The following is a 199,039-nucleotide window of genomic DNA, read 5'->3' on the forward strand; positions in this document are numbered from 1 at the left end:
GGGCGCGGCGCGGACGCCCCGGGCGGCCGCGGGTGCCGGCGCTGCGGCTGGGGCTGGGGCTGGGGCCGAGGGCGGGCCCGCGGTGCGGGCCGACCGGCCGCGGCGGACCAGGACGGTCGGCGACGGTTCGGTCAGCCAGGCGGCGGAGCCCGCCGCGGGTGCCGACGGTACGGCGGAGAGCACGGCGCCGCCGGTGCGGGCCGACCGGCCGCGGCGGACCAGGTCGGTGTCGGAGGGCTCGGCGAGCCAGCCGCCGGTGAGTGCCGCGGCTAGTGCCGCTGAGGGCGCCGCTGCGGGCGTCGCCGACGGTGCCGCGGCGAGTGCCACCGGGAGTGCCGCCGAGGGAGCCGCCCCGGTGCAGCCCGAGCGGCCGGCCCGGACGCGGTCCGCGGACGCGCCCTGGCACAACCCCGTACCCGCGCACGACGAGCCCGGGCAGAACAACGTGAAGGACGCGGACGACGCGAAGGGCGCGACCGATGCGCCGAGCGTGAAGGACGCGGACGACGCGAAGGGCGCGACCGATGCGCCGAGCGTGAAGGACGCGAGCGACGCGAAGGGCGCGAACGACGCGCAGGGCGAGACGTCGGCCGATCCGGCCGGCCAGGACGGAGACAGTGCGTGAACCTGCTCGACACGTTGCTGCGCTGCGTCGGCGCGCTCGTCGTCTTCCTCAGCTTCCCCCTGGTCATCGGCCAGACCGAGCACAAGGTGATGGCGCACATGCAGGGCCGGCTCGGCCCGATGTACGCCGGTGGCTTCCACGGCTGGGCGCAGCTGGTCGCCGACGGTGTGAAGTTCGCGCAGAAGGAGGACATCGTCCCGGCCGGCGCCGACCGGCGGATCTTCCAGCTGGCACCCGCCGTCTCGCTGCTGCCGTACCTGTTCGTGCTGCTCGCGATCCCGGTCGGCCCGGACGGCCTCGTCGGCCAGGCGATCGACGCCGGCCTGTTCTTCGTGCTCGCCGTGATGGGCATCGGCGTGATCGGCAAGCTGATGGCCGGCTGGGCCTCGGCGAACAAGTTCTCGCTGCTCGGCGGTCTGCGGACGGCTGCGCAGCTGATGTCGTACGAGCTGCCGATGGTGCTCGCCGCCGCCTCGGTGGCGATGGCCGCCGGGACGCTCTCGCTGCCCGGGATCGTGGACGCCTGGCAGTGGTACTGGATCCCGTGGCAGATCATCGGCGCGTTCGTCTTCTTCACGGCCGGGCTGGCCGAGCTGCAGCGTCCGCCGTTCGACATGCCGGTGGCCGACTCCGAGATCATCTTCGGTGCGTACACCGAGTACACCGGCCTGCGCTTCGCGTTCTTCCTGCTCTCCGAGTACGCGGGCATCCTGGTGGTGTCCGGACTGACCGCGGTGCTCTTCCTGGGCGGCTGGCACGGACCGCTGCCGGACCAGCTCGGCTGGCTCTGGACCGTCCTGAAGACCTTCGCGCTGGCCTTCGTGGTGATCTGGCTGCGGGTCACCTACCCGCGGCTGCGCGAGGACCAGCTGATGCGCTTCGCGTGGACCGTGCTGATCCCGCTCGCCCTCGTCCAGCTCGCCCTCACCGGCATCATCAAGGTGGCGATCTCATGAGTTTTCCAGGTGCCGGCCTGGCCAAGGGCCTGGCCGTGACGCTGCGGACGATGACGAGGAAGAGCATCACCGCGCAGTACCCCGACGTGCAGCCGGTGCTGCCGCCGCGTTCGCGCGGGGTCATCGCGCTGCTGGAGGAGAACTGCACGGTCTGCATGCTCTGCGCCCGTGAGTGCCCGGACTGGTGCATCTACATCGACTCCCACAAGGAGACGCTGCCGGCCGCCGACCCGAACGCCCGCGCCCGCACCCGCAACGTGCTGGACCGGTTCGCCATCGACTTCTCGCTCTGCATGTACTGCGGGATCTGCATCGAGGTGTGCCCGTTCGACGCGCTGTTCTGGTCGCCGGAGTTCGAGTACGCGGAGACGGACATCCTGGAGCTGACCCACGAGCGGGAGAAGCTCCGCGAGTGGATGTGGACCGTCCCGGCGCCGCCGGCGCTGGACCCGGCGGCCGAGGAGCCCAAGGAGATCGCCACCGCGCGCAAGGCGGCGGACAAGCTGGCGGCCGCCGCGGCCGCCGCCCTGGAGACGCCCGAGGGGGGTGAGCCGGAGTGAGTTCCGCGACCCTGCTGGCCGCGACCGGTTCCCTGGAGCCGGCCGCGCGCTCCTTCCTCTCCCCGACCGGGGTCGAGATCGTCTTCCTGCTGGTCGGCATCGTCGTGCTCGGCTCGGCCGTCGTCGCCGTGACGACGAAGCAGCTGGTGCACGCCGCGCTCTGGCTGGTGGCCGCGCTCGGCGGGCTGGCGGTGGAGTTCCTGCTGCTCACCGCCGAGTTCATCGCCTGGGTGCAGGTGCTGATCTACCTGGGCTCGGTGGTCGTGCTGGTGCTGTTCGGGCTGATGCTCACCAAGGCGCCGATCGGGCGCTCGCCGGACGCCGACTCGAAGAACCGCTGGGTCGCCCTGGCGGTGGCGCTGGCCTCGGCCGGCACGCTGGTGACGCTGGTCGTGGACGCCTTCCGGACCTCCTGGATCGACCTCGGCGCGGGTGGCGGCTCGGCGGCCGTGACCGGCGCCAGCCTGTTCCGCACCTGGGTGCTGCCCTTCGAGGCGCTCTCGGTGCTGCTGCTGGCCGCGCTGGTCGGCGCGATCGTGCTGTCGCGCGGGTCCGGGCGGCGGGTGCCGACGCCCCGGGCCGGGCGGATCCGGGCCGGCAAGCCGGTCGGCTCCAACGGCACGGTCGCCGCGACGGTGCCGAAGCCGTCGGCCGCCGCCTCGCCGGACCAGGCGGCCCCGACGACCTCGCCGGAGGAGAGCTGATGCACCTCGCCTACCCCGTCGTGCTCGCCTCGCTGCTGTTCAGCGTGGGCGTCTACGGCGTGCTCGCCCGGCGCAACATCATCCTGGTGCTGATGTCCGTCGAGCTGATGCTCAACGCCGTCAACCTCAACCTCGTCGCCTTCGACGCCTGGCTGCGGGACTCCCTGCACGCCGGCCAGGCGCTCACCCTGTTCACCATCACCATCGCCGCCGCCGAGATCGGTCTCGGGCTCGCGATCGTCCTGCTGCTGTTCCGGGCCCGGGGCACCGCGGACGTGGACCGGGTCACCGCGCTCGGTGACCCGTCCGAGTCCGTCGCCGAGGAGGCGCCGGCCGGAGCCGAGGCGCTGAAGGGCCAGGCCGCCGCATGAACCTCGCCCTGCCCGTCCTCGTCCCCGTGCTGCCCGCGCTCGGTGCGGCCGCCACCCTGGCCACCGGCCGGAAGGTGCCCGGCCTGGCCCGGCCGCTGGCGATCGTGCCGGTCGCCGTCTCGGCCGTGCTCGCCCTGGTCGTCGCGCTCCAGCTGGGCACCGGCCAGACGCTGGAGGCCGCCACCCGGCTCGCCCCGACCGGCGGCCCCGGCATCTCGATCTCGATCTACCTGGACGGCTACAGCTCGCTGATCTCCGTGCTGGTCGGCCTGGTCGCCACCTGCGTGCAGGTCTACTCGACCGCCTACCTCAAGGACGACCCGCGCTACCCGTCCTACGCGGCGCTGGTCTCGCTGTTCACGGCGGCGATGTTCCTGGTCGTCTACTCGGGCGACCTGATCGTGCTGCTGGTCGGCTGGGAGGTCATGGGCATCTGCTCGTACTTCCTGATCGGCCACCACTGGGAGACCGCCGACGCCCGCTCGGCCTCGCTGAAGGCCTTCCTGGTCACCAAGCTCGGCGACGTGCCGTTCCTGTTCGGCATCTTCCTGCTCGGCGCCGACGCCGGCAGCTTCCGGATCACGGACGTGCTGGCGGCCGCGGCCGACGGGCGCCTCACGCACCCGACGCTGACCGCGCTGCTGCTGCTCGGCGGCGTGGCCGGCAAGAGCGCGCAGTTCCCGCTGCACACCTGGCTCCCGGACGCGATGGCCGGCCCGACGCCGGTCTCCGCGCTGATCCACGCCGCCACCATGGTCGCGGCCGGCATCTACCTGGTCGCCCGGCTGCTGCCGGTCTTCCTGCTCTCCGGCGCGGCTCTGGTGGTGCTGGCGGTGATGGCCGCCGTGACGATGATCGGCTCGGCGCTCTGCGCGCTCGCCCAGGACGACCTGAAACGGGTCCTCGCCTACTCGACCGTCGGCCAGCTCGGCTACATGGCCGGCGCGCTGGCCAGCGGCGACCGCGAGGCCTCGGTCTTCCACCTGGTCAGCCATGGTGCGTTCAAGGCGCTGCTGTTCCTCGCCGCCGGTGTGGTGATCCACGCCGCCCACACCAACTCGATCTCCGCGATGTCCCGGATGCCCGGGCTGCGGGGGCGCGTCCCGGACGCCTACTGGACGATGGGCATCGCGCTCGTCGCCCTGATCGGGCTGCCGCCGTTCTCGGGCTTCTTCAGCAAGGAGGCGGTGCTGACCGCCGCCGAGCACGCGGCCCACGGCGAGGCGCTGACCAACGGTGTCGGCCCGGCCTCGGCCGTCCCGCAGGCGGCCGGCTGGATCGTGCTGATCTCGGCCGGGCTGACCGCACTGCTCACGGCGGCGTACGCGACCCGGCTGTTCCTCGTCGCGTTCCACAGCCCCGCCGTCGCCCCGGCCGCGGGTGCCGCCCCGGCCGCCGGCGCCGCCGTCGCCGCGGAGCCGCTGGACCACGAGGCCGACGCGCCGTACTCGCCCGAGGTGGACGAGGCCGACCCGGCCACCGCCGAGCCGCCCGCGATGCGCTGGCCGCTCTGGGTGCTGGCGATCCCGACCATGGGCTTCGGCGTCGCGAGCCTGCGCACCGACTGGCTCCCCGAGCTGCTGGACGGCGGCTCGCTGCGGCCCTCGGCCGTGACCGCCGTGATCGGCTCCGGCCTCGCCCTGATCGGCATGCTGCTCGCCTACGGCGCCTGGCGCTCCGCCACCGCGCGGCTCGCCTCCGGCCGGCCCGCCGCCGCGCCGGAGGGCCGGGTCCCCGAGCAGGCCGGAGCCCCGGCCGCCGAGGTGATCGTCGCCGACCCCGGGCGCACCCTGCTCGGCCCGCTGTTCGGCCCGGCCCGGCACGGCTTCGGCGTCGACCGGCTCTACAGCGCGCTTTTCGTCCGCCCGGTGGCCGCCGCCGCGCAACTGGTGCGCTTCCTCGACCGCGAGGTCGTGGAGACGTACGTGCGCGGCAGCGGGGTCGGCGCCAACCTGCTCGGCCGGGCCGTCCGGCTCGCGCAGACCGGCAACGCGCAGACCTACCTCAGCGCGCTGCTGGCCGGCGTCGTCCTGCTGGCCGTCCTGGTGGCGGTGTAGCCGGATGCCGCACCCCGTTCCCCCGTTCCAGCCGGTGACCCGGGCCGTGTCCCGGGCAGCGGCCCAACCGGTGACCCGGCCGGTGACCCTGACCGCGACCGAGCCGACCGCAGTCCGTAGGAGCCCCCGATGAACGCAGTCCTCATCGCCCTCCTGGTGCTGCCGCTGGCCGGCGCCGCCCTGACCCTGGCGCCGGTGTTCGGCACCGACCCGGCCGCCGCCGACCGGCGCGCGCTGCGGCTGAACAGCGTCGTCACCGGCGTCGTGCTCCTGCTGACCGTCGTCCTGGCGGCCGGCTTCGACCACGACGAACCCGGCCGGATGCAGGCCACCACGGACGTGTCCTGGATCCCGGCCATCGGCGTGCGGTTCCACCTCGGCGTGGACGGGATCTCGCTCCCGCTGATCGTGCTGACCTCGCTGCTCACCTTCCTCTGCGCGCTGTACTCGGAGAAGCGGCTGCCGACCGGGGAGGCCCGCGGCGGAGCAGGGGACGGGAACCGCCCGTCGGCCCGGGCGTTCACCGGGCTGTTCCTCCTCCTCGAAGTCGGCATGCTCGCCACCTTCGCGGTGCTGGACCTCCTGCTCTTCTTCCTGGCCTTCGAGATCGTGCTGATCCCGATGTACTTCCTGATCGCCCGATGGGGCAGCGGGGCGAAGGTGCCGGCCGCCAACCGGTTCATCCTGTACACGCTGCTCGGCTCGGCCGTGATGCTGCTCGGCTTCCTGCTGGTGGGCGGCAAGACCGGCACCTTCGACATGCAGGCCCTGGCCGCCGCGCACGGCAACGGCCTGAGCCACGGCACGCAGGTGACCGCCGCCCTGGCGATCATGGTCGGGCTCGCGGTCAAGGCCCCCGCCTGGCCGCTGCACAGCTGGCTCCCGGACGCGCACACGGCGGCCCCGACGGTCGGCTCCGTGCTGCTCGCCGGCGTGCTGCTGAAGATGGGCACGTACGGTCTGGTCCGCGTCCTCCTCCCGGTCGTCCCCGACGGCACCGCGACGCTCGCCCCCTACCTGGGGGCGTTCGCCGCCGTCGGCATCGTCTACGGCTCGCTGGCCTGTCTCGCACTGGCCCGGCCGGGGGCGAAGGGCGACCTCAAGCGCCTGATCGCGTACTCGTCCGTCGGCCACATGGGCTTCGTCCTGCTGGGCATCGCCTCCCTCACCCAGGTGGGCGTGAACGGCGCGCTGTTCGCCAACATCGCGCACGGTCTGATCACCGGCCTGCTGTTCTTCGTCGTGGGCGCGCTCAAGGACCGTTACGGCACGGCGGACCTCGACACCCTCGCGGGCACCACCGGCGCGGCCCTCTACGGACGGGCACCGCGGATCGGCGCGCTGCTCGCCTTCGCCGCCGTCGCCAGCCTCGGGCTGCCGGGGCTGGCCGGATTCTGGGGCGAGCTGCTCGCGATGTTCGGCGCGTTCGACCCGGCCGAGGGCCTCTCGCGCCCCGCGTTCGTCACCTACATGGTCCTGGCCGGCCTGGGCACCCTCCTCACCGCCGCGTACCTGCTGATCGTGGTCAAGCGCGTCTGCATGGGCGACCCGAAGCAGCCCGCCCTGGTGGAAGGGCCGGCCGACCTGCGCCCGTACGAGGCCGTCAGCTGGACGCCGCTGGCCGCCCTCACCCTGCTCGCCGGCCTCTGGCCCGCGCTCCTGCTCGGTCTCTCCGACCCCGCCGTCAAGCACCTCCTCGGGGGTGGCTGATCATGACCGGCACCACGCTCGGCGCCCAGCTCCTCAGCACGCGGCCCGGCACCGGCACCCTGCTCGGCGCCGCGACCGGCACCGCACTCGGACCTCACTCCACGGGGCAGCCCACTGTGACCTCCCTCGCCGTAGCCAACCCGGGCAGCCTGATCCAGTCCGTGGACTGGGTGGCGATCGCGCCCCCGCTGATCGCCGCCCTGGCCGCCCTCGCCGTGCTGGTCGCCGACCTCTTCCTGCCCGCGCGCCACAAGAAGCTGCTCGGCGGCATCACCGCGGCCGGACTCGCCCTCGCGCTCATCGCACTCCTCCCGCTCACCGGGGGATCACCCCGGGCGACCTTCTGTGCGCAGAACGTAACAGGGGTCACTGACAACGCGGGCTGCTCGTACGTCGCCGACCACTTCGCCCTGGTCTTCCAGCTGCTCGCGCTCGGCGGCGCGCTGATCGCCGCGCTGCTCTCGGTGCACACCGTGGACGAGGAGCGGCTCCCCGGTGGCGAGTACTGGTTCCTGCTGCTCTCCAGCGCCACCGGCGCCGCCCTGCTGCCCGCCTCCCGCGACCTCGCCACCCTGGTGATCGCCCTGGAGGTGGCCTCGCTGCCGGCCTTCGCGCTCGTCGCGCTGCGCCGGGACGGCCGCGGCGCCGAGGCCGCGCTGAAGTTCTTCCTCACCTCCGTCACCGCGACCGCCGTCATGCTGCTCGGCGTCGGCTTCGTCTACGCCGCGAGCGGCAGCCTGCACCTGGGCGCCGTCGCAGGCGGGCTGGAGCACGCCCCCGCGCAGCTGAAGCCGCTGGCCGAGGCCGGCGCGGTGCTGACCATGGTCGGTTTCGCCTTCAAGGTCGCCGCCGTCCCGTTCCACTTCTGGGTGCCAGACACCTACACCGGCGCCCCGCTGCCGGTGGCCGGCTACCTGTCGGTGGTCGGGAAGGCGGCGGGCCTGTCCGGCCTGGCACTGGTCACCACGATCGCCTTCCGCCCGTACGCGCACACCTGGGGCCTGGTGCTCGCGGTGCTGGCCGCGGTCACCATGACGGCCGGCAACGTCGGCGCGCTGCGGCAGCGGTTCGACACCCGGTACAGCGCGGTGCGGCTGCTCGCCTGGTCCTCCGTCGGCCAGGCCGGCTACCTGCTGGTGCCGCTCGCCGCCGCCGGGTACGCGCCGACCGGCACCGACCCGCTCGGCGCCACCGCCGCGTACGCGCTGATCTACGGCGTGGTGAACCTCGGCGCGTTCGGCGTGGTCGCGGCGGTCGGCCGCCGGGCCGGGGCCAGCGTGGACGACTTCCGCGGCCTGTTCGCCCGGCGTCGCTGGACCGCCCTGGCGCTGGCGTTCTTCCTGCTCTGCCTGGCCGGGCTGCCGCCCGGCGTGATCGGCCTGTTCGGCAAGGTGGTGGTGTTCCGCGCCGCCGTCGACTCCGGACTGGGCTGGCTGGCCGTCGTCATGGCCGTCAACGTGGTCGTCGCGCTGTACTACTACCTGCTCTGGACGGCGCGGCTCTTCGCCCCGGCGGAGCCGGCGGGGACGGCCGGCGCCGTGACCGAGCGCCGGCTGCCCGCCTCGCTCGCCGCCACCCTGGGCCTCACCGCCTCGGCCGCCGTGGTGCTCTCGGTGGCCCCGCAGCTGGTCCTCCAGGTGGTGGGCGGCACCCTCTTCTGAGGCCGGCCGGGCCCCGCGGGCCGGGGCCGGACGGGCGCGCGGCCGCGCCCGACCCGGGCCGGGCGGGGACGCCGCACGGGTGTCACGGTGCTCACAAGGGAACAAGGCCGACGGCCCCGCCCGTTGTCGGGGCAGAGGGACGAGGCAGCGAGGGCTTCCCCACCGCACCATTGGAGGGCCTGCCGTGCACCGCCGGCACAACGGACTGAGGACCGCCGCACTGCTCGGCGGTCTCTCGGCGCTGATCCTGGTGATCGGCGGCTTCTTCGGCCGCACCGGGTTCGTGGTGGCCCTGGTGGTCGCCCTCGGGACCAACGCCTACGCGTACTGGAACAGCGACAAGCTGGCCCTGCGCGCCATGCGGGCCAGGCCGGTCAGCGAGATCGAGGCGCCGCGGCTGTACCGGATCGTCCGGGAGCTCTCCACCTCCGCCCGCCAGCCGATGCCCCGCCTCTACATCTCGCCCACCCCGGCCCCGAACGCCTTCGCCACCGGCCGCAACCCGCGCAACGCGGCGGTCTGCTGCACCGACGGCATCCTGCAACTGCTGGACGAGCGGGAGCTGCGGGGTGTGCTCGGGCACGAGCTGAGCCACGTCTACAACCGCGACATCCTGATCTCCTCGGTCGCCGGGGCGCTGGCCTCGGTGGTGATGTTCCTGGTGAACTTCGCCTGGCTGATCCCGTTCGGCCGCAGTGAGGACGACGACGGGCCGGGGCTGTTCGGGATGCTCGCGATCATGATCCTCGGGCCGCTGGCCGCCTCGCTGATCCAGCTGGCCGTCAGCCGCTCCCGCGAGTACGAGGCCGACGCCGACGGCGCCCGGATCACCGGTGACCCGCTCGCCCTGGCGAGCGCCCTGCGCAAGCTGGACGCCGGGACGCGCCGGCTGCCGCTGCCGCCGGAGCCGCAGCTCCAGACGGCCAGCCACATGATGATCGCCAGCCCGTTCCGGCCGGGCGAGGCGGGGGCGAAGCTGTTCTCGACCCACCCGCCGATGGCGGAGCGGATCGCCCGCCTGGAGCGGATGGCCGGCTACCGCGTCTGAGGCCGGGCCGACCCGCCCCGGGGTCAGCCGGTCAGCTCCTCGTACGCCCGCCGCAGCCGGTGGACGCCCTCGACGGCGTGCGCGGCGCTGTCCACGGCGGCGTAGCTCAGCCGGAGGTTCGCGGCCGGCGGCTCGGCGGCGTAGTAGGGCTGGCCCGCGGTGACCAGGACGCCGGCGCGCAGGGCGGCGGCGGTGAGCACCCGGTCGTCGGTGCCGTCGGGCAGCCGCAGCCAGAGGTGGTAGCCGCCGGGCCGGTGCGGTCCGAGCAGGCCGGGGAGCTCGCGGCGCAGCGCGGCCACGGTGGCGATGCGGCGGTCCCGGAGTTCGGCGCCGAGGGTGCGCAGGTGACGGGCCCAGCCCGGGTCGGCGACCAGCTCCAGGGCGGCCTCCTGGAGCGGCCGGGGGACGAAGAAGCTGTCGACCACCTGGGTGGCCCGCAGCCGGTGCAGCGCCGGGCCGCGCGCGGTGAGCGCGCCGACCCGCAGGTTTGGCGAGGTGGCCTTGGTCAGCGAGCGCAGGTGCACCACCACCCCGTCCGGGTCGTCGGCGGCGAGCGGGCGGGGCAGCGCGGGGGAGTCGGCGTGCACCAGGCGGCGGGCGAAGTCGTCCTCGACGACGAAGGCGCCGGCGGTCCTGGCGATCCGCAGCACCTCGGTGCGGCGCTCGGGGGAGAGCACCGCGCCGGTCGGGTTCTGGAACACCGGCTGGCAGACGAAGAGCCGGGCCCGGGTGGCGTCGAGGGCCGCGGCCAGCAGGTCGGTGCGGACGCCGTCCTCGTCCACCGGGACCGGGACGACCCGCAGCCCGGCCGCGCGGGCGACGGCGAGGATGCCGGGGTAGGTCGGGGACTCCACCAGGACGGGGGCGCCCGGGGCGGCCAGGGAGCGCAGGGCGATGGTGAGGGCGCTCTGGCCGCCCGCGGTGACCAGGACGTCGCCCGCGCCGAGCGGCCCGCCGTTGCCGCCGATGTCGCGGGCGAACCAGCCGCGCAACTCGGTCAGGCCGTCCACCGGCGGCCGGTCCCAGGCGCCCGGGCGCCGTCCGGCCCGGGCGAGGGCGGCGGCCAGCAGCCGTTCGGGCAGCAGCGAGGCGTGCGGGTAGCCGCCGTTGAGGTCGACCACGTCGGGCGGCGGCACGTTCAGGGTGGCGAGCAGCGGTCCGGCGCCGACGTCGCGCTGGCCGGCGTCGGCGCTCAGCGCGACCTCCTGCCAGGAGAGGTCACCGGGTCGGGCCGGGGGCGGTGCGGCGGCCGGCGCGGCGCCGGTGCCCGCGAAGGCGGCGGCGCGGAAGACCCCGGCGCCCGGCCGCGAGACCACCAGGCCCTCGGCCGCCAGGACGGCGATCGCACGGGAGACCGTCACGGGACTCACCTGGTGACGCTCCACCAACGCCCGGCTCGACGGCAGCTTCCGTCCCTCTGGATAGCGCTCTACCTCACGGCGCAGTCTTTCGGCGAGATCGGCCACACTGCTACGCTCGTTCATGACGGATCAAGATAGCGCTATCCAGTCCACGGCGGTAGCACCGCAGCCGACCACGGCCCCCGGGGCTCCCGCGGCCGCCAGTTCCGCCAGTGCTCCCGGTGCCCCCGCGGCCGCCAGTGCCCCCGGTGTCTCCGGCACCGCCCTGGCCGCGCTCGGTGTCCTCTCCTTCTCGGTCAGCTTCCCCGCCACCGCCTGGGCCCTGACCGGCTTCGGCCCGTGGACGGCGACCGGGTTGCGCGGTGCGCTGGCCGGGGTGATCGCCGCGGTCTGCCTGGCGGCCGCCCGCGTCCCGCTGCCCGCGCGGCGGCACTGGCCCGGGTTGCTGGTGGTCGCGGCGGGCTGCGTGCTCGGGTTCCCGCTGCTCACCACGCTCGCGCTGCGGACCTCCTCGACGGCGCACTCCGCGGTCGTGATCGGCGTGCTGCCGCTGGCCACCGCCGCGTTCTCGGCGCTGCGCACCGGCCGCCGCCCGTCCCGCACCTTCTGGGGCGCGGCGCTCGCCGGGGCGGTGGCGGTTCTGGCCTTCACCCTGCTGCAGAGCCACGGGCGGCCGACCCTCGCCGACCTCTACCTGTTCGCGGCGCTGCTGGTCTGCGCGGCCGGGTACGCGGAGGGCGGGCGGATCTCGCGGGAGCTGCCGGGGTGGCAGGTGATCGCCTGGGCGGTGGTCGCGGCGCTCCCGGTCACCGTGCTCACCGTCGCGCTGGCGCTGCCGGCCGAGCCGGTCCAGCTGGGCGCGAAGGCGCTGGCCGGTCTGGCGTACACGGCGGCGGTCTCGCAGTTCGGCGGGTTCGTGCTCTGGTACCGGGGGATGGCGGCGATCGGGGTGCCGCGGGCGAGCCAGCTCCAGTTGGCGCAGCCGTTGCTGACGCTGGTCTGGTCGGTGCTGCTGCTGGGGGAGGACCTGCCGGCGGCCGCGCCGGTCACGGCGGTGGCGGTGCTCGTCTGCATCGTGGTCACCCAGCGCGCGCGTGACTGAGCCGGCCGGCGGATCGGCGGCCGGCTGCCGCTCGTGCTGCGCAACGGCGCGTGCCCGCCCCCCGGTCGGGGTGCGGGCACGGGCGGGGCGGCCGGCCGGTGGCGCCGGGGCCGTGGGGGGCTACCCGGTGGTGTCGGGGCGGTAGACGCAGAGCGCCCAGATGATGAGTACGTCCGCCGCGATCACCATGATCGACCAGAACGGGTAGTACGGCAGGTCGAGGAGGTTCTCCAGGGCGCTCAGCGCGGTGATGGCGATACCGGCCCAGCGGGCCCAGGCGGCCCCCTTGAGGAGGAACGCGCCGATCAGCGCGACGATCGCGCCGATGACCACGTGGGTCCAGCCCCACCCGGTGAGGTCGAAGCGGAAGACGTAGCGCGGCGTGCTGAGGAAGACGTCGTCGTCGGCGATCGCCATGACGCCGCGGAGGACCTCGAAGCATCCGTTGATCAGCATCAGGACACCGGCGAAGATCACCAGCCCGGGGGCCCAGTCGCTGAACTGGTTGACCGAGCTCGGCGGAGGTGGCGCGCCGGTGCCGGAACGCCAGGGCGGGGGCTGGTCGGGAGAGGGCGACGCGGTGCTCATGGACTCCTCCTAGGCCGCACGCCGGGCGGGCGGGGCGACCGCACCCGGGGATGCGACCGCACCGGAAGCCGAACGGGCGTACGGAAAGGCGTACGGAACTCGACCGTCCGCCCAAACCGCGGGGCGGGCAATCCGGCCGCACCTGTTCGGGTGACAGGCCCCGCGCGGCCGCCGGGGAGCGCGGCCGGTGCCTGGTAGTGGTGGGGCGACCACTGTCCGGGCCGGGGTCCGTCCGCCTCGGCGGGGCGCGCCGCAGCCCGGCCCGAACACGGAAGGCGCGCTGCGTGACTCTTCTGCCGAAGGACGTCGTGGAGCAGGCCCCGCACCCGTCGCGCACGCCCCGGTTGGCCCGCTGGCGTGCGGCCGCCCGCCGTCGGCGGGGACGAGCCCTGGTCGGCTGGCTCACCACCACCGACCACAAGCGGATCGGCACCCTCTACATCACCACCGCGTTCCTGTTCTTCCTGGTCGGCGGCCTGATGGCGATGGTCATGCGGGCCGAGCTGGCCCGGCCGGGGCTGCAACTGGTCAGCAACGAGGTGTTCAACCAGCTCTTCACCATGCACGGCACGATCATGCTGCTGATGTTCGCGACCCCGTTGTTCGCCGGCTTCGCCAACTGGATCATGCCGTTGCAGATCGGCGCGCCCGACGTGGCCTTCCCCCGGCTCAACGCGCTCGCCTACTGGCTCTACCTGTTCGGCTCGCTGATCGCCGTGTACGGCTTCCTCACCCCCGACGGCGCGGCCGACTTCGGCTGGTTCGCCTACGCGCCGCTGAACAGCGCCGAGCGGAGCCCCGGCCTCGGCGCCGACCTGTGGATCATGGGCCTGGCCTTCTCCGGCTTCGGCACCATCCTCGGCTCGGTCAACTTCATCACCACGATCATCTGCTTCCGCGCGCCCGGGATGACGCTGTTCCGGATGCCGATCTTCGTCTGGAACGTCCTGCTCACCGCGGTGCTGGTGCTGTTCGCGTTCCCGGTGCTGGCGGCCGCGCTGCTCTGCCTGGAGTCGGACCGCAAGTTCGGCTCGCACGTCTTCGACGCGGCCAACGGCGGTGCGATGCTCTGGCAGCACCTGTTCTGGTTCTTCGGGCACCCCGAGGTGTACATCATCGCGCTGCCGTTCTTCGGCATCGTCACCGAGATCATCCCGGTGTTCAGCCGGAAACCGGTCTTCGGCTACTCCGGCCTGATCGCCGCGACGGTCGCCATCACCGGTCTGTCGATCACGGTCTGGGCGCACCACATGTTCGTCACCGGGCAGGTGCTGCTGCCGTTCTTCTCGATCATGACGATGCTGATCGCGGTGCCGACCGGGGTGAAGTTCTTCAACTGGATCGGCACCATGTGGCAGGGCTCGCTGAGCTTCGAGACACCGATGCTGTGGACGGTCGGCTTCCTGGTCACCTTCCTGTTCGGCGGGTTGACGGGCGTTCTGCTGGCCGCGCCGCCGATCGACTTCCACGTCTCCGACTCGTACTTCGTCGTCGCGCACTTCCACTACGTGGTGTTCGGGACGGTGGTGTTCGCGATGTTCGCCGGATTCCACTTCTGGTGGCCCAAGTTCACCGGGCGGATGCTCGACGAGCGGCTCGGGCGGATCCACTTCTGGACGCTGTTCACCGGCTTCCACGCCACGTTCCTGGTGCAGCACTGGCTCGGCGCCGAGGGGATGCCGCGCCGGTACGCCGACTACCTGGCCTCGGACGGGTTCACCACGCTCAACACCGTCTCCACCATCGGCTCCTTCCTGCTGGGGATCTCCACGCTGCCGTTCCTCTACAACGTCTGGCGCACCGCCCGGTACGGCGAGAAGGTGACGGCGGACGACCCGTGGGGGTACGGCCGTTCGCTGGAGTGGGCCACCTCCTGCCCGCCGCCGCGGCACAACTTCGTCACCCTGCCGCGGATCCGGTCCGAATCCCCCGCCTTCGACCTGCACCACCCCGGGATCGCCGAGCTGGACCGGCAGCAGAACGCGCGCGAGCCGCTGGGCTGAGCGGGTGCTTCCGCCGCGGGCCGCACGCGGGCCCCGCCCGGGGCCCGCGGCGGGGCGGGGCCAGGCCCGCGCGTCGGGCCGCTCGTTAGGATGAGTGCGCGCCCCGCCGGCTGCGGGGCGCGGCATCCGGAGGGAGTGGCCGTCATGGCAGAGGAGAGGCACGCCCCGGCGGCCGGGGATCCGCGGGCCCGGCGGCGCGGCCAGGGCGAGCTGGAGGCGCAGGTGCTGGCCGTGCTCCAGCGGGCGCCGGGCCCGGCCACCGCGGGGTGGGTGCAGGAACGCCTGGACGGCGGCCTGGCGTACACCACGGTGATGACCATCCTGTCCCGGCTGCACGCCAAGAAGGCCGTCTCGCGGACCCGTTCGGGCCGCTCGTACCTGTGGCAGGCGGCCTCCGACGCGGCCGGGCTGGCCGCGCTGCGGATGCGCCGGATGCTCGACGGCGAGCCGGACCGGGACGCGGTGCTGGCCAGCTTCGTCACCGCGCTGCTGCCGCACGACGAGGAGCTGCTGCGGACGCTGCTGGACAGTGCGGCGCTGGACGGCCCCCTGGACGGCACTGCGGGCGGCGGCTCCCTGGACGGCGCGTCCGCGGTGGCCTTCACGCCCGCCGATCCGGCAGCGGCCGACCGTGAGAGCTGAGCCGTGGGCGTCTTCGTCTTCCTCCCGCTCGTCCTGCCGCTGACCGCGGTACCGATCGCCCGCCTCGCCGAGCAGCACCTGCACCCGCGCGGCGCGGCCAGGCTGCTGACCGTGATCGGCGCGGTGATGGCGGTGTGCAGTGCGGTCTGCCTGGGCCTGATCGGCGTGGTGGGCACCGCCCAGATCCCGGGCAACCCGCTGCCGGACAGCTGGTCCGACCCCGAGGTGCGGGCGGCGCTGCCGTACGACGAGACGGTCGGGACGGCGGCGATCTGCCTGCTGGCGGTGGTCGCGCTGGCCCTCCTGCGAACCGTCGTCCGCCACCTGCGGATCCGGGCCCGGGCCCGGCGGGCACTCGGCCGGGAGCTGCCCGCCACCGACCTCCCCGTCGTGGGTCTCCCCGGCACGGGCCTGTCCGGCTCCGGCCTGTCCGACGTCGCCCTGCTCCCCGACTCCGCCCCGTACGCCTACGCGCTGCCCGGGTCCGCCCGGCTGCCCGGGCGCGTCGTCGTCTCCACCGGCATGCTGGCCGGACTGCCCGAGGACGAACGTGCCGCCCTGCTCGCCCACGAGCGGGCCCATCTCGCGCACCGGCACCACCGCTATCTGCTGACCACTCAACTCGCGGGCTGCGTCAACCCGTTCCTGCGACCGTTGCAGCACGCGGTGGCCTACAGCGCCGAGCGCTGGGCCGACGAGGAGTCCGCCCAGGCCGTCGGCGACCGGCGGGTCACCGCCCGCGCCGTCGCCCGTGCCGCCCTCGCCTCCCACCGGGCGCCGGGCCCCGGATTCGCCGCCTTCGCGGCGCCCGGCCCCGTTCCCCGCCGTGTCGCCGCCCTGCTCGGCCCGGTCCCGGCCGCCCGGAGCTGGCCCCCGGCGCACTCCCCGGCGGGCCTGGCCGCCATGGTCGCCGCCGTCGGCACCGCGGCGTCGGCGCTCTGCGCGCTCAATGCGGCGGTGGCGCTGCTGCTGGTGCTGAAGGCGGTCACCCCGCTGTAGCGCGGGCCCCGGCGTCGGGGTGGGCTCCGCCGCGTAGACACGCCCGCCTACGGGGATGATCGGTCATAGGTGCCGACCGCGCGCCGTGAGAGGGTGCCCATCATGAGGGTGATCGACTTCGTCCTGAACGTCATCTGGCTGATTTTCTGCGGCATCTGGATGGCGATCGGCTATGCCATCGCAGGAATCATCTGTTTCATTCTGATCGTCACAATTCCCTTTGGCATCGCCTCGTTCCGCATTGCCGGCTTCGTCATCTGGCCGTTCGGGCGGACGACGGTGGAGAACCCGGATGCCGGGGCGCCGTCGTGCGTGGGGAACGTGATCTGGCTGGTGTTCGCCGGCTGGTGGCTGGCGCTGATGCACCTGCTGACCAGCATCCCGCTGTTCATCTCGATCATCGGGATCCCGTTCGGGTGGGCCAACCTGAAGATGATCCCGATCTCGCTGATGCCGCTCGGGCGTGAGGTCGTGTCGACGGACGAGAAGTTCGGCGGGCGCTGAGGGCGACGAGGGCCACGGGGCCGTGGGGGCGCGAGGGCGGCGGGCGCCGGCGGGGCGCCGAGGTCGCTGAGCCGTCAGGGGGCGTCGGTGAGCTGGACGATCATCTTGCCGGTGTTGGCGCCACCGAGCACGCCGAGGAAGGCGTCCACCACGTTCTCGAAGCCGCGGACGACGGTCTCGTCGGGGACGACGGCGCCCGAGCGCAGGTGCGGGACGAGGAAGTCGTAGAGCTCGGGGCGGGCGTCCAGGTGGTTGCGGACCAGGAAGCCCTCCAGGCGCAGGCTCTTGCCGACGACGTCGTACAGGTTGCGCGGCGCGGCGGGCGGGTCCTGGAGGTGGTCGTACTGGGCGACGGCGCCGCACCAGGCGATCCGGCCGTGGTCGCGCAGGGCGGTGATCGCGCCTTCGAGGTGGTCGCCGCCGACGTTGTCGAAGTAGACGTCGAGGCCGCCGGGCGCGGCCTCGCGGAGCCGGTCGGCGATCGGGCCGTCGCGGTAGTCGAAGGCGGCGTCGAAGCCGAGCTCCTCGGTGAGGTGCTTCACCTTGGCGGCGGAACCGGCGCTGCCGACGATCCGGCCGGCGCCGAGCAGCCGGGCGAGCCGGCCCGCGGCGGTGCCGACGCCGCCGGCGGCCGCCGAGACGAAGACCGTCTCGCCGGGCTGGAGGCGGGCGACCCTGGTCAGGCCGACCCAGGCGGAGAGGCCGGTGCCGCCGAGGATGCCCAGGTGGGCGCTGAGCGGGACGCCGGCGAAGTCGGGCACGATCCAGGCGTCGGCGGCGCCGACCACCGAGTGGGTGCGCCAGGCCCGGCGGTGGTGGACGAGCGAGCCGACCGGCAGCGCCGGGGTGCGGGACTCGACGACGCGGCCGAGCGTCCGGCCCTCCAGCGGGGCGTTGAGCTCCCAGCCGCCCTCGTTCATCTCCTCGCGCATGTACGGGTCGACGGACTGGTAGATGTTCTCGACCAGCGCCTGACCCTCGGTGAGCGCGGGGACGGTCTCTTCGACGAAGGCGAAGTCGGCGGCGGTGGCGGGGCCGGACGGACGGGAGACCTGGTGGACGGCGAGGGCGGTGGGGCGGGACATGGGCGGGCTCCAGTGTGCGGTGTGACCGTGCGGTGCTGCGTCCGGTGTGACCTGCGGAGTGCGGGCCGGGACGTGATCACCGTAGGGAGGGCGGGGGAGGGCCGGGCAGGGGTCCGCGTCGATGGAACGGCCGGTTCCATGAGCAGGATCGATGGATGCCGGTAGATTCGGCCCATGAACCACGTGCCGGGCCACACCCCCGACCTCGCCCCGCAGGAGCTGCGCATCCTGGTCGCCGTCGAGGGGGAGGGCAGCTTCACGGCGGCCGCGGCACGCCTCGGCACGACCCAGTCCGCCGTCTCGCACGCCGTGCGCACCTGCGAACGGAAGCTCGGCGCGGTGCTCTTCGACCGCGGCCGCAACGGCGCGCGCCCCACGGAGGCCGGCGCGCGGGCCGTCGCCTACGCCCGGCGGATCCTGCGGCTGCTGGAGGCGATGGGCCCCGAGGTGCGGGGCGCCGGCGCCGGGGACGCGGCGGGAGCGGTGGCCGGGCCGCTGCGGATCGCCGCCTTCCGCAGCGTCGCCGCCCACCTGCTGCCGCCCGTCCTCGCCCGGCTGACCGCCCGCCACCCCGGGCTGACCCCGCAGGTCCGGATCGTCCGCGAGATCGGCCGGGGCACGGCCGGCGAGGTCGCCGACGGCCACGCGGACCTCGGGCTCGCCACCCTGAACACCGACGGTCCGCCGCCCGTCCCCGGGCTGGTCGCGGTGCGCCTCTTCGAGGAGGAGTACGCGCTCGCGCACCCGGCCGGCCACCCGGCGCCGCGCGGGCTCCCGCTGGTCGACTGGGACGAGAACTGCGGTTCCTACACCCGCAGTTGGTGGGACGGGCAGGACTGGATCCCGCCCGCGACCATCAACGTCGAGGACGACACGGTCGCCGTGTCGCTCGTCTCGCAGGGGCTGGGGATGGCGATCATGCCCCGGAGCGCCCTGCTGGGCGCCCCGCCCGGCCTGGCCGTCACCGGCCTCGGCCCGCAGCCGCCCCGCCGCTCCGTCGGCTACGTGACCACGCCGGAGCTGGCGGGGACGGCGCCGGTGCGGGCGTTGATCCGTGAACTTCGGTCGCTGGCCCTGCCGGAGGGGCTGGCGGCGGCCTGAGGGAAGCGGAGGAGCGGGGCCCGGACGCGCGGCGGCCGGCCGGCCGGCGGGAGGCTACTCCACCGCCGCCCGCAGCCGCCCGAACTCCTCCGCCAGCCCGTCCAGCGTGTAGTGCGCGTTGAGACCGCTCGGGTTGGGCAGCACCCAGACCTCGGTCTCCCCGATGCCCTCCTCCTGCCGCCCCACGGCCGCCGTCCGCCGCCCGAAGGCCGTCCGGTACGCGCCGATGCCCAGCACGGCCAGGACGCGCGGGCGCAGCCGCAGGACCCGCCCGGTGAGCGCGGCGCCGCCCTCGCGCAGTTCGTCGGCGGTGAGTTCGTCCGCCTTGGCCGTGGCGCGCGGGGCGACGTTGGTGATGCCGAGGCCCAGGCCGAGCAACTCCTCCTGCTCGTCCGGGCGGAGCAGCCGCGGGGTGAAGCCGGAGCGGTGCAGGGCCGGCCAGAAGCGGTTCCCGGGCCGGGCGAAGTGGTGGCCGGTGGCGCCGGACCAGAGCCCCGGGTTGATCCCGCAGAAGAGCACCCGCAGCCCGGGGGCGGCGACATCGGGGATGGTGGTGTCGCGGGCGGCGAGCAGCTGTTCGGCGGTGGGCTTCAGCGGAGTGGGCACCGCCCCAGTCTGGCCCACCGCCCGCCGGCGCTACGGACGCCCCCGCAGTCCGGCCCGCGGCTGCGCCCGCAGGCCTGCCCTCAGCCGCGCCTGCCGCCGCTCCCGCAGCCACCGCGCACCGAAGACCACGGCGGCCGCGTACGCCCAGCCCGCGAAGATGTCGACGATGAAGTGCTCCGCGCCGTACACCAGGGTGAACGCCATCGCGAGCGGGTACGCGACGAGCAGGGCCCGCAGCCACCGGGTGGACGTCGGCCAGAAGAAGAAGAGCAGCATCGCCGGGTAGGCGGAGTGCAGCGAGGGCATCGCGGCGACGTCGTTGGCGAACCGGCTGCCGTTCTCGAAGATCGACCCGGCCCGCTGGAGCCCGCTCTCGTTGAGGACGTCCGACACCACCCGGGTGAGCGCCGGCATGTGGCCCTCCTGGGAGGTGAGCCACGGCGGGTCGGCGGGGAAGAGGAGGTACGTCGCGAAGCCGGCGAAGGTCAGCACGAGGTAGCAGGTGAGCAGCTGCCGGAACCGGTCGTGGCGGCGCCGCCAGAGCACGGCCAGCACCACGAAGACCATGAAGAAGTGCGACATGTAGACGGTGACCGCCGCGTAGTCGTACCAGTGCGGCGAGCCGGGGGTGTAGAGCCCGTACTGGAGGCGGACCGTCCAGGTCTCACCGAGGCCGAGCAGCTCGTCGGCGCGCAGCTGCGGCCGCCAGTGCGGGGCCCACGGGGTGTGCGCGCCGTAGCCCCGCAGTAGCGAGTACGCCCAGACGGCGGCCATCACCGGGACCCAGTCGCGCAGCACCAGCAGGAAGCCGCGCCGCCCGTGGCCGCTGTGCACGGCGGCGGCCAGCAGCGCGCCGATCAGCCAGCAGAACACCACGTCGTTGGAGTACGGCAGTCCGTTGACCCGCACGTACCAGACCAGCGCGAGGAGGTAGAGCGGCCACGCCAGCAGCCTGAGCCGGGCCGGCACGCTGGCGCGCGAACCGGTCAGTGGCCGGGACACCGGGCGCAGCCGCCCGGCGCTCGGGGGCGGGGTCGGCGCCGGGCGGAGCAGTTTGGTCATGCCGGTCGAAGCTAGCAAGGCATTCTTGGAGGACTCTTTATGCGCGCCGTCCGACCGTTCAGAAAAGACTCAGGGACGGCGGGCGTCAGGAGACGATGCCGAGTTCGTGCGGCGTGTTGTTGAACCGCCGCCCGCCCTGCTCGGTCACCGTCACGATGTCCTCGATCCGCACCCCGAACCGGCCGGGCAGGTAGACGCCGGGCTCGATCGAGAAGCACATGCCGGGGACGAGCGGCTGCTCCTCGCCCTCGACCAGGTACGGCGGCTCGTGCGTGGTGATGCCGATGCCGTGGCCGGTGCGGTGGATGAAGTACTCGCCGTAGCCGGCGTCGGTGATCACGCGGCGGGCGATCCGGTCGATCTCCTGGCAGGTCACCCCGGGCCGGACGGCCTCGAACGCGGTCTGCTGCGCCCGCCGGACGATGTCGTGCACCTTCTGCACCTCGTCCGGGACGTCCGCGCCGACGTGCACGGTGCGGGTGGTGTCCGAGCCGTAGCCGTCCTTGAGGCCGCCGAAGTCGAGCACCACGGTGTCGCCGGGCCGGATGACCCGGTCGCCGGCCTCGTGGTGCGGGTTGGCGCCGTTGGGGCCGGAGCCGACCACGGTGAAGTCGACCTGGCTGTGCCCGTACTGGATGAGCAGTGCGCTGAGGTCGGCCGCCACGTCGGTCTCCCGTCGGCCGGCGAAGCCGACCTCCAGGATGCCCCGGTAGGCGGCGTCGGCCGCGCCGCCGGCCGCGGCCAGGCGCTCCAGCTCGTCGGTGCCCTTGACCGCCCGCAGCATCGGCAGCGCCTCGGTGAGCGAGGTCCAGCCGGTGCCGGGCAGGGCGGCCTGGAGGCCCAGCAGGTGCATCGCCCAGGCGTTGTCGGAGATGCCGTACCGGCCCGCGGGGTCGAGCAGCGGGGCGGTGACGGCGTACGGGTCCTCGCCGTCGGTCCAGTCGACCAGGTCCAGGGCGGGGGCGCCGGCCGCCTTCTCGGCGTCCGGACGCTCCAGCCTGGGGACGACCAGGGCGGGTGCGCGGCCGGCGGAGAGGACGAGGGCGGTCAGCCGCTCGGTGATCGCGGTGGGCTGGTAGCCGCAGAGGTAGACCAGGTCGGGGCCGGGGGCGACGACCAGGCCGGTGAGCCCGGCGGTGGAGGCGTCGGCGGTGGCCCGGGCGAGCCGGGCGGTGTAGTCGTCGGTGGTGAACGGTCGTGGCACGGGGATCTCCCGCCTTCCTGTGTCGACGGCGCTCGGCCGGATGGATGTGGGTGCACCCGGTCCTGACGCCCTATCACGTCCCTGTTCGGTTGGCGTAGTGCCGGAGGAAGAGCGCCTCGACGTTGGCCATGTGCTCGATCTCGCCCGGGTCGACGCTCTCGTTGGGGGCGTGGATGAGGCAGCGCGGCTCCTCGACGCCCATCAGGATGATCTCCGCCTCGGGGAAGGTCCGGGCGAGGACGTTGCAGAGCGGGATCGAGCCGCCCTGTCCGAGGAAGGACATCGGCCTGCCGTAGACCTCCTGCATGGCCCTGTCGAGCGCGGTGTACGCCGGCCCGCCGGTGGCGGCCCGGAACGGGGAGCCGACGCTCTCCGGTTCGACGCCGACCCGCGCGCCCCACGGCACGGCCGCCTCCAGGTGCGCGGCGAGCGCGTTCTGCGCGGCGTGCGGGTCGGTGCCCGGTGGCACCCGCAGGCTCACCCGGGCGCGGGCGGTGGCGGGGATGGCGGCGGCCGAGCCGACCACCGGCGGGCAGTCGATGCCGAGCACGGTGACGGCGGGGCGGGCCCAGAGCCGGTCGGCGACGGTGCCGGAGCCGGTGAGCCGGACGCCGTCGAGCACGCCCGCGTCGGTGCGGAACTGCTGCTCGTCGTAGCCGACGCCGCTCCAGGCGCCCTCGCAGTCGAGCCCGTCGATCCGGGTGCCGCCGTCGGTGTCGCGCAGTGAGTCGAGGGCGCGGATCAGGGCCGCCAGCGCGTCCGGGGCCGGGCCGCCGAACATGCCGGAGTGCATGTCGCCGTGCAGCGTGGACACGGTGACGACGAGGTTGGCGAGGCCGCGCAGCGAGGTGGTGGCGGTGGGCACGCCGACGGCCGCGTTGCCGGTGTCGCAGATCAGCAGGGCGTCGGCGTGGAGTTCGCCGGCGTGTGGGGACACGTACTCCTCCAGGCCGCCGGTGCCCTGCTCCTCCGAGCCCTCGGCGACGAACTTGATGCCGACCGGGACGTCGTCACCGAGCGCCCGCAGCGCGGTGAGGTGCATGACGATGTTGCCCTTGCAGTCGGCGGTGCCGCGCCCGTACCAGCGGCCGTCGCGTTCGGTGAGCTCGAACGGCGGGGACGTCCAGGCGGAGTCGTCGAGGGGCGGCTGGACGTCGTAGTGGCAGTAGAGCAGGACGGTCGGCGCGCCGGGCGGGGGCGGGCGGTGGCCGATCACGGCGTGGCTGCCGTCCGGGGTCTCCTCCAGGTGGACGTCGCGCAGGCCGGCCTCGGCGAAGGCGGCGGCGACCCACTCGGCGGCCTCGCGGCACTTCTCCGGCGGGTACTGGCGGGGGTCGGCAACGGACGGGATGGCGACCAGTTCGGCCAGGTCGGCCTTGGCCCGGGGCATCAGGCCGGCGATCCGGCGGGCGATTTCGTCGGTCATGTCGGTCATGGGGGCGGCTCCTGGTCGGAAGGGCGGCGCTGGGTCGGTTGCGGACGGTGTTGCCGAGCTTGAGGTCGTCGAGCCTCTCCTTGAGGTCGGCGAGCTTCTCCGGGCAGTGGACGGAGAGCACGACCGCCTCGGCGAACACCACCTCGCGGTCGGAGAGCACCGGCCGCCGGCCGGGGCCGCCGACGCCGTTGGACATGCCGTACTTCCACTGCGCCTGGGTCAGCGCGTGGGAGGGGTTCTCGCAGACGGCGCCGCCGTCCTCGCCCAGGATGTGGACGATCTGGCTCTGGCCGGGCACCGGGTAGCCGGCCGCCCGCAGCGCGTCGGAGAGCTGGGCGGCCTTCCGGTCGGCCTCGTTGGTCGAGTGCCGGGCGGCCCCGCCCCGGCCCCCGCCCCGGCCGTCGTGCCGGCCCCCGCCCTGGCCGTCGTGCCGGCCGTCGTGCCGGCCGATCCGGAGCCGCCCGGACTGCCCCGGCCGGACGCGGGCAGATCCGCAGAACTCATGAGTCCTCCTCGGGTGCGGCCCCGCGCGCCCGCCCCGGGAGATCCCGGGGCGGGCTGTACACGGCCAGTTCACCCGGTTGCCCGTGGCGTCGCATGCGGCGTGCACCCGCACGGGTGAGCGGGTGTCAGGGGCGCGTGTCGGAGGTTTGGCTCCCGCGTGAGCGGGGGCCGGGTTGTGCGGGAGCCAGGCTGCGCGGTGCTGGGCAGTGCGGTGCTGGGCAGTGCGGTGCCGGGTTGCCCGGGACCGGTTTGTTCGGGGCCGGGTTGTTCGGGGTTGCCCGGGACCGGTTCCGGGGTTCGCGGCCGTCGGCGGGGGTGGCCCCGGGCGGGGTCCCGGGCGGGGTCCCGGGGGCGGGCGGCCCCGGGCGGTTGCACCCGGGCGGGTCAACTCTCGGCCGGCCAGGTCGCGCGGCGCAGCGTACGGCCGGCCGTCGCGGGCAGCAGGCAGGCGGCGAGCAACCCGGCGACCGTGGTCAGCGCGGCGGTGGGGGAGAAGTGGTCGAGGAGCAGTCCGCTGCCGAGCATTCCGGCCGGCATGCCGACGGTGAGCAGCGTCATGGTCGCGGCGACCACCCGCCCGCGGAGCTCGTCCGAGACCCGGCGGAACACCAGGAGGTCGATCATCACCCGCAGCGTCGGCGTCCCCAGCCCCACCAGGAACAGCGCGGCGAAGACGGTGGCGGCCCCGCCCGGCAGCAGCGGTGCCAGCGTCACCGGGACGCAGGTCCAGGCCACCGCCAGCAGCAGCACGCCCGGTCCGGCCAGCCGGTGCAGCCGGCCGACGAGGAACGCCCCCGCCAGCGCCCCCGCCGCCTCGCCCGCCAGGGCCAGGCCGATCCCGCCGCTGGAGGCGCCGTGGCCGCGCAGCTGGACGATCACCGGCAGCAGCATCGCGGCGCCGGCCAGGTTGGTCACGAAGATGACGGCGAGGGCGGGGCGCAGCACCGGGTCGGCGGCCAGGTGGCGGAAGCCGGCCAGGGCGCCGCCCCTGCTCCGCGGCTGCTGCTCCGCGGCCTTCGGCGGGCTCGGGAAGCGCACCGCCAGGGCGGCGGAGAGCGAGAGCAGCGTCGCCACCACGGTGCCGAGAAAGGGCACCGCCCGGCCGGCCCCGAACAGGTACCCCGCCAGTGGCGGCCCGATGAGCCCGGCGCCGCTCATCCGCGCCTCGTCCTGGGCGAGCGCCTGCCGCAGCTGCTCGGGCGGGACCACCGACCGCACCGCCAGCAGTCGGACCGGCCCGCTGTAAGCGATGGTGGCGCCGATGGCGACGGCGACCAGCAGGGTGTGCACGACGGTGAGCCGGTCCAGGGCCATCGCCAGCGGGACGCTCCCGGCGGCGAGCAGGCGGACGGAGTCCGCGGTGATCAGTACCCGGCGGCGGTCGTGCCGGTCGGCGACCGACCCGCCGTGCAGGCCGAACAGCACGGTGGCGCAGATCTGCAGCGCCCCGAACGCCCCGGCGAGCGTGGACGAGCCGGTGAGTGCGAGCAGCAGCAGCGGGTACGCGGTGTCGGCGACCTGCAGGCCGAGGGTGGCGGAGGCCTGGCCGGCCCAGAGCGCCTGGAACCGCCAGTTGCGGTACAGCGGGACGAGGGCGGGCGCCCGGCCCGCTTCCTCGTCCGTCGTCCCCGTTGCCGTCTCCCTTGCCGGCCCCGTTGTCGTCGCCGGTGCGGTCCCTGCTGTCGTTGCGTCCATGTCCACCCCTTGCGCTCGCGCAACCATTCACGTTCTCGTAAATGATTACCGAAGGGAGATTGGTCACGCAAGGGTGATTGCGAGGACGGGCGGCGGTCTGCCAGGGTGGGGCCGTGGCCGAGAACGTTGAACAGCAGGCCGGCGGGGCCGGCGAGCACACCGGCGAGCGTGCGGGTGGGTACGAGGGCGAGCGCGCGGGTGGGCGTCCGGGCGGGTACGCGGGTGACCAGGTGGGCGATCAGGCACGCGATCAGGGGGAGGGTCGCGCGGCCGACCGTGCCAGGGAGCGCCGGGTGGGCGACGCCGCCACCCTCAAGGCGTTGGCCGACCCGCTGCGCCTGGGCATCCTGGGCGCCCTGATGGGGGCCGACGGCGGTTCGCTCACCGCCAAGGAGATCGCGTCCGCCCTCGGCGAGCCGCAGACCAAGCTCTACCGTCACATCAAGCAGCTGGAGACCGTCGGACTGATCCGGGTCGCCGGCACCCGGCTCGTCTCCGGCATCGTCGAGAGCCGCTACGCCGCCGCGCAGGAGTCGCTCCGGCTCTCCTCGGAGATCTTCTCCGCGGACTCCCCGGACCGCTCCGAGGCGTACGGCGCGGTGCTCGCCGGGGTGGACCGGGTCCGCGGCGACTTCCAGGCCCAGGCGCAGGCGGGCCGGGTCGACTTCAGTGCCCCCAAGGACGGATCGGCCGGCCCGCCCAGCATGTTCGCCGACTTCTCGCTCCGGCTCAGCCCGGCCCGGCTGGTCCGCCTCCGTAGCCAGCTCGGAGAAATCTTCGACGAGTTGATGGCAGAGGGGCGGAGCGAGGCGAAGGACGCGGTGGACGTGACCGTCCTCACCCTGCTCTACGGCCTCCAGCCGGAGCATTCCTCCCGGGCCGATTCCCCTACAGGCACGGAATCATAAATGCCGGGCGCAGTGTCAGTGCCGTGGTTCAGGATGACTGAATGCCATACGAACTTCAGGCGCTGATCGGTCCGGCGGAGCTGCTCGCGGTGGCCGTGGCCGAGGTCCCGGCCGCCCACCTCAGCCCGCTGGCCCAGGGGCTGGCCCTGATCCCGGCTACCCCCGCCTTCCTGTCCGCGCTCCAACTCCGCGGCGGGGTGGGGGCTTCGGGCGGAAATGCCGGCTTCACGTGGTTCCCGGACGGGCTCGGGCTCCGGGTAGCCGCCTGGTCCAAGGCCGGCCCGATCGCCTGCGTCGAGGCCGACTACTTCGGCGGCGCCGGCACCCAGCGCGCCGCCGTCTGGTCCGACGGCCGGCTCGACCTCGGCCCGCTCACCAGTGGCGAGTTCGAGCCCTTCCCGCCCGAGGGCAGCCCGATATCCCGCGCCCTGCGCCGGATCGGCGCGCGCGTGCAGGGCGGCTGCGCCGACGAGTTCGAGTCCGTCGGCCTGCCCGCCCACTCCAGCACCGTCCGCTGGGTGACGCCCGGCTGAGCCCGTTCCGGGTCGCACCCGGCGTGTCGCCCGGGTGCTGTCCGGGTGTTGTCCGCGTGCTGTCCGGGTGTCGCCCGCCGCCCGGCCCGTTCGGCGTAGCCGCGGCGGCCGGGCCGACGGGGCGGCGGACGGCGTCTGCCGACGGAGCCTCAGGCCTGGCCGGTGAAGGACGCGCAGGCGGAGCAGCGGCGGACGGCGGCGCGGCCGGTGTTCCCCTCGGTGGCCTGTACGGGCCGGGCGCCGTCGATCAGCGTCCACAGGTCCGACGGAGGGCGGGGGATCCAGCCCCACCGCGGAGCGGCGACGTCCTGCTCGGCGACGTGGCCGCAGGCGCCGGGGCGATGGGCGTACCCGGTCGGGGAGATCAGGATGGCGTCCGGTCGGAAGCCCGTCCACGCCGTGCCGCCGGCCGAGGACGCCCCGGGGGCGCAGGCCGCGATCCGGTCCGCGAGGCCCTCGTAGCCGACGGGCTCGCCGCAGAGCCCCTGAACGGCGGTCATGCCCAGACTGGCCCGCCCGGTGGCCTCCACGGGGGTGCGGGAGGTGACGTAGAAGCGCCACTGGCCGACGTCGAGCGGGTCGTAGTCGGCGTGTGTCCGCGCGGTGTGGAGGGCGAAGACGTAGACGTCGGCGTTGTAGGACTGCTCCTCGGCGCCACCGTCCTCGGGGGACCAGGTGCGCCCGCGCAGCCGGGAGAAACGGATGTCCGACAGCCGGGCCTGTCCCCAGGCCTGGAGGTGGGCGCTGGTCTTGACCTCGATCCTGAGCCCGTCCGGCGTCAGGACGTCGAAGCTCTCCCACTCCGCGTTGCGCTCCACGGCGCCCACAGCCCGGTGGACCAGGAACTCGGCGAGCAGGCCGCGGGTGGTGTTGGTCCGCAGGTCGGGCATCGCGTAGCGCCAGAACTCCAGCACCGTCCCGGCGTCGGCGCCGCGGAAGACCTCGCCGCCCTCAAGCGGCGTCAGTTCGGCCGGGGTGTGCCGGCCGTCGGGGGTGGAGGGTGAGGACACCGCCCCAGCCTGTCACGGACCGCCCGGCGGCCGGGGGCACATCGGGGGCGGCACATCGGGGCGGCACATCGGGGAAGGGGCACATCGGGGGCGGCGGCCGAGGACTCCGGCGCCGCACCCCCGATGTGCCCCGTCATGCCATCGCGGGCCCGGCCTGCGCCCGCGCAGGCCGGGCCGCGTGACTAGCGGTAGTTCACGAACTGGAGCGCGAAGTCGAGGTCCTTGCCCTTGAGCAGGGCCTGAACGGTCTGCAGGTCGTCACGGCTCTTCGAGCTGACCCGCAGCTCGTCGCCCTGCACCTGGGCCTTCACGCCCTTGGGGCCCTCGTCACGGATGATCTTCGCGACCTTCTTGGCATCGTCCTGGGAGATGCCCTCCTTCACGTCCGCGAAGATCTTGTACTCCTTGCCGGACAGCTGCGGGTCCTTGGCGTCCAGGGCCTTCAGCGACAGACCGCGCTTGATGAACTTGCTCTGCAGCACGTCCAGCACGGCCTTCACGCGCTCCTCGCCGTTGGCCTTCATCTCGATCGTCTCGCCGGAGCGGCTGATCTCGGCGCCGACGTTCTTGAAGTCGAAGCGGGTGGCGATCTCACGGGAGGTCTGGTTGATCGCGTTGTCGACCTCCTGCCACTCGACCTTCGAGACGATGTCGAAACTGGAGTCGGCCATGGGTGTTGGTCTCCTTGATGCTCTGGCTTCACTGGCTCGGTCCGCCCCACGGGGCGTCCGCCGTCCCAGCCTATCCAGCCCCACCCCGCCCCCGCCCCCGACAGCCACGCCACAACCCTTGATCATCACGTGACCAATCGAGTGGCGAACCACCCCCCGGAATCAGGTATCGTTTACGGAGTCGAACGGGTCAAGCACCCGGGAGACACCAATCCTGGCTGGTTGCCCGAGCGGCCAAAGGGAGCAGACTGTAAATCTGTCGCGCAAGCTACGCAGGTTCGAACCCTGCACCAGCCACTGGATAGAAAACAGGCCCTGATCTGCGGAAACGCAGATCAGGGCCTGTTTTGTTGTGCTCGAACACCGGTCACGCCGGATGGCCGTTTTGCGCGGTTTGTCTCACCTCGCTTCGCTCGGATCCCAGTCCTGACCAGCGGTTCCGGACCAGTCGCGGACCAGGATCAGGAGCCGTCGGGCGCCGGCTGGGGAGCGGGCCGCCGCTGGAGCCGCTCGGTGATCAGCCGGTTGGCGTGGTCCTCGTCACCGTGGATGCACTTGGCGTAGACGCGGAGCAGGACGGCGATGCTGTGCCCCGCGCGTCGGGCGCACTCGGCCACCGGCACCCCGGAGGCCAGCCAGAGCGAGATCCCGGCGTGCCGGGCGTCGTACGGGCGCTTGGCGAGCGGGGTGGCCCGCTCCTCCTCGCTGAACACCTCGGCCCGCGCGGCGGCCCAGACGACGCCGTACCCGCTCTCCTGCACAATGCCGTTCCGGAAGGTCCGGAACAGGCGGCCGTCGGGCGCGGTGCCGTGCAGCTCGATGTGCTCCCGCAGCAGCTTCACCAGCTCGGGCGGGATCGGAACCGGCCGGGTGGCTTTCTCCGGCCGATGCTTCAGGCTGCGGGGATCGTGGGACGCGCCGCTGTCGGTCCAGGACGACCCGACGCGGGGGCTGTTCCCGTTGAGGTTGAGCCTCCCCCAGCCCTCCGCCGGCAGGACACACCGGTCCTTGCGCAGGTGCACCACCTCGCCTGGGCGCATGCCCGCGTAGTACATGCACCCGAAGAACGCCACCAGCCGCGGCCCGCGCCGCCCCTGCCGGCCGATGGCCTCCAGCATCGCGGCGGCCTGCTCGGGGCTCATGACGTACTCGGGATCGACCTCCTCCTCGGTCCGGGGCGGCTGCCACTGCACGGACGGCAGGGGGTTGGTGGTCAGCAGGCCGTCCTCGACGGCGCGGCCCAGGACGTGGTTCAGGATCCGGCGCTTCCGGAGCGTGGTGGAGGCCGCGGCCTTGGTGCCGTCCAGCCTCACCGAGAGGGCGGCGAGCAGGCGGCGGACCATCTTCGGGTCCGCCAGCTCGGACACGTCCACGGAGTTCCGCGCCACCCACACCAAGGCCTTGGCGACGTCGGCCGGCGGCTCCTCGGTCCACCGGTTCACGTTGAAGGCCCAGCCGTACAGCGCGCGCCGCACGAGCAGCTTGTCCGGCATCCCGGTCTTGCTCTTGACCAGCTCGAACGTGACGCTGGCCAGGGCGTCGGCCCACGTCGTTCGCGTCTTGGCCGGGGCGCCGTCCCATCGGGCCTCGACGTAGTTCCGTCCGTGCTGGTACCAGGTGACGGAGTTCTGCTCCTCCTGGCGCTTGCGAAGCTCCGCGAGCGGGAGACCCGTCTCGGTGTCGAAGGGTTGGTGAGAGGCCGCTGCGATGAGCAGTTCGGCCTTCCGGCCGTCCGCCTGGGTCTTCGTGAGGTAGGACTCGGAGAACTCCCGGCTGTTCACCGTCCACCGGACCATCCACGGCTTGCGGCGGTCAGGGCGGTGGCGGTGGTCCCAGAACGTGACCTTGTAGGAGGTGGGCATCAGGCGGCCACCTCGCAGGAGTCGAGCCACGCGTTCAGGTCGGCGCGGTCGACCCGGACCTGTCCGTTGGGGAGCTTGATGAGGCGCGGGCCCTTGCCCCGGGCGCGCATCCGGTAGAAGGCGGCACGGGACATGCCGAGTTCGGCGAGCACGACGGGGAGCTTGAGCAGTTCGCGCTTGGGCATGGCGAAGTCTCCTACTGTGGGTGCGGATGGTGGTTGCGGAGTGTTGCGAGCCCTCTCGCAGGCGGATTCGGAGGGCGGAAAGCGTCAGGGCTGTCAGGGGAACTCGCTGACCTGCCGATATGGCCCCTGTTGGGGCGTCAGGGATTGTCAGGGCTGTCAGGAGATCTCGGTTATCCCTGGCAGCCCTGACGTTCCCTGACAGGCCGTCCGGTGGCGCTTTGGGCTGGTCAGGGTTTTGTCCTGACATCCCTGACGGTTACCTGGTCGCGTCCGTGCCGGTGGGGGTGCTCACGACCGGGTGAACGCGGTAGGTGACGGCCTGGGGGCGCCCACGCTGGCCACTGGCGGGGGGTTGGTCGGAGCGGAGCCAGCCGTGCTGTTCGAGCAGCTGCAGGGCAGGCTCGACGTCGGCGACCTTCTTGAACCGGCGGCTGCTGGCGACGGCGTCGTGGGCCTTGATGTGGGTGCGGTGGGTGCCGTCCTTCTTCGGGCGCTGGAGCCACTGGAGGAGGGCGTGGGCGTCGTCGGTGGCGGGGTCGGCGGCGATGAGGTCGAAGACGGCGAGGGTATGGGCGGTGTAGTACTCGGCGATCTCGGCCGCGCGGTCGACGGTGGCCGGCTCGACGGGAGCGCGCCAGTCGCCGGCGACGCGGTCGGCGAGGTGGAGCAGGGTGGCGATGCGGGCGATGTGGCCGACGAGCTTGCCGGCCCAGTCCTTGATGTGGGCGAGCGGCTCGTCCGGGCGGAGCTGGACCTCGTACCGCTCCTGGAGCTTCTCGACGGCGAGATCGGCGGCCTCGGCCATCGTCACGGTGACCGGCTCGTCCAGGGACGTCAGGGCGCGCAACAGAGCGGACAGGCGGACGTCGTAGGTGGTTGCGACGGTGTCGGGGATGGGGGTGGTGCGGATCTTGCGGTAGCCGAGGTTGGAGGGCGGGAGGGAGTAGAGGAAGCGGGCGAGCAGGCCGCGGTCGCGGGCGCCGGGGGCGGCGCCGAGTTCCTGGAGGACGGCGGGCTGGGGGGTGACGCCGATGGTGAGGGCGGGCTTGTCGACGGTGGGCTGTTCGCGGGTGATGCGGTCGGTCTGGAGGCGCTCGCCCTTGTGGGCCTGGAGGAACACGCCCAGGTTGGGCTTGCTGCTGTAGCGGCCGGCGATGCTGTCGAACAGGTCGCCCTCCGGGCTCAGCGCGGCCAGGCAGCGGTGGACGCCGAGGTGGTGGGTGACGGTCTCGGGGGTGAGGTCCCCGGACATCGTCAGGCGCGGAGTGGGCGGGACGGTGATGTCGTCGGCGACCATCCGGGCGGCGGTGATCTCGGCGACCAGGTGCGTGCGGTCGAGGTCGGGGTTCTTGCGGGCCTTGTTCATGAGGGCCTCGACCTCGGCCAGGGCGGTCTCCTTGGCGGTCTGGGCCTCGATGATGGCCATCTTGGCGCCGGCCTGGAGCTCGTCCTCGACCCGGTAGACGGGTCCGGTCATGAACGCGAACACGTCGGACTTGCGGCTGGCCGGGGGCATCGCGCAGACCAGGTAGAGGTTGGACTGTTCGCGCCAGCCGGGCCGGATCTCGATGTTCACCCGGCCGCCGGCGGCGGTCGAGAGAGCGGCCAGGGCCATGGTGGCAGCCATGTCGGGCGGGGTCTGGGTGAACTCCGCGACCGCCTCCACGTACCCGCCCACCCAGGCCGGGAGGGCGTGGACGGGGAAGGTCGGCAGGGCGCCGTGTGAGCCGAGCGGGACGGGGTCGAGCCAGGTCTCCCCGGAGGCGAGGTCCGCGAGCGCGGCCAGGGCGGCGGTGCGGACATCGGCGAGGTCGGCGTGCTGGTCGCCGGCGAGGTGGGCGAGGCGGCTGGTGGCGGTGTTGATGCGGCGGCGCTCGGCACCGGCCCGGACGAGGTCGGCGTAGTACTCGCCGTTCGCGGCGGTGGGCGTGGCGGCGATGCACGTGTGCAGGTAGCCGGGCCCGCCGACCTTGTTCAGGTCGCCCTGGGCGTGCAGGACATCCGTCAGCAGCAGCGGGTCGACGGGACGCCCGGCCGCGCTCATGCGGGTGATGGTGCGCCAGATCGTCTCGTGCGCCGGGCGGTAGAACACACCGGGATCGCCGAGGAGTTCGGCGAGGTCGGGGATGCGGGTGGGGTCGAGCAGAGCGGCGCCGATGACGGCCTGCTCGGCGGTGAGGACCTCGGCGGGCTCCGGCCGGAACGGGATCACGTTGAGGGAGTTCTCGGTCACCGCTCGTCCTCGTTGGGGAGTTGGTGGTGGTCGAGCCAGGCGAACGCGGAGGTGGTCTGGGCGCGGTAGTAGACGTCGGTGGCGGCGCCGGGGACGCTGCCGGGGTGGACCCGGGGGTCGATGAGGCTGGCGTACAGGCGCGTGCCGTGGTGCACGCAGGCCTTGGCGGCGTCGCCGTGGCGGTCGAAGACGATCACGGCGTCATCCGGGCCCTCGCAGGGGCTGGCGTCGCCGAGGTGGGCGGCCTCGCAGCGGGGCTGCGGCGTGGTGATGTTTCCGGGCATGCTGGAGTCCTCTGGTCTCTGAGAGGGATCGGATTGGCCCCGCAGCAACCGCCCGTCACCCGGCAAGGTCGACGGTTGCTGCGGGGCTTCGTGCTGTGTCCAGGGGGTCATGCGGCGTCGGCGGTGTGGACGACGATCGTGCGGGCGGGGTTGTCAGGGTCGGCCTGTAGGACGAACCCCTCTCGGCCGGCGGGCTCGTCGGTGTTGTTGGCGTTGGCGTTGGCGCTGCGACCTGGGCCAACGTTGGCAACAACGCTGGGAGCGAGGGCCGGGGCGGAGGGGGAGGGGAGAGCGGGCACGTCCTGGTGGTGGACGCCGGGGCCGTTGCCGTCCGGGGTGCGCACTCCCTCGCGGACTGGGATGCCGGCCTCGGCGAGAAGGGCCCGGACAGCCTTGGTGGAGGGCTCCCAGCCGGGGTGATAGGGAGCCAGTTCGGCGGTGATGCGGGTGAGGAGGAGGGAGGTGCCACCGACGGTCCGGGAGGCAACCAGGCGGTGCACGTCGGCAGGAGTCGGACCGGTCGGCGCGGTGTCCTCGGGCTCGTCCTGGTCCTCCTCGGCGCCGCCATCAGGGGCGACGTCCGGGGCGCCGGCGGGGGGCTGCTCCGCCTGTTCCGGCGTGGTCTGACCGAGGGCCAGGGCGACGAGTACCCACAGGGTGAGCCCGCCGGCGACGACGACGGTGTGGCGGCCGTGGAGCATCGGCCAGGCGACGACGGCCGCGACCACGGTGCATCCGGCGGCGACCAGGACGGGGTGGGTGGGCCGCTCCCCCTTGAGCTCTTCGAGGGCCGCCGCGCGCTTCTCGGGTTCCTTGATCTCCCGGGCCTTGGCGCGGCGCTCCTGCCACGCGGCCAGGGCCTCGACGTGCTCGGCCTTGGCGTCCTGGTGCCGGGCCTTGAGCGGGGCCAGCATGCGCCGGTTGCCCCGGGAGAGCGCGGCCAGCGAGACGCCTTCGAGGTAGCGCTTCATCAGGCACCGACCATGGACTTGATCACCGAGCCGACCACGGTGAGGGGGAGCGCCCACAGTCCGCCGGCGGCGGCGTACACGCTCGGCACGGTGGCGCCGAGGATGCTGTCCAGGATCGGGCGGGGCTTGGTGCCGAACAGGATGAGCGTCAGGATCGCGGCGACGGCGCCGACGCCGACCGAGCCGAACGCGGCGGACTGGGAGGTGAAGGCGTGGGTGAATGCCTCCCCTACCTGGCCCGGGGCACTGAACGCCTGCCCGGCCCCGGCGGCGAAGATCCCGAAGAGGATCATCCACCACGCGGTGTGGCTGTCCTCGTGCTTCTCGGCCAGCTTGCCCTTGCCCCGATGGCCGATGATCACCCATACCGCGATGGCCAGGCACACGCCGCCGGACCCGAACGCGCCGAAGAGCTCGGTCATGGTGATGGACTCCCTTGTGTGTCAGTGGTGGTGGAAGAGGTGGCCGGTGTCGGCGGGCAAGCCATCGAGGTGGAGCAGGGAGGCGAGGACGGAGGAGACCGGCACGCGGGCCAGGACGACGGCGGAGATCGGGCGGGCGCCGCGCAGGCCGGACAGGCGCACGGCGTCGCGGACGCCGCCGCGCATGCGCAGGTCCAGCCAGTACGCGGCGGGCAGTGCGAACAGCCCGGTGACCAGGGGCGGCAGGGTGCTGACCCACTGGACCAGGCCGACCGAGTAGCCAGCGGATGCGGACAGGGCGGTGAGGACGCACCAGCGGCGGAAGCGGCGGGCGCGCTCCCCGGGGTCGGCCTTCCACAGCCGCGAGGCGGCGCGCTGGGCCCGGCGGTCCTCGATGCGGTGGCGGGCGGCACGCTGCCCGGGCTTCTCCCCCGCCGCGGCGCGGATCGCGTCGTTCTCGGCGCGCTCGCGCCGGCGCCGCTCCTCGGGGGTCTCGGTGATTCTGCGGCTCAGTTCGTCCATGGATGCGGCCAGCCGGGCCTGGGCGGCCTCGGCCGTGGTGATGCGCTCGGGTGTCCACACGGCGGCGGAGGTCTGGGACCACCAGGTGGTGGGCAGCCCGGTTGTGGGCGCGTAGTTCGGTGGCGGTGGCGGGGGCGTGGTCACCGGTTCTCCTCCCGGCGAAGGAGCCACACGGCGACACCAGCACCGACCGCGAGGATCGGGTAGAGCAGGCTCAGGAGCCAGTCCATGGCGAGTTCTCCAGGTAGGGGCCCGGCCGGGGAGGCCGGGCCCGGGGAGGGTCAGGAAGATCGCCGCGAGGCGTCCGGGGTATGCCGCCAGTTCGTGATGCTGCGGCTGGTGGGGAGCGCGTCGATCGCGGCGTTCCCGGCGCGGTCGGCCTTGCGGACGGCCTTCGCCCTGCGCTGCTGGCGGGACTGGGGCTGGGCGGACTGCTTCTTGCCGATGCCGAACATCAGGTGCCCTCCCCGATCCGGCCGACGAGGACGAACGGCTCTCCGTCCAGCTCGCAGAGCGCGCGGAACTCGGCGGGGCGCTCGCCGTCGGCGGAGGCGTCGGAGACCGTCAGGCGGCGGCACCAGGTCTCGCGGAGCAGGCCGGCGACCTCATCGATCGTCAGCGGCTCGGCGAGGCGGTAGGCGAGGCAGCCGTGGTCGAGGCGGGCGGTGCCCAGGCCGGGCACCTGCTTGAGCGTGTTCACCGGGCACCGCCCTTCGCGCCGACGAGACGGGTGAGCAGGCGAGCGGCGGCGCCGGCGGCGTGGGCGCGGTCCGCTTCGGTGATGGGCGGGATGGGGGATGCGATTCTGGTCAGGGTCATGACAGTTCCCTCAATGTGCGCGTGGTGGGGCGAATCTGGGGGAGGGGGGGTAGGTGTCCTCGCCGCGGACGCTCAGGCGGCGGTCGGCGGGTTGTTGCGCTCGGTGTCGACGTGGCGGCGCAGGCGCACGGCGTAGTCGTTGCGGCAGCCGAGGGCGTCGCGGACCTTCTTGGTGGTGAGCTCCTGGCCGCGCGAGGCGAGGTCGTCGGCCAGGACGCGAATCCTGGTGAGGTCGACCGGGTCGAGGAGGCGTTCCCCGGCGACGCCGGAAGCGTTCCCGACAGCCTCGTCCGTGCGGCCTGCCCTGGGCGCCTCGGAATCGGGTGCGGGTACGTATGACCCCGTTCCGTAAAGGGCTTCCAGGCTTTCGACCATGATCGGGGAAGCGTTCCGCAAGTCGTCGGGAACGGTGTCGAGGTAGACGCCGTCGGACGGCCCGGAGGGCAGCGGGAGGGTGAGGGCGGGGAACGGGTCGTCGGGCATTCCCGGCCACAGATCGGCGGGCGCCGGGAGCGTGCTCAGCTCCGCCACCCGGGCGCGGGCATTGAGCCGCTGGGCCAGCAGGTCGGCCGTCAGGCCGGGGACGGTGACGCCGTGGACGTACTCCCACGCGATCCGCCACGCTTCGTCGGCCAGCAGCTCGCCGAACGGGGCGGCGGACAGCAGGCGGTCGGCGACTTCCCGGACTTCGGGGTGGTGCTCGGAGCGGCGGCGGGCGTGCTCGGCCCGTTCCCTCGCCTGCTTCTTCTCGGCGGTGGTCGGGCCGCGGCCGCCGTGGGTCTGGAGGTCGGTCAGCCAGACGGCGCCGATGCTGGACAGGGCCAGCACGAACGCGACCCAGTGGTGCGCGGGGTACTGCTGCCAGCCGTGGGCGAAGTTGATGCCCCCGGCGACCGCGCCGGCCGCCCATGCGCCGAGTCGGTAGGTGCGGGTGGAGCGCTCGCCCTCGGCCTGGGCGCCCATAGCGACCAGCGCCCACGCGCCGCCCTCCAGCATCGCGGCCAGCAGCACCGCGAGCAGCAGGTACACCTCGGCGTGGTCGAGCGCGGCGACCTGAGACGCCACGGCCGGCACGATCGAGCAGGCCTGCACGAACCGGACGAACGCTCGCGAAGGGTTGGCCGTCACCCACCCGGTCGCCCGGCCGAGGCGCGCGGCTCGCGCCGCCCGTCGCCGGTCCCGGGCCTCCTCGGCGGCTCGCCGGTCGGATTCCCGCCGCTTGCGGGCCGCCTCGGCGTCCAGCCGGCTCTGCTCGCGCTCGTCCCGGCGGTCCGCTCGGGCGTCGGCGCGGTCGGCCTGACGGTCGGCCCGCCGCTCGGCGCGGTAGTCGCCCAGGCCGCTCACGCCGCCACCCGCTCGACGCTGGCGGTGCAACGGGCGACTACCGGACGCCGCAACGGCAGCACCGGCGCCATCCTCATCTGTTGCTCGGCGTAGGCAGCCAGCTCCGGGTCCTCCCGGCGCAGGTCCGCCAGCACCGCGTACGCCACGTCCAACCGGGCCTGGCGCTCGATCGCCGACTCGCCGACCACGCCGGCGAACAGCTCCTCGTCCACACCCAACGCCAGCTCCCCGAACTCCTCGGTGCCCAAGGCGTGTTGACCTGCAACAATCGACTTCACGGGTCTACCTCTTCCAGTGGGAGGTGGGCCCCAGGGGCTGCCGCGCGCCCGGCCAAGGAAAGCGCGGCGGCCCCGAATCCGGGGCCAGCTACTCGTCACGTCACGAGCAGCCATGACCCCCGACCCGCCGCAGGCGGCACGGATCAGGGACCAAAGACACTCGTTCGCTGAGACCGCGCCGGTCCGGGGCCGAGGAGCTCGGCGGTGAACTGGCGGGGGGCGTCTTTCAAGGCAGACGCGGACCTCTCGGTCCATGCCATCCGCATGCCAAGGCGCGGTCGACCTCGGCCCGATCTGCCCCGGGCCCCTTCGCCTATCCCCATAGGCGCATTCGTGCAGCTCAGAGCAGCCCAAAGAAGGCCCCTCTGTGTCGCCCCTGTCTCACTTGGTGCGGCACTCACAACATAGACAACCTGCTTAGGCAGGTCAAGAGAGTTGGGTTTCTCGCGCCTGTTGGGCACCTGCCCTAGCATTGGTCCATGGCCCTAGACCCGGATGACTCGCGCCCCCCGTATCAGCAGGTCAGCAGCACTCTGCGGGCCTCGATCCTCACGAAGAAGCCGGGCTTCGAGACCGGCGACAAGCTTCCTTCCGGCCCTGAGCTGGCGAAGCACTTCGGCGTGGCGCGCGGCACGGTGGACAAGGCGCTCGACCTGCTCCGCATCGAGGGGCTGATCGTGACCCGCCAGGGGAGCGGGTCCTTCGTCCGGGAGAGGACCTCTCGGCCGGTCGGGCTTCGGCCCCACCTTGAGGCGGCCTTCGAGCAGCAGCAGGTGACCCTCGACTTCGCTGGGTTCTCCAGCGAGACGCTGCACAACGCGCTCCAGGAGCCGCTCGACAAGGTTCGCTCCGGCCGCCTGGCGCCGGAGTCCATCACGATCCGGCTACTGCTGCCGGACACCACGGCGCCGATGGCCGTGCCGGTCCTGGTCGACGGGCTCCAGGACGAGGAAGCCCTCCGGCAGCGTGCGCGCAATATCGCGCTGACGAACGCCGGCGGGATCGCGCACTCGGTGGAGATGCTGGCTGAGCTGGGCTTGGTCCAGAAGGCGAGCGTGCAGGTCAAGGTGCACCGGGCGTCCAGCCTCTTCAAGCTGTACATCCTGAACCGCGCGGAGGCGTTCTTCGGCTTCTACCCGCTCCGCGAGCGCACGGTGACGATCGCGGACGCGGCCCACACCTTCTACGACGTGACCGGCAAGGACACCACCCTGTTCCACCACGCCGCCGGCCCGGATGACGCCTCGCTCGGGTCGCAGTACGTCCAGCAGGCCCAGATGTGGTTCGACAGCGTGTGGAGCACGATCGCCTACGAGCGGCAGTCATGATCGCGACGCCTCGGCAACTTGCTGACGTGCTGCGGCAGGTGAAGCACGTGCTGCTCGACTTCGACGGCCCTGTGTGCTCGGTCTTTGCCGGCCTCCCTGCTCCGGAGGTCGCTCGGCAACTCCGCGAGGGCCTGCTCACCGCTGGCGAGCAGGCCCCGGCTGGCGCGGAGGAGGAGACCGACCCGCTCGCCTTGCTCCGGCTGATCTCAGAAGCCCGACCCGAGCTCACGGAGAGCACGGACGCTGAGCTGGCTGCGCTGGAGACCGAAGCCGTTCGGGTAGCCCGCCCGACCCCGGGCGGAGAATCGGTCCTGCGTGCTGCTGCCCGCTCCGGTCGCCTCGTCTCCGTGGTCAGCAACAACGGGGGCGCGGCCATCACGGTCTACCTCGCCGAGCACGGCCTCAGCGGCTACGTGGCTGGTGTCTTCGGACGCGCCCCGGGCGACCCCTCCTCCATGAAGCCGAACCCACGCCTCCTGCTCGAAGCCATGGAGGCTGCGGGCACCAGGCCAGAGCAGTGCATCTTCATCGGCGACGCGGCCCGTGATGTTGAGGCTGGGAAAGCGGCCGGAATTCCTACGGTCGGCTATGCCAATAAACCTGGCAAGGAGGAAAAGCTGGCGGCGGCCGGTGCTATTGTGATAGTTGACTCAATGCAGGCATTGGCGAATGTTCTTATTTGACGTTAAAAGTTCTTGCATGCGAGTTGTGAGAGTGGCACCACTCGCGCCCAAGTGATATTTTTACGTCCACTTGTTGTTGAGGCGACTCTCCCTTGCTTCTTGAAGTGAGGCAAGGAAGCTCAAGTGAAATTCGCTTGACGGCATCGTCGCAGGATCCCAATGGATCCACTGGGGCTTTTGGCGGCGGTGTCCGCGCCATTCCGTGATGATTGCTGCGGCCTGAGCAGTGAGAGGAACATTGCTAATTACGATCGGCAATGCATGGAGGTTTGGCGGCAGGCTGTTGATCGTGCGCATGACGGTTGCTGCGCTCGCGACATGGCTTTGATATTTGATCACAATGGCAAAAGTCGTCGAATCAGCCGTCACAATTAGGTCAATCCCATTGTCCGTGTCAAGTCGCTGCACCATCGGCGCAAGGCCCTGCTCGTGGAGGCTGAGGATTTCACTCACCACGATGCTTTCGTAGTGCATTGTGGCCGCACGCGCGCTGTGGTGCTTTGTCTGCTTGATGGTCTCTTCCGAGACAGGCTTGGACAGGGCTTTCCCGGCGCGCCTCAGAAATCCGGAGAGAGGCTGTTGGTAGTAGGCCACCTCGGCAGTCGAGCGCATTTCTCGAACGAGCTCGGTTCGAGGGCCGATAGTCTGGCCGCTTTGGCGCCTGTACCAGTCTTCCTTGATATCGTCAGTCACTAGGAGAACTGGCCGTTGGGCCTCTTGCGCATGCTCAATTAGCTGGAGCCAGAGAATGGCATCGCCGTTTGCATTGACTCCCTTGTCCGCATCCTTGCCGCCCGGGGGGAGGCCGGACTTAATTCGCTCCTCGGCCAATGCATTGAGCTCTGCATGGCGGGTGGCATCTGGGCGCTCCCCGATCCTTCCGGAAAGGAGATATTCCCATCGATTGAGGACTGGGTCGATGCGAAGGGCTTCTTCGAGCTTTGAATCTCGCTGATTACTTAGTGATTTTACTTCTTCGATCAGATCATCCAGTCCGCGTGTGATCTTTTGTTGCTTTTCGGTGGTGACGATTGAGTGACCCTGGAGGGTCTTGATGTGGTCTTCCAGTGACTTCTTTGCCGCTATTAGTGGCGCTTCGAGTTTCTGGTAGACCTTATCCTCTCCTGCGAGTACGTTTGGCCGATTATTGAAGAACTCCCATGCGGCCTGATGGGGAATCCAGATTTGCTCAGCCAGGAACTCTAGGATTGAAAAGAGCTGCCCCCGGGCTTGGCTGTCCATTCTGTAGGGGGAGAGTAGGACGTTGGTGTCTAGCGATACCACTCCGTTGGATAGATATTCCAGATACTCCTCGTCGGACGGTGAGTAGTATTCGCTAAACTGTTCGCGCATCGTCATTCGGTCCCCTCCTGGATGCGGTATGCGCGGGATTCTACCGATAGTTGGGGCGGAAGTTGGCCTGTTGGGCCATGTTGATCGCGGGCCGCGCTCGACGGCGTTGACGCTTGGGCGCCAAGGTGGAGCGACCCAAGATGGCGAAGCGCAAGGAGCGGTGGCCGTGCTCTCAGTTGCGCTGCAATCGAATGGCTGCGCGGAGTGGTCATGAGTCGGGTTGGTGGGGGCTGCCGGACCATGATCCGGACCAGGCGCGGACCAGATCCGGTCCGTGATCAAGAGTCCGCAGGTCAGAACGCCCCTCGTCAGCGGCCTGTAAATCTGTCGCGCAAGCTACGCAGGTTCGAACCCTGCACCAGCCACTGGATTACCAGACCGGCCCGAACAGCGGAAACGCTGTTCGGGCCGGTTCTGTTTTCCGGGCTGACGGGGGTCAGCGGGTGGCGAGGAGGAGGGTGGCGGCGGCGGGTGTGTCGGGGGCGGTGTGCGTGGGGACGGGGTGCGACGGGGGGAGCGGCGGGGGCGGGGCGGGGGTGATCCAGATGGACCGGAGGCCGGTGGCGTGGGCGCCGCAGATGTCGGTGGCGGGGTTGTTGCCGACCATCCAGTCGGCGGGGGTGAGGGTACGGCCGAGGCGGGCGGCGGCGAGGTGGAAGATCTCGGGGGCGGGTTTGCGGGCGCCGGCCTCCTCGGAGACGCAGACGGCGTCGACGGCGGGGAGCAGGCCGGTGCGGGCGAGTTTCGCGCGCTGGATGTCGGTGTGGCCGTTGGTGACGACGCCGATGGTCCAGCCGGCCTCGCGGAGGGTGGCGAGGGCGTCGGGGACGCCGGGCAGCAGGTGGGTGCGGGCGGCCTCGTGGGCGACGTGGGCGTTCCAGAGGGCCCGGCCGGTGTGGGTGAGGCCGTAGTGCGCGGCGATCCGGGTGAAGCCGGCGGGCGAGGGGTCGGCGCGGAACAGGGCGAAGACGGTGGGGGCCGCGTCGGCCGGTAGTCCGTGGGTGGTGCAGAAGGCGGGGGTCCAGGCGTCCGCACCGCCGTCGCGCTCGACGAGGGTGTGGTCGAGGTCGATGAGAAGGAGGGGCTCAGGGTGACGGTTCATGTGCGGAGAGTAGTGCAGGGGTGGCCCGCGCGTTATTGCACATAGCTTGCAATTACCTCGATGAGGCAGCAAAGTGTTCCCCAGGGGGCGGGCGCGGCCTTTCAGCCTCCCCGCTGAGCAGTCCCGGACGTGTCAGCATGCGCCGGGAGTCCTCCGTACGAGCTGATCGTCTTCCCAACCGGCGCCCGCCGGGACAACGGTCCGCCCGCCCCCGTCCACCTCCCCCCTCAAAACGGCGTCAAGGGCCGCCGTCGCGGCGTCAAGAACGCGTAGGGGAGCGGAGCGCGGGGGTGCACGGCCCGCAGGATCGGGAGCAGTAGCCCGACCGCGGAGGTTCCGTTCGATGTCCAGCCCCGTCGCCGCCCAGGCCGTCACCGCCGAGCCCGAGCCGCCCGGTGCCGCCCGGCCCTCCGATCCGGACGAGCGTCACCGCCTCACCGCGTGGGGCGGGTTGGCCGCGTTGTCGCTGGACGCGATGGCGTCGGTGGCGTACGGGCCGGAGTCGATCGTGCTGGTGCTGGCGGCGGCCGGGGCGTACGGGTTGGGCTTCACCCTGCCGGTGACGGCGGCGATCGCGGTGCTGCTGGCGGTGCTGGTGGCCTCGTACCGGCAGGTGATCGCGGCGTTCCCGGACGGCGGCGGCTCGTACGCGGTGGCGAAGGCGCACCTGGGGCGGCGGACGGCGCTGACCGCGGCGGCCTCGCTGGTGATCGACTACGTGCTGAACGTGGCGGTGTCGGTGACGGCCGGCGTGGCGGCGCTGACCTCCGCGGTGCCGGGCCTGTACGACGACCGGGTCTGGCTCTGCCTGGGCGTGCTCGCGCTGGTCACGGCGGTGAACCTGCGGGGGATCGCCGAGTCGGCGCGCTGGTTCATGGCGCCCACCGCCGTCTTCGTGCTCTCGATCCTGGCGATCATCGTGGCGGGCCTGTTCCGGGACGCGCCGGCGAGCACCGAGGCCGCCGCCGGACACGCCTCCGCGCTGGCCGGCAACGCCACCACCGTGGGCGCGCTGCTGCTGCTCAAGGCCTTCGCGGCCGGCTGCTCGGCGCTGACCGGCGTGGAAGCGGTGGCCAACGCCGTCCCCTCCTTCCGCACGCCCGGCGTCAAGCGCGCCCAGCACACCGAGGTCGCGCTCGGCGCGCTGCTGGGCGTGATGCTGATCGGACTGGCGGTGCTGATCGGCCGCTTCCACCTCCAGCCGGTGGAGGGCGTCACCGTCCTCGCCCAGCTCGCCGACGCCTCGCTCGGCCACGGCGCCGGCTTCTACCTCGTACAGTTCGCCACCGTCGTCCTGCTCGGCCTGGCCGCCAACACCTCCTTCGGCGGGCTGCCCGTCCTGCTCCACCTCCTGGCCCGCGACAACCACCTGCCGCACGTCTTCGCCCTGCGCGCCGACCGGCAGGTCCACCGCCACGGCGTCCTCTTCCTCGCCGCCGTCTCCGCCGTGCTGCTGGCCGGATCCGGCGGGGACGTCAACCGCCTCGTCCCGCTGTTCGCCATCGGGGTGTTCGTCGGCTTCACCGTCTGCCAGGTCGGCATGGTCCGCCACTGGTGGCTGCAGCGGCCCGCCCACTGGCACGCCAAGGCCGCCCTCAACGGCTTCGGCGCCCTCCTCACCGGCATCGCCGCCCTCGTCGTCACCGGCACCAGGTTCACCGAGGGCGCCTGGGGCATCTGCCTCGCCCTGCCCCTGCTCGTCCTCCTCTTCGAGGCGATCCACCGCAGCTACGCCCGGATCGGCGAACACCTCGAACTGGGCCACGTCCCCGGCCCCCTCACCCCGCAGCGCAGCCTCGTCCTCGTCCTCGTCCCCGTCACCGCCATCACCCGCCTCACCCGCGACGCCCTCTCCGCCGCCCTCTCCCTCGGCGACGAGGTCCTCGCCGTCACCGTCGTCCACGACCCCGCCGAGGCCGAGGCGCTGCGCCGGGACTGGGAGCTCTGGCAGCCGGGCGTGCCACTGGTGGAGATCCCCGACGGCCACCGCCGCCTCGGCCCGCCGATCGCCGCCTTCGTCAACGACCTCGCCGCCGACGGCGAGCACACCTACGACCGCCTGACCGTGCTGATCCCCGAGGTCGAGCCGGTCCGCTTCTGGCAGCGGGCGCTGCAGAACCGGCGCGGCGCCGTCATCGACCGGGCCCTGCGCCGCCACACCGACGCGGTGGTCTGCCGGCTCCGGATGCGGATGTGACGGGGCGGGCGGGGAGCGGCGAGGCGACGTGGTGCGGTGCGGGGCGAGGAGCGGCGACGTGGTGCGGTGCGGGGCGAGGAGCGGCGACGTGGTGCGGTGCGGGGAGCGGCGGTGCGGGGAGCGGCACGGCGGGGCAGGGGCCGAGGGGGAGATATGAACGGAAATGTCCAAATCATCCCATCCGATCGTCATATCTTGACGATGTCTTAACGGGGGGGCTTAACGCCCTCGAAACGCCCCCGCCCGCCCCGAAAGGTCCCGCACATAGCGGCTGCGACCTGCGGGAACACTCCGCCCAATGGGCGTGCAGGGCCCGCCCGGTACTCCGTCGAGGCTTATTGCCACCCCGATAAACGCCCTTACGCTCGCCCATGTGTTCAACGTGCCCCAGGCGCTCAAGCGCCTAGTGATCGGCAAGGCCATGCGCAGCGAAGAGCTGGGCGAGACGCTGCTCCCCAAGCGGCTGGCGCTGCCGATCTTCGCTTCCGACCCGCTCTCCTCGGTCGCCTACGCGACCCAGGAGATCCTGCTGGTGCTCACCGTCGGTGGCACCGCCTTCCTGTACCTGACCCCGTGGGTCGCGGCCGGTGTGGTCGCGCTGATGGCGGTCGTCGTGATGTCGTACCGCCAGGTCGTGCACGCCTACCCGAGCGGGGGCGGCTCGTACGAGGTGGTGTCCCGCAACCTGGGCGCCAACTCAGGCCTGGTGGTGGCGGCGTCGCTGCTGGTCGACTACGTGATGACGGTCGCGGTGTCGGTGGCCTCCGGCGTCGACAACATCATCTCGGCGCTGCCCTCGCTGGCCGACTACCGGGTCGAGCTGGCGGTCGGCTTCGTCGTCCTGCTGGCGGCGATGAACCTGCGCGGGGTCCGGGAGTCCGGCAAGGCCTTCGCGGCGCCGACGTACCTGTTCATCGGCGGCATCGTGCTGATGGTGGTCACCGGCCTGGTCAAGGCGGCCTTCGGGCACACCCCGGTGGCGGCCAGCGCCTCGTACGGGGTCCTGCCGGTGGACGGGAAGGACACCCTGGCCGGCCTCGGCCTGCTGATGCTGGGCCTGCGGGCGTTCGCCTCCGGCTGTACGGCGCTGACCGGCGTCGAGGCGATCTCCAACGGCGTGCCGGCCTTCCGCGCGCCCAAGTCGAAGAACGCCGCCGCCACGATGGCCGTGATGGGCACCACGGCCGTGGTCATGTTCGTCGGCATCACCGCGCTGGCCCTGATGTCCAAGGTGCACATCACCGACGACGCCTGCCAGTTGACCGGCTTCCCCGGGGACTGCCACACCGCGCCGCAGCAGACCGTGATCGCCCAGCTGGCGGCCGCGATCTTCGGCGGGGACCAGAGCTTCCTCTTCTACTTCATCCAGGCCGTCACCGCGCTGGTGCTCATCCTGGCGGCCAACACCGCGTTCAACGGCTTCCCGCTGCTGGCCTCGATCCTGGCCGAGCACCGCTACCTGCCCCGGCAGATGCACACCCGCGGCGACCGCCTCGCCTTCTCCAACGGCATCATCGCGCTCGCGGTGGTGGCCGGCGGGCTGCTCTGGCTGTACGACGCGGACGTCACCAGCCTGATCCACCTCTACATCCTGGGCGTCTTCACCTCGTTCACGCTCTCCCAGATCGGGATGGTGAAGCACTGGAACCGGGTGCTGGGCACCGAGACCGACCCGGCCGTCCGCGGCTCGGCGCAGCGCTCCCGGGTGATCAACGCCTTCGGTGCGGTCACCACGGCGCTGGTGCTGGTCATCGTGCTGCTGACCAAGTTCACGCAGGGCGCCTGGCTGGCCGTGGTCGCTGCGGCGGTGCTCTGGGTGATGATGCGCGGCATCCGCCGGCACTACGACAGCGTGGCCGAGGAACTGGCGGTGGACGACCCGAACGCCGAGTCGGTGCGGCCGTCCAACGTCCACGGGATCGTGCTGGTCTCCAAGCTGCACAAGCCCACCCTGCGGGCGCTCGGCTACGCGCAGGCGTTCCGGCCGGACTCGCTGGAGGCGCTGACGGTCGCGGTCGAGAACGACGCCACCCAGGAGCTGGAGCGGCAGTGGGAGGAACTGGACGTCCAGGTGCCGCTCAAGGTTCTGGCCTCGCCGTACCGGGAGATCACCAAGCCGGTCGTCCAGTACGTCCGCGAGTACCGCCGCAGCAGCCCGCGCGACGCGGTGGCGGTGTTCATCCCCGAGTACGTGGTCGGGCACTGGTGGGAGCACCTGCTGCACAACCAGTCGGCGCTCTGGCTGAAGAGCCGGCTGCTGTTCACCTCGGGCGTGATGGTGATCAGCGTGCCGTGGCAGCTCACCTCCTCCAGCAAGGCGTACCACCCGTCCCGCCGGGCCCCCGGCGCGGTCCGGCGCGGTGAGCCGGCTGCGCGGTCGGAGTACGAGAAGCTGCCGGCGCCCGAGAACGCCTGACACCTCGCACCAGGGCCCCGGACAGCACCGCGCTGTCCGGGGCCCTTCGGCGTGTTCCCCGGCGCGGCCGGCCCGGGAGCGGTCCCGTATGGACCTCGTCAACAAGCGAACGGGATCCGTATGGAGGGCGTCAAGAACCGCGGTGACGCCCCGTGCAGGCGCTTGGCTGGCTCTGCCGGCCCTCCGCCGGCGCCGCACGGGCCCCGCAGAGGGCGCTCGCGGCCACCCCCGAACCACTGTGGTGGAGCCCATGTCCGATCTCATCTACGTCGGTGTCACGGTCGCCGTGTTCGCCGTCATCGCCCTGATCGCGCGGGGGGTGGAGAAGCTGTGAGTGAGTGCAGCGAACGAACCATCAGTGGCGGCGTGTGGCGCGAAGCGCCCGCCGAGCGGAGCGAGGTGGGCGCATGAGCGTCGAGAACATCGTGGGTCTGCTCGTGGCCGTCGCCCTCGTCGGCTACCTCGTCGTGGCGCTGATCTACCCGGAGAAGTTCTGACATGAGCTCCACTCTCACGGGCTGGCTGCAGGTCCTCGCGCTGGTCGGCGCCCTGGCCCTGTGCTACCGCCCCCTGGGCGACTACATCGCCCGCATCCTCACCACCTCCAAGCACCTCAGAGTCGAGCGCGGCCTGTACAAGGTGATCGGCGTGGACGGTGACGCCGACCAGCGCTGGCCGGTGTACCTGCGTTCGGTGCTGGCGTTCTCGGCCGTCTCGGTGCTCTTCCTCTACGGCCTGATCCGCCTGCAGGGCCACCTGCTGCTGAGCCTGGGCGTTCCGCAGATGGAGGGCCACCAGGCCTGGAACACCGCGATCTCGTTCGTCGCCAACACCAACTGGCAGTCCTACGGCGGCGAGGCCGCGATGGGGCACCTGGTGCAGATGGCCGGTCTGGCGGTGCAGAACTTCGTGTCCGCCGCCGTGGGTATCGCGGTGGTGGCGGCGTTCGTCCGCGGGTTCACCCGCAACCGGACGGACCGCCTGGGCAACTTCTGGGTGGACCTGACCCGGATCTGCCTGCGGCTGCTGCTGCCGCTGTCGGTCGTGTTCGCCCTCGCCCTGGTCGCGACCGGGGTGGTGCAGAACCTCCACGGCTTCCACGAGGTCGCGACCCTGGTGGGTGACCCGCAGGCGGTCCCGGGCGGGCCGGTGGCCTCGCAGGAGGTCATCAAGGAGCTGGGCACCAACGGCGGCGGCTTCTACAACGCCAACTCGGCGCACCCGTTCGAGAACCCGACCGGGCTGAGCAACTTCCTGGAGATCTTCCTCATCCTGCTGATCCCGTTCGCGCTGCCGCGCGCCTTCGGCAGGATGGTCGGCGACCACCGCCAGGGCTACGCGATCGTCGCGGTGATGGGCCTGTTCTGGGCGGCCTCGGTCGCGCTGATCACCTTCTTCGAGGCGCAGCACTCCGGCGCGGCGATGCAGGCGGCCGGTGCGGCGATGGAGGGCAAGGAGCAGCGGTTCGGCATCGCGGCGTCCAGCCTGTTCGCGGCGTCGACGACGCTGACGTCGACGGGTGCGGTGAACTCCTTCCACGACTCGTACTCGCCGTTCGGCGGCGGGATCGCCATGTTCAACATGATGCTGGGCGAGATCGCGCCCGGCGGGGTGGGCTCGGGCCTGTACGGGATGCTGGTCCTGGCGATCGTGGCGGTGTTCGTGGCCGGTCTGATGGTCGGGCGCACCCCGGAGTACCTGGGCAAGAAGCTCGGCGGGCGGGAGATGAAGTTCGCCTCCCTGTACATCCTGACCACGCCGACGATCGTGCTGATCGGCACGGGGGTGGCGATGGCGCTGCCGGGCGAGCGGGCCGGGATGCTGAACTCCGGTGCCCACGGCTTCTCCGAGGTGCTGTACGCGTTCACCTCGGGGGCGAACAACAACGGTTCGGCGTTCGGCGGGATCACCGTCAACACCGACTGGTACGACACCGCGATCGGCCTGGCGATGGTGTTCGGCCGGTTCCTGCCGATGGTCTTCGTCCTGGCGCTGGCCGGCTCGCTCGCGCAGCAGCAGCCCGTCCCCGCCACCCCGGGCACCCTGCCCACCCACAAGCCGCTGTTCGTGGGCCTGCTGTCGGGCGTCGTCCTGATCGTCGTCGGCCTCACCTACTTCCCGGCCCTGGCCCTCGGGCCGATCGCGGAAGGTCTCTCCTGATGTCGTCCACCCTTACCGACAAGCCGGCCGCACAGCCGGAGGCGCCCGCCGCGGCGGCGCCGCACAGAGTCTCCGGCGGCCTGCTGGACCCGAAGCTGATCGTGTCCTCCCTTCCCGACGCGGTGAAGAAGCTCGACCCCCGGGTGATGGTGAAGAACCCGGTGATGTTCGTGGTCGAGGTCGGCTCGGTGGTCACCACCGTGGCGGCGATAGCCGACCCGAGCGTGTTCGCCTGGTCGATCACCGTCTGGCTCTGGCTCACCACGGTCTTCGCCAACCTGGCCGAGGCCGTCGCCGAGGGCCGCGGCAAGGCGCAGGCCGACACGCTGCGCAAGACCAAGACCGACACCATGGCGCGCCGGCTGCTGGACTGGCCGAAGAGCCAGGGCGAGGAGGAGGTCCCCGGCACCGCGCTGCGCCTCGGCGACCACGTGGTGGTCGAGGCCGGGCAGATCATCCCCGGCGACGGTGACGTCGTCGAGGGCGTCGCCTCCGTCGACGAGTCGGCGATCACCGGCGAGTCCGCGCCCGTCATCCGCGAGTCCGGCGGCGACCGCTCCGCCGTCACCGGCGGCACCAAGGTGCTGTCGGACCGGATCGTGGTGAGGATCGCCTCGGAGCCGGGCAAGTCGTTCATCGACCGGATGATCGCGCTGGTCGAGGGCGCGGCCCGGCAGAAGACGCCGAACGAGATCGCGCTGAACATCCTGCTGGCCTCGCTGACCATCGTCTTCCTGGTCGCGGTCGTCACCCTCCAGCCGATGGCCACCTACGCGGGCGCCCCGCAGTCGATGATCGTGCTGGTCGCCCTGATCGTGGCGCTCATCCCGACCACGATCGGCGCGCTGCTCTCCGCGATCGGCATCGCCGGCATGGACCGGCTGGTGCAGCGCAACGTGCTGGCGATGTCCGGCCGCGCGGTCGAGGCCGCCGGTGACGTCAACACGCTGCTGCTCGACAAGACCGGCACCATCACCCTCGGCAACCGCCAGGCCGCCGAGTTCCTCTCCGCCGCCGGCGTCTCCACCGAGGAGCTGGCGGACGCAGCCCAGCTCTCCTCGCTGGCCGACGAGACCCCGGAGGGCCGCTCGATCGTCGTCCTCGCCAAGACCGGGTACGGCCTGCGGGCCCGCGCCCAGGGCGAGCTGGCGCACGCCACCTGGGTGCCGTTCACCGCGCAGACCCGGATGTCCGGCGTCGACCTCGACGAGGCCGACGGCCTGCACCAGGTCCGCAAGGGCGCGGCCGCCGCCGTCACCACCTGGGTGACCGGCAACGGCGGGACCGTCACCGACGAGGTCTCCACCCTGGTGGACGGCATCTCCGCGGCCGGCGGCACCCCGCTGGTGGTCGCCGCCAGGGCGGGCACCGCCCCGGCCAGGGTCCTGGGGGTCATCCACCTCAAGGACGTGGTCAAGGAGGGCATGCGGGAGCGGTTCGACGAGCTGCGCCGGATGGGCATCAAGACCATCATGATCACGGGCGACAACCCGCTGACCGCCAGGGCGATCGCGGAGGAGGCCGGCGTGGACGACTTCCTCGCCGAGGCCACCCCCGAGGACAAGATGGCCCTGATCAAGAAGGAGCAGGCCGGCGGCAAGCTGGTCGCGATGACGGGCGACGGCACCAACGACGCCCCCGCCCTCGCCCAGGCCGACGTCGGCGTCGCGATGAACACCGGGACCATGGCGGCCAAGGAGGCCGGCAACATGGTCGACCTGGACTCCAACCCGACCAAGCTGATCGAGATCGTCGAGATCGGCAAGCAGCTCCTGATCACCCGCGGCGCGCTGACCACCTTCTCGATCGCCAACGACGTCGCCAAGTACTTCGCGATCATCCCGGCGATGTTCGCCGCGGTCTACCCGGGCCTGGACAAGCTCAACGTCATGGGCCTGCACAGCCCCCAGTCCGCGATCACCTCGGCCATCGTGTTCAACGCCCTGGTCATCGTCGGCCTCATCCCGCTCGCCCTGCGCGGCGTCAAGTACCGCCCCTCGGACGCCAGTTCCCTGCTGCGCCGCAACCTCGGGCTGTACGGGTTCGGCGGGCTGGTCGTCCCCTTCGTCGGGATCAAGCTGATCGACCTCGTCGTCCAGTTCATCCCCGGCCTGAGCTGAGAGAGGAGAACCCCAGATGTCCAAGCCCCTGCCCACCACCGTGCGCACGCACTTCACCGCGCTGCGGATGCTGCTGGTGATGACGGTGATCCTCGGCCTCGCCTACCCGCTGCTGGTCACCGGCATCGGCCAGGCCGTGTTCGGCGACAAGGCCAACGGCTCGATCGTGAGGACCGCCGACGGCAAGGAGATCGGTTCCAGCCTGCTGGGCCAGAGCTACGACCTGCCGAAGAAGAACCCGGACGACGCCGACGAGGAGGCCGTCCCGGACCCGAAGTGGTTCCAGCCGAGGCCGTCGGCCAACAAGTACGACGGGAAGGTCTCCGGCGCCTCCAACCTGGGCCCGAACAGCGAGGACCTCACCAAGACGGTCGAGGACCGCCGCAAGGCCGTCGCCGAGTTCGACGGCGTCGACCCGGCGAGCGTGCCCGCCGACGCCGTCACCGCCTCCGGCTCCGCCCTCGACCCGCACATCTCCGTGGCCTACGCCAAGGAGCAGGTCGACCGGGTCGCCAGGATCCGTGGCAACGTCTCGCCCGAGACGCTGAACAAGCTGATCGAGAAGTACACCGAGGGCCCCTCGCTCGGCTTCCTCGGACAGCAGGGCGTCAACGTCGTCCTGCTCAACACCGCACTGGCACAGCAGAAGTGAGGCCGGCGAAAGTGACGGCCGACCGGCTGGACCGGTGAGACGGGCCGACCCGGGCCGGGGAACCACCCCGCGCCCGGGTCGGCCGACGTACGCCCTGACCCTCGTGCGAAGAAGACGACCCTCGTACGAAGAAGACGAAAGAGCAGCGCCCATGGCCCGCGACCTCACCCCCGGCACCGGCCCCCGCCGCGGCCGGCTGAGGGTGTACCTCGGTTCCGCCCCCGGTGTCGGCAAGACCTACCGGATGCTGGACGAGGCCCGGCGCAGACGGGAACGCGGCGCCGACGTCGTGGTCGGCTTCATCGAGTGCCACGGGCGGCGGCACACCGAGTCCATGCTCACCGGCCTGGAGACCGTCCCCCGGCTCACCCGCTCCTACCGCGACGCCGAGTTCGAGGAGATGGACCTCGACGCGGTGCTGAAGCGGCGCCCGGCGGTGGTGCTGGTGGACGAGCTGGCGCACACCAACATCCCCGGCGGACGGCACGCCAAGCGCTGGCAGGACGTCGGGGAGCTGCTGGACGCCGGGATCGACGTCATCACCACCGTCAACGTCCAGCACCTGGAATCGCTGAACGACGTCGTCCAGAAGATCACCGGCATCCCCCAGCGCGAGACCGTCCCGGACGAGGTGGTCCGCCGGGCCGACCAGATCGAACTCGTCGACATGGCCCCCCAGGCGCTGCGCCGCCGGATGGCCCACGGCAACGTCTACAGGGCGGAGAAGGTGGACGCCGCGCTCTCCAACTACTTCCGGGTCGGCAACCTGACGGCCCTGCGCGAGCTCGCGCTGCTCTGGGTGGCCGGGCGGGTCGACGAGGGGCTGCGCGACTACCGGGCCAGCCACAACATCGACCGCGTCTGGGAGACCCGCGAACGCGTCGTGGTCGCCCTCACCGGCGGCCCCGAGGGCGAGACGCTGATCCGCCGCGCCGCCCGGATCTCCGACCGCACCGCCGGCGGTGACCTCCTCGCCGTCCACGTCACCCGCAGCGACGGCCTGGCCGGCGCCTCCTCCGGCGCGCTCGCCCAGCAGCGGCAACTGGTCGAGACCCTCGGCGGCACCTACCACGTGGTGGTCGGCGACGACATCCCCACCGCGCTGCTCGCCTTCGCCCGCGCCCACGACGCCACCCAGCTGGTCCTCGGCACCAGCCGCCGCGGCCGGATCACCCGCTTCCTCACCGGCCCCGGCATCGGCGAGACCACCGTGGACGCCTCCGAGGACATCGACGTCCACATGGTCACCCACGAGTTCACCGGCCGCGGCCGGCTGCCCTCGCTCGGACGCCGACACTCCAGGCGCCGCACCGTCGCCGGGTACGTCGCCGGGCTGGTCCTGCCCTGGCTGCTCACCGCGGTGCTCTCGCAGGCGCACCACACCGTCAACCTCACCACCGACGCCCTGATCTTCCAGCTCGGCGTGGTGATCGTCGCCCTGCTCGGCGGCGCCACCTCGGCGCTGCTGGCCTCCGTCGTCGCCTCGGTGCTGCTGAACTACTTCTTCATCCCGCCCGTCCACACCCTGACCATCGGCGAGACCAACAACATCGTCGCGCTGGTCGTCTTCGCCGCCGTCGCGCTGGCCGTCTCCACCGTGGTCGACCACGCGAGCCGGCTCACCACCCGGGCCGCCCGGGCCACCGCCGAGGCGGAAACCCTCTCCACCCTCGCCGGCAGCGTGCTGCGCGGCGCCGACGCGCTGCCCGCACTGCTGGAGAAGTCCCGGACGGCCTTCGGCATGGACTCCGTCGCCCTGCTGGAACGCACCGGCGGCGAGGTGCTGGCCCGCTGCGACGGGGAGGGCGAGGCAGGCCCGGGGCCCGCGCAGCCGGGGGAGACCACCGAGATCCCGGTCGGCCCCGACGCCGTGCTCGTCCTCACCGGCCGCCGGCTGCCCGCCGCCGACCAGCGCGTGCTCACCGCCTTCGCCGCGCACGTCGCCGCCGCCCTGGAACGTGACCGGCTCGCCGTGGTCGCGGCCGAGGTCGAGCCGATCAAGGCCGCCGACCGGATGCGCACCGCCCTGCTCGCCGCCGTCAGCCACGACCTTCGCACCCCGCTGGCCGCCGCCCTCGCCTCGGTCGGCTCGCTGCGCAGCCCGGACGTCGAGTTCTCGCCCGAGGACCAGGCCGAGCTGCTCGCCACCGCCGACGAGTCCCTGGTCAAGCTCACCCGGCTGGTGGACAACCTGCTCGACATGAGCCGCCTCCAGGCCGGCGCCCTCACCCTCCACCTCGCCGAGACGCACCTCGACGAGATCCTGCCCAGGGCCTTGGACTCGTTGGCGGACCCGTACGCGCCCGTCCAGCCGCTCGACCTCGACACCGTGCCGGCGGTGCTGGCCGACCCGCCGCTGCTGGAGCGCGTCCTCGCCAACGTCGTCACCAACGCACTGCGGCACAACGCCCCCGGTGCGCCCGTGCTGGTCGCCGCCAGCCACCACGCCGAACGGGTCGAGGTCCGGGTGATCGACCGCGGCCCCGGCATCGCCCCAGAGGACCGCGACCGCGTCTTCCTGCCCTTCCAGCGCCTCGGCGACACCGACAACACCACCGGCGTCGGCCTGGGGCTCGCGCTCTCCCGCGGCCTCGCCGAGGCCATGGGCGGCAGCCTGGAGGTCGAGGACACCCCCGGCGGCGGCACCACGATGCTGCTCACCCTGCCCGCCGCGCAGACCGTTCACGACAACCGCCCGGACGACCGGGCAGGAGGGGTGGGCGCATGAGCGAGCGGAGCGAGCGAGTCGTCCGGTGGTGCGCGTCTCGCGAAGCGACCGTCGAGCGGAGCGAGGTGGGCGCATGAGCGAGATCCTGATCGTCGACGACGAACCGGCGCTGCTGCGCACCCTGCGGATCAACCTCAGCGCCCGCCGGTACGCCGTCCGGACGGCCGCCAGCGGCGGCGAGGCCCTGGACCGCGCCGCGCAGACCACGCCCGACGCCGTCCTGCTCGACCTCGGCCTGCCCGACCTGGACGGCATGGAGGTGATCCGGGGCCTGCGCCGCCGCAGCGCCGTGCCGATCATCGTGCTCTCCGGCCGCTCCGGCGCCGCCGACAAGGTCGACGCGCTCGACGCCGGTGCGGACGACTACCTCACCAAGCCGTTCCTGATGGAAGAGCTGCTGGCCCGGCTGCGCGCCGTGCTGCGCCGGCCGCCGGGCGGCCCCGCCCCGGCCGCGGCGGTGATCGGCGACCACACCGTGGACCTCGCCGCCACCACCGTGACCGGCCCCGACGGCCCGGTCCGGCTGACCCCCACCGAATGGCGGATCCTCGCCCTGTTACTCGCCGCCCCGGGCCGGCTGGTGCCCGGGCGGCAGATCCTGCGCGAGGTCTGGGGTCCGGCGCAGGAGGGGCACGGCAACTACCTGCGGGTCTACCTGGCCGGGCTGCGCCGCAAGCTGGAACGCGACCCGGGCCGGCCGCGCCACCTGATCACCGAGCCCGGGATCGGCTACCGCTACGAGCCCTGAGGCCGCTCCGGCCGGCCCGGAGAAGCGTCAAAGGAGCGTCAGGGGGAGGCCGGCGGACGACAGGAGGGCGTCAAGACCGGCCGGGACGGCCCGTTGGCGGGCGTAGCGTCAGCGGTGAGGGAGCGGCCCCGCTCCGTGTGGGGGATGCCTGGGGCCGCTCCGCCGCCCCGGCGGCGGCCAGCAGGTGGGGAGGGGCGCGCGGACAACACCGCGCGCCCCGTCACCTGCTCAGCCCCCACTCCGTCAGCCCACCCCGTCAGCCCCCGCCCGTGCTCCCCGACTGCCGGGGCAGCGCCAGCACCACCGTGTCGGCGAACTCCCGCACCGCGCTGGTCCGGCTGACCACCCGTCCGCTGTGCACCACCAGGCGGCTGTGCCCGCCCGCGAGCGCCCCCGCCAGGCTGTCCCCGCGCACCGCCAGCAGCTCCGCGGGGAACCCGGCGTCCACCCGGACCGGCGGCAGTCCGAGCGCAGCCCGCGCCTGGTTGGCCACCGCGTCGTACGCCGCCTCCGGCGCCATCAGCCCGCCCGCCGCCAGCAGGTACGCGGCCTCCAGCGGATCGGCCCGCCCCACCGGGTTGGCCGGGTCGCGCAGCGAGCCGCTGCCCGCCGCGAACGGCACCCGGGCCTCCAGCAGCTCGCGCAGCAGCCCCGGTCGCTGCTCGGCGGCCCGGCCCTCCAGCCCGCTGCAGCGGCCGTTCTGCGGCAGGCAGACCACCCGGACGCCGCTGGTGGCCAGCACCGTCGCGGCGCCCGGCGCCGGCGATCCGCACGGGCCGAGCACCACCCGCGGCCGCAGCGGTGCCAGCGCGCTCGCCAGCCGGGCCAGCTGGACCGGGTCGGCGCCCGTGGTGTGCAGGTCGACCGGGCAGTCCGCCTCCCGGGCGGCCTCCAGCAGTACCTGGACGTACCCCGCCGGGTCCGGGTCCAGCTCCGGGCAGCCGCCGGCCGCCGTCGCACCCAGCTTGAGGGCGTCGCGCAACTGGGCCCGGCTGTCCGCCCCGGCCCGGCCGGTGAGCAGCCGGGGCATGGCGACGGCCTGCAGTTCGGCGAGCCCGCGCAGCGCCTGCCGGGCGGTGAGCACGGCCTCCAGCCGGCGCAGCCCATGCACGTCGCCGATCCGGACGTGGGTGCGCTGGGCGGTGGCGCCGTAGCCGAGCGAGGTGAGCGCGGCCTCGGTGACCCGCCGGGTGAGGTCGGCGGGGGTCTCCGGCGGCGGGCTGGGCAGGGCGGCGGAGAAGGCGACGTCGTAGTGGGCGTGCGCCTCGGCCGGGGCCGGCAGCAGCAGGTAGCCCTTGAGGTCGATCCGGGCGCCGGTGGTGGCGGTGGGGGTGCCGGGCAGGGCGGGCAGCGGGCCGAGGCTGCCGGCGGTGCCGACGGCCTGGATCCGGTCGCCGCTGATCCGCACGTCCACCACCCGGCCGTCGGCGAGCCGGGCGTCGGTGAGCAGCAGGACGGGGCCGTGCCCGAGCGGGTTGGCCGCCGGGCCGGGTCCGGAGTGCCCGTCGGCGGCTGCGCTGTCCATCGCCCGGCTCCTTCTCGCGCTGGCCCGTCCGACTGCCCGGTCCGTCCCGATCAATGAGCGTCGAGCCTATGGGGCGCGGGCGCGGGGCGCCGGGAGGCGGGCATTAGTCGTATCGGGTCGGGCCGCGCCGCCGGAGGCCGGTCGAACACCCGGCCTTCGATCGCTCGCCCGTGCACGCCGCCGACCTGCGGTCTTCGCCACGGGATACGGATTTCACCTCTGGGCGCGGAACGTGTAATCTCTTCCTCGTTCGCCCCTATAGCTCAGTCGGTAGAGCGTCTCCATGGTAAGGAGAAGGTCTGCGGTTCGATTCCGCATGGGGGCTCTGGTGAAAAGGAGTCAGCTTCGGCTGTGCTCCGGATCACTGTGGCGGTGTAGCTCAGTTGGTAGAGCAAGCGGCTCATAATCGCTGTGTCACCGGTTCAAGTCCGGTCACCGCTACCCCGCGTAGTCGGTCGGGAGATCGCACTCCCGGTCGGCTACTCTTGTTGTGTTCTTATTCATTGTCCAAGGAAGGCACTCCCGTGGCTGCCACCGACGTCCGCCCGAAGATCACGCTGGCCTGCGTGGAGTGCAAGGAGCGGAACTACATCACCAAGAAGAACCGGCGTAACGACCCGGACCGTCTTGAGATGAAGAAGCACTGCCCCCGCTGCAACTCGCACACCGCGCACCGCGAGACCCGCTGACCCTGTTGCAGGGCGCCGGGCCTGTGTGATTCAGGTCTTCGACTCCGGGCCGCACCCTCACTGGGTGCGGCCCGGAGTCTTTTTTGCCATCCACCGGACTTACGAGGAGTTTGCCCGTGGCACTCGACCCCTCCTTCATCGGGCGGACCTACCCGCCCACCGAGCCGTACGAGGTCGGCCGGGAGAAGATCCGCGAGTTCGCGGTGGCCGTGGGTGACGCCAACCCGGCGTACACCGATCCGGAGGCCGCCAAGGCGCTCGGGCACCAGGACGTCATCGCCCCGCCGACCTTCCCGTTCGTGCTGACCTTCCGGGCCGCCGCCCAGGTGGTCCAGGACCCGGAGCTGGGCCTGGACTACAGCCGGGTGGTGCACGGCGATCAGAAGTTCGCGTACACCCGCCCGGTGCGGGCCGGCGACCGCCTCTCGGTCGCGGTGACCATCGACAACATCAAGTCGCTCGCGGGCAACGACGTGCTCACCGTGCGCGGCGAGGTGTCGGACGCGAGCGGCGAGCACGTGGTGACGTCGGTCATGACCCTGGTGGCCCGTGCCGCCGACGAGGCGGGGGAGTAGCACCATGGCGATCAGCTTCGACGAGGTCGCGGCCGGCACCGAGCTGCCCGCGCAGTCCTTCCCCGTGACGCGCGCCACACTGGTGCAGTACGCGGGCGCCTCCGGCGACTTCAACCCGATCCACTGGAACGAGAAGTTCGCCAGGGAGGTCGGCCTGCCGGACGTCATCGCGCACGGCATGTTCACCATGGCCGAGGCGATCCGGGTGGTCACCGACTGGGTCGGCGACCCGGGTGCGGTGGTCGAGTACGGCGTGCGGTTCACCCGCCCGGTGCCGGTGCCCAACGACGGGGTCGGCTCCGTGATCGAGGTCACCGGCAAGGTGGCCAAGCTGCTCGACGACCGCAAGGTCCAGGTCGACCTGGTGGCGACCTACGGCGGCCAGAAGGTGCTGGGCATGTCCCGCGCCGTCGTCCGGCTGGCCTGAGACGCCCGGCGGGGGAGGGGCGGCCCGGCCCCTCCCCGTACGCTGGTGGGCGTGCTGGTAGAACTCGACGCCCCCCTCGCCCCGCTGACCACGCTCCGGCTCGGTGGTCCGGCCCGCCGCCTGGTGACCGCGACCACCGACGACGAGGTGGTCGCCGCCGTCCGCGAGGCCGACGCCGCCGGTGAGCCGCTGCTGGTCCTCGGCGGCGGCTCCAACCTGGTGATCGGCGACGCCGGCTTCCCCGGGACGGTCCTGCGGATCGCCACCACCGGCTTCGCGCTGGACGGCACCACCCTGGAGCTGGCCGCCGGCGAGGTGTGGGCCGAGGCGGTGGCCCGTACGGTGGAGCACGGCCTGGCCGGCATCGAGTTCCTGGCCGGCATCCCCGGCTCGGCCGGTGCCACGCCCGTCCAGAACGTCGGCGCGTACGGCCAGGAGGTGGCGCAGTCCGTCACCGAGGTGGTCGCCTACGACCGCCGGGCCGGCGAGACCGTGACGCTCTCCAACGCCGAGTGCGCCTTCTCCTACCGGCACAGCCGCTTCAAGGCCGACCCGGACCGCTACGTGGTGCTGCGGGTCCGGTTCGGGCTGGCCGACCACGGCGGGCTCTCCACCCCGGTCGCCTACGCCGAGACGGCCCGGCACCTGGGCGTCGAGCAGGGCGAGCCGGTCGGGCTGCGCGAGGCCCACGACGCCGTGCTGCGGCTGCGCTCGGGCAAGGGCATGGTGCTCGACCCGGCCGACCACGACACCTGGTCGGCGGGTTCCTTCTTCACCAACCCGGTGCTGACCGCCGAGCAGTACGACGCCTTCCTGGCCCTGGCCGCCGAGCGCGAGCTCACCGCCCCCGCCTACCCGGCGCCGGACGGCTGCACCAAGACCTCGGCCGCCTGGCTCATCGACAAGGCGGGCTTCGGCAAGGGCTACGGCAGCGGCCCGGCCACCCTCTCCACCAAGCACACGCTGGCCCTGACCAACCGGGGCGCGGCCACCGCCGAGGACCTTCTGGCGCTGGCCCGGGAGATCCGCGACGGCGTCCGGGCGGCGTTCGGCGTCGAGCTGGTCAACGAGCCGGTCATGGTGGGCGTCAAGCTCTAGGCCCCGCCGCGGAGGACGGCCCCGCCCCGGAGGGCGGACCCCAGGGGCGGGACCCGTCCAGCAGCCAGGTGTCGATGTCCGCCAGCAGCTCCTTGCGGGTGGTCTCCGGCGCGCACGAGCCGCGCACCGACTGGCGGGCCAGCTCGGCGAGTTCCGCGTCGTTGAAGCCGAGCACGTCGCGGGCCAGGTCGTACTGGGCGGCCAGCCGGGTGCCGAACAGCAGCGGGTCGTCGGCGCCCAGCGCCAGCTGCACGCCCGCGTCGAACAGCCGGCGCAGCGGGACGTCCTCGGCCCGCTCGTAGACGCCCAGCGAGACGTTGGACGAGGGGCAGACCTCGCAGGTGACCTGACGGTCGGCCAGCCGCTGCATCAGCCGCGGGTCCTCGGCGGCCCGGACGCCGTGGCCGATCCGCCCCGCGCCGAGGTCGTCCAGGCAGTCCCGGACGGACTCCGGGCCGGCCAGCTCGCCGCCGTGCGGGGCGGCCAGCAGCCCGCCCCTGCGGGCGATGTCGAAGGCCCGGTCGAAGTCCCGGGCGAGGCCGCGCCGCTCGTCGTTGGAGAGGCCGAAGCCGACCACGCCCTGGTCGGCGTACCGGACGGCGAGCCGGGCCAGGGTCCGGGCGTCCATCGGGGACTTCATCCGGTTGGCCGCGACCAGGACCCGGATGCCGACGCCGGTGGCCTCGGAGGCGTGCCGGACGGCGTCCAGGATCAGCTCCAGCGCGGGGATCAGACCGCCGAGCCGGGGCGCGTATGAGGTCGGGTCGACCTGGATCTCCAGCCAGCGGGAGCCGTCCCGGCGCTCGTCCTCGGCGGTCTCCATGACCAGCCGGCGGATGTCGGACTCGTCCCGCAGGACGGACCGGGCGGTGTCGTAGAGGCGCTGGAACCGGAACCAGCCGCGTTCGTCGGTGGCCCGCAGGCTGGGCGGCTCGCCGGAGCTGAGTGCCTCCGGCAGGCGGACGCCGTGCTTGTCGGCCAGTTCCAGCAGGGTGGCGGGGCGCATCGAGCCGGTGAAGTGCAGGTGCAGGTGGGCCTTGGGGAGGTCCCTGACGTCTCGCGGATTCAGCAGGCGTTCCATTCGCCGATACTGCCGCATCGGACCCGGATACGGGAACCGCCCCCTTCACGTCCCCCGAAGGGGTGAAGGGGGCGGTCCGGGCCGGGCGGGTGCCGTCAGGCGGTCGCCTCGGCGAGCAGCTTCTGGATCCGGCCGACGCCCTCGACCAGGTCGGCGTCGCCGAGCGCGTACGACAGGCGCAGGTAGCCCGGGGTGCCGAAGGCCTCACCGGGGACGACCGCGACCTCGGCCTCGTCCAGGATCAGGGTGGCCAGCTCGGCCGAGGTCTGCGGGCGCTTGCCGCGGATCTCCTTGCCGAGCAGGCCCTTGACGGACGGGTAGACGTAGAACGCGCCCTCGGGCTCGGGGCAGAGGACGCCCTCGATCTCGTTGAGCATCTTCACGATGGTCCTGCGGCGCCGGTCGAAGGCGGTGCGCATCTCGTGCACGGCGGAGAGGTCGCCGCTGACGGCGGCGATCGCGGCGCGCTGCGCGACGTTGGAGACGTTCGAGGTGGCGTGCGACTGCAGGTTGGTCGCGGCCTTGACGACGTCCTTCGGGCCGATCACCCAGCCCACCCGCCAGCCGGTCATCGCGTACGTCTTGGCGACACCGTTGACCACGATGGTCTTGTCGGCCAGCGCGGGCAGCAGGGCCGGCAGCGAGGTGAACTTCGCGTCGCCGTAGACCAGGTGCTCGTAGATCTCGTCGGTCAGCACCCAGAGGCCGTGCTCCAGCGCCCACTCGCCGATGGCCCGGGCCTCGGCCTCGGTGTACACCGCGCCGGTCGGGTTGGACGGCGAGACGAAGAGCACCACCTTGGTGTTCTCGGTGCGGGCGGCCTCCAGCTGCTCGACCGAGACCTTGTAGCCGGTGGTCTCGTCGGACACGACCTCGACCGGGACGCCGCCGGCCAGCTGGATCGACTCCGGGTAGGTGGTCCAGTACGGGGCCGGGACGATGACCTCGTCGCCCGGGTCGAGGATCGCGGCGAACGCCTCGTAGATCGCCTGCTTGCCGCCGTTGGTCACCAGGACCTGGGAGGCGTCCACCGAGTAGCCGGAGTCGCGCAGCGTCTTGGCGGCGATCGCGGCCTTCAGCTCGGGCAGGCCGCCCGCCGGGGTGTACCGGTGGTTCTTCGGGTCGCGGCAGGCCTCGACGGCCGCCTCGACGATGTAGTCCGGGGTGGGGAAGTCCGGCTCGCCGGCGCCGAAGCCGATCACCGGCCGGCCGGCCGCCTTGAGGGCCTTGGCCTTGGCGTCCACGGCGAGGGTCGCGGACTCGGCGATGGCGCCGATCCGGGCGGAGACCCGTCGGTCGGCGGGGCGGACGGAACTGTCGGGCTGCGGGGTGGAAGCGCTCATGCCTGCATGGTCGCAGAATCGGGACGGACCGGGCATGGGGGTTTCACCATATGTACGGGGGTGTCCGCATGGCGACCGCGCCGACGTGGGCCGTTGAAGAAGAGGTTCGACCAAACCCCCCTCGACCACGTACACTCACTGCTCGACGGCCACCGAGAAAGCCGAAGCTTTCACCGCTTGTGCATACAGCGGCGGGAGATGCGGTAGGTTGGTGGTCGCTACAGGAGCCGCGAGGCACCGTAGGGCAATAGCTCAATTGGTAGAGCACCGGTCTCCAAAACCGGCGGTTGGGGGTTCAAGTCCCTCTTGCCCTGCTGCTTGATCCGTATTCAGCCCGTTCGCTCCACAGAGCGAGCGGGCTTGATGCGGAGAGGGCACCGAACAGCACCGCTTTAGCCGGCCGCTCGTGCCCGATCGGGTACGCAGGTGATGCTCGGCAGGACCCGGATTCAGGTGAGGACGAGTGACGGAGACCACGGGCTCCACCGCAACGCCTGAGAGCGGCAACCCCGAGGGTGCCGACGGCGCGGACGAGACCACGCCCGCCGAGGGCGAGTCGCGTCGCGACCGCAAGCGGGCCGGCCGCTCCGGCGACAAGAAGTCCGGCAAGCGGGCCAAGAAGGGCGTCTTCGCCCGGCTCGCCCTGTTCTACCGGCAGATCATCGCCGAGCTGCGCAAGGTCGTCTGGCCCACCCGCAGCGAGCTGGTCAACTACACCACCGTGGTGGTCGTGTTCGTCGTGGTCGTGATGGCCTTCGTGGCCGGTCTCGACTACGGGTTCTCGAAGCTCAGCCTCTGGATCTTCGGCTGACCGAGCCGCCCCACCTTCGAAACAGCTTCCCGACCCGGGCCGATTCATCGGCCCGGGTCGAGCTGTCGGCGCCGGACGTACGCGGCCGCTACCGTTGACTCGGTACTGTTGAAGTCTCCGAGACAGTTGCCGGCGCCCGCGTGAGCGGAGCGGCGCCGGAGCGGCCTTGGAGCGCGCCACCTTCACCATCTCCAGGAAAGAAGCAGCCACCGTGTCTGAGTCCCCCCTGTACGACGCCGACGAGACCGTCCGCGAGGCGGATGTCGCCGCCGAGCTGGACGCGGCCGAGCTGGCTGACGACGTCGAGGCCGCCGAGCAGATCGTGGACGCCGCGGACAGCGACGAGGACGAGGCCGAGGCGTACGACGAGGCCGAGGCCGGCGAGCCGGCCGAGGAGGCCGCGCTGCACGTGGAGTCCGACGAGGAGCCCGCCGTCGAGGAGGCCGAGGAGGCCGCCGACGAGGTCGAGGTCGAGGCCGAGGTCGAGGCCGAGCCCGCCGTCGAGGTCGACCCGGTCGCCAAGTTCCGCGAGGACCTGCGCTTCATGCCGGGCGAGTGGTACGTGATCCACACCTACGCGGGCTACGAGAACCGGGTCAAGCAGAACCTGGAGCAGCGCGCGGTCTCGCTGAACGTCGAGGAGTACATCTTCCAGGCCGAGGTGCCGCAGGAGGAGGTCGTCCAGATCAAGAACGGCGACCGCAAGACCATCCGCCAGAACAAGCTCCCCGGCTACGTCCTGGTGCGCATGGACCTCACGCCGGAGTCCTGGGGCGTCGTGCGCAACACCCCCGGTGTCACCGGCTTCGTCGGCAACGCCTACGACCCGTACCCGCTGACCCTGGACGAGGTCGTCAAGATGCTGGCGCCCGACGTCGAGCGCCAGGCGGCCAAGGAGGCCGGCAAGCCCTCGCCGGTCAAGCCGAGCGAGATCCAGGTCCTCGACTTCGAGGTCGGCGACTCGGTCACCGTCACCGACGGCCCGTTCGCCACCCTGCAGGCGACCATCAACGAGATCAACCCGGACTCGAAGAAGGTCAAGGGCCTGGTCGAGATCTTCGGCCGGGAGACCCCGGTCGAGCTCTCCTTCGACCAGATCCAGAAGAACTAGCACTGAGCTTCGGCTTCGGGGCGGGGCTGCGGCTCCGCCCCGAAGTCGTTTTGGTCCAGCGGCGCATCCGCGTTAGCCTGGTCCGATGTGTGTGCTGGCGGCCGGGTGTCGCCCCGGTTCGGCACGCACCAGCAATCACCTCTCGGAAGGACCCGGAGAGAAATGCCTCCCAAGAAGAAGAAGGTCACGGGGCTTATCAAGCTCCAGATCAACGCCGGTGCGGCCAACCCGGCGCCGCCGGTCGGCCCCGCGCTGGGTCAGCACGGCGTCAACATCATGGAGTTCTGCAAGGCCTACAACGCTGCGACCGAGTCGCAGCGCGGCATGATCGTGCCGGTGGAGATCACGGTCTACGAGGACCGCACCTTCACCTTCATCACGAAGACGCCGCCGGCCGCGCGCCTCATCCTGAAGGCCGCGGGCGTGGAGAAGGGCTCCGCCGAGCCGCACAAGACCAAGGTCGCCAAGCTCACGGCCGCCCAGGTCCGCGAGATCGCCACGGTCAAGCTCCCCGACCTGAACGCCAACGACCTGGACGCCGCGTCCAAGATCATCGCCGGCACCGCCCGGTCGATGGGCATCACGGTCGAGGGCTGATCACCCTTCTCGTCCATGTGGTAGGGCCCGCGCGGCCCGTCGATACCACGACTCCATTCCCCACTCAGGAGCAGCAGTGAAGCGCAGCAAGGCTCTGAAGGCCGCGGACGCTCAGGTCGACCGCGACCGCCTCTACGCCCCCCTCGAGGCCATCCGCCTCGCCAAGGCGACCAGCACCACCAAGTTCGACGGCACCGTCGAGGTCGCCATGCGTCTGGGCGTCGACCCGCGCAAGGCCGACCAGATGGTCCGCAGCACCGTGATCCTCCCGCACGGCACCGGTAAGACCGCTCGGGTCCTGGTCTTCGCGACCGGCGAGCGTGCCGAGGCCGCGCGTGCTGCGGGCGCCGACATCGTCGGTGCCGACGAGCTCATCGACGAGGTCGCCAAGGGCAAGCTGGACTTCGACGCCGTCGTCGCCACCCCGGACCTCATGGGCAAGGTCGGCCGCCTCGGCCGCGTGCTCGGTCCCCGTGGTCTGATGCCGAACCCGAAGACCGGCACCGTCACCCCCGATGTCGCCAAGGCTGTCAACGACATCAAGGGCGGCAAGATCGAGTTCCGCGTCGACAAGCACTCGAACCTGCACTTCATCATCGGTAAGGTCTCCTTCACCGACGAGCAGCTGGTCGAGAACTACGCCGCCGCGCTGGACGAGGTGCTCCGCGCCAAGCCGTCCGCCGCCAAGGGCCGCTACATCAAGAAGACCGCGGTCTCCACCACCATCGGCCCCGGCATCCCGGTGGACCCGAACCGCACCCGCAACCTCCTGGTCGAGGAGGACCCGGCTTCCGTCTGAGCCCCGAGCTCACACCGGTAGCCGCGTCCTGGGCGCAGCAGTAGTCCGTACGACGGGCCCGTACCCCTTCACCGGGGTGCGGGCCCGTCGTCGTGTCCGGATCGAGACCGGGGCGGGGGGAAAGAGGGGTGTGGCGCGTCGTACGCTCAGCCGGTCGGATCATGTGACTTTCTTGTGTGACTGCCGGAGTGTGCCGTGCTGCCCGCCCTTCGCCCCGCCGTCTGGGGGGCAGCCCTGCTGCTGCTCGCCGGCTGTCTCACCGCATGCAGCCTGATGGCCGTCTCGGGGGAGCGCACCCCGGGTGACGGGGCCGCGACCGTCCGGCCGCCCAAGCAGGTGCTGCTCTCGGCCGCGCAGGCCCTGGACGACGTCGGCGGCGCGCAGGTCCAGACCGTCGAGGAGGGTCCCGCCGGGCGGCGGACCGCCTCCGGAACCGTCATCTGGGGCGCCAAGGACGCCGTCGACCTGACCGTCACCGACGAGTCGGGCACCGGCCGGCTCCAGGCCCGGGACGGCGCGCTCGACCTCGCGTACGGCGGGGCGCCGGCGAAGCGGGCCGAGCGGGCCGACGCCGAGTCGCTGGACCCGCGGGCGCCCGGTGCGGCGTACGCGGGCGGCTGGCTGAGCGGGCTGGTCGCCAATCCGGGCGGCCCGGCGCACGCGATGGCGCTGGCCGGGAAGCTCACCTCGCTCGGCGGCGAGCAGCTGGCCGGCGGCACGGTGGCGCACTACCGGGCCACGGCGCCGGTGGCCGAGTACTTCGGCGCCGACGAGGGGCTCGGCCCCGACCGGCTCGCCGTGGTGCTCGCCTACCAGCGGCAGCAGGGGGTCACGACGATCGGCTACGACTTCTGGGTGGCGCCCGGGAACCGGCTGGTCCGGCTCCGCGCCACGGTCCAGGGCAGCGCCGGAACGGTGGTCACCACGACCGACGTCTCCGAGGCCGTGGCGGCCACGGAGACCCCGGCGGCGACCGGCTGAGCCGTTCCGGGGGTGGCCGTTGTCAGGCGGACTTTGACGATCCGTTAGAGTCCGCTGAGTATTACCTGACAATCGGGCCTCATTGGGGGTTTCTTCATGCGTGCTCTGCGCCTCGCTTCCGTCGCCGTCACAGCCGCCGTGCTGGTCGGAGGACTGGCGGCCTGCGGTGACGGCAAGGCGGACACCAAGTCCTCCGAGGACCCGGCCGCCGGCAAGGCCTCCGGCTTCGAACCGAAGGCCGCGCTGGCCGCCTCGGCCGTGGTGATGGAGAAGGCCGCCAACGGCAACGTCGAGCTGGCCCTGCCGGACAACACCATGACCGGCACCGCCCAGTGGAAGCAGAGAACCGACATCGACGTGGCCGGCAAGGGCAAGGCGTCCACCAAGACCCGGGTGGTCGGCGACGACATCTTCCTCGGCGGCGGCCCCGACGTGACGGCCGCCCTGGCCGGGAAGCACTGGGCGAAGGTCACCCCGCAGGACCCGGGCGTGGGCCCGATGGCCGGCATGTTCCTGACCGTGACCCAGCTGAGCAACCCGGTGCTCCAGCTCACCGTGGCGGCCCAGGCCGGCAAGCCGACCAAGGTCGGGGCGGAGGCCGTCGGCGGGGTCCAGACCACGCACTACCGTGCGGTGGAGGACGTCGCCAAGCTGACCGAGGCTATGACCGCGCTCGGCAGCGACCAGCGCGCCGCCGTCCAGCAGACCCTCGCGGCGGGCGGCAACACGATGACCGTCGACTTCTGGATCAACGGCACCCAGGAGCTGGTCCAGCTCAAGGGCTACAGCAACAAGAACGGCGAGCAGCAGGCCGTCACCGTCAAGTACTCGGGCCTCGGCACCGCGGCCAAGATCGAGGCGCCGGCCTTCGGCGACGTCGGCAAGAGCTCCGACTTCTCCAGGCTCTTCGGGGGCTGAGCCCGCCCCGCCCCCGGTCCGGTCCGGGCCGGTCGGCCGCTCACCCGGTCGGAGGAGGGGGCGCCGCCCGTCGGCCGGGGTCCTGGTGGCAAGGTGGCTCGGAACAGGCGCGTCAGGGACGGAAGGGGAGCGGGCATGGCGGTGCGGCGGCAGCTGGCGGCGGTGGTGGCCGCGACGCTGCTGGCGGGCGGCCTGACGGCGTGCGGCGGGGGTGACGGCTCACCGCCGGCGCCCTCCGGCACGCCGACGCCGACCAGCGCCTCCCCGACGGGCCCGGCCAAGCCGACCGACCGGTCGCCGCACGGCGTCCTGCTCTCCGCCCAGCTGGCCATGCAGACCGCCCGCCGGGCCAAGGTCAGCTACCGGCTCGGCCCGGACGCCGGCTCCGGCCCGATGTTCTGGCTGCCCAAGACCGCCCTCCAGGTCAAACGTTCCACCCCGGCCGAGGCCGAGCAGCTGATCGTCGTGGACACCGTGGCGTACCAGGGCGGCGACGCCGCGACCGCGGCCCGGCTCGGCGGCCGGCACTGGGAGCGGTTCACCGGCACGCCGGGCCCGGACGGCCACCGGGAGGTCCCGTACGCCGGGCTGATCGACCTGCTCAACCCGGTCGAGGCGCTGGCCGCCGCGACCGCGGACGGGGTGGAGGCGCAGTTCCTCGGCGAGGAGAAGTTCGAGGACTCGGCGGTCGTGCACTACCGGGTCACCACCGACGCCGAGCGGTACGCGGCCGCGCAGACCCAGCTGAGCCCGGCCCGCCGGGAGGGCCTGCGCGCCGCGCTCGCCCCCGGGGGTTCGGCCTCGCTGACCCTGGACCTCTGGCTCAACGACAAGGACCAGCTGGTCAAGCTCCAGCGGACCGGCACCGGGGAGGGCGGCCGGGCGGACGACTCGGTGCTCTACTCCGAGTTCGCCGGCAGCCTCTCGGCCCAGGCCCCGGCCGAGGCGGACACCGTGGACGCGGGCGTCCGCAACGTCTCCCCGCTGGCCCGCTGACCGTCCCGGCCTCCCGTCCCGGCCTCCCGTCGCGCCCCGGCCGTCCCGTCGGTGGGCGGTGATCCTGGGCGATTTGCCCCGGACGGCGGGCTCCGGCTACTGTTGCCGAAGCCAAAGACCGCTGGTTGTCGCCATGCGCCCGCAGGGGAGTGTGTGACCGAAGGATCTGCGCTTTCAGCGCAGGCAGCCCGCGCAGGATTGTTTGGAGCTTGGACTTCCGGGTCCCCCGTGTTCGCACGTGGGCCTGTCGAGGTCGTACTGAGCCCCGTGCGCCTGCGCACCGGGGCTCATCTGCTTTTCTGCAGGAGCTTTCCTTCCGTCCGGCGGTCCGAGGTGAGAATGGTCGACTTTTGCGGTCGGCCGGACTTCGACATCACGGAAGGAGGCGTAAGCCTATGGCTAGGCCCGACAAGGCTGCTGCCGTCGCCGAGATCGCGGACAAGTTCCGCGCCTCGAACGCGGCCGTACTGACCGAGTACCGCGGTCTGACGGTGAAGCAGGTCAAGACCCTGCGTCGCTCGCTGGGTGACAACGCCCAGTACGCCGTGGTGAAGAACACGCTGACCAAGATCGCTGCCAACGAGGCCGGGATCACGGAGCTCGACGACCAGTTCAACGGTCCGACGGCTGTCGCCTTCGTCACCGGTGACCCGGTGGAGTCGGCGAAGGCTCTGCGTGACTTCGCCAAGGAGAACCCCGCTCTCGTCATCAAGGGCGGTGTCCTTGACGGCAAGGCGCTGTCCGCCGATGACATCAAGAAGCTCGCGGACCTCGAGTCCCGCGAGGTGCTGCTCGCCAAGCTGGCCGGCGCCATGAAGGCCAAGCAGTCCCAGGCTGCTGCGCTCTTCCAGGCCCTGCCGTCGAAGCTCGTCCGCACTGTGGACGCGCTGCGCGACAAGGTCGAGCAGGGCGGTGCCGGTACGCCGGCTCCCGCCGCCGAGGACGAGGCCGCCGAGTAATTCGGCAGGCTCACGCCTCGCTGCGGGCCCGTACGCCCGCCAACCCGTACATACGGCACCACCTGCCGAATTAGTGGAAGGACGCCAATCATGGCGAAGCTGACCCAGGACGAGCTGCTCGCGCAGTTCGAGGAGCTCACCCTCATCGAGCTCGCTGCCTTCGTGAAGGCCTTCGAGGAGAAGTTCGACGTCACCGCTGCCGCTCCGGTCGCCGTTGCCGCCGCCGGCGTTGCCGGCCCGACGGCCGAGGCCGCTGAGGAGCAGGACGAGTTCGACGTCATCCTCGACGGTGCCGGCGACAAGAAGATCCAGGTCATCAAGGAGGTGCGCACCCTGACCTCCCTCGGCCTGAAGGAGGCCAAGGACCTCGTTGACACCGCTGGTGCCAAGGTCCTGGAGAAGGTTGCCAAGGACGTTGCCGAGAAGGCCAAGGCTGCCCTCGAGGCCGCCGGCGCCAAGGTCACCGTCAAGTGACTTTCCCCCGGCCCTAGCGGCCGGGAGGTGCCCCCCAGCCCCCTTGCGGGCTGAGGACGCCTGGGCCGGGCCGATCACCCTCGCGGGTGGTCGGCCCGGCCTTTTCGCGTTCCCGGCCCCCGGCGGGCCCGGCGGCGGGGAACCACCGGTGTGGCCGAGAGCGCACTCGGCAGTGTCGGTGCGGGCGGGTATGGTGATCGCTGTCATCGAGAGTGGCCCTCACCACGGCTTCTGTAACGCCGGGCGGGTTCGCAGCGATGGACGGGTCGAGGTCCGCGCCGGAGGCGGGCCCTTGACGAACCAGGCGCGGCGCGCGATTCTCAAGGCGCGAGTCCGCCCGGTTGGTTCACTGCTGGATGCATAACCAGCACCTCCGGCGGGAAGTGACTCCAGGTGAGTCGTGAAGGCCCGGGAGTGCCCGGGCCGGTGCAGTACCCGGGGGGCGTTCGCGCCCGCCGGCTACCGGGAGGAGTCTCCGATTCGGTTTCCGAATCAGAGCTGGACAGCAGTGTGCCGTTTGGCTACACTGTCCCTTTGCGCTGCCTGTTAGCTGCTCCGTGACTCGTCGCCCGGAGTTTGCGTTGCCCTGAAGGGGTCTGGCACCGCCTCCGCAAAACGGCTCTGACCTCGGGTTTTCACCCCCGGCAGAGGCCAGTGGCGAGGGAGGTGGGACCAAGCCTTTCCAGGCCCGGCCGGTACGCGCGTAGTGAGCTCCGAGCCCTCGGAAGGACCCCCCTCTTGGCCGCGCCGCGCAACGCCTCGAACAATTCCGCCGCATCCACCGCCCCGCTCCGCGTCTCCTTCGCGAAGATCAAGGAGCCCCTCGAGGTCCCGAACCTCCTGGCCCTGCAGACCGAGAGCTTTGACTGGCTGCTCGGTAACGCGGCCTGGAAGTCCCGGGTCGAGGCGGCCCTGGAGAGTGGTCAGGACGTCCCCACGAAGTCCGGTCTGGAGGAGATCTTCGAAGAGATCTCCCCGATCGAGGACTTCAGCGGGTCGATGTCGCTGACCTTCCGCGACCACCGTTTCGAGCCGCCGAAGAACTCCATTGACGAGTGCAAGGACCGCGACTTCACGTTCGCGGCTCCGCTCTTCGTCACGGCCGAGTTCACCAACAACGAGACCGGTGAGATCAAGTCTCAGACGGTCTTCATGGGCGACTTCCCGCTCATGACCCACAAGGGCACGTTCGTGATCAACGGCACCGAGCGTGTCGTCGTCTCGCAGCTCGTCCGCTCCCCGGGTGTGTACTTCGACTCCACCCTGGACAAGGTGTCCGACAAGGACATCTACTCCTGCAAGGTCATCCCCTCGCGTGGTGCCTGGCTGGAGATGGAGATCGACAAGCGCGACATGGTCGGCGTCCGCATCGACCGCAAGCGCAAGCAGTCCGTCACCGTGCTGCTCAAGGCGCTCGGCTGGACCAACGAGATGATTCTCGAGGAGTTCGGCGAGTACGAGTCGATGCGCGCCACCCTGGAGAAGGACCACACCCAGGGCCAGGACGACGCGCTGCTGGACATCTACCGCAAGCTGCGCCCGGGCGAGCCGCCCACGCGCGAGGCCGCGCAGACGCTTCTGGAGAACCTCTACTTCAACCCGAAGCGCTACGACCTCGCGAAGGTCGGCCGTTACAAGGTCAACCGCAAGCTGGGCAACGCCGAGTCGCTGGACTCCGGCGTGCTCACCGAGCCCGACATCATCGGTGCGATCAAGTACCTGGTGAAGCTGCACGCGGGCGAGACCGAGTGGCGTGACGACGAGGGCCGCGACATCGTGGTCGAGGTCGACGACATCGACCACTTCGGCAACCGCCGCCTGCGCAACGTCGGCGAGCTCATCCAGAACCAGGTCCGTACGGGTCTCGCCCGTATGGAGCGGGTCGTGCGCGAGCGCATGACCACCCAGGACGTCGAGGCGATCACGCCGCAGACCCTGATCAACATCCGGCCGGTCGTCGCCTCCATCAAGGAGTTCTTCGGCACCAGCCAGCTGTCGCAGTTCATGGACCAGACGAACCCGCTGTCGGGCCTGACCCACAAGCGTCGTCTGTCCGCGCTCGGCCCCGGCGGTCTCTCCCGTGAGCGCGCCGGCTTCGAGGTCCGTGACGTGCACCCCTCGCACTACGGCCGCATGTGTCCGATCGAGACCCCCGAAGGCCCGAACATCGGTCTGATCGGGTCGCTGGCCTCGTACGGCCGGGTCAACGCCTTCGGCTTCATCGAGACCCCGTACCGCAAGGTCGTCGACGGTGTGGTCACCGAGAAGGTGGACTACCTGACCGCCGACGAGGAGGACCGCTACGTCATCGCCCAGGCGAACGCGCCGCTGACCGCGGACCTGCACTTCGCCGAGCCGCGCGTCCTGGTCCGCCGCCGTGGTGGCGAGATCGACTACATCCCCGGCACCGAGATCGACTACATGGACGTCTCGCCGCGCCAGATGGTGTCGGTCGCGACCGCCATGATCCCGTTCCTCGAGCACGACGACGCCAACCGCGCGCTCATGGGCTCGAACATGATGCGCCAGGCGGTGCCGCTGCTGAAGAGCGAGGCTCCGCTGGTCGGCACCGGCATGGAGTACCGCTGCGCCGTCGACGCCGCGGACGTCATCACCGCCGAGAAGGCCGGTGTCGTCCAGGAGGTCTCGGCCGACTACGTCACCGTGGCCAACGACGACGGCACGTACACCACGTACCGCGCCGCCAAGTTCACCCGCTCGAACCAGGGCACCGCCTTCAACCAGAAGGTGCTCGTGGACGAGGGCGCCCGGGTCGAGGCCGGCCAGGTGCTGGCCGACGGCCCGTGCACCGACGAGGGCGAGATGGCCCTCGGCAAGAACCTGCTCGTGGCGTTCATGTCGTGGGAGGGTCACAACTACGAGGACGCGATCATCCTGTCGCAGCGCCTCGTCCAGGACGACGTCCTCTCCTCGATCCACATCGAGGAGCACGAGGTCGACGCCCGTGACACCAAGCTCGGCCCCGAGGAGATCACCCGGGACATCCCGAACGTCTCCGAGGAGGTCCTCGCCGACCTCGACGAGCGCGGCATCATCCGCATCGGCGCCGACGTCGTCACCGGCGACATCCTGGTCGGCAAGGTCACGCCCAAGGGTGAGACCGAGCTGACCCCGGAGGAGCGCCTGCTCCGCGCGATCTTCGGTGAGAAGGCCCGTGAGGTCCGCGACACCTCGCTGAAGGTGCCGCACGGTGAGTCCGGCAAGGTCATCGGCGTCCGCGTCTTCGACCGCGAAGAGGGCGACGAGCTGCCCCCGGGCGTGAACCAGCTGGTCCGCGTCTACGTGGCCCAGAAGCGCAAGATCACCAACGGTGACAAGCTCGCCGGCCGCCACGGCAACAAGGGTGTCATCTCCAAGATCCTGCCGGTCGAGGACATGCCGTTCCTGGAGGACGGCACCCCGGTCGACATCATCCTGAACCCGCTGGGCGTCCCGTCCCGAATGAACCCGGGACAGGTCCTGGAGATCCACCTCGGGTGGCTCGCCAAGCAGGGCTGGGACGTCTCCGGCCTCGCCGACGAGTGGGCCCAGCGCCTGCAGGCGATCGGCGCCGACACCGTCCAGGGCGGCACCAACCTGGCCACCCCGGTCTTCGACGGCGCCCGCGAGGACGAGATCACCGGCCTGCTGGACAACACCACCCTCACCCGTGACGGTGAGCGCCTGGTGAACTCCACCGGCAAGGCCCGGCTGTTCGACGGCCGCTCCGGCGAGCCGTTCCCGATGCCGGTCTCGGTCGGCTACATGTACATCCTCAAGCTGCACCACCTGGTCGACGACAAGCTGCACGCCCGTTCGACCGGCCCGTACTCGATGATCACCCAGCAGCCGCTCGGTGGTAAGGCGCAGTTCGGTGGTCAGCGCTTCGGTGAGATGGAGGTGTGGGCCCTTGAGGCGTACGGCGCGGCCTACGCGCTGCAGGAGCTGCTCACCATCAAGTCCGACGACGTTCTCGGCCGCGTGAAGGTCTACGAGGCCATCGTCAAGGGCGAGAACATCCCCGAGCCCGGCATTCCCGAGTCCTTCAAGGTCCTCATCAAGGAAATGCAGTCGCTCTGCCTCAACGTGGAGGTGCTGTCCTCGGACGGCCAGTCCATCGAGATGCGGGACTCCGACGAGGACGTGTTCCGCGCCGCCGAGGAGCTCGGCATCGACCTGTCCCGGCGCGAGCCGAGCAGCGTCGAAGAGGTCTGACGGAGGTTGGGCCGGCTCTTAACCACTGAGAGCCGGCCCGCCCCCAGGCCCCCCTCAGACCACACGAACGACTCTCGACTTACGAAAGAGGGCTTGACGACCAGTGCTTGACGTCAACTTCTTCGACGAGCTCCGCATCGGCCTGGCCACCGCCGACGACATCCGCCAGTGGTCGCACGGCGAGGTCAAGAAGCCGGAGACCATCAACTACCGCACCCTGAAGCCCGAAAAGGACGGACTCTTCTGCGAGAAGATCTTCGGTCCGACCCGGGACTGGGAGTGCTACTGCGGCAAGTACAAGCGCGTCCGCTTCAAGGGCATCATCTGTGAGCGCTGCGGCGTCGAGGTGACCCGCGCCAAGGTGCGCCGTGAGCGGATGGGCCACATCGAGCTGGCCGCCCCGGTCACCCACATCTGGTACTTCAAGGGTGTCCCGTCCCGTCTGGGCTACCTGCTCGACCTGGCGCCGAAGGACCTCGAGAAGGTCATCTACTTCGCCGCCTACATGATCACCTGGGTCGACGACGAGCGCCGCCAGCGCGACCTCCCGTCCCTGGAGGCGCACGTCTCGGTCGAGCGTCAGCAGATCGAGAACCGCCGCGACTCCGACCTCGAGGCCCGTGCCAAGAAGGCCGAGACCGACCTGGCCGAGCTGGAGGCCGAGGGCGCCAAGGCCGACGTGCGCCGCAAGGTGCGCGAGGGTGCCGAGCGCGAGATGAAGCAGCTGCGCGACCGTGCGCAGCGCGAGCTCGACCGCCTCGACGAGGTGTGGGCCCGCTTCAAGAACCTCAAGGTCCAGGACCTCGAGGGCGACGAGCTGCTCTACCGCGAGCTGCGCGACCGCTTCGGCACCTACTTCTCCGGCTCGATGGGCGCGGCGGCCCTCAAGGACCGCCTCGAGACCTTCGACCTGGCGGAGGAGTCCGAGCGCCTGCGCGAGATCATCCGCACCGGCAAGGGCCAGAAGAAGACCCGTGCGCTCAAGCGCCTCAAGGTCGTCTCCGCGTTCCTGCAGACCACCAACAAGCCCAACGGCATGGTGCTGGACTGCGTCCCGGTCATCCCGCCGGACCTGCGTCCGATGGTGCAGCTGGACGGTGGCCGCTTCGCGACCTCCGACCTGAACGACCTGTACCGCCGCGTCATCAACCGCAACAACCGCCTGAAGCGGCTTCTCGACCTCGGTGCTCCCGAGATCATCGTGAACAACGAGAAGCGCATGCTCCAGGAGGCCGTCGACGCCCTGTTCGACAACGGCCGTCGTGGTCGCCCGGTCACGGGCCCCGGCAACCGTCCGCTGAAGTCCCTCAGCGACATGCTGAAGGGCAAGCAGGGTCGTTTCCGTCAGAACCTGCTCGGCAAGCGAGTCGACTACTCGGCCCGTTCGGTCATCGTCGTCGGCCCGCAGCTCAAGCTGCACCAGTGCGGTCTGCCCAAGGCCATGGCGCTGGAGCTCTTCAAGCCGTTCGTGATGAAGCGCCTGGTCGACCTGAACCACGCGCAGAACATCAAGTCGGCCAAGCGCATGGTCGAGCGCGCCCGCCCGGTCGTGTGGGACGTCCTCGAAGAGGTCATCGCCGAGCACCCGGTGCTGCTGAACCGTGCACCCACCCTGCACCGCCTCGGCATCCAGGCCTTCGAGCCGCAGCTGGTCGAGGGCAAGGCCATCCAGATCCACCCGCTCGTCTGCACCGCGTTCAACGCGGACTTCGACGGTGACCAGATGGCCGTCCACCTGCCGCTCTCCGCGGAGGCGCAGGCCGAGGCCCGCATCCTGATGCTGTCCTCGAACAACATCCTGAAGCCGGCCGACGGTCGCCCCGTCACCATGCCGACCCAGGACATGGTGCTCGGTCTGTTCTTCCTGACCTCGGACCGCGACAACGTGAAGGGCGCCGGCCGCTCCTTCTCGTCGACCGCCGAGGCGATCATGGCCTTCGACGCCCGCGAGCTGGACGTCCAGGCCCCGATCGAGCTGCGTCTGCCGATCGGCACCGTCCCGCCCCGCGGCTGGACCCCGCCGGTGGACGAGGAGGGTCAGTCGAGCTGGTTCGAGGGCGAGTCCTTCCGCCTGAACACCACCCTGGGCCGCGCGCTCTTCAACGAGCTGCTGCCCGAGGACTACCCGTTCGTCGACTACGAGGTGGGCAAGAAGCAGCTCTCCGCGATCGTCAACGACCTGGCGGAGCGCTACCCCAAGGTCACCGTCGCGGCGACCCTGGACAACCTGAAGGCGGCCGGCTTCCACTGGTCGACCCGTTCGGGTGTCACCGTCTCCATCTCGGACGTCATCGTCCCGCCGAGCAAGCCCCAGATCCTCGAGGGCTACGAGGCGAAGGCGGAGAAGGTCCAGAAGCAGTACGAGCGCGGTCTGATCACCAACGACGAGCGCAAGCAGGAGCTCGTCGGCATCTGGACCCAGGCGACCAACGAGGTCGCGGACGCCATGGCCGCGAACTTCCCGAAGACGAACCCCATCTTCATGATGGTCGACTCGGGTGCCCGTGGAAACATGATGCAGATGCGCCAGATCGCCGGTATGCGTGGTCTGGTGTCGAACGCCAAGAACGAGACCATCCCGCGACCCATCAAGGCGTCGTTCCGTGAGGGCCTCACCGTTCTGGAGTACTTCATCTCCACCCACGGTGCCCGTAAGGGTCTGGCCGACACCGCTCTGCGTACCGCCGACTCCGGTTACCTCACCCGTCGTCTGGTCGACGTCTCCCAGGACGTCATCATCCGCGAGGAGGACTGCGGCACCGAGCGCGGCCTGAAGCTGGCGATCGGCACCGTCGGTGCGGACGGCGTCCTGCGCAAGACGGACGACGTCGAGACCAGCGTCTACGCCCGCATGCTCGCCGAGGACATCACGGTGGACGGCAAGCTCCTTGCCACCGCCAACACCGACCTCGGTGACGTGCTGATCGACGAGCTGATCCGCCACGGCATCAGCGAGGTCAAGACCCGCTCGATCCTGACCTGTGAGTCGGCCGTCGGCACCTGCGCCATGTGCTACGGGCGCTCGCTGGCCACCGGCAAGCTGGTCGACATCGGTGAGGCGGTCGGCATCATCGCCGCCCAGTCCATCGGTGAGCCCGGTACCCAGCTGACCATGCGTACCTTCCACACCGGTGGTGTGGCCGGTGACGACATCACGCAGGGTCTGCCCCGTGTCGTCGAGCTCTTCGAGGCCCGTACCCCCAAGGGTGTGGCCCCGATCTCGGAGGCGCAGGGCCGGGTCCGCATCGAGGACACCGAGAAGACCCGCAAGCTGGTCATCACGCCGGACGACGGCAGCGACGAGATCGCCTACCCGGTCTCGAAGCGCGTGAAGCTGCTCGTCAGCGAGGGCGAGGCGGTCGAGGTCGGCCAGAAGCTGACCATGGGTGCCACCAACCCGCACGACGTGCTGCGGATCATGGGCCAGCGTGCCGTCCAGGTCCACCTGGTCGCCGAGGTCCAGAAGGTCTACAACTCGCAGGGTGTGTCGATCCACGACAAGCACATCGAGATCATCATCCGGCAGATGCTCCGCCGCGTGACGATCATCGAGTCGGGCGACGCCGAGCTGCTCCCGGGCGAGCTCGTCGAGCGCGGCCGCTTCGAGCAGGAGAACCGTCGCGTGGTCTCCGAGGGCGGTCACCCCGCCTCCGGCCGTCCGCAGCTGATGGGTATCACCAAGGCCTCGCTGGCCACCGAGTCCTGGCTGTCGGCCGCCTCCTTCCAGGAGACGACCCGGGTCCTCACCGACGCGGCGATCCACGCCAAGTCGGACCCGCTGCTGGGCCTCAAGGAGAACGTCATCCTCGGTAAGCTCATCCCGGCCGGTACGGGTCTGCCCCGCTACCGCAACATCCGGGTCGAGCCGACCGAGGAGGCCAAGGCCGCCATGTACTCGGCCGTCGGCTACGACGACTACGACCTGTCGCCCTTCGGCGCCGGCTCCGGCCAGGCGGTCCCGCTGGACGACTACGACTACGGCCCGTACACCGGCTGAGTCCCCCTTCCTGCCCGTCGTCGGGCAGGAGGGGCCAGGTCACTGATCGCAGGGCGGTCACCCCTCACGGGGTGGCCGCCCTGCGGCGTTCCCGGGGCCGGTTCCGCCGCCGGTCCGGGCCGTGGGGAAAGCGATTAGGCATCCCGGCCGAAGTCGCGTAAGGTCATACCTACCGACGCGGGGTGGAGCAGCTCGGTAGCTCGCTGGGCTCATAACCCAGAGGTCGCAGGTTCAAATCCTGTCCCCGCTACTCAGTAGCAACGAAGGGCCCGGAGGCATCAAGCCTCCGGGCCCTTCGTCGTTCCCGGGGCCCGGCACGCCGCGGCCGGGCCGGCTCCCCCGTGCGAGGGAGGCGGGGAAACCGCCCGGGCGGGCGAGGCGGCCGCCGGGTGCGGCGGGGGAGGCTCTTCGGCGTCGGGGAAACGGACGTGGAGGGGAGCCGGTCATGAAGCGGATGCTGGGAGCGGTGGCGATCACCGGGGCGGTGCTGGCCGGGATGTCGGGGTGCTTCGCCGGGGGCGACGAGCAGCGGCGGGACGTCGCGTACGACGTGAGCGGGCCGGTGCGGGAGCTGGTGGTCGTGGCGCACACGGGCGGGGTCACCGTACGTGGCGGCGGGAGCGCGGTGAAGGTGGCCGAGCACCAGAGCTACCACGACGAGGCGCCGAGGAGCAGCCACGAGCTGAAGGACGGCACGCTGACGCTGACGTACGACTGCGACGACTGCGGGGTCGGGTACGAGGTGGACGTGCCCGCCGGGACGAAGGTGCGGGTGAAGGCCGAGACCGGCGGAGTGACGCTGGCCGGGCTGGCCGGCGAGGTGGAGGCCACGGTCGAGACCGGCGGGGTGGAGGCGAGCGGGCTGACCTCGCCGACCGCGCTGCTGCGGACCGGGACGGGCGGCATCGAGGCGTCCTTCGCCGGGGCGCCGGCCAGGGTGGAGGCGCGGGCGGGGACCGGCGGGGTGCGGGTGACGGTGCCGGCCGGGGAGGCCTACGCGGTGGACGCGAGCGCGGGCGCGGGCGGGGTCGACGTGTCGGTTCCGCGGCAGCCGGGGGCGCAGCACGCCATCCTGGCGCGGACGGACGCCGGGGGCGTGACGGTCGCCCATGGCTGAGCGCCGCGTACCGGGGTTCGTCCCGGTGGGGCATGATCTTCTCCGCGGGGACGCCCTCCCCGCACCCGGGGGAGGAGCGGTGATGGGGCTGGTGGCGCGCTGGCGGAGCCGGATGGCCGGGGTGAACCCGTACGTGCTGGACGTGCCGTTGGCACTGTTCTCGGCCGGGGTCTCCGTCTGGGCGGTCCTCAACGACGACAGGGCGTGGCCCTGGTGGGTATATGCGATGGCGCTCTGCACGGCCCTGCCGCTGCCGTGGCGCCGCCGGGCGCCGCTGACGGTGGCCGCGCTCAGCGGTCTGGCGTCCGTCCCGGTGTCGGTGGTCGCCCACTCGGTGATGCCGCAGATCCCGGTGTACGCGGTGCTCACCATCTACACGGTCGCGGACCGGGCGCGGGACTGGCAGCGCGGGCTGCTGCTGGTCGTCCTGGTCGTCTCCAACATCCTGGGCACCCACTCGGTGAACGGGGCGTTTTTCAGCCTGCTGCTGACCGTCGGCACCTTCGTGTTCGGTTCGCTGGTGCGCGAGCTGCGCCGGCTCGCGCTGGTGGAGTCGGAGCGGGCGCGGGAGGCCGGCCGGCGGGCGGCCAGCGACGCGGCGCGGGCGGTGGCGGAGGAACGGGCCCGGATCGCCCGGGAGATGCACGACATCCTGGCGCACGCCGTCTCGCTGATGGTGATCACGGCGGAGGCGGGGCCGCTGGTGGTGCACAGCAGTCCGGAGCGGGCGGTCAAGGCGTTCGACACCATCGCCGACTCGGGCCGTGACGCGATGGTGCAGCTGCGGCGGGTGCTCGGCGTGCTGAAGGAGGAGGGCGCGGCGCCGGAGCTGGCGCCGCAGCCGCGGCTGGCCGAGCTGGCGGCGCTCGCCGAGCGGGTGCGCGGGGCCGGCCTGCGGGTGGAGCTGGACCTGGGGACCTTCGACGGGCCGTTGCCGGCCGACGTGGAGGCGGCGGCGTACCGGATCGTCCAGGAGGCGCTGACCAACACGGTGAAGCACTCGGGTGCCTCCGGGGTCTCGGTGCGGGTGGTCCGGGCGGGGGAGGAGCTGGAGGTCGTGGTCTGCGACGACGGGCACGGCGTACGGCCGAGCGCGGACCGGGCGGTCAGCGACTGGTCCGGCGGGCGCGGGCTGGTCGGCATCCGGGAGCGGGCGGCGGCCTGCGGCGGGCGGGCCGAGGCCGGTCCCGGTCCGGAGGGCAGGGGTTTCCTGGTGAGTGCCCGGCTGCCGGTGGGTGCAGCGGGCCTGGCGGAGAGGGTGGGCGGATGACGCCGATACGGGTGGTCGTCGCGGACGACCAGGAGCTGGTGCGGGCCGGGTTCGGGATGATCCTGGACGCGCAGCCGGACATCGAGGTGGTCGCGGAGGCCTGCGACGGCGTCGAGGCGATCGCGGCGGTGCGCGAGCACGGCCCGGACGTGCTGCTGCTGGACGTCCGGATGCCGGTGATGGACGGCCTGGAGGCGGCCCGCCGGGTCTGCGCGGAGTACCCGGCCACCAAGGTGATCATGCTGACCACCTTCGACATCGACGACTACGTCTTCGACGCGCTGTACGCGGGGGCCAGCGGGTTCCTGCTCAAGGACGTCCGGCGGGACGACCTGGCGCACGGCGTGCGGATGGTGGCCTCCGGGGAGGCGCTGCTGGCACCGTCGGTGACGAGGCGGCTGATCGGGGAGTTCGCCGCGCGACGGCCGGGCGGGGCGGCGCAGTCGGCGCAGGGCGTGCGGGCGCCGTCCCGGCTGCTGGAGCAGCTGACGGCGCGCGAGCAGGAGACGCTGCGGCTGCTGGCGCGCGGGCTCTCCAACGCGGAGATCGCGGCCGAGCTGGTGGTGAGCGAGCACACGGTGAAGACGCACGTCAGCAATGTGCTGAGCAAGCTGGGGCTGCGGGACCGGGTGCACGCGGTGGTGTTCGCGTACGAGGCGGGGGCGGTCGTCGCGGGGGAGGGCTGAGGCCGGGCTCGCCGGTGTCTCCCCCGCACGGGGGAGGCGGCGGGTTCGCCGGTGCGGGCGATCCGCGACGAGGGGGCCGGCCGACAGCATCTGGGGTGTCGGAATCGGAACCCGCAGACCGGAGAACACCCGTGGACAGCACGAAGCGCGACCGCCTCACCCCGTACGCCGTCGCCGGCGGCCCCGCCCTGATGGCGCTGTACGGCGGCATCCGGCTGCTGGACGGCTCCCGCGACCCGGGCCCCGGCTGGCTGGTCGGCCACAGCCTGATGCTGGCCGGGCTGCTGCTGTTCGGCCCGGTGCTCGCGGCCCTGCACGGGCGGCTCTCGCCGCGCGGCACGGCGGGCCGGATCGGCGCCGGCACGCTCGCTGGGGTGGCCTTCGCGGGCCTGGCGGCCTCGGTGGTGCAGATCGGCATCGACCTGTACGTCGGGGCGGTGGCCGTCGACAAGGCGGACCAGCACCGGCTGTTCGACAGCATCCAGAGCCGGCCGGGGGTGCTGCCGGCCTTCTACTCGGTGGGACCGTTGCTGTTCTACGTCGGACTGCTGGCGCTGCTGGTCGCCGCCTCGGTGGGTCCGGCGCGCACGCTGCGCTGGTGGAGCCCGGTGCTGGTGCTGTGCGGCGTCGCGATGACGGCGGCCGACCTGGCGCTGATCCCGCCGGCCGCGGTGCTGTTCCTGGTGGCGCTGGCGCCGCTGGCCGGCTTCGGCGGGGCCCGGCGCCCGGCGGTCGCCTGAACACCGCGGCAGGACGGGCCGCCGCGCCCCCGCGGGTGGCGGGGCGGCCCGTCCTGCGTCAGCGCTTCCGGAAGACCGGCCCGCGCGGGGTGAACGGCAGGACGGCGTCCTGTGGGACGAGGTGGGCGTGCGCGCGCCGCACGCGCAGCACGTCGCACTCGCCGTCGGTGATGACCGGGACGGGCACGCCGGGCGGGAAGTCCTCGGCCCGCCTCCAGCAGGTCCACGCCGGGCACGGGATTTTCGGTGGCGGCCCGGGAAGACGGGCCCGTACCGTCCGGGGCATGAACGAGAAGCGTCCGCTGATCGCCGTCCTCACCGGCGCCGGGATCTCCACCGACTCCGGAATCCCCGACTACCGCGGCCCGAACGGCCTCTGGCAGCGCGACCCGAAGGCCCAGGAGCTGGTCACCATCGGCCCGTACCTGGCCGACCCGGACGTCCGCCGGCGGGCCTGGCTGATGCGCCGGGACGCGGGCGCACTGGCCGCCGAGCCCAACGCCGGGCACCGGGCCCTGGTCGGGCTGGAGCGCAGCGGGCTGCCGGTGCGGGTCCTCACCCAGAACGTCGACGGCCTGCACCAGCGGGCCGGGCAGACCGCCCGCAAGGTGCTCGAACTGCACGGCACCGCGCGGGAGGTGAAGTGCGTGGACTGCCGGGCGGTCGGCCCGATGGAGGAGGCGCTGGAGCGGGTGGCGGCCGGCGAGCCGGACCCGCCCTGCCGGGGGTGCGGGGGCGTTCTCAGGCCCCGCACGGTGATGTTCGGCGAGGACCTCGACCCGGTGGTGCTGGAGCAGGCCGACGCGATCTCCAAGGCCTGCCACGTTTTCATCGCCGTCGGGACCAGCCTCAAGGTCTTCCCGGCGGCCGCGCTGCCGTTCAACGCGGTGAAGACCGGGGCCCGCCTGATCATCGTGAACGGCGAGCCCACGCCGTTCGACGAGGCGGCGTCCGAGGTGATCCGCGAGCCGATCTCCACCGCGCTCCCGGCGCTGGTCCGCCGGCTGGTGGGCCGTTACGTGTAGCGGACGCGGGCGGCCCCGTCCGGTCCGAGCCCTGCCGGAGCCGCAGCTCGAAGGGGCTTAAACCGGACAGGCCGCGTGCGTACGATGATCACTCCGGCTACCCCCTCACGGCCTGGAGTGATCGACCGATGACGACGACGGCGAAGTTCGACCCCTGGTCGGCGGAGTTCGTGGCCCACCCGTACGACGCGTACGCCGAACTGCGCGAGCACGCCCCGGTGACGTACTACGAGCCGACCGGCCAGTGGCTGGTCTCGCGGTACGAGGACGTCAGCGCGCTGCTGCGCGACCGGCGGCTCGGGCGCACGTACACCCACCGGTTCACGCACGAGGAGTTCGGGCGGCCCGCGCCCGACCCGGCGCACGAGCCGTTCCACACGCTCAACGACAACGGGCTGCTCGACCTGGAGGCGCCCGACCACACCCGGATCCGGCGGCTGGTCTCCAAGGCGTTCACCCCGCGCATGGTCGAGGGGCTGCGCCCGACCGTGCGGCGCCTGGCCGGCGAGCTGGTCGACGGGCTGCTCGCGGCCGGCGGCGGCGACCTGGTCTCCGCCGTCGCCGAGCCGCTGCCGGTCGCGGTCATCGCCGAGATGCTCGGCGTCCCGGAGTCCGACCGCCACCTGCTGCGGCCGTGGTCCGCCGACATCACCGGCATGTTCGAGCTCAACCCGACCGAGGAGACCGCCCGCCGGGCCGTCACCGCGAGCGTCGAGTTCTCCGACTACCTGCGGGCCCTGATCCGCGAACGCCGCGCCGCGCCGGGCACCGACCTGATCAGCGCCCTGATCCAGGCCCAGGAGGGCTCGGACGCGCTGAGCGAACAGGAGATGGTCTCCACCTGCGTCCTGCTGCTCAACGCCGGCCACGAGGCCACCGTCAACACCACCGGCAACGGCTGGTGGGCCCTCTTCCGCAACCCGGACGAACTGGCCCGGCTGCGCGGCTCGGTGGACGAGCTGCTGCCCACCGCCGTCGAGGAACTGATGCGCTGGGACACCCCGCTGCAGATGTTCGAGCGCTGGGTGCTGGAGGACGTCGAGGTACGCGGCGTCACCGTCCCGCGCGGCTCCGAGATCGCGCTGCTCTTCGGCTCCGCCAACCGCGACCCGGCCCGCTTCGCCGACCCGGACCGGCTCGACCTCGGCCGCACCGACAACCCGCACATCACCTTCGGCGCCGGAATCCACTTCTGTCTCGGCGCCCCGCTCGCCAGACTGGAGCTCACCGAGTCGTACGGCGCACTGCTGCGCCGGGCGCCGGGCCTGCGGCTGGTCCGCGAGCCCGAGTGGCGCCCGGGCTACGTGATCCGGGGGCTGGAGGAACTGCTGGTCGAGGCCTGAGAGGGCCGGGGGGAGCCGAACAATGGGCAAGGCGACGGGTGCACTGCTGGGGCTGGCGATCGGGGACGCGCTGGGGCACCGCACCGAGTTCGACGAGATCGAGCACATCGCCCAGTACTGCGAGCACTGGCGTGAACTCCCGCTCCCCGAGAAGGCGCTGGTCACCGACGACACCCAGATGACGCTCGCCCTCGGCCGCGGCCTGCGCACCGCCCTGGAGCGCGGGCCGCTCGGCCCGCTGCGCCTGGAGCGGCCACTGCGCGAGGAGTTCGTCGACTGGTGGCGCTCGCCCGAGAACAACCGTGCCCCCGGCGGCACCTGCCTGCGCTCCTGCCAGCGGCTCTCCGACGGCCGCCGCTGGCAGGAGGCCAGCGACACCGGCTCCAAGGGCTGCGGCGCCAACATGCGGGTCGCCCCGATCGGCCTGGTCCGCGAGCTCGACACCCGGCAGCTGGCGGGCGCCGCCCAGCTGCAGTCCGCACTCACCCACGGCCACCCCACCGCGCTCGCGGCCAGCGACCTCACCGCGTACGCCGTCCGCAAGCTCGCCGAGGGCCTGCCGCCCGCCGGGCTGGTGCCCGTCCTGCGGGCGTACGCGCTGGCCAACCGCACCCGGTACGACGAGTCCTGGCTCGGCGACCTCGCGGCACACGCCCAGGACCGCTCGGCGGAGCAGTTCATCGCACGGGGCTGGGACGAGTGCCTCGGCATCCTCGACCGGCTGAACGCGGCGCTCGCCGCGCCCGACGTCGAGGCGGACCCGTGCCTGGCCACCGGCGAGGGCTGGATCGCCGAGGAGGCGCTCGCCACCGGCCTGCTCTGCTTCCTGCTGCTCCCGGACGACCCGGTGGCCGCCGTCCGCCGGGCCGCGTACTCCTCCGGCGACTCCGATTCGATCGCCTGCCTGACCGGTGCCTTCGCCGGTGCCCACCACGGGGAGGCGGCCTGGCCGGCGGACTGGGTGGAGCGGATCGAGTACCGGGACGAGCTGCTGGCGCTCGGCGCGCTCTGGGACTGAGCGCGCCGCACCCCGCCGCGCAGCACCGACTCCCGCCGGAGGCCCCTGCGGCAGACGATCACGGCACCGCGGCCCTGCCGACGCCCCGTGCCCGGACGGAACCGTTCGGGCACGGGGCACGTCGAACCGCCATGAACAGTCGAACCGGCCGGACCGGCCCCCGCCCGGCGGTCCTGCTCCTCACCGCGACCCTCACCGCCGCGCTCGCCGCGCCGCTGCTCACCGGCTGCGGCTCCACCGGCGCCGCCGCACCGCCCGTCGTCCGCGCCTCCGCGCCCGCCTCGGCACCGCCGGCCGACCCGGCCCAGGTCGCCGCGACCGCGGCCGCCACCAACGCCTTCGGCCTGGACCTCCTGCACACCCTCACCGCCGACCCCGGCCAGGCCGGCCGCAACATGGTGCTCTCGCCCTCCGGCCTGGCCACCGTGCTCGCCATGGTGCTGCCCGGAGCCCGCGGCACCACCGCCGACGAGCTCGCCAAGGCCCTGCACACCGAGCTCACCCCGCAGCAGTACGCCCTCGCCACCGGCGCCCTCGGCCGCCCGCTCCCGCCCACCGACGGGCTGACCCTGCGGCAGTCCGACGACCTCTGGGCCCAGCAGGGCTTCCCGCTGAACCAGGACTACCTGGCCACCCTCGCCACCGCCTTCGACACCGGCGTGCACACCGCCGACTTCAGGAAGGACCCGGAGGGCGCCCGCAAGGCCGTCAACGCGGCCGTGGAGAAGGCCACCGAAGGCCGGATCAAGAACCTCTTCGGCGAGCGGGCCGTCAACCCGGACACCCGGCTGGCGCTCACCGACGCGCTCTACCTCAAGGCGAAGTGGGCCTCCCCGTTCAAGGCCGGGTACACCGCCGACAAGCCGTTCCACCGCCTGGACGGCTCGGCCCCCGCGGTCAGCACGATGCGCCAGAGCGGCACCTTCCGCTACGCCGAGGGCTCCGGCGGGATCCTCGGCGAGCCCTGGCAGGCCGTCGAGCTCCCGTACGCGGACGGCGCGCTGGCGATGGACCTGCTGGTGCCCGCCCAGGGCGGCTTCGCGGGCTTCGTCAAGGGCCTGGACCAGGCCGAGCTGGCCCGCATCCTGGGCGAACTCACCGAGCGGTCGGTCGACCTGACACTGCCGCGGTTCCACTTCGACACGGCCAACGAGCTGACCCCGGCGCTGCGCGCGCTCGGCGTGAACGCCGCGTTCGACGCCGCCGACCTCGGGGGCATCCCCGGGCCCGGCACGAACGAGCGGCTGAAGATCGGCACCGTCGTCCAGAAGGCCACCATCGAGGTGGACGAGGAGGGCACGGTGGCCGCCGCCGGCAGCGGCGTCGGCCTGGAGGCGGCGGGTGCGGCGGCCCCGAAGCAGCCCGCCGAGCTGCACATCGACCGGCCGTTCCTGTTCCTGATCCGGGACACCGCCACCGGCCGGCCGCTCTTCCTCGGCCAGGTCACCGACCCGCAGGCGCGCTGAGCAGCGGCCGGACGCAGGGCCGCGGGGTCACCGGGCGGGGCGGCGGCCCGTCACCGGGGACGGGCCGCCGGCCGGACCCGGCCTACCAGGCCGGGTAGCGGCCGCCGAGCGCCGGGTGGGCCGGCTCCCGGCTGCCGAACAGCACCAGCAGGTCGTCCGCCACCCGCAGCAGCGTCTCGTTGCCCTCCACCGCCTCGGTCCAGGCGGCCGGGAGGGCGGCCGCGCCGTAGGCCGCGCCGACCAGGTTGCCGCAGACCGCGCCGGTGGAGTCGCTGTCCCCGGAGTGGTTCACCGAGAGCAGCAGCGCCGTCCGGGCCGGGTCCGGCCCGGAGGCGGCGGCCAGCAGGCAGTACACCGCGATGGCCAGGCACTCCTCGGCGATCCAGCCGAGCCCGACCCGCTCCACCGCCTCCGCCGACGGCTCGGACTCCTCGGCCACCCGCACGGCCCGGGCCAGCGCCTGGACGGTCTCCTGGGACGCCGGCCACTCCCGGGTCTGGTCGACGGTCTGCCCGACCGCCGCCCACGGCTCCACGCCGTCCGCCAGCCGCTCCACCAGCGCCGCGAAGGCGCCCGCCGCCAGGTAGCCGGTCGGGTGCCCGTGGGTGAGCTGCGCGCACTGCGCGGCCAGCCCGAAGGACTGCTCGGCGCCCAGACGGGCCAGCCCGAACGGCGCCGAGCGCATCACCGTGCCGCACCCCTTGGAGTGCGCGTTGATCGGCCCCGGCTGCCCGAACGGCGCCGGCGCCTCGAACTCCGGGTGGTACGACACCCCGCTCAGGCAGGCGTTGCCCGGCGCCCGCCGCGCGTACAGGAACGGCTGCCGCAGCAGCCAGCCGTCGTACGGGCGGGGGAGCGGCTGCTGGTCCGGCGCGCCCTGGCTCTGGGTCAGCAGCCAGCGCCGGTAGGCGCCGTGGACGGCCTCCGGCACCGAGCCGCCGCCGCCGGACCAGCCCCGGACGAAACCGCGGATCAGCCCCTCGGCGGTGAACAGCGTCATCTGGGTGTCGTCCGTGACCTCGGCGATCCGGCCGCCGGACGGCAGCCCGGTCACGCCGGCCGGGCCGCGCTGGTCACGGATCTGGTGCAGCTGCTGGAACTCCACGGGCCAGCCCAGGGCGTCCCCGACGGCCCCGCCGAGCAGCGCCCCGCGCACCCGGTCCTGGTACCCCGACTCCGTCACCGCCACCGTTCCCCCTCGCTCGTGCCGGAGTCCGTTCTATCAGGCCGGGGCCGCCGCGCCGCCGCTCGCCGGTCCGGGCCGGGCGCCCTCCCGGCCCGGACCCGCGCCGCTCAGGGCCGGATCTGACCGGCCCGGCCGTGCAGCGCGGCCCGGTCGGCGGCGGCACGGCCGGCCGCCCAGCCCTCGCCGTCGCTCACCCGGACCCGCTGCGAGACCAGCTTCGGGAACATCCGCCCCACCTCGTGGTCCACCGCCTCGGTCCGGGCCGCCAGCGCGGGCAGCAGCCGCTCGTCCGGCACCAGCTGCTCCGCGGTGCCGTCCTCGCGCAGGTGCCGGCCGGCCGCCGCGTCGCTGGTCGCCCGCTCGGTGGCGGCGACCAGACGCTCGCGGATCCGGGCCGCGTACGCCACCAGGAAGGAGTGCCGGAACGCCTTGGTGCGCGAGGCGCCGTCCAGGTGCTGGCGCGAGCCGGCCTTGTTCATCGCGTGCGTGGCCTGCACCAGCAGCGAGGTGTAGAGCAGCTCGACGCCGTCCAGGTCCGCGTCGAAGCCGATGATGGTGCAGAAGCCGAACTCCTTGGCCCAGACCACCCGGCACCGGTTGGCCGCCGCCACCGCGTCCAGCAGCATCGTCTTCGGGACCTCGTACGGGTTGTCCACGCCGATCCGCAGCGACGCCGGCGCGTTGCGGTCCGCGCCGGAGACGGCCAGCAGCGCCTCGTCGATGCTGTGCTGGGCCATCAGCTGCTGGGCCTTGGCGGTCAGCGCCTCGGCCTCCTCCGGGTACTCGGTGGACTCCGCCTTCGCCAGCAGCGCCCGGATCCGGGAGAGCATCCGGGGCTCGCCGGGCACCGGCCCGGACGACGCCCGGCCGTCGCGGGGCGCGCCCCCGCCCTGGCGGCCGGGAGCCGCCCCCACCCCGGGCGCCGGGCCGACCGGGGCGATCGGGGGCAGCCGTCCCCAGGACCGCAGCAGCTCCAGCACCGCGGTGGCCAGCGCGAAGCGGTCCAGCCGGTGCCGGTGCGCGAAGGCGGCCAGGTACGCCTCGTCGCCCTGCCACCAGACCCCGGCCTCCAGCTCGCGCAGCTGCTCCTGCCAGCGCCGGTCCAGGGCCGCCGCCGGGTGGCGCCGCCCCTCGGCGGCGATCAGGTCCACCGCGAGCGCCAGGTGGACCGGCTTCAGCTCCCGCCGCACCACCCGGACCAGGTCGGCCGGCCGCCACCCCGCCGACCAGCACCGCCCGACCGCGGTGTCCGCGTGCGCCAGCAGCGCCCGGCTCACCGCCGGCCACTGGGCGGGTGACGCCGCCAGCAGCGAGGCCCCGGTGTCCAGTGCGAGGTCCAGCCGCTCGTCCGGCGCCGTCAGCACCGCGCCCACCGCCTGCGCCAGCAGCGGTCCGGCGCCGCCGTCCGCCCCGGTCTGCTCCTGCTGCCTGCGCTTGCCCACGGTGTCGTCCGCTCTCCTCGTACCCGCCCTGCGGTCAGGACAGCCTCCCGCCCATGATGCCGGAGCGCCCGGCCCCGCGACGGGGACCGGGCGCTCCGGGGGCGCCTGCGGAGGCGGCCGTCAGCGTTCGACGGTCTTGGCGAGGATCTCCGGGATCCGCTCCAGCAGGCGGCCGGCCGCGAGGCGCAGGCCGAGGACGGCGACCAGCACGCCGTAGAGCGGGCCGAGCAGGAGGACCGGCCAGGCCGGGCCGTCGGTGACCAGGGCCCACCCCAGGTAGCCGGCCACCGGGGCGCCGAGCAGGGCGGCGCCGAACATCGAGCCGAAGCTGTTCAGCATCACCAGGCCGCTCTGGCCGGGAGCGGCGTTGCGCATCGGGCTGCTGTCGGCCGGCATGGTGTACGGCGTCAGCACGCTGAACACCGCGCCGATCGCGATGCCGCAGCCCAGCAGGGCGAACGCCAGGCCGACCGCCGGTGCCAGGCCGGCCCAGTCGCCGGTGACGGCGGCCAGCGGCACGGCCAGCACGAGGGTCACCGGCACCGCGTACGAGAGCACCGCGTAGGCCCGCCCGCGCAGCTCGTCCCGGGCGTCGGCGGGGGTGAGCAGGGTCGCGGCGACCATCCAGAAGGCCGAGCCGTCCATGCCGAAGAGGTTGACCATCTGCAGGCCGAGGAACAGCCCGGTCGCCGCGATCAGGTAGACGGTGGACCAGCCCTGGACGACCGAGAGCACGCAGAGCACCACGGTCATCCCGATGCTGGTGAAGACGGCGGCCTTGGCCCGCGGCTCCCGCCAGGCGTACCTGAGGTGACGCTGCATCACCGCGCCCGTCCGGCCCTCGGGCAGGAAGCGCCAGCCGCGGGAGGACTGCACCCCGCGCGCCACCTCCAGGGTGGAGGCGTCCGCGGTGACCATCAGCTGCTGGAGACTGGCCCGCCACCAGCGCAACAGCAGCGCCAGCAGGGCGGCGGTGGAGGCGAGCTGGAGCAGCGCCAGGCCGTAGCGTCCCTCGCCCGCGGTGCGGGCGGCGTCCACCGCGCCGACCGGCGGCACCCAGCGCAGCACCGAGGCGATCGGCGCGAGCGGGCTGAGGTCGACGCCGTGCTCGCCGGGCTTGCCGAAGACGCTCTGCGAGCCGAGGTTGGCGATCTGGACGAGCAGCGCGAAGAGCAGGCCGCCGAAGATCGCGAAGTCCTTGCCGCGCCGGCTGGAGAGCAGCCGGGCGTTGCCGGCCGCGACCGAGCGCGAGAGCGTCACCAGGCAGACCACGGCCAGCGGGACGCCCGCCAGCGCGGCCACCGCGGAGGCGGCGCCGTCCGCGCCGGACAGCGCGGCGCCGGTGAGCAGCACCAGCGCGACCAGCGGCCCGGGCCCGATCAGTGCGGCCAGCAACGAGCCGCGCAGCAGCGGCCCGGGGCGCAGCGGCAGCATGGTGAGCCGGGTCGGGTCGGAGCTCTCGTCGCTGGCGAAGAGGAAGAGCGGCAGCGCGGCCCAGCCGATCGCGAGCACGCCGGTCAGCATCACGCCGGCGTCCCCGGCACCGTCGTGGCCGTTGAGCACCGCCATGCCGACGGCGATCAGGGCCGCGAACAGCAGGCCGACCACGGCGCCGATGACGTAGACGGCGGTCCGGCCGGGGCTGCGCCGCAGCCCGTTGCGGAGCAGCCGGAGTTTGAGCGCGACGAGCGCGCGGACCACCGTCCGGCCGTCGGGCACCGGGGTGGGGACGGCGCGGACGCCGGCGGTCTGGGGGGAGCTCACCGCTGTTCGCCCCCGAGCCGGTCGCCCTCGGGGCGCCCGTCGCCGGCCGGTGCGCCGTCGGTGCGGCCGTTCCCGAGCCAGCCGAGCGCCTGGACGTCGTCCTCCCGGACGCCGATCAGGGACAGGAAGGCCTCGTGCAGGCTGCGCTCGCCGCGGACGGCGTCCAGCGGTCCCTGGGCGATCACCTGGCCGGCGTTGACCACGGCGACCCAGTCGCAGAGCTGTTCGACCAGCTCCATGACGTGGCTGGAGAAGACGACGGTGCAGCCGGCCGCGGCGTACCGCTTGAGCACTCCGCGGATGGTCTGGGCGGAGACCGGGTCGACGCCCTCGAAGGGCTCGTCGAGGAAGAGCACGTCCGGGTTGTGCAGCAGCGCGGCGGCCAGGCCGATCTTCTTGCGCATGCCGGTGGAGTAGTCGGCGACCAGCTTGTCGGCGTCGCCGGCCAGGTCGAGGACGGCCAGCAGCTCCTCGGCCCGGCGGTCCACCTCGGCGCCGGGAAGGCCGCGCAGCCGGCCGTTGTACTGGAGCAGTTCGCGGCCGCTGAGCCGCTCGAACATCCGCAGGCCCTCGGGCAGGATGCCGATCCGGGCCTTGACCGAGACCGGGTCGGCCCAGACGTCGGAGCCGTGGACCAGGACGGTGCCCTGGTCCGGCCGGAGCAGGCCGGTGACCATCGACAGGGTGGTGGTCTTGCCGGCGCCGTTCGGGCCGACCAGCCCGATGAACGCCCCGGCCGGCAGCTCCAGGCTCAGCCCGGCCACCGCGGCCTGGGAGCCGAAGCGCTTCCACAGGCCTTGGATGCTCACGGCCGAGGGGGCGCTGGGGGCGGGTGTGGGGGAGGGCGGCGGCGCTGACGCCTGCATGGTGGCCTTCTCTGCGCTGGTAGGGGTGGTTCGGCGACAGCCTGCCACCGCCGGGACGGGGCTGTCGCCCCCTTAATGATCTTCGGCGTGTCTGGGCCGAACGGGTGACCCTGACGAGGTGTGCGGGCCCCGTTCCGGACGTTCCCGAGTCCGCCGGGAAAAGTGGCAACTACTCAGCGCCCCGGTTCGTCCTGCACTATGAGAGGCAGTGAGCGCGCTGGGCGCCGGGTGTCGGAGGTGGCGGATGGCGGTTCAGCCGTGGGGCGAGCAGAGCCCCGGGTACGGGGCCAGGCCACCGCAGGTGCCCTCCGATCCGTACGCCAGGTCGCGCCCGCCCGCGCAGGTGCACCAGTCACAGATGCGGGCGGCGCACACGGACCGGGACCGCACGGTCGACGTGCTGAAGGCCGCGTACGCCGAGGGCCGCCTCACCGCCGACGAGTACGGCCAGCGCTTCGACGCGGTGAGCGCCGCGCAGACGTACGGCGAGCTCGCCCGGCTGGTGGCCGACCTGCCGTCCGGCCCGATGATGACGCCGATGGCGCCGATGACGCCGGTGGGCCAGGTGCCGCCCACCTTCCTGCCGCCGCCCCTGCTGCCCCCGGCGCGGCCCACCAACAGCATGGCCGTGACCTCCCTGGTGCTCGGCGTGATCGGGCTCGGGCTGCCCGCGGTGATCACCGGCCACATCGCCAAGAACCAGATCCGCGAGCGCAACGAGGACGGCGACGGGATGGCCACGGTCGGCCTGATCTTCGGCTACCTGGGGTCACTGGCCTGGACCCTGCTGATGCTGGCCGTGGTCGCCGCGGGGTGACCGGGCCGTCGGCGGCCCGGTCGACGGCCGGTCACCTCCGCTGGACGGGTGGGCGGCCGAAAGGGCGATCCACAGTGAACTCCTGTGCTATCAAGCCTTAGGATTCCCGGAGCAACTGCCCCGGAGGAACCGCCGGGGGCCTCGCTTCCGCAGCCGGCCGCGGAGCCGCGGGTCCGGAATCCAGCCGGAGTATTCACCAGCCGAGGGACCAGTCCAGTGACAGTCAGTGCCGAGGACGCCAGCAGGCTCTCCTTGACCGGGGCACGTGCCCGAACGGCGGTGTCGACCCGGGGTCATCGCACGGGCGCCGACCGCCGGGCCTCGTCCCCGTTGCTGCTGGCGGGGGAGGCGGTCGTCGCCTTCCTGGCGGCGCTGGTGCTGCCACTGCTGGCCCGCGGCTTCGACCTCGACCCGCTGGACCGGATCGCCCAGGTGAGCGGCCTCGCGGCGCTCCAGTTCCGGTTCGCCCTGATCGGCCTGGCCCTGCTCGCGCTGACCGTCGTCGCGCTGCGGCTCCGGGCCGGCCGCCACTTCGACCTGGTCACCCGTTTCGCCGCCGCCGGTGTGGCCGGCCTCGCCAGCGGCTTCGTCGCGGCGGGTGCCGTCGTCGCACTGCTCGGCACTCCGTGGCCGATGTTCGGCCTCAACGGCGACAGCGGACGAATCGTCGAATGGGCTCACGCGGTCGCGAACGGGCAGCCTTCCGGCTCGCCGGTCTATCCACCGCTGCCGCTCTACACCCTCGGCTACTACGCCGAGTGGTTCCGCGGCGGCAACACCGCGTACGCCTTCAAGGACCTCCAGATCCTCGGCGCGGCCGGGTTCGGCCCGCTGGTGTACCTGGCCTGGCGGATGCTGCTCAGCCCGGTGCGCGCGCTGGCCTTCGGCGTGCTGCCGGCCTTCGCCCTGATCGACGCCTACAAGCCCTACAGCCAGACCGTGCTGGTTCTCCTGGTGCCGGTGCTGGTCGCGCTGGTGGTCGAATTGCGCAGCAGCGGGACGGCGCCCTGGCGGCCGGTGCTGCTCAAGGCGGCCGGCTTCGGCGCGGCTCTGGGCGTGCTCTTCCTGACCTACTCGGGCTGGTTCCTGTGGAGCGCGGCCGGCGTCGTGGTCGCGGCGCTGCTCTACTTCCCGTGGCGGACGGGCCGGGCCAAGGGCCTGGCCTTCCTCGGTGTCACCGCTGCGACCTTCCTGGCCGTCGCCGGCAGCTACCTGCTCACCATGCTGACCGTGGGGCAGGACACCAAGGACTTCAACTTCCGCTTCGACAACTTCACCGACCCGGCGTACTTCCTGATGTGGCGCACCGACATGCCGGGCAAGGTGGGCGAATGGCCACCGCCGGGCGAGTTCGGCGGCGTGGGGCTGTTCGCCGTCGTGATGTTCGTCTGCCTGGGCGCCGCGCTCTGGCTCGGCCTGCGCAAGCCGCTGGTGGTCACCATCTGCTGCATGTTCGCCAGCGCCTGGCTGATGCGCATGTACATCGCCTCGCACATGTACGAGACGCAGACCGTCCAGCTCTACACCCGCACCAACAACCAGCTCCTCTACTGCGGTCTGATCATCTGCGCCCTGGTAGCGCATCTGGTGTCGCTGCGGCTGGCGGAGCGTCGCACGGCGGGCGGCGAGCTCACGCCGGCCGGCGCGAGCACGGCGTCCGGTGAGGCCTTCCCGAACCTGCGGGCCGCGGTCGTCGGCACACTGTTCGCCCTGCTGTTCCTGTTCGGCACGGTCTCCTCGTCGATGGCGGACCGGTACATGCCGGCCAAGGAGAACTCCTACCGGATCCTGCCGTGGGTGTCGCACACGGTGCAGAAGCTGGACGGCAGCTGCCCGAAGTTCGCCCCCGGCGGCACGTGCTCGAAGGACGGCGACCAGTCTTGGTCCAGCATGATCCGGTGACCGGCTCCCGGCCTGTCCCGACCGACCCGAATCCCCCGAGGCCCAGCACCCGATGATGAACGCCCTGAAGCGGCTCGCCGACCGGCTCGCCACGACCCCCGGACGGCTCTGGGCCGTGTCCTTCGCCCTGTTCTTCGTGCTGGGCGGCTCCTGGTCGATGGCCACCCCGATCGGGGCCTCGCCGGACGAGCACGCGCACATCATCAGGGCCGCCGCCGTCGCCCGCGGCCAGATCGAGGGCCGCGAGGTGATGGTCCCGCACGTGGTCGCCGACATCGAGGGCAAGTTCGCCGAGACCGGGGTCATGCTGCCGAAGTTCTACCAGGACCTCAAGGACGTCAACGCCTGCTACGTCTTCAAGTCCACGGTCCCGGCCGACTGCGCCCCGAAGCTGAGGGACAACGGGGGCGAGGTGCAGGTGACCACCGCCGCCGGCCGGTACAACCCCGCCTACTACCTGGTCGTCGGCTGGCCCAGCCTCATGGTGTCCGGTGAGGGCGGGATCTACCTGATGCGCCTGATGTCGGCGCTGGTCTGCGCCGCGCTGCTGGCCAGCGCGGTGATCTCGGCCGCCGAGTGGCGCCGGCGCTCCGTCCCGCTGCTCGGCGTGATGGCCGCCGCCACTCCGATGGCCCTGTTCATGTCGGGCATGGTCAACCCCAGCGGCCCGGAGATCGCGGCCGGCATCCTGGCCTGGAGCGCCGGACTGCCGATACTCATGGTGCCGGACGCGGCGCTGCTGACCCGCCGGCTGGGCCGGCTGGGCATCGGTGCGATCGTGCTGATCAGCATCCGGCCGCTGGGCCTGATCTGGTTCGCCGGCGCGCTCTTCTTCGCCCTGCTGCTGCAGGAGCGCGGAGCCCTGCGCCAGGTGCTGCGCCGCCGCTCGGCCTGGCTCTGGGGCACCGCCATCGCCGCCGCCACGGTCGGCGCGATGGCCTGGGCCTCCCAGCACCCCGACCACTCCGTCATCGCGACGCCGGACGACCTGACCGCGCTGAAGGCGGCCCGGATCACCTTCGACAACACCCTCATCTGGGTCCACCAGATGATCGGCCTGTTCGGCTGGCTCGACGCCCCGTCGCCGGCCGCGACGCTGCTGCTCTGGAGCGGGATCGTGGTGATGCTGGGCCTGCTCGCGCTCTGCTTCGCCCGCTTCCGCGAGGCGCTGGCGATCGTGGGCGCGCTGATCGGCATCGTCGTGATCCCGGTGGCCGCCCAGGCCAATCAGGCGAGCACGCTGGGCCTGATCTGGCAGGGCCGCTACCTGCTGCCCTTCTCGGTGGGCCTGCCGATCATGGCCACCGTGATCCTGGCCCGGCAGTCCTGGCGGCCGGGGATGCCGTGGCGCCGGCTGCTGCTGCTCTCCGCCTTCGCGCTCGCGTTCGCGAACGTGGCGGCCTTCGTCTGGGCGCTGCGCCGCAACGCCGTCGGCACCACCGGATCGTTCTTCCTCCACCCGGCGATGTGGGCGCCGCCCGGTGGCTGGCCGCTCTGGGTGGGCGTCTACACGGCGGCGGCCCTGGTCCTGGCCCTGCTGGTGGTGGTCACCGACCGGGAGGAGCCCCCGCAGCGACCGGTGGCGGGGGAGGAGTCACGCGGTCACCGGGGCGGGCGCGGGCGGCACCGTCCGCTCGCGGCGACACCGGCGGACGCGTAGGGTCGGGAGTGCGGACATTCCGGATGTGTGGTAGAGGGGCCGGGAGCTCCCCGGCACCCCGGCCGTACTTCCGTCCCGACGGCCACGACCTGCGGCGTTGCATTTGTTTTGACCGAGCCCGATGCGCTAGGTACGCTCTGACCTTGTGCCTGGGGTGTCCCCGGGTCCTTGTGCGTGCATGCACACCGGTCGCCGCGCCAAGCCGGAGCGCCTTTTCGGCGCGCCGCGCGTGAGCGCCGTCGCTGTACAGCAGCCCATGGGATTCCGTGCCGGAATAAACCCAACACACCCGACCGCGTGGGTCGACCACGGGGCCGTGTGCGACGGGAACACCGCAGGTTAGTTCCACCAAGCCTTGGCACACAGAAAACGGAGAAACGGTGCCTACGATCCAGCAGCTGGTCCGAAAGGGCCGGCAGGACAAGGTCGAGAAGAACAAGACTCCCGCGCTGAAGGGTTCCCCGCAGCGCCGTGGGGTCTGCACGCGTGTGTACACGACCACCCCGAAGAAGCCGAACTCGGCGCTTCGCAAGGTCGCCCGTGTGCGCCTCACCAGCGGGATCGAGGTCACCGCTTACATCCCGGGCGAGGGCCACAACCTGCAGGAGCACTCCATCGTGCTGGTCCGCGGTGGTCGTGTGAAGGACCTTCCTGGTGTCCGCTACAAGATCATCCGCGGTTCGCTTGACACCCAGGGTGTCAAGAACCGCAAGCAGGCCCGCAGCCGCTACGGCGCCAAGAAGGAGAAGTAAGAATGCCTCGTAAGGGCCCCGCCCCGAAGCGCCCGGTCATCATCGACCCGGTTTACGGCTCCCCGGTCGTCACCCAGCTGGTCAACAAGATCCTGCTGCACGGCAAGCGCTCCACCGCCGAGCGGATCGTCTACGGCGCCCTCGAGGGCGTCCGCGAGAAGACCGGCTCCGACCCCGTCGTGACGCTGAAGCGCGCGCTGGAGAACGTCAAGCCGGCCCTCGAGGTCAAGTCCCGCCGTGTCGGTGGCGCGACCTACCAGGTTCCGGTCGAGGTCCGTCCGGGCCGCGCCAGCACCCTGGCGCTGCGCTGGATGGTCGGTTACTCCCGCGCCCGTCGCGAGAAGACCATGACCGAGCGCCTCATGAACGAGATCCTCGACGCCAGCAACGGCCTGGGCGCTTCCGTGAAGCGTCGCGAGGACACCCACAAGATGGCCGAGTCCAACAAGGCCTTCGCGCACTACCGCTGGTAGTCCGAACCCCGTCACTAGACAGAGAGAGAACGAGCCACCATGGCTGCAACCTCCCTTGACCTCGCCAGGGTCCGCAACATCGGGATCATGGCGCACATCGACGCGGGCAAGACCACCACCACCGAGCGGATCCTGTTCTACACCGGTGTCTCGTACAAGATCGGTGAGGTCCACGATGGCGCTGCCACCATGGACTGGATGGAGCAGGAGCAGGAGCGCGGCATCACGATCACGTCGGCCGCGACGACCTGTCACTGGACGGTCGACGACGTCGACAACACCATCAACATCATCGACACCCCGGGTCACGTCGACTTCACCGTCGAGGTGGAGCGTTCGCTGCGCGTCCTCGACGGTGCCGTGACGGTGTTCGACGGTGTTGCCGGTGTCGAGCCCCAGTCCGAGACCGTGTGGCGGCAGGCTGACCGCTACGGCGTCCCGCGCATCTGCTTCATCAACAAGCTGGACCGCACGGGCGCCAACTTCTTCTTCTGCGTGCAGACCATCGTGGACCGCCTCGGCGCCACCCCGCTGGTCATGCAGCTCCCGATCGGTGCCGAGTCGGACTTCAAGGGCGTTGTCGACCTTGTCCGCATGAAGGCGCTGGTCTGGTCCGCCGAGGCCGCCAAGGGCGAGATGTACGACGTCGTCGACATCCCGGCCGACCTGCAGGAGCAGGCCGACGAGTACCGCGAGGCGCTCATCGACACGGTCTCGAACGTCAGCGACGAGATCATGGAGCTCGCCCTGGAGGGCGAGGAGATCCCGGTCGAGCTGCTGCAGGACGCGATCCGCAAGGGCACCCTGAACTCGGACTTCACCCCGATCTTCTGCGGTACCGCCTTCAAGAACAAGGGCGTTCAGCCCCTGCTCGACGCGGTCGTCAAGTACCTGCCGTCGCCGCTGGACATCGAGTCCATCGAGGGCACCAAGCCCGGCGACGACACGGTCAAGATCTCCCGCAAGGCCTCGGACGAGGAGCCGCTCGCCGCGCTCGCGTTCAAGATCATGTCGGACCCGCACCTCGGCAAGCTCACCTTCGTCCGGGTTTACTCGGGCCGCCTGGAGTCCGGCACCTCGGTGCTGAACGCCGTGAAGGGCAAGAAGGAGCGCATCGGCAAGATCTACCGCATGCACGCGAACAAGCGTGAGGAGATCGACTCGGTGGGCGCCGGCGACATCATCGCCGTCATGGGCCTGAAGCAGACCACCACCGGTGAGACGCTGTCCGACGAGAAGAACCCGGTCATCCTGGAGTCCATGGACTTCCCGGCCCCGGTCATCCGCGTCGCGATCGAGCCCAAGTCCAAGGGCGACCAGGAGAAGCTGGGTGTCGCCATCCAGCGTCTCGCGGAGGAGGACCCCTCCTTCCAGGTCAACACGGACGAGGAGACCGGCCAGACCATCATCGCGGGTATGGGCGAGCTGCACCTCGAGGTGCTGGTCGACCGTATGCGCCGTGAGTTCAAGGTCGAGGCCAACGTCGGCAAGCCGCAGGTCGCGTACCGCGAGACGATCCGCAAGGCCGTCGAGCGTATCGACTACACGCACAAGAAGCAGACCGGTGGCTCCGGCCAGTTCGCGAAGATCCAGATCGCGATCGAGCCGATCGAGTCCGGCGAGGGCTACGAGTTCGTGAACAAGGTCACCGGTGGCCGCGTTCCGAAGGAGTACATCCCCTCGGTCGACGCCGGTTGCCAGGAGGCCATGGAGTTCGGTGTCCTCGCCGGCTACCCGCTCCAGGGTGTCCGCGTGACGCTGCTCGACGGTGCCTCGCACGACGTCGACTCCTCCGAGCTCGCGTTCAAGATCGCCGGCTCGATGGCCTTCAAGGAAGGCGCCAAGAAGGCCGGTCCGGCCCTCCTGGAGCCGATGATGGCCGTCGAGGTCACCACGCCCGAGGACTACATGGGCGACGTGATCGGCGACATCAACTCTCGCCGTGGCCAGATCCGGTCCATGGACGAGCGTCACGGTGCCCGCGTGGTCTCCGCGCTGGTGCCGCTCTCCGAGATGTTCGGCTACGTCGGTGACCTGCGCAGCAAGACCTCCGGTCGCGCGAGCTACTCGATGCAGTTCGACTCGTACGCCGAGGTTCCGCGGAACGTGGCGGACGACATCATCGCCAAGGCCAAGGGCGAGTAAGGACCGGCTCCAGCCGGCCCCTTACCCGAGGCCGCAGTGGTCCCGACATTCGGGACGATTGCGAACCCTTAGGCTATTAGGAGGCGACCCGGGAGAATCCGGCCGGATTCTCCCGGGGGCCTCCGGCCCCCACCCGCGGGACGGCATGGGGTGCTGCGGCACCCCGTACCCAACCCGATCAAAGACCAACTGACGTCAGCACGGCGTACAGAACTGTCCTCAGGAGGACTGCAGTGGCGAAGGCGAAGTTCGAGCGGACGAAGCCCCACGTCAACATCGGCACCATCGGTCACATCGACCACGGTAAGACGACCCTTACCGCGGCCATCACCAAGGTGCTGCACGACGCGTACCCGGAGATCAACCCCTTCACGCCGTTCGACCAGATCGACAAGGCGCCGGAGGAGCGGCAGCGCGGTATCACCATCTCGATCGCGCACGTCGAGTACCAGACCGAGGCGCGTCACTACGCCCACGTTGACTGCCCGGGTCACGCGGACTACATCAAGAACATGATCACCGGTGCGGCCCAGATGGACGGTGCGATCCTCGTCGTCGCCGCCACCGACGGCCCGATGCCGCAGACCAAGGAGCACGTCCTCCTGGCCCGCCAGGTCGGCGTCCCCTACATCGTCGTCGCCCTGAACAAGGCCGACATGGTGGACGACGAGGAGATCCTGGAGCTCGTCGAGCTCGAGGTCCGTGAGCTCCTCTCCGAGTACGAGTTCCCGGGCGACGACCTGCCGGTCGTCCGCGTCTCCGCGCTGAAGGCGCTGGAGGGCGACAAGGAGTGGGGCGAGAAGCTCCTCGGCCTGATGCACGCGGTGGACGAGAACATCCCCACCCCGGCCCGCGCCGTGGACCAGCCGTTCCTGATGCCGATCGAGGACGTCTTCACGATCACCGGTCGTGGCACCGTCGTCACCGGTCGTATCGAGCGCGGCATCCTCAAGGTCAACGAGACCGTCGACATCATCGGCATCAAGGAAGCCAAGACCACCACCACGGTCACCGGCATCGAGATGTTCCGCAAGCTGCTCGACGAGGGCCAGGCCGGTGAGAACGTCGGTCTGCTCCTCCGTGGCATCAAGCGCGAGGACGTCGAGCGCGGCCAGGTCATCATCAAGCCGGGCTCGGTCACCCCGCACACCGAGTTCGAGGCCCAGTCCTACATCCTGTCGAAGGACGAGGGTGGCCGTCACACCCCGTTCTTCAACAACTACCGCCCGCAGTTCTACTTCCGTACCACGGACGTGACCGGCGTCGTGACCCTCCCCGAGGGCACCGAGATGGTCATGCCGGGCGACAACACCGCCATGACGGTCGTGCTGATCCAGCCGATCGCCATGGAGGAGGGCCTCAAGTTCGCCATCCGTGAGGGTGGCCGCACCGTGGGCGCCGGCCAGGTCACCAAGATCCTCAAGTAATTGACGATCTGACACTTGACCCCTGGTCAAGGAGGGCTTGGCGGAGATCGCATGATCTCCGCCAAGCCCTCTGTCTTTGGGCAAAAACCGCTTGCTCTATGATCGCTGGGTATTGCCGGAGTAAAGGTGGGCACCGTGCGTGCCCGAATAAGGGATGGGGTTTCAGGGTCTCGATGGAAAGACTCCGCACCATGGCGGCCACGCTCTCCTCTCCCGGGGAGCCGGAACCGGGCGGTGCGTCCGGGCCGGTGGAACCGGGCGGTGGGTCCGGGCCCGTGGAACCCCCCGCCGGCAAAACGCCCCGTAGTCTCCCCGTCCTCGTCGGCGCCCTCGCGGCCTCGTGGCTGCTGCCCGCCGCGCTGATCGCCACCGGCCTGGGCATCCTGGTGCTGCCGCTGCTGGTGGTGGCGGTCGCCTCCCTGATGCGGGTGGGCGGCGTGCTGCTCGACCGGCTGTTCGCGGCGGCCCTGACCGTCGCCGGCGGGGTGCTGGTCCTCGGCCTGGCGTTCTCGCTCTGGCCGTGGGGGCTGGCCCCGATCCCCACCTCGGGCGCGCTCCTCACCGTCGTGACGCTGACCGGCTGGCTGAGCCGCCGGGCGCCGCGGCTGCCGTTGCGGTTCCGGCCCTCCGACCTGCTGGTGCTCGGCACCACCTACGTTCTCTGGCACTACCTGCACAAGCCCCTGGTGGGCAAGGGGAAGGGCTGGCGGCTGGAGTTCCTCACCACCGCCGAGGACCGGCTGAACCACTTCTCGTACTTCGTCGGCATCGAGCACGTCGGCGGTTACAACTTCCTGCACCAGGAGGCCGCCAAGGCCTACATGATGTCGCCGGCCGAGGCGGTGTACCCGCAGGGTTCGCACTTCCTGCTGGCCTGGGTCGACTCGCTGGTCCGCTCGTCCTCGGACCTCGGGTCGACGCTCGACACCATGAACCGCTACCTGATCTACATCCTGGTCGCCTACGCCCTGCTGGGCACGGCCCTGGTGTGGGCTGCCCGCTGGATCGGCGGACCGCGACTGCGCGGCTGGCGCACCGCGGCGGTCTGCGGGACGGTCGCGGCGCTGATGTTCTCCAGCAACTACACCGACCTCGTCACGCACGGCTTCGACTCGACGATCATCGGCCTGCTGATGGTGGCCGTCCTGGTCGCCTTCCTGGTGCGGCCAGCCATGCGGACGCCCGAGTTCCTGCTGATCGCCGGGCTCGGCCTGATCACCGTCACCTACGTCTACAACCTCTTCGGTGCCGTCGCGGGAATCGCCGTCGTGGCGACGCTCGTCGCGCACCGCAGGAGGTTCCGCCGCAAGGCCTGGCTCCTCTACGGCCTGGCCGGCGTGGTCGCCCTGGGCCTGGCCGGACTGCCCAGCGTGGTCTCCGTGCTCTCCAAGCTCGACGTGGCCAGTACCTCCAACCTGGGCGGCCCGAGCGTCGGGGCGGACCGGACGATCCTCGTCGGCGGCCTCCTGCTGGCGCTGCTCGCCGCGGCCGCGCCGACCAACCGCCGGACCGGGACCGGCCAGGCCCACCTGGCCCTCGTCCTCGGCTCCGGTCTGGTCATCGCCGGCTTCGCCTGGTGGCAGATGCGCACGATCGGCCACGTGTCGTACTACTTCGAGAAGCTCGCGGGCACCGGTGTGGTGATCGCCCTGGTCTCGCTCGGTGCGGTCGGACCGCTGCTGCGGACGACGTCGCCGGCCCGGGTGGGCGTGCTGCAGCGCAGGGCGGGCGACGCCGTCCTCTCGGTGCTCTCGGTGGCGACCGCGCTCAGCCTCTTCGCCGGGGTCCAGTGGGGCATGGAGTCGTTCAAGGCCGCGCCCACGGCCTGGTACAACAACTCGCTGATGGCCTGGAGCCGCGGTGAGTCCTGGAGCGACATCGGCCCCCGCAACGGCGCCACGGTGATGGAGGACCTCGACGGCATCTCCGGCCCGATGATGGTCCTCTACTCCAACGACGACTACAAGAACCTCAAGTCGACGTGGATCGCCACCCTGCTGCGCAACCGCGGCGGCGACATGCTCCCGCTGTACGAGACCCACTGGGTGAACATCGGCGCCGCCGAGCGTCCGGCGGCGGAGTACGAGGCGGCCCTGGCCCACGTGAAGAAGGCCGCCGAGAAGCTGGGCGAGCCGATGACCGTCGTGGTCGCCGACCCGGCCACCGGCGACCGGATGCGCAAGGACCTCGCCGGTTCGACGCCGCGGATCACCGTGGTGGCCAAGCCCGGCAACAACTGGGTCCACTCGTGGCACCGCAGCTTCCCCGGGGACTGATCCACGGCCCGGGGGCACCGGGCCGATGACTGCGAGCGCGGGGCGCCGCCCGTCCGACGGGGGGTGCCCCGCCGCCGTGTCCGGCCGGTGCCGGCGGGCCCCGCAGCGGGCGCCGCGATGCGCTAATCCCCTGCTCATCGATCTCATAGGGGGCTCACGACCAACTGCTATTGTCGGCCGTAATCCAGCCCCCCCAGCGGAAAGCGGGACCAACTCATGTCGAGGGCACCGCAGTTGTCGGTCGTCATGCCGATCTACAACGAGCAGGAGGCGCTTCCGCTGACCGTCGAGCGGCTGCGGCCGATCCTGGACGGGCTCGGGGTCGACTACGAGGTCGTCGGCGTGGACGACGGCAGCACCGACGCCACCCCGGTGCTGATGCAGAAGATCCGGCAGGACTGGCCGGAGTTCCGGATCATCCGGTTCTCCCGCAACTCCGGGCACCAGGCCGCGCTCAAGGCCGGCCTCCACCGGGCGTTCGGCGACTACGTGGTGAGCATCGACGCGGACCTGCAGGACCCGCCGGAGAAGATCCCGGAGATGCTGGCGCTCGCCCGCGAGGAGAACCTCGACATCGTCTACGGGGTGCGCGGGGACCGCGGGACGGACAGCTCCTTCAAGCGGCGCACCGCCGGCGCCTACTACTGGCTGATGCGCAAGCTGGTCGGCAAGCGGATGCCCAACCAGGCCGGCGACTACCGGCTGCTCAGCCGGGCGGCGGTGGACGCGCTCAAGGCGCTGCCCGAACACCAGCCCGTCTACCGGCTGCTGGTGCCGTGGCTCGGCTTCCCCAGCGGCGAGGTGGTCTACGTCCGGGAGGAGCGGGTCGCCGGTGCCACCCACTACCCGCTGACCAAGATGGTGCGGCTGGCGCTCGACAGCATCACCAACTTCTCGGCCGCCCCGCTGCGGCTGGCCACCTGGCTCGGGATGCTGAGCTTCCTGGTCTGCATCTGCCTGGCGATCTACACCACCATCGCGTACGCGATGGGCTCGACGGTGCCCGGCTGGTCCTCGCTGTTCATCGGGATGCTCTTCATCGGCGCCGTCCAGCTCTGCTGCGTCGGCATGCTCGGCGAGTACGTCGGGCGGATCTACTCGGCCGTCCAGGCCCGTCCGGCGTACTTCGTCGGCTACGACTCGGCCGAGGACGAACGGGAGGGAAAGACCCGATGACCTTCACCGGCGAACCGGTCCGTCCGCCGGAGGAGGGCCGGAGCACCCGGCGCCAGCTGCCGTCCTTCCTGGTCATCGGTGTTCTGAGCACGGTCTTCTACCTGCTGCTGTTCGCGGGCGTCCGCCTCTTCACCGGTGCGCAGGCCGCCAACCTGGTCGCGCTCGCGGTGAGCGCGGTCGCCAACACCGCGGCCAACCGCCGCTTCACCTTCGGGGTCACCGGCAGCGAGGGCGCCCTGCGCGACCAACTCCAGGGCGCGGTGGCCTTCCTGATCGGTCTCGGGCTCAGCAGCGGCGCGCTCGCCCTGCTGGCCGTGCTGGTGCCGGACGCCTCCCGGCCGGTCGAGGTGGCCGGGCTGGTGGTGGCCAACGGACTCGCCACCGTCGCCAGGTTCCTGCTGCTGAAGGTCTGGGTCTTCCGCGGTCGCTGAGCCGGGCACGGCTCCGCCGTCAACGACCAAAACCCAAGGGCCCGGCCGCAGTTGATGCGGCCGGGCCCTTGTCTGCGGGAGTCCGGATCAGGCCTGGTAGGCCTTGCTCAGGCCCGCCGTGAACTCCTTGACGGCCTTGTACTCCGGCAGCAGCCCGCTCGCCAGCGCCTCGGCCAGCGACGGCGCCTGGGCGTCCTTGGCGGAGAGCTGCGGCGCCTCGGCCGGCCACTCGATGCCGAGCTCCGGGTCGAGCGGGTGCACCCCGTGCTCACCGGTCGGGTTGAACGTCTCGGAGCACAGGTAGCTGAGGGTCGCGTCGTCGCTGAGCGCGCAGAAGCCGTGGCCCAGGCCCTCGGAGATGTAGACGGCCTTGCGCTCGTCCTCGTCGAGGCGCACGCCCTCCCAGCGGCCGAAGGTCGGCGAGCCGACCCGCAGGTCCACGATGACGTCCAGCACCGCGCCGCGCACGCAGGTCACGTACTTGGCCTGGCCGGGCGGGACGTCGGCGAAGTGGATGCCGCGCACGACACCGCGGCTGGAGACCGAGAGGTTGGCCTGGGCCAGCCGCAGCGGGTGGCCGACCACCTCGGCCAGCTTGTCGAAGCGGAACCACTCGGTGAACAGGCCGCGCGGGTCGCCGTGCAGCTGGGGCGTGATCTCCCAGGCGCCCTCGATGGACAGCTCCTTGAACTTCACCGGGAGCCCTCCTCGTCCAGCAGCGCCACCAGGTACTGGCCGTAGCCGCTCTTGAGCAGCGGCTCGGCGAGCTCGCGCAGCTGCGCGTCGTCGATCAGGCCGGCCCGCCAGACCGCCTCCTCGATGCAGCCGATCTTGAAGCCCTGGCGCTCCTCGATGACCCGGACGAACTCCGAGGCCTGCACCATCGAGACGAACGTGCCGGTGTCCAGCCAGGCGGTGCCCCGGTCGAGGATCGTCACGTGGAGGTCGCCGGCCTGGAGGTAGGCCTCGTTGACGGCGGTGATCTCCAGCTCGCCACGGGCACTGGGCTTCAGACCGCGGGCGATCTCGACCACGCGGTTGTCGTAGAAGTACAGGCCGGGGACGGCGTACCGGGACTTGGGCTCGGTCGGCTTCTCCTCGATGGAGATGACCTGGCCGTCCTCGTCGAACTCCACCACGCCGTACGCGGTCGGGTCGGCGACCGGGTAGGCGAAGACCCGCCCGCCCTTGGCGTCGGTGTGCTCGGAGAGCCGGGTGCCCAGGCCGCTGCCGTGGAAGATGTTGTCGCCGAGGATCAGCGCGACGGGCTCGTCGCCGATGAAGTCCGCGCCCAGCACGAAGGCCTGGGCGATGCCCTCGGGGCGTTCCTGGACGGCGTACTCCAGGCGGAGGCCGAACTGGGAGCCGTCGCCCAGCAGGCGCTCGAACTGCTCCCTGTCGTTCGGGGTGGTGATGATCAGGATCTCGCTGATCCCCGCCATCACAAGGGTCGAGAGGGGGTAGTAGATCATCGGCTTGTCGAAGACCGGGAGGAGCTGCTTCGACACCGCCCGGGTCAGCGGCCAGAGCCGCGAGCCGGTGCCGCCGGCCAGAAGGATTCCACGCATGCGTGCACCTTATTCGAGTCCCGGGCGGCGGGTGAGGCCCGGGTCGGTGGGGGCGTCGGCGCGACGGTAGACTACGGCGCACTATGCGCATCCTCGTGACCGGCGGTGCCGGCTTCATCGGTTCTGAATTCGTCCGCCAGCTCCTGGGCGCCGACACCACTGACCAGATCACGGTCTTCGACAAGCTCACGTACTCGGGCGTCGAGGCCAACCTGGCGCCGGTGGCGGGCCACAGCGGCTACTCCTTCGTCCGGGGCGACATCTGCGACGTCGACGCCGTCGACCAGGTCATGCCCGGCCACGACGTCGTGGTCCACTTCGCGGCCGAGTCCCACGTGGACCGCTCCATCGCGGGCGCCGGCCCCTTCGTGCTGACCAACGTCGTCGGCACCCAGGTCCTGCTGGACGCGGCCCGCAAGCACGGCGTCGGCCGCTTCGTGCACATCTCCACCGACGAGGTGTACGGCTCGATCAACGAGGGCTCCTGGACGGAGGAGTGGCCGCTGGTGCCGAACTCCCCGTACTCGGCCTCCAAGGCCTCCTCGGACCTGCTGGCGCTGGCGTACCACCGCACGCACGGCATGGACGTCGTGGTGACCCGCTGCTCCAACAACTACGGGCACTACCAGTTCCCGGAGAAGGTCATCCCGCTGTTCACCACCAACCTGATCGACGGCAAGAAGGTGCCGCTGTACGGCGACGGCGGCAACGTCCGCGACTGGCTGCACGTCTCGGACCACTGCCGGGGCATCGAGCTGGTCATGCGCAACGGCCGCGCCGGTGAGGTCTACAACATCGGCGGCGGCACCGAGGCCACCAACAAGGAGCTCACCGGGCTGCTGCTGGAGGCCGCCGGGGCGGGCTGGGACATGGTCGACTACGTCGCCGACCGCAAGGGCCACGACCTGCGCTACTCGATCGACATCAGCAAGATCCGCGAGGAGCTCGGCTACGAGCCGCAGGTCCGCTTCGAGGACGGCCTCGCCGCGACGATCGCCTGGTACCGCGAGAACCGCGCCTGGTGGGAGCCGCTGAAGACGAAGGCGGCTCTGGAGAAGTGACCGCCAACGCCTCCGGGCAGGTCCGCTGGCTCGTCACCGGCGCGGCCGGGATGCTCGGGCAGGACCTGCTCGCGGTCCTGGCCGCCGACGGGTCCGCCGAGGTCACCGCCCTCGGCCGGGCCGACCTCGACATCACCGACGCGGCGGCCGTGCTGGCCGCCGTCGAGGGCCACGACGTCGTCGTCAACTGCGCGGCGTGGACCAACGTCGACGGCGCCGAGAGCGCCGAGGAGGCCGCCACCGCCGTCAACGGGACCGGCGTGCGCCACCTGGCCGCCGCCTGTGCCAAGACCGGTGCCCGGCTGCTGCAGGTGTCCACGGACTACGTGCTGCCCGGCGATGCCACCGAGCCGTACGCCGAGACCGCGCCCACCGGCCCGGTCAACGCCTACGGCCGCGGCAAGCTGGTGGGGGAGCAGGCCGTCGCCGAGCTCCTCCCGGAGCACGGCTACGTCGTGCGCACCGCCTGGCTGTACGGCGAGCACGGCAAGAACTTCGTCGCCACCATGCTCAGGCTCGCCACCCAGCGCGACACCCTCGACGTGGTGGAGGACCAGCAGGGCCAGCCGACCTGGTCGCTCGCCCTCGCCCGCCAGCTCGTCGCGCTCGGCCTGGCCGCGCTCGCCGGTCAGGCCCCGGCCGGGGTCTACCACGGCACCGGCGCCGGCCGGACCACCTGGTTCGGGCTGGCCCGCGAGACGTACCGGCTGAGCGGGCTGGACCCGGAGCGGATCCGCCCGACCACCTCCGCGGCCTTCGTCACCCCGGCCGTCCGGCCCGCGTTCAGCGTGCTGGGCCACGACCGCTGGGCGGCCGCCGGCCTGAGCCCGCTGCCCGACTGGCACGACCAGCTCGCGGAGGCGCTCGGCACTCCCGTCTTCACCGAACTGGCCATAGCGGCCCGGACGACCGAGAGCGACAGATCTCAGTGAAGAATCCGCTGACGAAGGTGGCCGCCGCGCTACCGCCGGGAACCCTGGCGGTGGCCGGCGGCACCGTCGTGCTCGGCGCCGCCTCGTACATCCACCTCGGTGTGGCGGGCCACAGCCTGTCGGTCGACGACATGGCGAACGTCTCGCTGCTCTGGACGATCGTGATGTCCGTCGGCATCGGCGTGTTCTTCCCGATCGAGCAGGAGCTCACCCGGATCGTCGCGGCCCGCGCCGCGCTCGGGCACGGCGCCACGCCGGTCCTGCGCCGGGCCACCCTGCTGACGGGGGCGATCCTCGGCACCGTCCTGCTGGCGCTGGGCGTCGGCTCCGGGAAGATCGCCGACGTGATGTTCCACGGCGACCGCTCGCTGGTGCTCGCGCTGGGCGGCGCGTTCGCCGGCATGGCCGTCTGCTACCTGACCCGCGGCGTGCTGGCCGGCCTCGGCCGGTTCGGCGCCTACGGCACCCAGCTGGGCGTCGACGGCGGCCTGCGGATCGGGCTCGCCTTCGCGTGCGGCGTCGCCGGTGTGCACTCCGCCCTCGCGTTCAGCCTGATCCTCGCCGTGGCGCCGATCGCCGCCACCCTGGTGACGCTGCCCGCGCTGCTGCGGGTGGTCCGGCCCGGGCCGCGGATCCCCTGGTCCGAGCTCTGCTCCGGGCTCGGCCTGCTGATCTGCTCGACCCTGCTCTCCCAGGTCGTGGTGAACGCGGCGGTGGTCAGCACCAAGCTGCTCGCCCCGTCGGACTCGGCCCTGATCGCGGCGCTGCTCAACGCGCTGGTGCTGGCCCGGGTCCCGCTCTTCGTCTTCGGCTCGCTCCAGGCCTCGCTGCTCAACGGGCTGTCCGCGGCGATCGCGGTCGGCGACCGCGCGGCCTTCAGCGGCATGCTCCGCCGGATCGGCGCCGTGGTCGGCCTGCTCGGCCTGCTCGGCGGGATCCCCGCGGTGGCCCTCGGCCCCTGGCTGATCCAGGTGCTGTTCGGCGCCAAGCCGGTGCTCGGGTGCCTCGACTTCTTCTGGATGTCCGCAGGGACCGTGGCGTACATGTTCGCGATGGTGCTCGGCCAGGCGCTGATGGTATTCAAGCGGCACAACCTCCAGCTGCTCTGCTGGGCGGCCGGAACCGTCGTCCTCGTCGGCGTCACGTTCATGCCGGGCGAGGTGTCCACCCGTGTGGTCCTGGCCTACGCGGCCGGGTCGGTGGCCACCGTGCTCGGTATGCTGGCGGCGCTCAGGCGCAGCTTCCCCGGTTCGACGGCGAACCAGGCCGGTCCCGCGCAGAGCGCGTCGGAGCAGGCACTGCCTACGCTGAGTGCCGGGGCGGTCGGCGAATGACCGCGCCGGCCCCCGATATACAGATTGCCGCGCACGAGCGCGGGCGAGACCCCGAACATGGAGCCCCCGTGTCCCAGTACGACGATGTGTGGCTGGTGATCCCGGCCTACAACGAAGGCCAGGTGATCGCTGACGTTGTGGAGGGAGCGCGCAAGACGTTCCCCAACATCGTCGTGGTCGATGACGGCAGCGCGGACGACTCCGCCAAGCACATCATGACCACCGGTGCGCACCTGGTGCGCCACCCGGTCAACCTCGGCCAGGGCGCGGCTCTGCAGACCGGCCTCGCCTACGCGCTCGCCCAGCCGGACGCCAAGTACTTCGCGACCTTCGACGCGGACGGCCAGCACCAGACCGCCGACGTCGAGAAGATGGTCGCCGTGCTCCGTGCGGGCGAGGCCGACGTGGTCCTCGGCTCGCGCTTCATCGAGCAGAACGGCCAGGTGCCGTGGATCAAGCGGGTGGTCCTGCGGACCGCCGCGACGGTCAGCCCCACCGCGCGCAAGCTCAAGCTCACCGACTCGCACAACGGCCTGCGGGTCCTCAACCGTGAGGCGGCCAGCCGGCTGCGGATCACCATGAACGGCATGGCCCACGCCTCGGAGATCGTCAGCTTCCTGGCCGGAGCCGACCTCCGGGTGGCGGAGCTCCCGGTCGACATCCTCTACACCGACTACTCACGCGCCAAGGGTCAGTCCCTGATCAACGGCGTCAACATCATCTTCGACATTTCGCTTCGGGAGCGTGGCCGCCGATGAACTACTTCTGGATCCAGCTGGTTCTGATCTTGGGCGCGGTCTCCCTTGCGTTCATGTTCATCCGGCGCTGGGACGCAGCGAACACCCGGGCCTGGAAGCGCATCGCCTTCTCCGTCTTCGTGATCGCGAACATCTACGCGATCCTGCGCCCCGGCGACGTGACCTGGGTGGCCCACAAGATGGGCGTCGGCCGCGGCACCGACCTGGTGCTGTACGTGATGGTCCTGGCCATGGGCTTCCTGACGCTGAACACCTTCCTGCGTTTCCGCTCGCTGGAGAAGAAGCTCACCGACCTCGCCCGGACCGTGGCGATCAACGAGGGCGCCCGCCTGAACGAGGAGCGGTTCGACCTGGACCTCCCGGTCTCGGCCCCGGTCAACAGCAGCGGAGTCTGACCGTCATGGCCACCTTCGAGTTCATGCTGCCGTACTACGGCGACGTGGCCCTGATGCAGGCCGCGGTACGCAGCATCCTGGGCCAGACCGACCCGGACCTGCGGCTGACCGTCGTCGACGACGGCAAGGAACCGGACGTCCCGGGCTGGTTCGCCGCGCTCGGCGACGACCGGGTGCGTTACCTGCGCAACGAGCAGAACCTCGGCATCACCAAGAACTTCCAGAAGTGCGTGGAGCTCTCCACGGCGGACCACGTGGTCATCATGGGCTGCGACGACCTGCTGCACCCGCACTACCTGGAGACCGTCCGGGCGATCCTCAAGGCCAACCCGGACCTGGGCATGGTGCAGCCGGGCGTCGAGGTGATCGACGGCGACGGCGTGGTCAGCTCCGGCCTGGCCGACAACGTCAAGGGCAAGCTGTACGCCCCGACCGTCAAGGGCCGGCGCCTGATGGGCGGCGAGGAGCTGGCGGCCAGCGTGCTGCGCGGCAACTGGCTGTACTTCCCGTCGATCTGCTGGCGGGGCGAGGCGCTGCGCGCGGTCAACTTCCGCGACGAGTACTCGGTGATCCAGGACCTGGCCCTGGTCGTCGACCTGCTGGAGCGCGGCGAGTCGATGATGGTGGACAACACCACCACCGTCTTCCAGTACCGCCGGCACGCGGTCAGCGAGTCCTCCGTGCAGGCCTTCTCCGGTACCCGCTTCACCGAGGCGGAGCGCTACTTCAACGCGGTGGCCGAGCGGATGGACGCCCGTGGCTGGCCCAAGGCGGCGCGTGCGGCCCGGGTCCGCAGCGCCTCGCGCTTCCACGCCATCACGATGCTCCCGGGCGCCCTGCGCCGGGGTCAGGGCGCGGGCGTGAAGGTACTGGCCCGGCACGCCTTCACCGGCGGCCAGCGCCACGAGGGCTGACCGCAGGCCCCTGCGAACGGTACGAAGAAGCCCGGCCGCGCTGCTCAGACAGGGGCCGGGCTTCTTCGTACCCCTTCCGCCGGTCGGCCGACAGCGTCAGGACGGTGGGCCGGACGGACTCGCGCAAAGCGGAGGAAAGCCCCGGAGGCCTTCCCGCGACGGGCGTTCTGCGCCCCGGTCACCGCCCGGAGGCCGCTTCGACCGCACTGGCCCGGGTCAGGGGCGCATGGCAGACTGCGCCAGTGATCCGGAGGGTCCGGAGGGATGGTGGCGGAGCGGCCACGAATCCGCCCCGGCCCCTCCCGCGGGTTGCACCGGACGGGGTCGTGCCCGCCGTCCGCCCCGCGCGCGGCGCGATATGACGGTCAACTGCATATGCTTTTTCTCGGCCGGTACGGTATACGTACTCGGAGTGCCCGTGCCGTCCGGACCGCGGGCCCGCCGCCCCGGGGTCGGAGCACCCGCTGCGCCGGTACCGGCCCCTGATGACCCGCCAGGCCTCCACCGGGCGGTAGTGTCCACGAGGGCCGACCTGCCCGGCACCGCTCAGCAGACGTCCGCAGTCCTACGGAAGTGAAGCGACATGACCGATCTGGCAACCGACCGGCCCAGCGGATCGGAGCTCTCCCCCGACGGGAGCGGCACGACCCGCTCCGACGGCTCGGCGGGCGGCTCGGCCGGTGCCCGGTGGACCGAGCGACGCTGGGTGCTGGTGACCGGTGAGGTCCTGGTCAGCGTGGTGGCGGCGCTCGGGTTCACCCTGCTCTGCCGGCACATCAGCGTGAACCCGCTGAACCGGATCGGACAGGTCAGCGGCCTCGCCAAGATCCAGCAGTACGCGGCGCTCATCGGCCTGCCGGTCCTGGCGGTGCTGGTCTACACCGCCTACCGGGGCGGACTGCGCCGCCACGGGCTGGTCCAGCGGCTGGTCTGCGCGGCCCTGGCGGGTCTCTCCACCGGTGTCATCGCCGGCGGCGTCGTGGTCGCCCTGCGCGGCACCCCCTGGCCGCTCGGCGGGCAGGAGGGCGACCCGAGCGTGCTGGTCGACATGGCCACGTCGATGATGCACGACAAGGGCCTGTCCGGCGTCTACCCGCCGCTCTTCCCGGCGGCCATCGCGCTCTGGTCGGAGATCCGCTACGGCGGGGTCGGCGGCGCCGGCTTCGCCCTGCACGACCTGCAGATCGTCTGCAGCGCCCTGGTCGGACCGATGAGCTACCTGGCCTGGCGGCTCATGCTGCGGCCGTTCTGGGCGCTGGCCATCGCCGTCCCGTCCGCGCTGGTGTTCCTGGACCCGATCCGCCCGTACAGCCACGTGACGATGATCGTCCTGCTGCCGCTGCTGGCGGCCTGCCTGCGCGAGCTGCGCCGGGCGGGGGAGCTGTCGACCCGGTCGCTGCTGCTGCGCGGCACGGGCTTCGGCGTCGTCTTCGGCGTGCTGTTCCTCTGGTACTCGGGCTGGTACCTGTGGTCGGCGCCGGGCGTGTTCCTGCTGACCCTCTTCGTCTTCCCGTGGCGGCGCGGTCGGCAGACCGTCCGCCGGGGCCTGCTGTTCCTGGCCGCGACCGTGGTGACCGCCGGGGCGATCGGCTCCCCGCTGCTCTACCAGATCGTGAAGCTCGGCGCCGACACCCCGGACCGGTACGCCTACATCGTCAACTACGTCGACCCGGCGTACGTGCTCGGCTGGATGTCGGACCGCAACGGCCAGCTGACCTACCACAACTGGCCGCAGGCCGGTGAGCTGGCCGGCCAGACCGGCTTCGGGATCATGCTCATCGTGGCGGTCGGCATCGGCGTGGGCCTGGGCCTGCGCAACATGGTGGTCCGGGTGGCGGCGGCGGTGCTGGCCGGAGCCTGGCTGCTGCGCTTCTGGTTCGCCTCGCACATGGCGCACTCCCAGACGATCCAGCTGTACCCGCGGACCACCTGGATCATCATGTACTGCCTGCTGATCCTCGCCGTGGTGGGGCTGATGGTCAGCCTGGAGCGCGGTGCCGGCTGGCTGGAGCGGACCCTGCGCTCCAGTGGTCGCACCGCCGACGGGCCGGCCATCCCGCGCCGGGTCACCCGGCAGCTGGCCGCCGGCCTGATCTGTGCGATGGCCCTGTTCGCGACCATGGGTGCCTCCTGGTCGGTGGACCGCTACATGCCGCAGGCGGAGTCCACCAACACCATGGGCCTGGACGCCTGGCGGGCCCACACGATCAAGAAGAAGGACGGCACCTGCCCGAAGTTCTCCCCGGTGGCGAAGTGCGCGGACATCATCACCAAGGACTGGAAGCCCGACACGGACAAGGGCTTCATCTGGTGCGCCAACGTGAGCACCGAGGACTGGCCCGCGGTCTGCGGCCGCCAGGCCCCCTGGCTGAAGGAACAGAAGTAACGGCGGGTGCCCGTGCGACCGGGGCCGGTGGGGGAGACCCCACCGGCCCCGATTGGCTTTCCGGCTGCTCCATGTGGCAGTATGTCCAAGTTGCTCGGTTGAGTGCCGATGCTGCGCGCCTCCCGCCGGGAGGACCGGAAGCGAGTCCCAAGTACTCGTCGTTCCCGTGATGGCCGTTCATGTGTTCACGTGAAGTATGTGAATGCAGTGGTGTGAAATCGACACCGCGGCAGCTGCGGGGCGGACGTACGGGAATCTTCCGGGAAGCGTGGGCGGGGCCTCGACCCGGCGCCTGGTGGGTGCAAGACCTCACCGATCCCGTGGGAAATCCGCAGGAGGGAAACCTCGTGCCGGATTTTTTGCAAGCGGTAGGGCGACACGCCCGACCGCGGGGGTCGGAGGTAACCACCCAGGGGTGCCACCGGACACAGTCCACCTGGATGAATCCGGCCGCAGAAGCAGCAAGACGACACAAAGGACTACTGAGTAGCCATGGCGGGACAGAAGATCCGCATCCGGCTCAAGGCCTACGACCACGAGGTGATTGACTCCTCGGCGAAGAAGATCGTCGAGACCGTCATTCGCACTGGTGCGCAGGTCGCGGGCCCGGTGCCGCTGCCCACTGAGAAGAACGTGTACTGCGTCATCCGCTCGCCGCACAAGTACAAGGACTCGCGCGAGCACTTCGAGATGCGCACTCACAAGCGTCTGATCGACATCCTCGACCCCACGCCGAAGACGGTTGACTCGCTCATGCGTCTCGACCTGCCGGCTGGTGTCGACATCGAGATCAAGCTCTGAGAGGCACACCGAAGATGGCTAAGCAGATTAAGGGCATCCTGGGCGAGAAGCTCGGCATGACCCAGGTCTGGGACGAGAACAACCGGATCGTTCCGGTGACCGTCGTCAAGGCCGGGCCGAATGTCGTGACCCAGGTCCACACCGCCGACAGCCCGGCCGGCTACGACGCCGTCCAGATCGGCTTCGGCGAGATCGACCCCCGCAAGGTGAACAAGCCCCTCGCGGGCCACTTCGCCAAGGCCGGTGTCACCCCGCGCCGCCACCTGGTCGAGCTCCGTACCTCGGACGCGTCCGAGTACACCCTGGGCCAGGAGATCACCGCCGAGCTGTTCGAGGCGGGTGTCAAGGTCGACGTGACCGGCACCTCCAAGGGCAAGGGCTTCGCCGGTGTCATGAAGCGTCACAACTTCAAGGGTCTCGGCGCCGGTCACGGCACCCAGCGCAAGCACCGTTCGCCCGGTTCCATCGGTGGCTGCGCCACCCCTGGCCGCGTGTTCAAGGGCCTGCGCATGGCCGGTCGGATGGGTCACGAGCGTGTGACCACCCAGAACCTGACCGTGCACGCGGTCGACGCGGAGAAGGGCCTGCTGCTCATCAAGGGCGCCGTCCCGGGCCCGAACGGCGGCCTCGTCCTCGTCCGCACCGCGGCGAAGGGGCTGTGAGGAAATGAGCACCATTGACATCCTGTCGCCGGCTGGCGACAAGACCGGCAGCGTCGAGCTGCCGGCCGAGATCTTCGACGCGAAGGTCAGCGTTCCGCTGATGCACCAGGTCGTCGTGGCGCAGCTCGCTGCGGCCCGTCAGGGCACCCACAAGACCAAGACCCGTGGCGAGGTCCGCGGCGGCGGCAAGAAGCCGTACCGCCAGAAGGGCACCGGCCGCGCCCGTCAGGGCTCGACCCGTGCGCCGCAGTTCGCCGGCGGTGGCGTCGTGCACGGTCCCGTGCCGCGCGACTACTCGCAGCGGACCCCGAAGAAGATGATCGCCGCCGCCCTGCGCGGTGCGCTCACCGACCGGGCCCGCCACAACCGCATCCACGTCATCACCGACGTGACCGCGACCGAGGCGCCGTCGACCAAGGCCGCCAAGGGCCTGTTCGGCAAGATCACCGACCGCAAGAACGTCCTCCTGGTCGTCGAGCGCTCGGACGAGCTGGGCCTCAAGTCCGCTCGCAACCTGCCGAACGTGCACATCCTGGACGCCGGTCAGCTGAACACCTACGACGTGCTCGTCTCCGACGATGTGGTCTTCACCCAGGCCGCCTTCGAGCGTTTCGTGGCCGGTCCGGCCGCTTCCGCCAAGGCCGTTGCCGCTGAGGGCGAGCTCGAAGGGAGCGCCGCCTGATGAGCGACGTTACGAGCAAGACGTTCACGGACCCCCGTGACGTCCTGGTGAAGCCGGTCATCTCCGAGAAGAGCTACAGCCTTCTCGACGAGAACAAGTACACGTTCATCGTGTCGCCGGGCGCCAACAAGACCCAGATCAAGCAGGCCGTCGAGGCGGTCTTCTCGGTCAAGGTCGAGGCTGTCAACACGATCAACCGTCAGGGCAAGCGCAAGCGCTCCAAGACGGGCTTTGGCAAGCGCAAGGACACCAAGCGCGCCATCGTGACGCTGGCCGAGGGCAACCGCATCGACATCTTCGGTGGTCCGGTCTCCTGAACAAGGAGATCGTGATCGTCGATTAGGACGAGGACGAGAGAGCCAAATGGGCATCCGCAAGTACAAGCCGACTACGCCGGGCCGTCGTGGCTCCAGCGTGGCCGACTTCGTAGAAATCACGCGGTCCACGCCGGAGAAGTCGCTGGTTCGCCCCCTGCACAGCAAGGGCGGCCGTAACAACGCCGGTCGTGTCACCGCTCGCCACCAGGGTGGCGGTCACAAGCGCGCCTACCGCGTGATCGACTTCCGTCGTCACGACAAGGACGGCGTGCCGGCCAAGGTCGCGCACATCGAGTACGACCCGAACCGCACCGCGCGCATCGCGCTCCTGCACTACGCGGACGGCGAGAAGCGCTACATCATCGCGCCGCGTGGCATCACGCAGGGTGACCGGATCGAGAACGGCCCCGCGGCCGACATCAAGCCGGGCAACAACCTGCCGCTGCGCAACATCCCGGTCGGTACCACCATCCACGCGGTGGAGCTGCGTCCCGGTGGCGGTGCCAAGCTGGCCCGCTCCGCCGGCTCCGGCATCCAGCTGCTGGCGCGTGAGGGCAAGATGGCGCACCTGCGCATGCCCTCGGGTGAGATCCGCCTGGTGGACGCGCGCTGCCGCGCCACCGTCGGCGAGGTCGGCAACGCCGAGCAGTCGAACATCAACTGGGGCAAGGCCGGCCGTATGCGCTGGAAGGGCGTCCGCCCGACCGTGCGTGGTGTCGCCATGAACCCGATCGACCACCCGCACGGTGGTGGTGAGGGTAAGACCTCCGGTGGTCGCCACCCGGTCTCGCCGTGGGGTAAGCCCGAGGGCCGTACCCGTCGCCCGAACAAGGCGTCGGACAAGCTCATCGTGCGCCGCCGCAAGACCAACAAGAAGCGCTAGGAGCAGGTCAGATGCCGCGCAGTCTTAAGAAGGGCCCCTTCATCGACGGCCACCTCATCAAGAAGGTGGACGCTCAGAACGAAGCCGGTACCCAGAACGTCATCAAGACCTGGTCCCGTCGTTCCGTGATCAGCCCGAGCATGCTCGGTCACACGATCGCGGTTCACGATGGCCGCAAGCACGTCCCGGTGTTCGTCACCGAGTCGATGGTCGGCCACAAGCTCGGCGAGTTCGCTCCGACCCGCACGTTCCGCGGTCACGTCAAGGACGACCGCAAGTCGAAGCGTCGCTAAGTCGCCTGAGCTTTAAGCGCCAGAACGACTCAATGACTTACTCCATTAAGGGGACAACCATGGAAGCCAGGGCCCAGGCGCGGTACATCCGCGTCACGCCCATGAAGGCCCGCCGCGTGGTGGACCTCATCCGTGGCCTGAACGCCACGGAGGCCCAGGCCGTCCTGCGTTTCGCTCCGCAGGCCGCCACCGTGCCGGTCGGCAAGGTGCTCGACAGCGCCATTGCCAACGCCGCGCACAACTACAACCACTCCAACGTGGACGACCTCTACATCTCTGAGGCGTACGTTGACGAGGGTCCGACCCTGAAGCGGTTCCGTCCGCGTGCCCAGGGCCGTGCCTACCGGATCCGCAAGCGGACCAGCCACATCACCGTGGTCGTCAGCAGCAAGGAAGGGACCCGGTAATGGGCCAGAAGGTTAACCCGCACGGGTTCCGCCTCGGCATCAGCACGGACTTCAAGTCCCGCTGGTACGCCGACAAGCTGTACAAGGACTACGTCAAGGAAGACGTTGCCATTCGTCGCATGATGACGAAGGGCATGGAGCGCGCCGGCATCTCCAAGGTCGAGATCGAGCGCACCCGCGACCGCGTCCGCGTCGACATCCACACCGCCCGCCCCGGCATCGTCATCGGCCGCCGTGGCACCGAGGCCGACCGCATCCGCGGCGACCTCGAGAAGCTGACCGGCAAGCAGGTCCAGCTGAACATCCTCGAGGTCAAGAACCCCGAGCTGGACGCCCAGCTCGTGGCTCAGGGCGTCGCGGAGCAGCTGTCCTCCCGCGTCTCCTTCCGTCGTGCCATGCGCAAGTCGATGCAGGGCACCATGAAGTCCGGCGCCAAGGGCATCAAGGTCCAGTGCTCCGGTCGTCTCGGCGGCGCCGAGATGAGCCGTTCGGAGTTCTACCGCGAGGGCCGTGTGCCGCTGCACACCCTGCGCGCGAACGTCGACTACGGCTTCTTCGAGGCCAAGACGACCTTCGGCCGCATCGGCGTGAAGGTCTGGATCTACAAGGGCGACGTCAAGAACATCGCCGAGGTCCGCGCTGAGAACGCCGCTGCCCGCTCGGGCAACCGCCCGGCCCGTCCCGAGGGTGGTCGTCCCGCCCGCGGTGGCGAGCGCCGTGGTGGCGAGCGCGGTGGCCGTGGCCGTCGTCCCGCCGCCGAGGCCCCCGCGGCCCCGGTGACCGAGGCTCCGGCTGCTGAGAACACCGGAACGGAGGCCTGACCCCAATGCTGATCCCCCGTCGGGTCAAGCACCGCAAGCAGCACCACCCGAAGCGCCGCGGCGCCTCGAAGGGTGGCACCGAGCTGGCGTTCGGCCAGTTCGGCATCCAGGCCGTGACCCCGGCCTACGTGACGAACCGTCAGATCGAGTCCGCTCGTATCGCGATCACCCGTCACATCCGTCGTGGCGGCAAGGTCTGGATCAACATCTACCCGGACCGCCCGCTGACCAAGAAGCCGGCCGAGACCCGCATGGGTTCCGGTAAGGGTTCGCCGGAGTGGTGGATCGCGAACGTGCACCCGGGTCGGGTCATGTTCGAGCTGTCGTACCCGAACGAGAAGGTTGCTCGTGAGGCGCTCACCCGCGCTGCTCACAAGCTTCCGATGAAGTGCCGGATCGTCCGGCGCGAGGACGGTGAGAGCTGATGTCGGCCGCTACCAAGGCTGCTGACCTCCGCCAGCTGGACAACGAGGCTCTCGTTGCCAAGCTGCGTGAGGCCAAGGAGGAGCTGTTCAACCTCCGCTTCCAGGCGGCGACCGGGCAGCTCGACAACCACGGACGGCTCAAGCTCGTCCGTAAGGACATCGCGCGGATCTACACCCTGATGCGCGAGCGCGAGCTGGGCATCGAGACGGTGGAGAACGCCTGATGACTGAGAACACCAACGAGACGCGCGGTTTCCGCAAGACCCGTGAGGGTCTCGTCGTCAGCGACAAGATGGACAAGACCGTCGTCGTCGCCGTCGAGGACCGCGTCAAGCACGCTCTGTACGGCAAGGTCATCCGCCGTACGAACAAGCTGAAGGCGCACGACGAGCAGAACGCGTGCGGCATCGGTGACCGGGTCCTCCTCGCGGAGACCCGCCCGCTGTCCGCGACGAAGCGCTGGCGCGTCGTCGAGATCCTCGAGAAGGCCAAGTAACGAAGCCGATGAGGTACGGCCGTATGTGCACCGGGTCCCCCGCGGACGCCGGTGTGAGCAGCGGCCGGCCCGTCGACTCTCGTTGACGATCAGGAGAAAGCTGTGATCCAGCAGGAGTCGCGACTGCGGGTCGCCGACAACACTGGTGCCAAGGAGATCCTTTGCATCCGTGTTCTCGGTGGCTCCGGTCGCCGCTACGCCGGTATCGGGGACGTCATTGTCGCGACCGTCAAGGACGCGATCCCCGGTGGTTCGGTGAAGAAGGGTGACGTCGTCAAGTGCGTCGTCGTCCGCACCGTCAAGGAGCGTCGTCGTCCGGATGGCTCGTACATCCGCTTCGACGAGAACGCCGCGGTCGTTCTGAAGAACACCGAGGGTGACCCCCGTGGCACCCGCATCTTCGGCCCGGTCGGCCGTGAGCTGCGTGACAAGAAGTTCATGAAGATCATCTCGCTTGCGCCGGAGGTGCTCTAACTCATGGCGAACAGCATGAAGATCAAGAAGGGTGACCTGGTTCAGGTCATCACCGGCAAGGACCGCGGCAAGCAGGGCAAGGTCATCCAGGCCCTCCCCGCCGAGAACAAGGTCCTGGTCGAGGGTGTCAACCGGGTCAAGAAGCACACCAAGCCGGGCCCGGGCACTCAGGGTGGCATTGTCACCGTCGAGGCCCCGGTGCACGTCTCCAACGTCCAGCTGGTCGTGGAGAAGGACGGCAAGAAGGTCGTCACCCGCGTGGGCTACCGCTTCGACGACGAGGGCAACAAGATCCGCGTTGCCAAGCGAACCGGTGAGGACATCTGATGTCTGAGACGTCTGTTGAGAAGGTGACCCCCCGTCTCAAGGAGCGTTACAACTCCGAGATCAAGGGTCAGCTGCAGGAGCAGTTCTCGTACGAGAACGTCATGCTGACGCCCGGCCTGGTCAAGGTCGTCGTCAACATGGGTGTCGGCGAGGCCGCCCGTGACAGCAAGCTGATCGAGGGCGCGATCCGCGACCTGACCGCGATCACCGGTCAGAAGCCGGCCGTGACCAAGGCTCGCAAGTCCATCGCGCAGTTCAAGCTGCGCGAGGGCCAGCCGATCGGCACCCACGTCACCCTCCGTGGTGACCGCATGTGGGAGTTCCTGGACCGTCTGGTGACGCTGGCCCTGCCGCGTATCCGTGACTTCCGTGGTCTCTCCCCCAAGCAGTTCGACGGCCGTGGCAACTACACCTTCGGTCTGACCGAGCAGGTTATGTTCCACGAGATCGACCAGGACAAGGTCGACCGTCAGCGCGGTATGGACATCACCGTCGTGACCACCGCTCAGACCGACGACGAGGGCCGGGCGCTCCTGCGTGCTCTGGGCTTCCCGTTCAAGGAGGCGTGAGCCAATGGCGAAGAAGTCCCTCATCGCGAAGGCCGAGCGGAAGCCGAAGTTCGGCGTCCGGGCCTACACCCGGTGCCAGCGCTGCGGTCGTCCGCACTCGGTGTACCGCAAGTTCGGCCTCTGCCGTGTCTGCCTCCGTGAGATGGCGCACCGCGGCGAGCTGCCGGGCGTGACCAAGAGCTCCTGGTAGTCCAGGAAGTTCTAGTCATCAGCTAGCGAAGCAGAGGTGCCCGGCCCCACACCGCCCGCACTGTTCTTTTGAGCAGGTTTGGGCTCCCGTACGGAATCCCGTAAGGTAGTGGGGTCGGGCCCCCTGTCACGGCCGTCCCATGGCGGCAGGTGATCCTCTTCGGAGGGCTCGCACCCAGTCTTACTACGTCGTAGGTCCCCTGCGCCTGTGCCCTGTACTCCCTCGGAGTACAGGGGACCTTGCGCGGAGAAACCACGGCGAGAGAGGCCTGAGGCCATCATGACCATGACCGACCCCATCGCAGACATGCTCACGCGTCTGCGTAACGCGAACTCGGCGTACCACGACTCCGTGGCGATGCCGGCCAGCAAGATCAAGGCGCACGTCGCCGAGATCCTGCAGCAGGAGGGGTACATCTCCTCCTACAAGGTTGAGGACCCGGCTGAGGGCGAGGTCGGCAAGAAGCTGACCATCGAGCTCAAGTTCGGCCCCAACCGTGAGCGCTCGATCGCTGGCATCAAGCGGATCAGCAAGCCGGGCCTGCGGGTCTACGCAAAGTCCACCAACCTGCCGAAGGTGCTCGGCGGCCTGGGCGTGGCGATCATCTCCACGTCCTCCGGTCTCCTCACCGACAAGCAGGCAGCCAAGAAGGGCGTAGGCGGAGAAGTTCTCGCCTACGTCTGGTAATTCGGGAAACGGAGGTACAGCAATGTCGCGCATTGGACGGCTGCCCATCCCGGTTCCCGCCGGCGTGGACGTCACCATCGATGGCCAGGCGGTCTCGGTGAAGGGCCCGAAGGGCTCCCTCACCCACGTTGTCGCCGCGCCGATCGAGATCGGCAAGGGCGAGGACGGCACTCTGGCTGTCACCCGCCCCAACGACGAGCGTCAGTCGAAGGCCCTGCACGGCCTGACCCGCACGCTGGTGGCGAACATGATCACCGGCGTGACCGCGGGCTACCGCAAGTCGCTGGAGATCAGCGGTGTTGGTTACCGAGTCGCTGCGAAGGGCTCCGACATGGAGTTCCAGCTCGGCTACAGCCACCCGATCCTGGTCGAGGCCCCGGAGGGCATCTCCTTCGTGGTCGAGTCGCCCACCAAGTTCCACGTGGACGGCATCGACAAGCAGAAGGTCGGCGAGGTCGCCGCGAAGATCCGCAAGCTGCGCAAGCCCGACCCGTACAAGGCCAAGGGCGTCAAGTACGCGGGCGAGGTCATCCGCCGCAAGGTCGGAAAGAGTGGTAAGTAAGCGATGAGCGTCTCTGTCAAGATCGGCAAGGGCAACGCCTACAAGAGCGCCGCTCGCAAGCGCCGCGCGATCCGCGTTCGCAAGCGCGTCGTCGGCACCGAGGTGCGTCCGCGCCTCGTCGTGACGCGTTCGAACCGTCACATGGTCGCCCAGGTCATCGACGACGCCAAGGGTCACACCCTGGCGTCGGCGTCCACTCTCGACGTGTCCATCAAGGGCGTCGAGGGCGACAAGACCGAGCTGGCCAAGAAGGTCGGGAGCCTGGTCGCCGAGCGCGCCAAGGCCGCCGGCATCGAGTCGGTCGTCTTCGACCGCGCGGGCAACCGGTACGCAGGCCGCATCGCCGCTCTGGCCGATGCCGCCCGTGAGGCCGGGCTCGACTTCTAAGCCGCTCGTCGGCTCAGTCGACGGACGTAATCGAGAGAGGTAATTCCAATGGCTGGACCCCAGCGCCGCGGTAGCGGCGCCGGCGGCGGCACCGGCGGTGGCGAGCGGCGCGACCGTAAGCGTGACGACCGGGGTAACGCCCCCGCCGTCGAGAAGACCGCTTACGTCGAGCGTGTCGTTGCGATCAACCGTGTCGCCAAGGTTGTCAAGGGTGGTCGTCGTTTCAGCTTCACCGCGCTGGTCGTGGTGGGCGACGGTGACGGCACCGTGGGTGTCGGTTACGGGAAGGCGAAGGAGGTTCCGGCCGCCATCGCCAAGGGTGTTGAGGAGGCCAAGAAGAACTTCTTCAAGGTCCCCCGTATCCAGGGCACCATCCCGCACCCGATCCAGGGCGAGAAGGCTGCCGGCGTCGTGCTCCTGAAGCCGGCTGCCCCCGGTACCGGTGTTATCGCCGGTGGCCCGGTGCGTGCCGTGCTGGAGTGCGCGGGCATCCACGACATCCTGTCGAAGTCGCTCGGCTCCGACAACGCGATCAACATCGTGCACGCCACCGTGGCCGCTCTGAAGGGCCTCGTGCGCCCCGAGGAGATCGCCGCCCGTCGTGGCCTGCCGCTGGAGGACGTGGCTCCCGCCGCTCTGCTGCGGGCTCGTGCTGCAGGGGTGAGCGCCTGATGGCTCGCCTGAAGATCACGCAGACCAAGTCCTACATCGGCAGCAAGCAGAACCACCGCGAGACGCTGCGCTCGCTGGGTCTGAAGCGCATGCACGATGTGGTCGTCAAGGAGGACCGTCCCGAGATCCGCGGGATGGCCCAGACCGTGCGTCACCTCGTCACGGTCGAGGAGGTGGACTGAGATGGCTGACTCGCCGATCAAGGTGCACAACCTGCGTCCCGCCCCGGGTGCCAAGACCGCCAAGACCCGTGTCGGTCGTGGTGAGGGCTCCAAGGGTAAGACCGCCGGTCGTGGTACCAAGGGCACCAAGGCCCGCTACCAGGTTCCGCAGCGCTTCGAGGGTGGCCAGATGCCGCTCCACATGCGCCTGCCGAAGCTGAAGGGTTTCAAGAACCCGTTCAAGATCACGTTCCAGGTCGTCAACCTCGACAAGCTGGCCGAGCTCTACCCGCAGGGTGGAGAGGTCACGGTCGAGGACCTGGTCGCCAAGGGCGCGGTTCGCAAGAACTCCCTCGTCAAGGTGCTCGGCACCGGCGAGATCTCGGTTGCCCTGCAGGTGACGGTTGACGCCGTCTCCGGCTCCGCCGCCGAGAAGATCACCGCCGCCGGCGGTACCGTCACCGAGCTCGTCTGAGCCCGCTGACTCCCCACGAGCCCCGCACCCCCTTCGGGAGGTGCGGGGCTCGTGTCGTTCCGGTGGTCGTCCTGTCGGCGTCCCCGGTAGGTGCGGCCCTCGTTCTTTTGTGTGGCAAACCCGGGCATCCCGTACCCCGTGAGTGGGGGAGGGGCCGTACGCGCTTCTTTCGAGTGGCCGCGCACTGTTAGAGTCCGTGGAGTTCCCTTGTAGGCTGCGCGTAGGCTCGCCTGTGCCGTCTGTACGGGGGCCCGAACCGAAAACTCCCCATTCAGGACCGACCCTCCCGCCGACGACGCGCGGGAGGCGCAGGAGGCACCGTGCTCAGTGCGTTCGCGCGGGCGTTCCAGACGCCCGACCTGCGCAAGAAGCTGCTGTTCACGCTGGGCATCATGGTGCTGTTCCGGCTGGGCTCCCACATCCCGGTACCCGGGGTGGACTTCCAGGCCGTCAACGCCTGTGTGAAGGAGACCAAGAACAGCGGTCTGTTCGGGCTCGTCAACCTGTTCAGCGGTGGCGCGCTCCTCCAGCTGACGATCTTCGCGCTCGGCATCATGCCGTACATCACGGCCAGCATCATCCTCCAGCTCCTCACCGTCGTGATCCCGCGACTCGAGGCGCTGAAGAAGGAGGGGCAGGCCGGTACCGCGAAGATCACCCAGTACACCCGGTACCTGACCATCGCGCTCGCCGTGCTCCAGGGCACCGGCATCGTGGCGACGGCCTCCAGCGGCGCGCTCTTCTCGGGTTGTGTCTACGCCAACCAGATCGTGCCCGACACCGGGGTGTTCCGGATCGCCGTCATGGTCCTCACCATGACCGCCGGCACCACCTTCATCATGTGGCTCGGCGAGCTGATCACCGACCGCGGCATCGGCAACGGCATGTCCCTGCTGATCTTCACCTCGATCGCGGCGCAGTTCCCGTCCTCGATGTGGGCGATCAAGCAGTCCGGCACCATCGGCGACGGCTGGGTCGAGTTCCTCTCCGTGGTCGCGGTCGGCGTCATCGTTGTGATGCTGGTCATCTTCGTGGAGCAGGCGCAGCGCCGGATCCCGGTCCAGTACGCGAAGCGGATGATCGGCCGCCGGGCCTTCGGCGGCACTTCGACCTACATCCCGCTCAAGGTGAACCAGGCCGGTGTCATCCCGGTCATCTTCGCCTCGTCCCTGCTGTACATCCCCGCCCTGGTGGTCCAGCTGACCAACAGCCAGGCGAGCTGGGCGACCTGGATCAGGACGAACTTCGTCAAGGGTGACCACCCGATCTACATGGCCACCTACTTCCTGCTGATCGTCTTCTTCGCCTTCTTCTACGTCGCCATCTCCTTCAACCCCGAAGAAGTTGCCGACAATATGAAGAAGTATGGTGGGTTCATCCCGGGCATCCGGGCCGGCCGACCGACGGCCGAGTACCTGAACTACGTGCTCACCCGCATCACGTGGCCGGGTTCGCTCTACCTGGGCCTGATCGCGTTGATCCCGATGATCGCCCTGGTCGCCTTCGGACAGCAGACCAACTTCCCGTTCGGCGGCACCAGTGTTCTCATCGTCGTCGGCGTCGGACTCGAAACTGTGAAGCAGATCGAGAGCCAGCTCCAGCAGCGCAATTACGAAGGGTTCCTCCGCTGATGCGTATCGTCCTCGTCGGGCCTCCCGGGGCCGGGAAGGGTACTCAGGCGCACCTGCTCGCCAAGACCCTGTCCATCCCCCACATCTCCACCGGTGACCTGTTCCGCGCCAACATCGGTCAGGGCACCCCGCTGGGGCTCGAGGCCAAGAGCTACATGGACGCGGGTCGCCTGGTGCCGGACGAGGTCACCATCGGGATGGCCAAGGACCGCATGCTCCAGCCCGACGCGGCCAAGGGCTTCCTGCTCGACGGCTTCCCCCGCAACCTGGGCCAGGCCAAGGCGCTGGACGAGTTCCTCGCCGAGCAGGGCATCGCGCTGGACGGCGTGCTGGACCTGGAGGTCCCGGAGGACGAGGTCGTCCGCCGCATCGCCGGCCGCCGGCTCTGCCGCAACGACGGCGGCCACGTCTTCCACGTGGACTACAACGCGCCGAAGACCGAGGGCGTCTGCGACGAGTGCGGCGGCGAGCTGTACCAGCGCTCGGACGACACCGAGGAGAAGGTGCGCACGCGCCTGGAGGTCTACCACACGGAGACCGAGCCGATCATCGACTACTACGCCCAGCAGGGCCTGGTGGCGACGATCCCGGCCCTCGGCAAGGTGGACGAGGTGACCCAGCGCGCGATCGAGGCGCTGAAGCAGGACAGCTGAAGTCTCAGTGACGTACGTACGGTGGAACGAGTGCACGGCCGCCCGGCAAGGACCGGGCGGGAACCCAAGGAAGGCGTGACCAGATGGTGGAGATCAAGACCCCCGAGCAGATCGCGAAGATGCGAGCGGCCGGGCTGGTCGTCGCCGAGGCGCTGAAGGCCTGCCGCGAGGCGGTCGCTCCGGGGGTGACCACCCAGGAGCTCAACGACGTCGCGGACAAGGTCATCACCGACCACGGCGCCACCTCGAACTTCCGCGCCCACCACGGCGGGCTCTGGTTCCCCGGGGTGATCTGCGCCTCGGTCAACAACGAGGTCGTCCACGGCATCCCGGGCGAGCGGGTGCTCCAGGAGGGCGACGTCATCTCGATCGACTGCGGTGCCATCCTGGACGGCTGGCACGGCGACGCGGCGATCACCGTGGCGGTCGGCGAGGTCCGGCCCGAGGTCGAGATGCTGAGCCGGGTCACCGAGGGCTCGATGTGGGCCGGCATCGCCCAGATGAAGAAGGGCAACCGCCTGGTCGACGTCTCCAAGGCGATCGAGGGCTTCATCCGGCGCCAGCCGCTGCCGCCCAAGGGCAAATGGGGCATCACCGAGGGCTACGGCGGCCACGGCATCGGCACCGCGATGCACATGGAGCCGCACGTGCTGAACTACGTCGAGCGCGGCCGTGGCAAGGGCCCCAAGCTGATCCCCGGCACCGTGCTGGCGATCGAGCCCATGGTCTCGCTCGGCACCCCGCACACCACCGTGCTGGAGGACGAGTGGACCGTCGTGACCAACGACGGCACCTGGGCCTCGCACTGGGAGCACTCGGTGGCCGTGACCGAGCAGGGCCCGCTGGTGCTGACCGCCTTCGACGGCGGCAAGGCCGAGCTGGCGAAGCTGGGCATCACCGCAGCTCCGGACCCCCTGGCGTAGCCGGAGCGGGGCCCAACTGCCTCGTCTGACAAGGGATCAGAGCCCTGGAGGTTTGGACCTCCAGGGCTTTTGTCCTATTTTTATCGGCTGGCAGTGGCTTCAGCGGCTTCGAACGGCAGGAGAGTGCAGTGCTCAAGGGATTCCGCGACTTCATGATGCGCGGCAACGTGGTCGACATGGCCGTCGGTGTGGTCATCGGTGCCGCCTTCACCGGCGTGGTGACCGGCTTCGTGTCGGCGTTCCTCACCCCGCTGGTGGGTGTGGTGGTCGGTGCGGCCGGCGACTTCAGCTCGTACAAGGCGAACGTGGCCGGGGTCGTCTTCCCGTACGGGCAGTTCCTCAACGTGCTGATCGCGTTCTTCATGACCGCCGCGGTGCTGTACTTCTGCGTCGTGCTGCCGGTGACCAAGGCCACCGCACGGTACATGCCGAAGAAGCCGAAGACCCCGAAGCGCCCCTGCCCCGAGTGCCTGACCGAGATCCCCGAGGCCGCCCGCCGTTGCTCGGCCTGCACCGCGCACGTCGAGCCGCTGGTGATCGCCGCCCAGCGGTGACACCGGGCCCCGGTTTTGGCGCATCCCGCGGGCTGGCGTAGGATGGACCGTCGGCTCACTCGTAGCGTGCTTCAGCACGCCCTCTTCCCTCACGGGTCGGGGTGAACCCAGGTTCGCACGAGCGTGCCGCATACGGTAGCCGGTCCCGGAAGGTGGATCTCGCAGTTCATGGCTAAGAAGCAAGGCGCCATTGAGATCGAGGGCACCGTGATCGAGTCTCTTCCGAACGCGATGTTCAAGGTCGAGCTGCAGAACGGTCACAAGGTCCTCGCGCACATCAGCGGCAAGATGCGGATGCACTACATCCGCATCCTGCCGGACGACAGGGTCGTCGTGGAGCTCAGCCCCTACGACCTCACGCGCGGCCGGATCGTCTACCGCTACAAGTAAGAGAAATCATCGCCTCGCGGCGGTGGCGTCAGATCTAGACCCGGAGAACCTGAGACATGAAGGTCAAGCCGAGCGTCAAGAAGATCTGCGACAAGTGCAAGGTGATCCGCCGTCACGGCCGGGTCATGGTGATCTGCGACAACCTGCGCCACAAGCAGCGCCAGGGCTGATTGCTCTCCCCCCAGCATTTCTCGTAGTACTTCGCGCGACGCGAAAACGTCATAAGCGGGCTACCCGATCCGCCCTTCGCTGGGCGGACTGCCGCCCCCGGTCAGAGGCCGGGGCTCCCTCACCGTGAGGTGTCGGAGTAGGTAGCACGCAAGACCTCTGAAGAAACACAGGAGCCTTGAATGGCACGCCTCGCCGGCGTTGATCTCCCCCGTGAGAAGCGGATCGAGATCGCCCTTACCTACGTGTACGGCATCGGCCGTACCCGCGCCCAGCAGACCCTGGCCGAGACCGGTGTCAACCCGGATGTCCGCGTTCGCGACATCACCGAGGAAGACCTGGTCAAGCTGGGCCAGTACATCGACGCCAACTACACGGTCGAGGGTGACCTCCGCCGTGAGGTGGCCGCCGACATCCGCCGCAAGGTCGAGATCGGCTGCTACGAGGGTCTGCGTCACCGCCGTGGCCTGCCGGTCCGCGGTCAGCGCACCCACACCAACGCGCGTACCCGCAAGGGCCCGCGTCGCGCGATCGCCGGCAAGAAGAAGCCGGGCAAGAAGTAGTCCGTCCCGTAACCGGACATCCCTCCGGCCCGCGGGTCAGCGGACCGACCACCTCAGTAGGAGAACAGACTTATGCCCCCCAAGGGTCGTCAGGCTGCCGGCGCGAAGAAGATCCGCCGCAAGGAAAAGAAGAACGTCGCTCACGGCCACGCGCACATCAAGAGCACGTTCAACAACACCATCGTTTCGATCACCGACCCCGCGGGCAACGTGATCTCCTGGGCCTCCGCCGGTCACGTCGGCTTCAAGGGCTCGCGCAAGTCCACCCCGTTCGCCGCGCAGATGGCCGCCGAGGCCGCTGCCCGTCGCGCGCAGGAGCACGGCATGCGCAAGGTTGACGTCTTCGTCAAGGGTCCGGGCTCCGGCCGCGAGACCGCGATCCGTTCGCTCCAGGCCACCGGCCTGGAGGTCGGCTCGATCCAGGACGTCACCCCCACTCCGCACAACGGCTGCCGTCCGCCGAAGCGCCGCCGCGTCTGACGCAGCGCCTTCGGGCACGCAGTACCTGCTTCACACCTCGTACGGGGTCCCGCGCAGCGATTCGTCGCTGCCGGCGGGACCCCGTACGCTTGGTCCTGTCGGCATCAAATAGTGGGTGCCGAAGACAACTGGAGGAACACCCCTCATGCTTATCGCTCAGCGCCCCTCGCTGACCGAAGAGGTCGTCGACGAGTTCCGCTCGCGGTTCGTGATCGAGCCGCTGGAGCCGGGCTTCGGTTACACCCTCGGCAACTCCCTGCGCCGCACCCTCCTCTCGTCGATCCCCGGCGCTGCTGTCACCAGCATCCGCATCGACGGTGTCCTGCACGAGTTCACCACCGTGCCGGGCGTCAAGGAGGACGTCACCGACCTCATCCTGAACATCAAGCAGCTGGTCGTCTCCTCGGAGCACGACGAGCCGGTCGTGATGTACCTGCGCAAGCAGGGCCCGGGTGTGGTCACCGCCGCCGACATCGCCCCGCCGGCCGGTGTCGAGGTGCACAACCCCGAGCTGGTCCTGGCCACGCTGAACGGCAAGGGCAAGCTGGAGATGGAGCTGACCGTCGAGCGCGGTCGCGGCTACGTCTCCGCCGTGCAGAACAAGGCCTCCGGCCAGGAGATCGGCCGCATCCCGGTCGACTCGATCTACAGCCCCGTGCTGAAGGTCACCTACAAGGTCGAGGCCACCCGTGTCGAGCAGCGGACCGACTTCGACAAGCTGATCGTCGACGTCGAGACCAAGCCCGCCATGCGCCCGCGTGACGCCATGGCCTCGGCCGGCAAGACCCTGGTGGAGCTGTTCGGTCTCGCCCGCGAGCTGAACATCGACGCCGAGGGCATCGACATGGGCCCGTCCCCGACGGACGCCGCCCTGGCCGCCGACCTGGCGCTGCCGATCGAGGAGCTGGAGCTCACCGTTCGGTCGTACAACTGCCTCAAGCGCGAGGGCATCCACACCGTGGGTGAGCTCGTCGCCCGCTCCGAGGCCGACCTGCTCGACATCCGCAACTTCGGTGCGAAGTCGATCGACGAGGTCAAGGCGAAGCTGGCCGGCATGGGCCTGGCCCTCAAGGACAGCCCGCCCGGGTTCGACCCGACCGCCGCCGCCGACGCCTTCGGCGCCGACGACCTGGACGACGCGGGTTACGCGGAGACCGAGCAGTACTGAGTTTGAACCGTGGGAACGGCCGCTTCGGCGGCCGTTCCCGTGGGTCGATGAAAGTCCTGCGGACACAGTGTCCACAGGCCCGTTGCGGTACCTGGTACGGCCGCAGTCGGAGATTCGAGGAGTAATTCCATGCCGCGTCCCACCAAGGGTGCCCGCCTCGGCGGCGGCCCGCACCACGAGCCCCTGCTGCTCGCCGGTCTGGCCCGTGAGCTGTTCCAGTACGGCCGCATCACCACCACCGAGGCCAAGGCCCGTCGCCTGCGCCCGCTGGCGGAGAAGCTGATCACCAAGGCGAAGAAGGGCGACATCCACAACCGTCGCCTGGTCCGCAAGACGATCACCGACATCGCCGTGCTGCACACCCTCTTCACCGAGATCGCGCCGCGCTACGAGAACCGCCCGGGTGGCTACACCCGCATCACCAAGATCGGTCCCCGTCGTGGCGACAACGCCCCGATGGCCGTGATCGAGCTGGTCGAGGCGCTGACCGTCGCGCAGACCGCTGTCGGCGAGGCCGAGGCCGCCACCAAGCGCGCCGTCAAGGAGGCCGACGAGGCCGCCGCCGTCGAGACCAAGGCCGACGAGGCCGAGGCCGCCGAGCAGGCCTGACACCTCCAGGTGTTGCGGGCCCGCCCTCCCATTCGTGGGGGAGCGGGCCCGTTCCCCGTTTTGGGCAGAAGAAGCAGTCCCGGGAGGGAAGCAGTGGTCAACGATTGCGCCGAGCGGCCGCCGGTGAAGGACGGTCCGGCGGACGGGTACGTCCGGGTCCGGCTCGACCTCGCCTACCAGGGCGCCGAGTTCTCCGGCTGGGCCCGCCAGCGCGGCGGGCGGCGGACGGTGCAGGAGGAGATCGAGACCGCGCTGCAGATCGTCACCCGCAGCACCGAGCTGTACCCGCTGACCGTCGCCGGCCGCACCGACGCCGGGGTGCACGCCCGCGGCCAGGTCGCGCACGTCGACCTGCCGGAAGCCCTGTGGGCCGAGCACCGGGAGAAGCTGCTGCGCCGGCTGGCCGGGCGGCTGCCCGGGGACGTCCGGATCTACCGGCTCGGCGAGGCTCCGGCCGGCTTCGACGCCCGCTTCTCCGCGATCTGGCGCCGGTACGCCTACCGGGTCGCCGACCACCCCGGCGGGGTGGACCCGCTGCTGCGCGGGCACGTGCTCTGGCACGACCGGCCGCTGGACGTCGAGAAGATGAACGCGGCCGCCGCGCTGCTGCTGGGCGAGCACGACTTCGCCGCCTACTGCAAGAAGCGCGAGGGCGCGACCACCATCCGCACCCTGCTGGAGCTGCACTGGGACCGCGTCCCGGTCGATTCCTACGCCTCGCAGGAGGGCTCGCTGGCGGTCGCGACCGTACGGGCGGACGCCTTCTGCCACAACATGGTGCGGGCGCTGGTCGGCGCGATGCTGCTGGTCGGCGACGGCCACCGGCCGGTGGAGTTCCCCGGCGAGGTGCTGGCCGGCGGGGTGCGCAACTCCGCGGTCAACGTCATCCGGCCGTACGGGCTGACGCTGGAGGAGGTCGGCTACCCGGCCGACGACCAGCTCGCCGAGCGCAGCCGGCTGGCCCGTCGGATCAGGACCCTGCCGGGCCGCCCGTAATCCGTTTTGGCCCACGGCCGCGGCTTGGGACAATCTCCCTCATGGGACACGTCGAGATTTCGCACCTTGAGTACTACCTGCCGGACGGGCGGGTGCTGTTCGACGACGCGTCCTTCCGGGTCGGCGAGGGCGCCGCGGTCGCCCTGGTGGGCGCCAACGGCGCCGGCAAGACCACGCTGCTGCGCATGATCGCGGGCGACATCCAGCCGCACGGCGGCTCGGTGACGATCAGCGGCGGCCTCGGCGTGATGCGCCAGTTCGTCGGCACCACCGGCCGCGAGGACCAGGCGCAGACGCCGGGCGCGCTGCCCGCCGACGCCTCCGTCCGCGACCTGCTGGTCTCCGTCGCCCCGGAGCGGATCGCCGTCGCGGCCCGCGCGGTGGACGCGGCCGAGCTGGCGATGATCGCCCAGGACGACGAGAAGACGCAGATGGCGTACGCCCAGGCGCTCTCCGACTGGGCCGACGTCGGCGGCTACGACTACGAGACCGACTGGGACGTCTGCACCATGGCGGCCCTCGGCATGCCCTTCGACAAGGCCCAGTGGCGCGGCCTGAACACCCTCTCCGGCGGCGAGCAGAAGCGCCTCGTCCTGGAGGCGCTGCTGCGCGGCCCCGAAGAGGTGCTGCTGCTGGACGAGCCGGACAACTACCTGGACGTCCCGGGCAAGCGCTGGCTGGAGGAGGCCATCCGGGCCACCTCGAAGACCGTGCTGTACATCTCCCACGACCGCGAGCTGCTCTCCCGGACGGCGGAGAAGATCATCAGCGTCGAGTCCGGCGCGGCCGGCAGCAGCGTCTGGGTGCACGGCGGCGGCTTCGACACCTTCCACGACGCCCGCAAGGCCCGGTTCGAGCGCTTCGAGGAGCTGCGCCGCCGCTGGGACGAGGAGCACGCCAAGCTGAAGAAGCTGGTCGTCACCCTGCGCCAGGCCGCCTCGGTCAGCCACGAGATGGCCTCCCGCTACTCCGCCGCCCAGACCAGGCTGAAGAAGTTCGAGGACGCCGGCCCGCCGGAGACGCCGCCGCGCGAGCAGACCATCACCATGCGCCTCAAGGGCGGCCGGACGGGCGTGCGCGCGTTCACCATGGAGCAGCTGGAGCTCACCGGCCTGATGAAGCCGTTCGACCTGGAGGTCTTCTACGGCGAGCGGGTCGGCGTGCTGGGCTCCAACGGCTCCGGGAAGTCGCACTTCCTGCGGCTGCTCGCCGGGGACGAGACGGTCGCGCACACCGGCGCGTGGAAGCTCGGCGCCCGGGTCGTGCCGGGCCACTTCCGGCAGACCCACGCCCACCCGGAGCTGTTCGGCCGGACGGTGCGGTCGATCGTCGAGGAGGAGCACGCGCTCAGCCGCGGCGCCGCCATGGGCGCGCTGCGCCGGTACGAGCTGGACCGGCAGGAGGAGCAGAAGTTCGAGTCGCTGTCCGGCGGACAGCAGGCCCGGCTGATGATCCTGAAGCTCGAACTCTCCGGTGTGACGGCCCTGTTGCTCGACGAGCCGACCGACAACCTGGACCTGGAGAGCGCCGAGGCGCTCCAGGCGGGCCTGGAGGCGTTCGACGGCACGGTGCTCTGCGTCACGCACGACCGCTGGTTCGCCAAGACCTTCGACCGTTTCCTGGTGTTCGGCGCGGACGGCCGGGTCTACGAGTCGCCCGAGCCGGTCTGGGACGTCACCCGGGTCGAGCGCGACCGCTGAGCGTTTTTGACCCGCCCGGGGTGGCCCGGTAGGCTGGGTGCTTGTTGTGCGTATTGGCTCGCTCTATCTCACGTGAGAGGTCGGTACGCCGGAGATACCAGGTCGGCGACCCAGCGGCCCCCCCCTTGAATTGCGTCCAAGGCGGCCAGGCTGATGCCCTCGACCGGGTGCTCCTGTCAGGACTCACTCACTGAAAAGCAGAGGCTACGACCGTGCGTACGTACAGCCCCAAGCCCGGCGACGTCCAGCGTCAGTGGCACGTCATCGACGCGACCGACGTCGTGCTCGGCCGCCTGGCCTCCCAGGCCGCCAACCTCCTCCGGGGCAAGCACAAGGCGATCTACGCGCCGCACGTTGACACCGGTGACTTCGTCATCATCATCAACGCGGACAAGGTGCACCTGTCGGGTAACAAGAAGACCCAGAAGCTGGCCTACCGCCACAGCGGTTTCCCGGGCGGTCTCCGCTCGGTCCGCTACGACGACCTCCTGGCGAACAACCCGGAGAAGGCCGTCGAGAAGGCCATCAAGGGCATGATCCCCAAGAACTCCCTGGGTCGCCAGATGCTCTCGAAGCTGAAGGTCTACTCGGGCGACCAGCACCCGCACGCTGCCCAGCAGCCGGTGCCGTTCGAGATCACCCAGGTCGCGCAGTAACTCCGGCCACCTAGCCCCCCAACACTGAAAAGAGCTGAGGAACCCCGTGGCCGAGACCACTGAAACCCTTGAGGTCGACTTCGACGAGACCGTCGTCGAGGGCGAGTACACCTCCGAGGAGAGCTACACCTCCGAGTCGCTGGCCGGCCGCTTCGGCGAGGCCGTCCCCGGCGCCGGCCTTGGCCGCCGCAAGGAGGCGATCGCCCGCGTGCGCATCGTCCCCGGCACCGGCGTCTGGAAGATCAACGGTCGCACCCTGGAGAACTACTTCCCCAACAAGGTGCACCAGCAGACCGTGAACGAGCCCTTCAAGCTGCTGGAGCTCGACGGTCGTTACGACGTCGTCGCCCGCATCTCGGGTGGCGGCACCTCCGGTCAGGCCTACGCGCTGCGCCTCGGCGTCGCCCGTGCCCTGAACGAGGCCGACGTGGACAACAACCGCGCCGCCCTCAAGAAGGCCGGCTTCCTGATGCGTGACGCCCGTGCCGTCGAGCGCAAGAAGGCCGGTCTGAAGAAGGCCCGCAAGGCGCCGCAGTACAGCAAGCGCTAATTGCGCCCCAGGGGTGTGTACCGCCCTGGTGGTCACACCCCTGGTTGCGCTCTCACGCCCCGGAGTACCCCGTGTACTCCGGGGCGTCGTGCTCCCCGGCCACGGTGCGGAGGCCGGGGAGCGATCGGATTCACTGCCGGGCACTGCCGGCAGCAGCGATGGAGGACGGGACTGTGGGACGACTCTTCGGTACGGACGGCGTACGCGGTGTGGCCAACGAGGGGCTGACGGCCGAGCTGGCGCTCGGGCTGTCGGTCGCGGCGGCGCACGTACTCGGTGAGGCGGGGGCCTTCGACGGCCACCGGCCGGTCGCGGTCGTCGGCCGCGATCCCCGGGCCTCGGGCGAGTTCCTGGAGGCCGCGGTCATCGCCGGCCTGGCCAGCGCGGGCGTCGACGTGCTGCGGGTCGGTGTGCTCCCCACCCCGGCGGTGGCGTACCTCACCGGCGCGCTCGGCGCCGACTTCGGCGTCATGCTCTCGGCCAGCCACAACGCCATGCCGGACAACGGCATCAAGTTCCTCGCCCGTGGCGGCCACAAGCTGGACGACCGCATCGAGGACGCGATCGAGACGCACTACCGGACGTACTCCGTCGGCAGCGACGAGTGGAAGCGCCCGACCGGCGCCGCCGTCGGCCGGGTCCGCGAGTACACCGAGGGCTTCGACAAGTACGTCGCCCACCTGATCGGCGTGCTGCCCAACCGCCTGGACGGCATCCGGGTCGTCATCGACGGCGCCCACGGCGCGGCCGCGTACGTCGCCCCCGAGGCCTTCGCCCGGGCCGGCGCCGAGGTCGTCCACACCCTGGGGGCCGAGCCCACCGGCCTCAACATCAACGACGGTGTCGGCTCCACCCACCTGGACCGGCTGCGCTCCGCCATGAAGGAGTACCGGGCCGACCTCGGCATCGCGCTCGACGGCGACGCCGACCGCTGCCTGGCCGCCGACGCGGACGGCAACGAGGTCGACGGCGACCAGATCATCGCGATCCTGGCCGTCGCCATGAAGGAGGCCGGCACGCTGCGCGGCAACACCGCCGTCGCCACCGTGATGTCCAACCTGGGCTTCAAGCTGGCGATGGAGCGCGAGGGCATCGAGCTGGTGCAGACGGCGGTCGGTGACCGCTACGTGCTGGAGGCGATGAAGGAGCACGGCTTCGCGCTGGGCGGCGAGCAGTCCGGCCACGTCATCCTGCTGGACCACGCCACCACCGGCGACGGCACCCTGACCGGCCTCATGCTGGGCGCCCGGCTGGCCGCGACCAAGCAGCCGCTGGCCGACCTGGCCGCCGTGATGACCCGGCTCCCGCAGCTGCTGATCAACGTCAAGGGCGTCGACAAGAGCCGGGTGAAGAGCAGTCAGGAGCTGGCCGCCGCGGTCGCCGAGGCCGAGGCCGAGCTGGGCTCCACCGGCCGGGTGCTGCTGCGCCCGTCCGGCACCGAGCCGCTGGTCCGGGTGATGGTGGAGGCCGCCGACCAGGTGCAGGCCAAGGCCGTTGCCGAGCGGCTGGCCGAGGCCGTCCGGACCCACCTGGGCTGACCGCCGGTCAAACGCGAAGGCCCCCGCCGTGGTTCACGGCGGGGGCCTTCCGGCGTTCCGTCAGAGCTTGCGCAGCAGGGCGCGGCGGACCTTGTGGTCCGGGCCCTTCTGCAGGATCAGGGTGGCGCGGCCGCGGGTGGGCAGCACGTTCTCCAGCAGGTTGGGCTTGTTGATGGTGCGCCAGACCTGGCGGCCGTACTCCATCGCCTCCTCCTCCGGCACCTCGGTGAACCGGCGGAAGTAGGAGTTCGGGTCCTGGAAGGCGGTGTCGCGCAGCTTCTTGAAGCGGGAGAGGTACCAGCTCTCGATGTCGTCGGTACGGGCGTCGACGTAGATCGAGAAGTCGAAGTAGTCCGCGACGGCGAGGCGGGTCCGGCCGTCGGTGCCGGGCAGGGCCGGCTGGAGCACGTTCAGGCCCTCGACGATCAGGATGTCCGGGCGCTCCACGGTGAGCCGCTCGCCCTGCACGATGTCGTACACGAGGTGCGAGTAGACCGGGGCGGTCACCCGCTCCTTGCCGGCCTTCACGTCCGCCACGAACCGCATCAGCGCGCGGCGGTCGTACGACTCGGGGAACCCCTTGCGCGCCATCAGGCCGCGCCGGCGCAGCTCGGCGTTGGGCAGCAGGAAGCCGTCGGTGGTGACCAGCTCGACCCGGGGGTGCTCGGGCCAGCGGGCCAGCAGCGCCTGGAGCAGGCGGGCGGTGGTGGACTTGCCGACCGCGACCGAGCCGGCCACGCCGATGATGAACGGCGTGCGGGTGCGCTCGGTGTCCGGCGTGTCCAGGAAGGTGCCCAGCGCGCCGCGCAGGTCGTGCGTCGCGTGGATGTAGAGGTTCAGCAGCCGGGACAGCGGCAGGTAGACGTCGCGGACCTCGTCCAGGTCGAGGGCGGTGCCCAGGCCGCGCAGCCGTTCCACCTCCTCGGCGGTCAACGGCAGCGGCGTACGCTCGCGCAGCGCGCTCCACTCCGCCCGGCTGAGGTCCACGTAGGGGGACGGTGACGGGCCGGGCGTGGCGGCGCCCCGCGTACAGAGTTCGGTCAGCACATGCTCCATTGTGGGCCGTAGCGGCGTTCACGGTGGCTGTGGTGTCGGTCACGCGCTGTGGGTGGAGCGTGGGATGAGGGCGTCCTGGGCGCCCTTATGCTGGCACGCATGTGCGGAATCGTTGGATATGTGGGCGCTCAGCCCGCCCTTGATGTAGTAATCGCAGGCCTGCAGCGCCTGGAGTACCGGGGCTACGACTCGGCCGGTGTCGCGGTACAGGTGCAGGGCTCCGACGGGCAGTGGAGCCTGGCCACCGACAAGCGGGCGGGCAAGCTCGCCAACCTGCAGAAGTCGCTCGCCGAGACCCCTCTCCCCGGCGGCACCACCGGCATCGGCCACACCCGCTGGGCCACCCACGGCGGCCCGACGGACGCCAACGCCCACCCCCACCTGGACGACGCCGCCCGCGTCGCGGTGGTGCACAACGGCATCATCGAGAACTTCGCCCAGCTGCGGGCCGAGCTGGCCGAGCGCGGCCACACGCTGCGCTCGGAGACCGACACCGAGGTCGTGGCGCACCTGCTGGGCGAGGTGTACGAGGGCGACCTGGCCGAGGCCATGCGGGTGGTCTGCCGCCGGCTGGACGGCGCCTTCACCCTCGTCGCCGTGCACGCCGACGCGCCGGACGTCGTGGTCGGCGCCCGCCGCAACTCGCCGCTGGTGGTCGGGCGCGGCGAGGGCGAGAACTTCCTCGCCTCCGACGTCGCCGCGTTCATCGCGCACACCCGCGAGGCCATCGAGCTGGGCCAGGACCAGGTCGTCGAGCTGCGCCGGGAAGGCGTCACGGTGACCAACTTCGACGGCACCCCCGCCGACGTGCGCGAGTACCACGTGGACTGGGACGCCTCGGCCGCCGAGAAGGGCGGCTACGACTACTTCATGCTCAAGGAGATCGCCGAGCAGCCGAAGGCCGTCGCCGACACCCTGCTCGGCCGGATCGGCACCGACGGCCGGCTCACCCTGGACGAGCTGCGGATCTCCGACGCCGACCTGCGCTCGGTCGACAAGGTCGTCATCGTCGCCTGTGGCACCGCGTTCCACGCGGGCATGATCGCCAAGTACGCGATCGAGCACTGGACCCGCATCCCGTGCGAGGTCGAGGTCGCCTCCGAGTTCCGCTACCGCGACCCGATCATGGGCCCGGGCACGCTGGTCATCGCGATCTCGCAGTCCGGCGAGACCATGGACACCCTGATGGCGCTGCGGCACGCGCGCGAGCAGGGCGCCAAGGTGCTGGCGATCTGCAACACCAACGGCTCCACCATCCCGCGCGAGTCGGACGCGGTGCTGTACACGCACGCGGGCCCCGAGGTCGCCGTCGCCTCCACCAAGGCGTTCCTGACCCAGCTGGTGGCCTGCTACCTGGTCGCCCTCTACCTGGGCCAGGTGCGCGGCACCAAGTGGGGCGACGAGATCTTCACGATCATCCGCGAGCTGGGTGACGCGCCGAAGCAGGTCGAGCAGGTGCTGGAGACCATGGAGCCGGTGCGCGAGCTGGCCCGCTCCCTGGCGGACGCCCGTTCGGTGCTGTTCCTGGGCCGGCACGTCGGCTTCCCGGTCGCCCTGGAGGGTGCGCTCAAGCTCAAGGAGCTGGCGTACATGCACGCCGAGGGCTTCGCGGCGGGCGAGCTGAAGCACGGGCCGATCGCGCTGATCGAGGAGGGGCTGCCGGTCGTGGTGGTCGTTCCCTCGCCGCGCGGACGGTCGATCCTGCACGACAAGATCGTCTCCAACATCCAGGAGATCCGGGCCCGTGGCGCCCGCACGATCGTGATCGCGGAGGAGGGCGACGAGGCGGTCGTGCCGTACGCGGACCACCTGATCCGCATCCCGGCGACGCCGACCCTGCTCCAGCCGCTGGTCTCCACCGTGCCGCTGCAGGTCTTCGCCTGCGAGCTGGCCACGGCCAAGGGCCACGAGGTGGACCAGCCGCGCAACCTGGCGAAGTCGGTCACCGTCGAGTAGTAGCCGGTGCCGGGCCCCTGCGGTGGTTGCGCCCTGCCGCAGGGGTCCGGTTTTGCGTTGTGCTCTGCCGCAGGGGCCGGGTGGTCCTACCGCAGGGGCCCGGTGTCGAGGGTGAAGGAGAAGGGGGCGGGCAGGTCGAGCGGCTTGCCGAAGTCGACCTGGCTGTGGGCGGTGTAGTCCTCGCCCTCCGGGTCGGTGAACAGGGTGGCCTTGGCTTCGCTGCGGTCGACCAGCAGGTAGCAGGGGACGCCGGCGGCGGCGTAGCCGTGCCTCTTGGCCGTGCGGTCCTTGACCGGGTTGGTCGACGTCACCTCGAAGACCAGCAGGACACCGGCGGCGTCCGCCCAGGAGCCGGCGTTCTCGAAGTGGCCGACCGGGGCGATCGTGCCGTCGGGGATGAACCGGCCCTTGGGGGTGATCAGCCCCTTGTTCCCCGAGAGATCGAACTCGACCTCGGCCTTCCGCATGAACTGCCTGTTGAGCAGCGAGAACGCGGTCTCGTGCGAGCCGTCCGGCGGTGGCGTCACGACGATCTCCCCTTCGATCAGCTCGGCCTTGAACCCGGGCGGCGTGTCCAGCTCCAGGAATGCCTGGAGGAGGTTGTCCTGGTCCAGCGGACGCTCGACTGCCGGCATGGCGACCATGGCCCTTCTCCCTCCTGCTGGTCCGTGCACCTGTCTGCCTTGCGGGCGACACGGTAGGCCTACGGACCGACACCGGTGGGGGATCGAAGTGGTTGTCACTCGAAAGTGTCCCGCAAAGCCGGAGGAGCAGCAGGTGATCATCGGGGTCGGGATCGACGTGGCCGCCATCGACCGGTTCGGGGCCGCGCTGGAGCGCACGCCGGGGATGGCGGAGCGGCTGTTCACACCGGGGGAGCTGCGGCTGCCGTCGGGGGAGCGGCGGGGCGCGGCCTCGCTGGCGGCGCGGTTCGCGGCCAAGGAGGCGCTGGCCAAGGCGCTCGGCGCGCCGGGCGGGCTGCACTGGACGGACGCCGAGGTGGTGACCGCCGACTCCGGCCGGCCGGAGCTGCGGGTGCGGGGGACGGTGGCCGCCCGGGCGGCCGAACTCGGCGTCGGCTCGTGGCACGTGTCGCTCAGCCACGATGCGGGCGTAGCGTCGGCGGTAGTCATCGCCGAGGGTTAAGGGCTTTTGCATGCGCCGCGCTCACCGTGTCGAAGAGGTCCGGGCCGCCGAGGCCGAACTGATGGCCCGCCTGCCGGAGGGGACCCTGATGCAGCGGGCCGCCGCCGGTCTCGCCGCCACCTGCGCCCGGCTGCTGACACGCCGTCGCGGCCGGGTCTACGGCAGCCGGGTGGTGGTGCTCGCGGGCAGCGGCGACAACGGGGGTGACGCCCTGTACGCCGGTGCGGCGCTGGCCCGGCGCGGTGCGCGCGTGACGGCGGTGCTGCTCTCCCCGGCGCGCGCCCACGCGGGAGGTCTGGCCGCGCTTCGGGCGGCACACGGGCGGGTCGTGTCGGAACAGGAAGTCGGCCTGGCCGACTTCTCGTGCGCGGACCTGGCGCTGGACGGCATCGTCGGCATCGGCGGGCAGGGCGGCCTGCGTCCGGAGGCGCAGCCCTACGCGCGGGCCGCGCGGCGCGGCGTGGTGGTGGCCGTGGACGTGCCCAGCGGGGTGGACGCCGACACCGGCGAGGTGGCGGGCGTGGCACTGCGGGCGGACGTCACGGTCTGCTTCGGAACGTACAAGCCGGGGCTGCTGATCGACCCGGGCGCCGCGTACGCGGGGGCCGTGCAGCTGGTGGGGATCGGGCTGGACCTGCCGCCGGCCGGGGTGGAGGCGTTGCAGCACGCCGAGGTGGGGGCGCTGCTGCCGGAGCCCGGGGCGGAGAGCGACAAGTACCGGCGCGGCGTCGTCGGGGTCGCGGCAGGCTCGGCGACGTACCCGGGGGCGGCGCTGCTCGCGGTCGCCGGGGCGCTGCACGGCGGTGCGGGTGCGGTGCGGTACGTCGGGACGGCGGCCGAGGAGGTGGTGCGGCGCTTCCCGGAGGCGCTGGTCACCGAGGGCGGACCGGCCGGCGCCGGGCGGGTGCAGGCCTGGGTGGTCGGCCCCGGCGGCGGCGAGGGGGCGCGGCAGGCGCTCGCCGAGGCGCTGGCGAGCGACGTGCCGGTGCTGGTGGACGCGGACGGCCTCACCGAGCTGGGCCGGCTCGGCCCGGACGCGCTCGCCGGGCGGACGGCTCCCACGCTGCTCACCCCGCACACGGGCGAGGCGGCGCGGCTGCTGGCCGGGGTGTACGGCACCACCCCGCCGGCCGCCGACGACCTGGCCGCCGCCCGGTTGACCACCGCGCGTCGGCTCGCCTCGGCGTACCGGGCGACGGTGCTGCTGAAGGGCTCCACCACGGTGGTCGCCGACCCGGGCGGGGTGGTGCGGGTCAACCCGACCGGTACCTCGTGGCTGGCCACGGCGGGCAGCGGCGACGTGCTCGCCGGCCTGGCCGGTTCCCTGCTCGCGGCCGGCCTCCCCGCGCTGGACGCCGCCTCGGTGGCCGCCTACCTGCACGGCCTCGCCGGCCGGCATGCGGCCGGCGCCCCGGGGGCACCGGTCACGGCGTTGCAGGTCGCCGCCGCACTCCCGGTGGTGTGGCGCGACGTACGGGCCTCGGCGGGGCGCACGGGCGAATAGACCGACCGGTCTACATAGTTCCTGGGTCGGGCGCGGGGTCTGTAGACCGGTCTGCATAATCCTGGCTCTGCGGTGTCTTGCGGCGGGGCTGGTCGGAGTGGGAAGTCGGCGGGGCCGACTTTTGGTGCGGGGTGGTGCGGTGCGGGGGCGGGTGCGGGGAGGCGTCGGGCTTCCGGCGACGGGTATCTGTAGACCGGTCTACATAGTTCCGGGAGAGCGGGGCGGAGGCCGGTCGGCGGCCGGGAGCCGGGCGGAGTGGGAAGTGGGCGGGGCCGACTTTTGGTGCGGGGTGGTGCGGTGCGGGGGGCGGGTGCGGGGAGGCGTCGGGCTTTCCGGAGCGGGCATCTATAGACCGGTCTACATAGTTTCCGCGCGGCCGGTCGGCGGCCGGCTGGCGTGGGGATCGGGCTGGGGACCGGAGTGGGAAGTCGGTCGGTCCGACTTTTCACTCCGCGGGGGTGCAACCAGCGGTGATACGTGGGCGTCCAGAACAGCGGGGTGGGGCGTGGGGGCCGCCGCGCCGACGGGCCGTTCGGCGAGGACTCCGGGACGTCTGGGAGACTGACCCTGATGACAACTGCGAAGACGACCGGCACGGCCACCCTCACCGACGGCGTACCGGCCGAGGCGACCATTGATCTGGCTGCCCTGCGCGGCAACCTGGCCGCGCTGCGCGAGCGCGTGGGCGGGGCAGCGGTGATGGCCGCGGTCAAGGCGGACGCCTATGGCCACGGCGCGGTCCGGTGTGCCCGCGAGGCGGTCGCCGCAGGGATCGGCTGGATCGGCACGGCGCTCCCGCAGGAGGCGCTGGCGCTGCGCGCCGCCGGCATCCGCCCGGACCAGGCCCGCATCCTCTGCTGGCTCTGGACGCCCGGTGGTCCCTGGCGCGAGGCGCTGCTCGCCGATGTCGACGTCTCCATCAGCGGACAGTGGGCGCTGGACGAGCTGCTGGCCGCCGTCCGGACGACCGGCGCCACGGCCCGGGTGCACCTGAAGGCCGACACCGGTCTCGGCCGCAACGGCTGCCAGCCGCACGACTGGCCCGAGCTGGTCGCCGCCGCCCGGCGTGCCGAGGCGGAGGGCCTGCTCACGGTGGTCGGCATCTGGTCGCACTTCGCGGCCGCCGACGAGCCCGGACACCCGTCCATCCAGGCCCAGCTGGACTCCTACCGCGAGGCCCTGAACGTCGCCGAGGCGGCCGGGCTGCGCCCCGAGGTCCGGCACCTCGCGAACTCGCCGGCCTCCCTGCTGCTCCCGCAGTCGCACTACGACATGGTGCGCACCGGCCTGGCCATGTACGGGCTGTCGCCCGTCCCGGAGGTCGGCACGCCCGCGGACTTCGGCCTGCGCCCGGTGATGGCGCTGACCGCTCGGCTGGCGCTGGTCAAGCACGTCCCGGGCGGGCACGGGGTCAGCTACGGCCACCACTACACGACGCCGGGCCCGACCACGCTGGGCCTCGTCCCGGTCGGCTACGGCGACGGCATCCCCCGGCACGCCAGCGGGACCGGCCCGGTGCAGATCGCGGGCAAGTGGCGGACCGTGGCGGGCCGGGTGGCGATGGACCAGTTCGTCGTCGACCTCGGCGGGGACACCCCGGCGGTCGGCGACGAGGTGCTGCTGTTCGGCAACGGCGAGCAGGGCGAGCCGACCGCCGAGGACTGGGGCCGCGCCTGCGGCACCATCTCGTACGAGATCGTGACCCGGATCGGCGCCCGGGTGCCGCGCCGCTACGTCGGCGGCATCGCCGGGGACCCGCTCGCCGCGGACCGGTTGGCCGGGGGCAGGCTCGCCGTGGACCCGCTGACGGTGGACCGGCTCGCCATGGACCTGTTGCGCGTCCACGGTGACGGCCGGTTTGCCGAGGGCCCGCGCGCATGAGCGAGGAGCCCGGCTCCGGTCCGGTGGCGGCGGTGGCCAAGGCCGCCGGCGCGGCGTCCGGGGTGAGCCGGGCGGGTCTGATCGGCATCTCGGTCGGCGTGGTCGCGGCCGGTGCGGCCGCCGGTGTGGCGATCGAACGGCTGACGGTCGGCCGGGCCACCCGCCGCCGGGCCCGCGCAGAACTGGACGCCAACGCCCCGTACGGCTCGCTGCGTGGACGCCCCTGCACGGTGACCGCCGCCGACGGTACCGAGCTGTACGTCGAGCTGGACGGCACCGGCTGGCCCGAGTCCGTCCGGCTGCGCCCCGCGCCGACCGGGCCGGAAGCCGGCCCGGAGACGGGCGGGGAGACGCGTACGGCAGCAGGCACGGCAGTCGGCGTGGAAACCAGGCCGGAGCCCACCGCGGCGGTCCGGCGAGGCCGGCTCACCCGCCGACGCACGGACGCCCCGGACATCCCGGACGCCGCGGACATCCCCGATACGCCTGACGCCGGTGGCACGGTGGACCGCACCGGCCTGCCGGGTCTACTCGGCGGCTCCGGCGCCCTCGTCCGGGCCGGCCGCCGCCCCGGCCTCGCGGCCGCGGCAGCAGCGACTGCCGCCACAGCCGCCACAGCTGCCGCCGATGCCCCGGACTCGCCCGGTGCCGCCGGTACCGAGCCCCTGACCGTGGTCTTCTGCCACGGTTACTGCCTCAACCAGGACAGCTGGCACTTCCAGCGTGCCGCCCTGCGCGAGGGCATGCGCCTGGTCTTCTGGGACCAGCGCAGCCACGGCCGTTCCGAGCGCTCCCGCTCGTACCTGGCCGGCGAACCCGCGAGCATCGACCAGCTGGGCGGGGACCTCAAGGCCGTGATCGACGCCGTCGCACCGACCGGGCCGCTGGTCCTGGTCGGCCACTCGATGGGTGGCATGACGGTGATGGCGCTGGCCGACCAGCACCCGGAGCTGTTCCGGGAGCGGGTCGCCGCGGTCGCGCTGATCGGAACCCTTGCGGGGGACTGGGACGCCGTCACCCTCGGCCTGCCGGCGGCCGGGGCCCGGCTGTTCAAGAAGGTCGCGCCGGGTGTGATGAAGCTGCTCGGCCGGCAGGTCGAGCTGGTGGAGGCGACCCGTCGGATGGGCGCGGACGTCAGCGCCGTCTTCTACCGGAAGTTCTCCTTCGGCGGCAAGGACGTCGACCCGGGCGTGGTCCGGTTCGCCGAGCAGCTGTTGGACGCCACCCCGATCGACGTGGTCGCCGAGTTCTACCCGGTCTTCGGGGCGCACGAGAAGTCCGCCGCACTGGCCGCCCTGCGCGGCATCCCCACGTTGGTGCTGGCCGGGACCAAGGACCTGCTGACCCCGCCCGGTCACAGCGAGGCGATGGCCGAGCGGCTGCCCGGAGCCGAACTGGTCCTGGTCGAGGACGCGGGCCACCTGGTGATGCTGGAGCGCCCCGGCCTGGTCGACCAGCGCCTGGCCGCCCTGCTCAAGCAGGCGGTCGACTTCCGGCGGGCGGCCCCGTTGCCGCCCTCGGTGAGTGACCTGATCTGAACACCCGGTGGCCCGGGCCCTCGCGGAGAGGGCCCGGGCCACCGGCGTACGGGACGACCGCGGGGCGCCAGGTGCGGGCGGACGTTCTGGGCAGCGGCCGGGTCCTGGCCGCTGGTGGCCGTCGTTCCGAGGACGGCGAGGGCGGCGGGGGCGGGCGGGGGCGGGCGGGGGCGGTGGCGATGACGGAGGCCGAGGCCAGGGCGGCGACGGCGGAAGTCGCGAGACCGCGACGGACTTCATGGAGTGTGACTTCGCGCGGGGGTCTTGAACCGCCGGCCCCGGCCGCGAAGGCGGTGATACCGGTGCAGACCGGGCCCGGAGCGCGGGCGGGCGGGGATGTGGCACCGTAGCGGGGGGCGCCCGGTGGTCGGCGCGCCGCCGTACGGAACGCACCGAAGGGCTTGATTCACGCATGGGCTCGCACGCCACCCTCACCGTCGCCACCCCCGAGCGGATGGGCCGGCTCGGCCGCGAGCTGGCCGCGCTGCTGCGGCCCGGGGACCTCGTCCTGCTCTCCGGCGAGCTGGGTGCGGGGAAGACCACGCTGACCAGGGGTCTGGGGGAGGGGCTCCAGGTGCGCGGGGCGGTCACGTCGCCGACCTTCGTGATCGCGCGGGTGCACCCGTCGCTGGTCGGCGGCCCGTCGCTGGTGCACGTGGACGCGTACCGGCTGGGCGGGGACCTCGACGAGATGGAGGATCTCGACCTGGACGTCTCGCTGCCGGAGTCGGTGGTGGTGGTCGAGTGGGGCGAGGGCAAGGTCGAGCGGCTGTCCGAGGACCGGCTGGAGGTCCGGATCGAGCGCACCCTCGGTGGCGCGGCGGACGAGGACGACGCGGGCGAGGACGACCTGGACGACGACGACCTGGACCCGCGCCGGGTGGTGCTCACCGGGATCGGACCGCGTTGGGCCGGGGTGGAGCTGGCGAAGCTCGCCTGAGCCCGCGCCCGGTCACGTCCGGCCCGCCCGACCCGTCCGGCTCCGCCCGACCCCGCCCGACCCGTCGGGCCCTCGCCTCTGCCCCCGTCCCCCCGTCGCCGCCCCCGTTCCCCCTCGCCGCGCCCGGCCCTGTCGCCGACGGTTGCCGACAGGCTGTCGGCAAAGTGTTGCGGGCGGGGGACCGGGCGTGATGGGATAGGTGCTGCGGTTAGGTCTGCCTAACTAGGGAGGCGCCATGTCGAGCACCACCCCCGCCCCGGAGCGCGCGCCGCGCGGCACCGGGGCCGGAGAGCCCGCCCGCAGTGTCCAGGGCGCGCCGATGCGAGCCCTGCTGGCCGCGTGTGCGGCTGCGGAGGCGGTCTCCACCCCGCCGGAGCGCCGCGAGGGCGCCGGGGCGGCAGGGGTGCCGGACGAGCCTGCCGGGCCGGCGGCCCGAACCCCGCGCGCCGCCTGAAGCCGCCGCCTGCGCCCATCCCGCCTGCGTCTTTCCCGCCTGCGCCCCTTCCGTGGGTGCCCCGCGGGGCGCCCACGGAAGGGGCGCAGGGCGGGTCAGGCGATCACGACCACCTTGGTGCCGTTCGGCGCGAAGTCCCAGAGCAGCTGGCTGTCGGGACGGCTGCTGCGGATGCCACCGGTCTTGGTCCTCGGGTCGGCGGTCGGCGTGGCGCCGTCCACGGCCGCGCTGAAGCCGAACACCACGCCGTTCTGCTGGGCGAAGCGCACCACGTGCTCGATCTGGCGGCCGTCGGTGCCGGTGCTGGTGGGGGTACGGCTGTAGACCGGGTAGCTGCCGGGGACCGGCTCCACCGAGCCCGGCGTGACCGCGAACTCGGCCACCACCTGCGGGTTCTTCTTGGGGTCGACCAGCCAGACGTGGTGACTGCCGACCGAGTAGACGACCCGCAGGCCGGTGCCCGAGACGGTGGGCAGCGCGGGCGAGGTCGGGGTGGCCGAGGCGGTGGGGGTGGCCGAGGCGGCCGGTCCGCTCGACGACGCGGACGCGGCGGTGCTGGGGCGGGCGCCGCCCGCGCGGTCCTGCGCGCCGTTGGCCTGGAAGGCCAGCAGGCTCACCACCGCGAGGGCCCCCAGGGTCAACCCCGTGACCACCACTCCAGGACCCATCTTCGCCACGTGTGCTCCCACCGCCGTCCCAAAACCCGTCGGCCCCATCGTGCCAGGTCCGTCCGCCGGGACCCGCACCCCGTAGGACGTGTGTTCCGGATCCGGACACCTTCTCGATCGGGCGGGGCGGAACCGGGAACGTAGACGGGGCAGGGCAGGTCGGAAACCCGGGCCGGAAACCGGGCCGGAAACCGGGGCCGGGAGCCGGACGGCACTCGGCCGTGACCCGGACGGCACCCGGACGGCACCCGGGCCGTGGCGGGCGGGGCAAGACCGGCGGCCGTCCCCCGCCCCGGCCGGTCTAACCTTGACCCGTGCTGCTGCTCGCGTTCGACACCGCTACCCCCGCCGTCACCGCCGCCGTCCACGACGGCACGGCGGTCCTCGCCGAGACCGACCAGGTCGACGCCAGGCGTCACGGTGAACTCCTCCTGCCCGCCATCGACCGGGTGCTCCGGACGGCAGGCGTCGACAAGCACCGGCTGACCGGCATCGCGGTGGGCGTCGGCCCGGGCCCGTACACCGGGCTGCGGGTCGGCCTGGTCACCGCTGCCGCGCTCGGTCACGCGCTCGGCATCCCGGTGCACGGCGTCTGCACCCTGGACGCGATCGCCCACCAGGCCCGCGCCGAGGGCCTGGCCGGCGAGCCGTTCACGGTGGCCACCGACGCGCGCCGCAAGGAGGTCTACTGGGCCTCGTACGACGCCGACGGCCGCCGCACCGAGGGCCCCGCGGTGGACCGCCCGGCCGAGCTGACGCCGCACCCGCGCGCGGTCGGCGCCGGCGCCCTGCTCTACCCGGACGCCTTCCCGGGCGCGCACGGGCCCGAGCACGTCTCGGCCGGCGCGCTGGCCGGCTTCGCCGCCGCCGAGCTGGCCGCGGGCCGCGAGCTGCTGCCCAACGTGCCGCTCTACCTGCGCCGCCCGGACGCCCAGGTCCCGGCCGGCTACAAGGCGGTGCTCCCGGCGTGACCGGTCCGAGCAGCGCCACCCGCCTAGCCGACGCGGCCGCCACCGCCACCCTGCGCCCGATGCGCTGGTGGGACATCGCCCCGGTGATGGAGCTGGAACTGGAGCTCTTCCCGGAGGACGCCTGGTCCACCGGGATGTACTGGTCCGAGCTGGCCGAGACCCACCCCGGTGGCACCCGCCACTACACCGTCGCCACCACCGCCGACGGCGCGATCGTCGGCTACGCCGGGCTGATGGTGGTGGCCGGCGAGGGCGACGTGCAGACCATCGCCGTCGACCACCGTCACCAGGGCGCCGGCCTCGGCGCGGCACTGCTGGCCGACCTCGTCCGGGAGGCCGCCCGGCGCGGCTGCACGGAACTGCTGCTGGAGGTGCGGGTCGACAACCCGCGCGCCCAGCGGCTGTACGAGCGCTTCGGCTTCGAGCCGGTCGGCATCCGTCGCGGCTACTACCAGCCGGCCAACGTCGACGCGCTGGTCATGTGCCTCCACCACCCAAGCACCGAACCGAAGGACCTGAAGGAAACCCGCCATGGCTGACGAACCGCTCGTCCTCGGCATCGAGACCTCCTGCGACGAGACCGGTGTCGGCATCGTGCGCGGCACCACGCTGCTCGCCGACGCGGTCGCCTCCAGCGTCAACGACCACGCCCGGTTCGGCGGTGTGGTGCCCGAGATCGCCAGCCGCGCGCACCTGGAGGCGATGGTCCCGACCATCCAGCGCGCCCTGGACACCGCCGGCGTCAAGGCGAGCGACCTGGACGGCATCGCCGTCACCGTCGGCCCCGGCCTGGCCGGCGCGCTGCTGGTCGGCGTCAGCGCCGCCAAGGCCTACGCCTGGGCGCTGGACAAGCCGCTGTACGGGGTCAACCACCTCGCCTCGCACATCTGCGTGGACCAGCTGGAGCACGGCCGGCTGCCCTCGCCCACGATGGCCCTGCTGGTCTCCGGCGGCCACTCCTCGCTGCTGCTCAGCGAGGACATCACCAGCGACGTCCGCCCGCTCGGCGCGACCATCGACGACGCGGCCGGCGAGGCCTTCGACAAGGTGGCCCGGGTGCTCGGCCTGGGCTTCCCCGGCGGCCCGGTGGTCGACCGCACCGCCCGCGAGGGCGACCCGAAGGCGATCGCCTTCCCGCGCGGCCTGAGCGGCCCGAAGGACCCGGAGTACGACTTCTCGTTCTCCGGCCTGAAGACCGCCGTCGCCCGCTGGGTGGAGGCCAGGCGCCGGGCCGGTGAGGAGGTGCCCGTCGCGGACGTGGCGGCGTCCTTCCAGGAGGCGGTCACCGACGTGCTGACCCGCAAGGCGGTCAAGGCCTGCCGGGAGAACGGCGTCGACCACCTGATGATCGGTGGCGGGGTGGCGGCCAACTCTCGGCTGCGCGAGATGGCCCAGCAGCGCTGCGACAAGGCCGGTATCCGGCTGCGGGTGCCGCGTCCGGGCCTGTGCACCGACAACGGTGCGATGGTCGCCGCGCTCGGCGCCGAGATGGTCTGGCGCGACCGCGCGCCGTCCTCCTTCGACCTCTCGGCCGACTCCTCGCTGCCCGTCACCGAGGTCCACGTCCCCCACACCGACTTCCACGGCCAGGCCTACCAGGCGCTGGGCGGGGAGAAGTGACCACCACCGCCGCCATGTGGGAGGCCCGGGCCGCCGACGGGCGCGGCGCGGAGCTGGCCGAGTGGGTGCGGGAGACCGCGCTGCCCGCGCTGCGCGGCTCGGCCGGCCTGGTCCGCACCGAGCTGTTCGGCGCGCCGGGCGACCGCGTACTGCTCGTCACCTGGTGGACGGCGGAGCCGGTGCCGGTGGCAGAGCCGCCCGCCGGGCTGGTCGGCCGCCCGGTGCACCGCTGGTCCTTCGTCAGCCAGCATGTGGAGTAGCCGCTCGTAAGCCTGTCCGGGAACCGAACACCGGGCCGCTACCGTGCACATAGCTGAGAGACGGCTGGACGGGACCGGGGAGCGCGGCGCGGTGAAGAGGTACGGGCGGGGCAGGGCGAGGACGTACGCGGTGGGGGCGCTGGCCCTGCTGGCCGCCGCCACGGGATGCGGCAGCGGCGGCAGCGGCGGGTCCGGCAAGGCGGCCATGGTCGCCACCCCGCCCGCCGCGGCGCAGTCCTCCGGCGCCGCCTCCGGGACGCCCGCCGGCCGGACCCCGGGCGCCACCACGCCCGCCGCGGCGCCGGCCGCCGGGGACGCCGCGGCCTGGGCGAAGTGGAACCTCAAGCCGCTGCCGCCCGCCCCCGCGCCGCCCGCCGACAAGCCGGTGAAGCTCCAACGGACGGGCCCGGTACCGGTGTTCAGCGACGTGAAGACGACCGACAAGGTCGTCTTCGTCACCATCGACGACGGCGCCGAGAAGGACCCGAAGTTCGTCGAGATGCTGACCGACCTCAAGGTGCCGGTCTCGATGTTCCTGACCCGCGACATCGTCAAGGACAACTACGGCTACTTCAAGCCGCTCCAGGCGCTCGGCAACCACGTCCAGAACCACACCGTGGACCACCCGGTGATGAGCAAGATCCCGGCGGAGAAGCAGAAGTCCGAGATCTGTGACGCCCAGTCCGCGCTCACCCAGCAGTACGGCACCGCGCCGCTGCTGTTCCGCCCGCCGTTCGGGGACGGCGCCAACACGCCGACCCTGAACACCTCGGTGCAGCAGTGCGGCCCGCGGGCCATCGTGCTCTGGCGCGAGTCGATGCAGATCCACGACATGCAGTACCAGGCGGCGGACCAGAAGCTGAAGTCCGGCGACATCATCCTGGCGCACTTCCGCGGCCCGAAGGAGCTCAAGGGTGCGACGATGACGCAGATGTTCGGCGAGCTCCTGGCCCGGATCCAGGAGCAGGGTTTCGCAGTGGCCCGGCTGGAGGACTACATCCAGGCCCCGGCCTCCTAGGCCCCCGTTCGCCTAGGCTCCCGACCTCCTAGGCCCCCCGACCGCCTGGGTCCTCCGACCGCCTAGGGTGCCTGGACCGGCCGGCCGAGCATCATCAGCGGGCCGTGGTCGGTGCGGCTGAGGATCACCGTGACGGAGTTCGGGCCGCTCGGCTTCAGCTGGCGGCGCAGCTCCTCCGGGGTGATCGCCATCCCGCGCTTCTTGATCACCACCGTGCCGACCCCCCGCTCGCGCAGCAGCGCCTTCAGCTTCTTGATGTGGAACGGCAGCACGTCGGTGAGCTCGAAGGCGTGCGCGTACGGGGTGGCGACCAGCTCGTCCGAGGTGACGTAGGCGATCTTCGGGTCGATCAGCCGGCCGTTCACCTGCTCGGCCACCTCGGCGACCAGGTGGGCGCGGATCACCGCACCGTCCGGCTCGTACAGGTAGCGGCCGACCGGGCCGGCCGGCGGGTCGGGCAGGTCGCCGCCGACGAGTGAGGCGCCCTGCGGCAGCAGGGTGGCGCGGTGCGGGCGCCGGGCCCCGGTGCCGAACCAGAGCACCGCCTCCTTGACGTCGCCATGGTCGGAGACCCACTCGGCCTCGGCGTCCGCCGGGACGGCCTCGTGCGGGATGCCGGGGGCCACCTTCAGCGCGCCGACCCGGGTGCGCCGGCCCGCCTCGACCGCCCAGGAGAGCGGCGGGGCGTACGCCTCGGGGTCGAACACCCGGCCGCGCGCGGTGCGGCGGGCAGGGTCGGTGAAGACCGCGTCGAAGCCGGTGACGTCGATGTCGGCGACGTCCGCGCAGCGCACCTCGACCAGGTCGGCCAGGCCCAGTGCGGCGGCGTTGGCGGCGGTGGCGGCACAGGCCGCCGGGTCCCGGTCGACCGCGAGCACCTCGATCCCGGCCCGGGCCAGCGCGAGCACGTCCCCGCCGATCCCGCAGCAGAGGTCGGCGAGCCGGCGCACGCCCAGCCCGGCGAAGCGCTGCGCCCGCCACTCGGCGACGCTGCGCCGGGTGGACTGCTCGACCCCGTTGGGCGTGAAGTACATCAGGTCGGCGTCCTCGCCGAACTTGGCCCGCGCCCGCTGCCGCAGCCGGGCCTGGCCGAACGCCGCCGACACCAGCTCCGCGGGGTGCTCCCGCCGCAGCCGGGTGGCCAGCGCCAGCTCCTCCTCGGGGGCGAACTCGCGCAGTTCGGCGAGCAGGGCCTGGCCCTGGGGGGTCAGCAGGGGCTGCAGGTTCTCGGTCTCCACAGGGCCATTCTCGCCGGTCACAGACCGGGCAGGCCCAGGCAGAGCCAGAGCGTGGGCAGGAAGGGTGCCAGGACGGCGGCGACCGGCAGGAGCTCGTACCCGGCCCGCCGGCTGCGGAGCATCACCGGCAGCGGGACGGCGACGCAGGCGGCCGCCGCGGTGAACAGGCCCACGGTGAGGACGACGTCGTGTCCGCCGTGCACGGCCGCGGCGAAGGCGAGCGTCAGCAGGAGGACCCCGACCGGGACGGCCGCGAGGAGCAGGAGGGCCGCGAGCGCGAGCAGGGCGTCCCGCGGCCGGGACGGTCCGATGCGGACCGGAGTGTTGGCCATGGCGCAAGTCTGGCCCGGGGAGGTCCGTCGCACATGAGTACGGCTACTCATCGCGCCGCCCGAAACGCACGGGCGCGCCGTTGGCACTCTGGTTGACTGAGTGCTAACCGCGGCCTATGGTCGTCCTTGGCACTCTCCACCAGGAGAGTGCTAACGCGAAGAAGCGTGTCTGACCCCCGCGACGGCAGATCCGCAGGTTCGCCAATACCCGTTAGACAACCCCGTAATCTCCGAAGGGGAGCTCGGACGTGACCACCAGCAGCAAGGTTGCCATCAAGCCGCTCGAGGACCGCATCGTGGTCCAGCCGCTCGACGCCGAGACCACCACGGCCTCCGGCCTGGTTATCCCGGACACCGCCAAGGAGAAGCCCCAGGAGGGCGTCGTCCTGGCCGTCGGCCCGGGCCGCTTCGAGGACGGCCAGCGTCTGCCGCTCGACGTCGCCGTCGGTGACATCGTCCTGTACTCGAAGTACGGCGGCACCGAGGTGAAGTACCAGGGCGAGGAGTACCTCGTCCTCTCGGCGCGCGACGTTCTCGCCATCATCGAGAAGTAAGCAGCACCGAGAAGTATCAGTCGTTCCAGCCCGCCCCGGATCCGTGTCCCAGTGACAGGGGCCCGGGGCGTGGTTGTTGGTTCACGTAGTCCGGCGGCCGGCGTGCCGTCCGCAGCCCCGAGGGAATAGGGAACATGGCGAAGATCCTGCAGTTCGACGAGGACGCCCGCCGCTCGCTGGAGCGCGGTGTCAACAAGCTGGCCGACACCGTCAAGGTGACCATCGGCCCCAAGGGCCGCAACGTCGTCATCGACAAGAAGTTCGGTGCGCCGACCATCACCAACGACGGTGTCACCATCGCGCGTGAGGTCGAGCTGGACGACCCGTACGAGAACCTTGGCGCGCAGCTCGTCAAGGAGGTCGCCACCAAGACCAACGACGTCGCGGGTGACGGCACCACCACCGCCACCGTGCTGGCCCAGGCCCTGGTCAACGAGGGTCTGCGCAACGTCGCCGCCGGCGCCGGCCCGGCCGCCCTGAAGAAGGGCATCGACAAGGCCGTCGCCGCGGTCTCCGAGCACCTGCTGTCCATCGCCCGCGAGATCGAGGGCAAGGACGACGTCGCCGCCGTCGCGTCCCTCTCCGCGCAGGACACCCAGGTCGGCGAGCTGATCGCCGAGGCGATCGACAAGGTCGGCAAGGACGGTGTCATCACCGTCGAGGAGTCCAACACCTTCGGCGTGGAGCTGGACTTCACCGAGGGCATGCAGTTCGACAAGGGCTACCTCTCGCCGTACTTCGTCACCGACGCCGAGCGTCAGGAGGCGGTCCTGGAGGACCCGTACATCCTGATCAACCAGGGCAAGATCTCCTCCATCCAGGAGCTGCTGCCGCTGCTGGAGAAGATCCTGCAGGGCGGTGCCTCGAAGCCGCTGCTGATCATCGCCGAGGACGTCGACGGCGAGGCGCTGTCCACCCTCGTGGTGAACAAGATCCGCGGCACCTTCAACGCGGTCGCCGTCAAGGCCCCGGGCTTCGGTGACCGCCGCAAGGCGATCCTGGGCGACCTGGCCACCCTGACCGGTGCCACCGTCATCTCCGAGGAGGTCGGCCTCAAGCTCGACCAGGCCGGTCTGGACGTGCTGGGCACCGCCCGCCGCGTGACGATCACCAAGGACGAGACCACCGTCGTCGACGGTGCCGGTGACGCCGAGGCCGTGGCCGGCCGCGTCGCCCAGATCAAGGGCGAGATCGCCAACACGGACTCCGACTGGGACCGCGAGAAGCTGCAGGAGCGCCTGGCCAAGCTGGCCGGCGGCGTCTGCGTCATCAAGGTCGGCGCCGCCACCGAGGTGGAGCTGAAGGAGCGCAAGCACCGCCTGGAGGACGCCATCTCGGCGACCCGTGCCGCGGTCGAGGAGGGCATCGTCGCCGGTGGTGGCGCCTCCCTCGTCCACGCCGCCAAGGTGCTGGAGGGCGGCCTGGGTCTGTCGGGTGACGAGGCGACCGGTGTCGCGGTCGTCCGCAAGGCGCTGGCCGAGCCGCTGCGCTGGATCGCCCAGAACGCCGGCCTGGAGGGCTACGTCATCACCCACAAGGTCGCCGAGCTGGAGGCCGGTCACGGCTTCAACGCGGCCACCGGTGAGTACGGCGACCTGCTGAAGGCCGGCGTCATCGACCCGGTCAAGGTGACCCGTTCCGCGCTGGAGAACGCCGCCTCGATCGCCTCCCTGCTGCTCACCACCGAGACCCTCGTGGTGGAGAAGAAGGAAGAGGAGGCCGACAACGGCCACTCGCACGGCGGTCACGGCCACTCCCACTGACGCCTGATCAGTGACCGGAGGCCCGGTCCCTGCTCCTCCGGGAGCCGGGCCGGGCCTCCGGCGTTGGGCGTGTTTCAGCGTTCAACTATCAGGAGAATTTTGCATATGGCAAAGCTTGGCTTATAACTAACACATGATCGAGGCCCGCCATCTGCGCGTCCTGCGTGCCGTCGCCCGCACCGGCTCCTTCTCCGCCGCCGCCCGCGAGCTGGGCTGTACGCAGCCCGCCATCAGCCAGCAGATGAAGGCCCTGGAGAAGTCCGTGGACACACCGCTGGTGGTCCGCTCCGGGCGCGGCATGCAGCTGAGCGAGGCCGGGCGGGTGCTGCTCAAGCATGCCACCGGAATCCTGGCCGGGCTCTCCGCCGCGGAGGAGGAGGTCGCGGCGATCGCCGGACTGCGGGCCGGGCGGGTGCGGCTGGTCTCCTTCCCGACCGCCAGCTCCACCCTGGTGCCGCCGGCCGTCGCCCGGCTGCGGGGCGGCCATCCGGGGGTCCGCGTGTCGCTGGTCGAGGCGGAGCCGCCGGAGTCGCTGGCGATGCTGCGCGGCGGCGAGTGCGAGGTCGCGCTGGCCTTCCGCTACCCGCAGGCCCCCGGCGGCGCCCCGGCGCCGGCCGCCGTCCCCGCGCACGGCACGCCGCGCGAGGCGCGGGCCGAGGCCAACCTGGAGGCCCAGCAGCTCAGTGCGGGGACCGACTGGTCCGACCTGGTGGTCACCCCGCTGCTGGACGACCCGCTGGTCGGACTGCTGCCCGCCGCGCACCCGCTGGCCGGGCGGGGCGACGGGCCGGTGGAGCTGGCCGAGCTGGCCGGGGAGCAGTGGATCGCCGGCTGCCCGCAGTGCCGGGGACACCTGGTGGAGCTCTGTGCGGGGGCGGGCTTCGAGCCCCGGATCGACTTCGCGACCGACGACTACCCGGCGGTGGTCGGCCTGGTGGCGGCCGGGCTCGGGGTTGCGGTGCTGCCGGGGCTGGCGCTGGAGTCGGTGCGCCCTGACGGCGTGTCGGCGGTGCCGGTGCGGACCGCCTCGGGGGCGCCCGCGGTGCGGCAGGTGGTCGCCCTGACCCTGCCGGACCTCGCCGAGGTGCCGGCCGTGGCGCTGATGCTGGAGCGGCTGGTGGGCGCGGCCGCCGGGCGCTGACCCCGGCTCATGCGGCCGTACGCGTCTCCCGGCGCGGAGCGGCCGCCCGGGCGGCGTGAAGCGCCGCGAAGAAACGTTTCTCCACGGCGCGTCGCGGGCGAGCGTCTAGCGCTGCAGCCCCGTCGGCGCGGCCAGCGGCACCTCCACCAGACGGTTGCGCGAGCGTCCCATCATCTCCTCGCGCTCGTCCTCGGTCAGGCCTCCCCAGACGCCGTACGGCTCCCGGACCGCCAGCGCGTGCGCCGCGCACTCGGTGCGTACCGGGCAGCGCATGCAGACCTCCTTGGCGCTGGCCTCGCGCGAACTGCGTGCGGCGCCGCGCTCGCCCTCGGGGTGGAAGAAGAGCGAGCTGTCCACGCCGCGGCAGGCCGCGGAGAGCTGCCAGTCCCAGAGATCGGCGTTGGGGCCGGGGAGGCGGGAGAAATCTGCCATGGCTCATTCCCTTCAGAGGCTCGTCGGCCACGGGCCGGTCACCGGCGGGCTCGGGCGGTGCGGCACGGCGAGGCTTCGATGCGCTGGTGTGGACACCTGGAAATATGACTTACGGCAACTCCATGGACAAGTCACCCACAGAGTGGCACAACAGTCAATGACCATACAAAAGCTATAAAAACGGGCAAAGTGGGCATGGACTTCGGCGGGCGCGGCCGTGGCAATCGGGTGGCCGACGGGCGCACGACACCGGGCACCGGTGTGCGGGTCGTACGCCGACCGCGCGCGAGCTGCACAAAAGTGCGGCGTGTGCACCGCGATGCGGCTGATCGGTAACGGGTTGGCCACGTACAGTGGTGGAGATGGCCCTGAAAGCCGTAACTCATTCGAGTGACGGTCGTTGGAAGTGCGGAGGCGGTTAGCGGGCGCCGGACGTCGGGAACGATCGCGGGGAAGTTCAGGCGATCGGCACGTAGTCCGTCGCCAATCGGCCGTGTCGGAGAGATTCGTACCAGCCAGGAGGCTCAACGTGACGCGGATCAGCTGCGGAGGACGACGGTCATGACTTCCGTTCTCGTTTGCGACGATTCCCCGCTCGCCCGCGAGGCGCTTCGCCGCGCGGTCGCGACCGTACCCGGTGTCGACCGGGTCACCACCGCGACGAACGGGGAGGAGGTCCTCCGCCGCTGGGTGGCCGACCGCTCCGATCTCGTTCTGATGGACGTCCGGATGCCCGGCCTCGGCGGGGTCGAGACGGTGCGGCGGCTGCTGTCCGCCGACCCGGGCGCGCGGATCATCATGCTCACCGTCGCCGAGGACCTCGACGGCGTCGCCCTCGCGGTGGCCGCCGGCGCCCGCGGCTACCTGCACAAGGACGCCTCGCGCGCCGAGCTGCGGGCCACCGTCACCCAGGCCCTCGCCGACCCGACCTGGCGGCTCGCCCCGCGCCGGCTGCGCAGCCCCGACATGGGTGCCGCGCCGACGCTGACGGCGCGTGAGATCCAGGTACTGGAGGGCATGAGCCACGGCCGCAGCAACGCCGAGATCGGCCGTGAGCTGTTCCTCTCCGAGGACACCGTGAAGACCCACGCCCGGCGGCTGTTCAAGAAGCTCGGCGCCTCGGACCGCGCGCACGCGGTGGCCCTGGGCTTCCGCTGGGGCCTGGTCCGCTGACCACGGGCGGCGCCGCCGGGCGCGGCGCGCTGCTGGAGGTTCCTCCCGCCGGGGCGTGTGACGTTACGGTCCCGAGGTTGCACCATGGAGTAGTGGAGCACCTCGGGGACCAGCGGACAGGCGCTGCGGCGGACCACGCGGCCGCAGGACACTCGGCGGACGGCGCGACGGACGGGACCGCCGACGGCGGCGGGGCGGGAGGCACGGTGCAGGAGGGGCCGGTGGTGCGCGGTGGCGCGGTGCCCGGTGCCGCACCGCATAACGTTCCGGTGCACAACTCCGGACGCGGTGCCGCGTTTTCCCGTTCGACCAGGCACCATGGACCGATGCGTGACGACGTTGCCGGTGCTGCCGGCGAGGCGGACCCGGTGGAGGCCGAGCCCTCCGGCCCGGGCGGCGCTCCGTCGTACGCGGATTCCGGCGACTGCGAGCCGGGCCACGGGACCGACCACGGCGCCGGCGAGGACGTGACCGTCGGCGGGGCGGGTGTCGGGAGCGGGATCGGCCGGGCGCCGGTCCTCGGTACCGGCGGCTCCCCCCTGGTCGGTGAGCTGGTCGCGGCGGCCGTCCGCGGCGAGGGCCCGGCGATCGACGCGCTGCTCGCCTACGTCCACCCGCTGGCACTGCGCTACTGCCGCGGCCGGCTGGTGCGGCTGCCCGGCGGGGCCCGCCACCACGTGGACGACGTCGCCCAGGAGGTCTGCGTGGCGGTGCTCTGCGCGCTGCCCCGCTACCGGGACCAGGGCCGGCCGTTCGAGGCCTTCGTCTACGGCATCGCGGCCCACAAGATCGCCGACCTCCAGCGGGCCGCGATGCGCGGGCCCGGCTCGACCGTCGTCCCGCAGGACGACCTGCCGGAGGTGCCGGACGAGGCGCTCGGCCCGGAGGAGCGGGCGCTGCTCAGCAGCGACGCGGCCTGGGCCAAGGAGCTGCTCTCCAACCTGCCGGCCCGTCAGCGCGAGCTGGTGCTGCTGCGGGTGGCCGCCGGGCTGTCGGCGGAGGAGACCGGCGAGGTGCTCGGAATGTCGCCCGGCGCCGTCCGGGTCGCCCAGCACCGGGCGCTCAGCCGACTGAGGGCGCTCGCGGAGGAGTCCTCCTGAATCCGGCGCCCGGCCGGCCCGCCGGAATGGTCCACGGGCGCCGGGTGTTGTCAAGGGCACACGAGTCCACATTCGCGGTGCCAGTACCATGGGGTATCGGCGCCTGGGCGGGTTGCCAAAGTTTCGCGGGTGCGAGCGGGGTTCCCCTGGAGGTTCCTCCGAAGACACCGAGCTTTCGGCGGCCTGAGCGAGTGAGCGATGACAGCGCCCCCACCCTCAGGGCGCGAGCGGAATAGGCCGGCCACGGAAGGTACCCCCAAATGTCCTACAACGCCGCAGGCGTACCCGAGAAGTTCGCGATGCTCGGGCTCACGTACGACGACGTGCTGCTGCTGCCCGGGGCCTCCGAGGTGCTGCCGAACCAGGTCGACACCTCCTCGCGGGTCTCCCGGAACGTGCGCGTCAACATCCCGCTGCTCTCCGCGGCGATGGACAAGGTCACCGAGGCGCGGATGGCGATCGCGATGGCCCGCCAGGGCGGCGTCGGCGTGCTGCACCGCAACCTGTCCGTCGAGGACCAGGCCAACCAGGTCGACCTGGTGAAGCGCTCCGAGTCCGGCATGGTCACCGACCCGATCACCGTCGGCCCGGAGACCACCCTGGCCGAGGCCGACGCGCTCTGCGCCAAGTTCCGCATCAGCGGCGTGCCGATCGCGGACGAGGCGGGCAAGCTGCTCGGCATCGTCACCAACCGCGACATGGCCTTCGAGTCGGACCGCAGCCGCCAGGTCCGCGAGATCATGACCCCGATGCCGCTGATCACCGGCAAGGTCGGCATCTCCGGCGAGGACGCGATCGGCCTGCTCCGCCGCCACAAGATCGAGAAGCTCCCGCTGGTCGACGACGAGGGCCGGATCAAGGGCCTGATCACCGTCAAGGACTTCGTCAAGGCCGAGAAGTACCCGAACGCCGCCAAGGACGCCGAGGGCCGTCTGCTGGTCGGTGCCGCCGTGGGCGCCAGCGCCGAGGCGTTCGACCGGGCCCAGGCCCTGGTCGAGGCGGGCGTCGACTTCCTGGTCGTGGACACCTCGCACGGCCACAGCCACAACGCCCTGGCCTGGATCGCCAAGATCAAGGCCGCCGTCGGCGTCGACGTGGTCGGCGGCAACGTCGCCACCCGCGACGGTGCCCAGGCGCTGATCGACGCCGGCGTGGACGGCGTCAAGGTCGGCGTCGGCCCCGGCTCGATCTGCACCACCCGCGTGGTCGCCGGCATCGGCGTCCCGCAGGTCACCGCGATCTACGAGGCCGCGCTCGCCTGCCAGGCGGCCGGCGTGCCGGTCATCGGCGACGGCGGCCTGCAGTACTCGGGCGACATCGGCAAGGCACTCGCCGCCGGTGCCGACACCGTGATGCTGGGCTCGCTGCTGGCCGGCTGCGAGGAGTCGCCCGGTGAGCTGCTGTTCATCAACGGCAAGCAGTTCAAGTCCTACCGCGGCATGGGTTCGCTGGGTGCGATGCAGTCGCGCGGGCAGGCGAAGTCCTTCTCCAAGGACCGGTACTTCCAGGGCGAGGTCACGTCGGACGAGAAGCTGATCGCCGAGGGCATCGAGGGCCAGGTCCCCTACCGCGGCCCGCTCTCCGCGGTGCTGTACCAGCTGGTCGGCGGTCTGCGGCAGACCATGGGCTACGTCGGCGCGGCCACCGTGGCCGAGATGGAGAGCAAGGGCCGGTTCGTCCGGATCACCTCGGCGGGCCTCAAGGAGAGCCACCCGCACGACATCCAGATGACCGTCGAGGCGCCGAACTACACGAGCCGCTGACGCGCTGAACGCCGAGGGGCCCGTCGCTTCCGCAGCGACGGGCCCCTTCCGCGTGTCCGGGGGGCGGGCCGTCGCGGCGCGCCGACGGGCCGGTGCGGGATACTGGGGGCGGCCGGGGTGACCCGGCGGGCATGAGCAACAAACCAGAAGGGCTCGAACGAAGTGACTGAGATCGAGATCGGGCGAGGCAAGCGCGGCCGCCGGGCGTACGCATTCGACGACATCGCCGTCGTCCCCAGCCGGCGTACGCGTGACCCGAAGGAGGTCTCGATCGCCTGGCAGATCGACGCCTACCGTTTCGAGCTGCCGTTCCTGGCCGCCCCCATGGACAGCGTGGTCTCCCCGCAGCAGGCGATCACGATCGGCCGCCTCGGCGGCCTGGGCGTGCTCAACCTGGAGGGCCTCTGGACCCGCTACGAGGACCCGCAGCCGCTGCTGGACGAGATCGCCGCGCTGGAGGACGAGGCCGCCGCGACCCGCCGCCTGCAGGAGATCTACGCCGCCCCGATCCGGGCCGAGCTGATCAAGCAGCGGATCCAGGAGGTCCGCGACTCCGGCGTGGTCACCGCCGCCGCGCTCTCCCCGCAGCGCACCGCCGAGTTCTCCAAGGCCGTCGTGGACGCCGGCGTCGACGTCTTCGTCATCCGCGGCACCACCGTCTCCGCCGAGCACGTCTCCGGCGCCGCCGAGCCGCTCAACCTCAAGCAGTTCATCTACGAGCTGGACGTCCCGGTCATCGTCGGCGGCTGCGCCACCTACACCGCCGCGCTGCACCTGATGCGCACCGGCGCGGCCGGTGTCCTGGTCGGCTTCGGCGGCGGCGCCGCCCACACCACCCGCAACGTCCTCGGCATCCAGGTGCCGATGGCCACCGCCGTCGCCGACGTGGCCGCCGCCCGCCGCGACTACATGGACGAGTCCGGCGGCCGCTACGTGCACGTGATCGCGGACGGCGGCGTCGGCTACAGCGGCGACATCCCGAAGGCCGTCGCCTGCGGCGCCGACGCGGTGATGATCGGTGCCGCACTGGCCCGTGCCACCGACGCGCCGGGCCGGGGCTTCCACTGGGGCATGGAGGCCGTGCACGAGGAGCTGCCGCGCGGCAAGCGGGTGGACCTCGGCACCGTCGGCACCACCGAGGAGATCCTCACCGGCCCGTCGCACACCCCCGACGGCACCATGAACCTGTTCGGCGCGCTGCGCCGCGCGATGGCCACCACCGGCTACACGGAGCTCAAGGAGTTCCAGCGGGTCGAGGTCACGGTCAACCCGGCGCTCAACCACCGCTGAGCAGCCGTGCTGTGACGGAACGGGGCCCCGCCGGATCGCGTCCGGCGGGGCCCCGTCGCGTCCGGGCCGGCCCCGGCCGGGGCCGCCCTAGCTCGGGGTGGCCGTCCGCCGGGTGAGCAGGAAGCCGCCGATCACGGCGATGCCGTAGAAGACGAGGTCCAGCGGGTGCCGGTCGGCGCGCCAGAGCCGTAGGGCGTCGCCGAGCAGTTCGCCGTACGGGGTGCCCGCCAGGTGGTGCAGGCGCAGCGTCCGGCCGAGCAGCTGGCCGAGGAAGAGCGCGCCGGCCGCCAGCAGCGCGCCGAGCGGCGGCAGCACGTGGCTGCGGCCGCCGAGCCGGCCGAGCGGCCAGGCGACGGCGGCGGCCAGGGCGATGGCGAGCCAGCCGATGCCGCCCTCGACCCGGGCCACGGCGGCGCCGTAGGCGAGCGCGCCGGCCAGCATCGCGGCGACGGCGGCCACGACGGCCGGACCGGTCCGCCGTCGGCGCGAGGGCGCGTCGGCGGGCGCGGGCCGGTAGCCGGTCACCGGGGCGCCGGGCATGCCGGGGGCGACGTAGCCCTCGGGGATCTCCGGCTCGGGCGCGACGGAGAAGTGCTGGGCGGTTCGTGGACGTCCCGACTGGCCGTCAGCGCCGGGTGCGGGTGCGGTCATGGGCGTCGAATCCCCCCGGAAAGACTGTGAGCGGCCGAACGTTAGCAGCGCCCCGGGCCGGTCGGACAGCGTTTTCGATCACAGATCGGGCACGGAGCGCCGTGTTCGGCCGGGCCCGGACACGCGTGGCCGGGGGCCGGGTGGTCGCGGGCCCCCGGGACAGGGGATGATGGAGGCTTGGCGTTCGGGCCCGGCGTCGGGCCGACGCGCTGTCACCTCGACCGGCCAGCACCACATGGGGGAACGTTCCGAATGACCGAGGCGCAGGGTTCCACCGGCCGCCTTCTGGCCGGACGCTACCGGCTGGACGCGGTGCTCGGGCGCGGCGGCATGGGCACCGTCTGGCGCGCCCATGACGAGATGCTGGGCCGGATCGTCGCGGTCAAGGAACTGCGGATGCACGGCAGCGTCGACGAGGACGAGAAGCACCGGCTGATCGTCCGCACGCTGCGCGAGGCCAAGGCGACGGCCCGGATCCGGCACAACTCGGCGGTCACCGTCTTCGACGTGGTCGAGGAGGACGACCGGCCGTGGATCGTCATGGAGCTGGTCGAGTCCCGCTCGCTGGCGGACGTGATCAAGGAGGACGGGCCGCTCGCGCCCGCCCGGGCCGCCGAGATCGCGCTCGACGTGCTGGGCGTGCTGGTCGCCGCGCACGCGCTCGGCATCCTGCACCGCGACGTGAAGCCGTCCAACGTGCTGATCGGCGAGGACGGCCGGGTCGTGCTCACCGACTTCGGCATCGCCAGCGTGGAGGGGGACGCCTCGGTGACCTCCACCGGGATGCTGGTCGGCGCGCCCTCGTACATATCCCCGGAGCGGGCCCGCGGGCAGAAGCCCGGTCCGCCGGCCGACCTCTGGTCGCTGGGCGGCACGCTGTACGCGATGGTCGAGGGCCGGCCGCCGTACGACCGGGGCTCGGCGCTGGCCACCCTGACGGCGGTGATGACCGAGGAGCTCGGCGCGCCGCTGAACGCCGGGCCGCTGCGGCCGGTGATCGAGGGGCTGCTGGAGAAGGACCCGGTCGAGCGGCTGGACGCCTCGCAGACCCGGTCGATGCTGAAGCGGGTGGTGGCCGAGGCCACCGCGCGGGCGGAGTCGACCACCGAGCACGCGATGCCGGTGAAGCCGGCGGCGCAGGACAAGGGCGCGCCGGAGACCGGGGACGGGGCCGCCGTGGCGGCGGAGAAGCCGGCCGCCGCGAAGCCCGCCGTGAAGCGGCCGGTCGGCGGGCTGCTCGGTACCGTCCGGGTCGGCAGCCGGGCCAAGGACGCCGAGGCCGCCGGGGAGGCCGGGGAAACCGGCGCCACCGCGGCCACCGGTGACGAGAAGGGCGGTGCCGGGACTGCGGAGAAGCCCGCGGCCGGCGCGCCGGCGACCGAGCCGATCCGGCCGGTCACCAGCGAGTGGACCCTGGGCGCGACCCAGGCGGCCGGGGCCGACCCGCGCACGGGCCGGCGGCGGCTGGCCGTGGTCACCGTGGTGCTGGTCCTGGTGCTGATCGCCGGGGTGGTCGCGGTGCTCCAGGCCGTCGGCGGCTCGGACGACCGGTCGACCAAGGGCGCGGGCGGCACCGCCCCGGCGGTGGCGGTCACCACGTCCCCGACGGACAAGCCCACCTCGGCCACCTCGCCCTCGTCGGCCACCTCGCCCACGTCCGCCTCGTCGGCCGCCACGGCGCCGGCGGGCGGCCCGGCGAGTCAGGCGGCGTCCGGCACCCCGGCGGCGTCCACCGGGGCGCCGGCCCCGGTGCAGACCTCCGCCGCACCGGGCACCCCGTCGGCCGCCCCGCCGTCCCCCACCGCAGCGGCCGGCCCGGCCGTGCCCGCCGGCCACCACGAGTACAAGGACCCGTCCGGCTTCTCGGTCGTGCTGCCGGACTGGCTCCAGCCGGCCGGCTCGGAGGCGACCCGCCGGACGTTCAAGGGCAACGGCAGCACCCTGAAGATCGAATGGACCACCACCCCCGGCGCGAGCGCCGTCGCCGACTGGCAGGAGTCCGAGCCCGGGCTGCGCGGCCAGGTCTCCAACTACCAGCGGGTCCAGCTCCAGACCGTCGCCTACCGCGAGTGGACCAACGCCGCCGACTGGGAGTGGACCAACGGCAACCCCCGGATGCACTCGCTCAACCGGGGTTTCGTCACCGGCACGCCCGCCAAGTACGGCTACGCGATCTACTGGACCACCCCGGACGCGGACTGGAACGCGCCGGCGAACACCCAGGCCCGTCAGGTCGCCTTCGACTCCTTCCAGCCCGCGCCGTAGCCGCTCGCGGCCGGCTCAGCCGATCAGGCGCTGCTTGGCGCGGCTGAACTCCTCGGCGGTGAGCGCCCCGGCGGTGTGGAGGGCGGCGAGGCGCTCCAGCTGGTCCAGCAGCTCGGCGGCGGGTGCGGCGGGTGCGGCGGGTGCGGCGGCCGGCGCGGCGGGCAGCTCCTGTGCGGCGGTCCGGGCCAGCCGGGCGGCGGCCTTGAGCTGCTCGGCGAACACCTCGGCCTTGACCACGTCCTCGAACCGGTGCGAGCCGGTCAGGGCGACCACCAGCAGCACCTCGCCGTTGAGCCGGGACCTGCTGACGGTCGCGTCGGTCACCGCGGAGAGCGGAACCGGGACGGGCGGCTTCCCGTCCTTCAGGAAGAGCAGCCGGTGCGTGGTGAGGACCAGTACGCCCTTGCGGAAATGGTCGGGGTGGCGCCCCGCGGTGGAGGCGACCGGCCTCTCGTCGGGCGCCACGTTCGCCTCCACGGTGCGCAGGGCCGCGGCCCGGGTGTCACTGTTGCTGTTGCCGGCCACGTCGAAGGCCGCGTCGATCAGATCGGTCCAGTCCATGTGATCGAGCGTAGACCGGCGGCCAACTAGGCTGGGGCGCGAGCGAGAGGAACACGCATGCGAGCGGGTCCGGTTCAGGTGCTGGCGGGGCGTTACCGGCTGACGGACCGTCCGGAGGAGCTGCGCGCCTTCGCGGTGGACGAGGTGACCGGGGGCGCGGTCCTGCTGCGCGGCCTGGAGCTGCCGGCGGTGCTGACGGGCGGTCACGATCCGGACGAGGTGGTGCCGGAGCAGGGCGAGCGGCTGGTCCGCCGGGTGGCGGCGGCCGGTTCGACGGCGCCCACGCACCCCAGGCTGCTGCAGGGGGCCGGGGCGTTCGTCGAGGGCGAGCTGCTCTGGACGGTCGAGGAGCGGCCGGCCGGGGTGTCGCTGGCCGACCTGCTCGCGGCCGGGCCGGTTCCGCCGTACCGGGCGGCCGAGTTGGCGGCCGACCTGGCCGGCGCGCTGCGGGCGCTGCACGAGGCGGGGCTCGCGCACGGCAATGTGACCGCCGAGTCGGTGCTGGTCTGCGAGGACGGCGCGGCGCTGCTGGGCGGCCTGCTGCCCGGGGTGGCCGAGGAGGCGCTGGCCGAGGAGCTGGGCGGGCCCGGCGGGCGCCGCCGCTACGACGTGCGGGCCACGCTGGTCGGCCCGGTGGCGGAGCGCTGGCCGCTGGACGGCGGCCCGGCGGGCGACTGCTGGGCGCTGGGCGTGCTGGTGCAGCGGCTGGTGACCGGCCGTTCGCCGTTCCCGGACCGCGGCGTGCCGGAGCTGGTCACGGCGGTGCGGGACGGCCGGCGGGAGCCGTCGTCGGTGTGCGGGCCGCTGGCGCCGGTGGTGGAGCGGCTGCTCCAGCCCGACCCGACGCTGCGGCCGACCGCGGTGGGCGTCCGGCAGGAGCTGGCGGACCTGCTGGCGGGTGCGCCGGAGCCGGCCGACGAGGAGCGGGCGGCGCGGGCCCTCGCGCTGCGGCCGGACGGCCCGCTGGTGCCGTTGACGCCGCGGCGGCGCGGCCGGGGCGGGCCGCCCGTGGAGCCGGTGACGGCGGAGGCGGGGCCGGAGCCGGGCCGGCGGCCGTTGATACCGCCGGCGCTGCTCGGACCGGTACTGGTGGGCGGGGTCTTCCTGCTGCTGTTGCTCGGGGTGGCGGCCGTCGTCGTGTTCGCGGGCTGATGTTCGCAGGCTGACGGTGTCCGCCGGGCCCGTGTGGACGACCGGGTGGGCGGGGGAGATTACCGGGGTGCGGCCGGTGCGCCTAATGTGTGCGTCAGATCTGTTCGATAAGTGGTCTGCACGGGCCCTCCCGTCGAGGTGACGGCAGGTGGAAGAGGGGGAGCGGTCGCCGATGGGCGTGCAGGACCGGCCGGAGGCGGCCGAGGCGGAGCGGCTGCTGGCCGGACGCTACGAGCTGGGCGACCGGCTGGGCCGCGGCGGCATGGGCACGGTCTGGCGGGCCTGGGACCGGATGCTGGACCGCGAGGTCGCGGTCAAGGAGCTGACCGTCAGCCACCTCCCGGAGGAGGAGCTGCAGATCCTGCACGCCCGGATGAAACGGGAGGCCAGCGCGGCCGCCCGGATCAAGCACCCCGGCGTGATCACCGTGCACGACGTCCTGGAGCAGGACGGCCGGCCGTGGATCGTGATGGAGCTGGTCGACGGCCGGTCGCTGGCCGACGTGATCAGCCAGGACGGCACGCTCCAGCCGCGCGCCGCCGCCGAGGTGGGCGGCCAGGTGCTGGCCGCGCTGCACCGGGGCCACCAGCTGGGCGTGCTGCACCGGGACGTGAAGCCGGCCAACGTGCTGCTGGAGCGCGGCACCGGGCGGGTGGTGCTGCTGGACTTCGGCATCGCGACGTACGAGGGCTCGACCGAGCTGACCCGGCCGGGCGACCTGGTCGGCTCGCCGGACTACCTGGCGCCGGAGCGCGCCCAGGGCGACCGCCCCGGCCCGGCCTCCGACCTGTGGGGCCTCGGGGCGACGCTGTACGCGGCGGTCGAGGGCGAGTCGCCGTTCCGCCGGACGTCGCCGCTGACCACGCTGGCCGCGGTGGTCGGTGATCCCCTGCCGGAGCCGCGCCGGGCCGGGGCACTAGGGCCGGTACTGGCCGCGCTGATGGCCAAGGACCCGGCCGACCGGCCCTCCGCGGACGAGGCGGCCCGGATGCTGGCCGAGGTGCAGGCCGGGCACACCATGGGCTTCAAGCCCGTCGCACCGGTCAAGACGCCGACCCAGTCGGTGCCGGTGGTGGACCGGACCGAGGAGCCGTCCGTACCGGCGCCCGCCGCCGAACCCGAGACCACGGCCGGTCAGCCCACGCCGCCGGCCACCGTCACGGACACCGCGCCCGCCGCCGCGGGACCCGGCGCGTCCCCCTCCGTTGGGGCGCCCACCGGGCCGACCACGCCGGTGGTGCACCCCGTCGCGCCCGCGCGCCGGCCGACCGGACGCCGCAACGCGCTGCGGCTCGCCGCGATCGGGCTGACCGTCGCCGTAGCGGCCGCAGGGGTGACCCTCCTGGCCACCCGGCACACCGACACCCCGGTCGCCGACCCGTCCCCGACCGTCACCGGCGTGCCGCAGCCCACCGGGTCCGGCGAACCCGATCCCGCGCCCACGGGCTTCCGCTGGGTGGACGACCCGGCGGGCTTCCGCTTCCCGCTGCCGGTGGCCACCCCGCCCTGGCAGCGCAGCACCGACACCGCCAACCAGATCTTCTACAGCCCGGACAACAAGTCGCACTACCTCCAGTTCGCCGTCACCGTCGGCCAGTCGGTCAAGCCGCTGGAGCACATGCGGCAGATGGAGAGCACCGTCTCCAAGCTGAAGGAGTACCGCCAGCACAAGCTGACCAGCGTCGCGGTGAACGGCCACGACGCGGCGGTCTGGGAGTTCAGCTACGCGGCCAAGGAGGGCGGCCGTCGGCGGGCGATCGAGGCGGAGTTCATCGACGACGACGGGACCGGCTACGCCGTCTACCTGTCCTGCCCCGACACGGACAAGGACTGGCCGGAGGGCGAGCGGCGGTTCACCACGGTGCTCAACCACTTCACCCCGACCCGCTGACCCGCTGACCCGCCGGGCTCCCGAGCGGCCGGGCCCGGCCGGCCCGGCGGCCCGACAGCCCCGCGGCGCGGGCAGTTTCTTGTTACCCACGGGTACCGAACCGGCCGCCGAGCGCCTAGGCTGCGCCGTATGACGGACCTCACAGCAGATTCCACGGCCCTCCGGCACCCCGGTGCAGGGGCCGCGGACCGCAACCCCGCCGCCCCCGGGGGCGGCCGCACGGTCGCCGCGGCCGTCCCGTCGTCGCTGGTCGCCCGTCTCGCCGGCGGGATCACCGCGACCGGCGAGCCCAGCCTGGTGGAGACCGTCGCCCCGCTGACCGGCGAGCGGTTGGCCGCCCTGCCGCGGTCCACCCCGGCCGACGTCGAGGTCGCCTACGAGCTGGCCCGCCGCGCCCAGCCGGCCTGGGCCGCGCTGCCGGTACGCCGGCGCGCCGCCGTCCTGCTGCGCTTCCACGACCTGCTGCTCAGGCGCCAGGACGAGGTGCTCGACCTGATCCAGGCCGAGACCGGCAAGGCCCGGCTGCACGCCTTCGAGGAGGTGATGGCCGTGGCCGGGGCCGCCCGGCACTACGGCCGCGCCGCACACGGCTACCTGCGCGACAAGCACCGCGCCGGCGCCCTGCCGCTGCTCACCCGGACGATCGAGGCCCGCCGGCCCAAGGGCGTGGTCGGGCACATCTCGCCGTGGAACTACCCGCTGGAGCTGTGCATCGGCGACGCGCTGCCCGCCTTCGTGGCCGGCAACGCCGTGGTCAACAAGCCGGACACGCAGACCGCGCTGACCGCGCTCTGGGCCCGCGAACTGCTCGTCGAGGCAGGACTGCCGGCCGACCTCTGGCAGATCGTGATCGGCGACGGCCCGGTGATCGGCCCGGCCGTGGTCGACGGCGCCGACTACGTCTCGTTCACGGGCTCCACCCGCACCGGCCGCGAGGTCGCCCAGCGCGCCGCCGCCCGGCTGGTCGGCGCCTCGCTCGAACTCGGCGGCAAGAACGCCATGCTGGTGCTGGCCGACGCCGACCTCGACCGGGCCGCCGAGGGCGCCGTCCGCGCCTGCTTCTCCTCGGCCGGGCAGCTCTGCATCTCGATCGAACGACTGCTGGTCCACCGCTCGGTGGCGGAGGAGTTCCTGGCGAGGTTCGCCGAGCGCACCCGCGCGCTGCGCCTCGGCGGTGGCCTCGCGTACGGCGCCGACATGGGCTCGCTGGTCTCCGTCCGGCAGTTGGACGCCACCACCCGGCACGTCGAGGAGGCGGTCAAGGCGGGTGCCACCGTGGTGGCCGGCGGCCGGCCCCGGCCGGACCTCGGCCCGTTCTTCCACGAGCCGACCATCCTGGACGGCGTCACCCCCGAGATGGCGGTCTGCACCGAGGAGACCTTCGGTCCGGTGGTCTCGGTCTACCGCTTCGACACCGAGGACGAGGCGGTGGCCGCCGCCAACTCCACCCCGTACGGGCTCAACTCCAGCGTCTGGACGAAGGACCTGCGGCGCGGCCGGGCGGTCGCGGCCCGGCTGCGCACCGGCACGGTGAACATCAACGAGGCCTACGCCGCGGCGTACGGCTCGGTCGCCGCGCCGATGGGCGGCATGGGCGACTCCGGGCTCGGCCGGCGGCACGGCTCCGAGGGCATCCTGCGGTTCACCGAGGCGCAGACCATCGCCGGCCAGCGGCTGATGCCGCTCGCGCCCTCGTTCGGGCTGGACGACAGGCAGTTCGCCGCGGTGTTCACCGGCGGGCTGCGGGTGCTGAAGGCGCTGCGGTTCAAGTAGGCCGGTCCGGCCGTCGGTTCACAACTCTCCCGAAGGAGCACTGGCACATGGTGGGGTCCCGCAACGAGACCGGGTTCGACTACGACGTGGTCGTGATCGGCTCGGGCTTCGGTGGTTCGGTCTCCGCGCTGCGGCTGACCGAGAAGGGCTACCGGGTCGCCGTCCTGGAGGCCGGGCGGCGCTTCGAGCGCGACGAACTGCCCAAGAACTCCTGGGACCTCGCCAACTACCTGTGGGCGCCCAAGCTCGGCATGTACGGCATCCAGCGGATCCACCTGCTGGCCAACGTGCTGATCCTGGCCGGCGCCGGGGTCGGCGGCGGCTCGCTGAACTACGCCAACACCCTGTACGTGCCGCCGAAGCCGTTCTTCGAGGACCGCCAGTGGGCCCACATCACCGACTGGCAGGAGGAGCTGGCGCCGTTCTACGACCAGGCGCAGCGGATGCTGGGCGTCCGGATCAACCCGACCGTCACCCCCTCCGACGTCCACCTGAAGGCGGCCGCCGAGAAGATGGGCGTCGGGGACACCTTCCACATGGCGCCGGTCGGGGTCTTCTTCGGCGACGGCAAGGACTCCGACGGCGCGGCGAAGGCGGCGCCCGGCGACGAGATCGCGGACCCGTACTTCGGCGGCGCCGGCCCCGCGCGGCGGGCCTGCGTGGAGTGCGGCGAGTGCATGACCGGCTGCCGGCACGGCGCCAAGAACATGCTCACCGAGAACTACCTCTACCTGGCCGAGCGCGCCGGCGCCGAGATCCACCCGCTCACCACGGTGGCCCGGATCCGCGAGTACGCCGACGCCGACGGGAACCAGGGCTTCAAGGTGGACGTCCGCCGGACCGACTCCCGCTCCACCACCGACCCCGTGAAGGCGGGGGCGCGGACCATCACCGCCGCCCGGGTGGTGGTCGCGGCCGGCACCTACGGCACCCAGTCGCTCCTGCACCGGATGCGCGACGGCGGCCACCTGCCCGGCATCTCCGCCCGGCTCGGCGAGCTGACCCGGACCAACTCCGAGGCGCTGGTCGGTGCGCAGACCACCGACCGGCGGTACGGCGCGAAGGCGGACTTCACCAAGGGCGTCGCGATCACCTCCTCGATCCACCCGGACGAGAACACCCACATCGAGCCGGTGCGCTACGGCAAGGGCTCCAACGCCATGGGCGCGCTGTCGATCGCACAGGTGAAGGGCGGCGGTCAGGTGCCGCGCTGGCTGCGCTACGCGGGGACGACCGTGCGCCACCCGGTGACCTTCGCCCGCTCGATGAACAAGCACCGCTGGTCCGAGAAGACGATCATCGGCCTGGTGATGCAGTCGCTGGACAACTCGATCACCGTCTCGCTGAAGAAGAAGGGTCTCGGCAAGGGCCAGCTGACCTCCACCCAGGGCCACGGCGCGCCCAACCCGACCTGGATCCCCGCCGCCGAGAAGGGCGCCCAGGCGCTGGCCGAGGAGATCAACGGCTTCGCGGGCAGCGCGGTCGGCGAGATCTTCGACATCCCGATGACCGCCCACTTCCTCGGCGGCTGCCCGATCGGCGACTCCGCCGAGACCGGCGTGGTCGACCCGTACCACCGGCTCTACGGCCACCCCGGGATCAGCGTGGTGGACGGTTCGGCGGTCTCCGCCAACCTCGGGGTGAACCCCTCGCTGACGATCACCGCGCAGGCCGAGCGGGCCATGTCGATGTGGCCGAACAAGGGCGAGGACGACCGGCGCCCGGCCCCGGGCGAGGCGTACCGGCGGGTGGAGCCGGTGGCGCCGGTGCGCCCGGTGGTGCCGAAGGAGGCCTTCGGGGCGCTGCGGCTGCCGTTGCTGGCCGTCCCCGAGGTGCCGAAGAAGCGTGGTGCGCAAGCTTCCTGACCCCTCGCCGGGGCCGGCCGACGACGCGCCGCAGCCGGTTGACAGCGGTCCGCGCACGGTGGGATAAACAGGCTCCCTGGGGGACCAGGGGCTTGTTCTCACGGGGGGGATCACGGTCCATGGCCATCTGCGCATCGTGCGGCGCGGCTTCGGCGGAGGGGGCGCTCGGCTGCGCCTCCTGCGGACGGCCGATGGCGCCGCCCCCGCCCGCCACGGCGCCGCCCGCGCCCTCCGCGGCACCATCCGCCCCGCCCGTCGTGCCCCCGGCGCCGCCGTCCGCGCCGGGGTACCCGCCTCCGGCGGCGCCCGTCCCGCCGACCCCGTCCGGCCATCCGGCGCCCGTCCCGCCCGCTCAGCCGGCGCCCGGGTACGCGCCGCCGGCCGTCCCGCCGGCGGTGGGCAGTTGGGGCACCGGCCGGCCCTACGACCCGGCCGCCGCGCAGCCCGCCGCACTGCGGTGGCTCACCGGCGAGGACTGGCGCCCGGCGCTCAAGGCGGTGGTCGCGCCGGTCGCGGTGCTGCTGCTGGCCGCGCTGATCGCGGCGGTCCCCGGCGACTACGACCTCGGCTACCGCTACGACTCGCCCGGGTACGGCGATCGGTTCGGCACCGCTCTGGCGATGGCGCTGGCCGCCCTCGGCGCGCCGTTCAAGCTGGGCCTCACCGGTCGCGTGTTCCGGGGGGAGGACGGCCCGTCGATCCTGGTGCGGACGGTGCCGATGACGGTCACCGCCTTGTGGCTGCTCGCGCTCTGGCTCGGCCTGCGGGCCGGCGTCCGCCTCCGCCAGGCCCGCACCGGTGAGCAGCAGACCCGGGCGCAGGCGGCCGGCGAGGCCGTCCGCACCGCCCTGGTCACGGCCGGCGCGACGCTGCTGGTCGGCCTGGTGGGCGGTGCCGACTGGAGCCCGTCGGGCGCCCGCGGGTCGGGCTTCGGGAGTTACTACGGGGACGTGCAGTACGGCTCGGACTCGGGCTGGCTGGAGGCGGTCGGCTGGAGCGCCCTGCTGGCCGGGCTGCTCGCCTTCACGGTGTACGGGACGGACGCGCTGCGCTGGGCGGCCTGGCGCAACCGCGCCGTGCGCGGCTGGGCGGTGGCCGGGCTGGCCGCGGGCCGGGCGGCGGCGGTGTCGACGGGGCTCGCCGCGCTGGTCGGGTTCGTGCTGATCGCGGTGCAGGACGAGGGCTGGGCGACCGGCACCGCGGTGGCCTTCCTGCCGAACATCGGGCTGACCCTGCTCGGTCTGGGGTCGGGGGCGACCCTCCGGGCGGGCGCCGGCGCCGGCCGCTACGACGGCTACTACGAGGACGGGCCGGGCTACGGCTCCGGGGGCCCGGGCGACGAGTTCTCGGTCTTCGACCTCCACGGCGAGACCGCCGACTGGCGGTGGACCCTGCTGCTCGCCCTGGCCGCGGCGGCCTACCTCGGCTGGACGGCCCACCGGCGCGGGCTCGACGCCGCCGACCGGATCCGGCTCGCCGTCGTGTACGCGGCCGGGCTCACCCTGCTGATGGCGGTCGCCGGTTTCGTGGCGACCTCGGGCAGCGGCTCGTTGAGCGGGCGCAAGGGCGGCGCCGACGACTTCTCGGTCAGCCTGCTCTTCGGGAGCCAGCTGGCGGCCAACGTGGTCTGGGCGGCGGTGGGCGCGCTGGCCGTGCCGCCGCTGCTGGCGGCCATCCGCGGCGGCCGGGCCGCCGGCCGGCCCGGCGCGGTGCCGGCGCAGAGCGGTCCGTACGACGGCGCGGTGCACCCGGGCGTGGTCCAGGACGTCGGCGTGTTCGTGCCGGGCCAGGGGCAGGGGCAGGGCCCAGACCAGGGCCAGGGCCAGAGCCCGGGCCGGCGCCAGGCGGCGGGAGTCGGTGAGGTGATCGGCTCGCACGAGGCGCCGCCATCGCCCGGCCCCGCCGCACCGGAAGCCGGCGGGGAGGCCGTCGACCCGGACGTCTGGCGCAAGCAGCCCTAGCGCAAGCAGCCGTGGCGCGAGCAGTCGTGGCGCGAGCCGGGGGCACGGGCCCTGACGGCCCGCGCCCCTCGCGCGGACCCGGCGCCCGCCCGCCGCGACGGCGCGAGGGGCGCGGGACGGCCGCGCGGAGCGGCGCGCAGGCCCGTCGGGCGGGCCCGGGCGCGCCCGCACGGGGCCGGACAGGGGCCGCACGGGGCCGGACAGGGCAAAGGGCCCCGCGGGGGAACGGGGCCCTTTGTCGCTCAGCACGCGGCGCCAGGGCTGCGCCGGTGCTGGGTGACGGCGCCGGGGGAGGAGCGCCGTCCTGTCGGTTGGCTTCTGGGACGGAGCCGCCGCAGCGCCGGCGTGGGTGTGCCGGTCGCGCGGGGCGCGCACGCTCACGGTGCGGCGGGCCGGTGCACATGGCTGCGCAGGGCCTTCGCTCACGGAGCGTGAGGTGACAATCGTTGCCACCAAGGGTCTCGGCGGCACCGGGTCGGGCCTCCGTAGTGGACCTTCGGCCACCGGGAGAACCTCTTCCAAGCAGCATCGTGCTGGACGGAGGGCTTGCTCTGCAACCGATTCGGCATGATTCGGCACAGTCCATTTTCGGCCCGGCCGGTCCGGGGAGGTCTGCCGGGAGTCCTCGGGCGGCCCGCCGGGAGGTCCGGGGAGGCGGGGTCGATGATCACGGTGTGTAGTGGTGCGGGCCGGAGCGCACGGGGACGCGCGTAGCGGCGCGGGACGGTGAACGATGTGCGCCTGGGTTGCGCCGGGGTGCGGCGGCCGGCCTCCGGGCGTCCCCGGGGGCCGGCCACCCCACCTCCTTGGTCCAGTCGCGGCCGGGGTCGCTGTCCCCTGCTGTCCGGCCGCTGCACCCGCGCACGGTCCCACGGCGCACCGCTCCCGGCGGGGCCGGGACCGCGGCGGCGCCACGCGCACCGGTGGACTGGGTCGAGCTCCACGCGTGGTCCTGCACGTCCGTACGGCGGCGCCCCTGGCCGGGGCGGAGGCGGCGCACCTGGCAGGTGCGGCGCGGTCGTACGGTCGTCAGAAGCAACGAACCGACGGCCCGTGCGGTCACGGTCCCTTGGATGGGCAGACGAGTGAAAGCGACCCGCCCGGTAGACTCGACCCCAGACCCCCGCTCGTCGCCCGCCGCCGCCCTTCGGAGGAAGTGCTGCGCGCGACACCTTTCGTACCGCTGCCGGAAGGCCGTCCGTGTCCTCTGCTATTCCCGACCAGTCCGTACCTGAGACCGACACCGTCCTGGTGGTCGACTTCGGTGCCCAGTACGCCCAGCTCATCGCCCGCCGGGTGCGTGAGGCCCGGGTCTACAGCGAGATCGTGCCGAGCAGCATGCCGGTCGCCGAGATGCTCGCCAAGAACCCGAAGGCGATCATCCTCTCCGGCGGTCCCTCGTCGGTCTACGAGGAGGGTGCGCCGCAGCTCGACCGCGCGATCTTCGAGGCCGGGGTTCCGGTCTTCGGCATGTGCTACGGCTTCCAGCTGATGGCCAAGACGCTCGGCGGCACCGTCGACAACAGCGGCGCCCGCGAGTACGGCCGCACCCCGCTGACCGTCTCCCGCACCGGCTCGACCCTGTTCGAGGGCGTCCCGGCGCAGCACTCGGTCTGGATGTCGCACGGCGACGCCTGCTCGGCCGCCCCCGAGGGCTTCACCGTCACCGCCTCCACCGACGTGGTGCCGGTCGCGGCCTTCGAGAACGACGAGGCCCGGCTCTACGGCGTCCAGTACCACCCCGAGGTGCTGCACTCCGACCACGGCCAGCAGATCCTGGAGCACTTCCTCTACCGCGGCGCCGGCATCGCGCCGACCTGGACCACCGGCAACGTGGTGGACGAGCAGGTCGCGCTGATCCGCGCCCAGGTCGGGACGAAGCGGGCCATCTGCGGCCTCTCCGGCGGCGTGGACTCCGCGGTCGCGGCCGCCCTGGTCAACAAGGCCATCGGCTCGCAGCTGACCTGCGTCTACGTCGACCACGGCCTGATGCGCAAGGGCGAGACCGAGCAGGTCGAGAAGGACTTCGTCGCGGCCACCGGCGTGCAGCTGAAGGTCGTCGACGCCCAGGAGCGCTTCCTGAACGCGCTCGCCGGGGTCTCCGACCCCGAGGAGAAGCGCAAGATCATCGGCCGTGAGTTCATCCGGGTCTTCGAGCAGGCCCAGGCCGAGATCGTGGCCGAGGCCGGCGAGCACGGCGAGTCGGTGGAGTTCCTGGTCCAGGGCACCCTGTACCCGGACGTGGTGGAGTCCGGCGGCGGTACCGGCACCGCCAACATCAAGTCCCACCACAACGTCGGCGGCCTGCCCGAGGACCTCCAGTTCGAGCTGGTCGAGCCGCTGCGCAAGCTGTTCAAGGACGAGGTCCGGATGGTCGGCCAGGAGCTCGGCCTGCCGGAGGAGATCGTCCAGCGCCAGCCGTTCCCCGGCCCCGGCCTGGGCATCAGGATCGTCGGCGAGGTCACCAAGGAGCGCCTGGACCTGCTGCGCGAGGCCGACGCGATCGCCCGCGAGGAGCTGACCGCGGCCGGCCTGGACCGCGAGATCTGGCAGTGCCCGGTCGTGCTGCTGGCGGACGTCCGCAGCGTCGGCGTCCAGGGCGACGGCCGTACCTACGGCCACCCGATCGTGCTGCGCCCGGTCTCCTCCGAGGACGCCATGACGGCCGACTGGTCGCGCCTGCCGTACGAGGTGCTGGCGAAGATCTCGACCCGGATCACCAACGAGGTCAAGGACGTCAACCGCGTGGTCCTGGACTGCACCAGCAAGCCGCCGGGCACCATCGAGTGGGAGTGACCACTCCCGCCGGACGGCCGTGAAACGGCCCTGATCCGGTATTGAACGGCCGCGCCGTCGTTCCCGTACACCAGGGAGCGGCGGCGCGGCCGTTCGCGGTGGGCGGGGGCCCATCGGGTGGGACCTCCCACCGAAAACGTTCACAAGCGTGCAGAATGCGACCGGACCTGTCAGGCGGTTGGCAGGCCGTGAAGGAAGGTGTGAGGGATGACGGAGGCCAGCAGCCCCACGGTGGCCGGCGGCCCCGAGGAGGCCGGCAGCCCCACGGTGGTCGGCGGCTCCGTGGCGACCGGTGCGGGGGTGACCGGTGCGGGGGCGGACGGCTGGGCCGGACGGGCGGCGCGGCTCAAGGCGACCGCCTCGCGGTACGCGCTGCTGCCGCTGCGGATCTTCCTCGGCGCCACCTTCGTCCACGCGGCGCTCGACAAGCTCTCCGACGCGCACTACCTGGCGGGCGCGGGTGACCCGGCCTCCTTCGTCTCGCAGACCGGGGCGGTCAAGGGCTCCAGCCCGATCTCCTTCCTGCTCGGCACCGCGCTCGACCACCCGACCCCGTTCGCGCTCGCCGTCGCCTTCGGCGAGCTGGCGGTCGGCCTCGGCACCCTGCTCGGCCTCTGGGGCCGGATGGCGGCCCTCGGCGGCGCACTGATCAGCCTGAGCCTCTGGCTCACCGTCAGCTGGAACGTGTCGCCGTACTACCTCGGCAACGACCTCGCCTACCTGATGGCCTGGACCCCGCTGCTGCTGGCCGGCACCCCGTACCTCTCGCTGGACGGCTACCTGGCCGGGCGGGCCGCCCGGGAACGCGCGCGCGGGCTGGCGGAGGGTCACGCCCGGCGGCGGGCCCTGGTGGACGGCGGGATCGCGGCCGTCGCGATCGGCGGCGCGGGGCTGCTCACCGGATCGCTGACCGCCACGTTCGGGCGGGACAAGAAGGCGCTCGGCCCGTCCGCCGCCCCGGCCGCAGCCGGGAAGACGCCCGCCGGACCGCCCGTCTCGGTGGCCGCCGCGAGCGTCCCGGTCGGTGGCTCGGCCCAGGTCAAGGACCCGGCCACCGGCGACGCGGTCTACATCGTCCAGCCGAAGGCCGGCCAGTACTGCGCCTTCTCGGCGGTCTGCACCCACTCCGGCTGCGCCGTCGACGCGCCGAAGAACGGTCAGCTGTACTGCCCGTGCCACGGCTCCCGGTTCGACGCGGCCACCGGCGCCGTGGTCAACGGCCCGGCCACCAAGCCGCTGCCCAAGTACGGCGTCACCAAGGACGGCGACAAGCTGAACCTCGGGCCGCTGCAGAGCTGAGCGGGCGGGTCCTAGTCGAGGGTGCCGTGGTCCGGCGCGTCGGCGCGGCCGCGCCGGGCCACCGCCGCGACCGCCCCCGCCAGGCCGCCCACGCCCAGCACGATGAAGGTCACCGGGATGACGATCCGGCCGTTCACCGACATGTCGTTCAGCGCCGCCACCAGGTAGAGCACCGCGATGACGGTGAACAGCCCGCCCGCGATCAGCGAGAAGGGATCGAGCGGGTGCTTCCTCACGACTGGACCACCTTGATGTCGCCGAGCCCGACCGTCAGCTTCAGGTCGAGCGTGCCTTTGGATGTGTGACCGTTCAACGGGTGGTACTGGTACGTGCGGCTGACGTTCTCGGTGGAGACCGGTTCCCCCGGGGCCTTGACGTCGCCGAGCAGGACCCGGGTGGTCAGGTTGACCGTGACGTCCGACGGCAGGGTGACGGTCAGCTCACCGGCGCCGAGCTGCACCGTGGTCGCCACGGTGGCGCCCGCCGGGTCCAGCCGGCCGAGGTCCAGCCGGATCTCGCCCGCGCCGAGGGTGTAGCGCTCGTTCAGGTCGTCCGCCGAGACGACGGTCCAGCTGCGTTCGCCGGCCGCGTTCTGCATGGAGTCCGGCGCGTGGCCGACGAAGGCGAGCGACAGGGTGAGCAGCAGCCCGGGCACGACCAGCCGGCGGGCCCGGCCGAACTTCGCCCCGACGAGCAGCGTCAGGCCGACGACCAGCAGGGCGGTCGCCAGCACGGCCGAGCTCACCACGGTGACGCTGTGGTGCCCCTCGGCGGCGGCCCAGACCGCGCTGGCCGCGCCGACGGCCAGCAGTACCCCGATCAGACCGAGCGGCGAGTGCTCGCGGTGGTGGTGGCGCACCACCACCGGCGGCCGGGGCGGGACGGCCGGGCCGCCCTTGCGCAGCGGGTCGCCCTGCGGCAGGTCAGCGCGCTGCCACCACGGCTGGGCCGGGCCGCCGGGCGGCGGGGCGGCGGAGCCGTGCGGGGCGGTGCCGGTGTCGCCGTACGGGTTGCGCTCGGGGTGGCGCGGGTCCCAGAGGTAGCCGCTCGGGCTGTCGGCCGGCACCGCGCCGGCCGCCCGCTCCCGGGCGTGCCGCTCGTGGGCCCGCTCGTCCTCGCCGGTCCGCGCCTGCTCGTCGGTCGGCGGCCAGGAGTAGGCGGAGGCCGGCCCGGACCCGGGGAAGTAGCGGTCGTACGGGCCGTGGCGGCGGTTGCGGCCGCGCCGGCGCCCGCGCTCCCGGCCGTGGCGGCGCTCCGGGTCGTACCGGACGGCCAGGAAGACCAGGCCGCCGAGCAGCATCAGCGGGAACATCTGGTCGCCGTCGCCCATCGAGGCGAAGAAGACGCCGGTGCCGATCACGGTCAGCAGCACCGCGCCGACCGACTGGCCGTCCACCCGGCCGGTGAGCACCCGCTGGAGCTCGGTCCGGCCGGGCCGGCTGCCGCCCTTGCCGTCCGCGACCGGCTCGGTCGGGACGACCAGCCAGGCCAGTCCGTACAGGAAGAGGCCGAGGCCGCCGGAGAGGCAGAGCACCACCGTCACGACGCGGAAGACCACCGGGTCGATGTCCAGGTGCCGGCCCAGGCCGCCGCAGACACCGGCGACCACGCGGTGGTGCTCGGTCCGGTTCAGCGGAGGGCGGTCCGGTGCGGGCGGGGCGCTCGGCCCGGCCTCCTGGATGCGGTGGTCTTCGGTCATGGCCACCATCCTGGTGGCTCCCGGGCGCCCGCCCAACCGGTGCGGTCCCTGTCCGTACCCTGACTTGTCCCTGAGAACAGCCAGGGATCCACCCTGATGCGTCCGGGCCCGCCCGCGTGGAACCATCGGTGGCGTGGCAGCCCCTGGTACCGATCCCCGTCCGCTCGTCCCCGACGCCCCGCCGTCGCAGGGCGCCGATCCGTCCGTCCCCGGCGACGGGCCGGTGCCGTACCGCAGGCTCTACCGGAGCCCGCAGGGCCGGATGCTCGGCGGTGTCGCGCACGGGCTCGCGGTGCACCTGGGGCTCCCGGTCGCCTGGGTCCGGGGCGCCTTCGTGCTGCTCTTCTTCGCCCAGGGCATCGGCGCGCTGCTGTACGCGGCGTTCTGGTTCGTGGTGCCGATAGGCATCGGCGAGCCCGCTCAGCGCGGCGGCGCGCACTGGGTGTACGTCAACGGGGCCTTCGTACCGGCCGGGTCCTGGCAGGCCTCGGGCGCGTCCGGCGCGGAGCTGAGCAAGGGGCGGCGCGGCTGGATCGGCCGGCTGCGGGAGCTGCTCCAGCACGCGCTGCAGGGCGAGCCCGCCGCCGAGCCCGGCGCCGAGCCGGCGCAGGTCCGGGCCGCCTCGAAGGGCCAGGGCGGCCTGGGGCAGCTCGCCGCGCTGGTCATGGTGGTGATCGGCCTGATCGCCCTGCTGAACGCACTCGGCGTGCAGACCGCGCGGCCGTACACCTGGCCGCTGCTGGCGATCGGCGTCGGCGTCGCGCTGGTCTGGCGGCAGGCCGACGACTCGCGCTGGCAGCGCTGGTTCGGCCTGGAGGAGGGCGAGAAGCGGCGCGGCGCCTACACCCGGGTCGGCGGCGGCGTGCTGCTGGTGGTGGCCGGCACCATCGCCTTCCTCGCCATGCAGGGCAGCGGCTCCACGCTCGGCTCGGTGATCGAGGCCTCGCTCGCCGTGCTGGCCGGCGTGCTGGTGCTGGTCGGCCCGTACGCGCTCCGGATGTGGCAGGACCTCGGCGCCGAGCGGACCGCCCGCATCCGCGCCCAGGAGCGCGCCGAGATCGCCGCGCACGTCCACGACTCGGTGCTGCACACGCTGACCCTGATCCAGCGCCGGGCCGAGGACCCGAAGGAGGTGCTGCGGCTCGCCCGGGCCCAGGAGCGCGAGCTGCGGCTCTGGCTCTACCGTCCGGAGGCGGCCGCCGAGGAGGCGCCGGACACCATGGCGGAGAGCCTGCGCGCCGTGGTCGCCGAGGTCGAGGACCGCCACGGGGTCCCGGTCGAGCTGGTGATCGTCGGCGACTGCCCGATGGACGAGCGGATCGCGGCACAGATGCAGGCCGCGAGGGAGGCGACGGTCAACGCGGCCAAGTACGGTGGCGGAGGACCGGTCCAGGTCTACGCCGAGGTCGAGGGGAGGACGGTGATGGTGTTCGTCCGCGACCACGGTCCCGGCTTCGACCCCGACACGGTGCCCGAGGACCGGATGGGTGTCCGCGAGTCGATCCTCGGCCGGATGAAGCGCAACGGCGGCACCGCACGGGTGCGGCCGGCGCCGGACGGCGGGACCGAGGTCGAGCTGGAGATGGAGAGAACGAATGACTGAGGCAGCGCCGATGGGGGTGCCCCCGGCCGACGGCGAGGGGCGGGTCGCGCGGGTCGTGCTGGTCGACGACCACCGGATGTTCCGCACCGGGGTCCGGGCCGAGATCGGGCGCACCGAGGCGACCGGGATCGACGTGGTCGGCGAGGCCGACGACGTCGAGTCGGCGGTCCGGGTGGTCGCCGAGACCAGGCCGGACGTGGTGCTGCTCGACGTCCACCTGCCCGGCGGGGGCGGGGTCGAGGTGCTGCGCCGCTCGGCCGGGCTGATGGGCGAGCAGGGCGGGGTGAAGTTCCTCGCGCTCTCCGTCTCCGACGCCGCCGAGGACGTGATCGGCGTGATCCGCGGCGGTGCCCGCGGTTACGTCACCAAGACCATCACCGGCACCGACCTGGTCAACGCGATCTTCCGGATCTCCGACGGCGACGCGGTGTTCTCGCCCCGGCTGGCCGGTTTCGTGCTGGACGCCTTCGCCGCCACCGACACCCCGCCGGTGGACGAGGACCTCGACCGGCTGACCCAGCGCGAGCGCGAGGTGCTGCGGCTGATCGCGCGCGGCTACGCGTACAAGGAGATCGCCAAGCAGCTCTTCATCTCGGTGAAGACGGTGGAGAGCCACGTCTCGGCGGTGCTGCGCAAGCTCCAGCTGAGCAACCGGCACGAGCTGACCCGCTGGGCCACCGCCCGCCGCCTGGTCTGACGCCCGCTCCGCGGTACGACGTGGGCCCGCCCCTCCGGCTCCGGAGGGGCGGGCCCACGTCGTACCGGCTCCCGGGAAACCCCTGCTCCGGAGGGGTGGCGGAGGCGGCCCCCGTGAACCGGCCCGGGCCTGTCGGTGCGTGGCCATAGACTCGGAGTGCCATGAGTAGCCTCTTTGACGACCTCCCGCTCCCCGGTTTCGAGGCCCCCGCCGCCGGGCCCGCCGCCGGGTCGAAGCAGCAGCCCGCCGCCGCGCCCATTGACGAGGAGCCGCCGCCGTACGAGGACGACGTCCCGTACGACGCGTACGAGGAGGCGATCCCGGAGGGGCTCTTCCGGACCGACCACGCCGCGGAGACCGAGCGGGACTCCTGGTACCGCAACGGCGCCCCCCGCACCGTGGTCGACCCGGCCCAGCTGCTGGAGGGGATGAACGACCCGCAGCGCGAGGCCGTGCTGCACGCGGGCTCGCCGCTGCTCATCGTGGCCGGCGCCGGCTCCGGCAAGACGCGGGTGCTGACCCACCGGATCGCCCACCTGCTGGGCGCCCGCGGGGTGCAGCCGGGCGAGATCCTGGCGATCACCTTCACCAACAAGGCGGCCGGCGAGATGCGCGAGCGCGTCGAGCAGCTGGTCGGGCCGCGGGCCCGGGCGATGTGGGTCTCCACCTTCCACAGCGCCTGCGTGCGGATCCTGCGCCGCGAGTCCAAGCTGCTCGGCTTCACCTCGTCGTTCTCGATCTACGACTCGGCGGACTCGCAGCGGCTGATGTCCCTGGTCTGCCGGGACCTCGACCTCGACCCGAAGCAGTTCCCGCCGAAGTCCTTCACCGCGAAGATCAGCAACCTGAAGAACGAGCTGATCGACGAGGAGACCTACGCGGACCAGGCCGCCAACCCGATGGAGAAGAAGCTCGCCGAGGCGTACTTCCTCTACCAGCGGCGGCTGCGCGAGGCCAACGCGCTCGACTTCGACGACATCATCATGACGACGGTGAACCTGCTCCAGGCCTTCCCCGACGTCGCGGAGCACTACCGGCGGCGGTTCCGGCACATCCTGGTCGACGAGTACCAGGACACCAACCACGCCCAGTACATGCTGGTGCGCGAGCTCAGCGGGGGCGCCGTCGCCAGTGCCCCGAAGCGCACCGTGGACGGGGACTTCGTGAACCCGGCGGCCGGGCGGCTGGCCGAGGTGCCGCCGGCCGAGCTCTGCGTCGTCGGTGACGCGGACCAGTCGATCTACGCCTTCCGCGGCGCGACGATCCGCAACATCCTCCAGTTCGAGGAGGACTACCCGAACGCGACCACGATCCTGCTGGAGCAGAACTACCGCTCCACCCAGACCATCCTGAGCGCCGCCAACGCCGTCATCGAGCGGAACACCAGCCGCCGGGAGAAGAAGCTCTGGACGGCCGGCGACCACGGCGAGAAGGTCGTCGGGTACGTCGCGGACGACGAGCACGGCGAGGCCCAGTTCATCGCCGACGAGATCGACCGGCTGACCGACGCGGGCGACGCCAAGCCCGGCGATGTCGCGATCTTCTACCGGACCAACGCGCAGTCCCGTGTGTTCGAGGAGGTGTTCATCCGGGTCGGCCTGCCCTACAAGGTGGTCGGCGGGGTGCGCTTCTACGAGCGCAAGGAGGTCAGGGACGTCCTGGCGTACCTGCGGGTGCTCTCCAATCCGGAGGACACCGTGCCGCTGCGCCGGATCCTCAACGTGCCCAAGCGAGGCATCGGCGAGCGGGCCGAGGCGATGATCGACGCGCTGGCCTCGCGCGAGCGGATCTCCTTCGCGCAGGCGCTCCAGCGGGTGGACGAGGCGTACGGGATGGCCGCGCGCTCGGCGAACGCGGTGCGCAAGTTCAACGAGCTGATGGCCGGGCTGCGGCAGGTCGTCGCCTCGGGCGCCGGGCCGGCCGCGGTGCTGGAGGCGGTGCTGGAGGAGACGGGGTACCTCGCCGAGCTCCAGTCCTCGACCGACCCCCAGGACGAGACCCGGGTGGAGAACCTCCAGGAGCTCGCGTCGGTGGCCCTGGAGTACGAGCAGGACCCTGGCGAGCGGCCCGACGCGGGCGAGGACGGTGCGCCGCCGGTCGGCTCGCTGGCCGACTTCCTGGAGCGGGTCGCGCTGGTCGCCGACTCCGACCAGATCCCGGACGAGGACGAGGAGGGGCAGGGCGTCATCACGATGATGACCCTGCACACCGCCAAGGGCCTGGAGTTCCCGGTGGTCTTCCTGACCGGCATGGAGGACGGGATCTTCCCGCACATGCGGGCGCTCAACCAGGTCAAGGAGCTGGAGGAGGAGCGGCGGCTCGCGTACGTCGGGCTCACCCGCGCGCGGGAGCGGCTCTACCTGACCCGCTCGGTGCTGCGCAGCGCCTGGGGCCAGCCCTCGTACAACCCGGCCTCGCGGTTCCTGGAGGAGATCCCGGAGAACCTGGTGGAGTGGAAGCGGACGGGGGCGGCCCCGGTGCCGGCCTCGCGCGGGTACTCCTCGGGGTCGTCCTGGGGCGGCAGGTCCACCGGCTCGGGCTTCGGCGGCTCGGGTGGTTCCGGCGGGTCCTCGCGCGGCGGGGCGCGCGGCGGGGCTGCGGCCTCGCCGAAGGCGGGCTGGGGGCAGTCGGCGCGGCGGGCCGGCGCGGCCGTCGAGCGGGAGGTCGTGGCCCTGGCGGTCGGGGACCGGGTCACCCACGACACCTTCGGGCTGGGCACGGTGGTGGCCACCACGGGCGTCGGGGACAAGGCGCAGGCCACCGTCGACTTCGGGACGGAGGGGCGCAAGCAGCTGCTGCTGCGGTACGCGCCGGTGGAGAAGCTCTGACGGCCGGCGGCCCGGGGGTCGCCGGCCGGGCAGCCGGTGCCCGGACGGCCGGCGGCTCGGTCAGCGCGGGTCCAGGCCGTTGGCGAGGAACCACGGCAGCGGGTCGACCGGCCCGCTGCCGCCGGGCGGCCGGATCTCGAAGTGCAGGTGCGGCCCGGTGCTGTTGCCGCTGCTGCCGACGAAGGCGATGACGTCGCCCTGCTTCACCGGCCCCTTGCGGATCTTGTACGCCCGCAGGTGGCAGTACCAGGCCTCGGTGCCGTCGGACATCTTCAAGATCGTCATGTAGCCGTACGACGGGTTCCACTGCGTGCGGATCGTGCCGTCGGTGACGGCCATGACCGGGGTGCCGCCGTCGACGGGGAAGTCGATCCCGGTGTGGCGGTTGGCCCAGTGGGTGCCGGCCTCCCCGAACAGCTCGCCGAGGCCGTGCTGGGCGACCGGCATGACCACCTTGGGCTGGGCCGGTTCGGCGGTGGGCTCGGCGGCCGGCTGGGCAGCCGGGGCGGGGGCGGGCTGGTCGCCGGAGAGCGGCTGGCGGGCGTCGCCGCGGGAGGCCTGGCCGGCGCCGTCCACGGCGAGCGCCTGCTGGGCGGCGGCTCGGGCGGGCGCGTTGTCCGGCGCGTCCGCGGCCGTGGCCTGCTCGGGAACCAGGCCGGCGGCCTGGGTGCGCTGCTGGCCGGCCTCGCCCTGGACGGTGACGGCGGCGGCCGCCGCCACTCCGAGCGCGGCCACCGAGGGCAGGGCGACGCGCAGCAGCGCCGTCCGGGTGGCGGCCTTGGCGGCGCCGCGGCGCTGGGCGCGCGACTGCTCGCGGGCGGCCAGGCGCAGCTCCGCCCGGGTCGGGCGGGCGGCGGCGTCGGGAGCCATCGGGGGCTGCCTCCTCGGTGGGCCTCGGGCACGTCGTCGGGCGAGGGGAAAACTGCCGAGACTGTAGCCGTAACGCCGACATGCGGACAAAAGTCCGTAAGTCAAGAGGGGAGTTGGCGGGCCGTGGACGGATTTTTGCGGGCCCGCCGGTGGAAGACTCGAGGTGACCGGCGGGTAGCAAGCGGTTGGGCTGTGATTTTCCCCTCCTCTTGAGGGGCGGCACGGTCGGCGGGGCCGGGTGGCGCTAACCTCCCCTCAGGTTTGTTATTGGTGGTTAACCGCGCCCGTGCCCGACGAGGTCTGGGGTGGTGGACGACGAAGTCCAGGAGGCAGTGATGGGTGTGTCAGGGCCGATCCGTGTGGTGGTCGCCAAGCCCGGGCTCGACGGTCACGACCGCGGCGCCAAGGTCATCGCGCGTGCCCTGCGCGACGCCGGTATGGAGGTCATCTACACCGGCCTGCACCAGACGCCCGAGCAGATCGTCGACACCGCGATCCAGGAGGACGCGGACGGCATCGGGCTGTCGGTCCTCTCCGGCGCGCACATGACGCTCTGCGCGCGGGTGCTGGAGCTGCTGAAGGAGCGCGAGGCGGAGGACATCAAGGTCTTCTGCGGCGGGATCATCCCGGACGAGGACATCGTCGAGCTCAAGGCCATGGGCGTCGCCGACATCTTCACCCCGGGCACGCCGACCCGGGACGTGGTGGCGTGGGTCGAGGCGAACCTCCGGGCCGCCGGCTAGGAACGCCGCCCGACGGGCCGGTACGGGGATCACCCCCGTACCGGCCCGCGTGCGTTCCCGGGTCAGGCGCCGAGCTCGGCGAGCATGGCCTCGCGGAACCGCAGCGTGGCGGCCAGCCGGGTGAAGGTCTCGGCCCAGGCGGTGGCCGGGGCGGTGCCGGCGGCCAGCTCCTCGACGGCGGCGGCGGTCCCGGGGGCGAGTGCGCGCTCGGTCATCCCGAGCACCCCGCTGTGGCTCCACGGGTACGCGCCGGAGGCGGCGGCCCGGGCGAGGGCGGCGACCACGGCGGTGGAGAGCGGCGGCGTCCACGGGGTGGCGCAGGCGCCGAGCAGTTGGAAGGCCTCGCCGAGGCCGTGCACCTCGATGAACGCGGCCGTCCAGGCGGCGCGTTCGGCGGGGGGCAGGACGGAGAGCAGCTTGGCGGGGGCGCCCGTCGTCCGGGGCGGGCGGGCCCGCCGGTGGTCCGGTGCGGGGACGGGGGCCGGGCCGAGGAGCGCCCGGGCCCAGCCGGCGTCCTGCTGGCGGACGGCGGCCCGGGCCCAGGCCTCGCGCAGGTCGTCGGCCCAGCTGCTGTTGGTCTCGTCGATGCTGTCGCCGACCCGCAGGGTGAGGAGCTCGCCCGGGGTCAGGCCGGTGGTCTCGTGCCAGACGGACAGCGGTGCCGCGGCGATCACCTCGCCGAACCACCAGGCCCGTTCGCCGCGCCCGGTCGGCGACCTGAGCGGTATGCCGTCGCGCTGCATCGCCGGGTCGCATTCGGCGGGCGGGGTGACCAGCAGGTGCGTGCCGCGTTCGGAGAGGCGGACGGCGGCCCGGGCGCGTTCGGCCATGCGGTCGGCGAGGGTGGAGCCGGGGAGCGTCGAGAGCAGTTCGGCGGCGGTGGCGCGGACGTTCTTGCTGCGGTCGCCGAGGGCGGCTTCCAGGAAGGGCTCGTCCGCGAGGGAGAGGCCGTCCTGGAGGGCGTCCAGGAAGAGCAGGCGGTCCTCGGCGCGCTCGCCGGGCCAGGTGCTCCGGAGCAGGGCGAGGCCGGCGGCGGGCTCGCTGCGGCGGAGCAGCGTGAGGTGGGTGACGCGCTCGGCGAAGAGGCCCTCGTGCCAGAGGCGGTCGTCGCCGGGCCCGGCGGTGCCGGCGGGTGCTCCGGCGGTGGTGCGCAGGACGAAGCGCCAGTCGGGGTTGCGGGGGGCGAGCCAGCGGCCGAGCGGCCCGGCCAGGGCGACCGCGTCGGGCCGCAGCTCGCTGCGGGCGCGGGCGGCGTCGAGCAGCGCCGGGACGAGCACGGCGGGCGGGCGGAAGCCGCGGGCCCGGGCGGTGGCGAGCCACTGGGGGAGCAGTTCGGCGAGGCCGGCCAGGGCGGCGGTGCCGGTGCCGCGGGTGCCGAGGAGGACGGAGAGGCGGCGGGCGGCGGGGGCGGGGAGCTCGGGGCGGTCGTCCTCGGGGGCGGGGGCGGCGAGGGGCCCGGCGACGGGGGTGGGGACGGCGCCGGCCCGGCGGCGGACGGTCTCCAGGGCGGCGAGTTCGAGGAGGGCGGTGGCGGGGTCGGTGCGGTCGATGGCCTGGTGGGCGGGGGACTCGCCGTGGAGCTCGGGGAGCGCGCGGCGGTCGGTGCCTAGGAGGGCGGTAGTGCGGAGGGACTCCCAGGGGTCGGGCACGTGGGCTCCTGAGGTTGTGGTGTGGGTGGTGCGGGCGCTCGGCGGGCGCCGGTTACGGGGTGGTGAGGTTGATCGGGCGGTGGTCGGGGCCCCAGGCGGTGACGGGGGTGAAGCCCCGGTGACCGTGCTCGCCGAAGACGGTGAGGGGGCGGCCGGTGGAGACGGCGGCGAGCCGCCAGAGGGCGGGCTCGGGGGTGGCGGCGCGGTGGACGGGGAGGGTGTGCCGGCCGTCGGTGAGGTGCCAGCCGTCGGGGGTGAGGACGGGGACGGTGGCGGTGAGGACGGTGGGCCAGGCGTCGAGCCAGGGGTCGTCGGCGACGGCGGTGCCGTACCCGGCGACGGCCTCGGCGGCGGTGAGGCCGGGCGGCGGGGTGGCGGGGCCGGGCTCGGGGGCGCCGTAGCGGGTGCCGAGGACGGCGCGCAGCGGACGGGCGCCGGGGTGGAAGGCGAGGTCGGCTTCGAGGACGTGGCCGGTGGGGAGGGCGAGGTCGGGGGCCTGGCCGGGGCGGCCGAAGGCGAGCAGGAGGGCGGTGCGGCCGGTCTTGGCGCCGCGCAGCCAGAGGCGGCGGGTGGTGAGGCGGTCGTCGGCGCCGCCGTCCATCGGCGAGGTGCGGCTGCCGAGGACGTGCCAGCGGTCGCGGACGGTCGGGCCGGACAGGAGGTCGGCGGTGTCCGTGGTGTAGCCGACCCGGGCGCGGACGGTGGCGGCGAGCGGGGCGGGCAGTTCGTCGACCCGGGTGGCGGCGGTGGCGAGCAGGTGGAGCATGGCGTACTCCTCGAGGAGGTGTTGCTGGGGGGTGCTGTCGAGTTCGCGGACGCGGGCGGCGAGGCCGGTCGCCTGGGCGTCGACCATGCGGGCCGCGACCTCCTCCCAGGGGCCGCCGGCGGACCGGTCGGCCAGGCCGTGGCGGATCCGGTCGGTCAGTCGCAGCCGCAGTTCGGCGGCGCCGGCGGCGACCCGGGCGGAGCGCTTCTCGGCGCGCCGGCGGGCGGCGGCCGGGTCGGCGGGGGCCTCGGGCCGGACGGGGCGCAGCCCGGCCCGTTCCCGTCGCGCCGTCAGCCAGTCGGACGCCCAGTCGGTGGGCTCGGCGGCCGGGACGGCCCCGGGGGTGCCGCTCCAGAGCAGCAGCAGCCCGAGGGCGTGCTTGCAGGGGAACTTCCGGCTCGGGCAGGTGCACGTGTAGGCGGGCGTGGCCAGCTCGACCACCGTCCGGTAGGGCGTGCGCCCGCTGCCGCCGCACTCGCCCCAGAGCGCGCTGCCGTCGGTGCCCGTGGCCGACCAGGACGCGGGCGAGGAGAGCTTGCCCGCCGCCTTCCGCGAGGCGGCGTCGGGCGCCAGGGACAGGACGTGTTCGGTGCTCCAGCGTTCCTCCATGCCGACGACGGTAGATCCGGGGACTGACAGTCCCGGTGGCCGAACTGAGGTCCGGTCAGGATTGTCAGTGGGCCGGTGCAGGCTTGTTCCCGCAGGCCGGGACGCCGACCTGGCTCCCCCCGATCACCTCGCCGCCCGCCACGGGTGTGTCCGGCGGCCGACCCGAAGGAGCCCCTATGACCGACGTTCTGCGGCAGCACGCGGAGCACGCCTTCGCGGCGGAGCTGGCCGCGCTGGCCGCGCAGGACGACCGTCCGCGCCCCGAACGCTGGAAGCTGTCCCCGTGGGCGGTGGCCACCTACCTGCTGGGCGGCGAACTGCCGGACGGAACGGTGGTCACGCCCAAGTACGTCGGGCCGCGCCGGGTGGTCGAGGTCGCCGTGACGACGCTGGCGACGGACCGCGCGCTGCTGCTGCTCGGCGTGCCGGGGACGGCGAAGACGTGGGTGTCGGAGCATCTCGCGGCCGCGGTCAGCGGCGATTCGACGCTGCTGGTGCAGGGCACGGCCGGTACGCCGGAGGAGGCCCTCCGGTACGGGTGGAACTACGCGCAGCTGCTGACCAACGGGCCGAGCCGGGAGGCGCTGGTGCCGTCGCCGCTGATGCGGGCGATGACGGACGGGAAGATCGCCCGGGTCGAGGAGCTGACCCGCATTCCGGCCGACGTGCAGGACAGCCTGATCACCATCCTGTCGGAGAAGACGCTGCCGGTGCCGGAGCTGGGTGGCGAGACGCAGGCGGTGCGGGGCTTCAACCTGATCGCCACCGCCAACGACCGGGACCGCGGCGTGAACGAGCTGTCGAGCGCCCTGCGCCGGCGGTTCAACACCGTGGTGCTGCCACTGCCCGGCTCGCTGGAGGAGGAGGTGGAGATCGTCACCCGGCGGGTCGGCCAGCTCGGCCGCTCGCTGGAGCTGCCCGAACTGCCCGGCGGCGCCGAGGAGATCCGGCGGGTGGTCACCGTCTTCCGCGAGCTCCGGGCCGGGGTCACGGTGGACGGCCGGACGAAGGTGAAGTCGCCGAGCGCCACCCTGTCGACGGCCGAGGCGATCTCGGTGGTGACCAACGGCATGGCGCTGGCCGCGCACTTCGGGGACGGCGTGCTGCGGGCCGGGGACGTCGCCGCCGGTGTGATCGGGGCCGTCGTGCGCGATCCGGCGGCCGATCAGGTGGTGTGGCGCGAGTACGTCGAGGGCGTGCTGCGGGAGCGTGACGGCTGGAAGGACTTCTACCGCGCCGCCCGAGAGAACGCCCGCTGATCGCATCGCAGTTCGACGTTGGAGGAGGGAGGGCGCGATGAGCGAGCGGAACGGTGCAGAGGTGACCCTGCTGGGGGTGCGGCACCACGGGCCCGGTTCGGCCCGCGCGGTGGCGGCCGCGCTGGAGCGGCTGGAGCCGGACGTGGTGCTGGTCGAGGGCCCGCCGGAGGCCGATCCGATCATCGGGCTGGCGGGCGAGAAGACGATGGTGCCGCCGGTCGCCCTGCTCGCCCACGCCGTGGACGACCCGGCCCGCGCCGCGTTCTGGCCGTACGCCGAGTTCTCCCCGGAGTGGGTGGCGATCCGGTACGGCGTCGACGCCGGACTGCCGGTGCACTTCATCGACCTCCCGGCGGCGTACGGCCTCGCGGCGGACACCGGCGCCGGGGAGGGGGCCGGCGGCGCGGGCGCGGAGGAACGGCCGGGGGACCCGATCGGGCTGCTCGCCGAGGCCGCCGGCCACGACGACCCGGAGCGCTGGTGGGAGGACGTGGTCGAGCACCGCTCGCCCGGCGCCGACGCACTGGCCCCGTTCGCCGCGGTGGCCGAGGCGATGACGGCGCTGCGCGAGGCCGGGGTGGCGGGCGGCGCCGCCCGGCGGGACGACCTGCGCGAGGCGTACATGCGCCGGCAGATCAGGGCCGCCAAGCGGGCCGGGCACCGGCGGATCGCCGTGGTCTGCGGCGCCTTCCACGTGCCCGCACTGGCCGCCATGCCGACCGTCGCCCACGACCGGGCCCTGCTGGCCGGCCTGCCGAGGAAGGTGAGGACCGACATCACCTGGGTGCCCTGGACGCACCGCCGGCTCGCGCAGGCCGGCGGCTACGGCGCCGGGATCGTCTCGCCGGGCTGGTACCGCCACCTGTTCGCGGAACCGGGCGACCCGCTGCCCTCCTGGCTGACCAGGGCCGCCGAGCTGCTCCGGGCCGAGGACCACCCGGTCTCCTCCGCCCACGTCATCGAGGCCGTCCGGCTGGCCCGGACGCTCGCCGTGGTCCGCGGCCGCCCGCTGGCCGGCCTGGCCGAGACGCTGGACGCCGTCCGCGCGGTGATGTGCGACGGCTCGGACGTCGCCCTCGCCCTGGTGCAGGACCGGCTGGTGATCGGAGACGCGCTCGGCGAGGTCCCGGACGGCGCCCCGGCGGTGCCCCTCCAGCGGGACCTCACCGGGCTCCAGCGCTCGCTGCGGCTCAAGCCCGGTCCGGAGCCGCGCGAGCTCGACCTGGACCTGCGCGAGGAGACCGGCGCGGCCCGCTCCCGGCTGCTGCACCGGCTGCGGCTGCTCGGCATCGACTGGGGCGTGCCCGTCCGGTCCGCGGTGAGCTCGACGGGCACGTTCCGCGAGAGCTGGCGGCTCTGCTGGCAGCCCGATTTCGCCGTCCGGATCGCCGAGGCCGCCCAGTGGGGCACCACGGTCGAGGCCGCGGCGGCCGGGAAGGCCGCCGCCACGGCCCGGGCGGCGACGGAACTCGCCGAGCTGACCGGCCTGGTGGAGACCTGCCTGCTCGCCGGGCTCGGCGGCGCCCTGCCGGCGGTGATGCGGGTGCTCGCCGACCGCGCCGCGCTGGACACCGACGTCGCCCACCTCGCCGGCGCGCTGCCCGCGCTGGTCCGCGCACTGCGCTACGGCGACGTCCGCGGCACCGACGACGGTGCGCTCGCCGGGGTCGCGGCCGGCCTCGCCGACCGGATCTGCGTCGGCCTGCCGCCCGCCTGCACCGGGTTGGACGCCACCCGCGCGGCGGCGATGCGCGGCCACCTCGACGAGGTGCACGGCGCGATCGGCCTGCTGGCACCGGACGGCGACCTCGCCGAGCGGTGGGCCGCCACCCTGCGGGCGGTCGCCCGCCGCGAACCGGCCGGCGGCCCCGCCACCGGCGCCCCCGGCCTGCTGCGCGGCCGCGCCGTCCGGCTGCTGCTGGACGACGGACGCCTCGACCCCGAGGAGGCCGGCCGCCGCATGGGCCTGGTCCTCTCGGCCGCCAACTCCCCGGCCGACGCGGCCGGCTGGGTCGAGGGCTTCCTCGCGGGCGGCGGCGCCCTGCTGCTGCACGACCCGCGCCTGCTGGGCCTGCTCGACGCCTGGCTGACGGCGGTGCCGACCGAGGCCTTCACCGACGTGCTGCCGCTGCTGCGCCGCACCTTCTCCGCCCTGGAGGCGGGCGTCCGGACCACCGTCGGCAGCCGGGTCGCGGCCGGCCCGCTCGGCGCCGAGCCGGCGGCGGACGACGACACCGGTCCCGGGCTCGACCGGGCCCGGGCCGACGCCGCCCTGCCGGTGGTCGCGACACTGCTCGGCCTGCCCGGCCGCCCGGCCGACCCCGGCGGCGGCGTGGCACGCATCCCGCGCCAGGCCGCCGGCCGCGACACCTGACCGCAGACCACGAAGGAGCACCGATGGCAGTGACCACCCCCCTCGCCGCCGAGGAGCGGCTGCGCCGCTGGCGGCTGGTGCTCGGCGGCGAGGCGGACGGCACGGGCTGCACCCTGCGCGGCCGGGACGCCGCGATGGACGGCGCGCTCGGCGCGCTCTACCGCGGGGCGCCCGAGGAGGGCCGGGCGGGCCGGGCGGGTCGCCGCGGCGCGGGCCTGGGCGCCTCGGCGCCGCAGGTGGCGCGCTGGCTGGGCGACATCCGCGCGTACTTCCCGTCCACCGTCGTCCGGCTGATGCAGCAGGACGCCATCACCCGGCTCGGCCTGGACCGGCTGCTGTTGGAGCCGGAGATGCTGGAGGCCGTCGAGCCCGACGTCCACCTGGTCGCCACCCTGCTCTCGCTCAAGCACGCGCTGCCCGAGACGACCCGGGAGACGGCCCGCGCGGTGGTCGGCAGGGTGGTCGCCGAGCTGGAGCGCCGGCTCGCCGACCGCACCCGCGCCACCCTGGGCGGCGCGCTGGACCGCAGTGCCAGGGTGAACCGCCCGCGCCACCGCGACATCGACTGGGACCGCACCATCCGGGCCAACCTGAAGAACCACCTGCCCGAGCACGGCACGGTCGTCCCCGAGCGGCTGGTCGGCCACGCCCGGGCCCGGCGCGCGGTGAGGAAGGACGTCATCCTCTGCGTCGACCAGTCCGGCTCGATGGCCCCGTCCGTCGTGCACGCGGCCGTCTTCGGCGCGGTGCTCGCCTCGATGAGGTCGCTGGACACCCGCCTGGTCGTCTTCGACACCGCGGTGGCCGACCTCACCGAGCAGCTCACCGACCCGGTGGACGTCCTGTTCGCCACGCGGCTCGGCGGCGGCACCGACATCAACCGGGCGCTCGCCTACTGCCAGTCGAGGATCACCCGCCCGTCGGAGACGGTCGTGGTGCTGATCAGCGACCTCTACGAGGGCGGCGTCCGGGACGGGATGCTCAAGCGGGTGGCGGCGATGAAGGCGGCCGGTGTCCAGTTCATCGCGCTGCTCGCGCTCTCCGACGAAGGCGCCCCCGCGTACGACCACGCGCACGCGGCGGCGCTGGCCGCGCTCGGAGCCCCCGCGTTCGCCTGCACCCCCGACGCCTTCCCGGAGATCATGGCGGCGGCGATCGAGCGGCGGCCGATCCCGGTGCCGGAGCGGGAAACCTGATCACCCGGGGTGCGGGTTCACCCGGACGAGCGAACCCGCACCCGCCCGGACCCCCCGGTTCCGCCCGCCCGCTGAGCAGGGCGCCCGACACGCGGAGGCAGGCTCGCTGTGACGGTTCTCACCCAAGACGGGCCGGTCCCGGGCGAAACACTCCCGTCGTCCGGGGATAACCTGCCAGACGGACGTGACGCGCGTGTTGATTGACGTGTGCGCCCGTGGCTGTGTGGGCCGCAAGGCCGTACTTCTGCGTACCCGCACCGCCCCGACGACCCGCAGCGAAGATCCTGCCGTGGCACGCTCGTAGAGACACAATCCGCGACCACGAACAAGGACAAACACGTGGACCTGTTCGAGTACCAGGCGAGGGACCTCTTCGCCAAGCACGGTGTTCCCGTGCTTGACGGTGATGTCATCGAGACCGCCGCAGACGCTGCCGCCATCGCGGAGCGCTTCGGCGGCCGCGCCGTCGTCAAGGCTCAGGTGAAGGTGGGTGGCCGAGGCAAGGCCGGTGGCGTGAAGCTCGCCGCCGACCCGGCGGACGCCGTCGCCAAGGCCGAGGCGATCCTCGGCATGGACATCAAGGGCCACACCGTTCACAAGGTGATGCTGGCCCAGACCGCGGACATCAAGGACGAGTACTACGTCTCGTTCCTGCTGGACCGCACCAACCGCACCTTCCTGGCCATGGCCAGCGTCGAGGGCGGTGTGGAGATCGAGGTCGTCGCCGAGCAGAACCCCGACGCGCTCGCCAAGATCCCGGTCGACGCCAACGAGGGTGTCACCCCGGAGAAGGCCGCCGAGATCGTCGCCGCCGCGAAGTTCCCGGCCGAGATCGCGGACCAGGTCGCCGACGTCCTGCAGAAGCTCTGGGTCGTCTTCATCAAGGAGGACGCCCTCCTGGTCGAGGTCAACCCGCTGATCAAGTCCGGCGACGGCAAGATCATCGCGCTCGACGGCAAGGTCTCCCTGGACGAGAACGCCGAGTTCCGCCAGCCCGAGCACGAGGCGCTCGAGGACAAGGCCGCCGCCAACCCGCTGGAGGCGGCGGCGAAGGCCAAGGGCCTGAACTACGTCAAGCTCGACGGCGAGGTCGGCATCATCGGCAACGGCGCGGGTCTCGTCATGAGCACCCTCGACGTGGTCGCCTACGCGGGCGAGAAGCACGGCGGCGTCAAGCCCGCCAACTTCCTCGACATCGGTGGCGGCGCCTCCGCCGAGGTGATGGCCAACGGCCTGGAGATCATCCTGGGCGACCCCGACGTCAAGTCGGTCTTCGTCAACGTCTTCGGTGGCATCACCGCGTGCGACGCCGTGGCCAACGGCATCGTGCAGGCCCTGGAGCTGCTCTCGTCGAAGGGCGAGGCCGTCACCAAGCCGCTCGTCGTCCGTCTCGACGGCAACAACGCGGAGCTGGGTCGCAAGATCCTCGACGACGCGAACCACCCGCTGGTCCAGCGCGTGGACACCATGGACGGCGCGGCCGACCGCGCCGCCGAGCTGGCCAACAAGTAAGGAAGGGGACTTTCACACCATGGCTATCTTCCTTACCAAGGACAGCAAGGTCATCGTTCAGGGCATGACCGGCGCCGAGGGCATGAAGCACACCCGCCGCATGCTCGCCTCCGGCACCCAGATCGTCGGCGGTGTCAACCCGCGCAAGGCCGGCACCACGGTCGACGTCGACGGCACCGAGATCCCGGTCTTCGGCTCCGTCGCCGAGGCCATGAAGGAGACCGGCGCCGACGTCTCCGTCCTCTTCGTGCCGCCGGCCTTCACCAAGGCCGCCGTCATCGAGGCCATCGACGCCGAGATCGGCCTGGCCGTCGTCATCACCGAGGGCGTCCCGGTGCACGACACCGCCGCCTTCTGGGCCTACGCCGGTTCGAAGGGCAACAAGACCCGGATCATCGGCCCGAACTGCCCCGGCCTGATCAGCCCCGGACAGTCGAACGCCGGCATCATCCCGGCCGACATCACCACCTCCGGCAAGATCGGCCTGGTCTCGAAGTCGGGCACCCTGACCTACCAGCTCATGTACGAGCTGCGCGACATCGGCTTCTCCTCGGCCGTGGGCATCGGCGGTGACCCGGTCATCGGCACCACCCACATCGACGCCCTCAAGGCGTTCCAGGAGGACCCGGAGACCGAGCTCATCGTCATGATCGGTGAGATCGGCGGCGACGCCGAGGAGCGTGCCGCGGCCTACATCGCCGAGCACGTCACCAAGCCGGTCGTCGGCTACGTCGCGGGCTTCACCGCCCCCGAGGGCAAGACCATGGGCCACGCCGGCGCCATCGTCTCCGGCTCCTCGGGCACCGCCCAGGCGAAGAAGGAGGCCCTTGAGGCCGCCGGTGTCAAGGTCGGCAAGACGCCGTCCGAGACCGCCCGCCTGGCGCGCGAGCTCATCGGCTGACGCCACCCGCTCGTCGAGCGCCCCCGTCCGGAATCCCGGGCGGGGGCGCTCGCCGTTGCGGCGGCCGGCCGGCGGGTCTCAGTGGTCGGTCGCGCAGGGACGCAGGGACCAGAGGGTGCACGCGGCCGGGCCGGGCGGGGGCAGGGCGTCGGCGGAGCGCCCCGCGGCCGGCAGCTCCCACAGGCGGCCCCCGGGCGGCGGCGGGTCGACCACCACCGGTTCGACGCCCGGCGTGGTGCTGCACCAGAGGCTGCGCACGCCCGTGACCGGGGCGTCCGGGGGAGCGGGGACGGCGCCGTCGGCCGCCGGAGCGCAGAGCGTCGGGGCGGGCGCCCCGCCGGGCCGGAACAGCTTGCCCGGCCCGCCGCCGGCCAGCGTCGCGACCGCGGCACCGGCGACGGCCACCGAGATCAGCGCCGCCGCGCCCGTCCGGGTGGCGGAGGCCAGCCCGTACCGGGCCCGCAGCAGGGGCACCGCAGGGCGGTGCGGCTGCGGGCAGCCGCGGACCGCCGCCCGGTGCAGCAGCGCGCTCAGCCGGTCCGCGAAGCCGTCCGCCGCCGGGTCCGGCCCGGCCAGCTCCGGCACCCACTGCGCCAGCGCCGTCCGGGCCGCCCAGACCCGGCCCTCGGCGGCCGCCAGCGTCGACTCCACCTCGACGGCCACCGCGGCGGCCGGCAGGCCCAGGCCGTCGTGCAGCACCAGCGCCCGGCGCTGCGGGCGGGAGAGCCGCTTGAGCGCCTTGAGCAGCGCGCGGTCCCGGTCGGTCAGCCGGTCGTGGTCCGGCAGCACCGCCTGCGACTCGTCGGCCGGGCGGACCTTGATCCGGCGGTGCGGCAGCCGCCACGCGTGCGCCCGGCGCGGACCGCCCCGGTGCCACGGCGACAGCGCCGCCTCACAGGCCCGCGCCCGCACCCACCCCTCCGGGTCGGGGCCGGCGGCGACGTCGTCCCACTGCCGCCGCGCCTCGCCGAAGGCCCGCTGGACGCAGTGCGCGGCGCGGTGCCGGCACGCGGTGAGGAGGAAGACCTGCTGGACGAGGCGGGTGTGGGCGGACTCGTACAGCTCCTCGAAGGCCGGGGCCGCCGCGGTCGTGGCGTCCTTGCGGGGCAGGGGCCCGGGCTCCGGCCGGTCGTGCTCCCCGCGCCGGGGCGCGGCGTCCGGCCTGCCGTCCGGACCGCCGGTCCGCCGGGCCGGGGCCGTGGTGCTCCGCTGCCCGTTCACGGGGGCCGGCCGCCCGCCCGCCGGCGCACGGCGGTCGGTGGGCGCGGCGGTGGGCGCGGCGGTGGGTGCCGGGTCGGTGCGGGGCGGTGCGGGTGCGGTGGCGGGAGTCGGGTCGGCGTGTGCGGCGGCGGGCGCGGCGGCCGGGGGCGCCTCGGCCTCTCCCGGGCGGCCTCCGGCCGGGCCCGGCCGCCC

Annotated in this window: 188 protein-coding genes, 5 tRNA genes and 1 pseudogene; 145 read left to right on the forward strand and 49 right to left on the reverse strand. The window is 72.2% G+C overall.

Annotated features, from left to right (window positions below; all coding sequences use genetic code 11):
• Positions 1–327 (reverse strand): annotated as a pseudogene (locus J5Y04_RS22865) (hypothetical protein); the annotation flags it as partial.
• 28 nt (positions 328–355) lie between these two features.
• Between J5Y04_RS22865 and J5Y04_RS22870 the strand changes: the two are divergent.
• From J5Y04_RS22870 to htpX, 9 genes are all read left to right on the forward strand, one after another.
• Positions 356–625, forward strand: a complete 270-nt coding sequence (locus tag J5Y04_RS22870) for a hypothetical protein (protein WP_209413969.1) — start codon at positions 356–358, stop codon at positions 623–625.
• Positions 626–627: 2 nt separating this feature from the next.
• Positions 628–1,581, forward strand: coding sequence for an NADH-quinone oxidoreductase subunit NuoH (nuoH, locus tag J5Y04_RS22875; protein WP_245205259.1), 954 nt, complete (start codon positions 628–630; stop codon positions 1,579–1,581).
• Positions 1,578–2,141 carry an NADH-quinone oxidoreductase subunit I gene (locus tag J5Y04_RS22880; RefSeq protein ID WP_148644308.1) on the forward strand — a complete coding sequence of 188 codons (564 nt, stop codon included), beginning with the start codon at positions 1,578–1,580 and terminating at the stop codon, positions 2,139–2,141. The genes nuoH and J5Y04_RS22880 overlap by 4 nt, the downstream gene beginning before the upstream one ends.
• On the forward strand, positions 2,138–2,845 hold the full coding sequence (locus tag J5Y04_RS22885) for an NADH-quinone oxidoreductase subunit J (protein ID WP_307853250.1): 708 nt from the start codon (positions 2,138–2,140) through the stop codon (positions 2,843–2,845). Before J5Y04_RS22880 ends, J5Y04_RS22885 begins: the two co-directional genes overlap by 4 nt.
• Positions 2,845–3,216, forward strand: a complete 372-nt coding sequence (gene nuoK, locus J5Y04_RS22890; RefSeq protein ID WP_209413971.1) for an NADH-quinone oxidoreductase subunit NuoK — start codon at positions 2,845–2,847, stop codon at positions 3,214–3,216. Before J5Y04_RS22885 ends, nuoK begins: the two co-directional genes overlap by 1 nt.
• On the forward strand, positions 3,213–5,273 hold the full coding sequence (locus J5Y04_RS22895) for an NADH-quinone oxidoreductase subunit L (protein WP_209413972.1): 2,061 nt from the start codon (positions 3,213–3,215) through the stop codon (positions 5,271–5,273). The genes nuoK and J5Y04_RS22895 overlap by 4 nt, the downstream gene beginning before the upstream one ends.
• Positions 5,274–5,402: 129 nt before the next feature.
• A complete protein-coding gene (locus J5Y04_RS22900; protein ID WP_209413973.1) occupies positions 5,403–6,983 on the forward strand; it encodes a NuoM family protein in 1,581 nt (526 codons plus the stop codon).
• A 2-nt stretch (positions 6,984–6,985) separates the two neighbouring features.
• Positions 6,986–8,644, forward strand: coding sequence for an NADH-quinone oxidoreductase subunit N (locus tag J5Y04_RS22905; protein ID WP_209413974.1), 1,659 nt, complete (start codon positions 6,986–6,988; stop codon positions 8,642–8,644).
• Positions 8,645–8,828: 184 nt separating this feature from the next.
• A complete protein-coding gene (gene htpX / locus J5Y04_RS22910; RefSeq protein ID WP_209413975.1) occupies positions 8,829–9,692 on the forward strand; it encodes a zinc metalloprotease HtpX in 864 nt (287 codons plus the stop codon).
• A gap of 23 nt (positions 9,693–9,715) precedes the next feature.
• Here htpX and J5Y04_RS22915 read toward each other — a convergent pair whose 3' ends face one another.
• Positions 9,716–11,176 carry a PLP-dependent aminotransferase family protein gene (locus tag J5Y04_RS22915; RefSeq protein WP_209413976.1) on the reverse strand — a complete coding sequence of 487 codons (1,461 nt, stop codon included), beginning with the start codon at positions 11,174–11,176 and terminating at the stop codon, positions 9,716–9,718.
• Here J5Y04_RS22915 and J5Y04_RS22920 point away from each other — a divergent pair.
• Positions 11,175–12,155: a DMT family transporter gene (locus J5Y04_RS22920; RefSeq protein ID WP_209413977.1), complete on the forward strand. Its 981-nt coding sequence runs from the start codon at positions 11,175–11,177 to the stop codon at positions 12,153–12,155. The genes J5Y04_RS22915 and J5Y04_RS22920 overlap by 2 nt on opposite strands.
• A gap of 120 nt (positions 12,156–12,275) precedes the next feature.
• Here the strand turns inward: J5Y04_RS22920 and J5Y04_RS22925 are convergent, their stop codons facing one another.
• Complete coding sequence (locus J5Y04_RS22925; protein WP_245205252.1) at positions 12,276–12,743, reverse strand: hypothetical protein; 468 nt, start codon at positions 12,741–12,743, stop codon at positions 12,276–12,278.
• Between the two features lie 344 nt (positions 12,744–13,087).
• On the opposite strand from J5Y04_RS22925, the gene ctaD reads away from it, so the two are divergent.
• The 4 genes from ctaD (at position 13,088) to J5Y04_RS22945 (ending at position 16,891) form a co-directional block, all read left to right on the forward strand.
• Positions 13,088–14,746: a cytochrome c oxidase subunit I gene (ctaD, locus tag J5Y04_RS22930; RefSeq protein ID WP_245205261.1), complete on the forward strand. Its 1,659-nt coding sequence runs from the start codon at positions 13,088–13,090 to the stop codon at positions 14,744–14,746.
• Positions 14,747–14,890: 144 nt separating this feature from the next.
• Positions 14,891–15,388: a BlaI/MecI/CopY family transcriptional regulator gene (locus J5Y04_RS22935; protein ID WP_209413978.1), complete on the forward strand. Its 498-nt coding sequence runs from the start codon at positions 14,891–14,893 to the stop codon at positions 15,386–15,388.
• 3 nt (positions 15,389–15,391) lie between these two features.
• Complete coding sequence (locus J5Y04_RS22940) at positions 15,392–16,387, forward strand: M56 family metallopeptidase (protein ID WP_209413979.1); 996 nt, start codon at positions 15,392–15,394, stop codon at positions 16,385–16,387.
• A 102-nt stretch (positions 16,388–16,489) separates the two neighbouring features.
• Complete coding sequence (locus J5Y04_RS22945; RefSeq protein ID WP_209413980.1) at positions 16,490–16,891, forward strand: YccF domain-containing protein; 402 nt, start codon at positions 16,490–16,492, stop codon at positions 16,889–16,891.
• A gap of 74 nt (positions 16,892–16,965) precedes the next feature.
• On the opposite strand, the gene J5Y04_RS22950 is transcribed toward J5Y04_RS22945, so the two are convergent.
• A complete protein-coding gene (locus J5Y04_RS22950) occupies positions 16,966–17,976 on the reverse strand; it encodes an NADP-dependent oxidoreductase (RefSeq protein WP_209413981.1) in 1,011 nt (336 codons plus the stop codon).
• A gap of 174 nt (positions 17,977–18,150) precedes the next feature.
• On the opposite strand from J5Y04_RS22950, the gene J5Y04_RS22955 reads away from it, so the two are divergent.
• Positions 18,151–19,077 carry a LysR family transcriptional regulator gene (locus tag J5Y04_RS22955; RefSeq protein ID WP_209413982.1) on the forward strand — a complete coding sequence of 309 codons (927 nt, stop codon included), beginning with the start codon at positions 18,151–18,153 and terminating at the stop codon, positions 19,075–19,077.
• Between the two features lie 54 nt (positions 19,078–19,131).
• On the opposite strand, the gene mug is transcribed toward J5Y04_RS22955, so the two are convergent.
• From mug to J5Y04_RS22975, 4 genes are all read right to left on the reverse strand, one after another.
• Positions 19,132–19,683, reverse strand: coding sequence for a G/U mismatch-specific DNA glycosylase (gene mug / locus J5Y04_RS22960; RefSeq protein ID WP_307853252.1), 552 nt, complete (start codon positions 19,681–19,683; stop codon positions 19,132–19,134).
• Between the two features lie 30 nt (positions 19,684–19,713).
• Entirely contained in the window at positions 19,714–20,745 is a 1,032-nt protein-coding gene (locus J5Y04_RS22965; RefSeq protein ID WP_209413983.1) for a phosphatase PAP2 family protein, read from the reverse strand.
• 85 nt (positions 20,746–20,830) lie between these two features.
• On the reverse strand, positions 20,831–21,949 hold the full coding sequence (locus J5Y04_RS22970; protein ID WP_209413984.1) for an aminopeptidase P family protein: 1,119 nt from the start codon (positions 21,947–21,949) through the stop codon (positions 20,831–20,833).
• Between the two features lie 73 nt (positions 21,950–22,022).
• On the reverse strand, positions 22,023–23,384 hold the full coding sequence (locus J5Y04_RS22975) for a dipeptidase (RefSeq protein WP_374106081.1): 1,362 nt from the start codon (positions 23,382–23,384) through the stop codon (positions 22,023–22,025).
• Between the two features lie 59 nt (positions 23,385–23,443).
• Here J5Y04_RS22975 and J5Y04_RS22980 point away from each other — a divergent pair, with 59 nt between their 5' ends.
• Entirely contained in the window at positions 23,444–23,689 is a 246-nt protein-coding gene (locus tag J5Y04_RS22980; RefSeq protein ID WP_209413985.1) for a hypothetical protein, read from the forward strand.
• 583 nt (positions 23,690–24,272) lie between these two features.
• Here J5Y04_RS22980 and J5Y04_RS22985 read toward each other — a convergent pair.
• Positions 24,273–25,583 carry an MFS transporter gene (locus tag J5Y04_RS22985; protein WP_209413986.1) on the reverse strand — a complete coding sequence of 437 codons (1,311 nt, stop codon included), beginning with the start codon at positions 25,581–25,583 and terminating at the stop codon, positions 24,273–24,275.
• A gap of 113 nt (positions 25,584–25,696) precedes the next feature.
• On the opposite strand from J5Y04_RS22985, the gene J5Y04_RS22990 reads away from it, so the two are divergent.
• Together J5Y04_RS22990 and J5Y04_RS22995 are read left to right on the forward strand one after the other, a co-directional pair.
• A complete protein-coding gene (locus J5Y04_RS22990; protein ID WP_209413987.1) occupies positions 25,697–26,491 on the forward strand; it encodes a helix-turn-helix domain-containing protein in 795 nt (264 codons plus the stop codon).
• Between the two features lie 41 nt (positions 26,492–26,532).
• Positions 26,533–27,024 (forward strand): hypothetical protein, encoded by a 492-nt coding sequence (locus tag J5Y04_RS22995; protein ID WP_209413988.1) that lies wholly within the window; start codon positions 26,533–26,535, stop codon positions 27,022–27,024.
• 149 nt (positions 27,025–27,173) lie between these two features.
• Here J5Y04_RS22995 and J5Y04_RS23000 read toward each other — a convergent pair whose 3' ends face one another.
• Together J5Y04_RS23000 and J5Y04_RS23005 are read right to left on the reverse strand one after the other, a co-directional pair.
• Positions 27,174–28,034, reverse strand: coding sequence for a hypothetical protein (locus J5Y04_RS23000; protein WP_209413989.1), 861 nt, complete (start codon positions 28,032–28,034; stop codon positions 27,174–27,176).
• Positions 28,035–28,216: 182 nt separating this feature from the next.
• Positions 28,217–28,705, reverse strand: coding sequence for a YajQ family cyclic di-GMP-binding protein (locus tag J5Y04_RS23005; protein ID WP_209413990.1), 489 nt, complete (start codon positions 28,703–28,705; stop codon positions 28,217–28,219).
• A gap of 216 nt (positions 28,706–28,921) precedes the next feature.
• Between J5Y04_RS23005 and J5Y04_RS23010 the strand changes: the two genes are divergently transcribed.
• Positions 28,922–29,002 (forward strand) — tRNA-Tyr (locus J5Y04_RS23010).
• Positions 29,003–29,166: 164 nt separating this feature from the next.
• Here J5Y04_RS23010 and J5Y04_RS23015 read toward each other — a convergent pair.
• The 12 genes from J5Y04_RS23015 to J5Y04_RS23065 all read right to left on the reverse strand — a co-directional run bounded on the left by J5Y04_RS23015 (position 29,167) and on the right by J5Y04_RS23065 (position 37,625).
• Positions 29,167–30,567, reverse strand: a complete 1,401-nt coding sequence (locus tag J5Y04_RS23015) for a site-specific integrase (protein ID WP_209413991.1) — start codon at positions 30,565–30,567, stop codon at positions 29,167–29,169.
• Entirely contained in the window at positions 30,567–30,752 is a 186-nt protein-coding gene (locus J5Y04_RS23020) for an AlpA family transcriptional regulator (RefSeq protein ID WP_209413992.1), read from the reverse strand. The genes J5Y04_RS23015 and J5Y04_RS23020 overlap by 1 nt, the downstream gene beginning before the upstream one ends.
• Before the next feature lie 256 nt (positions 30,753–31,008).
• Positions 31,009–32,985: a YfjI family protein gene (locus J5Y04_RS23025; RefSeq protein WP_209413993.1), complete on the reverse strand. Its 1,977-nt coding sequence runs from the start codon at positions 32,983–32,985 to the stop codon at positions 31,009–31,011.
• Positions 32,982–33,269, reverse strand: a complete 288-nt coding sequence (locus tag J5Y04_RS23030) for a hypothetical protein (protein WP_209413994.1) — start codon at positions 33,267–33,269, stop codon at positions 32,982–32,984. The genes J5Y04_RS23025 and J5Y04_RS23030 overlap by 4 nt, the downstream gene beginning before the upstream one ends.
• A 107-nt stretch (positions 33,270–33,376) precedes the next feature.
• Positions 33,377–34,240: a hypothetical protein gene (locus J5Y04_RS23035; RefSeq protein WP_209413995.1), complete on the reverse strand. Its 864-nt coding sequence runs from the start codon at positions 34,238–34,240 to the stop codon at positions 33,377–33,379.
• Positions 34,240–34,662 (reverse strand): hypothetical protein, encoded by a 423-nt coding sequence (locus J5Y04_RS23040; protein ID WP_209413996.1) that lies wholly within the window; start codon positions 34,660–34,662, stop codon positions 34,240–34,242. The genes J5Y04_RS23035 and J5Y04_RS23040 overlap by 1 nt, the downstream gene beginning before the upstream one ends.
• A 21-nt stretch (positions 34,663–34,683) precedes the next feature.
• A complete protein-coding gene (locus J5Y04_RS23045; RefSeq protein WP_209413997.1) occupies positions 34,684–35,328 on the reverse strand; it encodes a hypothetical protein in 645 nt (214 codons plus the stop codon).
• Between the two features lie 137 nt (positions 35,329–35,465).
• A complete protein-coding gene (locus J5Y04_RS23050) occupies positions 35,466–35,639 on the reverse strand; it encodes a hypothetical protein (protein ID WP_209413998.1) in 174 nt (57 codons plus the stop codon).
• On the reverse strand, positions 35,639–35,884 hold the full coding sequence (locus J5Y04_RS23055) for a hypothetical protein (RefSeq protein WP_209413999.1): 246 nt from the start codon (positions 35,882–35,884) through the stop codon (positions 35,639–35,641). Before J5Y04_RS23055 ends, J5Y04_RS23050 begins: the two co-directional genes overlap by 1 nt.
• Positions 35,881–36,003: a hypothetical protein gene (locus J5Y04_RS42955; protein ID WP_256463542.1), complete on the reverse strand. Its 123-nt coding sequence runs from the start codon at positions 36,001–36,003 to the stop codon at positions 35,881–35,883. The genes J5Y04_RS23055 and J5Y04_RS42955 overlap by 4 nt, the downstream gene beginning before the upstream one ends.
• Before the next feature lie 72 nt (positions 36,004–36,075).
• Positions 36,076–37,347 carry a hypothetical protein gene (locus J5Y04_RS23060; protein WP_209414000.1) on the reverse strand — a complete coding sequence of 424 codons (1,272 nt, stop codon included), beginning with the start codon at positions 37,345–37,347 and terminating at the stop codon, positions 36,076–36,078.
• A complete protein-coding gene (locus J5Y04_RS23065) occupies positions 37,344–37,625 on the reverse strand; it encodes a hypothetical protein (RefSeq protein WP_307853254.1) in 282 nt (93 codons plus the stop codon). The genes J5Y04_RS23060 and J5Y04_RS23065 overlap by 4 nt, the downstream gene beginning before the upstream one ends.
• A 479-nt stretch (positions 37,626–38,104) precedes the next feature.
• Between J5Y04_RS23065 and J5Y04_RS23070 the strand changes: the two genes are divergently transcribed.
• The gene (locus tag J5Y04_RS23070) at positions 38,105–38,953 is read left to right on the forward strand and encodes a GntR family transcriptional regulator (RefSeq protein WP_209414001.1); all 849 of its coding nucleotides are present in this window, start codon (positions 38,105–38,107) and stop codon (positions 38,951–38,953) included.
• Complete coding sequence (locus tag J5Y04_RS23075; protein WP_209414002.1) at positions 38,950–39,636, forward strand: HAD family hydrolase; 687 nt, start codon at positions 38,950–38,952, stop codon at positions 39,634–39,636. Before J5Y04_RS23070 ends, J5Y04_RS23075 begins: the two co-directional genes overlap by 4 nt.
• A 60-nt stretch (positions 39,637–39,696) precedes the next feature.
• Here J5Y04_RS23075 and J5Y04_RS23080 read toward each other — a convergent pair whose 3' ends face one another.
• Positions 39,697–40,995 (reverse strand): PIN-like domain-containing protein, encoded by a 1,299-nt coding sequence (locus tag J5Y04_RS23080; protein ID WP_209414003.1) that lies wholly within the window; start codon positions 40,993–40,995, stop codon positions 39,697–39,699.
• 430 nt (positions 40,996–41,425) lie between these two features.
• Positions 41,426–42,091, reverse strand: coding sequence for an HAD family hydrolase (locus J5Y04_RS23085; RefSeq protein WP_209414004.1), 666 nt, complete (start codon positions 42,089–42,091; stop codon positions 41,426–41,428).
• Positions 42,092–42,434: 343 nt separating this feature from the next.
• Here J5Y04_RS23085 and J5Y04_RS23090 point away from each other — a divergent pair, with 343 nt between their 5' ends.
• The 8 genes from J5Y04_RS23090 to J5Y04_RS23125 all read left to right on the forward strand — a co-directional run bounded on the left by J5Y04_RS23090 (position 42,435) and on the right by J5Y04_RS23125 (position 55,112).
• On the forward strand, positions 42,435–44,288 hold the full coding sequence (locus J5Y04_RS23090; RefSeq protein WP_209414005.1) for an APC family permease: 1,854 nt from the start codon (positions 42,435–42,437) through the stop codon (positions 44,286–44,288).
• A 421-nt stretch (positions 44,289–44,709) separates the two neighbouring features.
• Positions 44,710–46,704, forward strand: coding sequence for an APC family permease (locus J5Y04_RS23095; protein ID WP_245205266.1), 1,995 nt, complete (start codon positions 44,710–44,712; stop codon positions 46,702–46,704).
• 407 nt (positions 46,705–47,111) lie between these two features.
• Positions 47,112–47,201 (forward strand): K(+)-transporting ATPase subunit F, encoded by a 90-nt coding sequence (kdpF, locus tag J5Y04_RS23100; RefSeq protein WP_209414007.1) that lies wholly within the window; start codon positions 47,112–47,114, stop codon positions 47,199–47,201.
• 1 nt (position 47,202) lies between these two features.
• The gene (gene kdpA, locus J5Y04_RS23105) at positions 47,203–48,864 is read left to right on the forward strand and encodes a potassium-transporting ATPase subunit KdpA (RefSeq protein WP_209414008.1); all 1,662 of its coding nucleotides are present in this window, start codon (positions 47,203–47,205) and stop codon (positions 48,862–48,864) included.
• Positions 48,864–50,984 (forward strand): potassium-transporting ATPase subunit KdpB, encoded by a 2,121-nt coding sequence (gene kdpB / locus J5Y04_RS23110; protein WP_209414009.1) that lies wholly within the window; start codon positions 48,864–48,866, stop codon positions 50,982–50,984. The genes kdpA and kdpB overlap by 1 nt, the downstream gene beginning before the upstream one ends.
• 16 nt (positions 50,985–51,000) lie before the next feature.
• Positions 51,001–51,636: a K(+)-transporting ATPase subunit C gene (gene kdpC, locus J5Y04_RS23115; protein ID WP_209414010.1), complete on the forward strand. Its 636-nt coding sequence runs from the start codon at positions 51,001–51,003 to the stop codon at positions 51,634–51,636.
• Positions 51,637–51,787: 151 nt separating this feature from the next.
• On the forward strand, positions 51,788–54,364 hold the full coding sequence (locus J5Y04_RS23120; RefSeq protein ID WP_209414011.1) for an ATP-binding protein: 2,577 nt from the start codon (positions 51,788–51,790) through the stop codon (positions 54,362–54,364).
• Between the two features lie 73 nt (positions 54,365–54,437).
• Positions 54,438–55,112 carry a response regulator gene (locus J5Y04_RS23125; RefSeq protein ID WP_209414012.1) on the forward strand — a complete coding sequence of 225 codons (675 nt, stop codon included), beginning with the start codon at positions 54,438–54,440 and terminating at the stop codon, positions 55,110–55,112.
• A gap of 256 nt (positions 55,113–55,368) precedes the next feature.
• Here J5Y04_RS23125 and J5Y04_RS23130 read toward each other — a convergent pair whose 3' ends face one another.
• Positions 55,369–56,637 (reverse strand): hydrolase, encoded by a 1,269-nt coding sequence (locus J5Y04_RS23130; protein ID WP_209414013.1) that lies wholly within the window; start codon positions 56,635–56,637, stop codon positions 55,369–55,371.
• A 252-nt stretch (positions 56,638–56,889) separates the two neighbouring features.
• Between J5Y04_RS23130 and J5Y04_RS23135 the strand changes: the two genes are divergently transcribed.
• From J5Y04_RS23135 to J5Y04_RS23160, 6 genes are all read left to right on the forward strand, one after another.
• Positions 56,890–56,962 (forward strand) — tRNA-Thr (locus J5Y04_RS23135).
• A gap of 43 nt (positions 56,963–57,005) precedes the next feature.
• Positions 57,006–57,078, forward strand: a tRNA-Met gene (locus J5Y04_RS23140).
• 83 nt (positions 57,079–57,161) lie between these two features.
• Positions 57,162–57,326 (forward strand): 50S ribosomal protein L33, encoded by a 165-nt coding sequence (gene rpmG / locus J5Y04_RS23145; RefSeq protein ID WP_006604855.1) that lies wholly within the window; start codon positions 57,162–57,164, stop codon positions 57,324–57,326.
• Positions 57,327–57,442: 116 nt separating this feature from the next.
• Positions 57,443–57,901 (forward strand): MaoC family dehydratase N-terminal domain-containing protein, encoded by a 459-nt coding sequence (locus J5Y04_RS23150; RefSeq protein WP_148644350.1) that lies wholly within the window; start codon positions 57,443–57,445, stop codon positions 57,899–57,901.
• Positions 57,902–57,905: 4 nt separating this feature from the next.
• Entirely contained in the window at positions 57,906–58,328 is a 423-nt protein-coding gene (locus J5Y04_RS23155; RefSeq protein ID WP_148644351.1) for a MaoC family dehydratase, read from the forward strand.
• Between the two features lie 54 nt (positions 58,329–58,382).
• Positions 58,383–59,426, forward strand: a complete 1,044-nt coding sequence (locus J5Y04_RS23160; protein WP_209414123.1) for a UDP-N-acetylmuramate dehydrogenase — start codon at positions 58,383–58,385, stop codon at positions 59,424–59,426.
• Here the strand turns inward: J5Y04_RS23160 and J5Y04_RS23165 are convergent.
• Positions 59,416–60,507, reverse strand: coding sequence for an adenosine deaminase (locus J5Y04_RS23165; RefSeq protein ID WP_209414014.1), 1,092 nt, complete (start codon positions 60,505–60,507; stop codon positions 59,416–59,418). The two genes, J5Y04_RS23160 and J5Y04_RS23165, sit on opposite strands and share 11 nt — an antisense overlap.
• Positions 60,508–60,602: 95 nt before the next feature.
• Positions 60,603–61,850: a pyridoxal phosphate-dependent aminotransferase gene (locus tag J5Y04_RS23170; RefSeq protein ID WP_209414015.1), complete on the reverse strand. Its 1,248-nt coding sequence runs from the start codon at positions 61,848–61,850 to the stop codon at positions 60,603–60,605.
• Positions 61,851–62,091: 241 nt separating this feature from the next.
• Here J5Y04_RS23170 and J5Y04_RS23175 point away from each other — a divergent pair.
• The 17 genes from J5Y04_RS23175 (at position 62,092) to J5Y04_RS23255 (ending at position 81,521) form a co-directional block, all read left to right on the forward strand.
• Positions 62,092–62,164 (forward strand) — tRNA-Trp (locus J5Y04_RS23175).
• A 149-nt stretch (positions 62,165–62,313) separates the two neighbouring features.
• Positions 62,314–62,661: a preprotein translocase subunit SecE gene (secE, locus tag J5Y04_RS23180; RefSeq protein ID WP_148644354.1), complete on the forward strand. Its 348-nt coding sequence runs from the start codon at positions 62,314–62,316 to the stop codon at positions 62,659–62,661.
• Between the two features lie 211 nt (positions 62,662–62,872).
• Positions 62,873–63,772 carry a transcription termination/antitermination protein NusG gene (gene nusG, locus J5Y04_RS23185; protein ID WP_209414016.1) on the forward strand — a complete coding sequence of 300 codons (900 nt, stop codon included), beginning with the start codon at positions 62,873–62,875 and terminating at the stop codon, positions 63,770–63,772.
• A 162-nt stretch (positions 63,773–63,934) separates the two neighbouring features.
• Positions 63,935–64,369: a 50S ribosomal protein L11 gene (gene rplK / locus J5Y04_RS23190; protein WP_209414017.1), complete on the forward strand. Its 435-nt coding sequence runs from the start codon at positions 63,935–63,937 to the stop codon at positions 64,367–64,369.
• A 76-nt stretch (positions 64,370–64,445) separates the two neighbouring features.
• Positions 64,446–65,168, forward strand: a complete 723-nt coding sequence (rplA, locus tag J5Y04_RS23195; protein WP_209414018.1) for a 50S ribosomal protein L1 — start codon at positions 64,446–64,448, stop codon at positions 65,166–65,168.
• A 195-nt stretch (positions 65,169–65,363) separates the two neighbouring features.
• Positions 65,364–66,149: a hypothetical protein gene (locus J5Y04_RS23200; protein ID WP_209414019.1), complete on the forward strand. Its 786-nt coding sequence runs from the start codon at positions 65,364–65,366 to the stop codon at positions 66,147–66,149.
• 96 nt (positions 66,150–66,245) lie between these two features.
• Positions 66,246–67,067: a hypothetical protein gene (locus J5Y04_RS23205; protein WP_209414020.1), complete on the forward strand. Its 822-nt coding sequence runs from the start codon at positions 66,246–66,248 to the stop codon at positions 67,065–67,067.
• A gap of 135 nt (positions 67,068–67,202) precedes the next feature.
• The gene (locus J5Y04_RS23210; protein WP_209414021.1) at positions 67,203–68,063 is read left to right on the forward strand and encodes a hypothetical protein; all 861 of its coding nucleotides are present in this window, start codon (positions 67,203–67,205) and stop codon (positions 68,061–68,063) included.
• A 395-nt stretch (positions 68,064–68,458) separates the two neighbouring features.
• Positions 68,459–69,022, forward strand: a complete 564-nt coding sequence (rplJ, locus tag J5Y04_RS23215; protein ID WP_209414022.1) for a 50S ribosomal protein L10 — start codon at positions 68,459–68,461, stop codon at positions 69,020–69,022.
• A gap of 90 nt (positions 69,023–69,112) precedes the next feature.
• A complete protein-coding gene (gene rplL, locus J5Y04_RS23220) occupies positions 69,113–69,496 on the forward strand; it encodes a 50S ribosomal protein L7/L12 (RefSeq protein ID WP_148644362.1) in 384 nt (127 codons plus the stop codon).
• A gap of 738 nt (positions 69,497–70,234) precedes the next feature.
• On the forward strand, positions 70,235–73,711 hold the full coding sequence (gene rpoB, locus J5Y04_RS23225) for a DNA-directed RNA polymerase subunit beta (RefSeq protein ID WP_209414023.1): 3,477 nt from the start codon (positions 70,235–70,237) through the stop codon (positions 73,709–73,711).
• Positions 73,712–73,814: 103 nt separating this feature from the next.
• Positions 73,815–77,708: a DNA-directed RNA polymerase subunit beta' gene (locus tag J5Y04_RS23230; protein WP_209414024.1), complete on the forward strand. Its 3,894-nt coding sequence runs from the start codon at positions 73,815–73,817 to the stop codon at positions 77,706–77,708.
• Between the two features lie 176 nt (positions 77,709–77,884).
• Positions 77,885–77,958, forward strand: a tRNA-Met gene (locus J5Y04_RS23235).
• 195 nt (positions 77,959–78,153) lie between these two features.
• Positions 78,154–78,825 carry a DUF4097 family beta strand repeat-containing protein gene (locus J5Y04_RS23240; protein ID WP_209414025.1) on the forward strand — a complete coding sequence of 224 codons (672 nt, stop codon included), beginning with the start codon at positions 78,154–78,156 and terminating at the stop codon, positions 78,823–78,825.
• A gap of 82 nt (positions 78,826–78,907) precedes the next feature.
• Complete coding sequence (locus J5Y04_RS23245; protein ID WP_209414026.1) at positions 78,908–80,095, forward strand: sensor histidine kinase; 1,188 nt, start codon at positions 78,908–78,910, stop codon at positions 80,093–80,095.
• Positions 80,092–80,781, forward strand: coding sequence for a response regulator transcription factor (locus tag J5Y04_RS23250; protein WP_209414027.1), 690 nt, complete (start codon positions 80,092–80,094; stop codon positions 80,779–80,781). The genes J5Y04_RS23245 and J5Y04_RS23250 overlap by 4 nt, the downstream gene beginning before the upstream one ends.
• Before the next feature lie 131 nt (positions 80,782–80,912).
• Positions 80,913–81,521 carry a hypothetical protein gene (locus tag J5Y04_RS23255; RefSeq protein WP_209414028.1) on the forward strand — a complete coding sequence of 203 codons (609 nt, stop codon included), beginning with the start codon at positions 80,913–80,915 and terminating at the stop codon, positions 81,519–81,521.
• Positions 81,522–81,579: 58 nt separating this feature from the next.
• Here the strand turns inward: J5Y04_RS23255 and J5Y04_RS42960 are convergent, their stop codons facing one another.
• Positions 81,580–81,708, reverse strand: coding sequence for a hypothetical protein (locus J5Y04_RS42960; protein WP_256463545.1), 129 nt, complete (start codon positions 81,706–81,708; stop codon positions 81,580–81,582).
• A gap of 97 nt (positions 81,709–81,805) precedes the next feature.
• Between J5Y04_RS42960 and J5Y04_RS23260 the strand changes: the two genes are divergently transcribed.
• The 4 genes from J5Y04_RS23260 (at position 81,806) to J5Y04_RS23275 (ending at position 86,373) form a co-directional block, all read left to right on the forward strand.
• A complete protein-coding gene (locus tag J5Y04_RS23260; RefSeq protein WP_209414029.1) occupies positions 81,806–82,546 on the forward strand; it encodes a Sir2 family NAD-dependent protein deacetylase in 741 nt (246 codons plus the stop codon).
• Positions 82,547–82,674: 128 nt separating this feature from the next.
• Complete coding sequence (locus J5Y04_RS23265; RefSeq protein ID WP_209414031.1) at positions 82,675–83,889, forward strand: cytochrome P450; 1,215 nt, start codon at positions 82,675–82,677, stop codon at positions 83,887–83,889.
• Between the two features lie 22 nt (positions 83,890–83,911).
• Positions 83,912–84,907: an ADP-ribosylglycohydrolase family protein gene (locus J5Y04_RS23270; RefSeq protein WP_209414033.1), complete on the forward strand. Its 996-nt coding sequence runs from the start codon at positions 83,912–83,914 to the stop codon at positions 84,905–84,907.
• Positions 84,908–85,038: 131 nt separating this feature from the next.
• Positions 85,039–86,373, forward strand: a complete 1,335-nt coding sequence (locus J5Y04_RS23275) for a serpin family protein (protein ID WP_209414035.1) — start codon at positions 85,039–85,041, stop codon at positions 86,371–86,373.
• An 82-nt stretch (positions 86,374–86,455) separates the two neighbouring features.
• Here the strand turns inward: J5Y04_RS23275 and J5Y04_RS23280 are convergent, their stop codons facing one another.
• The 4 genes from J5Y04_RS23280 to J5Y04_RS23295 all read right to left on the reverse strand — a co-directional run bounded on the left by J5Y04_RS23280 (position 86,456) and on the right by J5Y04_RS23295 (position 91,631).
• Positions 86,456–87,556 (reverse strand): ADP-ribosylglycohydrolase family protein, encoded by a 1,101-nt coding sequence (locus J5Y04_RS23280; RefSeq protein ID WP_209414037.1) that lies wholly within the window; start codon positions 87,554–87,556, stop codon positions 86,456–86,458.
• Between the two features lie 110 nt (positions 87,557–87,666).
• Positions 87,667–89,001 (reverse strand): DUF2786 domain-containing protein, encoded by a 1,335-nt coding sequence (locus J5Y04_RS23285; RefSeq protein ID WP_307853255.1) that lies wholly within the window; start codon positions 88,999–89,001, stop codon positions 87,667–87,669.
• Between the two features lie 120 nt (positions 89,002–89,121).
• Positions 89,122–90,765, reverse strand: a complete 1,644-nt coding sequence (locus J5Y04_RS23290; protein WP_307853256.1) for a transporter — start codon at positions 90,763–90,765, stop codon at positions 89,122–89,124.
• On the reverse strand, positions 90,762–91,631 hold the full coding sequence (locus tag J5Y04_RS23295) for an ABC transporter ATP-binding protein (RefSeq protein WP_209414039.1): 870 nt from the start codon (positions 91,629–91,631) through the stop codon (positions 90,762–90,764). The genes J5Y04_RS23290 and J5Y04_RS23295 overlap by 4 nt, the downstream gene beginning before the upstream one ends.
• A gap of 244 nt (positions 91,632–91,875) precedes the next feature.
• Here J5Y04_RS23295 and J5Y04_RS23300 point away from each other — a divergent pair, with 244 nt between their 5' ends.
• The 10 genes from J5Y04_RS23300 to J5Y04_RS23345 all read left to right on the forward strand — a co-directional run bounded on the left by J5Y04_RS23300 (position 91,876) and on the right by J5Y04_RS23345 (position 104,690).
• Complete coding sequence (locus J5Y04_RS23300) at positions 91,876–92,448, forward strand: DUF1707 and DUF4190 domain-containing protein (RefSeq protein WP_307853257.1); 573 nt, start codon at positions 91,876–91,878, stop codon at positions 92,446–92,448.
• Between the two features lie 216 nt (positions 92,449–92,664).
• Positions 92,665–94,350: a hypothetical protein gene (locus J5Y04_RS23305; protein WP_209414041.1), complete on the forward strand. Its 1,686-nt coding sequence runs from the start codon at positions 92,665–92,667 to the stop codon at positions 94,348–94,350.
• Positions 94,351–94,402: 52 nt separating this feature from the next.
• Positions 94,403–96,010 (forward strand): DUF2142 domain-containing protein, encoded by a 1,608-nt coding sequence (locus J5Y04_RS23310; protein ID WP_209414042.1) that lies wholly within the window; start codon positions 94,403–94,405, stop codon positions 96,008–96,010.
• 380 nt (positions 96,011–96,390) lie between these two features.
• Complete coding sequence (rpsL, locus tag J5Y04_RS23315; RefSeq protein WP_014144289.1) at positions 96,391–96,762, forward strand: 30S ribosomal protein S12; 372 nt, start codon at positions 96,391–96,393, stop codon at positions 96,760–96,762.
• Positions 96,763–96,764: 2 nt separating this feature from the next.
• On the forward strand, positions 96,765–97,235 hold the full coding sequence (gene rpsG / locus J5Y04_RS23320) for a 30S ribosomal protein S7 (RefSeq protein ID WP_030055803.1): 471 nt from the start codon (positions 96,765–96,767) through the stop codon (positions 97,233–97,235).
• Positions 97,236–97,274: 39 nt separating this feature from the next.
• On the forward strand, positions 97,275–99,380 hold the full coding sequence (gene fusA / locus J5Y04_RS23325; protein ID WP_209414043.1) for an elongation factor G: 2,106 nt from the start codon (positions 97,275–97,277) through the stop codon (positions 99,378–99,380).
• A gap of 233 nt (positions 99,381–99,613) precedes the next feature.
• Positions 99,614–100,807, forward strand: a complete 1,194-nt coding sequence (gene tuf / locus J5Y04_RS23330) for an elongation factor Tu (RefSeq protein WP_209414044.1) — start codon at positions 99,614–99,616, stop codon at positions 100,805–100,807.
• 275 nt (positions 100,808–101,082) lie between these two features.
• On the forward strand, positions 101,083–103,083 hold the full coding sequence (locus J5Y04_RS23335; protein WP_209414046.1) for a hypothetical protein: 2,001 nt from the start codon (positions 101,083–101,085) through the stop codon (positions 103,081–103,083).
• Positions 103,084–103,299: 216 nt separating this feature from the next.
• Complete coding sequence (locus J5Y04_RS23340; protein ID WP_209414051.1) at positions 103,300–104,259, forward strand: glycosyltransferase family 2 protein; 960 nt, start codon at positions 103,300–103,302, stop codon at positions 104,257–104,259.
• Complete coding sequence (locus tag J5Y04_RS23345; RefSeq protein ID WP_209414053.1) at positions 104,256–104,690, forward strand: GtrA family protein; 435 nt, start codon at positions 104,256–104,258, stop codon at positions 104,688–104,690. Before J5Y04_RS23340 ends, J5Y04_RS23345 begins: the two co-directional genes overlap by 4 nt.
• Positions 104,691–104,777: 87 nt before the next feature.
• On the opposite strand, the gene rfbC is transcribed toward J5Y04_RS23345, so the two are convergent.
• Together rfbC and rfbA are read right to left on the reverse strand one after the other, a co-directional pair.
• The gene (gene rfbC, locus J5Y04_RS23350) at positions 104,778–105,386 is read right to left on the reverse strand and encodes a dTDP-4-dehydrorhamnose 3,5-epimerase (RefSeq protein WP_209414055.1); all 609 of its coding nucleotides are present in this window, start codon (positions 105,384–105,386) and stop codon (positions 104,778–104,780) included.
• Positions 105,383–106,258: a glucose-1-phosphate thymidylyltransferase RfbA gene (gene rfbA / locus J5Y04_RS23355; RefSeq protein ID WP_209414057.1), complete on the reverse strand. Its 876-nt coding sequence runs from the start codon at positions 106,256–106,258 to the stop codon at positions 105,383–105,385. The genes rfbC and rfbA overlap by 4 nt, the downstream gene beginning before the upstream one ends.
• Before the next feature lie 83 nt (positions 106,259–106,341).
• On the opposite strand from rfbA, the gene rfbB reads away from it, so the two are divergent.
• From rfbB to glmM, 43 genes are all read left to right on the forward strand, one after another.
• Positions 106,342–107,319: a dTDP-glucose 4,6-dehydratase gene (gene rfbB / locus J5Y04_RS23360; RefSeq protein ID WP_148644384.1), complete on the forward strand. Its 978-nt coding sequence runs from the start codon at positions 106,342–106,344 to the stop codon at positions 107,317–107,319.
• Positions 107,316–108,251: a dTDP-4-dehydrorhamnose reductase gene (rfbD, locus tag J5Y04_RS23365; protein ID WP_374106083.1), complete on the forward strand. Its 936-nt coding sequence runs from the start codon at positions 107,316–107,318 to the stop codon at positions 108,249–108,251. The genes rfbB and rfbD overlap by 4 nt, the downstream gene beginning before the upstream one ends.
• Positions 108,248–109,585 carry a lipopolysaccharide biosynthesis protein gene (locus J5Y04_RS23370; protein ID WP_194235799.1) on the forward strand — a complete coding sequence of 446 codons (1,338 nt, stop codon included), beginning with the start codon at positions 108,248–108,250 and terminating at the stop codon, positions 109,583–109,585. The genes rfbD and J5Y04_RS23370 overlap by 4 nt, the downstream gene beginning before the upstream one ends.
• A gap of 68 nt (positions 109,586–109,653) precedes the next feature.
• Complete coding sequence (locus J5Y04_RS23375) at positions 109,654–110,343, forward strand: glycosyltransferase family 2 protein (protein WP_209414059.1); 690 nt, start codon at positions 109,654–109,656, stop codon at positions 110,341–110,343.
• Positions 110,340–110,738 (forward strand): DUF2304 domain-containing protein, encoded by a 399-nt coding sequence (locus J5Y04_RS23380; protein WP_148644386.1) that lies wholly within the window; start codon positions 110,340–110,342, stop codon positions 110,736–110,738. Before J5Y04_RS23375 ends, J5Y04_RS23380 begins: the two co-directional genes overlap by 4 nt.
• 5 nt (positions 110,739–110,743) lie before the next feature.
• On the forward strand, positions 110,744–111,652 hold the full coding sequence (locus tag J5Y04_RS23385) for a glycosyltransferase family 2 protein (RefSeq protein ID WP_209414061.1): 909 nt from the start codon (positions 110,744–110,746) through the stop codon (positions 111,650–111,652).
• A gap of 583 nt (positions 111,653–112,235) precedes the next feature.
• Positions 112,236–114,038, forward strand: a complete 1,803-nt coding sequence (locus J5Y04_RS23390; protein WP_209414063.1) for a hypothetical protein — start codon at positions 112,236–112,238, stop codon at positions 114,036–114,038.
• Between the two features lie 492 nt (positions 114,039–114,530).
• Positions 114,531–114,839 carry a 30S ribosomal protein S10 gene (gene rpsJ / locus J5Y04_RS23395; protein WP_012785157.1) on the forward strand — a complete coding sequence of 103 codons (309 nt, stop codon included), beginning with the start codon at positions 114,531–114,533 and terminating at the stop codon, positions 114,837–114,839.
• A 14-nt stretch (positions 114,840–114,853) separates the two neighbouring features.
• A complete protein-coding gene (gene rplC, locus J5Y04_RS23400) occupies positions 114,854–115,501 on the forward strand; it encodes a 50S ribosomal protein L3 (protein ID WP_030263524.1) in 648 nt (215 codons plus the stop codon).
• A gap of 4 nt (positions 115,502–115,505) precedes the next feature.
• Positions 115,506–116,183: a 50S ribosomal protein L4 gene (gene rplD / locus J5Y04_RS23405; RefSeq protein ID WP_209414065.1), complete on the forward strand. Its 678-nt coding sequence runs from the start codon at positions 115,506–115,508 to the stop codon at positions 116,181–116,183.
• Positions 116,183–116,500, forward strand: a complete 318-nt coding sequence (rplW, locus tag J5Y04_RS23410) for a 50S ribosomal protein L23 (RefSeq protein ID WP_030280768.1) — start codon at positions 116,183–116,185, stop codon at positions 116,498–116,500. The genes rplD and rplW overlap by 1 nt, the downstream gene beginning before the upstream one ends.
• Before the next feature lie 46 nt (positions 116,501–116,546).
• Complete coding sequence (gene rplB, locus J5Y04_RS23415) at positions 116,547–117,383, forward strand: 50S ribosomal protein L2 (RefSeq protein WP_209414068.1); 837 nt, start codon at positions 116,547–116,549, stop codon at positions 117,381–117,383.
• A gap of 11 nt (positions 117,384–117,394) precedes the next feature.
• A complete protein-coding gene (rpsS, locus tag J5Y04_RS23420; RefSeq protein ID WP_035848164.1) occupies positions 117,395–117,676 on the forward strand; it encodes a 30S ribosomal protein S19 in 282 nt (93 codons plus the stop codon).
• Positions 117,677–117,735: 59 nt separating this feature from the next.
• Positions 117,736–118,083, forward strand: a complete 348-nt coding sequence (rplV, locus tag J5Y04_RS23425; RefSeq protein ID WP_030232471.1) for a 50S ribosomal protein L22 — start codon at positions 117,736–117,738, stop codon at positions 118,081–118,083.
• Positions 118,083–118,904: a 30S ribosomal protein S3 gene (gene rpsC, locus J5Y04_RS23430; protein ID WP_209414069.1), complete on the forward strand. Its 822-nt coding sequence runs from the start codon at positions 118,083–118,085 to the stop codon at positions 118,902–118,904. The genes rplV and rpsC overlap by 1 nt, the downstream gene beginning before the upstream one ends.
• Before the next feature lie 5 nt (positions 118,905–118,909).
• Complete coding sequence (rplP, locus tag J5Y04_RS23435) at positions 118,910–119,329, forward strand: 50S ribosomal protein L16 (protein ID WP_030300385.1); 420 nt, start codon at positions 118,910–118,912, stop codon at positions 119,327–119,329.
• Entirely contained in the window at positions 119,329–119,553 is a 225-nt protein-coding gene (gene rpmC, locus J5Y04_RS23440; RefSeq protein WP_209414070.1) for a 50S ribosomal protein L29, read from the forward strand. The genes rplP and rpmC overlap by 1 nt, the downstream gene beginning before the upstream one ends.
• Positions 119,553–119,825, forward strand: coding sequence for a 30S ribosomal protein S17 (rpsQ, locus tag J5Y04_RS23445; protein ID WP_110670527.1), 273 nt, complete (start codon positions 119,553–119,555; stop codon positions 119,823–119,825). Before rpmC ends, rpsQ begins: the two co-directional genes overlap by 1 nt.
• Before the next feature lie 102 nt (positions 119,826–119,927).
• On the forward strand, positions 119,928–120,299 hold the full coding sequence (rplN, locus tag J5Y04_RS23450; protein ID WP_030232481.1) for a 50S ribosomal protein L14: 372 nt from the start codon (positions 119,928–119,930) through the stop codon (positions 120,297–120,299).
• Between the two features lie 15 nt (positions 120,300–120,314).
• A complete protein-coding gene (rplX, locus tag J5Y04_RS23455; protein WP_148644962.1) occupies positions 120,315–120,626 on the forward strand; it encodes a 50S ribosomal protein L24 in 312 nt (103 codons plus the stop codon).
• A complete protein-coding gene (gene rplE, locus J5Y04_RS23460) occupies positions 120,626–121,195 on the forward strand; it encodes a 50S ribosomal protein L5 (protein ID WP_209414071.1) in 570 nt (189 codons plus the stop codon). Before rplX ends, rplE begins: the two co-directional genes overlap by 1 nt.
• 4 nt (positions 121,196–121,199) lie before the next feature.
• On the forward strand, positions 121,200–121,385 hold the full coding sequence (locus J5Y04_RS23465; RefSeq protein ID WP_030393303.1) for a type Z 30S ribosomal protein S14: 186 nt from the start codon (positions 121,200–121,202) through the stop codon (positions 121,383–121,385).
• Positions 121,386–121,664: 279 nt separating this feature from the next.
• Positions 121,665–122,072 carry a 30S ribosomal protein S8 gene (gene rpsH / locus J5Y04_RS23470; protein WP_209414072.1) on the forward strand — a complete coding sequence of 136 codons (408 nt, stop codon included), beginning with the start codon at positions 121,665–121,667 and terminating at the stop codon, positions 122,070–122,072.
• A 22-nt stretch (positions 122,073–122,094) separates the two neighbouring features.
• Complete coding sequence (gene rplF / locus J5Y04_RS23475; RefSeq protein WP_209414074.1) at positions 122,095–122,634, forward strand: 50S ribosomal protein L6; 540 nt, start codon at positions 122,095–122,097, stop codon at positions 122,632–122,634.
• Between the two features lie 3 nt (positions 122,635–122,637).
• Positions 122,638–123,021 (forward strand): 50S ribosomal protein L18, encoded by a 384-nt coding sequence (gene rplR / locus J5Y04_RS23480; protein WP_209414075.1) that lies wholly within the window; start codon positions 122,638–122,640, stop codon positions 123,019–123,021.
• Between the two features lie 48 nt (positions 123,022–123,069).
• Positions 123,070–123,693 carry a 30S ribosomal protein S5 gene (gene rpsE, locus J5Y04_RS23485; RefSeq protein ID WP_030055834.1) on the forward strand — a complete coding sequence of 208 codons (624 nt, stop codon included), beginning with the start codon at positions 123,070–123,072 and terminating at the stop codon, positions 123,691–123,693.
• Positions 123,693–123,875, forward strand: a complete 183-nt coding sequence (gene rpmD / locus J5Y04_RS23490; RefSeq protein WP_030300409.1) for a 50S ribosomal protein L30 — start codon at positions 123,693–123,695, stop codon at positions 123,873–123,875. Before rpsE ends, rpmD begins: the two co-directional genes overlap by 1 nt.
• Position 123,876: 1 nt before the next feature.
• Positions 123,877–124,329, forward strand: coding sequence for a 50S ribosomal protein L15 (rplO, locus tag J5Y04_RS23495; protein ID WP_209414076.1), 453 nt, complete (start codon positions 123,877–123,879; stop codon positions 124,327–124,329).
• A gap of 320 nt (positions 124,330–124,649) precedes the next feature.
• Positions 124,650–125,960 (forward strand): preprotein translocase subunit SecY, encoded by a 1,311-nt coding sequence (gene secY, locus J5Y04_RS23500; RefSeq protein ID WP_209414078.1) that lies wholly within the window; start codon positions 124,650–124,652, stop codon positions 125,958–125,960.
• A complete protein-coding gene (locus tag J5Y04_RS23505; protein ID WP_148644395.1) occupies positions 125,960–126,613 on the forward strand; it encodes an adenylate kinase in 654 nt (217 codons plus the stop codon). Before secY ends, J5Y04_RS23505 begins: the two co-directional genes overlap by 1 nt.
• A gap of 83 nt (positions 126,614–126,696) precedes the next feature.
• The gene (gene map, locus J5Y04_RS23510) at positions 126,697–127,536 is read left to right on the forward strand and encodes a type I methionyl aminopeptidase (protein WP_209414081.1); all 840 of its coding nucleotides are present in this window, start codon (positions 126,697–126,699) and stop codon (positions 127,534–127,536) included.
• A 128-nt stretch (positions 127,537–127,664) separates the two neighbouring features.
• A complete protein-coding gene (mscL, locus tag J5Y04_RS23515; RefSeq protein WP_209414082.1) occupies positions 127,665–128,090 on the forward strand; it encodes a large conductance mechanosensitive channel protein MscL in 426 nt (141 codons plus the stop codon).
• A gap of 168 nt (positions 128,091–128,258) precedes the next feature.
• A complete protein-coding gene (gene infA, locus J5Y04_RS23520) occupies positions 128,259–128,480 on the forward strand; it encodes a translation initiation factor IF-1 (protein ID WP_003956442.1) in 222 nt (73 codons plus the stop codon).
• A 56-nt stretch (positions 128,481–128,536) separates the two neighbouring features.
• On the forward strand, positions 128,537–128,650 hold the full coding sequence (gene rpmJ / locus J5Y04_RS23525) for a 50S ribosomal protein L36 (protein ID WP_003956441.1): 114 nt from the start codon (positions 128,537–128,539) through the stop codon (positions 128,648–128,650).
• A gap of 180 nt (positions 128,651–128,830) precedes the next feature.
• Entirely contained in the window at positions 128,831–129,211 is a 381-nt protein-coding gene (gene rpsM / locus J5Y04_RS23530) for a 30S ribosomal protein S13 (protein ID WP_148644398.1), read from the forward strand.
• 72 nt (positions 129,212–129,283) lie between these two features.
• A complete protein-coding gene (gene rpsK / locus J5Y04_RS23535; protein ID WP_030232513.1) occupies positions 129,284–129,691 on the forward strand; it encodes a 30S ribosomal protein S11 in 408 nt (135 codons plus the stop codon).
• Between the two features lie 145 nt (positions 129,692–129,836).
• A complete protein-coding gene (locus tag J5Y04_RS23540) occupies positions 129,837–130,859 on the forward strand; it encodes a DNA-directed RNA polymerase subunit alpha (protein ID WP_030055844.1) in 1,023 nt (340 codons plus the stop codon).
• A gap of 129 nt (positions 130,860–130,988) precedes the next feature.
• Entirely contained in the window at positions 130,989–131,468 is a 480-nt protein-coding gene (gene rplQ / locus J5Y04_RS23545; protein ID WP_209414083.1) for a 50S ribosomal protein L17, read from the forward strand.
• A gap of 93 nt (positions 131,469–131,561) precedes the next feature.
• On the forward strand, positions 131,562–132,464 hold the full coding sequence (truA, locus tag J5Y04_RS23550) for a tRNA pseudouridine(38-40) synthase TruA (protein WP_307853258.1): 903 nt from the start codon (positions 131,562–131,564) through the stop codon (positions 132,462–132,464).
• A gap of 41 nt (positions 132,465–132,505) precedes the next feature.
• Positions 132,506–134,164 (forward strand): ABC-F family ATP-binding cassette domain-containing protein, encoded by a 1,659-nt coding sequence (locus tag J5Y04_RS23555; protein ID WP_209414084.1) that lies wholly within the window; start codon positions 132,506–132,508, stop codon positions 134,162–134,164.
• Positions 134,165–134,376: 212 nt separating this feature from the next.
• Positions 134,377–134,820, forward strand: a complete 444-nt coding sequence (gene rplM / locus J5Y04_RS23560) for a 50S ribosomal protein L13 (RefSeq protein WP_030055846.1) — start codon at positions 134,377–134,379, stop codon at positions 134,818–134,820.
• 46 nt (positions 134,821–134,866) lie between these two features.
• Positions 134,867–135,370, forward strand: coding sequence for a 30S ribosomal protein S9 (gene rpsI, locus J5Y04_RS23565; RefSeq protein ID WP_148644401.1), 504 nt, complete (start codon positions 134,867–134,869; stop codon positions 135,368–135,370).
• A gap of 173 nt (positions 135,371–135,543) precedes the next feature.
• Positions 135,544–136,908 carry a phosphoglucosamine mutase gene (gene glmM, locus J5Y04_RS23570; RefSeq protein ID WP_209414085.1) on the forward strand — a complete coding sequence of 455 codons (1,365 nt, stop codon included), beginning with the start codon at positions 135,544–135,546 and terminating at the stop codon, positions 136,906–136,908.
• A gap of 60 nt (positions 136,909–136,968) precedes the next feature.
• Here the strand turns inward: glmM and coaA are convergent, their stop codons facing one another.
• Positions 136,969–137,964, reverse strand: a complete 996-nt coding sequence (gene coaA / locus J5Y04_RS23575; protein ID WP_148644403.1) for a type I pantothenate kinase — start codon at positions 137,962–137,964, stop codon at positions 136,969–136,971.
• A gap of 99 nt (positions 137,965–138,063) precedes the next feature.
• On the opposite strand from coaA, the gene glmS reads away from it, so the two are divergent.
• Positions 138,064–139,920 (forward strand): glutamine--fructose-6-phosphate transaminase (isomerizing), encoded by a 1,857-nt coding sequence (glmS, locus tag J5Y04_RS23580; RefSeq protein ID WP_148644404.1) that lies wholly within the window; start codon positions 138,064–138,066, stop codon positions 139,918–139,920.
• Between the two features lie 86 nt (positions 139,921–140,006).
• Here the strand turns inward: glmS and J5Y04_RS23585 are convergent, their stop codons facing one another.
• Positions 140,007–140,564 carry a Uma2 family endonuclease gene (locus J5Y04_RS23585; RefSeq protein ID WP_245205255.1) on the reverse strand — a complete coding sequence of 186 codons (558 nt, stop codon included), beginning with the start codon at positions 140,562–140,564 and terminating at the stop codon, positions 140,007–140,009.
• Between the two features lie 133 nt (positions 140,565–140,697).
• Here J5Y04_RS23585 and J5Y04_RS42045 point away from each other — a divergent pair, with 133 nt between their 5' ends.
• From J5Y04_RS42045 to J5Y04_RS23615, 6 genes are all read left to right on the forward strand, one after another.
• Positions 140,698–141,066 (forward strand): holo-ACP synthase, encoded by a 369-nt coding sequence (locus tag J5Y04_RS42045; protein ID WP_307853259.1) that lies wholly within the window; start codon positions 140,698–140,700, stop codon positions 141,064–141,066.
• A 10-nt stretch (positions 141,067–141,076) separates the two neighbouring features.
• Positions 141,077–142,570 carry an NAD(P)H-hydrate dehydratase gene (locus J5Y04_RS23595; RefSeq protein WP_209414086.1) on the forward strand — a complete coding sequence of 498 codons (1,494 nt, stop codon included), beginning with the start codon at positions 141,077–141,079 and terminating at the stop codon, positions 142,568–142,570.
• A gap of 570 nt (positions 142,571–143,140) precedes the next feature.
• Positions 143,141–144,451, forward strand: coding sequence for an alanine racemase (alr, locus tag J5Y04_RS23600; protein WP_209414087.1), 1,311 nt, complete (start codon positions 143,141–143,143; stop codon positions 144,449–144,451).
• Positions 144,448–145,989, forward strand: coding sequence for an alpha/beta fold hydrolase (locus tag J5Y04_RS23605; RefSeq protein WP_209414088.1), 1,542 nt, complete (start codon positions 144,448–144,450; stop codon positions 145,987–145,989). Before alr ends, J5Y04_RS23605 begins: the two co-directional genes overlap by 4 nt.
• A gap of 412 nt (positions 145,990–146,401) precedes the next feature.
• Positions 146,402–146,929: a tRNA (adenosine(37)-N6)-threonylcarbamoyltransferase complex ATPase subunit type 1 TsaE gene (gene tsaE / locus J5Y04_RS23610; RefSeq protein ID WP_209414089.1), complete on the forward strand. Its 528-nt coding sequence runs from the start codon at positions 146,402–146,404 to the stop codon at positions 146,927–146,929.
• A 235-nt stretch (positions 146,930–147,164) separates the two neighbouring features.
• Positions 147,165–147,383: a hypothetical protein gene (locus J5Y04_RS23615; RefSeq protein ID WP_209414090.1), complete on the forward strand. Its 219-nt coding sequence runs from the start codon at positions 147,165–147,167 to the stop codon at positions 147,381–147,383.
• Positions 147,384–147,478: 95 nt separating this feature from the next.
• Here J5Y04_RS23615 and J5Y04_RS23620 read toward each other — a convergent pair whose 3' ends face one another.
• Positions 147,479–148,051, reverse strand: coding sequence for a hypothetical protein (locus J5Y04_RS23620; RefSeq protein WP_209414131.1), 573 nt, complete (start codon positions 148,049–148,051; stop codon positions 147,479–147,481).
• A 314-nt stretch (positions 148,052–148,365) separates the two neighbouring features.
• Between J5Y04_RS23620 and tsaB the strand changes: the two genes are divergently transcribed.
• The 5 genes from tsaB (at position 148,366) to J5Y04_RS23645 (ending at position 151,920) form a co-directional block, all read left to right on the forward strand.
• Complete coding sequence (gene tsaB / locus J5Y04_RS23625) at positions 148,366–149,022, forward strand: tRNA (adenosine(37)-N6)-threonylcarbamoyltransferase complex dimerization subunit type 1 TsaB (protein WP_209414091.1); 657 nt, start codon at positions 148,366–148,368, stop codon at positions 149,020–149,022.
• Between the two features lie 59 nt (positions 149,023–149,081).
• Positions 149,082–149,561, forward strand: coding sequence for a ribosomal protein S18-alanine N-acetyltransferase (gene rimI, locus J5Y04_RS23630; protein WP_209414132.1), 480 nt, complete (start codon positions 149,082–149,084; stop codon positions 149,559–149,561).
• Complete coding sequence (gene tsaD, locus J5Y04_RS23635; protein WP_209414092.1) at positions 149,554–150,642, forward strand: tRNA (adenosine(37)-N6)-threonylcarbamoyltransferase complex transferase subunit TsaD; 1,089 nt, start codon at positions 149,554–149,556, stop codon at positions 150,640–150,642. The genes rimI and tsaD overlap by 8 nt, the downstream gene beginning before the upstream one ends.
• Positions 150,639–150,902, forward strand: coding sequence for a hypothetical protein (locus J5Y04_RS23640; RefSeq protein ID WP_374106089.1), 264 nt, complete (start codon positions 150,639–150,641; stop codon positions 150,900–150,902). Before tsaD ends, J5Y04_RS23640 begins: the two co-directional genes overlap by 4 nt.
• Before the next feature lie 91 nt (positions 150,903–150,993).
• Positions 150,994–151,920, forward strand: coding sequence for a polysaccharide deacetylase family protein (locus J5Y04_RS23645; RefSeq protein WP_307853260.1), 927 nt, complete (start codon positions 150,994–150,996; stop codon positions 151,918–151,920).
• Positions 151,921–151,982: 62 nt separating this feature from the next.
• Here the strand turns inward: J5Y04_RS23645 and J5Y04_RS23650 are convergent, their stop codons facing one another.
• A complete protein-coding gene (locus J5Y04_RS23650) occupies positions 151,983–153,179 on the reverse strand; it encodes a methyltransferase domain-containing protein (protein ID WP_374106090.1) in 1,197 nt (398 codons plus the stop codon).
• Positions 153,176–153,490 (reverse strand): hypothetical protein, encoded by a 315-nt coding sequence (locus J5Y04_RS23655; RefSeq protein WP_209414094.1) that lies wholly within the window; start codon positions 153,488–153,490, stop codon positions 153,176–153,178. The genes J5Y04_RS23650 and J5Y04_RS23655 overlap by 4 nt, the downstream gene beginning before the upstream one ends.
• Positions 153,491–153,738: 248 nt before the next feature.
• Here J5Y04_RS23655 and groES point away from each other — a divergent pair, with 248 nt between their 5' ends.
• From groES to J5Y04_RS23670, 3 genes are all read left to right on the forward strand, one after another.
• Positions 153,739–154,044 carry a co-chaperone GroES gene (groES, locus tag J5Y04_RS23660; protein WP_014136232.1) on the forward strand — a complete coding sequence of 102 codons (306 nt, stop codon included), beginning with the start codon at positions 153,739–153,741 and terminating at the stop codon, positions 154,042–154,044.
• Positions 154,045–154,178: 134 nt separating this feature from the next.
• Entirely contained in the window at positions 154,179–155,807 is a 1,629-nt protein-coding gene (groL, locus tag J5Y04_RS23665; protein ID WP_209414095.1) for a chaperonin GroEL, read from the forward strand.
• Positions 155,808–155,940: 133 nt separating this feature from the next.
• Positions 155,941–156,948, forward strand: coding sequence for a LysR family transcriptional regulator (locus J5Y04_RS23670; protein WP_209414096.1), 1,008 nt, complete (start codon positions 155,941–155,943; stop codon positions 156,946–156,948).
• 105 nt (positions 156,949–157,053) lie between these two features.
• Here J5Y04_RS23670 and J5Y04_RS23675 read toward each other — a convergent pair whose 3' ends face one another.
• Positions 157,054–157,380: a WhiB family transcriptional regulator gene (locus J5Y04_RS23675; protein WP_148644417.1), complete on the reverse strand. Its 327-nt coding sequence runs from the start codon at positions 157,378–157,380 to the stop codon at positions 157,054–157,056.
• A gap of 561 nt (positions 157,381–157,941) precedes the next feature.
• Between J5Y04_RS23675 and J5Y04_RS23680 the strand changes: the two genes are divergently transcribed.
• The 4 genes from J5Y04_RS23680 (at position 157,942) to J5Y04_RS23695 (ending at position 162,706) form a co-directional block, all read left to right on the forward strand.
• Positions 157,942–158,553 (forward strand): response regulator transcription factor, encoded by a 612-nt coding sequence (locus tag J5Y04_RS23680; RefSeq protein WP_014136228.1) that lies wholly within the window; start codon positions 157,942–157,944, stop codon positions 158,551–158,553.
• 500 nt (positions 158,554–159,053) lie between these two features.
• Entirely contained in the window at positions 159,054–159,653 is a 600-nt protein-coding gene (shbA, locus tag J5Y04_RS23685; protein ID WP_148644972.1) for an RNA polymerase sigma factor ShbA, read from the forward strand.
• 260 nt (positions 159,654–159,913) lie between these two features.
• Positions 159,914–161,416, forward strand: coding sequence for an IMP dehydrogenase (gene guaB / locus J5Y04_RS23690; RefSeq protein WP_148644418.1), 1,503 nt, complete (start codon positions 159,914–159,916; stop codon positions 161,414–161,416).
• A 162-nt stretch (positions 161,417–161,578) separates the two neighbouring features.
• The gene (locus tag J5Y04_RS23695) at positions 161,579–162,706 is read left to right on the forward strand and encodes a GuaB3 family IMP dehydrogenase-related protein (protein ID WP_148644419.1); all 1,128 of its coding nucleotides are present in this window, start codon (positions 161,579–161,581) and stop codon (positions 162,704–162,706) included.
• Positions 162,707–162,793: 87 nt separating this feature from the next.
• Here J5Y04_RS23695 and J5Y04_RS23700 read toward each other — a convergent pair whose 3' ends face one another.
• Positions 162,794–163,357, reverse strand: coding sequence for a hypothetical protein (locus J5Y04_RS23700; RefSeq protein ID WP_209414097.1), 564 nt, complete (start codon positions 163,355–163,357; stop codon positions 162,794–162,796).
• A gap of 252 nt (positions 163,358–163,609) precedes the next feature.
• Here J5Y04_RS23700 and J5Y04_RS23705 point away from each other — a divergent pair, with 252 nt between their 5' ends.
• On the forward strand, positions 163,610–165,622 hold the full coding sequence (locus J5Y04_RS23705; protein WP_209414098.1) for a serine/threonine-protein kinase: 2,013 nt from the start codon (positions 163,610–163,612) through the stop codon (positions 165,620–165,622).
• Positions 165,623–165,637: 15 nt separating this feature from the next.
• On the opposite strand, the gene J5Y04_RS23710 is transcribed toward J5Y04_RS23705, so the two are convergent.
• Positions 165,638–166,183: an SHOCT domain-containing protein gene (locus J5Y04_RS23710; RefSeq protein ID WP_209414099.1), complete on the reverse strand. Its 546-nt coding sequence runs from the start codon at positions 166,181–166,183 to the stop codon at positions 165,638–165,640.
• Positions 166,184–166,240: 57 nt separating this feature from the next.
• Here J5Y04_RS23710 and J5Y04_RS23715 point away from each other — a divergent pair, with 57 nt between their 5' ends.
• The 7 genes from J5Y04_RS23715 (at position 166,241) to J5Y04_RS43595 (ending at position 178,920) form a co-directional block, all read left to right on the forward strand.
• On the forward strand, positions 166,241–167,335 hold the full coding sequence (locus tag J5Y04_RS23715; RefSeq protein ID WP_209414100.1) for a hypothetical protein: 1,095 nt from the start codon (positions 166,241–166,243) through the stop codon (positions 167,333–167,335).
• 148 nt (positions 167,336–167,483) lie between these two features.
• Complete coding sequence (locus J5Y04_RS23720; RefSeq protein WP_307853261.1) at positions 167,484–169,226, forward strand: protein kinase; 1,743 nt, start codon at positions 167,484–167,486, stop codon at positions 169,224–169,226.
• Between the two features lie 129 nt (positions 169,227–169,355).
• A complete protein-coding gene (locus J5Y04_RS23725) occupies positions 169,356–170,999 on the forward strand; it encodes a succinic semialdehyde dehydrogenase (protein ID WP_209414101.1) in 1,644 nt (547 codons plus the stop codon).
• A 47-nt stretch (positions 171,000–171,046) separates the two neighbouring features.
• Positions 171,047–172,864 (forward strand): GMC oxidoreductase, encoded by a 1,818-nt coding sequence (locus J5Y04_RS23730; protein ID WP_209414102.1) that lies wholly within the window; start codon positions 171,047–171,049, stop codon positions 172,862–172,864.
• A 395-nt stretch (positions 172,865–173,259) separates the two neighbouring features.
• Positions 173,260–174,825, forward strand: a complete 1,566-nt coding sequence (locus J5Y04_RS23735; RefSeq protein WP_209414103.1) for a hypothetical protein — start codon at positions 173,260–173,262, stop codon at positions 174,823–174,825.
• A 1,200-nt stretch (positions 174,826–176,025) separates the two neighbouring features.
• On the forward strand, positions 176,026–177,621 hold the full coding sequence (gene guaA / locus J5Y04_RS23740) for a glutamine-hydrolyzing GMP synthase (protein ID WP_209414104.1): 1,596 nt from the start codon (positions 176,026–176,028) through the stop codon (positions 177,619–177,621).
• Between the two features lie 207 nt (positions 177,622–177,828).
• Positions 177,829–178,920 (forward strand): ubiquinol-cytochrome c reductase iron-sulfur subunit, encoded by a 1,092-nt coding sequence (locus tag J5Y04_RS43595; protein ID WP_209414105.1) that lies wholly within the window; start codon positions 177,829–177,831, stop codon positions 178,918–178,920.
• Positions 178,921–178,931: 11 nt separating this feature from the next.
• Here J5Y04_RS43595 and J5Y04_RS23750 read toward each other — a convergent pair whose 3' ends face one another.
• Both J5Y04_RS23750 and J5Y04_RS23755 read right to left on the reverse strand, forming a co-directional pair.
• Complete coding sequence (locus J5Y04_RS23750) at positions 178,932–179,156, reverse strand: hypothetical protein (protein WP_209414106.1); 225 nt, start codon at positions 179,154–179,156, stop codon at positions 178,932–178,934.
• Positions 179,153–180,619, reverse strand: coding sequence for a PspC domain-containing protein (locus J5Y04_RS23755; RefSeq protein WP_209414107.1), 1,467 nt, complete (start codon positions 180,617–180,619; stop codon positions 179,153–179,155). Before J5Y04_RS23755 ends, J5Y04_RS23750 begins: the two co-directional genes overlap by 4 nt.
• A gap of 262 nt (positions 180,620–180,881) precedes the next feature.
• Here J5Y04_RS23755 and J5Y04_RS23760 point away from each other — a divergent pair, with 262 nt between their 5' ends.
• From J5Y04_RS23760 to pcrA, 3 genes are all read left to right on the forward strand, one after another.
• Positions 180,882–182,222, forward strand: a complete 1,341-nt coding sequence (locus J5Y04_RS23760) for an ATP-binding protein (protein WP_209414137.1) — start codon at positions 180,882–180,884, stop codon at positions 182,220–182,222.
• Positions 182,223–182,232: 10 nt separating this feature from the next.
• Positions 182,233–182,919 (forward strand): response regulator transcription factor, encoded by a 687-nt coding sequence (locus J5Y04_RS23765; protein ID WP_209414136.1) that lies wholly within the window; start codon positions 182,233–182,235, stop codon positions 182,917–182,919.
• Between the two features lie 161 nt (positions 182,920–183,080).
• Positions 183,081–185,747: a DNA helicase PcrA gene (pcrA, locus tag J5Y04_RS23770; protein ID WP_245205258.1), complete on the forward strand. Its 2,667-nt coding sequence runs from the start codon at positions 183,081–183,083 to the stop codon at positions 185,745–185,747.
• 60 nt (positions 185,748–185,807) lie between these two features.
• Here pcrA and J5Y04_RS23775 read toward each other — a convergent pair whose 3' ends face one another.
• A complete protein-coding gene (locus J5Y04_RS23775) occupies positions 185,808–186,617 on the reverse strand; it encodes a M23 family metallopeptidase (RefSeq protein ID WP_209414108.1) in 810 nt (269 codons plus the stop codon).
• Positions 186,618–186,952: 335 nt separating this feature from the next.
• Here J5Y04_RS23775 and J5Y04_RS23780 point away from each other — a divergent pair, with 335 nt between their 5' ends.
• Positions 186,953–187,360 carry a cobalamin B12-binding domain-containing protein gene (locus tag J5Y04_RS23780; RefSeq protein ID WP_148644434.1) on the forward strand — a complete coding sequence of 136 codons (408 nt, stop codon included), beginning with the start codon at positions 186,953–186,955 and terminating at the stop codon, positions 187,358–187,360.
• Between the two features lie 62 nt (positions 187,361–187,422).
• Here the strand turns inward: J5Y04_RS23780 and J5Y04_RS43275 are convergent, their stop codons facing one another.
• Entirely contained in the window at positions 187,423–189,009 is a 1,587-nt protein-coding gene (locus tag J5Y04_RS43275) for a DUF5691 domain-containing protein (protein ID WP_209414109.1), read from the reverse strand.
• A 52-nt stretch (positions 189,010–189,061) separates the two neighbouring features.
• A complete protein-coding gene (locus J5Y04_RS23790; RefSeq protein WP_209414110.1) occupies positions 189,062–190,384 on the reverse strand; it encodes an SWIM zinc finger family protein in 1,323 nt (440 codons plus the stop codon).
• 176 nt (positions 190,385–190,560) lie between these two features.
• On the opposite strand from J5Y04_RS23790, the gene J5Y04_RS23795 reads away from it, so the two are divergent.
• From J5Y04_RS23795 to sucD, 5 genes are all read left to right on the forward strand, one after another.
• Positions 190,561–191,643, forward strand: a complete 1,083-nt coding sequence (locus J5Y04_RS23795; RefSeq protein ID WP_209414111.1) for an AAA family ATPase — start codon at positions 190,561–190,563, stop codon at positions 191,641–191,643.
• A 37-nt stretch (positions 191,644–191,680) separates the two neighbouring features.
• The gene (locus tag J5Y04_RS23800; protein WP_209414112.1) at positions 191,681–194,017 is read left to right on the forward strand and encodes a DUF5682 family protein; all 2,337 of its coding nucleotides are present in this window, start codon (positions 191,681–191,683) and stop codon (positions 194,015–194,017) included.
• Positions 194,018–194,040: 23 nt separating this feature from the next.
• Positions 194,041–195,213, forward strand: a complete 1,173-nt coding sequence (locus J5Y04_RS23805) for a VWA domain-containing protein (protein ID WP_209414113.1) — start codon at positions 194,041–194,043, stop codon at positions 195,211–195,213.
• A 339-nt stretch (positions 195,214–195,552) separates the two neighbouring features.
• Positions 195,553–196,725, forward strand: a complete 1,173-nt coding sequence (gene sucC / locus J5Y04_RS23810; protein WP_209414114.1) for an ADP-forming succinate--CoA ligase subunit beta — start codon at positions 195,553–195,555, stop codon at positions 196,723–196,725.
• Positions 196,726–196,744: 19 nt separating this feature from the next.
• On the forward strand, positions 196,745–197,626 hold the full coding sequence (sucD, locus tag J5Y04_RS23815) for a succinate--CoA ligase subunit alpha (RefSeq protein WP_209414115.1): 882 nt from the start codon (positions 196,745–196,747) through the stop codon (positions 197,624–197,626).
• Positions 197,627–197,704: 78 nt separating this feature from the next.
• On the opposite strand, the gene J5Y04_RS23820 is transcribed toward sucD, so the two are convergent.
• On the reverse strand, positions 197,705–199,039 hold a 1,335-nt coding region (locus J5Y04_RS23820; RefSeq protein ID WP_209414116.1), incomplete at its 5' end, for a sigma-70 family RNA polymerase sigma factor.

The organism is Kitasatospora sp. RG8 (genome assembly GCF_017813315.1).
Taxonomy (GTDB): domain Bacteria; phylum Actinomycetota; class Actinomycetes; order Streptomycetales; family Streptomycetaceae; genus Kitasatospora.

Coding starts and splice junctions, on each gene's coding strand:
- J5Y04_RS23595 (WP_209414086.1), top strand. CDS start 141,077: ATGCGCCGCGCTCACCGTGTCGAAGAGGTCCGGGCCGCCGAGGCCGAA.
- J5Y04_RS23730 (WP_209414102.1), top strand. CDS start 171,047: ATGGTGGGGTCCCGCAACGAGACCGGGTTCGACTACGACGTGGTCGTG.
- J5Y04_RS23130 (WP_209414013.1), bottom strand. CDS start 56,637: ATGGACAGCGCAGCCGCCGACGGGCACTCCGGACCCGGCCCGGCGGCC.
- rplL (WP_148644362.1), top strand. CDS start 69,113: ATGGCGAAGCTGACCCAGGACGAGCTGCTCGCGCAGTTCGAGGAGCTC.
- J5Y04_RS23390 (WP_209414063.1), top strand. CDS start 112,236: ATGACCGATCTGGCAACCGACCGGCCCAGCGGATCGGAGCTCTCCCCC.
- rplX (WP_148644962.1), top strand. CDS start 120,315: ATGAAGATCAAGAAGGGTGACCTGGTTCAGGTCATCACCGGCAAGGAC.
- J5Y04_RS23205 (WP_209414020.1), top strand. CDS start 66,246: ATGCGTGCTCTGCGCCTCGCTTCCGTCGCCGTCACAGCCGCCGTGCTG.
- J5Y04_RS23760 (WP_209414137.1), top strand. CDS start 180,882: ATGCTCGGCGGTGTCGCGCACGGGCTCGCGGTGCACCTGGGGCTCCCG.
- rplW (WP_030280768.1), top strand. CDS start 116,183: ATGAGCGACGTTACGAGCAAGACGTTCACGGACCCCCGTGACGTCCTG.
- J5Y04_RS22915 (WP_209413976.1), bottom strand. CDS start 11,176: ATGAACGAGCGTAGCAGTGTGGCCGATCTCGCCGAAAGACTGCGCCGT.
- J5Y04_RS23085 (WP_209414004.1), bottom strand. CDS start 42,091: ATGAACCGTCACCCTGAGCCCCTCCTTCTCATCGACCTCGACCACACC.
- J5Y04_RS23780 (WP_148644434.1), top strand. CDS start 186,953: ATGGGTGTGTCAGGGCCGATCCGTGTGGTGGTCGCCAAGCCCGGGCTC.
- J5Y04_RS23540 (WP_030055844.1), top strand. CDS start 129,837: ATGCTTATCGCTCAGCGCCCCTCGCTGACCGAAGAGGTCGTCGACGAG.
- J5Y04_RS23165 (WP_209414014.1), bottom strand. CDS start 60,507: ATGGAACGCCTGCTGAATCCGCGAGACGTCAGGGACCTCCCCAAGGCC.
- J5Y04_RS23800 (WP_209414112.1), top strand. CDS start 191,681: ATGAGCGAGCGGAACGGTGCAGAGGTGACCCTGCTGGGGGTGCGGCAC.
- J5Y04_RS23125 (WP_209414012.1), top strand. CDS start 54,438: ATGAGCGAGATCCTGATCGTCGACGACGAACCGGCGCTGCTGCGCACC.
- glmS (WP_148644404.1), top strand. CDS start 138,064: ATGTGCGGAATCGTTGGATATGTGGGCGCTCAGCCCGCCCTTGATGTA.
- J5Y04_RS23680 (WP_014136228.1), top strand. CDS start 157,942: ATGACTTCCGTTCTCGTTTGCGACGATTCCCCGCTCGCCCGCGAGGCG.
- J5Y04_RS23245 (WP_209414026.1), top strand. CDS start 78,908: ATGGGGCTGGTGGCGCGCTGGCGGAGCCGGATGGCCGGGGTGAACCCG.
- rpsS (WP_035848164.1), top strand. CDS start 117,395: ATGCCGCGCAGTCTTAAGAAGGGCCCCTTCATCGACGGCCACCTCATC.
- J5Y04_RS23790 (WP_209414110.1), bottom strand. CDS start 190,384: ATGGAGGAACGCTGGAGCACCGAACACGTCCTGTCCCTGGCGCCCGAC.
- J5Y04_RS23755 (WP_209414107.1), bottom strand. CDS start 180,619: ATGACCGAAGACCACCGCATCCAGGAGGCCGGGCCGAGCGCCCCGCCC.
- kdpA (WP_209414008.1), top strand. CDS start 47,203: ATGAGCTCCACTCTCACGGGCTGGCTGCAGGTCCTCGCGCTGGTCGGC.
- J5Y04_RS23020 (WP_209413992.1), bottom strand. CDS start 30,752: ATGCCCAAGCGCGAACTGCTCAAGCTCCCCGTCGTGCTCGCCGAACTC.
- J5Y04_RS23700 (WP_209414097.1), bottom strand. CDS start 163,357: ATGACCGCACCCGCACCCGGCGCTGACGGCCAGTCGGGACGTCCACGA.
- rplP (WP_030300385.1), top strand. CDS start 118,910: ATGCTGATCCCCCGTCGGGTCAAGCACCGCAAGCAGCACCACCCGAAG.
- J5Y04_RS23675 (WP_148644417.1), bottom strand. CDS start 157,380: ATGGCAGATTTCTCCCGCCTCCCCGGCCCCAACGCCGATCTCTGGGAC.
- map (WP_209414081.1), top strand. CDS start 126,697: ATGGTGGAGATCAAGACCCCCGAGCAGATCGCGAAGATGCGAGCGGCC.
- rpsC (WP_209414069.1), top strand. CDS start 118,083: ATGGGCCAGAAGGTTAACCCGCACGGGTTCCGCCTCGGCATCAGCACG.
- rplR (WP_209414075.1), top strand. CDS start 122,638: ATGAGCGTCTCTGTCAAGATCGGCAAGGGCAACGCCTACAAGAGCGCC.
- J5Y04_RS22900 (WP_209413973.1), top strand. CDS start 5,403: ATGAACGCAGTCCTCATCGCCCTCCTGGTGCTGCCGCTGGCCGGCGCC.
- rplF (WP_209414074.1), top strand. CDS start 122,095: ATGTCGCGCATTGGACGGCTGCCCATCCCGGTTCCCGCCGGCGTGGAC.
- J5Y04_RS23275 (WP_209414035.1), top strand. CDS start 85,039: ATGAACAGTCGAACCGGCCGGACCGGCCCCCGCCCGGCGGTCCTGCTC.
- J5Y04_RS23715 (WP_209414100.1), top strand. CDS start 166,241: ATGCGAGCGGGTCCGGTTCAGGTGCTGGCGGGGCGTTACCGGCTGACG.
- rpsG (WP_030055803.1), top strand. CDS start 96,765: ATGCCTCGTAAGGGCCCCGCCCCGAAGCGCCCGGTCATCATCGACCCG.
- J5Y04_RS23310 (WP_209414042.1), top strand. CDS start 94,403: ATGATGAACGCCCTGAAGCGGCTCGCCGACCGGCTCGCCACGACCCCC.
- J5Y04_RS23555 (WP_209414084.1), top strand. CDS start 132,506: ATGGGACACGTCGAGATTTCGCACCTTGAGTACTACCTGCCGGACGGG.
- J5Y04_RS22935 (WP_209413978.1), top strand. CDS start 14,891: ATGGCAGAGGAGAGGCACGCCCCGGCGGCCGGGGATCCGCGGGCCCGG.
- rplB (WP_209414068.1), top strand. CDS start 116,547: ATGGGCATCCGCAAGTACAAGCCGACTACGCCGGGCCGTCGTGGCTCC.
- J5Y04_RS23005 (WP_209413990.1), bottom strand. CDS start 28,705: ATGGCCGACTCCAGTTTCGACATCGTCTCGAAGGTCGAGTGGCAGGAG.
- J5Y04_RS23040 (WP_209413996.1), bottom strand. CDS start 34,662: ATGACCGAGCTCTTCGGCGCGTTCGGGTCCGGCGGCGTGTGCCTGGCC.
- sucD (WP_209414115.1), top strand. CDS start 196,745: ATGGCTATCTTCCTTACCAAGGACAGCAAGGTCATCGTTCAGGGCATG.
- J5Y04_RS22945 (WP_209413980.1), top strand. CDS start 16,490: ATGAGGGTGATCGACTTCGTCCTGAACGTCATCTGGCTGATTTTCTGC.
- rplC (WP_030263524.1), top strand. CDS start 114,854: ATGGCTAAGCAGATTAAGGGCATCCTGGGCGAGAAGCTCGGCATGACC.
- rpsK (WP_030232513.1), top strand. CDS start 129,284: ATGCCCCCCAAGGGTCGTCAGGCTGCCGGCGCGAAGAAGATCCGCCGC.
- J5Y04_RS23035 (WP_209413995.1), bottom strand. CDS start 34,240: ATGAAGCGCTACCTCGAAGGCGTCTCGCTGGCCGCGCTCTCCCGGGGC.
- J5Y04_RS22975 (WP_374106081.1), bottom strand. CDS start 23,384: ATGACCGACATGACCGACGAAATCGCCCGCCGGATCGCCGGCCTGATG.
- rpsJ (WP_012785157.1), top strand. CDS start 114,531: ATGGCGGGACAGAAGATCCGCATCCGGCTCAAGGCCTACGACCACGAG.
- J5Y04_RS23015 (WP_209413991.1), bottom strand. CDS start 30,567: ATGCCCACCTCCTACAAGGTCACGTTCTGGGACCACCGCCACCGCCCT.
- J5Y04_RS22920 (WP_209413977.1), top strand. CDS start 11,175: ATGACGGATCAAGATAGCGCTATCCAGTCCACGGCGGTAGCACCGCAG.
- J5Y04_RS23465 (WP_030393303.1), top strand. CDS start 121,200: ATGGCGAAGAAGTCCCTCATCGCGAAGGCCGAGCGGAAGCCGAAGTTC.
- tsaE (WP_209414089.1), top strand. CDS start 146,402: ATGGGCTCGCACGCCACCCTCACCGTCGCCACCCCCGAGCGGATGGGC.
- infA (WP_003956442.1), top strand. CDS start 128,259: ATGGCTAAGAAGCAAGGCGCCATTGAGATCGAGGGCACCGTGATCGAG.
- J5Y04_RS23670 (WP_209414096.1), top strand. CDS start 155,941: ATGATCGAGGCCCGCCATCTGCGCGTCCTGCGTGCCGTCGCCCGCACC.
- J5Y04_RS23250 (WP_209414027.1), top strand. CDS start 80,092: ATGACGCCGATACGGGTGGTCGTCGCGGACGACCAGGAGCTGGTGCGG.
- J5Y04_RS22950 (WP_209413981.1), bottom strand. CDS start 17,976: ATGTCCCGCCCCACCGCCCTCGCCGTCCACCAGGTCTCCCGTCCGTCC.
- guaB (WP_148644418.1), top strand. CDS start 159,914: ATGTCCTACAACGCCGCAGGCGTACCCGAGAAGTTCGCGATGCTCGGG.
- J5Y04_RS23260 (WP_209414029.1), top strand. CDS start 81,806: ATGAACGAGAAGCGTCCGCTGATCGCCGTCCTCACCGGCGCCGGGATC.
- rplD (WP_209414065.1), top strand. CDS start 115,506: ATGAGCACCATTGACATCCTGTCGCCGGCTGGCGACAAGACCGGCAGC.
- nuoK (WP_209413971.1), top strand. CDS start 2,845: ATGCACCTCGCCTACCCCGTCGTGCTCGCCTCGCTGCTGTTCAGCGTG.
- rpsQ (WP_110670527.1), top strand. CDS start 119,553: ATGACTGAGAACACCAACGAGACGCGCGGTTTCCGCAAGACCCGTGAG.
- J5Y04_RS23765 (WP_209414136.1), top strand. CDS start 182,233: ATGGGGGTGCCCCCGGCCGACGGCGAGGGGCGGGTCGCGCGGGTCGTG.
- kdpB (WP_209414009.1), top strand. CDS start 48,864: ATGTCGTCCACCCTTACCGACAAGCCGGCCGCACAGCCGGAGGCGCCC.
- J5Y04_RS23300 (WP_307853257.1), top strand. CDS start 91,876: ATGGCGGTTCAGCCGTGGGGCGAGCAGAGCCCCGGGTACGGGGCCAGG.
- J5Y04_RS23710 (WP_209414099.1), bottom strand. CDS start 166,183: ATGGACTGGACCGATCTGATCGACGCGGCCTTCGACGTGGCCGGCAAC.
- rpmD (WP_030300409.1), top strand. CDS start 123,693: ATGGCTCGCCTGAAGATCACGCAGACCAAGTCCTACATCGGCAGCAAG.
- J5Y04_RS23170 (WP_209414015.1), bottom strand. CDS start 61,850: ATGAGCGCTTCCACCCCGCAGCCCGACAGTTCCGTCCGCCCCGCCGAC.
- J5Y04_RS23210 (WP_209414021.1), top strand. CDS start 67,203: ATGGCGGTGCGGCGGCAGCTGGCGGCGGTGGTGGCCGCGACGCTGCTG.
- groL (WP_209414095.1), top strand. CDS start 154,179: ATGGCGAAGATCCTGCAGTTCGACGAGGACGCCCGCCGCTCGCTGGAG.
- tsaD (WP_209414092.1), top strand. CDS start 149,554: ATGGCTGACGAACCGCTCGTCCTCGGCATCGAGACCTCCTGCGACGAG.
- rpsH (WP_209414072.1), top strand. CDS start 121,665: ATGACCATGACCGACCCCATCGCAGACATGCTCACGCGTCTGCGTAAC.
- J5Y04_RS23705 (WP_209414098.1), top strand. CDS start 163,610: ATGACCGAGGCGCAGGGTTCCACCGGCCGCCTTCTGGCCGGACGCTAC.
- J5Y04_RS23505 (WP_148644395.1), top strand. CDS start 125,960: ATGCGTATCGTCCTCGTCGGGCCTCCCGGGGCCGGGAAGGGTACTCAG.
- J5Y04_RS23050 (WP_209413998.1), bottom strand. CDS start 35,639: ATGTTCGGCATCGGCAAGAAGCAGTCCGCCCAGCCCCAGTCCCGCCAG.
- J5Y04_RS22880 (WP_148644308.1), top strand. CDS start 1,578: ATGAGTTTTCCAGGTGCCGGCCTGGCCAAGGGCCTGGCCGTGACGCTG.
- J5Y04_RS22895 (WP_209413972.1), top strand. CDS start 3,213: ATGAACCTCGCCCTGCCCGTCCTCGTCCCCGTGCTGCCCGCGCTCGGT.
- rpmC (WP_209414070.1), top strand. CDS start 119,329: ATGTCGGCCGCTACCAAGGCTGCTGACCTCCGCCAGCTGGACAACGAG.
- J5Y04_RS23155 (WP_148644351.1), top strand. CDS start 57,906: ATGGCGATCAGCTTCGACGAGGTCGCGGCCGGCACCGAGCTGCCCGCG.
- J5Y04_RS23615 (WP_209414090.1), top strand. CDS start 147,165: ATGTCGAGCACCACCCCCGCCCCGGAGCGCGCGCCGCGCGGCACCGGG.
- J5Y04_RS42955 (WP_256463542.1), bottom strand. CDS start 36,003: ATGACCCTGACCAGAATCGCATCCCCCATCCCGCCCATCACCGAAGCG.
- pcrA (WP_245205258.1), top strand. CDS start 183,081: ATGAGTAGCCTCTTTGACGACCTCCCGCTCCCCGGTTTCGAGGCCCCC.
- rplE (WP_209414071.1), top strand. CDS start 120,626: ATGTCTGAGACGTCTGTTGAGAAGGTGACCCCCCGTCTCAAGGAGCGT.
- J5Y04_RS23080 (WP_209414003.1), bottom strand. CDS start 40,995: ATGACGATGCGCGAACAGTTTAGCGAATACTACTCACCGTCCGACGAG.
- coaA (WP_148644403.1), bottom strand. CDS start 137,964: ATGGAGCATGTGCTGACCGAACTCTGTACGCGGGGCGCCGCCACGCCC.
- J5Y04_RS23265 (WP_209414031.1), top strand. CDS start 82,675: ATGACGACGACGGCGAAGTTCGACCCCTGGTCGGCGGAGTTCGTGGCC.
- J5Y04_RS23270 (WP_209414033.1), top strand. CDS start 83,912: ATGGGCAAGGCGACGGGTGCACTGCTGGGGCTGGCGATCGGGGACGCG.
- J5Y04_RS22905 (WP_209413974.1), top strand. CDS start 6,986: ATGACCGGCACCACGCTCGGCGCCCAGCTCCTCAGCACGCGGCCCGGC.
- rpsE (WP_030055834.1), top strand. CDS start 123,070: ATGGCTGGACCCCAGCGCCGCGGTAGCGGCGCCGGCGGCGGCACCGGC.
- rfbB (WP_148644384.1), top strand. CDS start 106,342: ATGCGCATCCTCGTGACCGGCGGTGCCGGCTTCATCGGTTCTGAATTC.
- rpsM (WP_148644398.1), top strand. CDS start 128,831: ATGGCACGCCTCGCCGGCGTTGATCTCCCCCGTGAGAAGCGGATCGAG.
- J5Y04_RS23380 (WP_148644386.1), top strand. CDS start 110,340: ATGAACTACTTCTGGATCCAGCTGGTTCTGATCTTGGGCGCGGTCTCC.
- fusA (WP_209414043.1), top strand. CDS start 97,275: ATGGCTGCAACCTCCCTTGACCTCGCCAGGGTCCGCAACATCGGGATC.
- J5Y04_RS22995 (WP_209413988.1), top strand. CDS start 26,533: ATGCCATACGAACTTCAGGCGCTGATCGGTCCGGCGGAGCTGCTCGCG.
- J5Y04_RS23605 (WP_209414088.1), top strand. CDS start 144,448: ATGAGCGAGGAGCCCGGCTCCGGTCCGGTGGCGGCGGTGGCCAAGGCC.
- J5Y04_RS23295 (WP_209414039.1), bottom strand. CDS start 91,631: ATGCAGGCGTCAGCGCCGCCGCCCTCCCCCACACCCGCCCCCAGCGCC.
- J5Y04_RS22925 (WP_245205252.1), bottom strand. CDS start 12,743: ATGAGCACCGCGTCGCCCTCTCCCGACCAGCCCCCGCCCTGGCGTTCC.
- kdpC (WP_209414010.1), top strand. CDS start 51,001: ATGTCCAAGCCCCTGCCCACCACCGTGCGCACGCACTTCACCGCGCTG.
- J5Y04_RS23620 (WP_209414131.1), bottom strand. CDS start 148,051: ATGGGTCCTGGAGTGGTGGTCACGGGGTTGACCCTGGGGGCCCTCGCG.
- rplO (WP_209414076.1), top strand. CDS start 123,877: ATGGCTGACTCGCCGATCAAGGTGCACAACCTGCGTCCCGCCCCGGGT.
- J5Y04_RS23340 (WP_209414051.1), top strand. CDS start 103,300: ATGTCGAGGGCACCGCAGTTGTCGGTCGTCATGCCGATCTACAACGAG.
- J5Y04_RS23345 (WP_209414053.1), top strand. CDS start 104,256: ATGACCTTCACCGGCGAACCGGTCCGTCCGCCGGAGGAGGGCCGGAGC.
- rpmJ (WP_003956441.1), top strand. CDS start 128,537: ATGAAGGTCAAGCCGAGCGTCAAGAAGATCTGCGACAAGTGCAAGGTG.
- rplV (WP_030232471.1), top strand. CDS start 117,736: ATGGAAGCCAGGGCCCAGGCGCGGTACATCCGCGTCACGCCCATGAAG.
- J5Y04_RS23075 (WP_209414002.1), top strand. CDS start 38,950: ATGATCGCGACGCCTCGGCAACTTGCTGACGTGCTGCGGCAGGTGAAG.
- J5Y04_RS23775 (WP_209414108.1), bottom strand. CDS start 186,617: ATGGCTCCCGACGCCGCCGCCCGCCCGACCCGGGCGGAGCTGCGCCTG.
- rfbA (WP_209414057.1), bottom strand. CDS start 106,258: ATGCGTGGAATCCTTCTGGCCGGCGGCACCGGCTCGCGGCTCTGGCCG.
- J5Y04_RS23070 (WP_209414001.1), top strand. CDS start 38,105: ATGGCCCTAGACCCGGATGACTCGCGCCCCCCGTATCAGCAGGTCAGC.
- J5Y04_RS23090 (WP_209414005.1), top strand. CDS start 42,435: ATGTCCAGCCCCGTCGCCGCCCAGGCCGTCACCGCCGAGCCCGAGCCG.
- J5Y04_RS23385 (WP_209414061.1), top strand. CDS start 110,744: ATGGCCACCTTCGAGTTCATGCTGCCGTACTACGGCGACGTGGCCCTG.
- J5Y04_RS22985 (WP_209413986.1), bottom strand. CDS start 25,583: ATGGACGCAACGACAGCAGGGACCGCACCGGCGACGACAACGGGGCCG.
- J5Y04_RS23095 (WP_245205266.1), top strand. CDS start 44,710: ATGCGCAGCGAAGAGCTGGGCGAGACGCTGCTCCCCAAGCGGCTGGCG.
- J5Y04_RS23240 (WP_209414025.1), top strand. CDS start 78,154: ATGAAGCGGATGCTGGGAGCGGTGGCGATCACCGGGGCGGTGCTGGCC.
- J5Y04_RS23795 (WP_209414111.1), top strand. CDS start 190,561: ATGACCGACGTTCTGCGGCAGCACGCGGAGCACGCCTTCGCGGCGGAG.
- rimI (WP_209414132.1), top strand. CDS start 149,082: ATGCGCTGGTGGGACATCGCCCCGGTGATGGAGCTGGAACTGGAGCTC.
- kdpF (WP_209414007.1), top strand. CDS start 47,112: ATGAGCGTCGAGAACATCGTGGGTCTGCTCGTGGCCGTCGCCCTCGTC.
- rplQ (WP_209414083.1), top strand. CDS start 130,989: ATGCCGCGTCCCACCAAGGGTGCCCGCCTCGGCGGCGGCCCGCACCAC.
- J5Y04_RS23655 (WP_209414094.1), bottom strand. CDS start 153,490: ATGGCCAACACTCCGGTCCGCATCGGACCGTCCCGGCCGCGGGACGCC.
- alr (WP_209414087.1), top strand. CDS start 143,141: ATGACAACTGCGAAGACGACCGGCACGGCCACCCTCACCGACGGCGTA.
- J5Y04_RS22965 (WP_209413983.1), bottom strand. CDS start 20,745: ATGACCAAACTGCTCCGCCCGGCGCCGACCCCGCCCCCGAGCGCCGGG.
- J5Y04_RS23030 (WP_209413994.1), bottom strand. CDS start 33,269: ATGCCCGGAAACATCACCACGCCGCAGCCCCGCTGCGAGGCCGCCCAC.
- J5Y04_RS23805 (WP_209414113.1), top strand. CDS start 194,041: ATGGCAGTGACCACCCCCCTCGCCGCCGAGGAGCGGCTGCGCCGCTGG.
- J5Y04_RS23120 (WP_209414011.1), top strand. CDS start 51,788: ATGGCCCGCGACCTCACCCCCGGCACCGGCCCCCGCCGCGGCCGGCTG.
- J5Y04_RS23585 (WP_245205255.1), bottom strand. CDS start 140,564: ATGGTCGCCATGCCGGCAGTCGAGCGTCCGCTGGACCAGGACAACCTC.
- rplK (WP_209414017.1), top strand. CDS start 63,935: ATGCCTCCCAAGAAGAAGAAGGTCACGGGGCTTATCAAGCTCCAGATC.
- J5Y04_RS23725 (WP_209414101.1), top strand. CDS start 169,356: ATGACGGACCTCACAGCAGATTCCACGGCCCTCCGGCACCCCGGTGCA.
- J5Y04_RS43595 (WP_209414105.1), top strand. CDS start 177,829: ATGACGGAGGCCAGCAGCCCCACGGTGGCCGGCGGCCCCGAGGAGGCC.
- J5Y04_RS22955 (WP_209413982.1), top strand. CDS start 18,151: ATGAACCACGTGCCGGGCCACACCCCCGACCTCGCCCCGCAGGAGCTG.
- rplJ (WP_209414022.1), top strand. CDS start 68,459: ATGGCTAGGCCCGACAAGGCTGCTGCCGTCGCCGAGATCGCGGACAAG.